The sequence below is a fragment of the Rhizobium leguminosarum genome, assembly GCF_019798305.1.
Lineage (GTDB): Bacteria > Pseudomonadota > Alphaproteobacteria > Rhizobiales > Rhizobiaceae > Rhizobium > Rhizobium leguminosarum_U.
Window position 1 is genome coordinate 57672 of sequence record NZ_JAAXDD010000014.1, and the last position, 184456, is coordinate 242127.

Sequence of the window (184456 nt, forward strand, 5' to 3'; positions counted from 1 at the left end):
GCATGTTCGGGGACTTTCCTGAAGAATACAACAAACTGATCGAGAAACTCTCCGGATACGTCGACGGCTAACCCGCTATCGGCGCAAGTGTTCAGTTTAAAACAGGAGGAATAGAACTCATGAAATATTATTGCTGGATGCAATACTACGACGATGACACAAAAAAACAGACCAAAAGTTCCGAAATAAAATTCGCAGACAAGCACAACCACTCAGCCACGCCAAGTGACAAGGATTGGGAGGATTGCCTTGACGATCTTGTCGACAAAGTGAATCGTCTGAGAGAGGCCCCGTTGGCCGCCCTTAGCAGTGCTACGATTGAGGCCTCCGCCGAAAAGAAAACCCGGTCCGCGCACTAGCGGGCACTGTGCAATTGTGCTGGGGGGCAACCCCCTGGCACTCCTTTCGTCATTCACATCCTGAAACGAGCATACAAGATCGGCAACCTCAGCAGGCGCCATGACAGAGTGACCGCCGCACCGGCGCGCGAGGAAATCGGAAACTTCCCGCGCGCCGAGTCGCGGATGGCAGGCCATTGAGCCGCCTTCCTCGCCGCGCCTTTTGTGTCTAGAAGCCGTAGAGGGAAAGTGACTCAGCTAGGAAACAACGTTTTCCGACGAGCCGAATACCCGCAGCGGGGAGCACTGCGGCGAAGGTCTTGGAAGATTTTGGCATCACACGGCCGCCGGATTGATCCAGAAACGATCGCTGAGGCGATGGGAATCGACGTCCTATATGTCGATTTTGAACCGGAAGTCTCTGGTGAGATCTCTGGGGTATACGATTTTCAAAGCCAAACCATTTACATCAACAAAGAAATCCCGTCGAACGTAAGTGCGATTTTCCATGCACATTGACGGCTGCTTTATCGCTAGATTGCCCCTGCATGGAGAGCGGCATCCGTCTCGACTAGGGTAAGCGCTGTTTTCAGGCCACGGCTTTGAGTTCGTGCTTTGCGGCATAGGCCCAAGGCAGCAGGTCGTCGATCTGGCTATTTGGATGCCCGTTGACGATCTTGGTGAGGGACGTCTGAGAGATAGGCCAGTGGCTCGACATCGTTGAGCTTGGCAGTCTCAATAAGCGAGGCGATGGTCGCCCCGTGTTCGGCCCCGGCGTCGGACCCGGCAAATAGCGCATTCTTGCGATTGAGGGCAATCGGCCTGATGGATCGTTCGACGGTGTTGGAGTCGATCTCGATCCGGCCATCGTCGATGAAGCGGGTCAAGCCGTCCCAGCGTGACATGGCATAACGGATGGCTTCGGCGAGCTTTGTCTTTTGGCTGATGTAGCCGAGTTGTTCGCGCAGCCAGGCAGCGAGGCTGTCGGTGATCGAACGACTTTTTTCCTGACGGGCGACATGACGCTCCTCGTGGGTCCCGCCACGTATCTCGTCTTCGATCTTGTAAAGTTCGGCGATGCGTTCGAGTGCCTCGCTGGCGATGGGCGCGGGACCGGCGGCAGCCAGCTCGTAGAAGCGGCGACGGACATGGGACCAGCAGAAGGCCAGCGACACGGTGTTCTTTGCCGCGAGCGGGCGATATCCACTGTAGCCGTCTACTTGCAGGATACCGGCGAAGCCATCGAGATGGACCATAGGCCGTTCACCTTTGCGGTCCGGCGCATAGACATAGGCGACGCCTGGTGGGTCATTGCCCTGCCATGGCCTGTCATCACGATGATCGTTGCGGCATCGGTGCCAGAGGCGATGCGCAGTGTGGCTCCATCAATTTGCAATTCGATAGCCGCCTCCGGAGACGTTTTTCTTGGCAACCGTACCTGCCGCGCCTTCTTCGGCTCTGGCTCCCCGGGCGACATGACGACCGCTGGCGCAAACATCGGATCTTCCCCGGGCACAGAAACAACCTCAGCTGGCTTTCGGGCGAGCCGTCGCCATGTGAACAATTGCTGCGGCGTCAACCCATGCCGCCGCGCCACAGAGCACACCGTCACGCCAGGCTCGCAACTTTCCGCAATGATCTGCGCCTTCTGATCGTCGCTCCATTCGCCGACGACGGCCATTGCCAGTGAACACCTCAAACCGGCGTACCGGTTCATCCTTGGATTTAAGCGTAAGCTCTGAAAATCGATATATGTCCAAGCCCTCTTTCGAGGTTGAACATCAACGATCAGACGGCGATCCGGAAGGTGGGATCAGGACAACGCTTACTTGGAGAATCCGTCACGGCGGGTTGCAATCGCAAGACAGCGCGCCTCAAATCGACATCATGTTACCGGTTGGGCAATCTAACGTGTCCGTCGAAATATGCCTGCTGGACTCGTCAATGGTGTCATAAGCCAGCGTCTCCCCCAAAGCGCCGAAATTCAGCTTCCTGCCGGAGTCTGGCCGGCTTTCTGACGACTTATTGCAAATGTAGTCAAATGGGGGAGGACAACGGTTGTAGATTTGTTGCTTTGGCTACACGCGATTTCGTAGTCTCACGCTCGAATTCTTCGCCTCGATCGACTGCGTCGGCAATTGTGCGCTTGCATCATTCTTCGGGCAGGCGAAACGGGTTTGACTTGAATTGTGCTGTAATCGAGGTTGATTGAAATGCATTCGCTCCCTCTAGCCGCTGCGGTGTTGCCGCTGCTTTTGTCATCTTGCGTGCTCGGGCCCGACTATGCATCGCCGGAAACGCCTTTACCGGCGAAGTTTTCCGAGGGTGGAAAACAGAGCGTCGGCGATGTTGCGGTGTCGGCATGGTGGAATTCTTTTTCAGATCGTACGCTCAACCAGTACGTTGCCACCGGCCTGGATGAGAATCTCAGTGTTCAGCAGGCGCTCGAAAGGATTAATGCCGCCGCCGCGGACGTCACCATCACTGGCGCCGGGGGCATTCCCAACCTTGATTTTGGAGCATCACACACGATCTGCAAAGCGCGAGATGTCACGAGCACCCAGAATATCTCCGGGGGACAACTATCGTTGACCTGGCTGCTGGACGTATTCGGCCAGTACCGGCGCAGCACCGAAAGCGCACTTGCTTCTCTTGATTCTGCGCATGCGGCTGTCGACGTCGCAAAGCTGGCTCTAATCAAAGATCTTGTTTCGTCCTACATCGACGCCCGGTACTACCAGCAGCGCGTCTCCATTTCTCGAGCGAACCTGAAGTCGCGCCAGGAGACCTACGATCTCACGAATTTTCAACTCGAAGCGGGAGCAGCTTCCCGGTTGGATGTCTCGCAGGCCGAAGCGCTTGTCCAGTCGACGATTGCCGAATTACCAAGTCTGGAACTGAATTTCCGCGTGTCGGCTCATCACATTGCTACCCTCATCGCCTTGCCGTCGGTAATGGTGGTCAAGCAACTGCAGAAAAACGAAGGGCAGCCGGTCTATCGCGGAAAGATCAATGCCGGCATTCCCGCCGATCTTATCCGCAATCGATCCGATATTCGCCAAGCTGAGCGGAATCTCGCCGCGGCGACTGCAAAGATCGGCGTGGCGGAAGCACGGCTTTATCCCGCGATAACGCTCTCCGGCTCGATCACACCTTCCTATATCAATCAGCGTGGCCGTCGCGGCGATATCTCGAAATGGTCCTTCGGACCGAGCCTTGACCTCCCAATTCTGGACGGCGGCCGTTTGCGGGCAAACGTGGAGACTTCTAAATCGGCCGCGGCAGCAGCCTACATAAGCTGGAAATCAACCGTGTTGACAGCTGTGCAGGAAGTCCAGGACGCTTTGACAGCCGTCCGACGCGACGTTCGCACAGTAAACTCACGTCACAGGCAAGTGGAAACGACCGAAGAAACACTGAAGCTTTCGGTGGACTCGTACAAGGATGGCGCCTCGTCTCTGCTCGATGTTCTCGACGCGCAAAGGCAGGTGTCCAGCGCTCAGGCAAGCCTCGCTACGGCGATTCAAAAACTGGCCAAGGATCACGTGCAGTTGAATGTCGCGATCGGCGGTGGATTTGCGACTCCCATAGTCGCGTCGCCCTGGGTGGAGGCTCCACGGGTGTCGCAGCAAATGCAAACGTCCGGTCGCATTCGCAATAGTCGAGCGTTGCATTGCGGGATGTTTTAACCTGATGGCTATGAGACCACCCGTGTCGCGAGGCTAAAGTATCAATGTTCCGGGAGCGAGCGCCGTGTGACTGGCTCGATAAAAATGCCATTCTTTTGCGGTGGGTCGCTCGCCCAGCAAAACTAGTCGGATCTACCACACGGGGAGCCAGGATGCCAGATTTCCGACCTGCCGAGAACGCTCTCTGCGCCGACCGAATATAATGGTGTTCCGAGTAAACTGACTTCGGCGTAGCCGGTGTTCATCCCAGGCGTTCTCTTGTCAGCGATCTGTGTTTGACTTTCGATACAAGCGCGAAGGAAGTGTCTCCGTCGGGACTTAGATTCTTCCGATAAATACAATTACTTGTGATCGGCCCGGTGTTGCCGAACTACTCAATCCCACCAACATGTCGGGCGTGTCAGATAGAGGGGAACTTTTCGTGCTGCTTTGAGGGAGTCATAGCCGTACATGACCACTCCGCGCTTTGGCCATCACCAACGGGAGATTGTCAGCTCGAACATTCGCGGACTCAACGCGCGCTCGCTATACTATATCGCCTGGGGATTTGTATTCGGTAACTAGAGTATTAAAGTCCGACCGGGCAATTGGCCGAATATATCAAAAAATATATTATTGTTGAATATTGATCTATGATGGAGCCCCGTCTAGACCTGCTCAACACGCGGCAGGGGGACTACCCTGGTCAGCGACCGGAGGCTTAGATGAACCGACGTGACAAAATGCATCCAAACAAAGTCAGGTGTGATAGCCCGGAAATGGGGCTCGCATTGCTCGATGGCGAACGTGTGGTTGCTCCACGGCGTGCTATACGCTGCCCGGCCGCGCGGAACGAGCATCTGAATGCGCTTCGCGACGTCGCAGATAGCGGAAGATACATCAAATCCGCCTATGCCTATAATCGGCTGATTGGTAGGAATAACCGATCGGCAAAATTATTCGTTGACGGTGAGGCCGACACACGTCCACCGAAGAGCATGGTTCGCTTAAAGCTGGCCGCTTGCGAAATACGACAGGCGGTAGACATTGGACCAGCGCGCTACCCGACCCAGCCGTGTGCCTATGCCATTGAAATTAGCGCTATAATGCAATAGCTGCCAATTACGGCCGCGGCTGTTACAGGTGGTTGATGCCGAATCTGGTTCGGGCGCGAAACGCGGTGCCGGCATTGGAAGGGCCGACTAATTCGATCTTAATTCGAAGCGACCGTCCAGTCTCAATGCAAGAAACTCCTGTAGGTCCTTGAAGGATATCGACAGAGGAAAACTATCAAATGCGGTGTTGCAAGAACGCGCCCCAAGGTCGTGGGGATGACCCAAATTTTTCTACTGAACCAGAACCTGCAAAGGCCGATATTGCCTACGATGCTATCCGACGAATTCTCTACAGTAACGGTCGTGTGCCGGGGCAACATCTCAGGGAATAGGATCTAGCGTCTAAGCTCGATTTTGGTCGAACGCCAGTTCGCGAAGCACTTCAGCGGCTTGCAGCTGATCCAATACATCCCTCAAAGAGGCTTTTTCACGAGGCCGATGTCGGAAAGAGCCCTGTTAGATTTTTATGTTGTCGGACGTGAGACCCTGATCTCGGCATTAAATCGAATGCGGCCGCAGGTCCCAGAGACCTGGACCGTGGCGGATAAATTGTCCTCTGACGAACTTGCCTTAAGGGCAGAAGCGATATTCACTAAAATCGCCCAAGAAGCATTGAATTGCGAGGCTTGCAAAATCGTCCACCGATTCTGTTTTTGCACTCACCCTTTACGAATGTAAGCGGCAAGCTGACCCCATCTGGCGTTGGTAGCGTTGGCGCCTGTATTGCGGACAGACGATTCACAAACTGTGAGCTTCTATGTCTGCGCCTAGCTCTGGAACTAGAAACTTCCATATGATCGAGGCCGTTGCGGAACGGCTTGAGGGCGCGCCGCGGCAATTTCGACGGCGCTGGTCCGATGAATTCAAGGAGCGGGCTGTGGCTGAGGCGATGGAGCCTGGTGCAAGCGTGTCAGCGATTGCGCATCGCATCGGCATACATCCGTCCCAACTATTTGGCTGGCGCCGCGACGCTCGCGCCGGACAACGATCGCTTTCGCAGGATCCGGCTGTTCGGACGGCTCGCTTTATGTCTTCCGGGCGAAGCGCGCAGACCGGGTCAAGATAGTCTGGTGGGATGGGTCAGGGGTCTGCCTCTATTCCAAGCGGCTAGAGAAGGCGCAGTTCTGCTGGCCGCGGATCGGCCACAACCGGGTGCAGCTCAATCATGCTCAGCTTATGGCGCTCGTTGACGGCATGGACTGGAAACGGGTCCGCTCTGTGGCGGTGAAGCCGCCGGAGATTGTTGGGTAAATGCCTGCGGCGAAGTGAATCAACCGCCTGAAAGGGCAGGAAAACCGGAGCAAAATATGCTCTGGTAGGCCTCATGACGCCGCCCGATCTACAGCTCCCAGATGATGTAGAGACCCTGAAAGCCATGGTCCTTGCCATGGCCGAGAAGGTAGCGCGCACCGATGCTCTCGAGAGCGAGGTCGCAGATTTGAAGGCCAGAAACGCCGATGCCGATGAACGCATCGAGCGACTGACCCAGATCCTGAAAGCCTTCGATCGGGCCCGCTTCGGCCGGCGATCGGAAAAGCTAGGCTCTCCAAGCATCGATGATGAGCAGCAGGCTTTTGTCTTCGAGGAGATCGAGACCGGCATCGCTGCAATCCGAGCCCAGGTGAACAAGGGTGCCGCCCATCCCGATGGCAAACGTCAGCCGCGGCCGCGTAAGGGCTTTGCACCTCATCTGGAACGGATCGAAGTGGTGATCGAGCCAGATGAACTGCCGAACACGCTGGCAAGCAGAAGGTGCTGATCGGAGAAGACGTCTCGGAGCGATTGGACGTCGTGCCGGCGAAGTTCCGCGTCATCGTTACTCGGCGGCCGAAATATGCCTTCAAAAACGAAGACGGCGTCATTCAGGCATCCGCACCCGCGCACATCATCGAGGGTGGCATTCCAACGGAAGCACTTCTGGCCCAGATCGCGGTCTCCAAGTATGCCGATGGCCTTCCGCTCTATCGGCAGGAGGCAATTTATGCCCGCGACAAGGTCGAGCTCGATCGTAAGCTGATGGCCCAATGGATGGGCAAACTCGGCTTCGAACTCGACATCCTGGCTGATTATATCCTTGCCGAGATTAAAAAGGCGGAGCGTATCTTCGCTGACGAGACGACGTTGCCAACGCTCGCGCCAGGATCCGGATCAGCAAAGACGGCTTGGTTATGGGCCTATGCCAGGGATGACAGACCCTTTGGCGGCAGTGGCCCGCCGATGGTCGCCTATCGCTTCGAAGATAGCCGTGCTGGCGATCGTGTCGCCCGCATCTGAATGGCTATCACGGCATCCTCCAGGTCGACGGATATGGTGCCTACAACAAGCTCGCTCGATCTGACGGAGGCAATGACGGCGTGATACTGGCCAGCTGCTGGTCCCACAGCAGGCGCAAGTTCTACGAGCTCCACGCCTCGGAAAGCTCGACGATTGCGACCGAGACGGTGGAGCTGATGGCAAAGCTCTGGCAGGTCGAAGAAACAGCCCGCGGGCAAAGCCCTGATGCTCGTGTCGCGGCGCGTCAGCAGACATCTGCTGCCGTCGTTACTGAGCTCTTCGACCTTTGGCAGAAGACCCTGCCGCGGATCTCCGGCAAGTCGAAGCTCGCAGAAGCGATCCGCTATGCCACCTCGCGTCGCTCCATCTTCGAACGCTTCTTGACCGACGGCCGTATCGAGCTCGACTCCAACATCGTCGAGCGCGCGATCAGGCCCCAGACAATTACGAGAAAGAACAGTCTATTTGCCGGCAGTGACGGTGGTGGCAGGACCTGGGCGACCATCGCCACGCTCCTTCAGACAGCGAAGATGAACAACGTTGATCCGCAGGCCTGGCTTACCCAGACCCTTGAGCGCATAGCCAACGGTTGGCCCAGCAGCGAAATCGATGCACTCATGCCATGGAGCTAAAAGCATCAGATTGAAGTGATCACGTCTGTCGAGCGCCGACGGCGCTGGTCTCAGGAAGATAAAGAGCGGCTCGTTGCAGCCTGTCTCGAGCCAGGTGCGGTGCTTTCCGAGATTGCGCGATCGGCCGGTATCCATGTCAGTCAGCTCTTCCGTTGGCGCAAGGAGCTTTGCCAAATCGAGGAGCCTAGGACGGAAACAGCGAGCACGTTGGTGCCGGTGGTCGCGTCCGAGGCCGCGCTTCCAGCCTCACCTATTCCCTCGGGGCCACCCGCCCCATCGCAGTCTCGGCGGAAGCGCAGCGATGTGACGATTGAACTCGGTCGGGACCGTCGTATCCGCGTAGACAGCGACATCGACACAGACGCGTTGGGCCGCATTCTCGATGTCGTGCTGGGGCGGAGATGATCCCGGTTCCGAGTGGTGTGAAGGTCTGGCTGGCGACCGGTCACACGGACATGCGCAAAGGCTTCCCCGGTCTGTCGCTGATGGTGCAGGAGACGCTGAAGCGCGATTCGATGTGCGGACATCTGTTCGTGTTCCGGGAGCGCGGTGGAGGTCTGATCAAGGTGATCTGGCATGACCGGCAAGGAGCCTGTCTGTTCACGAAGAAGCAGAAGAAGCTGGAGCGCGGCCGCTTCATCTGGCCGTCAGCCGCTGACGGAACGGTGGTGATCACACCGGCGCATCTCGGTTATCTGCTCAAAGGCATAGACTGGCGGATGCCGCAAAAGACCTGGCGGCCAACATCGGCAGATGAGCAAAAGCACTGGGGGCGGACTTGAGTATGATTCCATCCTGCCATGAGCGACGCGACTGATGAGCTTCCGGACGACCTTGCCAGTGCGCTTGCACTGCTGGCCGAGCGACTTTTCAGTGCGATCACAAAAGCATGACTTCCGAGGCGTTAATCTTGAGCCAGATGGAAGCTGGGATGATTCCACGAGCGGCTCCTCGCCTCAGATGCCGGGCAATTCCGGCGCGCTGGTCTCGTTTTGTTGTCTCCTGTTCCCGGCATCTAGCCGAAGTCAGGAAATTGCACCTATCCTGGCTGTCCAGATTTCCCGAGCCCGCTCTGAGCATGCCACTTTCCTTCATATGAAATCAAAATGCAGAATTGGGACATCGTTTTGTAACAGGCTATGGCCAATAAGCGCGAGTGGCAATTAACTCCGACTCTTTCGGCAACCGCGACCCTGAGGCGATACTAAATGTTTCCTGCAGCTTGGCCCTTGGCGATGGCCGTTTTGACCTCGACGTGCCTTTCTAGCGAGGCCGCCCCACTATCCTTCCGTGAATTTGATCGCCTTGCTCGCGATTGCGCACCATCGGTTGATCCGACGACCTTAGCGGCAATTGCCAAGGTCGAAAGCGGCTTTGATCCGCTTGCGGCACATGACAATACTACGGGTGAGAGCCTTCACTGGGATGATCAAACGCAAGCACGCTACGGTGTCAAAGACCGCCTCGACGCGCAGCATTCCATCGACATAGGGCTTATGCAGATCAACAGTAAAAACTTTCCCGTCCTCAATCTCACGATTGAAAACGCCCTGCAGCCCTGCAAGTCACTTGCCGCTGCGGCGTACTTGCTTGTAAGCCGCTATGCGGGCGGCGACACTGCCGCGGCACGGCAACTTGCGCTCCGAAAGGCCATCTCCGCCTACAACACGGGCGATCTGCAGCGCGGGTTCGCAAACGGTTATGTTCGGAAGGTTGAGGCCGCCGCTCGAGAGATCGTGCCACAGCTGATCGAACTACCGCAACAGGCTGATGAAAAGCAGATATCGGAAGACATATGGGACGTCTGGGGCTCGTACGAGCAAGAGCGTTCGGAAGACGATTCATCGCGTCTCCAAACACATCAAAAGGTCGCACGACCTTGAATTGAAACAACAACAATGACCAATGGCCAATGGCCAATGGCCAATGGCCAATCGAATGGAGATAACAATAATGGCGTTACCTAATACAAATCGTGTTCGTTTTAGCTCCTTTTCTCTGCTGAGCGCAACGTTGCGTGCTGCAGTTCCCTATGCGCCAGCTGCCGGCGGAGCGGCGGCCTGGAGTATTGTCTGCTCCGCGCCTGCGATGGCGCAAGTCACGGGCGGGACAGATCCCGCGACGATGGTAAATAATATCTGCACGTTCATCCTTGGTCCGTTCGGACAGTCACTGGCTGTCCTGGGCATCGTCGCCATCGGCATATCGTGGATGTTTGGTCGTGCTTCACTCGGTCTCGTTGCCGGTGTCATCGGTGGCATCGTCATCATGTTCGGGGCCAGCTTCCTTGGCAAAACACTCATTGGGGCCGGCTGATGAGCGACCGACTGGAAGAGAGTATTCTCTACGTGGCGGCGACACGCCCTGCATTGTTCCTAGGCGTGCCGCTCAACTTGGCCGGATTGCTCATGATGTTAGCGGGCCTGATCATCGTCATCGTTCAGAATCCTCTTTACGAAATTATCCTCGTGCCACTGTGGCTCGGATCAAAAGTTGTTGTTGAGCGCGACTATAACGCCGCGAGCGTGGCGCTACTCTATTTGCAGACCGCAGGCAGAAGCGTCGATGGGCCGATCTGGGGCGGGGCAAGCGTCAGTCCCAACCCGATCAAAGTGCCGAGGCGAGGAAGAGGAATGGCTTAATGTTCGGCACAAGTGGCAGGACCGAGAGGTCTGGTGAGATATATCTGCCATATGTTGGCCACCTCAGCGACAAGGCTGTCCTTCTCGAAGACGGCGCAATCATGGCCATGGCACATGTGAGAGGCTTGCCCTTCGAACTGGAAGACGTTGCAATCCGAAATGCACGCTGCCGAGCGTTTAATACGCTCTTACGCAACATTGCCGATGATAACGTATCGATATGCGCCCATCTCGTGCGACATAATGATGTGCCGTCACCCCCGGCGCGGCAGTTCCGAAGCACGTTTTCTGGTAGTCTGAGTGAAGCTTATGAGCAGCGTGTGCTGCTCGGAAATCTTTTTCGGAACGATCACTTCCTTACCTTGATCGTGTACCCTCGCAGTACCGTCGGCAAATTCAGAGGCCGTTTTTTCAAGCGCTACGATGGCAAGGAGGTCGATCTGGCAAGCCAGGCGCGGAACCTGGAAGATCTCTGGCACATCACTGCTGGCGCCCTCGACGCTTACGGTCTCCGCCGACTTGGGATTCGCGAGAAAGATGGCGTGATTTTCTCAGAAATCGCGGAGGCACTCCGGCTGATAATGACCTGCCGTTTGACTCCAGTTCCGATGGTTAGCGGCTCACTGGGCGCTTCGATTTATACTGATCGTGTGATCTGCGGCAAACGCGCAGTGGAGATTCGTGCCCCCGGAGATAGCTACGTCGGCTCCATGTTTTCATTTCGAGAATATCCAGCGAAAACCACTACAGGTATGCTCCATCCGCTACTGTCCACGAATTTCCCGCTTGTTTTAAGCCAGAGTTTCTCCTTCCTCACGCGTGCACAGGCTCATGCCAAACTTAGCCTTAAGTCCAGTCAAATGACGAGCTCTGGTGACAAGGCCGTCAGCCAGATCACAGAACTCGCCGAAGCAGAGGACGCACTGGCAAGCAACGAATTCGTAATGGGCTCGCACCATTTAAGCCTCTGCGTCTATGCCGATGATCTCAATAGCCTTGCCGACCGCGCTGCAAGCGCCCGCACTCGGTTGGCGGAATCGGGCGCCGTCATTGTCCAGGAAGGTATTGGTATGGAGGCGGCTTACTGGGCGCAACTTCCGGGGAATACCAAGTGGCGCACGCGACCCGGGGCAATTACCTCCCGCAATTTCGCCGGCCTGGTCTCATTTGAGAATTTCCCCAGCGGCACGAATTCTGGCCATTGGGGCAATGCAGTTGCACGCTTCCGCACCAACGGCGGCACCCCTTTCGATTACGTCCCTCATGAGAATGATGTTGGCATGACGGCGATATTCGGACCCGTCGGAAAAGGCAAAACAACGCTAATGACCTTTATCCTTGCGATGCTCGAGCAGAGCATGGTTGAACGTAATGGTGCGATAGTTTTCTTTGACAAAGACCGCGGTGGTGAACTGCTGGTACGTGCCACCGGAGGGACATATCTGGCACTACGCAGAGGCGCTCCCAGCGGTTTGGCGCCTCTGCGGGGCCTCGAAAATACGTCGGCCTCGCGCGATTTTCTGCGCGAGTGGATGGTCGCACTCATCGAGAACGACGGACGTGGAGCAATTTCGTCGGAAGAGGTTCGCCGCTTGGACCGGGGCATCACCCGACAACTTTCGTTTGAGCCAGCTATGCGCTCAATCGCAGGTCTACGCGAATTCCTGTTGCACGGCCCCTCAGAGGGCGCAGGTGCACGGTTGGAGCGGTGGTGCCGAGGAAGCGCGCTCGGTTGGGCCTTTGATGGCGAGATAGATGAAGTAAAGCTCGACGCTTCCATTACAGGCTTCGACATGACGCAGCTGTTGGAGTACGAGGAGGTCTGCGCGCCGGCAGCTGCCTATCTACTGCATCGCGTGGGCTCTGTCGTGGACGGACGTCGCTTTGTCATGAGCTGCGACGAGTTCCGGTTTTATTTATTAAACCCCCAATTCGCTGCCGTCATCGACAAGTTCTTGCTGACCGTTCGCAAGAATAACGGCTTGTTGATACTCGCAACACAGCAACCCGAGCACGTTCTGGAATCGCCCGTCGGAGCCAGTCTTGTTGCACAATGCATGACAAAAATCTTCTATCCATCACCGACGGCGGACCGATCAGCCTATATCGACGGCTTGAAGTGTACCGAAGGAGAATTTCAGGCTATCCGCGAGCACATGGCAATCGGCAGCCGCAAATTTTTGCTTAAGCGCGAGAGCGGGAGCGTTGTCTGCGAATTCGACCTGGCTGAGATGCGCGAATATGTCGCCGTACTGTCCGGGCGGGCCAATACGGTGCGCTTTGCCGATCAACTCCGCGATAAATACGGAGAGGCCCCCGGTGCGTGGATCGACAAATTCATGGCACGTTATCACGAAGTGCAGGATTGACGGAGGAACTTTGATGAAATTTGCCCAACTCACAGTTACAGCGCTGACCACCTTCCTAGTGCTGCAGGGTCCAGCTCGCGCGCAGTTTGCCGTCATTGACATGGGAGCAATAGCTCAGACCATCGTGCAAATCGAAAAAACAGCCGCGATTCTCGAGCAGACAATGAATTTGGTGACGGTGTTCTCATCGTCCTTCGGCGTCACCGGTCTGTTAGGCTCGCTCAACCAAGCGAACCGATATCCCTTGACCAATCAGCTAAGCGAGAAAATGTTTGGTAGCAGTAAGATACCAAGCGTGACGATACCAACCGGGTTCACGGCGCGCGCGATCATTCAAGATCGCGAAGTCTCGGGTACCGACGCGGAAGCGAAGCTGCTACTTCGACAAATTACCGGTGCTGCTAATGCCGCGGACATTGCAGCCGACAATCTGGAGAAGATGGGCCAGCGCCTGGCAGAAAACAGCAAGACGCTCGCTCAGCTGTCTAGTTCAAGGAACATCATGCAGGCCACCGTAACGAACGGTTTGCTTCTCAAACAGATCCACGATGCCATCATCCAGAACAGCCAGGCGACCAGTTTGCTGACGATGACCACTGCGCAGGCCAGCCTTCACGCCGCAGAAGAGGCGGCAGCGCAGCGACTAGAACGCGAGGAAACCGGGCGCATCTTTGGCCGGTGGTAATTCGGCTCAGATAATAATTCAAACTCAGCCCACCTGCGGTGGAAAGAGCCAAATCAGGTTGGAGCGATGAACCTTGCAATTTCTACGCCGTTTACGGCTATACATACGGTCTTTGATCAGGCCTTCACAATTGCACTGAACTCCGTGCTCGGAAAGATCCAGAGCGCGCTCAATGCGCCTCTGGTGGCGTGCGTCACTCTTTGGATAATAGTTCAAGGCATTTTGGTGATGCGTGGTGAAATCGATACCCGCGGTGGAATCACGAAGATCATCACGGTATCGATCGTTATCTCCCTAATCCTAGGGCAGGCGAACTATCATGACTTCGTCGTGTCATTCTTTGAGGAAACGATCCCTAGCTTCGTTGACCACATCAGCGGCAGTAAGATTCCGCTGGTTGATATTCCCCACAAGCTTGATGTAATGTTCGCTCTAAGCCAAGTCTGCTTTCAGAAGATCGCATCCGAAATCGGACCGATGAATAGCCAAGACACTCTTGCCTTTGAAGGCGCACAGTGGATTTTCTACGGTGCACTTTGGGTAACGTTCGAGATCTATGACGCCTGTGGGATCCTAACCAAGCTACTGGTAGCGATCGGACCGCTGATTCTTGTAGGCTATCTCTTTGATCACACCCGCGACATGGCTTCCAAATGGGTCGGGCAGCTCCTCTCCTACGGGCTGCTGCTTCTCCTGTTGAACATCGTGGCTACTCTGGTCATCGCAACGGAAGTAGCAGCTCTCACGGGAATGCTCTTCGTGATCAACTCTGCGGGCACGACGGCAGCCAAGATTATCGGGCTTTACGAACTCGACATGTTCTTTCTAGCTGGTGACGCCCTGATCGTCGCGCTTCCGATGATAGCCAGCAATATTGGTGGTGGCACCTGGGCGGGTACAAATAAATCTCTCAGCCTCCGTCGCCAACTAGCCCAGATCACACGCGGTTAAATGCAATGTTCTTAAAATTGAGGTTGACGACATGAAGTATTGTTCTCTGTTTCTATTCCTCGCTTTGGCCGCTTGCAAGACGAGTGATACACTGGCGACTTGCAAGGGTGCGGCTTTCCAGCTGAATGCGGGGCGATGGCAACCCACCACATCGGATCTCGACGTCGAATGTGCGGGAGAGCCTAAATGAAGGGACCTGAGTATGGTCTCCTGGTGGGGCGAGAATCACTTTCCGCGCATTATAAAGAAGTGGAAGCCTTCCAAACGTCACGCGCGAAGTCGGCGCGGCGTCTTTCCAAGGTATTGGTCGTCATTGCGGCTGCTGCTATTCTTGGAAATATTGCGCAGGCCTTCACTATCGCCGCCATGGTTCCGTTGATCAAGCTTGTGCCCGTATATCTTTGGGTGCGACCGGATGGGACGGTTGACAGCGAGGTATCCGTGTCTCGACTTCCGGCCACGCAAGAGCAGGCAATCATCAATGCTTCACTGTGGCAATATGTTCGCCTACGCGAGGGTTATACAGCGGACACAGCTCAATACGCCTATGACCTCGTATCGAGTTTCAGCGCATCGTCTGTTCGCCAAGAATATCAGCAATTCTTCAATTACCCCAGTCCGAGCTCGCCGCAGGTCACAATCGGCAAGCGAGGTAGGCTGGATGTCGAGCACATCTCCTCAAACGATATTGCGCCGGGAGTGCAGCAGATTCGTTACAGACGAACGCTCATCTTGGATGGTCAGATGCCAATGGTGAGTACTTGGACTGCAACCGTCCGCTATGAAAATGTCACAAGCCTGCCTGGCCAATCGAGGCTGACAAATCCAGCAGGATTAATCGTTACCTCCTACCGGGCTTCGGAAGATACCGTGTCGAATGCGGGAGGGACCCAGCCATGACAACAAGGGCCGTTCTCACACTAATCTGTTTGATTTCCTTTGCGATGGGCGTTCATGCGGAAGATACTCCTGCTGCCGGCAAACTGGATCCGCGCATGCGCTATCTGGCCTACAACCCCAACCAGGTGGTCCGAATGTCAACCGCTGTCGGCGCAACACTAGTTGTCACATTCGGAGCCGGCGAGACGGTAACAGCAGTCGCCGTGTCGAATAGCAAGGATCTGGCAGCCCTTCCGCGAGGCAACTATCTCTTTTTCAAGGCCAGTCAAGCCCTCTCCCCACAGCCAGTTATTGTGTTGACTGCGAGCGAGGCAGGTACGCGACGATATGTCTTCAACATTTCCACCAGGGTCATGTCTCGACTTGATAAAGAGCAACCTGACCTATACTACAGTGTACAATTCGTCTATCCGAACGACGACGCTGCTGCTCGGCGGAAGGAAATAGAAAAGCAATCGATATTCGACGGGATGCGGGCGAAAGCGCGGTCTCAACAGAGAGCTCAGGACTTGTTGGATCAGCCGGCCGCAGCCGCCAATCCTGATGCCAACAATTTCCACTACGTCGCACAGGGCGATCACTCGCTAACACCATTGGAAGTCTTCGATAACGGAGTCACCACTGTATTCCGCTTTCCAGGCAATGTACGCATTCCCTCCATCTACATGATCAATCCGGACGGTAAGGAAGCTGCTGCCAATATTTCGATTAAAGGAGACTATATCGAGGTTTCCGCAGTTGCGCGTGAATGGCGGCTGAGGGATGGCCATACAGTATTAGGAATTTTCAATAGCGCATACGATCCCATTGGAAGAAATCCGGGCACCGGTACGGTAAGAGCCGATGTATGGCGCGTTGTGAAAGGGACGAGCCGATGAATGACGCGAACTCAGAATCGGGGCACGATGTAGATGCGTCGGGCTCCCTGGTTACCGAGCCAACTCGTCGAAGTCTTTCGGGATCAAAGAAGTTGTTGATTGCAAGCCTAATTCTGGCTTCATCTCTATCTCTCATCTGGACCGTCGGATTCGCAAAGAAAAGAGGCGCCCCCCCTCCGCCGCCTCAAACACCCTTGGTCGCCAACGCGGAGCCTTTTCGCCCGGCACCGATTGAGGTTGCTCCCGATCCTCCAACACCCAAACAGGCTGTTCAGCCGTCAGCCTCCGCGCCAGAACGGAACTCTCCAGAGCTGGATGATGCGCAGGTCGCGCAATCGGCAATATTCGCTTATGATAGCGGTGATCAATCGGCTGACATTAGTCACCCCCGCGAGGAGGAACAGAACGAGACCTCGTTGCAGGCGGGCGAAGCTCCAGTCGAGAACGATCTGTCAACTCGCATGAAACCCGGTGTGCAGGAGCCAACCAGAGCCAAACTCCTGCCGCACCCTGACTTCATGATTACCCAAGGAACCATTATTCCCTGCGTTTTACAAACAGCGATCGATACGAACTTGCCGGGCTTCGTAAAGTGCGTCTTACCCCGAGACATTCGTGGGGCGACGAATAATATTGTGCTTCTAGATCGCGGAACAACCGTTATTGGTGAAATTCAGCAGGGCTTACGGCAGGGGGATGCGCGAGTCTTTGTAATCTGGAACCGCGCTGAAACACCGACTCATGCCGTGGTTTCGCTCGCGTCGCCGGGCGCTGATGAACTCGGCCGCTCCGGCATGCCCGGTACCGTGGACAATCACTTCTGGCAACGATTTGGAGGCGGAATGCTCTTGAGCGTCGTCCAGGGTACGTTACAAGCCGCCAGTCAATACGGTGAAAGTTCAGGCGGGCTCAGCGTCAACAATTTTCAAGGCAATGGTGGACAAACGGTCGATACTGCGCTTGAGGCAACGGTCAACATTCCGCCAACCCTAAAGAAAAACCAGGGTGATGCCGTGTCCATTTTTGTCGCTCGTGACCTTGATTTCTCAGAAATATACGAGCTTAAGGCGACCAACGCGCCAAAGAGAGCGAGAAGTCGATAAACAATGGCCCAAGCACCTCAACGACAATGAAGATTGGAGACTTTGATGCAAGCGGTGGCACATCCCCAATTGTATTTCCTCCTCAAACCGGTTTTGAAATGGCTTGAGGACCCAAGGACCGAAGAGGTCGCGATTAACAAGCCCGGGGAGGCATTCGTTCGCCAGGCCGGTGCGTTCAAGAAATATCCTTCACCTCTCACATACGACGATCTTGAAGATATCGCGATCTTGGCCGGAGCGTTGCGAAAGCAAGATGTGGGACCACGAAGCCCTCTCTGCGCCACCGAGTTGCCAGGCGGAGAGCGGCTGCAGATCTGTTTACCGCCCGCAGTGCCGTCAGGTACTGTTAGTCTGACAATTCGGCGCCCCTCCACTCATGTTGCCGAACTCAAGGAAGTGTCATCCCGCTATCAAGCATCACGCTGGAATAAATGGCAGTTGCGCAACGAGCGCCGTGCTCATGAAGATGAGGAGGTTCTAAAGCTCTACGCTTGCGGTGATTTGGAAAAATTCCTTCAAGCCTGCGTGACCGGGCGACTGACAATGCTGCTTTGCGGACACACAGGAAGTGGGAAAACCACGATGAGCAAGACTTTGATAAACGCTATTCCACCGCAAGAAAGGCTAATCACTATTGAAGACACACTCGAACTCGTAATCCCGCACGAGAATCATGTCAGGCTACTCTATTCGAAAGATGGAGCAGGTTTAGGTGCGGTAACTGCAGAGCAGCTCTTACAGGCTAGTTTACGCATGAGGCCGGACCGAATATTGCTGGGCGAGATGCGCGACGACGCGGCTTGGGCGTATCTGAGCGAGGTCGTTTCTGGCCATCCGGGATCGATTTCCACCATCCACGGAGCAAATCCTGTCCAAGCCTTCAAGAAGCTCTTTTCGCTCGTCAAGAGCAGCCCGCAAGGATCTTCCATGGAAGACCGTACGCTAATAGATATGCTCTCCTCAGCAATCGACGTCATAGTGCCATTCCGGACAAGCGGTGACGTGTATGAAGTGGGCGAAATATGGCTAGGGGCCGATGCCCGCAGACGCGGTGAGACAGTGGCTGATCTTCTAAACCAGCATTAACCTCGCAACCAAAGTGTCGTATCCGAGATGTGAGAGCTTTAGTTTTCCCTATAGGTCCAAACCTCATCAAGGGGCTGAAGAGGCCGACACGCTCTAGGTGTTTGATCCCGGATTTTGATGGTGCAATCTTCTCGCAAGCCTGGAGAGATTCGCTATGGGACAAATTCTACATGGGAGCGCCCGCACGACAGAGGCGGTCCGTCGAGCGATACAGCATAGTCAAGAGAGCTTGAGAGCACTTTCGAAGCGCTACGGGATCAATCGTAAGCGACAAGCCGGGGCCGTTCAGGCGGCGTAGTTCCATGGCATGAGCGCGTCGATTTCACTGCTGGGCCATCCATTCGCCAGGCGCTCAAGCGTCTGGGTCAACCAAGCTTGCGGATCGACGGCATTCATCTTTGCCGTTTGCAGGAGCGTCGCGATGGTCGCCCAAGTCCGGCCACCACCGTCGCTTCCAGCGAATAGACTATTTTTTCTCGTGATCGCTTGGGGTCTGATTGCTCGCTCGACTATGTTGGAGTCGAGTTCGATGCGGCCGTCGGTCAGGAAGCGCTCGAAGATGTCTCGACGCGAGATGGCATACCGCAGAGCTTCGGCGAGTTTGGATTTTCCAGAGACCCGCGGCAGGGTCGCCTGCCAGAGAGTGAAGAGGTCACGGACGGTCGCTGCGGAGATCTCCTGGCGTGCAGCGACACGAGCTTCAGGGCTTTGGCCGCGCACACGCTCCTCGATCTCCCATAACCTCGCCATACGCTCGACGGTGTCTGTAGCGATTTTCGAGCTCTTTGCGACATGCAACTCGTAGAACTTTCTCCGGCTGTGCGACCAACAGCCGGCCAGGATGGCGCTGTCATTGCCTCCATCTTTCCGGACGAGCTTGTTATAAGCGGCATATCCATCGACCTGCAGGATTCCACGATAGCCGCTCAGGTGTCGTGCGACACACTCGGTGGCTCGACTGTCCTCGAAGCGATAGGCTACCATCGGTGGACCGCTGCCCCCAAAAGTCCGGTCATCCCTGGCATACGCCCATAGCCATGCCGTCTTCGCTGATCCGGAACCAGGAGCAAGTGTGGGCAAGGTCGTTTCGTCGGCAAAGATCCGTTCGGCCTTCTTGATCTCATCGAGGATGTAGTCGGCGAGGATATTGAGCTCGAACCCCAGCTTGCCCATCCATTGAGCCATCAGCTTGCGGTCGAGTTCGACCTTGTCGCGTGCGTAGATGGCTTCCTGGCGATAGAGTGGCAGCCCGTCGGCATATTTGGAAACGGCGATCTGGGCCAGAAGCGCTTCCGTCGGAATGCCACCTTCGATGATATGTGCCGGAGCCGCCGCCTGGACGACACCATCCTCGTTCCCAAAGGCATACTTCGGCCGGCGGGTGACGATGACACGGAACTTCGCTGCCACGACATCCAGCCGCTCGGAGACGTCTTCTCCAATCAGGATTTTGGTCTTACCTGCATGTTCTGGAAGCTCTTCCGGTTCGATCACGACCTCGACGCGCTCAAGATGAGGCGCAAAGCCCTTGCGTGGCCGCGGAGCGCGTTTGCTGTCCGCGCTACCGCGGCCTTTCGTGACCTGAGCCTTGATCGTCGCAATGCCGGTCTCGATCTCTTCGAAGACAAAGGCATGCTGCTCGTCATCGACGGTGGATGATGCAAGCCTTTCCGAGCGTCGGCCAAATCGGGCGCGATCGAAAGCCTTCAGGATCTGCGTCAGCCGCTCGATGCGCTCATCGGCGTCCGCGTTGCGGGCCTCTAGATCGTCAACCTGCTTCTCCAAAGCCTCGACGCGGGCTGCTTTTGCGGCCATGGCAAGAACCATGGCTTTGAGAGCCTCTACATCATCCGGGAGCTCAATCTCGGGCCGCGTCATGGGTATGATCAGAGCATATTTTGCCGCGCTCCGCCCATGCTTTCAGGGACCTGATTCACTTCGCCGCAGCGGTTTTACCCAACAATCTCGGGAGGCTTCACCGGCGTGGATCGAACCCGCTTCCAGTCCATTCCGTCGACTAAAGCCAGAAGCTGGGCATGATTGAGCTGGACGCGATGATGGCCGATCCGGGGCCAGCAGAACTGGGCTTTTTCCAGCCGCTTCGCATAGAGGCAAACGCCGGAGCCATCCCACCACACGATCTTGACTCGGTCTGCTCTCTTGGCCCGAAAGACATAAAGTGCACCGTTGAACGGATCACTGCCGGCATCCCGTACCAGCGAAAGCAAGCTGTCCGGCCTCTTGCGGTTATGCGGAGCCCCGCATAACCGAAATTATGTGAAGCGTGCAGTTATGTGGAGTCCGCCGCGGCTCGAGCTGCTTCCTCGTTTTTGTCCAATAGCTTAGATCGCTCATGAGCCTTCCCCACTCGGCATAATTGTTGTCGTCTCGAGACGTTCTTTTTGTCATCGAGAGGAGACCACCCGTGCCAAAATCGACGGAAGTTCTACCAGAATGCACGCAACTGATGGACCCAGGCAAATTGCGTCCGTTCCTGGAGGCGTTCACGAGCCGATTGTTGAACTTGGGACATACCCGCCTGACGGTGTCAGGCTACGAAGCTTCGGCCCGTCATTTCGGACAGTGGCTACAGAGCACGAAGATTGCCATCACGGGGATTGACGACGATGTCGTTCGCCGCTTTGCGCAGCACCGATGCCGTTGCCCTGGCAGCCGGCAAGCCGATCGTCTGTCGGCCAAATATGTAAATCGCGCGCGCCGGTTCATTGGTTTCCTGGTGGAATACGGGGCGGTGACGCCGTCGACACATGAGCTGCCGGGTGTGGACCTTCACGAGGTCCAAATTGTTGCTTTCCAGACTTGGCTGAGACGGCATCGGGGGATATCCGAGCGCACCGTCCGTCGCCACGGCCGTATGGTCATGCGGCTGCTTGCCGGCCTCGGTCCTGATCCAAAGCTGTACGATGCCCGTCTTGTTCGGCAGGTGATTCTTGACGAGGCCCAGCGAAGTTCGCGCGCCAACCTCAAGACGATGACGATGGCGTTGCGAGGCTACCTCAAGTATCTGGCTACCCAGGGTTTGTGCCAACCGGGGCTTGATCAGGCCATACCGACGGTCCCGCAATGGCGGTTATCGGCCTTGCCGCTCTACATCTCCACCGCCGACGTTGATCGGGTGGTTGCGTCGTGCGACGTCACGACACCGATCGGCATCCGCGATCACGCGGTTCTGCTGCTGCTGGCACGTCTCGGTCTGCGCGCCGGCGACGTTTCGAGCATGTGCCTTGAAGACATCGACTGGCGAGAGGGCACTTTATGTGTGCGCGGCAAGGGCCGCCGCGAGATCCGGCTTCCGCTGCCCCAGGACGTCGGTGAAGCGATTATCGACTATCTACGCGAGGCCCGTCCGCCCGCCGCCTGCGAGCAGATCTTCCTGCGGGCTGTCGCGCCGCATCGGCCGTTGGCGAGCGCGACTGTCTCTAGCATCGTCAAGCTTGCGCTTGTAAGGGCGGGTATCGACAACGCTCCCTCCCGAGGCGCCAATCTCCTGCGACACTCCGCGGCGACCAGCATGCTTCGGGCCGGCGCCACGCTGGATATGATCGGGACCGTGCTTCGCCATCGATCGGTCGACACGACTGCCCACTATGCGAAGGTGGACATCGACATGCTGCTCCAGATCGCCCAGCCTTGGCCGGGGAGTGCGTCATGCTGAGCCAGGATCTCTCGCGATATGTGGAACTCCAGCGCACGGTGGGCTTCAAGTTCCGCGTCCAGCACACGCTTTTGAGGAGCTTCGTCACCTTCGCCGAGAAGCATGGCGATCGGCACATTGAAGTCACTCGTGTACTTGAATGGGCGATGCTTGCGCCATCCCCACAGCAGCGCCGCAACCGGCTGGTGACGGTCCGCCGCTTTGCGTTGGTGCTAGCAGCCGAGGACCTGCGCCATCAGATTCCTTCCGCCGAAGCCCTGGGGCGCAACCTGCTCAAGCGGCGGATCCCGCACATCTATACCCGGGATGAGATCACCGCGTTGTTGCAGGCGGCCGCACAATTGAAGCCGTCAGACACGATCCGGCCGCTGATGTACGAGACCCTGTTCGGATTGCTGGCCGCCACCGGAATGCGCATTTCCGAAGCCCTCGCGCTTCGATTTGAGGACGTGACCGCCGATGGGCTGTCAATCAGCATCCAAAATTCACCCCTTATCGGCATCCAATTTTGACCCCTTGACGGGGTGAATCAGCGCTTGGCCTGCCCGGCGCTGGCCGGGGTTGCAGAGGGTAGGCCAAGTGCGGGTGATGATCGTCTTCGGCTTTAGCTTTGAGAGCGGTTCTTGAAGCGCCAGGACTCGTTTCCGGTTTCGACAATCTCGCAATGATGGGTCAGACGGTCCAGAAGTGCCGTCGTCATTTTGGCGTCGCCGAACACCGTCGGCCATTCGCCGAACGCCAGGTTCGTGGTGACGATGATCGACGTGCGCTCGTAGAGCCTGCTGATCAGATGGAACAGGAGCTGACCGCCTGCCTGGGCAAATGGCAGATAGCCGAGTTCGTCGAGGATGATGAAGTCGAGACGGTTGAGATAGTCGGCCGTCCGCCCTTGCTTGCCGCTGCGCGTTTCCGTTTCCAATCGATTGACCAGATCGACGACGTTGAAGAAGCGGCCGCGCGTTCCGTTGCGGATGAGAGCACGGGCAATCGCGATGGCCAGATGGCTCTTCCCGGTTCCCGTGCCGCCGACGAGAACGACATTGCGCTGATCGGCGACGAAGGTGCCGGTGGCCATCTCCCGCACCAGGGATTCATTGACAGGCGTATCGGCGAAGTCGAAGTCGTCGATGTCCTTTGCGAGCGGCAGCTTGGCGATGCTGAGCTGGTAGCGAATGGAGCGTGCCTGCTTCTCGGCGATCTCCGATTGCAAGAGATCGCCGACGATGCGCGGCGGTTCGTGCTGCCGTTTGATGCCGTTGCCCATGATCTCGTCGTAGGCGCTGCGCATTCCATAGAGCTTCAGCGTGCTCATGAGTTCGAGAACTTGCGTGCGTTCCATCAGCTTGCCCTCCTGAGGCTGTCATAGCGTGCGCAGTCGGCGACCGCGGTTCATGGGTCAGCCGCAGCGCATCCGGGGTTTGCAGGGTTGCGGCCGGAGCCGGATCACGGCTGCGGGCCAGAATGTTGATGATCACCGAGGCTGAACAGACGCCTTGATCCAAAGCCTCCTGGCAGGCAGCATCGACAGCCGCTAACCCATCGGTGGGAACACAGCCGAGGATGGGTGACCATTTGCCGATCACCATCATGGACGCTCTTCAGCCGCCGGCGCACTTTCTCCATCGCTGCGGGTAAGACCCATTCCCGGAATGGCGCACCGTTGCGCAAAGCACCCTCAACAGGGCGGCCGACCGCAGTCGAGAGGACGGAGTATTTGTTGTTGTCGAAGCGGACTGTGCAGGTCTTCGACACAGAGGCGGGAACGCAGTGGAAGCCATCGAACGGTCCAACGTAATGCACCAGGCTGCCGCGCTCCTCCTCGAACATCTGCCAGATCATCCGCTCGGTCTGTTCGGGATGGCGGTGTGCCTTGGCGTAGGCGATGCATTTGTCGAGCAGCCAGACGTTCAGCTCCTCCAGGCTTTTGACCCGTAGGCGTGGAGTGAAGAAGCGCTCGCGCACGAGACCGACCTGGTTCTCGACCTGTCCCTTCTCCCATCCGGATGCGGGCGTGCAGGCAACGGGTTGGACCAGATAGTGGCTGCACATCTGCAGGAAGCGGCGATTGTATTGTCGCTCCTTGCCGACGAACACCGCCTCGACCGCAGTCTTCATGTTATCGTAGATGCCGCGCGTGCAGGTGCCACGGAAGAAGGCGAAGGCCTTGTCATGGGCATCGAACACCATCTCCTGGCTCTCACGCATATAGGCTCGGGCGAACATCATCCGGCTGTGGCAGAGCCGGACATGCGCGACCTTCACGGTCGTAGTCACCCCGTTGACCAGAATGATCTCGTGGCTCCAGTCGAACTGGTAGGCTTCGCCTGGCGCGTAATAGAGGGGCACATAGGCTTCCGCCGTCACGGCTCCCCGGTTCTTCGCCCAGGTCTTGGCATATCGCCGGATCGCGTCATAACTGCCATCGTAGCCGAGTGCCCGAACCTCCTCGTAAATCCGGATCAGCGTTAGCCGTTCACGCGACGGCTTGCCCTCATTGGCCGTCAGAAACCGCTCGATCTCGGCCTTCCAGGCTCCGATCCTTGGCAGCGGTTGTCGCTCGCGTTCATAGGAAAAATCGGTCTCGTCGGAGCGCAGTATCTTGCGAACCGTGTTGCGCGACACATGGAGTTCCCGGACGATCTTCTTCACCGACCAGCCCTGCACATGGAAGGCCCGTCGAACACGCGCAATCGTATCCACTCGCTTCAACTCCCGCTCCATCCGCCGTCAAAAGCCGGATGGTCAGATGAAATCTGAGGGGGGTCAAAATTGGACGCCGATTACCCCGCCAAGGGGGTCAAATTTGCACGCCGAAACACAATGGGCTGGTTATCCGACAAACCAAGTTCCAGAAGAGCCGCTTGCTGCCGCTCCACGACACGACGCGGGACGCTCTGGACAAGTATTTGTTGGCGCGTCGTCGGCTCGGAACCTTGAACAGCATGCTGTTCGTTTCCGCTACGGGCGCCCCGCCGGCCTACAGTACCGTGATTGCTGTCTTCCTCCGCCTCGCACGATCGCTCGGTGTGCGGGAAGAGCCCGGGCAAACGGGCCCCCGCATTCACGATCTGCGGCACACATTCGCCGTGCGCTCCCTCGAGCAATGCCAGCACGATCACCATGCCGTCGGCCGCCATATCGTCGCCCTCAGCACCTACCTCGGCCATGCCCACGTCACTGACACCTGTTGAGGCAGATCGCAGCGGCTGGCGAGGCCTTGCATCAAGGAGCCGTCACATGACCGCGCTGGCTCCGCATCTCACCACCTTTCTACGAGAACACCTGCCGCAAGAGCGGCGGGCAAGCCCACACACCTGCGAGGCTTACGCCTACAGCTTCCAACTGCTGCTGTGCTTCGCCGCTAGCCGGTTGAGGACCACCCCGTCCCGCATCGAGATCGAGCAACTCGATCCACCGCTCCTCCTTGCGTTTTTGGAGCACATTGAGAGGGAGCGCGGCAACTCGGCGCGCACCCGCAACGCCCGTCTTGCTGCCATCAAAGCCTTCTTCCGCTTCCTCGAGTACCGGCTCCCTTCCTGTCTGGATCAGGCGCGCCGGGTTCGGGCGATCCCGATGAAGAAGGTCGACGAGGCGCTCGTCAGCCATCTCAGCCGCGACGAGATGCAGGCTTTGCTTGATGCACCGAACCCGCGTCAGGTATCCGGCATTCGCGATCGAGCGATGCTGCATCTGGCCTTCGCTGCAGGGCTGCGCGTCTCCGAGCTCGTCAGCATCCGCCTCGACCAGATTGACCGCCAGACGGTCACCAGCATCCACGTCATGGGTAAGGGACGCCGCGAACGTGTGTTGCCCTTGTGGAAAGAGACCACGGCGGCGTTGAAGGCCTGGCTGGCAGTCCGCCCGGCGAGTGGCGACGCCGAACTCTTCCTCAATGCCGTGAGACGCGCGATGACCCGGGCCGGATTCGAATATATCCTCGCCAAGCACGCCGCTACCGCGGCGCAGAAGCTCCCATCTCTCGCCGATAAACGCATTACCCCACATGTGTTGCGCCATACCTGCGCCATGCACACCCTGAAAGCGACCCGCGATGTACGCAAGGTGTCACTCTGGCTCGGTCACGCCAGCCTGCAAAGCACGGAAATCTATCTGCGGGCCGATCCAACCGAAAAACTGGAGGCGCTTGCCGCGATGGCGCCGCCGTCGCTCAAGCCGGGTCGCTTTGCTGCTCCCGACAAGCTGCTCGCGATGCTGAAGTCCATCGGACGATCGACAAATTATGTCGAGTAATCCCACTCTCAAACACCGCAAGCGGCAAGCAATTGCCGCGGCGGACTCCACATAACTGCACGCTTCACATAATTTCGGAAGTCGATGGGATGGCTCGCAAGAAAGACCTTCACGCCGGACGGGATCATGCCGACCGCACCGCTCGGATCCCGCTGCAGGTGTGCTTCGCCGATATCTGCGTCGGCCCGGATAACGACGTCGCCGATGACAAGCTCGATCATCGCACGTGTGCTAATCGTCCTGGTCCCTGTCTGACCAGCCCGATCTTGCGAGGAGGATCGTTGTCCGTCACGAGCATCACGACGCCAGCCAAATAGCTGCGAGGGATGGATGCCGATGCGATGCGCAATGGCCGAGACGCTTGCGCCGGGCTCCATTGCCTCAGCCACAGCCCGCGCTTTAAAATCATCGGACCAACGGCGCCGAACTTGCCGTGGGGCGCCCTCAAGCCGTTCCGGAACAGCCTCGATCATATGGAAGTTTCTAGTTCCAGAGCTAGGCGCAGACATAGAAGCTCACAGTTTGTGAATCGTCTGTCCGCAATACAGCGGCCAACCCTACCGACGCCAGATGGGGTCAGCTTGTCGCTTACGATCAATCAGAAGACGGTCGCCAAGTGGAAGAAACGGACTTCGATCGCCGATCTTCCGACTGGGCCGAAAGAGCCGAAGTCCACTGTTCTGTCGACCGAAGATGAAGCGATCATCATCGCCTTCCGCCGGCATACGCTGTTGCCGCTAGACGACTGCCTCTACAGTCTGCAGGCAACGATTCCTCACCTTACACGATCGTCGCTGCATCGATGCCTTCAGCGACATGGCATCAGTCGCCTGATCGATATCGACGGTGACAAGCCGGCGAAGAAGAAATTCAAAGCCTACCCTATCGGCTACTTTCACATCGATATTGCCCAGGTTCAGACTGCCGAAGGCAAGCTCCAGCTCTTCGTTGCCATTGATCGGACATCCAAATTCGCTTCGCCCACCTCGAGGAAAGCGCCAACATCCATACCGCTGCGGCTTTCCTGAAGGCCCTGGTCGAGGCCGTCCCCTACAAAATTCATACCGTCCTGACGGACAACGTGACCTTGCCCCCAAGTTTTATCCAGTTTTGCGATCTGCCTTCTCGCCGCAATGCACCCACGGCAAGGCTGCGCATGCATATGTTCGATCGTACATGCCGAACACATGGCATCGAACACCGACTGACCAAACCCAATCACCCCTGGACCAACGGTCAGGTCGAAAGAATGAACCGGACAATCAAGGAAGCCACCGTCTAACGCTATCTTTACGACAGTCACGACCAACTCACCCGGCATCTCACCGACTTCCTCGCCGCCTACAATTTCGGCCGCCGCTTGAAGACCCTCAAAAGCCTCACGCCATACGAATTCATCTGTAGACAATGGACTTCAGAGCCGAAAAACTTCAGCCTCAAGCCAATCCATCAATTCGGGGACTAAACACCTAGACCATTTTAAGGCTCTTCACTCAAGTATCCATGTTCTCGATGAACGCCATCCAAATTATCAATTTTACAAATATATGTTATCCATTAGAAGGGCCGAAGTCGGCAAACTGATGCCGCTAGGAGTCAACGAGGTAGGATGCTTCAGAGCTGGTTGATATCGCCTGTAACCCCATTATCTCCACACGGATGCTATCATTCGCTCGTTTCAACCAGTGCTCGAGTTCTTATGAATGAACAAAGCAAGATGGTTTTGAGAAAAGCACTGGAAGACCAACTCATAGCCAAGTCGCCAAGGCGTTCATCCCGAATTAAGTAGACGGGCGCTGGGCACGTGTCTGCGATGGATCGCCAGTAAGGGTCTTTCTCTCGATTGCGAACTTTCGGGTCACCTCATCAGCGTGCCGGGAGTTACCTAACTGCACTGAGGGACTGAATACCAGACGGTGGTCCGGTACCCACCTTAAGTTTGATATAATTGAAAGGTACGCTGTTGAAGCACGTTCTTGTCTTTGATGACGACGCCGCTATGCGGCATCTTATTGTTGAATATCTGACTTCACACGCCTTCAGGTCAACCGCAGTCAGCGATAGTAGGCAGCTGAATCGCGTGCTCGCGTGTGAGCCGGTTGATCTTGTGGTTCTTGAGCTTAATCTGGGTCGTGAAGACGGATTGGAGATCATACGCAACCTGACAACAAAATGGGGAATTCCCATCATCGTGATTAGCGGTGATCGCCTTGAGGAAGCAGAAAAGGTTGTTGCACTGGAGCTCGGGGCAACTGACTTTGTTTCAAAGCCGTTTGGAATGCGTGAATTCCTAGCCCGAATTCGCGCGGCAATGCGTCGCCGGACTTTCAGTCCAGGGGCAAAAGATCGACGTTCCTTTAATTTTTTGGGATGGACATTGAACCTCAGACAGCGTCGGCTAATGTCAAAAAAAAGCGGCGAGGTCAAACTTACCCCGGGGGAATTCAATCTTTTGGTCGCTTTTCTGGAACAGCCGCGTGACGTGTTAACGAGAGAACAGATTCTGCGTGCGAGCCGAGTCCGTGGAGAAGAGGTGTATGACCGAAGCGTCGATGTCCTCATTTTGCGCCTGCGTCGAAAGCTTGAAGCAGATCCCGCGAACCCTCGTCTAATCAAAACAGCCCGGGGGGCAGGCTATGTGTTCGACGCTGATGTGGACATTCATTACGGTGACAATGGCGCTCTTAACCGTGGTCTTTACGAGGACAGGCGTCGTGTCTCGCAGAACCCATTCGTTTAAAAGTGGCGATTAGAATTAAGCCCGCGCGACTGTGTCTTCTTCTACGTCCGCCCAAGGCGCAGGCTCCGGAAGTGGACCCGTCTGGCTCTCGAAGATGCGCTTCAGTGCGCGATCGGAGTAATACCGGACTTTTCTCAGCCTCAATGGCGGGTGACCCTTTATGAGAACGATCTGGTCGTCGTCATCGAGCAGCCGCACCTGCTCAGGCCGTAATAGAGGAGCACCTTGGCTCGAATTTTGAATATTACGATCGAACATCCTCCCTTGGCTATAGGAGGTGGAGCGCGCTACAAACGTATATTCACCAATCGCTTTCGAAATATAAACAGGTGTCTCGTCATCAGCAGTTGCCATGAAGACTTGCACGCCCGTATTGCTAAGGAAGTTTTGCTTGCCGGCCTCGTCGTACGTTCCCGACAACGCTGAGAGGCTCTGGATTATGAACATAAAATGGCCCTTGTAGCCAGCTATTGTCGTGATTGCTGTCTCAATTGTGTCGAGTTTTCCGAGGTGCTTGAATTCATCGAGAAGGAATAGCACCTCGTGCTTCTCGTTCTTGTCTGGCAATGATCGTTGCAAAACAGAAACGATCTGCTGGAAGAGGAGGCGCATAAGTGGTGCGACAACCTCTAGATCGTTCGGGCTAACACAAAGATAAAGACAAGTCCTCCGACGGCGGAGATCATAAATTGAGAAGTCAGAACGGCTCGTCGCCGCTTTAACCAAGGGGTCCGCCCACAAGTTGAGGCCGCCGTCACCCATAACAGAGGTGTAGGAGGTGAGGATTTTTGTATCGTTGCCTGCCATATCATTGAAAATCCGCTGAGCTTCTTTGTTCCTAGTCTCCTCCGCGAGGCGCCCGAGGAGCTGATATTTCTCCCCCGGTTGAGCAAAGAGATCGTACACAGCGCCAATAGTTGGCGTACCACGCTCGATACAAGCAAGAATGCCAGCGACAAATAGATCCCGTGCGCCGTTGATAAATCCTTCCGCGCCCTCTCCTTTGGCTGTGATAAGATTTGCGGCCAAGCGACGCGCTTCGGTGAACTGCCGCTCTGAAGGTAACGCCGTGATATCTAATAAAGGATTGTAACAGCTCGTCCGCCGTTCTGGGTCTAGCGGGGCAAATTTGAACACATCGTCCCCACAAGTTCTGCGCGCCCTGGACGTGAGCTCAAACAACTCGCCCTTGACATCTAGGGCTATAATTGAGCCTTTGAACGTTAGCAGTGTTGGAATGACAACGCCCACGCCTTTTCCCGCTCGGGTAGGGGCAACAATAAGGCTGTGGGGCTGCGCGCCGTTGGTCAGATAATAGTCAGACCAGAATGGGCCGCCAGTCTTTCCGAACACTGGGCCACTGAGGCAGTTGTACCGCTGGAAATAACCGGCCCGTCGCATCTCACCCACCTGAGCCCAACGCGCCGTCCCGTGATGGTCGTGCTTGCGTTGGCACAAGACCTGCTGCGCTAGCAAAACGATTCCCGACGTTGAAATGATGACGGCCAAACCCTGATAAAACAATAGGGTTGTGTATCCAAGAAAGAACGGCGACTTGTACCAAAAAGCGAACACATCGAAAGTCATCAAAGCATGACCGCTAAACCCGTAACCAAATGTTGAGTACACACTTGCAGCACAAAAACCTACGGCCAGTGAACACACCGTACTCAGTGCTATATTCAAGAGCTTTGTTTTGTTTGGTATCATCGGTCCACCATAGATTTCTTCGATGCTAAAATGGCACGCAACAAGATGAATCGAACGCACATCAGGCGATTTGCCAGCGGATCGCGGCGGCACCTAAAAAGAAGGAAATCGTCGGGTGCGCCGCTTCATCGAGGATGGATTAGAGGTCCGGCCATTGAAGGACGGACTAACAAAAATTGAACTGAAGCCTTCAAACTCGACCAGTTGGTTAGAGTTTTCCGGTGGATTTTCCTGGCTGGAAAGGAACGGAAGACGATGAAGGCATCGCAGTTTCGCACGCGCAGTGGCGTTCAGTTTGAGGCAGGGTGATGAAGGCGTTCGATCACACATCATTCGAAGTGAAACAAGATTCTATCGAAACGAATGACTCTTCCAAACGACGAACCAATAGCGGAATTCCACCACAAAATCACAAGTTTCAAGCCGCTATCTGCACGCTTTTCGCTGTTTATTCCTTAGCGTTATCAAGCATACTTTCGACGTGATGCCCTCCGCTACATGCTGCGACCTATGTCGCTGCATTGTATCATCGAGCACGACGGTCCGGCGGTAGAAAGCGTCAATATTCCATTTTCAAGACCTCAACGGCCCGTGCGATCTCTGCTTCCCGCTGCATCTCGACTTCTGGAGGAAGGCCTCAGGTCGTCTCGGGCGTGATTGTAAGCGTGGCTTATGGACTGCGCGATTTTACCAGCTCGCTGCAGCTGTTCAGTTGACGTTTGCGGGCCCACCGTATCACGGACTGACTTCTCAATACTTCTTATGTGCTCATCCAAATTCGCACTCCGTTCCTCTGCTACATGCCTCGGCGGTTGAATGTGCTGCAGTGAGGCACTGATGGCGGGAAGCGAGTGGGCCTGGGCCCTTTGATTTGCGTCTAAGTCGTGATAAGCGACAAAAATAGCATTGTGTGCATTCGCTTTGCTCTCGTGATGCAGATGAGGATCAGCAGCCAATTCGCGGGCCAGCTCAAAGATACGAGATTTATTGTTGTCATCAAACTTACTGAAGTTATGCGATACCAACAAAACTCCAGTAGCTTGATCCGTTGGCTCCATGTTGCTAATGCGATTAACAAGAGCAGTTTGCTTGGCTGGGTCTATATAATGGGCTACATTGCCGGCCGCTTGGACTTTTAACAAAGCTACAGCATCCGAGTCGAACCCCAGTCCGTCCGTCAATTTGTCGGCCAGCTCGATGGCGGATTGTCCGAGCTGTTTGTTCCGCCTTTCAAATGTCGTGAGGGCAGTTTCTTTCCCCTGTTCGGCTACCCGAACAGCACTTAGCGTTTCCTTCGCGAGCGATTTGAAGTTTCGAAGATTGAGTGCTGTATCGCGCGGATTCGAGGTTACTAACTGTTCTGCAACATTGGACATTGGTCCCTGTGGAAGATCAAGGAGGTCGCGGCGTTCCTCGGCCCCCCCTAGGCGGCCGGGTGAACTTGCATTTGCGCGTGTCCGTTTGTTATCGCGATCCATTGCTCGGCTCCTAAGTCGTTTCTCTAGCCTATGAGTTAGCAGGAATGCGTGATCGGCCAAACCGATATGGTGTTACGGTTGTAGTATCGCAGAGGCTTCTCCCAGCCCTGCGGGCCGTGGAAAGACCCCATCCAAGCCAAAGAATGAGATGAAGTTGGCCTCAAAGACGATGAATGGTAAGACCGTATGTAAGCGACAAGCTGAGGCCGTTCAGGCTGTGTAGCTCCACGGCATGAGTGCATCGATTTCGCTGCTGGTGACCTTGCCCCGAAGTTTTATCCAGTTTTTAGTTCGCTCCAGCGGTTTTTGGTTGCTGTTGTTGGTTCGGTAGCGGCGGGTTGCGGTGCGGAGCCATTTCGGCTGCGCAGCACCGCATCACGTCGCGGGTTGAGTGTCTGAGCGAATTCGGCCGGTGTCAGCCAGCCAACGCCTGAATGTGGGCGTTGATCGTTGTAATCGCTACGCCAGTTTGAAAGCGCAGACCGGGCCTGAGCAAGCGACGAGAACAGAGTTTCATTCAAGAACTCGTCTCGCAGCCGCCCGTTGAAGCTTTCGATAAAAGCGTTCTGGATAGGCTTGCCAGGCGCAATGTAATGCCAGTCAACCTTGGTCCGGTCCGCCCATTGCAGGATCGCGTTGCTGGTGAACTCGCTGCCGTTGTCGCTGACGATCATCCTCGGCTTGCCGCGCTCCTCGATAATCCGGTCAAGCTCCCGTGCGACGCGAAGACCGGAAAGCGATGTATCGGCGACGAGCGCCAGGCACTCCCTCGTGCAATCATCGACGACGGTCAGAATCCGCAATCTGCGCCCATCGGTGAACTGATCCGACACGAAGTCTAGCGACCAACGATCATTGGCCACCATCGGCACCAGCATCGGCGCTCGAGTGCCTATCGCTCGCTTGCGACCGCCGCGCTTGCGCACCGTCAGTTCTCCTCCCGATAGAGCCGGAAGAGCCTCTTGTGGTTCACGAGGTGACCCTCCCGCCGGAGCAGCACATGAATGCGTCGATATCCGAAGCGGCGACGTTCATGCGCCAACGCCTTCATTCGCTCGCGAAGCTCATGATCATTATCGCGCCTGGTCTCGTAACGGACCGTCATTCGGCAAAACCAATGGCTTTACACGCCCGCCGTTCGCTCATCTCATGATGGCTCATCAGATGCGCGACAGCTTTCCGCTTGGCCGCGGGCGTCACCACTTCTTTCCCAAAAGGTCTTTCAAGGCAGCATTGTCGAGCATCGCATCCGCCAGGAGCCGTTTCAGCTTCGTGTTCTCGTCCTCAAGCGTCTTCAGCCGCTTGGCCTCGGACACCTCCATGCCGCCGAACTTGGCCTTCCATTTATAGATGCTAGCATCGCTGACGCCATGCTTGCGGCAAAGCTCCGAGACCGGCGTGCCTGCCTCGTGCTCCTTCAATATGCGATGATCTGTTCGTCTGTGAAACGATTGCGCTTCATCCTCTGGTCCTCTCAATGGGCCAGAGCTTACTTCAAAATGGATTATTTCAACGGGGCAAGGTCACATCAGGGCGGCGTTGGCATGATCCGCTTAACACGTGCGAACAGAAGGTCGCATCAACTGCTTTGCCTTTTGAAAAGATCCGCTCATTCGTCAGGCGAGCAACTCAGCTATGAGGCAATACCAGCAATCGCCTCCAGGAACGCATCGATCTCTTCCTCGGTATTGTAATAATGTGGCGACGCCCGCACCACGGGCGGGAGTTGTCGCGTACAGGCGTCGACGGGTGTGCTGGAAGGAGGGGAAACTGAGACGTTGATTCCCTTGCCAGTCAGATAAGCCATGACGGATGACGAGTCCCAGTCGTTGACAGTGAATGAGATGATGGAAGCAAGGGGTTTCCCGAGATCATGCACGGACACGGCTCGTATCCCCCGCAGGCCTTCGCGAAGCTTTGACGAAAGGTGATTGCAGCGCTCTTCGATATTTTCGAGCCCAATGTCGAGCGCGTAGTCCACTGCTGCCCGCAGGCCGAGACGAACCGAATAGTTCTTCTCCCATGTTTCAAAACGCCCGGCATCAGGTCGCAATTCGTATCGATCCGGACCAGTCCAGGGCGCGCCATAGAGGTCGATCATCACTGGCTCAATCTTATCCAGGAGTGATTTACGCATGTACATGAATCCCGTTCCCCGTGGCGCTCGGAGAAACTTCCTGCCAGTAGCAGTCAGGATGTCGCACCCGAGCGCGTTGACATCGATCGGGATTTGACCCGCAGCCTGGCATGCGTCGAGAAGATAGAGGATGCCGTTTTTTCGGGCTATTCGACCGATCGCTGCTGCTGGATTGATAAGCCCGCCGTTGGTCGGGATCCAGGTAACTGCTATCAACCGAACGCGATCATCGATCATTTTCGCCAGTGCGTCCGGATCGAGGACCCCAGAAGCGTCATTCGGAATGACTTCGATCGATACGCCGGTGCGCTTGGCAACCTGCAGAAAGGCGATGTAGTTGGCTGCAAATTCGGCACTTGCCGTCAGGATCCGGTCTCCAGGTCCGAAAGAGAGGGAGTAGAAGGCGCGTTGCCAGGCGATCGTCGCATTTTCAGCTATCGCAATCTCGTCGCGGCCACAGTTTACGAAGGTGGCCAAGCTGTCATATGTCCCCTCCAGTAGAGAGTTGGACTCAGCTGCAGCTTCGTATCCGCCGATCTCCCCCTCCCGGCTTAGGTACCCGACCACCGCTTCAATAACCGGGCTCGGCATCAGCGCGGCCCCAGCATTGTTAAGGTGGTTTCTGTTTTTTGTGCCGGGCGTTTCGGCACGCCAGCGAAGAAGGTCCAAAGTCTTGCGAGCGTCGCGGCTGATTTGCGACATGAGGGATTCCTTCCTTTGATCGAGCGTCAATCTTGTTGACGCAATCGGCGTTGTCACGGAAGCTGACAAGTTCGCAACCCGATGTGCAGAATTGAGCGACGGGGCGTAAGCGTCCGCCAATTCAGCCAGCCAGAGCGCTCCGCGCAGTCCGATTTGCGAAACTTCACGAAGACCAAGGTGAGTTTCTCAGAAGGCGTTGTTCGTCTCGACGAACCAGCTCTTTCACGAATTGCTTTACGGCTCTCACTCTTGAAAGATAAGCTAGATCCTGGTGTGCTGACATCCAGATCTCGCGCTCGCCGCTCAGTTCGTCGAGCACTGGAACGAGACCCAGGTTTAGACTGAGTGCGAATTCGGGAAGCGCTACGATTCCAGCGCCCGCAGACGCCGCGAACATCTGCGACATCATGCTATTTGAGCTGAACGCAATTTTTGGGGTGGGTACGAGTTCCTCTAGCCAAAGCACGCTTTCAAGCTGAATCAGCTCCTCGATATAGCCAACAAAGCGGTGCTCGCTAAGATCCGCCGCCTGAGAGGGAACTCCATTGCGCTCAAGATAAGCCTGCGAAGCGAATAAGCCAGTCTTGAAACGTCCGATCAACTGACTGTCGAGAGAAGTTCCATGGGGCTTGAAGAAGCTTAGGAACAAATCCGCTTCCCGGCGAGCGACCCGAACCGTTTGCGGCGATGTTACAAGCTCGAGGTCAAGATCAGGGTGCCGGCTACTGAGTTCAACGAGGCGCTCGGAGAGATAAAGCGTTGCGATGCCTTCCATGGTGGCTAATCTGACTGTGCCGCGTATTTCGTCACGATTGCTTACGTCGCTGCGAAGAGCATTCACGCCGTTCTCGATTTCCTCCGCTCGCCGCATTGTAACCAGGCCGGCCGATGTCAGCAGAAGTCCATCTTTGGTCCGTTCGACAAGTGCACTGCCAACCGTATATTCCAGGCGAGCAAGTCGACGAGATACGGTGGAGTGGCTGATTTTTAGTTCGCGAGCGGCGGCGGTCATGCTCTTGCACCGGACGACGATGAGGAAGAGTTTGAGATCGTCCCAATCAAGATGATCGATTGCAGTCGCCATGCTACCTCCGTCTATTTTTGCACAGGGTAGTGCATCCTATTCGGGTTGGCTCGCAAATTCGTTTTGATAGTCTCAAACATGCTGTGCCGCTGTATGTGTGGTGTGCAGTGAAGTAAAATATCTTGCGGAAACGCTGATCGCCAGCAGGTTGCACTACTTGAACCTACCTTGGGAGAACGCATGTCCAGACGAACTGTGAATGCTTCAAACGCGGCGGCAGTGGGACCGTATTCGCACGCGACATGGGCCGGCGATCTTCTGTTCTGCTCCGGCCAGACACCGCTAGACCCCGGCACCGGCAAACTTGTCGACGGAAATGTAGCCGACCAGACACGCCAGTGTTTCGATAACCTGTTTCAAGTCCTTGAGGCAGCGGGCCTGGGGTCGGATGATGTCGTATCCGTCAATGTCTATCTCACCGACATGGGTGACTTTGGCCAGATGAATGAGATTTACGCCACGCGTTTTTCATCGCCCTACCCGGCCCGCACCACAATCGGCTGCGCCAGCCTGCCGCTTGGAGCACGCATTGAAATCGGTCTAACGGCAAAACGGCGATCTTGAACCTGCTTTTGCCGAGCTAGTCGAGATGGCTGATGGCGAGCCTTGATCAGTAGAGGAATGTCGATGGGAAACATGAAATTCTGGGCCGCGGCTGCTCATATTGCCCCCGTATATCTCGATCCTGGGGCGAGCGCGGAAAAAGCTTGCTCGGTGATAGCAGAGGCTGCCCGAAACGGCGCATCGCTCGTGGTATTTTCGGAGAGCTTTCTTCCCGGTTTCCCTGTCTGGGCAGCACTTTACCCGCCCATTCAATCGCACGAACATTTCAAACGCTTCTTGACAGCTTCAGTGTACATTGACGGCCCGGAAATTGAGCGTGTGCGAAAGGCCGCCTCCGATAACGGTGTTTTCGTTTCAATCGGTTTTTCCGAGCGCAACCCGGCAAGTGTCGGCGGTTTATGGAATAGTAATGTTCTGATTTCCGATACCGGCCAAATCCTGATCCACCATCGAAAACTGGTCGCAACCTTCTTTGAAAAACTAGTTTGGGATCCGGGCGATGGCGCAGGATTGGTCGTCGCAAACACGAGAATCGGTCGCATTGGCGGCTTAATTTGCGGGGAAAATACAAATCCGCTCGCGCGCTACAGTCTGATGACGCAGGGCGAGCAAATTCATATAAGTAGCTATCCGCCGATCTGGCCCACTCGCGTCCCCACAGAAAGCGACAACTACGATAACCGAGCAGCCAACCGCATCCGTGCCTCAGCGCACTGCTTCGAGGCCAAGTGCTTCGGGATCATCGTGGCGGGGCACCTGGACGAAGTCGCACGCAAATCCATTGCCTTGGATGATCCTGCGATCGAAGCGATCATAGATGCGAGCCCACGGGCCACTAGCTTTTTCCTAGGGCCGACTGGAGCGGCAACTGGTGACGAAATGACCGACGAAGGTATCGGCTATGCCCAAATCGATCTCGACGACTGTGTTGAGCCAAAACGATTTCACGACGTCGTTGCTGGTTACAACCGATTCGATATTTTCGACGTCACCGTGAACCGGATGCGTCGAAACCCGATCAGATTTTTGGAAGGCCGCGCTGAGGATGCTCTAACGAGCCCTGAGGCCGTGGCCATGCCGGAGTAAAGGTGATGGCGCGGACGGGTATGCACATGACCAAGAAGGGTTTCTCCTTCCAGGCCCCTGCCGATGGCGTTCATGCCCTTAAATCGTGGATCACCCCTGAAGATGATCTTTTTCTGGTGACGCATATGGGGTTCCTGGAGATCGACCCCGATCGTTGGCATTTGGATGTCGATGGCCTCGTGGGTAACCCGACGAGATTGCATCTGCCTGACCTTCAAGCAATGCCACAGCGCGAGTACATGTCATTTCACGAATGCGCTGGAAGTCCGCTTGCTCCGACAGTGGCTAAACGCAGAATCGGAAATGTGGTTTGGAAAGGTGTGCCGCTGTCGCTTGTTCTGGAACGCGCAAAGATCAGCAGCCATGCGTCCTACATCTGGACTTCCGGCCTCGAGTGGGGCGAATACGCAGATGTTGAAGAAGCCTATCAAAAAGACCTGCCGATCGGCAAAGCACTTGCAGAAGAAGTTATCCTCGCATTTGAGATCAACGGTCGGCCACTCACTCCAGAGCGCGGAGGACCGGTTCGATTGGTCGTGCCAGGTTGGTATGGCACAAACTCCGTAAAATGGGTTGGTTCGATCACGGCTGCGGATCGGCGCGCAAGCGGCGCCTATACGACACGCTTCTATAATGACCCCACCGCGTCGGGAACGAGGCCGGTTTGGAGCGTGGCCCCGGAGTCCGTTATCGTCTCGCCGTCCCCAAGTGATCTGCTGTCAGCGGACATGCCAACGAAAATATGGGGCTGGGCTTGGGGAGATCGCCAGATCTCTAGCGTCGAGGTTAGCGTGGACGGTGGAGGCTCATGGCGGACTGCCTCAGTAGGGCCGCGCGAGGGAAGAAGTTGGCAGCGGTTCGAGTTGCCGTGGACCCCTGCATCAGGCCAGAATATCTTGCTATGTCGGTGCACGGACGAACTTGGGGAAGGACAGCCGCTGATCGACGCTAGAAACGCGGTGCACACCGTTCAAGTTGAAGTTAATCCTTGAACCCGAGTCCACTGCGACACTGAGATGAGCATCACGGACGCGCGAGAAAATCGAGCTTTCTGGATGAGCCGGCGGCAACATGCCTGCATATTTCTTCTTACAACTGAAGTAGGTCGGCTGTCAGATGCCCACCTTGCGGCTTGCGGCAGCTCTTTAGCAACCGAGACACCTTCATCACCTTGCTTGGCTCTCAGAGGGTGACAATCTATTTTCGACATTGTCGTCACCTTTGTCGGTTACGTGACAAGCGTTTTTGTTCTCAATCCCGCATTTTTGCGCCCACATAACTGGAATCGCAGTAAATTATTGTTCGTAAGCTCAATCAACCTGCTTGGCACGAATCTTGAGAGCTATTGCGAGGCAGCGGAACGGCCGCCGCATCCGCGTTGCGGGATAACCGTATTGCTTCGAACACATGAAGGAACGCCGCATGGCAGCTCTGCGTCAGATCGCATTCTATGGAAAGGGCGGAATTGGCAAGTCCACTACGTCCCAAAATACGCTAGCCGCCCTTGTGGACCATGGGCAGAAGATCCTCATCGTCGGCTGTGACCCTAAGGCCGATTCTACGCGCCTGATCTTGAACTCGAAGGCCCAGGATACGGTTCTTGATCTCGCAGCAACGAGAGGTTCGGTTGAAGATCTTGAACTCGAAGACGTGCTCAAGGTAGGTTATAAAGGCATCAAATGCGTGGAGTCTGGGGGGCCGGAGCCAGGCGTCGGCTGCGCGGGACGCGGCGTTATCACGTCGATCAACTTTCTCGAAGAGAACGGCGCCTACAACGATGTCGACTACGTGTCTTATGACGTGCTCGGTGACGTTGTGTGCGGCGGCTTCGCGATGCCGATCCGTGAAAACAAAGCTCAGGAAATCTACATCGTCATGTCCGGCGAAATGATGGCACTCTATGCCGCCAATAATATCGCCAGGGGCATCCTGAAATATGCTGCAGGCGGCAGCGTGCGCCTGGGTGGCCTCATTTGTAACGAGCGTCAGACCGACCGCGAAATCGACCTCGCCGAAGCGCTGGCTGCCAAACTCAATTCTAAGCTCATCCATTTCGTGCCACGTGACAATATTGTCCAACACGCCGAGCTTAGAAAGATGACGGTGATCCAATATGCGCCCGACTCTCAGCAAGCGGCCGAGTACCGAACACTTGCCCAAAGAATACATGACAATTCTGGTAAAGGCACCATCCCGACCCCCATCACCATGGAAGAGCTTGAGGACATGCTTCTCGATTTCGGGATCATGAAGACCGACGAGCAGATGCTTGCCGAACTTCAAGCCAGGGACGCCAAGTTGAAAGCTGCCCAGTGATCACACTGACACGAGCGAGCAGCGGCACGCAAAGCGCCCGCCATCCCGTGAGGGAGGTTTCGCCAATGTGCCTTCAGTCGGATTTTCCAAGGGGTTAGGTCAATGACCTTCAAATACACCAATGACAGTGATTTACATGCGAAGCTTATAGCGGATGTGCTGTCGCAATATCCGGACAAAGCAGCAAAGCGCCGCAGTAAGCACCTTAGCCTTGCAACGAGCGAAAAGGACGCAAACGCGACCAGCGAATGCGAGGTAAAATCGAACATCAAGTCTGTTCCAGGCGTGATGACGATCCGCGGCTGCGCTTACGCCGGTTCAAAAGGCGTCGTCTGGGGACCAATCAAGGATATGGTTCACATTTCACACGGACCTGTCGGCTGCGGTCAATATTCCTGGTCGCAACGTCGCAACTATTACGTCGGCCTGACGGGCATCGACGCGTTCGTGACCATGCAATTTACATCCGATTTTCAGGAAAAGGATATCGTTTTCGGTGGTGACAAGAAACTGGAAAAGGTCATTGATGAGATCGCTGAACTTTTCCCGCTAAGCAATGGCGTCACCCTGCAATCAGAATGTCCGATCGGCCTGATTGGCGACGATATCGAGGCCGTAGCGCGAAAAAAGGCCAAAGAACACGCGACGACCGTTGTGCCGGTACGCTGCGAAGGCTTCCGTGGCGTATCGCAATCGCTTGGCCACCACATCGCCAACGACGCAATTCGAGATTGGGTCTTCGACAAGAAAGACATAAAATTCGCGTCAGGTCTCTACGACGTAAATGTCATAGGCGACTATAATATTGGCGGCGATGCATGGGCCTCGCGCATCCTGCTCGAGGAGATCGGATTGCGCGTGGTCGGCAACTGGTCGGGAGATGCCACTCTCGCGGAGGTGGAGCGCGCGCCGAGAGCGGCACTCAATCTCATTCACTGCTATCGGTCGATGAATTACATCTCCAGGCACATGGAAGAAAAATATGGCATTCCTTGGATCGAGTATAATTTCTTTGGGCGCTCCCAAATTGATGCCTCGCTGCGCAACATTGCCAAGCACTTCGGGCCGGAGATCGAAGAAAAAGCCGAAAAGGTCATAGCCAAATACCAACCCCTCTTTTGGGCCGTAATCGACAAATACTGGGAGCGCCTTTCCGGCAAACGGGTGATGCTCTACGTCGGGGGATTGCGTCCTCGTCACGTCGTCACTGCATATGAGGACCTCGGTATGGAAATCGTAGGAACCGGCTACGAATTCGGTCATGGCGACGACTATCAGCGTACTGGCCATTATGTAAAAGAAGGCACGCTGATCTACGACGATGTGACTAGCTACGAACTAGAGAAATTCATTGAGGGAATTCGGCCCGATCTCGTCGGATCCGGCATCAAGGAGAAATATCCGGTGCAGAAAATGGGCATTCCATTCCGTCAGATGCATTCCTGGGACTATTCTGGTCCGTATCACGGTTATGACGGCTTCGCGATTTTCGCCCGGGACATGGATATGGCAATCAACAATCCAGTTTGGGGTCTCTACGACGCGCCCTGGAATAAAGACCGCGCTTTGGCTGCGGTTGCTGGGTGAGAACCTAGCGTTCGCACGGAAAAAACGCGCAAGGCTTAAGCGACGCATGTTTCTGGACCGCCCTTGAGCCGCGGCCAGATCGAAAGAGGTGACCCTATGCCGCAATCAGCTGCAAAAACTCTCGACCACGCGCCCTTATTCTGCGAGCCGGAATACAGGCAAATGTTGGCCAAAAAAAAGCAGAAATTCGAATGCCCACACCCGGACCAAGTCGTCTCTGACCAACGTGAATTCACGAAGACCTGGGAATATCGCGAAAAAAACTTGGCCCGCCAAGCCCTTGTGGTTAATCCAGCCAAAGCCTGCCAGCCACTCGGCGCGGTCTTTGCAGCGGCGGGTTTCGAACGAACGATGTCGTTCGTCCATGGCAGCCAAGGTTGCGTTGCCTACTACAGATCGCACCTATCGCGCCACTTCAAGGAGCCGTCATCGGTGGTCTCGTCATCGATGACAGAAGACGCGGCTGTATTTGGCGGCCTGAAAAATATGGTCGACGGTCTCGCCAACACGTACAAACTCTACAACCCGAAGATGATCGCGGTGTCGACCACCTGTATGGCAGAGGTCATCGGAGATGATCTGCATGGTTTTATCGAAAACGCCAAAAGTGAAGGTTCGGTCCCGCGCGATTTCGATGTCCCCTTCGCCCACACACCTGCCTTTGTCGGCAGCCATGTCGATGGCTACGACAGCATGGTAAAAGGTGTGCTGGAGAATTTCTGGAAGGGCACCGCGCGAAATGAAGCCACCGCTACTATCAACATCATTCCTGGATTTGATGGCTTCTGCGTTGGGAACAATCGCGAACTAAAACGCCTGCTCGACTTGATGCAAGTGACTTACATGTTCATCCAGGACGCATCAGATCAGTTCGATACGCCTTCCGATGGCAAATTTCGGATGTATGACGGCGGGACCAGCATCAATGACGTGAAGGCGGCGTTGAACGCGGAGTGGACATTGTCCCTGCAATATTACAACACTCGCAAGACGTTAGATTACTGCAGAGACGTTGGACAAGCGGCGACCTCCTTCCACTACCCTCTCGGCGTCGAAGCTACCGACGAACTTCTGATGGTGATATCAGAGATTTCCAGCAGAGAAATTCCCGAGGCGATCCGTCTGGAGCGCGGCCGACTCATCGATGCGATGGCGGACAGCCAAGCATGGCTATACGGAAAAAAATACGCGATCTACGGCGATCCAGATTTCGTTTATGCGATGGCGCGCTTCATCATGGAGACCGGCGGCGAGCCAACCCACTGCCTCGCCACAAATGGCACCTCAGCTTGGGAGGACGAGATGAAGGAACTCCTCGCATCCTCGCCCTTCGGGAAGAATGCACAGGTTTGGCCAGGCAAAGATCTCTGGGCACTGCGCTCGCTACTGTTCACCGAGCCGGTGGATCTCCTGATCGGAAATTCTTATGGGAAGTATCTCGAACGCGACACCGGTACCCCACTGGTTCGGCTGATGTTTCCAATTTTCGACCGGCACCATCATCATCGATTCCCCCTCATGGGCTACCAAGGCGGACTGCGTCTTCTAACGGCGATCCTCGACAAGATCTTCGACAACCTCGATCGCGAAACAATGCACGCGGGTGTGACAGATTATTCGTATGACCTCACTCGCTAAGAGCGGCGGTCGGCCAGGCGGCCTATCTCTTAACCAGATATGAAGGCAGACGAATGTCCTCGCTCAACGCCAAAATCAAAGATGCCTTCCACGAGCTAGCGAGTGAAAGGAGCGGCAGCAAGGGTCCTAAGGCGCGCCGAAGGAATTGCGCGAGGCCAATGGCCCCGGGAACGGCCGTCGGCGGTTGCGCTTTCGACGGCGCCAAGGTCGCACTGCAGCCGATCACCGATGTCGCACATCTGATTCACGGGCCGCTCGCCTGCGAGGGAAATTCCTGGGACAATCGTGGCGCTGCCTCGTCAGGTCCAACACTTTGGCGCACGAGCTTCACGACTGATCTTACGGAAATCGACATTGTAATGGGACACAGTGAACGGAAGCTCTTTAAAGCGATCCGGGAGATCAAGGATGGGTATGCGCCCGCGGCAATCTTCGTCTATTCAACCTGCGTTACAGCGATGATCGGTGACGACATCGACGTTGTTTGCAAGCGAGCGACGGACGAATTTGCCTTACCGGTGGTGCCGGTCAATGCGCCAGGTTTTGTCGGATCTAAAAACCTCGGCAACAAGCTAGCGGGCGAGGCGCTGCTCAAGCATGTCATAGGTACGGTTGAGCCTGATGAACCAGGCCTTTGCGACATCAACATACTCGGCGAATTTAACCTCTCGGGTGAGTTCTGGCAGGTGAAGCCGCTCTTGGATAAGCTCGGCATCCGCGTCCGCGCCTGTATTCCCGGAGACGCGCGATATCTGCAAGTCGCCTCCGCCCACCAATCACGCGCGGCGATGACGGTGTGTTCGACAGCGTTCGTTACGTTGGCACGTAAGATGCAGGAACGCTGGGACATTCCATTTTTCGAGGGCTCCTTCTATGGCATCTCCGGCACCTCGGAGGCGCTCCGGCGGATCGCCGATCTGCTTGTAAAGAAAGGTGCTGACCCCTCGCTTTTGCATCGCACGGAAATCCTTGTAGCGGAAGAAGAGGAAAAGGTGTGGAGGAGGCTGGAAGCGTACCGACCTCGCCTTGAGGGCAAGCGCGTGCTTCTAAATACAGGCGGCGTGAAATCCTGGTCGGTCGTCCATGCCTTGATGGAGATCGGCATGGAGATCGTCGGCACATCAGTCAAGAAATCGACGCTCGAAGATAGGGAGCGAGTGAAACAGACCCTGAAGGAGGAGAACCTCCTGTTCGAGTCGATGTCGCCGCGCGAGCTTTTCTCGCTTCTACTCGAGAGAAAGGCTGACATCATGCTGTCGGGCGGACGCACCCAGTATATAGCGCTAAAGGCAAAACTGCCCTGGCTCGACATCAACCAGGAGCGTCATCACGCTTACGCTGGCTATGAGGGAATGGTGCAACTTGCTCGACAAATTGACCTGGCAATTCACAATCCGATTTGGCCGCAGGTGCGCGAGCCGGCGCCATGGGAGCCGGCCTTGGACGTTGAAAAGCGAGCGAAAAGAGAAGCGTAAGCGCGTCGAACCAAAACCGCGAGATCACTTGCAAAAAATGTTGAGGTCGTACTATGGCACGCGTCGTATCTCAAACTAAGTCGGCGGCGGTCAACCCCCTGAAGTCGTCTCAGCCGCTTGGTGCTGCATTCGCCTTTCTGGGCGTCGACGGCGCAATACCTCTGCTCCATGGCAGCCAGGGATGTACGAGCTTCGCGCTCGCACTGCTCGTGAGGCACTTCAATGAAGCGATCCCGCTGCAAACCACTGCGATGAACGAAGCCGCGATAATCGTCGGCGGCGCGGATCGTCTCGAAGAGGCAATTCTCAGCCTCAAAGCCCGCACAAGGCCACGACTGATCGGGATATGCACGACCGCATCGGTAGAGGTCCGCGACGAGGATGTCGCCGGTGACGTCGAAAACATCAAACGCAGGCGGGCGATAGAACTTGTGGGCACCGAAGTGGTAGTCGCCAACACGCCTGACTTTGACGGCGCCATGGAGGAGGGTTGGTCTAGAGCTGTTACCGCCGTGATCGAGGCAATAGCGCGACCTGACAAGCAGTATCGCAATCCGAGGAAGATCGCGATCTTGCCTGGCTGGAACTTAACGGTTGCTGACATAGAACATCTGCGCGAAACGGCCGTAAGCTTCGGCCTCGACCCGGTTATTCTGCCAGACGTATCCGGAGCGCTCGACGGCTCCATCCCCGAAGAATGGATGCCGATAACGAATGGCGGCACGAAATTGAAGGACATCCGCGATCTCGGTGCGACGATGCAGTGTATCGCAATCGGTGAGCATATGCGGCGACCGGCTGAAGCGCTGCAGAGAGTGACCGGCGTGCCGTACGTGCTGTTTAGATCGCTGACGGGCCTAGAAAACGTCGATCGCTTCATTCGCGTGCTTGCCGCTATGTCACGCAAACAGACACCGCTCAATGTCCGCCGCAACCGAATGCAGTTGCAGGATGCCATGCTCGACGGACATTCCCATATGGCTGGCAAGAAGATCGCAATCGCTTCCGAGCCCGATCAACTTTTCCAACTCTCCAACTTTTTTACTGCCATGGGTGCGGAAATTGCGGCCGCGGTCACCACGACCGGCACTTCGAAGGCGCTCGAGATGGTACCGGCGAAAACCGTCAAAGTCGGCGATCTCAGTGATCTGGAAAGTCTCGCCGCAATGACTGATCTTATCGTCACACACTCGCACGGCCGAGAAGCTGCCAGACGTCTCGGCGTTCCGCTGATGCGGGTGGGTTTCCCCATGTTCGACCGCTTCGGCAGCCAGCACAAGCTTACAGTATTATACCGGGGAACCCGCGACGTGATCTTCGACTTCGCGAACATCATTCAGGCTAACCACCCTCCGAACCCCTGGCCCGATTGACCCAACCGACAGGCGGAATCGCAATAATGAGATCAATTCGTCGCGTCTCGCTCTTCAATGGCGGACTTCATCAACGCGGACGAAAAGGCAGGTGGTCACTTCGCGAATTGCCATCGCCACACAAGATATGAAGGGACTGACAGCTCAGTTGGCATCGGCCAGACGATTTGGCGCGACATGCGACTCGTGGAAGCCGCGGGGTTCGAAAATACAAGATCGGAAGAGACAGAAGCGAAGGTGGAAGGACTGCACTGGGGTAAAGATTGCGGCGTTAGACAGCTGCCAGCTCGCGTTTGTCTGACAATTGGCGGCCTTCCACAGGCACTTTTGTCATCGGCAGAACACGATAAATCGGAGGAATCTATGACAAGCTCATCCGTGACTCGCGACGGGTCCCGCTGGATGCCGGAATATCTGAATTCGATCAACCCTGCGATGTGCATCGGCTGCGGTCGCTGCTTCAAGGTTTGCTCACGCGGCGTCATGCATCCCCACGGCATCGATGAGGCAGGTGACATGCTCGGTATTTGCGATGGCGAAGACGACTTTAATGGTGAGCTCAGTCGCGTGATCATGGTCATTGATTATCCCGGCCGCTGTATCGGCTGCGGAGCGTGCTCCCGCGTCTGCCCTAAGAACTGCCAGACCCATATCGCCGTCGATCATCGTTCAGCGCACGAATCTTGAATTCCGTTCCGAGCGGTAAAAGCCGCCGACGCGATCCACTGCGAGACAACCGCATCAGTTGAACGCGCGGAAGGTAGCATGGCAGCTTCGCGTGAAAGCAAATCCAGAAATGCGACGCGAAGCTCCTTCTGGGGCACCCGATCTGCTTCGGAGGCAGTGGTTACTGGAAACACCACGTCGAAATCCGACGATCAGAGAGAGGAGGCATTGAAGTGTGCATCAAGCCGCGACCTACTTCTCCGAAAGTGAGCTGATTTAATCTCAGCGTCGTGGAAAGCAACTGTCGCGACTTGAGAAGATCAGGCATGGCACCGAGAATTAAGTGGAACTTTATCGTGAAACTGTCCGCCAATCTTTTCCTGCGCCAGACCCAGTCTTTGGTGATGACACCGCAACTGATGCAATCCATCCAGTTGCTGCAGATGACTCATTTCGAACTCAACCAGTTCATCGCCCTGGAAGTGGAGAAGAACCCGCTGCTCGAATTTCCGTCGAATGACGGCGAGGCGGGCGGCGAACGTGGCGATGCCGAAGATGGAGAGTATGCTTATCAGCCCGAGGATGCCGGCTCCGACGATGGCTATGATAACCGCGCCGAGGCGCTCTCCAGCGACTGGTATGACAATGGCGGCAGCGCCAGCACCAGCCGGCTGAACGACGAACTCGACGCCAATTACACCAATGTCTTTCCTGATGACGGAGCCCCGCAGCGCCTCGATGCGCCGGAACTCGTCAGCCAGTGGAAGTCGATGCCGGGCAGCGGTGAGGGCGCCGACTACGATCTCGACGATTTCGTCGCCGGTCAGGTGTCGCTGCGCGATCATCTCGCCCAGCAGATCCCCTTTGTCCTGCCTGACATGGCCGACCGGCTGATCGCGCAGAATTTCGTCGACCAGCTCGACGACTGCGGTTATCTGCAGGCCGATATCGTCGAGGCCGGCGAGAGGCTGGGCACGAGCCTCGCACAGGCCGAGCGCGTGCTTGCCACCCTGCAGAGCCTTGATCCGCCAGGTGTTTTCGCCCGTAGCCTCGCCGAATGCCTGGCGATCCAGCTCAGGCAGAAGGACCGGTACGACCCGGCCATGCAGGCTCTGGTCGAAAACCTCGAACTGCTGGCCCGGCGCGATTTTGCCACGCTGAAGCGGCTCTGCGGCGTCGACGAGGAAGATCTTCTCGACATGCTCGGCGAGATCCGTCAGCTCAATCCGAAGCCCGGCAGCGGCTTCGAAGCGGGTGTTTCCGAAGCGATCACGCCGGATGTAGTCGTCAGGTCCGCCTCGGACGGCGGCTGGCTGGTCGAGCTCAATCCGGATACGCTGCCGCGTGTGCTGGTTAACCAGTCCTATTTTTCCCGTGTGACGAAGAACGGCGAGGACCACGCCTTCCTCTCCGATTGCCTGCAGAGCGCCAACTGGCTGACGCGCAGCCTCGACCAGCGGGCAAAAACCATCATGAAGGTGGCAAGCGAAATCGTCCGCCAGCAGGACGCCTTCCTGCTGCACGGCGTCGATTACCTGCGCCCGCTGAACCTGAAAACGGTCGCCGAGGCGATCAAGATGCATGAATCCACCGTCAGCCGCGTCACATCGAACAAATATATGCTGACGCCGCGCGGCCTCTTCGAACTCAAATATTTCTTCACCGTCTCGATCAGCGCCGTTGCCGGCGGCGACAGCCATTCGGCCGAGGCCGTGCGTCACAAGATCCGTGCGCTGATCCTGCAGGAGAGCCCGGAGGCGGTGCTTTCCGATGACGATATCGTCGAGATGCTGAAGAAGGGCGGCGTCGATCTCGCCCGCCGCACCGTTGCGAAATACCGGGAGGCAATGAACATCGCCTCTTCGGTCCAGCGCCGCCGCGAGAAGCGGGCGCTCGCCAAGGTCGCCGGCTTCTGAGTCCCTTGCCAAGATCGCGGGAGCTGCTGCTGCCGCAATGCGTCGTTCTCCGTGTTCGGCTACGCAGATGTTCCATACTATAGAAAAAACCAATGTCTGACCGAGGAGGAGGCGCCGCCGAACCGTGACAAGGGCCCCTTTGGGCTTTCCCTCCAAGTGCGTTTTTGGCCAAGCTAGGGAAATGCGTTTGACACGCCGCTCATGCCCAAGGTCCGGAGCATGGGTTTAAGACAGCTTCAGCGTTCGAACCGCTCCAGCATCCTCTTCAATTGTGCATTTTGCATTTGAAGCTTGCGTGCCAACTGGTCCCGGAGAAGCCTGATTTCTTCGTCGAGATTGATTGCATCGTCAAAAGCGGTGGGAGCGCTTGGAGAAGGGGGGACAACGACTGCAATCGTTTTCGGTTTCTTGCCCCGCATGTCCCGCTTTCGCGTTTGACCTTCGCCAACCCGAAAGACTTTTGGTGCAGCATGCGCGGCTGTATCGGCCCCATTGGACAAAGCCGGGTCAGCCGCTTCCACGGGCCTGGCGCTTTCGACATCTGCCGTGTCGTCAACAATTCTTACCGCTTCTTCGGCATGATGCGGGTCCACTGACACCGCCTCGCGTTCTTCGTGAATGAAGGGCTTTTCGTTGGCCGCCCGATCCACGGCTTTCAACCGATTGTCGGCCGGCGTTTCAGTTAGCTCGGCGATGGATGATACGTCCGGCTTCACATCGTCGGTCGAGCCGTGTTCTTGCTTCTGCTGGCGTCGCCGTGACACCAGCCGAGCAAAAAGTTTCCATGGAGACGCCATTTTATTCGACCTCGAATTCTACTGCGTATGCAAACTGCGAGCAAAAACGTTGGCGGCAGAACGATCCGCCGCCAAAATCTTCACTTCAATAAGCATGAGAATGCGGCCAGCGCTTGGCCGTCTGCTACCGATCAACCGAGGTTGAGCCGCTTTCGCAGATCGGTATTTTCAGCGCGGAGCTTCTCCGCCAGCAGCTTGCGCAGTCTCTGGTTTTCCTCTTCGAGCTGCAGAAGATCCGCGATCTCATCAACTGCCGCCACCGACGGTGCCGCCGCTGTCGACACAGCCTTCGGAGCACGTTTGACAGCCGCGCGCTTGGCACTCGGCGTACCTTCGTCAGACTTCGCCTTACGTCCTCTTTTCTGCTTTCCAGCTGCGGCACCCGAAGCAACTGCCGGTTCCGCCGAAACGGCGACTGGGGCCGTTGCAGGGACCACCTTCTTGGCGCGAGGTTTGCGCACCTTCTTCGGTACGTCGGGCGCCGCGGCGGCCGGGGTGTCAGCATTGGTCATCGTATCTTTTTCGTCGGCCATTATGGTCTCCTGTAAAGCCGATGCATTTGTCTCCTGCTGGATCGGCAGTGTCAATAACGGCCCGGCCTGTTCTTCTCCGGATACAAGCATCTCGCTACTTTTCGCCTGAGGAGCTAGTGACCTAAATGGCATTGCCTCGTCCTGCAGATCTTGAGCAACGGACTTGAGATCGGTGTCTCCCCAAATCGAGTTCGGTTTGGAATTCAGTTTTCGCCGACCTGATTTGTACTCGACGGCAAAGCTGCGCTGCACTTTTTTCACTTTAAAGAAGCCTCTGGTGTCTGTGGTGATTTTTCAGCGACGTCTTCAGCATCGCAACAAGCCTTTCAGATAACGACTGCCGTCCAGTCGGTCTATCCTTTTTAAGTATTCGGCTCACACGGGCTCCAATCGCAGAGAACGACTTGAAAGCCGACTTCGATTGGATTGAGATCGGGCGAATGGCGGGCAGGCCGAGGAGCCGGGCGCCTTTTGCTTTGACCAAAGCGACCAGTTCGAATTTCACCCCCATGCTGAAGCCCGATCCGGTGAAGACGAAGCTTGCGGCTCCGCGTAAGACTTCAGGCGCTCAGGAAAAGATCTGGTCCAGCCGGCTGGACGAGCACGTCCAGCCGTATTTGGTTAATGCGCCGCAGTTGAACAGCATCCGCTTGAAGCGCGACCCGTGAGTTGCTGCACCCATCTTCCTTGGAGAGGTGCAGCCTTGGAAGTAGCTGTTCAACGATGTCAGCGCGGGGCATCGCATATCTTTTCTAGAATCCCTAGAGCGGATGCGGTCCTTCGGATCCTCGACGCGTCGAAATCCGCGTCATTCTCCAGAGCTGTCACCTCTGCCACAGTCAGACCAGTGGTTTCGGCAACGTCATCCAGCGAATAGCCGCGAGCCAGGCGAGCTTCTGCAAGCAGAGCACCAACGGACAGGGCGACTTGGGATTTCGCAATGTTCGAGACCATGTTCATGTCGTTAAAGCTCCTTTTGGCGGCCGGAAAACGTGCATCCGTTTTCTAGTTCCACCGCTGCCGACCGCGTCCGGCAACGGAGAGTTTCTTCGAAATCCGCGGGCGCTCTTTCTATCAGTTTGTGCCACGGAGTATAGGTCTGACGCGATGAGGGACGGACAACCTTGCATTGCAGCTACGAGACGTGACCCGCTCCCAACTGCGGCGTCGCGCCGGTGGAAAGCTCGTGGGGAGTGATGCACTGATCGTTCCCAAGCGGGGAGCGATGGACAAGCAATTCGAGAGTTGCCCAGGCCGGCGGCATCCTGGAACGCGGTAACGTGGAGATCGCTCGCCTGCATGTCGGTAATCGCGTCCGGCGTGGCGTCGTCGCCGCCGCCGAGCTATCCTTGAAACGGTTGATCGTGCCGTGCGTGCCTTGCGGCGAATGGATTTCGGGCGCGCAGCCAAGCATGCGTTGAGAAAGGCGCAGGTGATCGCGACTTCGGTTTGCTGACTAGGCGCGACCTGGCCCGCAGACGCGGCCACATGATTGACCTGTATCGCCCGATTGCCGTTTCGACCAAAGAGCGTTTGCCGTGGCATTCAGAGACATGCCATTCCATTCGGCCACCCAAAGCCGTGAAGTCAATATATGTAATTATATAGGCAATATTATAACCTACGGATTTTTATGCGGATATGCACCTCCGTTCCGAGCTATGAACGATATACTATGAAATATATCCGGATCATCTGTTGTGTTGCTGATGGTTTTCATGAACTGTCCTGGTTGGGAGCTACGATAGTGCACCACAGGAAGGTTATTTCCTATGAATGCTGAAATCTTGCCGGCGACATCATCGTCGGCAGGCTTGCACAAGGAGCACGATGACATGGGTAACAAAAAGCAATCAGACAAGCGCCTTGGCTACTCGCATCTGCGGTTGGCAACCATCGACGGCGTGTCGCTGCCTGGTCTGCAATTGTCACTCGACCGTCAGGAGGGCTCCGGGTCGAGGAAGAAAACCTTTTTCCAACAATGGCTCCTGGATTTTGCTTTCGCTTGCGAGCTATTTTATCCGATCCAGCTATATGAACATCTCGCAACGAGCGACGGCGACGACAAAGGCGCTAAACCGTCAAGTGAGAGTTATGAGTATGGACTTGGGAGAATTCGGACCGGCCACCACGTTCCTCATTTGGAATCCACGTCTCTCGGGTTTCCATATTCCAGAATGGAAGCACCGGCTCAGTCGCCGACGCTTGCAAACTCCAACAACAGGTCGGCGAGCGGATGGAGGATATCATGGAAGACATGGATGCGACGCAAGCAAAGGACGGCTCGGGCACACAGATTTCAACAGGTGCGAACCAGCACGGCAGGAACATCGAAAGATGGTAAGAATGTCTTCGGGAACCCGACCGTTATACGGTGCACGCAAGCCGCAGTTCAAATCCTGCTGCCGCTATCATATACGCTGACAATGCTCGCTCAACAGCAAAAATTAAGGAAATTTGACCCTCAAGGTTCGCCCAATTATACTGCAGAAAGGATTTCATTCTCCATGTCATTATGTTCTGCGAAATGCATTCGCATCGCCGCACTTGCAGCGGCCGCCATCGTGATGGGCACCCAGATCGCAATTGCGCAAGAGCCGTCTATAGGGTCTCAGTGGCTGAACACGCCGGCATCTCGAGTGGAAGCGCTTGCGGTCCTCCAGACCTTGAATGCCAATCTCCTGAGTAACGCCAGTGCTACGTTGACCCTTGATCGCTGGTGCGCCGCGCATAAGCTCGCACCGGAAGGTTCCAAGATCGTAGCTCAGCGTGTGGGCGGGCAAGGCAAACCGGCCGATGAGCACATCCGTGAACTTCTGACCGTCGGCCCCGGTGAGCTTATCGCTTATCGCCGCGTCCGCTTGGTCTGCGGAGACCGCGTCTTGTCCGAAGCCGACAACTGGTATGTACCCGCTAAATTAACTGCAGAGATGAATCAGGCGTTGAATACCAGCGATATCGCGTTTGGCAGAGCCGTTCAGGCTCTCAATTTCACTCGCACAAACCTGTCTGCCAGGTTGCTCTGGTCCCCTCTATCCGAAGGCTGGGACATGGACGGCTTAATAGCGTATGAAACAAGTTCCCTTAGCCTGCCGCCGTTCCTGCTCGAACATCGTGCCGTACTAAAACTTCAAGACGGCACGCCGTTTAGCGCCTTGGTCGAAAGTTACACGGACAAAGTACTGGACTTTCCAGTTCCGCGCCTGCCTTCTCAATAGCGCTTCGGTATCTCGGTACACTTGCTGAACTGCTCGGGATAAAACCGACAGCCACGGCATGCGACAAATGCGGCTGTCTTGCGGAAGCATGTCGGTCGCGCGATTGACTTGTCGAATCGTTTGATCGCAGCGACCACACACGATAGCTTGAGAGTAATCTGACCCCAAGCCATCGCAGATTGTCGCTTGACAGTCCCCTTGGCAAGCCTCTACCCTTTTGGCATTCACCAGGGGGGTCCCGGCAAGGGGCTGAGATACTGCTATCGCGCGCAGTGACCCGTTGAACCTGATCCAGTTCATACTGGCGTAGGGACGGTGCAAGCGCTTGAAGGCAGTGGATTCACGCGCGGAATCCGTGCCGGCGTCTTTTCATCATTCCGGCTGAGGACTGGGTCTCCAATCGAAAACTCGGAGCCTCAAACCATGAATATCGCCGCAAAGAATATCACCCCATCCGTCACCACCGGCCCCTTTCCGGCATCCAGTAAGATCTACATTCGCGGGGACGTCCATCCCGAAATTTGCGTGCCGATGCGCGAAATTAGCCTGCATCCGACATCGGGCGAGCCGCCCGTCGTCGTCTACGACTCCTCCGGCCCCTATACGATCGAGGGCGCCGAGATCCGTATCGAACAGGGGCTGCCCTCACTGCGACGCGACTGGGTTCTCGCCCGCGGCGACGTCGAGGCCTATCAGGGCCGCCATGTCCGTCCCGAAGACAACGGCTTTGCCAGCGGCGAAAGGCTGACGCCCGAATTCCCCACGCTACGCCAGCCGCTGCGCGCAAAGGACGGCAAGGCCGTCACCCAGTTCGCCTATGCGCGCACTGGTATCATCACGCCGGAAATGGAGTTCATCGCCATACGCGAAAACCTTGGCCGCAAGGCGCACGCGGATGCCATGGTCCGCGACGGCGAAAGCTTCGGCGCGCATATTCCGGACCATGTGACGGCGGAATTCGTCCGGCAGGAAGTGGCGGCGGGTCGGGCGATCATCCCCGCCAACATCAACCATCCCGAAGCCGAGCCGATGATCATAGGCCGGAAATTCCTGGTGAAGATCAACGCCAATATTGGCAACTCGGCGGTCACCTCGTCGATGGCGGAAGAAGTCGAGAAAATGGTCTGGGCGACCCGCTGGGGCGCTGACACGGTCATGGATCTCTCCACCGGCCGCAACATCCACAACATCCGCGAATGGATCATCCGCAATTCGCCGGTGCCGATCGGTACCGTGCCGCTCTATCAGGCGCTGGAGAAGGTCGAGGGCATTGCCGAGAACCTGACCTGGGAGGTCTATCGTGACACGCTGATCGAACAGGCCGAACAGGGCGTCGACTATTTCACCATCCATGCCGGCGTGCGGCTTCACTACATCCCGCTCACTGTCAACCGCGTCACCGGCATCGTCTCGCGCGGCGGTTCGATCATGGCGAAGTGGTGTCTCCATCATCATCGCGAAAGCTTCCTATACGAACATTTCGAGGAGATCTGCGACATCTGCCGCGCCTATGACGTTTCCTTCTCGCTCGGCGACGGCCTGCGCCCTGGCTCCATCGCCGATGCCAACGATGCAGCGCAATTCGCCGAACTGGAAACACTGGGAGAGCTGACCAAGATCGCCTGGGCGAAAGACTGCCAGGTTATGATCGAGGGCCCCGGCCATGTGCCGATGCACAAGATCAAGGAGAACATGGACAAGCAGCTCGAGGTCTGCGGCGAGGCACCCTTCTACACGCTCGGGCCGCTGACGACGGATATCGCACCGGGTTACGATCACATCACCTCTGGAATAGGCGCAGCCATGATCGGCTGGTTCGGCACCGCGATGCTCTGCTACGTCACGCCGAAGGAGCATCTCGGTCTTCCCGATCGCAATGACGTCAAGACCGGCGTTATCACCTATAAGATCGCGGCCCACGCGGCTGATCTCGCCAAGGGGCATCCGGCAGCACAGCTGCGCGATGACGCGCTCTCGCGTGCCCGTTTCGAATTCCGCTGGGAGGATCAGTTCAACCTCTCGCTGGACCCAGAAACCGCCCGCAGCTTCCACGACGAGACGTTGCCGAAGGAAGCCCATAAGGTGGCGCATTTCTGCTCTATGTGCGGCCCAAAATTCTGCTCCATGCGCATCTCGCACGATATCCGCGCCGAAGCACAGAAGGAAGGTCTGGATGCGATGGCAGCGCGTTATCGTGAGGGCGGCGGCCTCTATATCCCGATAGAAACCCAACAGCAATCGGGCGAATAAGATGCGTGTGCTTGTCAAAGGGGCCGGCGTTGCCGGCCTGACGGTGGCGCATGAACTGCGCGCTCGAGATGCCGAGGTCACTGTGCTCGATCCATATGACGGTTTCCTCGGTGCTGCATCGTGGCTCGCGGGCGGAATGTTGGCGCCCTGGTGCGAGCGGGAGAGTGCTGATCGCGCTGTGCTGATGCGCGGCCTCACCGCCGCCGACAAATGGGAGGCAATGGTGCCTGGAGAGGTGCGACGAAACGGAACGCTCGTGGTCGCCCCGGCCCGCGATCTTGGTGAACTGCAACGCTTTGCCTGCCGCACGACCGGTTATGAATGGCTGGAAGAGACGGCGATTGCGGCGCTGGAACCCTCTCTTGCCGGGCGGTTCCGGCATGGGCTGTTCTTCCGCCGCGAAGCCCATCTCGATCCTCGGCGAGTGTTGTGTCTGCTGCGCACCAAGCTGACGGTTCAGGGGGTCACCTTCGTGGGCGAGAGCCCGCACGAGGAGAGCTTTGACGGTGTCGTCGATTGCACGGGCGCAGCGCAGATCGGCCAGGCGAAGGAGTTGCGCGGCGTTCGCGGCGAAATGCTCTACCTTAGAAGCTTTGACGTGGATCTCTCCCGGCCGGTCCGCTTGCTCCATCCGCGTTTCCCCGTCTACATCGTCCCGCGTGGAGACGGTCTGTTCATGGTCGGCGCGACGATGGTCGAGACGGAACTCGACGGGCCTATAGTCGCCCGTTCACTGATGGAACTGCTCAACGCTGCATACACGCTATTTCCGGCCTTTGCCGATGCAACCATAATCGAAACGGGTGTCGGAATCCGCCCAGCCTTTCCGGACAATCTTCCACGTGCAAGCCATCAGGGAAAGGTGATCTCGCTCAACGGCCTCTATCGACACGGCTTTCTGCTCGCGCCAGCCATGGCCGCCGAGGTCGCTGAACTTGTTTTCAACCAACATGCCACGAGAAGGAAAGCCTCATGAAATTGATCGTTAATGGCGAGGCGCAGGACGTCGCGGCTGAGACACTGTCAGAGCTTTTAGTCCTGATGGAATACGAGGGTAAATGGCTGGCGACAGCCGTCAACGGTGAGCTTGTCCATCGCGAAGACCGTTTCGATCGTTCGCTCAAAGACAATGACAGGATCGAAATCCTGTCGCCGATGCAGGGAGGCTGACGGATGCTGACGCTTTATGGCGCCGAAATAAACTCCCGTCTGCTGCTCGGCACAGCGCGATACCCCTCTCCTGCCGTCCTCTCCGAGGCCGTCAGGCGATCGGCGACGGAAATCGTCACCGTCTCGCTTCGCCGTGAGATGTCTGGCAGCCGCAGTGGGGGAGCCTTCTTCGAGATGATCCGCGCGCTCGGCGTTCGTATCCTTCCCAACACCGCAGGTTGCCACAGCGTCGCGGAAGCGGTGCTGACCGCAAAGATGGCACGCGAGCTGTTCGCCACCGACTGGATCAAGCTCGAGGTCATCGGCAACCATGATACGCTACAGCCGGATGTCTTCGGTCTCGTTGAGGCGGCTCGCATTCTCGTCAGCGAAGGTTTTCAAGTTTTCCCATACACGACAGACGATCTGGTCGTGGCCGAACGACTGCTGGAGGCCGGCTGCAAGGTGCTCATGCCGTGGTGCGCACCGATCGGTAGTGCCGCCGGGCCGCTCAATCCGACAGCGCTCAGGGCAATGCGGGCGCATTTCCCTGACGTGTCGCTGATCGTCGATGCCGGCATCGGTCGGCCGTCGCACGCAACTGCGGTGATGGAGCTCGGTTTCGATGCGGTTCTGCTCAACACCGCCGTTGCTGGCGCCGGAGATCCCGCGGCGATGGCAGGCGCCTTTGCCGCGGCAATCGCCGCCGGCAATCAAGCCTTTAAAGCCGGCCTGATGGAGCCGCGCGACATGGCCGTACCCTCTACGCCGGTGATCGGAAAGGCGGTGTTCACATGAAGCTCGATCCGTTCTACCTGATCGTGGACAGCGCCGAGTGGATTGCCCGGCTGGTACCGCTTGGCGTCAAGCTGGTGCAGTTGCGCATCAAGGATCGTCCGAGGACTGAAGTATGCGCCGAGATTCGTCGCGCAGTAGCAGTCTGCGCTAAACATCAATGTCAGCTGATCGTCAACGACTATTGGCGGCTTGCGATCGAGGAAGGTTGCGGCTTCGTCCATCTCGGCCAGGAGGACATTGCGACAGCGGACCTCGACGCGATCCGAGCGAGTGGCCTGAAGCTTGGCGTCTCAACGCATGACGAACGCGAGCTGGAAATCGCACTGGCAGCAAGGCCTGATTATATCGCACTCGGCCCGGTCTACACGACGATCCTCAAGCCGATGAAATGGCCGCCGCAAGGGCTGACGCGGCTGAGCGAATGGAAATCGCGCATCGGCGACCTGCCTCTCGTCGCCATCGGCGGGTTGAATGTCGAACGGATCGAAGGCGTCCTTGCTCACGGGGCGGATAGCGTCGCCGTCGTGACCGACGTGATGCGGCATGAAAATCCGGAACTTAGAACAAAGCAATGGATCATCGCCACAGCGCAGGCGCGAACCCACAATCTTCAGTAAGCCGCCAGGAAACCTGGGTAATGGATTGTAGAACCTACGGGTCGTCAAGGTAGTGGCATCGCTTTAAATCCGTCGCCTTGAACGGCTTCGATCCAACGATCCGCTTTTTCAAACTGAATATCAATGAAAATTCCTGCTCTTCACCTTCAGCGTATCGATGTGAAGGTCAGGCACTTATACCGAGCCCGATACTATGCCGAGCCCATTCCCTAAGGCCCGAGATTTCCGGTAGTCCAAGATCGAAAGCTCGGCATAGTTTGAACGCGTTGGAAGACCCGGTTCGGCCCAATGCGGACGATTGACTGTTAACGCCTCATGGAAGTAGCTCTGGACCACCTTATCTGAGCAGCGTTATGATCGTCACTATTCCGCACCAGTCCCACTTTCCCGATATTGGCGACCAAGAGATTGCCAGCCTGGGCGTACCTTTTGCTTTTGTCTCAGTTTTCGACCACTGGTTGACGGAGGCGGAGTGTATGGCGACGAATTTGTTCACCTATAGAAATGCCTTTAAGGCCAATCAACTTCATGATTATTTAGCGGGGGAAAGAAAATTTCTCGCCCTCTATAATCATCTCGGAAACGCCGGCACCATCGTGAACTGTCCAGGAGTGCTTCGGTCCATAAATTCCGCTAGCTCCGAATTTCAACGAATATTGCGGCGTAGTCTGCGCGAGGCTCTGCTCATGGATATATATCTTGAGGGATATGGGGTGCGCATCCTCGGAAATTTTGACCGCACTGATGTAATTATCGCGGATACACGCGAGCAACTAGATGTGTTGGAAGCGGAAATCGCTAAATTCGGTCTTCATATGCTGCGTAAGTAACATAGGCTGGCGACCGCTTTTGGCGCTTTCCTGCCTAATGAAAACTCCTCGATGATTGGTGGGCTCGGCATGACATCGCGGCTCTCGCTGCGATGTCAATAGCTCCGGCAGGGATCAAAGTTTGTCGAGAAACGCCAATAGCTCATCGCCAGCCCTGAACCGGCCAGGCGATTGTTTATCGAACGGGTCGATCTTGGCTAGAGCGGCTTCCTTGATTGCCAGGTGGGCATGCAAGTACGGCTGTGTGGACCGCGTAGACTCATGGCCGAGCCACAATGAGATCACCGTGCTGTCGACACCAGCATCCAACAACTCCATCGCTGCGCTATGTCGAAGGACATGGGGTGATATCCGCTTTGATCGTAGCGACAAGCAGCCCTTCGATGCTGCCAAAACGTATTTGGCCAGAAGATACTGAACGGCATCAGGGCTCATCCGCCCGCCGTGAACGGTCGGGAAAAGAGCATTGCCGTTCCCGACCGGCGGCTCATCCAACCAGGCTTTGAGCGTAGCATTGAGCATTCTGGTTATCGGCGTTGTGCGTTCCTTGCGGCCCTTCCCGAAACACCGGATATGCGCTCCCGTGCCAATGGTGACGGCACTTCTATCAAGGCCCACGAGTTCGGAGAGACGCATCCCTGTCTGCACGGCGGTCAATAGCAAGACATAGTCGCGGCGGCCAACCCACGTTCTTCGATCAGGAGCCGAGAGGATCGCTTCGATTTCGTTGCGCATGAGGAATTGCACCTCCCGCTTCGACCCAATCTTCCCAGGGATCGCAAGCACCCGCTGTATCTGCCCGCTATACGCTGGTTCCTCAAACGCCAGGAAGCGGGAAAAACCGCGAATTGCGGTGAGCCGGAGATTATATGTGGCCGCGCTAGCATGACGCCCGCTGTCCAGATCGTCGAGGAAAGCGACAATCAGTTCCGCATCCAAATCCTCCAATCGAAGGGCTGACGGATATTTGCCAGTTCGACGATGCGCGAACTTCAGCAAAAGCTTGAAGGTATCTCGATAGGAGGCGATTGTGTGGGGGCTCACGTTGCGTTGGCGGGCGAGCCGCTGCCCAAAGAAGCGCTCGATGAGCCGTGGGAGTGGATTGGTCATTCGGCTGCCTCCCATCGTGCGTCGAGACGAAGTCTTACCTGCTCCAGCAGATCGGGATGCGCCGTAAGGTACCAATAGGTGGCGCTGACGTAATTATGCCCGAGGTAGGTAGAAAGCTCTGGCAATCGTCGCTCGATGTCTTCGCCATCCCGATACCAGGACAGCAGTGTTCGAACAGCGAAGGTGTGGCGGAGATCGTGAATTCTGGGACCGTCCCGCTGCTCCGGCTGCCTCAGTCCCGCCTGGCGTGTCCAAAGGATAAAGGAGAAGTGTGGATTGGCATGGATCAGAGGTCTGCCGAGGTCGCCGGTGAAGAAGAATTGGCTGACCCGTCTGACCGGATGATCGTCACGGATTGCCGCATATCGCCCAAGGGCCAGCGTCGTGCTTGGATGCAACGGTACGATGCGGGTCTTTCCGAACTTCGTCTCGCGGATCGTCAGCATGCCTGCATCAAGGTCGGCATCCTCTCGAAGAAGGCGAGCCGCCTCCGAAAACCGCAATCCGGTGGATGCAAGCAAACCGAGGAAGTAGTGATATGTCGGCCCCCGGAAGCTTCCGGGATGGAGATCGAGCATCGACTTCAGTAGATCGGCGACCTGTTCGTCTGAATAGATGAATGGGCGCGGTCTTCGTTGTGGTGGAAAGATGTGCGGAGGCGGAATCTCAGTTTGGGGATCGACCACCTGGAGGTGGCGGGCAAATGCTCTGACCGTCGAAAGGCGCGACGACCACGTTGCGGGACCACATTGGTGGCTTGCCCAATCCACCGCAGTCTTCGCGGTGACCCGCAGTGCGCCAAGCGCAGTCGCATACCTCACAAAATTGCGCAGGCGGCTCTCTTGAGTTTGGAGCTTGAACCCGAGTGAGCGCCGCAACGTCAGATATTGTTCAAGGGCATCGGACATGTCCATCATAGAACCACTCCCGCCCATGGCCGTGAAAGGGAACGCAGGCCCTCGATATCGAACTTTGCATATATCCTGGTGGTATCAGGGTCTTTGTGGCGAAGGAGTTGGGCAAGCTCGGTCATGCCCACGCCAGACCTGACCGCAATCGTGGCGAAGGTGTGCCTGAAAATATGCGCGTGATGAGACCGCGTGCCTGAAATCTTCGCCCGCTTCAGCGCTCTGCGCGCAATCAGGATGACGGGCGTGGCCGTCTCGAACGGTGTGCATGGGGTCTGCACCCTGTGAAATATGGTGCGGGACCCGGATGTTGGACGTCCATGCAGGATGTAGTCAGATATTGCCGCCCCGACGTCCTTCGGAAGGGGCATGGTCGCGACCCTACCGCCTTTGCCGTTAACACGCAGGAGTCCTGATCGCCAATCGATGTCATCAAGCGACAAAAGGGCGACTTCGCTTGCACGCAGACCAAGCCTAGAAAGAAGCAAAAGCACTGCAAGGTCTCTGCGGCCAGGGATCGTGGACAGATCACAGGCCTCCAGAACCGACTTCAGTTGCGAGACGCTCATGTAAGCTGGCAATGCCGAGAAACGCAGGTTCCTTGGACTCGGGACCGCTGCGGAGAGATCATGCTCCGTGAGTGCCGATGCGTGCAGGAAGCGGAGCAAAACCCGAAGGCGGGAGAACCAGGTCCCAAGGGAGTTGCTCTTCCGGCCTTCGAAGTTGTTCGCCAGATAGTTCCGTACCTCGATGTGTGTGAGTTGGGAAACGCCACTGTGCTCGGCCCAGACGGTCCGAAGAAAGCGCCGTGCCGACCAGACGTGCCCAGAGATCGAGTGCTTCGAATAACCTCGACGATGTAGCCCCGCGCCGAAAAGCGTGGCGATCTTCTCGGCCGGTTCGGCTTTCTCTGCCGGTGGGCATAGAACACCAGCTCTCACGAGTTCGATTTGCAGGCGGCGCAGTGCGATGCGATTACCATTCTCTATAGCACCTGTAGACAATCGGCTGGCGATAAACTGGTCGATATCAGCAGCGTCAAGTCTTTCTGGCTCTCCACCGTGGCGTCTGTTCTGGCATTCGACAAAAGCCCCGATAAATCGAACGGCTCTCAACATGGTCTCCGACGAGTAGCCTTTGTCGATCATGGAGGTGATTACGGCATCTACAGTCGCCCGATGTGGCCAATCTTCAATCAGCTTCCAGCGCTTTACTGTCTCGAAAGAAGGAATAGTCATGCGTGTCTCCGCTACGTTGCAGTTGCGGAGGCAGACTATTATGCCGAGCTTTCGATCTTGGACTACCGGAAATCTCGGGCCTTAGGGAATGGGCTCGGCATAGTATCGGGCTCGGTATAAGTGCCTTTATGCCGAATTCGGCATAACGGAATGAACATGTCGCGCGTGGCGATAACCGGCTTCGGCGTATCCCGTGGATCAGGCCCCCCGCCTCTGACGAATTCATCACCACGGCCGGCCGGAAGCTTGAACTCCTCATCCCGATTGGCAAGGCCCACAAGGTCGCCTGACAAGTCGAACAGCTGCTGGGCGACAAGATGCACGACCTCTCCTTCCCGCTGGATCCGGCCATTGATCGCCATCATCGAGGATCCGAGAACGACACGCCGGCGCTTTTCGAACAGTGTCGGCCAGACGACGAGGTTCGCCGGCCCGGTCTCGTCCTCGATGGTGATGAACATGACACCCTTGGCTGATCCGGGCTTTTGCCGCACCAGGACAAGGCCGGCGGTGTAGACCCATTGCCCGTCCCTCGAATTCATCGCCTCGGCACAGGTGATGATATTGCGCACTGATAGATCCTTGCGCAGGAAGGCGATCGGATGCTGCCGCAATGTCAGCCCGGTATGGCTATAGTCCTCGATGACGTTATGCCCGTCCGTCATCTGCCGAAGTGCCACCTCCGGCTCCTTCTGCTCGGCAATTGCAGCCATCTCCCGCTCGGCGGCCGCCGCAAACAGCGGCAGTGGTTCATCGCGCAGCGCCTTGATCGCCCAAAGCGCGTCGCGGCGTTCAAGCTTCAGCGAGGGCAGAAAGGCATCGGCCTTGGCAAGCTGGACGAGCGCTTCCGATGGCACGCCGGATCGACGCCACATGTCGTCAACCGAGGCAAAGGCATTGTCCATGCGTGCCGCGACGATGCGCGCCGCGTCAGCGACCGCCAGTCCTTTCACCTGCCGGAAACCGAGCCGAACGGCATGGCGGCCAGTATTGCCAACCCGCTCCAGCGTGCAGTCCCATCGGGACCGATTGATGCAGACCGGCCGCACCTCGACGCCGTGGGCTCTCGCGTCGCCGACGATCTGGGCCGGCGCGTAAAAACCCATCGGCTGCGAATTGATGAGCGCCGCGCAGAAGGCTTCCGGATAATGGCATTTAATGTAGCTCGACGCATAGGCGATCAGCGCAAACGAGGCAGCATGGCTCTCCGGGAAACCATAGGAGCCAAAGCCTTCGAGTTGGGAGAAGGTCTTTTCGGCGAATTCGGGCGTGTAGCCATTCCTCACCATGCCGGACACGAGCTTGTCCTTGAAGCGCGAAACACCGCCGGTGAACTTGAAGGTCGCCATCGACTTGCGCAGCTGGTCGGCCTCGCCACCGGTAAAGCCGGCGCAGACCATCGCCACCCGCATCGCGCTCTCCTGAAACAGCGGCACGCCGAGCGTCTTGCCGAGGACCGCCTCAAGCTCGGGCGTCGGATATTCGACCGCCTCCTTGCCTTCGCGCCTCCGCAGATAGGGATGCACCATATCCCCCTGGATCGGACCGGGCCGGACGATGGCGACTTGCACCACGAGATCGTAAAATGTCCGAGGCTTTAGGCGCGGCAACATCGCCATTTGCGCGCGGCTTTCGATCTGGAACGTGCCGAGCGTATCGGCTTTGCGGATCATCGCATAGGTCGCAGGATCCTCCTGCTCGATCTTCGACAGGTCGAGATCCCGGTCCTTGTGCTCGCGGATCAGATCGAAGGCCTTGGCCATACAGGTCAGCATCCCGAGCGCCAGGATGTCCACCTTCATGAATTTCAGGGCTTCGACGTCGTCCTTGTCCCATTCGATGATTTGACGGTCCTTCATCGTCGCCGGTTCGATCGGCACGAGATCGTCGAGCCGATCATGGGTGAGGACGAAGCCGCCCGGATGCTGGCCAAGATGCCGTGGCGCGCCCATCAATTGCTGCGCAAGCTTCAAAGTCAGCACAAGACGCCGGTCGTCTGGATTGAGATTGAGCTCGCGGACATTGCGATCGCAGACCTCCTCCGACCAGGCCCACATGCCCGACGACAAGGCCTTGATCACGTCCTCCGGCAGGCCGAGCGCCTTGCCGACATCGCGGATCGCGCCGCGGGCCCGGTAGCGCGTCACGGTGGCGCAGAGCGCTGCCTTTTCTCTGGTGTAGGTCTGGTAGATCCACTGGATCACCTCTTCACGCCGCTCATGCTCGAAATCGACGTCTATATCCGGCGGCTCGTCGCGCTCCTGGGATACAAAACGCTCGAACAGAAGATCGTTGGTCGAGGGGTCGATGCTGGTGATGCCGAGAATGTAGCAGACGGCGCTGTTGGCGGCGGAACCCCTGCCCTGGCAAAGAATGCCCTGGGACCTTGCATAGCGCACGATCGAGAAGACGGTCAGAAAATACGGGGCGTATTTCATGGTGCGGATGAGATCGAGCTCGTGCCGCACGACCTTCAACACATCAGGCGGTAGTCCTTCAGGGTAGCGATCGGGCACGCATTGCCAGACATAGTGCTCCAGCGAGGCCTGAGCATCCTTGCCCGGCACGATCGCTTCCTCCGGATATTGGTAGGTGAGCTCCTCAAGCGAGAAAGTGCACCGACGGACGATCTCCATGGTTCGTGCCAGGGCCTCTGGATATCTCGGAAACAACCGCTCCATTTCTTCTGGCGGCTTCAGATAGCGATCAGCGTGGCGCTCGCGCTCAAAGCCGACTTCGTCGATCGTGGTGCGGGTGCGAATACAGGTGACGATGTCCTGCAACTGCCGGCGACCTGGCTCATGGAAGAGGACATCATTGGTGACGACCGTCTTCACCTTGAACCGCGCCGCAAGATTGGAAATCTCATGCAGCCGCAGTTGGTCGTTCTGCCGACGCCGCAGACAAAGCGACACATAGGCGCGATCACCAAACAGCTCGGCCATCTTGCGCAGCTGGATCGCACAGGCGCCATCCGGCAGGTCCGGCACAAGAATGCCGATCATGCCGTCGGCGTAGGCAATGACATCGGCCCAGTGGAGGATGCAGTTGTTCTTGCCGCCGCGCGACTTGCCGAGCGTGATGAGGCGGGTCAGCCGGGAATAGGCAGCCCGGTCGGTCGGGTAGGCCAGCAACGACATGCCGTCTTGCAGATCGAGCCGGCAACCGACAACGAGGCGTAATCCCGTGGCGCGGGATGCTTCAAGCGCCCGGACGATTCCGGCAAGCGAATTGCGGTCGACAACGCCGAGGGCTTCGATGCCAAGAGCCTTGGCGGTTTCGAACAGTTCCTGCGCCGAGCTTGCACCGCGCAGGAAGGAAAAATGGGTCGTGACCTGCAGCTCGGCATAACTCATGCGAAGATCCCATGGCAGAACCAGCGATGGCTTCCGGTTTCAGGATCGATGCCATCACCGGAGCGAAACACCCAGAGACGCTCGCCGGTTTCGTCTTCGATAACGAAATAGTCCCGCACCGCCTCCATCTCGGCGTCGCGCTGCCACCACTCGCCAAAGATCCGTTCCGGACCGTCGGCTCGCTTGACCTTCCGCCGCTTGCCGCGCCAGGTAATCGAGACCGGCGGCCGGTCCGGCAGCAAGGCGATGGCCTCGATCAGTTCGGGACGGGCCAGCAGCCGGACAGGCCGGCGCCAATGGCTGACCCAGGTGACCTCGACCGGATCGGCAGCAGGACTGATGCGCTGGACGGAGCGCTCGGGCACATCGGAGGCAACGGGTGCCACTCGATACACACGCTGGCCACGGTTGCCGTAAATATCGATCAGCGGCATCACGTCCTTCACTTCCTCTTCGACCAGCGAGGAGGATTTCTGGCGCTCCTCCAGCGGCTCGACTATGACCGCAACCAGGGTCAGCTTCTCGATCCCGAAGCCGGGCTCGATCTTCTCCGTCCGATCGCGAAACAGCTTCGTCAGCCAAGCGACGTCGCGCACCGGCTTCACCGTACCGGCGCGAATTGCCTGACGGGTCCCGTCCATCTTCTCGACGATCAGGTCGGCGCGCCGAACACCAAGGCCGCGCCTTTGCAGCTCCTCGATCAGTTGCACGACCAGCCGGCCGGCATATTTGTTGATGGTTTCGGCAGCACCGATCGGTTCGGCAAAGGCGCGGCTGACCTCGATCAGCTCAGGGGTGCGGATCGGATTGATGGGTTCGGAGACGCGGCCGAACATCTGGTCGAGCCGCCGGCCAATCTCCGGGCCGAAACGAAGCGTCAGTGGCGCGCGCGGCGTATTGGCCAATTCGCCGATGGTCTGGAATCCGAGCACGCGCAGATCGCTGACGACATTCCCGGGAAGGCGCAGCAACGATATCGGCAGCTTTTCGACGGCGCGGACGGTCTCACCTGAAGGCACGATGACCGTTTCGCGGCTGATGGCGCGGGCGCAGGCATGGGCCGCACCCCAGCTGTCGGCGATCGCAACACGGGGGGTGAGTTTTTTTGCCAGGAACTGATTGGCGATCTTCGTCACCATGGCGAGCTCGCCGCCCTGCAGGTGATCGGCACCCTCGGTGTCCATGACGATTCCATCGATCCCATCGACCGCGACGATCGGCGAATAGAGCGTCAGCGCCCAAAGGGTGATGCGTTCGAGTGCTGCGGCATCCTTTGCAGGATCCGCATCGACCAGCATCAGGCCACGGAACAGCGCCTGTGCTTTGGCCGCCGGCATGCCGACATGCACACCGGCTTTTCGGGCGGCCGCGTCGGCGGCCGACACCCAGCGCTTCGAGCCGCTCCTGGCAATCACGGCGATTGCCTGTTCAGGCGGAATAGACGGATCGGCGCGACGAATGCGATCCGTCGGCAGATCCGGAAGATAGATCGAGACAACCCTTGTCATCGCACGCCCTCACGAGAAACTCAGCACATTCACCCGCTTTCACGCGCATCAATTCCAGCAACCATTGGGCCCTCCCCACACCCGGCACTGGCAATTCCTCCGATGGCATCACGCTGACCCGCCACCGCGTGGTCGACGCCGTCGGCTGCCCGAAATCATTCGCCTCCGTCTGCCGTCGCCAGAGTCGCACAGCAAGCGCCATCGTGCCTGTTCGCTCGGCCGCCAGCTGCAGCCGGCGCGAGCTAACCATCGGCAGGCGAACGAGTTCACCGACGACGGCGCCGAGCCCGCCAAAGGAAAGCCCTTCCTCCATGTTTGCCAGAACGTCCTCCTCCTTGTCGGATTCGACAAAGATCACCCGGTCTGGATGGAGACCGACCTGGGCGAGCGCCGGAAAGAACAGATCGGGGCGCGTCAGGCACCAGACGATCGGGCCTTTGGTGCGGGCCGCGATGCCCGCCGCACAGAGCGCCGCCGCCGCACCATCGACGGTGCCCGACCCGCCGCCGGCAAATTCGTGCAGGGCGCCATAGGCCAGACCACCTCCCGGCAGGACTGCATCGATTTCCGGCACGCCGAAGGACAGACAGCCAGCTTTTCTGGCGGACACACCCTCCAGCGAGGCGATGCGCTCGCGCAGATCGGAAATCACCCTTTGACGGGCAGCAGTCATCGTTCACGGCTCCCTTCAAGGTCGTGTTGGCGGCCGACATCATGTCAGACAGAATGCAGATGTTCTCCTTCTGTTCCGACGCAATTAAAGAGTCAAGCAACCGGAGGAATGGGAATATTATCCTGAACATTAGAAATCAGTAGAATACCGAAGGGAATCAGCCCAATAGCGGCCTGTGGATTTTTTTCCGACCGTTTGCGCGCGCTAATCCCTTTGTGTGAATTGCGGGGACAAGTCGGTATCGCCACAGTGTCTTTAAGATTTTTCTGCTGAACTCCCGGGATGGCGAAACCTCCGAGATCAAAACCCCTCCTTCGCGACACCGAGGCCCCGATCCGTTCCCGGCCTCGAGGCAAGCGCAATCCAGCCCAGCCACAGCTGCTGTTCGATCCGATGCCTGAGCGCGTCGAGCCGGCGCTGGCGCAATTGAAGTCCCGTCCGCCAAAGGGAAACGAGTGGAGCTGGGAACTGAAATGGGATGGCTATCGGCTTGCCGTTCATATCGAGCCGCAGGGGATTCGGATCCTCACGCGTGGCGGCCATGACTGGACGCATCGGTTTCCAGCGATAGAACAGGCAGCCCGAGGGCTCGGGCCGGCAACGATGATCATCGATGGCGAGGCGGTTGTGCTCGACGAAGAGGGCCGGCCGGATTTCGGGCTGCTGCAGCAATCGCTGGGCGCATCCGGCAAACAAGCTGGCAACCGTGCCTCCAACGCCGTCCTCTACGCTTTCGATCTTGTCTACCTTGATGGCCACGATCTGCGCGGTGTCGAATACCGTTCGCGCCGACACCTTCTCGAGGACACGTTAAACGGCCAAAAGAATGACCGGGCCGGCGCCGTCAGGCTATCGGAAACACTTGAAGCCGAACCAACCGTCCTGCTGGAGCACGTCCGCCGCCTCGGCTTGGAAGGCATCGTCGGCAAGCGTCTCGATCAGCCCTATCGCTCGGGCCGGACCGGGGATTGGGTGAAAGTCAAATGCGTCCAGAGCGAGGCCTTCTTCATCGTCGGTTATGAGAGGTCGGCAGCGTCCCCGGCCGGCTTCGGCTCTTTGGTGCTTGCTGCGTATCGTGGGGATGATCTCGTCCAAGTCGGAAGCGTCGGCACCGGATTCAAGGAAGCTGAGGCCATCAGGTTGCGGAAGATGCTGGACACGCTGCGGTGGAAGCGAAAACAGCCGCCCCTGCCCTATTCCGGAAGTGCCGATATTGTCTGGGTCGAGCCGACCCTGATCGCCGAGATCGAGTTTCGCGCCTGGTCGACTGACGGGAAACTACGTCATCCGTCGTACAAGGGCTTGCGAGAACGGCAGGACAATGCGGACGTCTTCCGGCTCGACTAGCGAAAACAGCGCCATCCGCTAGATTGTCCGCCATTCGAGCTCAAGCGGAGTAGATGGCCTGCAATGTGCAACCTGTATCGCATGGAAGACAAGGAGTGGGTTGCCAAAATAGGCCCAGGACGCCGAAAGCCTGATCAATCTGATGCCCGCCTACCAGATGAACCCCGATCAGATGGGGCCGATCGTCCGCAACACCGCCGACGGAAAGAAGCAACTGGTCCATGCGCGCTGGGAACTGCCCTCGCCGCGCTTCGCGCTCGAGAAGGCGGCCAAAGCCAAGGCCGAGAAACTTGCGGCCAAGGGCAAGGCTTTCGATCTCGAAGAGCTGATCCGCATGGAGGCCGACCGCGGCACGACCAACGTGCGCAAGCTCAGTTTTCCGCACTGGAAACGATGGTTTGGCATCGAAAACAGGTGCCTCGTTCCGGTCACCAGCTTCGCTGAGCCAGATCCGGCCAGCCAACAGCAAGGCGGCAACGTGCCGAACGCCTGGTTCGCCCGCGACGAAAGTGACCCGCTGATGTTCTTTGCCGGTCTTCATGTGCCGCAATGGCAGAGTGTCCGAAAGGTCAGGGACGGCCTGACCACCGACGACCTCTATGGCTTCTTGACCACAGATCCCAACGACCTGGTTAAGCCGATCCATGAGAAGGCGATGCCGGTCCTGTTGCTAACGAAGGAAGAGACCGACATTTGGATGCGGGCGCCCTGGGATGAAGCCAAGGATTTGGCCCGCCCGCTACCGGATGACGCGCTGATCATTTCCTCGCGCGAGCCGTACGGGTCGACGATTGTCTCGAAATCCGGAGAGCTGGTGGAACAGGGCAGTCTGCTTTGACGCCTGAATTCAGAGCTTGAATGTATCGGAGAAACGAAAAGGCCTGCCGCGGGAGGAGGTGCGGCAGGCTTTTCGAAAGAATTGAACAACGGCTGGGAGGAGGAGTGCCGCTGTTCCGTCAGGCTCCCATTGGGAGGAGAAATGGGTCGCCTGAAACACGAAGCTTTGCGGGGGAGGTGCTTCATCCGGCTGTTACTCTATATGTTACAATTCACCTTTCCCGTTAATATTCGACAATAAGATAATAACAATGGAATCCGGTCATTACCATGTTTGACGTAATTCGCATTTTTTGCTAACTGTCGGGCATGGAACAAAACAGCTTCCGTCTTCCCAAAGGTCGCGCGCAGTTGGTTCGCGTGCTATCCGCAGCCGGCGACGTGATTCACGTCGATGACTTGGTGACCAGTCTTCAACTCGACCGCACCGCTGCCGCGCAACGCCTTTCGCGCTGGACCGAGCAGGGGTGGCTGAGACGCGTGGGCCGGGGCGCCTATGTCGCAGCGTCAATTGATACGATGGGGTCCGACCTCGTCCTTGACGATCCCTGGATTCTCGTCCCCGCGCTCTTTGCGCCAGCTTACATTGGCGGACGCACGGCGGCCGAGCATTGGGATCTCACCGAGCAAATCTTCAAGGATATCGTCGTGATGACGGCACAGGCCGTGCGCCAGAAGCGCCAGGAGCGGCACGGTGCGCTGTTTTCGTTGAAGCACATCGACGAGCAAAAGCTATTTGGCACGAAGACCGTCTGGCGCCATCAGACGCGTGTGCCTGTATCCGACATGCACCGCACGATGGTCGACATGCTAGATGACCCAGCGATCGGCGGTGGCATACAGCACGTAGCCGACTGCCTTGCCAACTATCTGCGCCGCAGCGATCGCGACGACGAGAAGCTAATCAAGTACGCGTTGCAGCTCGCCAATGGCGCCGTTTTCAAGCGCCTTGGGTTTCTGGCCGAGGGCTTGCCCGAAGGTGCTGAGCTCGCTCACCGTTGCGAGCATCATCTCAGCGGTGGCCATGCGAAGCTCGACCCTGCGCAGGAGGGGCAGCGCGTCGTAAGCAAGTGGCGGCTCCGCGTGCCTCAACGCTGGGCTCGTGAGGCAACGATATGATCGAAAAGCGTGAGATTCTCTCCATCGCCCAACAGACATCCCTCACGCCGCACGTCGTTGAGAAGGACTATGTTCTCGGCTGGATGCTTGCGGGCATCTATGGCCACGAGGACCTCGCGGAGAATTGGGTGTTCAAAGGTGGCACCTGCCTGAAGAAATGTTTCTTCGAGACTTACCGCTTTTCCGAGGACCTTGATTTCACGCTCATCAAGCCGGAGCATCTCGACGTCGACTTTTTAAAGGACGTATTTTCTGAAATTGGTGAGTGGATTTATGAACAGACCGGGATCGAGATTCCAGCCGACAAGCAGGAGTTCGAGATTTATCAGAACCCGCGCGGACAAATCTCGTGCCAGGGCAAGATCAGCTATAAGGGCCCTGTCTCATCGACCCACGCTCTTCCGCGCGTCAAACTCGATCTGACAGCCGACGAAAGCGTCGTTTTACCGCCCGTTCGCGCGCAGATTTTTCACCCGTACACCGACGTGCCGGAAGATGGTATCCACGTCGTGGCCTACGACTACATCGAGGCTTTCGCTGAAAAGTTCCGAGCGCTGGCCGAGCGGACGCGCCCACGTGACCTGTATGACGTGGTGAACCTCTACCGAAACGGTGAGGCTCGCCCGGAACCCCAACGATTCATGGAGGTGCTGCGCGCTAAATGCGAGTTCAAGGGCATCGGTATTCCAAGCATAGCTGACCTTGAGCCTCATCGTGCGGACCTCGAGGCAGGCTGGATCCACATGCTAGAGCACCAGCTTCCTGCGCTCCTGCCTGTGGAGACGTTCTGGGATGCGCTCCCAGAAATCTTCGCCTGGCTCCAAGGCGCCGTCCCGCGGCCGCTCGCGGCGATGCCTATCGGCGCCGGTGACGCACTCATTCGCGAACGCATCATCGGCCTGCCCGCTGGCGGCCGAGGTCAGAACTACATTGAGGTGATCCGCTTCGCCGCTGCTAACCGGCTCCTTGTGGAAATCGACTACCGCGATAAGCAAGGCAACCGCTCCACGCGCGCAATCGAAGCCTACTCCTTCCGGCGCTCGCAGGCGGGACATGTACTCCTCATGGCTGTGCGCGCGGATAACGGACAATCGCGCAGCTACTTCGTCAATAGCATCCTTGACGTCAGATCCACCCAGACGCCATTCTCCCCGCGTTACCCCATTGAGCTCACACCCTCCGGACCTCACAGCATCCCGCAGACGACGAGTTCGGGCTCTGGAGGCGGCTTCGGCGTGCGTCATACGCCAGTCATCCGGCGTTCGCCTGTCCGAAAGTCGACACGTAGCGCGAGCTTCGCAGGTTCAAACGGTCCAACCTACGTCTTCAAGTGCTCCGTCTGCGGAAAAACTTTCAGTAAGAAGAGCTACGATGCGACACTGAACAAACACAAGAACAGCCGGACGGGCTACGAATGCTACGGCACGTTCGGAACGTACGTGAGAACAAAATACTAGTGTCCGCCATACCAAAGTCACAGTGAACGCCTTGTCGTCCAGAAGCGTGGCACAATGTTGGTGAGGTTGTTTTTTCTCGCCCCGCCCCGTGCGCCTGATCAAACGGCTTATCGGCCTCAAGCGCGGTTCTGCCAAGTCGAGTGGCGGACCCAAATCGGCGTGCGTCCGAAATGGCGATCGCCCCAATCGGACCCGCGACGTCCTCATGCCGGATTGCCGAGACCACTACTGAATGAGATTCCGAAACGGCCGCAAACATCGATAGCGTGATGCCCTTAGAACACTCAAATGCCACAAGGTCTCACTTCGTCACAGAGACGTGTATGTGGGCGCTATCCTCAAAATACACCCAGTCCAATCCCGCTTCCACGGCCAGCCTGCCTAGCCTGCCGAGCTTGGCCCCGTCGACAGGGTATGTTGTTATGTCCGCCGCTCTGCCCTCGTAGTGCAGAGATTCTCCTGAGTGTTCGTTGTCTTCATCCCATGCTTCGGTGACACGCAATTTCACGCCGGCCCATTGCGAGCTTACACTTTCCGCCAATGCATCAAGGCCAGTCTTCAGACGACCGGACATCATTCTGTCTGCGCCAGTCCCCTCTTCGTCCTTGAAGATGATCTTTGTGTTTATGTTGCTGACGAGGTCGTTGAATTCGGGATCCGTCCTCTTAATTCTGCCAGCAATAGCTCCGGATACAGTGCCTTCACTCTGGTTTGGGACTTTCTGATACAGCGCCAAATCGTCAGACGCGAGAGCTTCGAAGTCCTCAGAGGCGAGGTCGACGGTCATCGACGAGATCGTCGTCGAACTGTCATATCTCATCTGCAGCCGCGTAACGGGAAGACCGGAGCCTTTGATTGCCGCCAGCGCGTCGGCGAACGAGCGGACTTGAATATTGCCGATCCTCGGCATCGCCGCTGCAAGTGGATCGCCAAACTCTGACAGGGCTCTTGTCAATCTCGCCCTGTAGTCAGCCACCCCCCCGCCGTTATAGGCGACCGCGCCCCGGATCAGCCGCTCGCGGGAAAGGTCGCCGCAGCATAGCTGCTGTCTCGGGCTGTCGAGTTTATGCGATGGATAAGATAGAGCGCTCCCCACAGATAGCTGTGCGCGGGGCTGAAGCCAGCGTCCTTATGGCCGTCACGAACGACGGTCAGCAGGTCTCGTTTCGCAGCCGGGGGAAAATTAGCGTCCTGCTCCGCAGCGTCGCCAATTTCATTTGCCCAATAGGCTTGTGCTCCTGCTCCTCTGACGAACCGATCACCATTTCCCAATTGACCGGTGAGCTCACGCCACCACGTATCTCTCGGATTCCCGCATTGTATCGGATCGCGCGCCGGCTGATTTCTGCCCGTCGTGCCGTGACGGCTCTCCACAATGGACACTGCCCGCAATATGGCAAGCAGTCGGTTCGTCGCCTCTTCGTCTAGCGGCTCATCATTGTTCGCTCCCATTCTGCACCGAAGAAACGATATGACGAAATCGAGAGAAGCCTTGGCCATGGGCTCCTGTATGCTCCAGAGGTCAGCCTCTGTTTTCGCAGCCAACGTTGGCTTGGAACCACGTGCCATGTCCTGTGCTCCCCTCTAGAATTCCCGGCAGACCAACTTCCAGCAATCTGCGGCTCAACCCTCGGCCACGATCGGAGACGATACTGAGATAATGCGCGCTTGAGCTTCAACCATCCCACCGAGGCTTCGAACGGAAATGGCTTCGGCCGCCTCTGTTTCACTGCCGGTGAAAAACCAATCAAAGGTGAACGACGTGCCCTCGGGAGATGTTGCTCGCGGCAAGGTCAGCAGTGACATATCTGCCCAAAACTCTGTGTTTGCCGAGATGCCGGAAATGCTGTCGATCACCACATCGATTGAAGCGCAATTGAATACAGAGAACGCAACGTCCGTGATCGGATTGGCACGAATTGTGCGTGTCTCACCACCACCGTAAATCACTGTCGCTGTGACGGCTGCATTGCGCGCCACGTTAGGTTCGCCTCCAATGACCTCAAGGACGATGCCGCGCACGGGCGTCGCCATGCCGGTGGGAAGTGCGACGGAATATTGGCCGGCTGGGGGTGCGCTGGCTCCCGATTTCACGGGTTTTGGAGCCAATGAAAACGAGATCGAGGTGATCCTCTTGTTCCCTTCAGTCCCTGCGAGCGGGCGCAAGAACAGGCTCAAACCGATCGGCGCTTGAGCCAAGTTGTTTGTAAATTTCGTCCCCAGCAATGAAAAGAGATCGAAGTGGGCCGATTTGAAGTGGTCCAACCCGGTAACTCCGTTCGCGAGATTCCAGCACACTGGCACAGCCGGAGTTTCAAACTCCACGACGCGAATTGAGCCGTCTCCTGATGAGATAGGGACTTTATCGCCTAACAGCCTTTGAGCGCCTGCGTAGACCTCCACCAATCTGCCCGCGCTCTGCACGTTCAATGACTTGACGACTGCGAGATGTCGATGAACGTAAAGCGGATTGGGAGCCGTGTTGAGAGACGCCTCCAGCGCGAGCGCCTTTGCGTCGTTTTTTGTTGCGAAACGATAGGCGCCATTGATTTCCTTGATCGTGACGGCGCTGACCGGATGTCGCGACAACGTTGTATCATCGGCCTCATCAAAAGAACTCAGCAGCTCGAAGTTCCGGCCGGTTCTTGTCCAATTCATCGATGTCGTGGGACTAGCGGAGGTTCGATGGACCTTCGTCTTGCCATCGAACTCCAGTGTCTTCGCATCCGCCGGAAGGGCCCACTCAACTGTAGCAAGCATGATTGGACTGTTGCCTCCGAGATATCCATCTTGCGTTGGCAGCCCGAAGACTGAGATTGAGGCTCGGCCTGCCTCGAGCGGCAAGTATTGCAGTGCCAACCCCCCGACGGCGCTCCTGGATGCTTTGCAAACTGGAACGAGGTGGCCGACATTCTCGCCGCCGCTATACAGGAGCTCCGGATTGAAGTTCACGGCGAAACTGTCGTCCACGATCGAGATTTCGCACACCGGGATTTGAGAGCAGGTCAACGTCTGCGGCTCGTCGAGTTCTATCCACCACGGTTCTGAGCACGACGGCTTGTTTGGGACCGCATCATGTTCAACAACCCACCGATGATCGAGATATCGGCGCAAGGCGACGCTTAGGAAGTGCTCCTCAAGGTCTATCGGAGCGGCTCCTTTGCCAAGGTAAACGGGAGAAAGTACCAACGCTGTGTTCGCAAAAGACGGTGCTCTCACAGATACCGTGTCGAAGGTGAGACCGATTGGACCCTCGTTGACGAGCGACATTGCAAGCGCTGCTTCTAGATCAAGAGGGAAATAGGTTAGCCGCGGGTCTGGCCCAATTTCCTTGCGTGAGTCTTTCAGACCCACTTTTTTCTTCGCCATCTCGTATCCGAACCCGGTTTTGATCTCCGCCCCGATCCGGTCAGCCAACCCGCCGTGGAAGAAGGGCGCCTCGTCCAGCATAGCCATGATCGGTGGGGTCGTTGCACCCAATGAAGGGCTGCCTTCGGGGTCCTGCGTCAACGGCATGAGCGCGCGAAGCCGCGATCGCGTCAGTTGCAGCCGCGTTTGATCAGCAAGCATTGCAACATGCGTCCAGGTCGTAAACTTCCTGTCGTCTTCCGCCTTTTCCCACGCCGGCACTTCAGAAGTCTCTCCAAGCCGCAAGGCTCCAGCATAACGCGAACGCACGATAAGCCTGTGTCTGAAAAGCGTTGCCGAAGACTTTTCCCACGGAAAGGCCTGTAAACGCGTTTCTTTCGGAAATGCGTTCAAGCGGCTTGTCTGAACGTCGGCATCTTCATCGTCGCGATCGAAAAACGCCTCGTTGACAAAGGGACCGAGGCCCAAAAGATCATTTGCCAGCGCGACGGCGGGTGTAGTGACAGGTGCCGCCCTTCCGACTTTCGGATCGAACCACGAATAGATTGGACGACCGGTATGGCGCCAACGTTGGGTTTGAATATCAATGCTTCCCAACTGCCGCCATCGCCATCCGTTGATATGTTGCAATATGTATTCTGGCCTGACGGAAAGGTCATAGCGGCGCTCTTTGCCCGCATCGAGAACTTCCGTAGCAGCGACTACGAGGTCCGCCCACTCGTTCTTCGGAGCTGCGAAGACTGATAGCCAAGGCGCGTCATTTTTGGCGACCGGTGCCGCCAGTACGCCGAGCATGCTTTCAATGATCAATCGTGCGCCATCCATGACGAAATACTCAACACCATCAATCATGCGCTTCTCGGTTGCAAGCTCTTGGATACGCTCGTCAAACATCAATGCGTTTGCCACCGAAAGAAGTGGCCGTACACTCAACTGCGCAACGAGGCCGCGCGGAACGTTGACCTCGAGTGTCCATTCCGGCTCAACTCTAGGGTATGGCGCCGTCTGCGGGGTTCTCGCGGGGTCCGAGACCGTTAACGTGGTTCCGGTCGACGATATCGTGAGCGCGGCAGAGTGATGTTTTGCAAGGTTTGCAAGCGACGTGACAAGCATCTTGAGGTTATTGATGTCGGGAAGCGGGCGTTTGTAGATTTCATCAAGAACGATGACACGTGCTGTTCCCTGATAACCAACTACCATGTCCGGCGGTTTTTTGCTTAGCCCATCCAGTGGGACCAACTCAACGAGAACCTTTTCGATCGCAGGATCAGGGAGAGCATCTATTAATTTCGACAACCGATCATCGATCGTGCGAGCCAGCGAACCCGCCAGCAAAGCCTTTCGAGCGTTTTCGAATTTCGCTTTCGTCCCTGCGTCGGGAGTCGTTGCGAACCTAGGATTATTGTACCAGCGGTCAAAATCCTCATACGTAACTTTAGGAAAGACGATCTCAGCCCTGACAGCTTTTTCATACTGAGGCAGCCACTCGCTGCCCGTCGGCGCGACAAGAACGAGATTGCCCGTTGGTGGTCGAGCCGCAGAGTTTGCCGAACGGAAGCCACCCGATTGATCACGCATGCTAAGAGAAACGGTCGAGTTGGCATTCCCTTTCACGGCAATTCGTAACCAGCACGAGGGATTATCCACATCTTTGGGCGCCGCAACTGATTTTGGATTTCCGACGACGATCGCTCCATCCGGTCCCATTGCCGAAACCTGCCATCCTTCCTTCTCGCCGACAAAATTTATGCTCAGCGACCCGTCTTCGAACGCGGCCCCGATGTCGAACACCCACATCGAGGCGGCAGTAACGCCTGGCTTTGGATTGGGCTGAAGGAATAGTTCGACAGTCAGCTTCCCGGCTCCACCCCACCACATGAGATTAGTGAGTTCGACCGAAGCGCTTACACCCTCGGCGGGGAGGGTAAACGCACCCGTTCCCTCGGCGTTTCTCAGAACGTCAAGACAAGCGGGGGTACCGTTAACGCCTGTAAGGCCGACCTTCGGAAAGTCCCCGAACAATGGGTATACCCTGTCGATATTAACGCCAATTCGTGGCGCGGTCCCATCGGTTTTCTCGTTCAGTAGCGTGCGCCCGATGGAGGTCGTCCGCAGATACGACTGATCCTGGATGAACTCAGCGCCGATTGAGTGCGGATCGATCGTGTGAACCGGTTTCCACCGGGAATCTTTATCCTTCTGCAACGTCTTGGGCAGTGCGCCGGAGCTCGTCACCACATGTGCGGCGACCCGATACGCCATGCCGTAAGCGAGCGGCGCCAATGCGTCCATCGTGCCGAGCTGGCCTTTGGTCGGCGCGTCGACCGTGTAAAACGGATAAGAAACCGTAGATGGCTCCTCCTGGGGCATTGAGAATTCAGACATTACATTGGACGAGAATGGGGACCCGTTAAATTCCAGGAACAGTTGTCGCTGCCCATCGGCATTCACGAACTGGAGCGGATGAATGGTCGGTTCGTCCACATCAATTGCGCTGCCAACGACCTCGAGATGGGCAAGATTGGCGTAGGCCCACGGCCGATCTTCACGCTTGATCAACACTGAAACGCCATTGAAGCGCTCCGCGAAGTTATTCAGATCCGTCGTATCGGCATCAACGCTGATCTGGATAGGCAACGCCCTTGGGGCGTGATCTGGTATAAAGCGCGCGAGTTGGTTGGCCGGCAGCATCGAAGCGAGCACGTCGTTATAGAGACGCTTCATCTCCTTCTGGACGACAATGATGTCTGTGGTATTCAACGCCTTGGTCGCATAGACCGGGCAACTAGAGGAGATGGCGGAAAATGCTCCAACACCATCTTTCGTCAGACGTTGGGCGAACCAATTTGCTTCCCTGATTGCCTCAAGAAGAAGAGCGTGACCCCATTGCGAGGATGGGAGGCCGAGTGTTTCCCCCTTCAGCTTGACCTCGCGGACCAACGCCATCTCGTAGACTGTTGCCTGGGCATGGTGCGCGGCGTCGAGACCGTTCAACGATGTTGCGAGAAAGCTGTTAAATGCTTCCATGGCAGCATGCCAATCGGGCTCCGTTCCGACGCTGAATTTTGCGAACAGACTGCTCGCGTTGATTCCCGCGACCTCGAAAAGGGTGGAAAGAAGCTGTTCGATGCCCACTTCCGAGTGCATCTTCGTCGCGAGATCTCCGAGTTCGGAGCACAGTTGTCGGTCAAGTGCGGCAGGGTCATCGCTATTTTCGCCAAAACGCCGGCGAACAGGATCTAGATCCGCTTCTATTCCACCGGCAGGACCGGGTGTGACGTATTGGTCCATGAGCTTGGAAAGGAGTGTGTTGTTTGCTGCGATTTTGAAAACGTTGCGTAAGCGCGAAACGATCTCTTTTCGTTCCGCGTCACTGTTTTCTTTTGGCGTTGCCGTGAGATGGTCGTCAAGGCGTTCCCGGACAAACTTCTTTATTTCGACCGGATCTGCTTCTGGAACACGTTTTAGGATTTCGCCAACCAACGCGGAAACGAAAGGCCCTTCTGGGCTTCCGGGCGGCATTTTGAGACTGACGAGTAGCGGATCAAGCAAGGTGGCTAGTCCGTTCATGGCCCGCCAGATAAGACGCCTTACCTGACCCGTTTGGAGCCGCCCGTCGCTCAACGAGCGCCATTCCAAAGCCTGCAGCGGCGTAAATGGCCAAAACAGTGATCCCGTCTTGTTGCGCACCTGTTCGAACGTGCTGTGCAGAAGCGCTGCTTCCTTGTTGATGCGCAGAAAGCCAACCTCCTCGTCGACAAGACTTGTTGGATCGAGCTTCGGTTCGGCCGTCGGCAACGTTCTGCAAACGATCAAGGATCCAGCAGGAAGGCCCGCGTCATAGGTGATGTCGAGCTCCCTGCCCTCGGGGTTTTGCACTGACGCCTTTTGGATAGTAGACGGCGCGCTCATCCCGTTAAAAAAGGGCAAGATAACCAGACCGCTAAAATCGAACGCGGCCGCGGCTTTCAGTTCCACGTAGCGGACGAGGCCCGCATCCTGCGGGAGCGGAGCGACCCACAAGGCGGCGCTTGAGAGAACGTTGGACGCATCCAGTTGATCGGCGGTATAAACGCTTCCAACGGTCGGGTCAGTCCCGATCCACCGGCCGCCATTGATGCCCGGGCCGTCCACCTGCAAGCCAATCCAGGCTACAATTTCGTCAACGCGATCGGCCAACGGCGTCCCGAACGGCGAAAGGACCAGATCGGCTGCGTCAACCAGCGCTAGATCGCTGCTGCTATCAGTACGATAGACGCTGAACGTCGCTGTCGGGAGAGCCTTGAGGAATGACCTGAAGCGCGGCCTTGGAGCGTTACCTTCGAGCACATCGAAGTTCAAATGCACCATCAGCGCCCTCAAGGAGTCCGGTGGCACAACAGGGCGGTCGTAGGTAGCTTTCGGTTCGAAAGCTACCGTGCAATAGACGCGATCATACATGACGTGCCCCTATGATTTCCTCGGCCTTTGTTTTTGCTGCGGCAAGTTTCGGGTCGTCGATCGTCGCGTTTGTGTCAACGGACGTGACGGTTTGCGCCTTACCGCCGCGCAGCGTGTATTTGGCGTTTGCACGGGCGGACAGAGTGAAGAAACGGGAGATGCGGATGCTCACGGTCAACGTTCCTGCCGCATCGATCTGACCAGTGTCGCGGTAGGACAACCTGAGGAGCAGGCCCATGTACACAGTTACGATGCCGGCTACGCTAACGTTGCCGGCGACTAACAGGACAAGCGAAACTGTCAATCCGCCGCCCGACGTGCCGATCAGTTTGCGATAGGCGAGCGCGACACTCAATGTTATGTAGACTTGGCCGCTGACGGGACCAAAGGCGAATCCAAGTGAGGCCGATCCGCCCGCTGCCGCCTCGACAACGACCATCAGTTCATCGCGGAACGGCCGGTATTCAGTATCAACGCTGACATAGCCTGTCCCGCCAAGAATGAAGAGCGAGAACAAGAACGGCATCTCCGGCTTGCTCAGCGAAAATCTGTCCGAAATGACAAAGTCTGGAAAAGCGATCAGCGAGAAGTTATTGGAAATGGAGATGTTGCTGACGCCGCTTGTTGCGTACATCAGGCTGACAGGCGGCATGGAAAATTCGTGCTCTACGCCGACCGGAACGCCATTCTGCTTGATGATTTTCATGCCCCCGAGTTCGCTCGGAAACAGGCTGCCCAGTGTGTCCTGGATGAACTGAAAGGCGGGGTTCAATCTGATCCCCTTCGGATCGAAGTCCACCTTCAAACCGGAAGCCTTGTCATAGTGTATGGCGACCCGGCGCATCGTGACCATCGTCTGTCCACCGACAACGGCCTCGATGTCTGTGACCAGCACAGCGCTGCCGGTCTGTTCGACCTTGTCTGTGTCTTTGGAAGCGTCAAGCCTTACCTCGGCAATGAAGTCGGTATCGACAAAATCAAGCTGGAACGGACCGATCGAGAAAAGCGATTTCCGACCCTTCATCGGGGCGTTGATATCGATCTGAACCCACGCGCGAAATAGCTTCTTGTCGAAGTCGTGGGTGATCTTGATAGCGTCTTTGACGCCATCGGGCACGCGGTACCCCTTGAAGAGCATATCCAGCTTGAGGCCGCCGAAATTTCGGAAAATCCGACCAATGTCATAGTTCGTGAGGTCAAACGGGACGAGCCCATCGCCTATCTGCTTGAATGGTATGCTAAGGCCGAGCGCCTTTAGTTCATCTCCAAGCTTGCCGAACCAGGCTTCCGCCTTGGTCGTGTCAATGATCTTGTTGACATCGTTATAATAGTAGGCGAGACGCTCGCGTGCGAAATCAAGGTTCGGCATGGCAGGCGCCGACGCTGCCGCCGCGTAAAGGCGCAGGATCTTGTTAGGCGCAGACCCCATGTCGCCGTTGTCGAATTCGCCGATTGCCTCACTGACCCGGTCAACATAAGCATTGGCGCCGGACAATGAGTCTGCAAGGTCGTTACCAATTTTTCGCACATCGATATCGATCGTCCTGGCGAGATCTTTCAGTTGGTCGATGGTCTGATCGACGCCTAACTTGCCAATCAGTGCGTCTATCTGGCTTTTGACGGCATCTTCCGCATTCTCTAGAAGGTGCTCCACCGTCTCGATCGCTCCGCCGACCGCGCGGCAAGCCGCCTTTATCGCGTCAATGCCTCCAATCGCATCGTTGGAGAGCCCGTTGAAGTGATCTTCGATCAGGGCACTGAGGTTTCTTAACCGCGTCCGCAGCTCAGTCTGGAATGCCAGATCCACAGGGTCCGGTATGGTGATGTTACTCAATGCGGATCTCGCCGCCGGTTCAACGATGTTTGTGACAATCAGGTCGAAGGCCTTGTCGGCGCCTATCTCGGCAGTGATCCCTTGGAGCTTTTCATCGACCCACGCTCCCGCGCGATCAATGTCGTCGAATATCCCACTCACGTCGTTCTGAAGGTCGCTTAGCGCTTTATCCATCCGCGCCAGCGTGGCCTCGACCAAGCCATCCGCGACGCGGCGAACGTCCTCGGCGTAGGACACGACGCTTGACGGCAATTCGAACGGCGCCTGCAAAGCGATCTTGATTTCCTGACAAATAGCCTGCAGATCGGCATCCGCAATGCCATCGAGCTCATGAATGGAACTGGTCAATGCGGCGGCTGCGTCCGTGACTAGAGCGGTACCGAGTTGAACAATTTCGTTCAACGCCTGTTCCAGTGCCGCGTTCCCCTGCCCCAAAATCGTCCCAAGGGCGTCGCAGCGGCTTTCGATTGTGCTGACTGCCTGGTTGAAGCGCGTCACGCGCGCTTTTATGCCATCAAAGAGGGCCTTGTAGGTACCGAATTGAACGATGGCATCGTCGAGCTTTGCTTGAGCCTGTTCAGCCAGTTGGTGGATTTTCAGTTTTTGGATCTGATACTTAATTGACTGAAGGTAGGCCTTTGCCGCAGTCTCGACGCCTCCCAGCGTTGCTGTGATCGAGGATTGGCCTTCCGTTATTCCGGCGACTGCGAATGCGGCGTCTGAAGCGATCTGCTGGGCGACTTGATCAAGTTCCACGGCAAGTCGATGCTGGATCTCAAATACAGTTGCCTCGAGATCACCGGCAATGCCTTGCTGGACGTTTCGGATTTTCTGCTGGAATTCCAACAGCCGCTGAGAAGACCACGGTTTGCTTTGGTCATAGCTTGCGCGCACCGCGTTTAACTCGCGCGCGGCGCGTTGCAAGATGCCGGTGATCTCACTTTCAAGATCACGGGCGATCTGACGTGCTGCAGCAACACTGCTGCCCGCGCTGGTTACGTCTTTGACCGTTTCCGTCAGGATCGGTTTCAGCTCGTTACCAATGAGCGTCGTGACCTTCTGGACGAGCAGGTCGACCGTCGTTGTGCTGCCGATAGCAACGATCTCGGTATCGTCGTAAGCCTCCCATGATCGTATTTCTTCAAGTATCAGAAGCTGCTTGCGACGAAGGGAACCGACGAAATCGTCAATGAGTTTGTCGCAGCGGGATACGTGACTACGCCCTCTCGCTTGCAGTGACTTGACTGAATCCCAATAGGATTTCAGCTGAACGACACATGCATTGAGTTTTGGGTCCTGCTGCAACAGTGGCTTCGTATCGGTAAGGCCCTGCCACAGAAGCTGCGCCGAGCCCTTTATGTCGCCATCCTTTGCAACCGCATCCAAAAAGCCGAAAAGCGCCGTGTCCAACCCCTTCAGTTCCGCCGGCCCTTCGCCGGCTTTGCGCCAATGCTTGAGTTGCGCAGACGGGTGTGGCGGTTGAAGGAGGTTGGCCTGCTTCAACGCCTCTGCAATCGCGTTGGTGTCTTCCGGCGGTCGCGGCCGCATAAACGTGATCGACTGAAGCCCGGCGTAGAGCGGCTTTGCGCTGCGTCCTGCATTGACCGTCGTCCGGGCGGATGCTGGTGCAAGTCGCCAGGTGAAACGGCGATGGCCGCGCGGTATGCGACGGGCACTAGGCGCACGCGCATCGTCCTCAGGCTCTATATTGCTCTGCCGCTGCTGCTCGTCGGTTGGGACAGGCAATCTTGAATAGTCGATCCCGGCCCTTGGGATCCACTCATCGGTATTATCCCCGGCTTGCGGTGTGGCGTCGGCGAAGAAATAGAGATTGTCGGGCTCGAGGCACTCTTGCGTCGATGTCGGCGCGTCCCCTTCTCCTTCCGCATTGGTTACAAAACCGATATCCGGCCGGGGGTAGACCTGCGGCCGTTCGGCCGCGCTGTGTCTGTTCCAGAGGGGGATCTTCCAGCCAAAATCGCCGGTGTCCTCCGACCATTCGCTGTCGACATTGATCGTTTTCTGGTTGAAGCCAACAGACCTGAGAAACCCGCTGCTCTCAAGTTCTGCGGAAAAATCCGGATAGTTGCGCACGGGCTCAAGCAACTCGATATATTCACTGACCTTGCGCAGTACGGGTCGTCTTGTCCTCTTCCCAAGTCCGCCCTTCGGTGTGAATTGCGCGGTGGGATTGACGGTCCTTTCATAGACGACAACGTGTTTTGCTCTATGCCAAAATATGGCGACACGCCCGATGATCTCGACCTTGTGACGTTGGACAAAGCCGTTTCGCGTTTCCGAAATAATCGCCAGCCGATTATTCAGAAACTCGGCCTTCTGGTCGGCATCGCCGCCGACGGGCGAAAGGGCGACGCGCTCCAGCGAACCACGAGTTGACGTCGGATCGGCAACAAGCGCGTTGAAAAAATTCTTGGCTTCGATCGGCCATAGAGCCCCACCGCTCAAGCCGTACTTGTTATCAAATCGAAGCTTGCCAGCCTCCGGCTCATTGGTCACCTCACCGTCAATGATGGGAGGTCGATGCAGCGCCGTTGAGCGCAGGGCGAACCTTGCACCTCTCTGAAAATATGCCGGTGCGAAGGCCACGTCAGAACCTGGATCGGATGACCAGATTTCGAGCCTCTCCGGTCTGCGTGACAGCGCAAGTTGCAGTGCTGACCAGCGCTGCGATATCTCGTTGTCCAGGCGTGCGGTCGCGTCCCGCACCGGGAGCCGGCCAACCAAGGCCTCAATTTCGGCGATTCGTGCCCGACGAGAGGGTCCCAGTTCATCGCCGGGGTTGATGCTAACACTCAAACCATACAGAAATTCGGCGCGCAACGCCTCCAGGCCAACGCCGACGCCGAGTTCCCCACGCTGGTGAAATAACTCCCGGGTTTCCCATTCCGGCAGGATATACCCGCGCTCGACGTCGCTCGGCCTGATCCAAATTTCGGCAGACGGGGTGAGGCGGAATTCGACCGCCCGGCGACGGACGTCATTTACCGCCAGATCATTGTCCACAGGCCATTCGGCGGGAGGACGTTCCGTACCCTTCGTTGGCGGGTCGAGATCGTAGAGCTCCAAGCGTCTCGGCTTATCCATGGTTTCCCCCGCTGACTGTGGCGGAAACTCGTAATGATAAGTGGGCGCTGTTCGCTTGAGTTGCCATTGTCGGGTGTCGCTGTTATAGGAGGCGACGATCGCGTTGTCCTGCGAGCCCCGGGCTTCCAGCGCTTGCGAACGGAACCTGACAAGCCCGAACGGCTCTTGCGACAACACGACATATTCGTCGGCGTCAACTGTGTTCGCTGTTTGATCAATCAGGTCTGCCTGCAGCCAACGGTCGTCGTCGTCGCTGATCGTCTCCCGGCAATCGAGCAGAAATCGGCTATGATCGTCGCCGACCCTTGGCGAGGTGATCAGCAATGGTTGAGACCGGTTCGTGCGGTCACCCCAAGGAACTGACAAGGCCACCGGTGTCGCACGCGACAGGGGAAGCCGCAGACGCAGATACATGTCTGGAAGTTGAAAGCTGTTGAAATTCGTGCCGACGGGGATCTTGCTTTGGCTCGGCGTTCTCGCCGAAAACCATAGATGGCTCTGGTCGTCGGATGCTTCTTCATCTTTGAAAACCGTTGCACTGACAGACTGCACGGCCATTCCCGCCAAAATGGCCCTGATCGGCCGCGGGTCTCCGTAGCGTTGCCGTTCACTTGGACTTGGTGCCCGCGGAAGAAGGCGTACTTGGCATTTGCGGTCGCCGCTGTGCTTGATGTCGGCCGACATCGTAAGATAGAGGTCCGGCCGATCGACGCCTCCGCGTCTTCCCGTAAGCAACGGCAACCAGGCGACCGCGGAAAGTTTGTAGGGTTCATCCCCATCAGCCTGAAGTTCACCGTCCCACATGGTGAGCCGGTAAGCCGGCTTGAGTACGGGGTCCCGCAGTAGAAAGTCCAGGTTCCCGTTTTTGCTCCGCTTGACGTTGAAATCGGCCGTCAGTGAAAACATTGCCGTCTGCGGCGCATTGATGTCCATGTCGGCTAATGATGAATCGGGCGCAGCCGATTGGTTGCTGTCCAGGCCAAGAATTGCCAGTCGCATGCCGCGTATTGCGTTCTGCAAGAGATCCGCGACGCTCCTCCTGGTCTGTTCTGGTTCATGCCAGGGAGAGGCGAAATTGCTCGTCAGACCAAGTCGTGCTGTCAAGACATGTTGGGCGGGCATGCCGCCTTTTACGACCGACCAGATCTCGTCGTCGGAAATCGAGTAGCTGTGCTCGATCTCGATCGGAAACTCTCGATCGCCAACGTCAAGCCATTGGTCCAAAAGCGCAGATACCGCGAGATGGAGCCGTCCTGAGATCTTTGCGACATCGCCCTGTTGCCAATTTTCGCTGCCGCTTGCCGCAACACTCAGGCGGTAGAATATCTTCGTTTTGTCTGCATCCTTCTTGCCGAACCGGATGCTGAAACGGTGGGCGCCTGACGTCGTCGGCGCCGTAAGGCTGCCCGTTGTCGTAAACCCGAGCGGACGCAAGACCCTTTGTGCTATCAACGTGGCATCGCGCAGCCACAGCGAATTGGGGACAGCGATACAGCCGTTGCTTTGCCCCCTCGAGAAACCAAACCTGCCGAGGGATGATCCGCTTCCGACGGGCGTGGATGGTCGGCCGACCAGAAGGGTGCCAATCGTGACCGGACTATCAGTGGGTCTATCAATTTTGGTGGCATAAGTCGCCGCGAACGGGAATGCATCGGTAGGCGCGTTCGCGGTTCCGAATTGAGGCGTGATCGTCGGAAGTGCAAGATTGAAGCGATAAGCCGAACTATGCGTGTTTGCGTCGGGGTCGGGCTGGCCTATAATAAGCTCGCTGTAATAACGAGAGCCACCTTTAGCGAACTTGCGCGACAAAAGGAGGCGCTGGTCTACGGCCGGCAACTTATCACCAGTGGCGTCGTTCCTGCTGTTGATCCTGAACTGGTCAAAGATCAAGCCGCCACGGAAAAGAAGCCGTCGACCCCAGGTCAAGTCGTCCGAATGCTGTGGCGGGTCGAGCCTCAACAAAACAGATTTGCTCGGATCGATGAACCTCTTCTTGAGGACTTCTTTGGTCAGGGTTTGTATGCGGTCGATCTTGGACAGGTCGGCATCGATGGGCTTCCAGGAAACGTTGTCGTCAAATTCGCTTCTTGGCGTCCAGCGCAGATAGGCAGACAGAGGCATCGTTTTCCTGTCGCTATCTTCGTAGAAAAGATCGACCACGCCAAATTCTCGGGCCGTATCTTCATCTTCGTCATTTGTCGAGTCATATTTCCCGCTTGTCGGCGGCCATTGAAACCGGCCGAAGAGTCGAAATGCCAAGTACCGTCTTGCGTTGGGCGCCATGGCGTCCTCTCCCCCGCAACTGACCCAGAATACTTAACCTGCTCGTAAATCGCGTCAGAAGCCGCAGACGTGTTGGTCCGCAAAAGCAACGCTTGCGGAGGACGTTCGACCAGATGACGGGAGACGCAATTTGTATGCAACCGAGACAAGAGTTAAAGCTCGTTTGTCTTAGAATGCAAGTGATCCTGTGATACCAATTTTGGACAGGGTCGCTTAGACCGAAAGGTTAGTCGCTTAGAGCGTCGCCCAACCTGCTACCCAATTGAACCAATTTGATATTAGTGACATTCCGTGCCCTGGAGAGGGGGTCTTGAAACGTAAGCATACGGTGAGGGCCGCCATCATCGTGGTTTGTCGCACGCGCTCTGGACACTGAGCAATCTTCGTGTTCTCTCACGCCATCTGACAAGCACTTCAACGGGCAAATTGGGGGCGGGCGTGCGAACTGTGGGCATTTTGGGTGGCCTAATGGCCTTTCTTACAGCAGATACGCTTACTGCTTCTGAAGTTTCGCCCGAATGTCAAGCCACTCGTCAATATCTGGGGCTTCTTCTGGAAGAAGTTCAGGGAACTCGTTTCGAGCCGATCATTAAGAAAGACATAGAGGCGAGCGGCGGAATGGAAAAGAAACTTAATGAGATGACATCTAGAATGTCCAAAGATGACTGTGCGTTCCTCATGTCGGCTCCGGATAGCGCACTAAGGTCTCTTGCGACTTCCGGTCTTCCGGCCGACAAGGGCAGATATCCATCAGGATGGAAAAACCCTCAGGATTAGTCGATGCAGCCATCGCTGTGGCGACGGTATTCCGGCAAGCATATGTGAGGGCCGCAGGTCAGGCCGCTTGAGCGTCGATGATCGGCGGTGTCCAATTCCAAGGAAGCAGTTGCTCCAGCCTGATAATCGGCGTGTCGGCGATGCGGGCAAGAACGGCTCGCATCCGCGGTCGGCAGTACCTGCCCGAAATTTAACGGCGTCGACTATGGCCTGCCGTTCAAGGGGGGCGGCGAGATGCGCTCCGTCGTTCTCTAGTCGCGCATCATCGTTGGCACCGAGGTGCTGTTGGCAATCAACACGGATGTCGACGCGGAAGGAGGCGAGCCGCAGCTTGCCTTTTCGCTGTGATAGAACCTCGACTGCGCGACGCGCGGGCCGCAACCGCGACGCAATGGTCGCCGGGTTGCCGCAGGTCGACGAACATCCATTGGTGTATTGGCAAAATCAGCGGCACATTGTTATTCCGCCACGTGGCAGCCCCTCACGCTGTTCAGATCAGGACAGGATTACCTCGACTTCGATGGTCTGTTCGTCCGTTTCCCCTGTGACCGTCACATGGTCATACTGCCGCGGGGAAATTCCTTTGGTGAACTCGACCATCCTCCATTCGACCACGTCTCCACCAACGTCACCCTTCCCCTCGACATTCAGGTTGAGAATGAGCGTCTTCGGATTGATGCCCTGCGGCGTGGCCTCGGATTGCCTGGTTGTTTGGTTTGAACGGCGAACTTCGACGTCGCCGCTGACGGTCAGATTATACTTGGAACCCGCGAAGTCACTCGTCTCGGTCGCTTTCCAATTACGGCTTGCGTAGATCATGATCGGCCCTCCTCTTACCCGAGTGTCAAGTAGTTATATAAACCGTCAAGTTGATTTCTCATTGTGACGGTATGACCAATCGACTCGGCGCCATTCGATCCCATCGGGGTCCCAGCCACAGCAGGATTCTGGTATCACTCGCAGCATCAGAATAGTTTCCGATTGTGCGGTGAGACTATTCACAACTCTCCTTAGAAGTGTCAATATATATGTCGTGCCACAAAGGGCTGCATCTTCTATAAGCCCCCGAGGGCGGCACGACATTGAGCCATCTATACCATTGAACTAATGAGATTCCCGAGGGGTTTGTCATGACGATAAGTATTGCCCGGACGATGTCATGCCTGTTATTTATGTCCGCCTTGTTTACGCTTGTGATGGCGTTGAGCGCCCCTCAAGCGCGAGCCCAGACCTTCGAGCACTGTCCCGCCACCGTGCCAATGCTGCCGGCAGCAGTGCTGAGTGAAAAGGTGCTGGATGACGTCTGCATTCCCGACGGGTTCGCAGGCCTGCCGATCGAGTTCTTCGACGACTATTCCTGGCGCGCCTTCATTGGGCTCGTCTGGCCGGCGAAAGCCGGTGAACGCGGTGTGCCGGACGCGTCGGCGGAACTCTCCGAAAAGGGGCGACCGGTGGTGTTCGAAACCTTCAAGTCGGACTGGGAGATATTTCAGCCGCAAGGAGCTGCGCCCAGCCCCTGGGACGCGGTCGGAGGGCAGAACCCTTGTAAGGTCGCAAATCTGACAAGCGACGATCTCGTTCTCGCCGCCTTTTCCAAATTCAACAATCTCGGTCAGGCGGGCTTCGGGCCCCGGCTCGTCGGGCCGCTCGTTGCCCAAAACCGCACCTATGTGCGGTTCCAGACCGCCTTCAACAAGATCGAGTTCGAGCAGATCGACCAAGGCAAGCTCTATCTGCGCGACAACCTCAAAGGCACGATGACGTTCCAGCCAGGCGCGATCGACATCAAGGCGGCCTGGATTGACATGAAGGACATCGCTCATCCCGAGCGTTTCTATACACGCGAGGCCTACCTTCTCGATCTTGAAACGGAGACATGCTCGAAGGCCAAGGTGGGTCTCGTCGGTCTTCATATCGTCCAGAAGACGCCCAGCCGACCACAATGGATCTGGTCATCCTTCGAGCAGGTCGACAACATCCTGGAAGATGGGAGCCTGGCGCCCGCCACGTTTCATGCCGGCGATGCCACGCCGATGCCGGACGAAAACCCCTATTCATTCCCTCCTCCGGTTCAGGTTCCAGCAGCGTTCAACGTCGATCGGCTGAAACCGGTCCATGCAAGTACCGCCAAGACCAACGAAATCTATCGGAAGATGCTGGCCGACGCCGGCGTCCCCTGGCAGTTCTACAAGCTGGTCGTCACCCAATGGCCGACCCCCGTCGGCGATCCTGCCGCTGACGGCAAGCCCAACAAGACTTTTCCGGGAAGCACCTCCGCCCAGACCGCCTTCGCCAATCTGACCATGGAGACCTTCGACCAGAAGACGATCATTAAGGGGTGCATGAACTGTCACAATGTCACCCGCGAGACGACGGATTTCCTGTGGTCTCTGAATACCCGCGCATTCCCGTCTCTCCAGGCGATCACCGCTCGGGCAGCCATGTCGGACAAGTCCGTGACAAAGCTTTCTCTGCCGAATGTCCGCAGGAAAAATTGGGCACAGGTTCAGCCGGCAAGTGAAGCATTTCAGCTGCCGGAAAAGCAGCTTTCGGAGTTTGAAGCCCTCAAGGAACTTATGGAATCTACCCAACCAGAAAAGTGAGAGTGCCATGGCGATTTCAAACTATGCAGATTTCCAGGCGTTCGTGTCTGACACCATGGCAAAGCTCGGCGCCGATGCGGAATTCGCGCCGCACGAGCGGTTCTGGTCGACGCTGAGCTACGACGCATTCACGCAAGGCACCGTTCCTGGCATCAGCGAGACTGTACGGATCGTGACCCCGGGCGATGCGGCTCGCTCAGCCTTCATTCAGGCATTGAAGGGCGAAGGCATGTTTACAGGCTCAGACTTCCGCCGAATGCCAGCGGGGGGTCCCTTCTTCAGCGACGAACAAATCGCAGAGATTGCCGCATGGATCGACGCCTTCTGTCCGAACGGCGACCCTGCTGCTGGTGCATGATAAATTCAATTCTCGGCAACGGTCGGGTAGCGGCGGCGCCGTCCAGACGGCGAGGAGGGATCTTGGCGGATACTAACGAACTGATCGAGCATCCGACATTCTTGGAACATATTCGGTTCTTCTTCGAGCCGGTCGATATCGAACATATGAGAGCTCGGGGCATCGATCTTGCCACATACGAGGGCGTCAAGAAGAACGCGACCTCAATATATTCGCAGACGAAATCCGGTTCGATGCCACCTGAGAAGGAGAGTCGCTGGTCGACCAATCGGGTGAAGACGTTCAAGAACTGGATCGTTGACCAGTACCCGATGGGGGTAGCGTCCCCCAAGGCATTGAAGGCACTGGCGGGCCTGGCGACCAACGATCCGGCCGCCAGGCGCAACGTCGACAGCCTGTCGTCCGCCGAAATCGAGCGGCTGGCGCTCGTCTTCAGGACGATCATGGAGCGTGACCCGGCTCACCCTCAAAGCTACTTTGCCCTGGCCGACATCCACTGGTTTCCCGCACCGGTGAACTGCCTCCATCACGAGGAGCGATACAATCCCTGGCACCGCGTCTTCATTGATCGTTTCGAAGAGGCTCTCCAGTCCGTCCCTGGATGCGAGAACATCAAGCTGCCTTACTGGGACGTCGTCAAGGCGGCTCCTGCCTGGCTGTTTCAGCCGCCTTTCGACAGCTATACGCTCCAACGCGACGCTGCCAGCCAGTATCCCGCCGGCACGAAGACCGAGCGCTTCTCAGCCCAAGATATTCATGACAACGTGACGTCCTACGATGTTGCCAGCATCATCAAGGATGCCCTCGATGCACCGAAGTTTGCGAATTTCACGGCTTTAATCGAAAGGGCGCATGACGACGGGCACCCCTCCTGCGGCCCGGCGATGAGTACGCCCGATATTGCCGCCTTCGATCCGATCTTCTGGTTCTTCCATTGCAATTGGGAGCGAATGTGGTGGTCATGGCAGCATCGCCACAATGCCGTGACGCTGGAGGCTTTTCGCCAGACACTCGAAGGCAGCGATCTAGATTGGCTCGACACGGCGCCATTTAACGAATTGCTTCCTTTCGCCGAAGTCGCGCACGGTGCGATCGACGCCACGAAATATACCTATGAGGAGCCTCCTCTGAAGCTTTTTTCGGGTAGGGCGCGGGTTGCGTCCGGCAACATCTCCGCGGATCAGGCGTTCCGCTTGCCCAGGCGATCGCGGCTGTCCGTTCGGGTAAAGGACATCCAGCGTCTGGCCATACCCGGGACCTTCAATGTCCATCTCATGGCGGATGGGAAGTCAGTAGCGCGACAGGCGTTTTTCCAGGGTACGGAGCCTGGCCGGTGCCCAAGCTGCGTTCGGCGCGAAACGGTCAGCGTCGATATTCGGGTTGATCGGTCTGCCATCGCCGGCAAGACGCTGTCGGTGGGCATAGAAGTGCTCACTAGGGCCAAAGACAGGTGGATCGCCCTAACCGATGTCGGCTCACCGACGATCAATATCCGGGAACTGCTGGTAGCCGAATGAGGCCATGGGGGAATTTTAATGGACCGATATCGTGTCTCGTTCGACTGTCGTTCCGAGGAGTCAACGGGTGTTTGACGGCACGCTCTACTGTATGGCTCTGTTCCTGAGCCTGACGGCAGCCTGCTCGGCAAACATCTCAAGACGTTGCCAACGTATACCGGCTTGGGCGTGGTTCGCGTCCGACAGGAAAAGTCGGCGATGCCAATCGAAAGGATGCGCCCCCGCAGTATCAGGATTGGTGCGCGCGCCAGAATGGGTGGTCCTTCCATCGCATCTCAGCGCAGTAGAGTGCATGGCGCCGTTCCCGATAGTTCATCGAAACCCTTTCCAGTTCATCCTCGTAGCTTGTCGCCTCGCCTGTATTCGTTGAAATCTCATCGGCAGCCGCCATGCCGGTTCGAATGGCGTTAAAGAGACCCTGTCCGGCAAGAGGGTCGAACGACAGCGCGGCGTCACCGCAAGAAATCCACTTGGCTCCCCTGAGGGGCTCGATCCAGGCGCTGCGGGCGTCGCGCGCGATAAGCTTGCCGTCAAATTCAAAGGAACGGAACATGACTGCAAGCATCGGAGCCGCGCGGATGATATCGTCGAAGCGCTGAGGCATTCTGCGGATCACCGCTGCCTCCCGTGGCGACGTGTGGAACCCGACGGCAAAGTGGCGGCCGCCCAGCCTGCCGGCATAGATCCAGCCGCTCGGGAGTGCCTCAATGACTGTGCGATCAACATCCGCATTCGATGAAGGGACGGCGGTGGCATAAAGCCCAACTAGGGCCGAGCCTCGGTGGCGCCTGGCTCCGAGCAACCGACCGATACGGGCACTGCGTCCGGTTGCGTCGATCAGCCAGCGTGCTGCGACCCGCGCGCCGTCGGTGAGAGTGCAGCGCCAGCCCGCGTCGGCGCGTTCGATCGAAACGACATTCGCGCGACAAAATCCTGCTCCGGCTTCGATCGCTTTTCGTCGCAAGGCCTGATCGAAGCGCAAGCGGTCAAGCCTCACTCCAGGCCCAAAAGGGTCGTTGATGGCGTCCTCGCGGATCGGAACTTCCGAACCCCATGCAAAAATCCGCCCCCCGGCGCGACCGAGAACGGAATTTGCCTCTGGCTGAAGCACGTTCTCCAAACCGAGCACGGCAAGAAGGCGGCATGCTGCACCCGGGAGAATCTCGCCTATGCGCGCAGGACCGGCTTGCAACCCATCGAGCATTGCCACCCGAGCGCCGACGCTTGCCAGCCGGTATGCTGCGACCGATCCCGCCGGCCCGGCGCCGGCAATGAGGACGTCACCGGTTTCGGACACGGACCGCCCTGAATGCGTCGAGTTGTTCCTGGCTCTCCCAGCCGGCTTTTTCGAGATGGGTCAGAGGCCGGGGCGTTCGCGCAAGCACCTTTGCTGCCTCGGCCGCAAGCAGCTTGACCTGCCCAGCCGCCAGGCTTTCTACATAGATCTGTTCCGGAAAATCGGGATCGCCCTTGATGCCCGGCCGGACCTCGACAATCCCGAGTTGTCCGAACAGTTCCGTCATGCGCATCATGACGGTGGCAACACCACCTTTCATAATCGCGCGCAGCCAGTGTTGGCGCTGATGGAACGCCGCGATCCTCTCCTCACGCGCAAGGGACAGGTCCATCACCTTGGCGTAGTCGTCTTCGGTGAGAACCTGGTTGGGCACCCGGGCGGCCCAGAAAGTCGGCAGGTAGGGATCGTATTCGGGATCATATCCGGATCGGCAGAAAGCCGTATCTCCCTGCCAGGGGATTGCCATCCACCGGGTCAGGCCGCCGGGCGGTTGGGAATATAATGGACCGCCGACCACGGCGACCGACCCAGGCGTCAGTTCGCTGCCATAGTCGGGCTCCGGTTCGCTCGCCGCTCGGGCGCGCACGCGGAAAGGCGCCGAATAAAGGCTGGCGTGTCGCATCGGCCAAGTCAATTCGCAGCCGGGATGAAAGGTGTCAGAGAGGCAGTAGTGCAGTGCGGCCTTGTCCAGCATTGCCGGCTGGTCGGCCAAAGGCACTTCTTCGAATTTTGCAGGCTCCGGCTTGGCAGGAGGCCAATCGCAATGAAAATTCCCTTCGACCCATTGCCTCAGGATCGCGTCCTGCAGGCCGGTCATCGCCAACAGGTTTCCAGAACCATTGGCAGGAAAGCTGCCAAAGGCATCCCCATAGATCCAGGGCCAAACATGAGGCCCCGAAACCGGCTCGGCGACCCGCGGTTTGGCGGGACGGAAACTATGGTAGATCGCCCGCCTCAGGCTGCCATATGGATCCGGCGACTTGGCCGTATCCGGCTTATGAACAAGTCTCGACAAAAGGTCTGGACTAGTGAAATCGACCGCACCGCCCTTGCCGAAGTAGGCCGCGAACCCTGCGTTGACCCACTGAAGGCCGGAAAACCTCGACAGGATCGGCAGGATGTCAAGGGCAAACGAAGGGGTTTCAGGGGCCTTCAGCCAGCCGCTCCGGACGTAGACATCGCACATTTCATCATACATCGTCCGCCAGCTGACAATGCCGGGAGCGTAGTTCGGAGGCGCCGTCACGACCCAGGCGCCGGTGACCGGCACCGGCCGCCCGTTGATCGAGACATCGGCGGTAACCGGACCGTCCGAAGTGTCGTCGTACCAGTCGTTGGCATTGTTGAAGCTGCCGATATTCTTGTCGTCGAAAACCGGTGCATTCGTCGGCGATTCCGACTTGCCCCAGCCGCCGAGGAAGATCAGCCGGCCGATGTCGTCAGTGCGAATTTCACCGAGCGGAACTGTCACTGGACTGTTCAGCCGTGCTTGGAAGGTGCCGGTATCGAAGGCATATTCCTTACCACCCGAACGGTTGGCACCTGCGATGCTTCTCGGGCCGGGATCGATCGCAAGCGTCTTGCGGTCGGTGATCTCTGCATTGCGAAGCGGGAACTTGTTGTCGGCGGCGTTTACAGCTTCCGGGATATCGAGCGCATACTGAAATTGGTACCACTGAGCTTTCCGATTGGCGACATGCACCGTCCAAGTGATGTCGGCGTTCTCCGCGGTCAGCTCGCGCACAATCTTGCCGGCCGCGTTGTAGCCGTAGATCCTGAAACGGGCAGCCTGCCGCTTGATGGCGCCGGTATCGTCCCGATGGCTCTCGGCGGATGCCGGATCGATCGGCGCGTCGACCAGTTCGGGCCCGATGAAATACTCGGTTTTGCTGTCGCCGATGCGGGCAATGCCGATTGCAGGGTGGATGGCCGCCCGAACGATCACGCTGTCGACGGCAGGCGACGGCGTCATCACCGGCCGAGGCTCGTCAGGTTCTCCAATCGGTATCCCGTTGACGTTCCGGCGCTGTTTGGCGGAGGCGGCGTAGACGGCGCGACGGGCTTCGGCAAGTGATCCGACCGGCTCATGATCCTTGGTGACGCGCCAAATGTTCATGGCGAGATTTTCGCCATATTCGGCCTGGCCGCGCGCGCTTATATCCTGCTCGACGAGGGCGAGATTGGCGACGTGGATCGGAGGGCTCAATTCTTCCGACCAGGCGACGGTTGCCTGGTCTATCGGCATCTCATCGGGATGGCTTCGCAACTGAACCATGAAGCGGAAGCCGGCGGCAGCTTGGCTGAGGCGGCTGCGCAAGTCGGCAGCAAGGTAGGTCGGGTCATCAGGCCGCTCTTTCAGCGGGGCGACGGAAAGAACGGGTTCCAGCTTATATTTGACATAAGTGTCGGATCCAAGCCGAAACGGCAGGCCGCTCCAGTAGGGTGTCGCCAGGACACTTGCGACAGGCTTGGCCATGGCATCGAGCAGAGCTCTCGTTGCAGGATGGGCGTCGAGATACTTGTCATAGTTTCTGTCGATGATGCCTGCCTTCGTGAAGGCACACATGTCGGCGGCGGTATCGAGGAAAAACACCCCGAAATTCTGAAGAATGAGATCGAAGGTCGTGTCGTCGGGATCGTCGAACAGTTTCGCACCCTCGACACCGAAGAGCTTGATAGCGATGCCGAGAGTTGTCTGAAAATCACCGACGGTCGGCACCGTATCGGAGGAAAACCGCACCCAGGCTGGAAACCGGGTTCCCGGCTTTTCGAACAGGCCTATCCGGAGCGCTTCCGGCACGTGCTCGAGAACGATAAACTCGCCTGCTGCAACGCCATGGGGTTTGAGAAAAACCGGCCTGAGCGCCGGAGACTGACCGCGTTTGATCCGGTCCCCTTGGGTCAACTCCACGAACATCTTGATCAATGAGCCAATAGGATCCTTCGAACAGTCGATCTCGTCCCTGCCGGCCTGCTCTGTCGGCTCGCTATTGCGCATGTCTCCCCTCCCTTTAACAAGCGCTCGCCTGCATAACTTCGTCAATGCCAGACGCGAGTCTACTAGCTATAATTGCAAAAGCAATTCTGCTTTCGCGTCAGATGGCAAGGAATTTCAGACCGTCAACAGCGGCATTCTACAAAGAGATTGCCTTGAAGAAGACGCTACTCCTCGCCCGTATCGGCGCAAAGATCGTGTTCCGCGGCGATGGTCTACCGGTCCTCACAGAGGCTGCAACCCCCCGTCTTGGATCAAATCAAGTGTAAAACCTTCCACTCTCCTGCAAACTACCAACGTTGATAGCGCCGCTGGAGTTGGCGAAACGTCCAACATGGGGGCGCGCAAAGCCGTCGTCGAGCGTGGGCCGCAGTGAGCATCCAGCACGGTGCCAACCGACTTCATCGCCTTGAACGGATTCGAACCGATGACACCCTCATTTCCTTGGGTCCCGAGGCATACTCACTTGATTTTCAGTTATGTAGCGGATTGCCGTTCAATAGCAGCAACAACGGCTAGTAAGCCGGCGCGTTTCTTTTGGCGGAGTGAGCCCTTACTGCCGCTCACGCTGAACATGCCGCCGGGCCGCCTCGTTACCCGGAGCCAGTACTGGTCGTCGTTCGTTGCTTCACATATTTCTAGAACTTCGTTGACCGTGAGCGAGAGCATACCAGTCTCTCCGCAGACAAGGACGAGAAAAACGTGTCTGAGGTCCGCGCTCATTCCTAAAAGCTGAGAAAAGTGACTATCTTTAAGGGTAAATGACCAAGGAGGCAGCCGGGCTGCGGAATGCTTTACTTGTAACCCAATCTCGTCATTGACAGTGTAATACCCGAGCCGGCCACCCTCTGTCACTTCGCGAATACTCAAGGGCATCGTCGCCGCGTCTACCAATTCGCAAAGGACGGCACCTTGGTAAAACCGATATTCAGGAATCATTTCGGACGTTCTTAATGAACTGAATTGAACCTTCCAATTTATAAAATAACCTTGCCTTATTCTTGTCATTTATGAAAATTTTGAAGTGATGCAGGGCATGTGGGTATTTGCCCTTCTGGAGGTCTGAGAGACCAATAAAACCGCGCTTTCGTTCAATTAGCTCTTGATCCGCGTCACCATAGCCAGAAATTGATTTCGTGGGATGGAACGCTACGGAAGCCAACCCCTTTGGTAGCATCCGCATGATATATTTCCGCAGGTAGATGGGAAACGCGCTCTCACCAATTTGCGCCGCGAGCTTCTCCATAACCTCAATAGAGGACAAGTCGGAGTTTACGAGTTGATCAATGTCGTCCGTATAGTCAAAAAGTTGAAACGCCATTTCCCCGCGGTTGAGATCAACAGTCGACTTGTCAATGCTGGATACGGCCACCGCAGCGATTCTGGAGTCACTTAGCCAAACGAGAGATCCCATTTTCTGGCGGATCGCGTCTAGCGCCAGTCGGTGGAAGACGAAGCAACGATGCCAATCACCGTAGAGAGCGCTTGGGATCGTCAACTCGAAGAACCGTAGATATTTTCCTCTGCTGCCAAACATGCGCGCGCGCTGAATATACGTATCCTGCTGGATCTTGTGTTTTACGTCTCTCGTAAAGAACATGGAAAGCAGGTTCTCGAGCGTCACACCTCTGGAAACGATATTTCCGCCGATTATTATGGTAAAGAGGCTCGCGGGGTTCGTTGCTGACGCTCCTCGAAGGTTGAAGTCACGCTCGCTATTGATCACTAGAATTGAATTTCGGCTGATGTTTCGGAGGATGTATTTCGTTAGCTCGTCAGCATCTGCATCCTGATATTTTTCCGAGATCGTATCCCAAATTTCCTGAACGTATTTTGAGTATCTTGCCGAAGCTGGGTCCTGCAGATCGTTTAACGCTGCGTTCATGACAGACCAGTCGGACTTGTGATCTACCTTGTTACCACTCGTATGGACGAGGATAGAGTAATTCTCTTCCACGGCGTTTACGTATTTGTTTAGATACGCGACATTCGCTAGGAAGCGGAATAGTGCACTTCGGGCGAATCGCGGCTCGTCACCGGTGTTTGGAAGTAGCTTGAGGGAGTATGATGGGTTTCCCTCGAGGGGGAAAAATACGTCCTGGCCCGTGTAAGCAGTGTGTGCGGGAAAATCGACCCAGAGATGACTGTCATTCTGAAAGGTGTTGTTTAGGTCCAATCTCGCGGGGGTCGCTGTCACGCCCACATAAATACCCGTCTTTCCAAGAAGCTGTCCAATGAGGTCATTTATAACCGTTTTTAGCCCCGAGTTTATTTTCGCGTTTGGGGATGCATAGTCAGCCTCATCGTCTATAATGACTATATCGTCGACTTTCCCAATCTTGTCGATCAGCTTGCGCAGATCACTGCCGTTCTTCTTGCAGAAGATGACGTGCTTCCCAGATTTTACGGGCACGCTCGGGTCCAGAATTTCGGAGAAATTTCTAGCTGCCGGCGCCAGGCCAGATGTTTTGAAACGACCCAGGTTTTGTCCGAGAAGGTCAACGCTGTCATTTAGAAGATGGATAATAAAACGATGTCCCTCATCAAGCAGCTTCGCCGTTAGACAGATCATCATTTCTGTCTTTCCGCTCTGCGGTTCGCCGTAGATCACAAACGATCTCGAGGAATTTGCAATCAAGTTGTCAAGGGCGCCGCGAACAGCAATCTCAATGCATTCGACGCTCTTTCCAGCAGCCTTAAGTCGCTCGAGTTGGGCCTCGTATTGATTTGAAGAAGGCGTCGTATCGATGAAGTTACTTATGTTAAATTCTTGCACGTTGGCGTCAATGCTCCGACTCAGATAATCAATTCTGAGGTGTATTGTCACTCTTCGTCAATGGAGACCTGCAAAACCGCGCAATCTGGGACCTTTTGATCCCGGTTGCGCACAAGAGAGTTCACTTGTATCCGCGAGAGGCCTCATCAAGGTACGTCGGTACCAGGACGCGGGGCTGAAGTTCGTCCGCCTTCTTTTGTTCGACAAGTGCGCTGACTAGGTCAACGGTTTCCGTCGGCGCATAGCAACGACTGTCTATTCGTCGCCAAGCCGCGCATCGGCGATGCACCGGAGCTAGCTGGCGGGATCGTCAAGCAGCAGTAAGTTTAGACGAACAGGCCGGCCCACGGCCGGACACACTGCCACCATTCTAAAGGTGTCAAAATTCGGAGAGGGAGGTCCGGAAGTTTGTCGCGGTACTTGACGATCGTTCTGCGGTCTCGTGTGCAGAACGCATCGCATCCGTACCCCACCGCATTGCCGATCAACATCTGATCAGCGAGGTCCGGTAATGCTGAGACAAAACGAGTGCCCATAAGCCGGCGGCCAAAGTCCTCCGCGAAACCACAATCGTCGTCGCGTGGCTGAAGCAGATCGAGCGCATAGTCAAGGAGGTCCTGGCGGTCGGAGACGTTCGGCGTAAGGACAATCTCGTCGATAGTCTTTTGGCTGGCGACGAGGTCCCACTGAGCCCGGGCTCCAACGTGGAAAACGTGCATAAGCGCCTCAATGTCCTCGGCACGAGTATTGTCTACTTCCTCCGAAATATGAGCCTGCTCGAAGACTTGTTCCGCGCTCGTCACAAGAAGGTTGACAACATTGGTGTCCAGAAACACCCGCTTGGGGATCATCTCGTAGGGGTGAGATTGACAATCGGCGCTATGCTCGGCTTCGCTTTGGTAGAGAACCCAGCGCCTACTTTTGGGATCCCACGCTTCTATCACCACGCCAAGAGCTCCGCCAATTCTCAGTTCTAAAACGCCCTTGCCCGCGAGATCACGAGAAACAGGTGGCGAGATTCAAGAGGCGGGTGCGAATATCGGTAAATGTCTGAGAAAACCCGAATGTCGCTCACTTCGGCTTTTGGCAAACAAGAACAGTTTCCGTGCGCATACGCTTCGACAGGCTGTCACCAGATACAGGCAGATAGCGGTTCGCCGCCGGTAAATCTCTTTCCCTACTCTCCACCACAATCACCCCAGCGCGTTCCGCGGCGGTCGCGACCCCGTTGGCGTTGTCGATGAACTTACCCTTAATGCAACTGTTGCCCACCACAAAAGTAGCCCTGCCGCCGGGCCTCAGTACCCTGGCGACCTCGGAGGTCATTACAATCAGGTCAAGAGCGTAGCGCCCGATGATGCCCTCCAGCCTTTTGACCATTGGCTCCTCGCCTCGCATAGCGCGTGCGATGTGCTCGACTTCAGCATGACGATCATGCGCATCAGCAGAACGCTCTGCGCCGATCGAGCTGGACCGCACATTTCTGAGGTTTGGAATTGAGTGCCCCAACCAAACCAAGGACATACGATGACCTCGCATATAGTCGATGGCGTTCAGATACGGTGGCGATGTGATCACGGCGTCAACGCTGGCGTCATCCAGCGAGAGTGCCCGAGCATCGCCCTGACCAATCCGCGCTCGACCTTTCGGCGGGTGTTCGAGTAGACGCTTGCGCAGCTGTGAAACGGAACGCTCAAAATTGGGCATGACGCTGTAATCGGAGGCTGTCGCCACGCGATGGGGCCGGCTATGGGACGTATCTCTGGCCAGTGAGGCACCCTGCTCCTTAGTGATGATGATGCGGCTGAAGGCGACGCGCAGGACGTTGAGTGCCGCACGGCGACCGCATGTCAGTTCGTCCCGTTCGCGTTCGTTCAAAGCGGCGGCAATCCTGGCTAGGTCGGCACGCTGGGTCTCATGGAACCAATAATCCACGAATTGGGCAGTCTCGGCGTCCTGTTGCCATTCCAGCTGGGGAATATCGTTGCCTGTGTTCGCCACCACCGCGAGCACAGCATCGAGCTCACTCCCGATGTCTTCGTCAGCCACTTCCGTGGTCCAGGCCCTGCTCATTAGGACGGCGAGGGGATCAAGGTCGTAGCCAATGGCATCGTGTCCGAGCTCCAGCGCCTGTCGTACGGCCGTGCCAGAGCCGACCATTGGATCAAGGACAATGCTGCCCGCAGGCAGGTGCTCAAGTGAAGTCAGCGCCAAATCGGGGGCCATACGAGCGGGGAACGGATGGATTGAGCGCACTTTCATGCGCGGCTCCGGCAGGGCTGGTCATCGCGAAGTGAAATTTCTTCGCCGATTTCGGTTCTCAAGTTCGCTTGATAGGCACTTGCGACCGTAGGTCGTAACTGACCGATAACTATTAACAATCTATCTTTGGGCTTCAATAACTTTCTCCGACTCTCCGTGGCCCATGCTTCTAATCAACGACCAAGCGTTTAGCGAGCTCCCGCGCTGGAAATACAACCGGCTGGCTCCCGCACCATTTTCGCCCGGCTGGACCGAATCGGCGATGCCCGAATCCAAGATACATCGTATTCACGCTTATCCCGCAAGGTTTCCTGCATTTCTTGTGAACAACGCTTTCAACTACGCCGAACAACAGGGCGTCGAGGTCAAAAGAGTAGCCGATGTCTTCTGTGGCAGCGGTACCGTCGCTTACGAGGCGGCGGCACGGAGTATCGAGTTCTGGGGCTGCGATATAAATCCCGTCGCCACGCTGATTGCTCGCGTCAAAGGCAGTAGATTCGAGCCTTCTGGGTTCGAAGAAAGCGCGTACAGGATTGTTAAGCAATTCGAGGTCGCCTCTAGGTTGCCGGCACTTTCGGTAGGAGCGATTCAAAAACTGGTGCCATGGTACGAACCGAGTCAATTCGATGATCTCGCCAGGCTCAGCAACGCTATCCTTTCCGAAATAGGTGGCGAAAGCGAAGAGGCCATGGCTTTTCAGTGCGCCTTTTCGGCTATACTCAAACCGGCTTCCCAATGGCGACTGCGGTCGATCAAGCCGTCCAAAGATCACAGCAAGCGCCCCTTACCCGTGCTTGAGGCCTTCCGCCGGCAGTGCCGGTTGATGGCAACGGCTTGGTCAGAGATCGCGCATATTCCCCGCCCTGAATCCAAGATCGTCTGTGGCAATGTGATCGAGGTGGAGCGGCCCAGCTCGGCGATCGATCTCATCGTCACTAGCCCCCCATACGCTACGTCCTATGAGTACGCGGACCTGCACCAGCTCTCGGCGCTGTGGCTGGGTTTCGTTGACGATCACCGAGATCTTCGCCCGGGCGTGATCGGGACAAGCAGCAGGCGTGCGAACCTCGCAACAGCTATCCGGGATCTCAATTCTGTCGGGTTGCAGATAGTGTTCAGCCTATTCGACAAAGACCGAGGACTGGCCGAGGCAGTAGCTAGATATTTTCTCGATATGCAGAAGGTGGCCAAGCGTTGCCATGACTTCTTGCGCTCGGGCGGTATTTCTGTTTTCGTGATCGGAAATACTCAACTTAATGGTGTTCGCATCGATAATGCGAATCATTTGGTGGAGAGTTTACTCGAGGCAGGTTTTATAGACGTGCGTGTCGTCAAAAGACACCTATCGAATAAGCCGAATACGCCTTACAGACTACCGAATGGCCGGCTCTCGTCATCCAGAACGACTATGGAAATTTATGCAGAGGAATACATTGTGATGGCGAAGCGCAGATGACCGCCAAATCGTTGAAATTCAAACCTTACGCTCGGCTTCTGACGATGCTTGGCGACCAGTTGATCCGTAACGAGCAGGTCGCGCTCTCCGAATTGATCAAGAATTCGTACGACGCCGATGCGACTTGGGTGAAGGTCACCTTTGAGGATTTCGACGAGAATTTCCGTGCAGGACCAAACGCCACGATCATCGTAGAGGACGACGGTCACGGAATGTCGTCCGATGTTATCGAAAACCATTGGGTCAATCCGGCCACCCCCATGAAGCTCATGGGCAAGAAAGGCGAGAAGCGAAAGACCGAAAGCGGGCGCATCATCCAAGGTGAAAAGGGCATCGGCCGCTTCGCGCTGTTAAAGCTTGGGCGAGATATCCGGATGATTACACGCCCTGCGCGTTCGTCATCTGAGAATGTTCTCGAGCTCAAGCTGGCGGGTTTTGATGAGGACTTCATCCAAGGCAATCAGGCGATGTTCCTGGATGAACTTGAACTTCAATTCGACGTCGTCTCACCAGCCACAACCATTCGAGAGGAGGAGATTGACCTCGGTGGTCGCAAGAAAATTCGCCGCGCTCAAGGCACCCGCATCGAGGTCTCACCTCCCGTCGGAATGTGGACGCGCTTCAAGGTCGAAAAGGTGTACGAGGACCTAAGCAGACTCCAGTCATCTTTCGCGGGCCCAGGTAACGGGGATGATGCCGAAAGGACTGGCGGAAGCGTTCCCATCGATAAGGACTTTTCGGTCTTCATATATCGCGGGGAGACTTACGAACCGCTCGGCTCAGACCTGCGTGACCGCCTAGATGTACTGCTGAAGGAGCACACGGTCTTCAAGATCCAGGGTGGATACAACGAAGAGGCAACGACGTTCGAGTTCGAAATCGACGGCAGGCTGGAGCAGCTGCATCTCGCCGATTCAGACCTCACAGAGCTTGCGGTCTTTCGCGAGTATCTTGGTCGGCGAGGGCTAAAGCCTGCCGAAGCGGAGAGTTTGCGCACCGAATGTGGATCGTTCGGCTTCTCTTTCTACGTATTTGATTTCAGCAACGACGCCAAAGGCAAGTTGCAGCTGGACAAGAACGACAAAGATCTAATAAAGGGCCATCGGATCTATCTCTATCGAGATGGAATCAGGGTCTATCCATATGGCGACCCGGACGACGACTGGCTGCTCATCGACGTTCGTCGAGGTACCGTCCGTGCGAGCGAGTTCCTCAGCAACGATCAGGTTGTCGGCTTCGTTAACATCTCTCAATCCGAAAACCACAACCTGCGTGATAAGACTAGCAGAGAAGGTCTGGTTGACACTGGGCAAGCCGTCGACGACTTCAGGGCCTTGCTGCAGACATTTTTGGCGTGGGTGCGCAAAAGTCCCTACAGCCTCTACAAGCAACGCACGAAACAATCTCAGGATGTTGACGTCTTCCGAACGGGCAAGGTGCCGTCCCTGATGGAGGAGGCGGTAGCTGCCGCGGCGGCGGCTAACGTCCCGTTGTCGGTACGGGAGAAAATCTCCGAGGCGAACCAACAGTACAAAGCAGAGCGCCGCTATCTCGTGCAACGCGCTGAAAACACCGAGCATCTGGCGGGCGTTGGCCTTTCGGTCGAGGCGGCGTCTCATGATCTGATGCTAGCAATGCAGCGCGTCATGGCTGCCATAGATAAGCTGATCGCCCATAGCGAAAGCGATGCCAAGATCGACAAGGAGGCGCTGAGGGCAGAACTTCTTGCGATGCGTGGCCTGCTCAGCTTCGTGCAGTCGCAAATGACGGACATGCAGCTCCTATTCCGATCGACCAAGCAACGTCGGAAGGATATACGCGTCGTCGATCTTGTCGAGAAGGTCGCCAAGATCTTCAAGAGTTTGATGGAGCGCAACGCGATCGAAGTCAGGGTCGAAACTATCGGCTCCCCTCTCGTTGCCAAGACGACCGATGCCGTGCTGCTCCAACTGCTCCTCAACCTTTTTGACAATTCTGCGTATTGGCTTCAGGGCGCTCCGCAGCCTCGAGAGATCGAGATATTGCTCGATGGCAATGCTGGCACCATGACATTCGCCGACAGTGGACCAGGGTTCCGTGAGGAAGACATACCTTATCTGTTCGAGCCGTTTTTCTCTGGAAAGGGCGAGGACGGTAGAGGCTTGGGACTGTATATCGCTCGGCAGCTGCTTGAGCGCCACGAGTATACGATTGATATCGCGACCAAAGACCAACGTATTCTTAAGGGGGCAAACTTAGTGGTTTCTTTCGTGAAGGAGCAGGGATGAACGCCAGTGTTCCCAACCTCTTCAAAGGTATCGCCGTAGTTATCGATAACGGTATTGGCACGGAAGAGGCGATCGGCAAGATCCTCGCCAATATCCGCGCCGTCGGCGGCCATGCAATCGAGCTGTTATCTCTTCCCAAGGCTGACTATGATCTAGAACACTTTTCCAGGGTGTCATTTTTCATAATGGATTGGAATCTCAGCAACAGCACCGAAGGCATTCCACTCGAGGCGGGTGTGAGACTTCCGGAAGGCCTTGACAGGGAGATGATCGCCGAAAATATCGCCTTTCTCAAACGTTTGAGCCAGAGCAGACACGCTCCCGTTTTTATCTTCACAAACGAAGATCCAGGGCGCGTCATGGACGAGCTTTCTGCTGATCCTGATCTCCACAGGAGCGTCGAAGAGTCTCATATCCTCGTAATGCGCAAAGTCGAGGTAACCGATAAGCTGTACGACGTACTCGAGGAATGGGCCAACCGCACCCCATCCGTATTGACACTTAAAACGTGGGAAAGAGGCTTCCTACGCGCGGCTAACGAACTGTTCATCGATCTTCATAACCGCACGCCGTTCTGGCCGGTACTTCTTTGGCAGACCTTTGGAGCAGATGAGGTGCCCCCCGAAGTCGAGATGAACAAGTTGATCAATCGGCTTGTTGAATCTCGAATGGACCTTCTGAATCTCGACCTTACACCATTCGTCGAGACCGTCGAGGAACAGCGGAAAAAGGAACAGGCCGCATATCAAGAATCGATGTACCGAGTTCTCGAAGGCGAGAGATTTCTTCGGAACGAAAGACTTAAAGAAGATATCTACGCACCGGGTGACGTATTCGAATTTCCAGTTCAGGATAATCGGAAGTCCTACTGGATCAACATTCGAGCGGAATGTGACTGCCTACGAGGCGATGAGGACCTGCCGCTCTACTTATTGCAGGCGAAGGTCGTGGATGGGGTCGAAGAACGGATCAATAAAGAGTTCGGGAATTTTAATGACGAGAAAGACAACGAAACAATCGTCTTTGCGATGATAGGAGGCAAAACCTTCTCGATCAAATACAAGGACATGAAAATCAAAACAATAAAGCAAATCCGAAAAGAGAGCGGAGAGCGCGTCGGACGATTGTTGCCGCCGTTTATCACCCGTGTTCAGCAACGGTACGCTGCGTACATTCAACGTCCCGGCATGCCGAGAATCCCTGCGGCCCTCCACGAAACGGCATAGAGGCGCTGCCCGCGACATGACCTTGAGTTGCGTCCTGCCGGACGACATGCGGCGCCACGCGTTGCCGCGATCGCCGGTCCGACATCGGCCGATGCTCTACATCATGTCCATTCCGCCCATTCCGCCCATGCCGCCCGGCATGCCGCCGCCAGCCGATGCTTTCTTCGGCAGCTCGGCGATCATGGCTTCGGTGGTGATCAGCAGCGATGCGACAGAAGCAGCATTCTGCAGCGCCGTGCGAACGACCTTGAGCGGGTCGACGATACCCATGGCGATCATGTCGCCATATTCGGATGTCTGGGCATTGTAGCCGTAGTTGTCTTCGTTCCTGTCGAGGACCTTGCCGACAACGATCGAGGCTTCGTCGCCTGCGTTTTCAGCGATCTGACGAACGAGCGACTGCAGGGCGCGGCGAACGATGTTGATGCCGGCTTCCTGGTCGTCGTTTGCACCCTTGACGGTGATCTTCGTGGAGGAGCGGAGCAGAGCGATACCGCCGCCGGGCACGATGCCTTCCTCAACGGCAGCGCGCGTCGCGTTCAGAGCGTCGTCGATGCGCTCCTTGCGTTCCTTGACTTCGATTTCCGTCGAGCCGCCGACGCGGATAACGGCAACGCCGCCAGCGAGCTTGGCCAGACGTTCCTGCAGCTTCTCGCGGTCATAGTCTGAGGTGGCATCCTTAATTTCCGATTTTATTTGAGTTATTCTGCCCCTTATCGTTTTCGAGTTTTCGCGCAGATAAACTTGGTAGGCCTCCGAAAGGCAGTCTATTTTCACCTTCCAGACAAATTCGCCTAGCTCTTTCAGTTCGGTTGGCGAAAAAGACGCCCTGCGTCCTCGAAAGAAGAAGCCGGCTGGAAGGTCTGTGGACTCCTCGATCACGGAGGCAAGAATTTCGGCGATAAACGACCTTTTCTCATCCGTGCCAGCTAAGGCTTTCTCTTCTAGCCACGTTTGTATTCTCGGTGCTGAGTCCTGCAGCTGGCGTCGCTCCATGTCGGGAAGGCTAGTCTGACCGCCTACCGCGCCCGAACCGTCGACGATCGTGGTGTTTTCCTTGGAGATCGAGACCTTCTTCGCACGGCCGAGCATGTCGAGCGTGACATTTTCGAGCTTGATGCCGAGGTCTTCGGAGATGACAGTGCCGCCCGTGAGGATGGCGATGTCTTCGAGCATGGCCTTGCGGCGGTCGCCGAAGCCAGGAGCCTTGACGGCAGCGATCTTCAGACCGCCGCGCAGCTTGTTGACGACGAGCGTTGCCAGGGCTTCGCCTTCGACGTCTTCAGCGACGATGAGGAGCGGCTTGCCGGTCTGAACGACGGCTTCGAGAACCGGGAGCATCGACTGCAGGTTCGAGAGCTTCTTCTCGTGAAGGAGAATGAAGACGTCTTCGAGGTCGGCGATCATCTTTTCCGGGTTGGTCACGAAGTAGGGGCTGAGGTAGCCACGGTCGAACTGCATGCCTTCGACGACTTCGAGTTCGGTTTCGGCGGTCTTGGCTTCTTCAACCGTGATGACGCCTTCGTTGCCGACCTTCTGCATGGCTTCAGCAATGTCGAGACCGACCTGCTTGTCGCCATTTGCGGAGATCGTGCCGACCTGTGCAACTTCTTCCGAAGTCGAGATCTTCTTGGCCTTGGCCTGGAGATCCTTCACGACGTCGGCGACAGCAAGGTCGATGCCGCGCTTCAGGTCCATCGGGTTCATGCCGGCTGCAACGGCCTTGTTGCCTTCGCGAACGATCGCCTGGGCAAGAACGGTGGCAGTCGTGGTGCCGTCGCCGGCGATGTCGTTGGTCTTCGAAGCAACTTCGCGGACCATCTGGGCGCCCATGTTCTCGAACTTGTCTTCAAGTTCGATTTCCTTGGCGACCGAAACGCCGTCCTTGGTGATGCGCGGAGCGCCGAAGGACATGTCGATGATGACGTTGCGGCCCTTCGGGCCGAGCGTTACCTTGACTGCGTCGGCGAGAATGTCGACGCCGCGCAGCATCTTTTCGCGCGCGGTGCGGCCAAACTTGATTTCTTTAGATGCCATGACTTTCTCCGCCGAGAGCTATCGTTTAGAGCAATGCCCTCACAAAAGCCCATTGGGCTTTGATGTCTCCGTGAACCATCCGGCGATGTTCGTTGCCGAGAACGTGGCGTAGATCTTCCTGACTGCAGGCCATATCGAAAGAGATCTGCCTTCCTAGGTCATTGCCAATTCGATGGCACCAGTCCGCGAAATGTTGATAAATCTGGATACAAATCTCTTCCGGTTGATTTGCAACGAAGATGATAACCTTCAGCCCGTAGTAGGACGAAAGCTCGTTTTCGGCGGCGATGCGGCTAACGACACCATCGAGGAAGCCGAAAGACTCATCACCGATTTGAGTAGTTGCCGAAAGATATTGCCGATCTAACGCAAGCGCGAAAGTTCGCCGAAGCGATCTCGTTGACAAATCAATCGGACTCAGGATCTCAAGCGAAAGGGCGACTTCACGCTCGGGCGGTGGAACTTTCGCAACCAATACCTTGTTGCCAAGAAGTCCCTTCGCGTACTGAGCCGCCTGAAGGAAATCAGCGGACGCCGCATCTCCGGACTGACAAGCAACGATAAGATGGTCCCGCCTGTCACGCATGTTCACCCTCTATTTGTATCTCAAATTCAGTAGCATCGTGTGGTCTAGGATTAAGGAGAAAGGTGTTTTCTTACGATATGACGTGCCATCCCGACTACATCAGGATAGATACTGAATGGATGAAGGTTTGCATGTTCAAGGAATTCACGCGCCGCCGGCTTAATATCTGAAGTCAGGATAACTTTCCGAACAACTCCGGAAGCCTGAACATCCAGTGGGCGATCATCCATCCCCTGCACCGTAAAGCTCCCGTTCTGAGCGCGCATCCGCTCGTTATGAAGTGAGCTATCAATCGCGATTGGATAGTTTGGATGGAAAGGCCTCCCCTCCCAATAGACCGACTTATAGCCAAACTCCTTTTCGTTGGGAGCGCGCTTGACCCCCACCACTCCACTGAGCTTATTCAATGCAACAGGGTCAAGGATGTAGATTGCTGAATCGTACGTATCGTCCTGGCCATCGAATAGAGAAAAAGCAATGGCAATACCGAGTACCTCTGTCCAATCAAGCAGTCTGGTCGGGATGCCATAGTGCTGCATGTCATTGAGCATCTCCCATTCCGTCTTGCCTCTCCCCTGAAGATAAGAAGCCGAGCGCTCATATTCGTTGAAAAGGATTCGTTCTTTTGCAAGTCCTTCTTTGTGTCGCATCAGCGAAGGAAGGAGATCGTAACTCTCTTTTGCCTGCCCGCGAAACCAAACTACATCAGGATTGCCTAGGCTCACCTTCGCAGCTCTTATCCCTGCCAGGAATTCTTCCCACGTTGTCGCTCGCTGAATTGCTTCAGGCATTGTTTCCCCCAAACGCCTACAACTTACAAGTTCTTGCCACATCGACCCACACACTTCAATTGGCTTTGCGAATGGCGGACAATGACCGGGTTCAGCTTACTTAAGAAGCATCTTCCCGATCAAACACATTCCAACATAAAAAAGGAACCACCACGGACCTTCAATTTATTCCCCACGCCCGAAACCTCCCCCTCCCCGTCATCTCCCGCAGTCCGAGCTCTCCAACAATCCGCCGCGCCGCCTGCGGCGTCACCTCCAGCGTCTTCGCCACCATCCCGGCCGACACCAACGGCTTGGCCATCACCAACTCGACCAGTTCCGGCAGTTTTGACGAGGTTCGACGCCCCTCCAGCTTCCGCTCCATCATCTTTTTCGCGAGCGCCAGCCGGTCATGCTCCTTCATCCCGATCTCGGCCGCCGCAAAAAGGCCGTGGGCGATTGCGAACAGCCGGGTTTCCCGCTCGCGATGCCGGCGCCGATCGACCGGAATGGTCTTGAGGCCGAGATTGATGGCTGCGAGATGAGCGCCGGTGGTGATTCCGGCCTGCCGCAGGATCGACGCGCACAACAGCCGGCCAAGCCAGGGGGCGTGCTGAAGCACGGTCAATTCGTTCCAGGCATCGAGGGCAACAATTGCCCGAAACACCGCCGGCAGATTTTCCGTCTGCCGCAGCACGCCGCGCCATTCGTCCAGGCGCTCGTCCTCATCCCAGTCGAGATCGTAGACCATCGGATCGGCCGGAGCCCGGCCGGGCCTCTTGGCTTGCGCGATGGCCGCCTCCGAGCGGGCCAGCACAGCATCGATTGCGGCGTAGTCAACACCTGGTAGATTTTCGACATCGTCGGCGACGTCCCCCTCCCCTTCCGGATCGATCGCGACCGCCCGCCGGATGGCATCGGCGGTCGTCGCCTCGTCTGTGTCGACCGACGTGACCTCCGAGGTTTTTCTGAGTGTGCGAACGCCGTCAGCCGACGGCGCCCAACCGGGGAGTTGGCCAGAAATGCGCCGGCGGGTTCGCAGCACGTCGCGGGCAATGGTCAACTCATGGGTAGGCGTGCGAATATCGCGGGTGGCGTCGTGGAGCACGAGGTCCTCGAGATGGACCAGTTCGCCGTCGATCCACAGCGAGGCGCAGGCGTCGGTGAAGTGCATGCGTTCGATCCAGCCCTGACCGACCGGCGAGCGGGCGATCCGCTCGTCGAGACGGGCCAGCGCAATGCCTGCGTCCGAAATCGGTCGCAGTAGGGCACTTACGGGCAACCTCGACAATCGTAAGGCATTGAAATCATGGTAAACAGGACATTAACAAGAAGCAATATTGGCACTTACTTCCGTCATGTATGCTAATTTTCAGCGGCGCTCTAACCATCGATAAGTACTGGTTATCGATGGTAGATTGATTTCAGGGCGCAAATCACCGTGTCGGTCGCCCAGGATGACCGGAAATCCCTGGTTTTCCGGCCTTTTTGGCAGATTTCGGCTAGGATCGGTGGAACGGTAGCTGCTCCGCGGGCCGCTAACGGCGGTCCTGGCATTCGGCTATGACGCGGCTTCCCTCATTGTTGTTCTGCTCAGCCGACCGTTCTTGCCCCTCTCCTCCTCCGATCTCCTTACTTTCAGGCATTTCCGCCACAGATGGCCGCCAGAGCGCGTTTCACGCTGGCTACGGCCGGATGCCCGTTCGACGTCGCATTTCGAGTCTGGTGGGGCTGGATTTACGCTATAAAACACGCTTGCAACTGGTCAATTTCTCACACATTGCTTATCTGTACAAACCACCTTTAACCGGGTCGCTGAAAGACGGATGGTCAAGAAGCAAACACCGAATGTCCCCAAGCTTCCGAATCGGCTCATAGGGTATGCGCGGGTCTCGACCGACGACCAGGTCCACGACGCCCAGTTGGACGAACTTCGCGCCGCCGGCTGCGATCGCATCTTTCAGGAACATGGCTCAGGCGCATCGCGTGCTCGACCGGTCTTAACACGACTACTTGGCGAACTCACCGAAGGAGATGTCCTCGTCGTCGTCCGCCTCGATCGGCTGGCAAGATCAGTGAGCCATCTGCTGCAGGTCATCGAAGATCTGGAGGAGCGTGGTGCCCATTTTCGGTCGATTCGCGATCCGATCGATACATCGACGCCGCAGGGCATGTTTTCCCTCCAGGTTCTCGGGGCGGTCGCGCAGCTCGAGCGAGCGCTGATCGCCGAACGCACCAAAGCTGGCATCAAGGCGGCCAAGGCGCGCGGCAAGCTTCCTGGAAACCCCGGCCTGCGAGAGCGGCGACCGGAGGCGATCAAGGCGGTGTCGCAAGCACGCGAAAAGCTCTATCTCGACGAACTCATTGCGTCGGCCCAAACCTGGCTGCCAACGGTGCGGCAACTTCGCCCTCAGCATAGCTGGGACAATGTCGTGCGGGTCCTCAATCGCCGAGGCCATGACTGGACGGTGGAACGACTACGCCGCGCCGTGCATCGCATGGTCCGCGAAAAACTTGCGGAAAAAGAGCTCCTTGCCCGGTCTCCCCGTCGCGCGCCGGAGGACCACCTGATGAAGCTGGTGGCGGCTATCGCCATTGCAGACCCCGATCTATCCCTTCGCGACATCGGCGCTCAACTGGACCAGATGGGAGAACGTCCTGCGCGAGGGGGCAAGAAATGGCAGCCCTCCTCCGTCCGCGACCTCTTGGACGAAGCGCACCGGTTTGGCCTTATCCCCCGCTGACGGTACGGCTCATCAGGCGACCGATGGCACGGCTCTTTTTCCTGCCGGTGTTCGACGGCATGTGCTTCCAAGCTTGGCTTTTGAGGATGTCCAGCGCCAGTCGCCGGTAGTCGTCATCGGTCCGCAGTTTCAGCTCAGCGGTTTCATCCAGAGTGGTGGCGACTATGTTTTTCGGCGGGTGTTCTTCCTCCCCTCCCCTGAAATTCCTGAACGCTTTATGCGCGAAGGACGGGACGGTTCCGATTTCACGATCATCGACCAGGCCCGCAAGCTCGGCCACGGTTTCGACGGATGCAGCTCTCCAGGCGAGAGGCAGCGTGGATAGCGGCGCTGGTGCTGTCGATGATGGCGGCAACCTCCCATACGGAAGTGAAATCCCGAGGCACGTAATATTGGGCAATCCGTGCAGCTGTGGCGCCCAAAGAAAATGGCTGGCGGCCATCACGGTATCAAGCTGAAAGCTCTTCCTGTCGATCGCTCTGCCGATCGCTGACATCGACTCCAGCAACCTAGCCTGCCGCGGTTGCCGTCCGCGACGTTCCAAGATCACCGAGGTGCAGGAAGGGCAGACGAGCCTGACACCGTCCGGCATAGACCGGAACTGAAACAGGCCGCTGCGAAAGCAACGCTGACAGGCACTCTGCAGGGCCACGCCATGCTCCTCGCATACGCCCGCTTCCACATGCGCCCAGTTTCGCCGGCAATAATGGTCGCCGCCCTTTTCGGCATCCGCATCCAAGCAGACGGGGCAAACCCCTCGATCCAGCGGATTCGTGACATAGCAGTCTTCAGGTCTCTAAAGATTGCAGAGCGCGAGGCGCTGGAGATCGCGTTCCGTGAGCCTGGAGGCACGGGCCCACCGCCAAGTAATATCTTTGTCTGGCTGGAAATCCCGGGCCTGGAAGCGTGCGCGCATTGGGGTTGGCGGCCTACCGAGCCAAACCTCGATCTGTGCTGGCGTACTCGAATGACGGCAGGCAACGCGGCAACGCCAGGATGTGAGCAGCTCATCTTCAAAGGGACGTGGTGCGACCGGAAGCAGCCGCACGTGTCTCATCGGGTCTTGCCTATCTCGAAGCCTGGGGATTGGCAGCGACCGGACGATCCCTGCCCTGGCCGGCGCCCGAGGCGCTGCTGCTGATGTTCGTCGCCCACCATCTCTGGGACCAGCAGCACCGCGAGACCGATGCCGAACACGGTATGCCTGTAGATGTCGACGAAAACCTCCGGAGCCAGAGATTTCTCAAATCCGTCGGCCCGCACGCCCCATCGACGGTGCGCCGGCGGCTGGCGAACTGGTCGACGCTGACCAAGTGGCGCGGCCTTGATGGCACCTTCTCCTCCCCTGCCCTCAAATCGGCCATTCGCCTCTCCGTGCGCGCCGTCCCGCGGACCCGGCGCCGCAAGAGCGCCAAGGCCGTGACCGGCGACGTTCTGGCAAAGCTGTTGGCGACCTGCGCAAATTGAAATCACGGTCGTGTAACCGATGCAGATTAAAGAAATCTAGCCGACTTCCGGTTCACAGGACCGGCCGAAATCAGCTTTTCGGCGAGGAGGCCGGTTGCCCGGGAATTCAATCGAGATTGCCGGTCGAACACTCCTTTCTCCCGCAATCCATCTTGGCAGGACAGAACCAGCGGCGGCGAGCCACGACGTTGACACTGATGATGAAAATGTTTGCGGATCGCGACCGCCACATCGACGCAAAACAAAGGGCATCGATTCGCCTAGGCTCGACGCGGTGGCTTGTTCCCTCATTCCGACCGGGGCGTAACTGTCTCATGTTAGAAGTTGCGGCTGTTTTTCACCGGGTTTCGGAACGCAGGCTCTCAGCGAGAGAGTGACGCATTTCCCTGTTTTTCATGGGTTTTGCATGCGAAATCATTGATTTCAAGGGTGCGAGCCGTCACTGTATTAACCACCTGTTAACCAAAAAACTCTTGCTTGGAGCACAGAATCGGGGCCTATTGCCATCGGCGGAAATCTTTCGATTTTTCGCTTCAAACCGCCAGTGGCAGGAAACAGGTTACCAGATGGCGAAGAACGCCGCAAAAACAGCGCCGGAAATCGAGGGATTGACCGCTTTGATGGAGCGGCATGCTGAAGCCCTGTCGGGACAATTGCAAGCGCACCATGTCAAGGTCTTCCCGCCGTCGGCGGAGAAAGGCATCCGAGGCTTTGCGCCGTCGGAGGCCGCCAAGCTTCTCGGCGTCAAAGAGTCCTACCTTCGCCAGATCGCCTCCGATATGCCGGAACTGAACGTCAGTACCGGTGCAGGTGGCCGCCGCATATTTTCGATCGAGGACATCCATCAGATCCGGAAACATATGGATCAGGTTGGCCGTGGCAACCGACGCTATCTTCCGCATCGGCGCGATGGCGAGCAGTTGCAAGTCATTTCGGTGATGAACTTCAAGGGCGGGTCGGGCAAAACTACTACTTCCGCGCATCTGGCCCAATATCTGGCGATGCGCGGTTATCGTGTGCTGGCGATCGATCTCGATCCTCAGGCCAGCCTGTCTGCCTTGTTCGGCAACCAGCCGGAAATTCACGTCGGTACGAACGAAACGCTCTACGGCGCCATTCGCTACGATGAAGAGCAACGCCCAATCGAAGAAGTCGTCAGAGCGACTTATATTCCCGACCTCCATCTCGTTCCCGGCAATCTCGAACTTATGGAGTTCGAGCACGACACACCGCGCGCCCTGATGAGCCGCAAGGAAGGCGACACGCTTTTCTACGGGCGGATCAGCCAGGTCATCGAGGACGTCGCGGACAATTACGACGTCGTCGTCATCGATTGCCCTCCTCAGCTCGGCTACCTGACACTTTCGGCTCTGACCGCAGCAACGTCCATCCTGGTGACGGTGCATCCGCAGATGCTCGATGTCATGTCGATGAACCAGTTTCTCGCAATGACGTCGAACCTGCTGCGGGAAATCGAGAACGCTGGCGCCAGGTTCAATTTCAACTGGATGCGGTATCTCATCACCCGCTTCGAGCCGAGCGACGGCCCGCAAAACCAGATGGTCGGCTATCTCCGGTCGATCTTCGGCGAAAACGTGCTCAATTTTCCGATGCTGAAGACGACGGCTGTCTCCGATGCCGGGCTGACAAACCAGACACTCTTCGAAGTCGAGCGCGGCCAATTCACGCGTTCGACTTACGATCGCGCCTTAGAGGCGATGAATGCCGTCAACGATGAGATCGAGTCTTTGATCAAAAAAGCGTGGGGTAGAACCACATGAGCCGAAAGGACATTTTGGGCGTTTCCGCGACCGTACCGGCCACGCCCTCGCCGCATGACCCGCAACTGGCAAAGAGCCGAACCATGCCGCTTCTCGGCGTTGCTCGCAAGGACCGTGACCCGGCGACAAAGCTGACCGCCAATATCGGCAACGCTTTGCGCGAGCAGAATGATCGCGTGGAACGAGCCGAAGAAATCGAACGGCGTCTTGCCGAAGGCCAGGCGGTAATAGATCTCGATCCGAACGTCATCGATCCTTCGTTCATGCAGGACCGGATGCCGGGCGATATTGATGGGCTGCTTTCGTCCATCAAGGAGCAGGGACAGCAGGTGCCGATCCTCGTGCGCCCTCACCCGCAACAGTCCGGCCGCTATGAGGTTGCCTTTGGTCATCGCCGCTTGCGCGCGGTGACGGAACTCGGCCTCGCGGTCAAGGCAGTCGTCCGTGACTTGACGGACGAGCAACTGGTTGTTGCCCAAGGTCAGGAAAATAACGAGCGACAGGATCTTTCCTTTATCGAGAAGGCGCGCTTTGCCGCTCGTCTGAAGGAACGTTTCCCCCGAGACGTGATCATCTCATCGATGTCCGTCGACAAGGGCGATCTCTCCAAGATGCTCTCCATCATCGAAGTCCTTCCCGCGGACCTGATCGATGCCATCGGCCCTGCCCCCGGTATCGGCCTTAGAAGCTGGCAGGAACTGGCCGAACTGATCGAAAAGGCTTCCTCGGCCGACAACGTCCTCGAACGTGTGCGTTCCAGCGAATTGCAGGCGCTTCAGTCCGCCGACCGGTTCAAGGCGCTGATTGCGCATCTGAAGCCGCGCCGGTTGGAACGTGGTCTCCCTGAGGTCATGGCGAGCCCTGCTGGCGAGCGCCTGGCGCAGGTGAAGCAGAGCAAGGCGAAGGTGGAAATCATGATCGATCGGAAGGCGACGCCGGACTTTGCGGCCTTCGTGCTCGAGCAATTGCCGGCGCTTTATGAAGCGCACCGTGCGAAACAGAAACAGAAGAAGGAAGCGTAACGCGCAAAAGAAAAGAGCCCCCTCAACGTTGCCGTCGCGGAAGCCCTTCTGTCTCTTTAGCACGAACAGAATCGCATTTCCTCGAATCCTCGTCAAGAGTCTTTGGCACCGATTTGGTGAGCAAATTTCTATTGCCTGCTGAAAGGTAAGAGACGATGCAAACGGGAAATGTGACGACGCCCTTTGGGCGGCGGCCGATTTCGCTTGCCCTGGTCAGACGGCAGCAAGCTGTTGCCGAGATCAAGGCGGGGAAGTCGGCAGAGAAGTGGAAAGTCTTTCGCGACGTTTCTGCGGCAATGGCGCCGCTTGGCATTCAGTCGAACAGCCTGGCGGTGCTTGACGCCTTGCTGACCTTCTATCCGGAAAACGATTTGCGCCAGGACGCGGCGCTCATCGTTTTTCCCTCGAACGCGCAGCTGTCATTGCGTGCCCATGGCATGGCGGGTTCCACCCTCCGACGGCATCTTGCGGCGCTTGTCGAGGCCGGCCTGATCGTTCGAAAAGATAGCGCTAACGGTAAGCGCTACGTACGCAGAGACCACACGGGTGATATCGAGAACGCCTTCGGTTTCGATCTTTCGCCGTTGCTGTCTCGCGCGGAAGAGCTCGCCATGTTGGCGCAGCAGATCGTGGCGGAGCGCGCCGCCTTCAAAAGGATGAAGGAGAATCTGACGATCTGCCGGCGCGACGTGCGCAAGCTGATTTCGGCGGCCATGGAAGAAGGAGCGGCAGGCGATTGGCAGGCGATCGAAGGCATTTATGTGGGGCTGATTGCCCGACTGCCACGCACGCCATCGCGTACTGATGTAGGTACAATCCTCGAAGAAATGCAGATGCTGAAAGAGGAAGTGCTCAACCGGCTGGAAAATCAAGAAAAAGCAGAAAATCTCAGCGGCAATGCTGCCCATATCGAGCGTCACATACAGAATTCAAAACCCGAATCCTTTAATGAACTTGAACCTAGCTCAAGAGAAGAGCAGGGCGCAAAATCGAGCGAGGCGAATGGAATCCAGCGAGAGCGGTTGAAAGCATTTCCGCTCGGCCTGGTGTTGAAGGCCTGCCCGCAGGTTCTCGATTATGGTGCCGGCGGCACGATCGGGACCTGGCGCGAGTTGATGTCCGCAGCCGTCATCGTCCGGTCGATGTTGGGGATCAGCCCGTCGGCCTATCAGGAGGCGTGTGAGGTCATGGGGCCGGAAAATGCGGCGGTGGCGGTTGCCGGCATCCTGGAACGAGCAAACATGATCAATTCTCCGGGCGGATACTTGCGGGATCTCACGCGACGGTCTGAGCGAGGCGAATTTTCGCTGGGACCGATGATCATGGCCTTGTTGAAGGCGAATGGTCTGGCGCAAACGAGAGCGGGGTAGGGGCGGCCGTGCCATTTCGAAGAGAACCGCTGGGACGTTTGCCGCCAAAGGCTCCATAGAAAAGTTGGTCGTGACCAACTCTGCTAAACCCTTGTAGTCGTTTTACTTTTGAATTTCGACATTTTGGAGCAAAATCACCATCTGGAAGTACGGCAGTCGAGGAAGACCGAGGAGGTAATCTCCGATAGGCGCGGCGTTTGGCGGTAGGAGAAGCGAGCCAGTCGTCGGATCATCGATCCTGCAGATCGGCCAAAGGGGCATCATCGTGTGAAGAGGCGCTCGATCTCCCCGCGCTGTTCGGCGTGTTTCGGCGGATTGTCGTTCTTTAGCTTTTGCAGGTTGAGGATCTTCCAGCGGACCGCCGGCAAGGCGAGGGCGTGCGGCAAGCCGATAACCTCGAAGTCAGGGTCACCATCGTGAAGGGACAGCAGAAACGTGCGGGCCTCGTCATCAAGGCGCTCTTGGATGTCCTTCAGGAACCGCTCCCGGACATCCAGCAACTCCTCCAGCGAGACCTTCTCGATTGTCATCCCGTCGAATTCTAGATTGAAGACATGTGCGACGTCTGCCCTATTGGGCTGCAGCAACTCGTGGGGCGGGCGTCCGGAGCTCGCCACGTAGACGAGGAAGGTGCGAAACAGCGGGTCGGTCAGTCCCTCGTTTTCATAAAGCAACTTGATGTCGAAGAGATCGCGCGGATGCTGGCGATCGACCGCTGCATGCATCTTGCCGCCGAAGAGATCTTCGAAGGCGACAACCTGCATTTCTGCAAAGCCAAATTGATCTTCGACCCGCTCGCTGACCCTGCGTCGCTCGACGGGGTGCACCGTGCCGCGGGCGACCGGAGAGGTTTCGATCTTGATTGCGGTTTGGCCCCGCCTCACCTCGACGCGTGTATCGCCGCCGCCACCGCCGGCTATTCGCTTTGTCCGGACGCCCTTGATGCTTTCGACCTTCCCAGCGACCCGGTCGAGGGCCTCGTCGATTTCGGCTAGGCTCTCGACCCTCGGTTTGAGCGGAAGGTAGGTCAGGTCGATATCGACCGAGAGACGCGGGAGATCTCTGTAGAAGAGATTGATGGCGGTTCCACCCTTCAAGGCGAAAACTGGTTCCTCGGCAATCATCGGCAATGCCTGAACGAGGAGCTCGAGCTGGGAAATGTACTGGTCACGGGCCATCGTTGCCCTCCGGCTTCCCGGGAAGATACTCTTCCGGAATGGTGATACGGTATGTGGGATGCAGTTTACCGCCCTTGATGAATGAACGGTCGCCGCTTCCAAGATCGACGATCGATCGGTCGACATGCTTGAGCCAGGCATGCTTGTGGCGGTCGGCAAAGACGAAGAAAAGCCTTTTCACCTGGACCTTGGTGCAGTCGGCCAGAAGCTCGGTGATACGACGCGGGCGCAGGTTGGTCAGACCCTCGAAGATCGTATCGATGTTATGAAAGCTTTCGTTGTCCGGCAGTTCGTCCAGCGCTTCGAGGATGGCCCGCTCCGGCGTTGAAGCGCGTATTGTCCAGTTCTGTAGAAACAGGATGGCGTTGCCGTCCGGTTCAGCCGCCAGTGGTTCGATCCCAAAATTCGCCGTCTTGAAGAGTCGCGTGCTGCGCAGGACGGGGAGGCCATTGGTGGGGAGATTCGCGAGCCATCGGGGCGCATCGCCATAGATGAAGATTTTTTCGGCGGCCCCTAGCGCCAGGTAATGCACATGCCCGCGAAGTCCGAGCGCCGAGCGGCCGCCGACGTGGAACTGGTAATTCATGATCGTCTGTGCAGACATGACGGCAATGCGCCAGTCGATGCGTTCTTTTGCTGAACCATCCCGCGAGGGACGCCGATAGACGCCATGCATGACCGGCTCCAGCCAGCCGCGGCGCAAATAATCATGTGTCGAGCTCCGGCGGATTTCCATTTTCCGCATCCAAGCGGAATCCACGATGAAACCTGCCGGAACCTCATCCAGCATTGACTTTAATTTGTCGCGTTTTTGATCGCTCATAACGGACAAAAATGGCACCTTTTAAAGTGGCTGGCAAGAAGACTTTATCAAGAAGGAAAAATGTCCGTTTGTAACGGACATTCACGGCCGATCGTGTGGCGGCGAAACCTGACCGTCTCGCTCATCTTGAAGCCATTTTGTCCAAAGCTGCAGAAAGGCGCGATAGTTCTTCATGCCCACACGCAAAAAATGCAAGCCTTCAATCCTGCGATCCTTCTTTTCGTACTCGCGAATAACCGGCGCGCCAGGTGTGCTTCGACCGTGCTCATCCGGATAAAGCACGCAACCATGAGCAAGACCGTTGCGTAAGATCTTGCAAAAGAGGGCAGCCGTTAACCACGTGAAGTCCTATTCAACGAACCAGAGGAAGCCCGCGGACAATGTCCCTCGCGCGCAACGCCCGGGGGGAGGAACTGAGGGAGCGGACTGCACACCTGGACGCTCCCTTCGCTTTAGCACCTCGTGCACAACGCGTCGCGGATCGGTTCGACTGGCATCGCCTTCGGCCCGGGCTGTCGGCAAAGCTAAGCATGGCCGTGCCAGTCTTCACCCGAGGGCTTCGATCCCTGACGCAGCATTACCGGATCTAGGCCGAAAGGAAAGCTTCGCCGGTGGAAGCGGTGGGACATGGTGAGAAGGCGGTAGAGGAAGAGGAGGGACGGGAAGGCTGTGACGGATTGAGAGGGTTGGAGAGAGGCTCCGCCCGGTCCGTCATGGAGAAACCGATATGGCCCAGGCCATTCACAAAATCACCCTTAGTGCAGCCCGTGACATTCCCTTCAACAAGCTGGTGCTCAGCCAGCAGAACGTCCGCAAGATCAAGGCGGGCGTATCTATTGAGGATCTCGCGGAAGACATCGCCCATCGCGGTCTGTTGACCAGCCTCAATGTCCGTCCCGAACTTGACGGCGACGGCAACGAGACAGGCATCTATCGCATTCCGGCTGGCGGACGCCGTTATCGCGCCCTCGAGCGCCTCGTCGCGCAGAAGCGACTGGCCAAGACCGCGGGCGTCCCCTGCATCGTCAGCAGCGGCAAAACCCTCGAAGTCGAGGACTCGCTCGCCGAAAACGTCCAACGCGTCAGCCTTCATCCGCTCGATCAGTTCCGCGCCTTCCAGACCTTGCGCGAGCAGGGGCTTGGCGAAGAGGAGATAGCCGCGCGCTTCTTCGTTTCGGTCGCGACGGTCAGGCAGCGGCTTCGGCTGGCATCCGTCTCACCGCGGCTTCTCGATCTTTATGCCGAGGATGAGATGACGCTCGAACAGATCATGGCGTTCTCAATCACCAATGACCACGTTCGCCAGGAGCAGGTCTGGGACACGATCTCGCTTTCGCACAGCCGCGAGCCCTATTACGTCCGTCGGCTGCTGACCGAAACCGCAATCCGTGCCACCGACCGCCGCGCCGTCTATGTCGGCATCGAAGCCTACGAGGCCGCAGGCGGTGTGACCATGCGCGATCTGTTCGAGCAGGACCAGGGCGGCTGGCTGCAGGATCCGGCGCTGCTGGAGCAGCTTGTGATGGAAAAGCTCAAGACTGACGCCGAGGCGATCCAGGTGAGCGAAGGCTGGAAATGGGTCGAAGCCGCGTTCGATTTCCCCTATGGCCACACATCCGGCCTGCGCCGCTTCTACGGCGAGCAGGCCGAAATGACTGAAGATGAACTGGCCCGCTATGACGCCACCCGCGCCGAATACGACAAGCTCGATGCAGAGTATGCGGAGGCAAACGAATACTCGGAAGCGACCGAACAGAAGCTCGAGGAACTCGGCAGCGAACTCGACCGGCTCAACGACCGGCCATTCGTCTTCGATCCTCAGGATATTGCTCGCGGCGGTGTCTTCGTGTCGCTCGGCGCCAGTGGCGAGATCAAGATCGAACGAGGCTTCGTGCGTCCCGAGGACGAGCAGCAGGCTGAGGCCGATCCGTCGACTGATGGCGGCGACGGTCGTGCCGATCATGGCAGTGCTCTTACGGTGACCGGCGCGGCCGGCGGCGAGGACACCCAACCGGACGACGAGGACGAAACGATCAAGCCGCTCCCCGACCGCCTGGTTCTCGATCTGACGGCGGCGCGCACCGTCGCGCTGCGCAATGCATTGGCAAACAATCCTGTCATCGCCTTTATCGGCGTGATGCATGCCTTCGTCCTGAAGACCTTCTACGTCTATGGTTCCGATTCGTGCCTGGAGGTGACGCTGCAAAGCGCTCGCTTCAGCCAGACGCCCGGCCTCGGCGATACGGTCTGGGCGAAGGAGATCGATCAGCGGCACGATGGCTGGGGCCAGGATCTTCCCAAAGATCCAAACGATCTCTGGGATTTCCTGATCAAGCTCGATGAGGTCAGCCGGCAGGCGCTGTTTGCGCATTGCGCCTCGCTGTCGGTCAACGCGGTGATCGAACCCTGGAACAAGCGGGCTCGGGCGATTGCCCACGCTGAGCAGCTGGCCCACTCGATCGGCTTCGACATGGTAGAAGCCGGCTGGGTGCCGACCGCCGACAACTATCTCGGCCGCGTCACCAAGGCCCGCATCCTGCAGGCCGTTCGAGAGGCCAAAGGTGACCAGGCGGCGGAGCTGATTGGCCATCTCAAGAAGACCGACATGGCCCGCGAGGCCGAACGGCTGATCACAGGCTGCGGCTGGTTGGCGGAACCGCTTCGCATGACGGTCGAGGAAGGCACCATCGAAAGCGACGCCGTCGCCGATGAGGCCTCCGTCGGGTCCGACGAGCCCGGGAATATCTCCGAAGCTCAGGACCTACCGGTCTTCCTGCTCGATGAGCCGGAAACGTCGGACGACGACACCGGCGATACGGAGAGGGGGATCGACGGCGAGCATTTCGCTGCCGCCGAATAGTGTCACGAGCATCATCAGCCTGACCCGATCGCATTTGCGGTCGGGTCTTCTTTCCCAACAGCCCGGCCATCGCGCCGGGCTTTTCCGTTTCAGGAGGCACCTATGCCTGACTTCACCATCGAAACCACCTATCACCTGCCGGTCTTCCGGCATCGCACCTATGAAGCTGACACGCTGGACGAGGCGTGCCGTGCTGCCATAGAAGATGACGGCTGGGATATCGCCGAGAAGGACGTCGATTCCTCGGGCGCAATTCATATCACGGGCATCTGGGGCGGCGCACATGCGGCCTATGCGGGGCCGCCGCTCCAGATCCCTCCGCAGTTCGACGAACCTGTCCAGCGCCGGGCGCGTCATTTCGAGATCCTGCTCGGACTGTTGAAGATCCTTTTCGATGACGTCCGTGCTGCCCGGTCACCGTCGCTCGATTGGTTCGACCGATCTGCTTGGGCGATCGCCCGAGGAGAAGCCATTCTCGCGGGAGACGCGGATCCTGAAGAGCCGGTTAATCTGCCAAAGCCTTCCCACGTCCTGGTCACACTACAGGAAAATCGCGTGCGCGATGCAATCACCGCGGTGCTCGAAGTCGACCCGAACTTCAAGGGTTTGACACCCCAGGCCGTGACCGACGACGAGGTCCATGCCGCCTGCCTGTCACTCGTCGCCAGGATGGATTTTTCCGACGTGGTCGGGAACGCCGAATTCCAGGCGGCGCTCTTTGCAATCCGGTCGACGCACCGCCGGCTAGCTTCCGATTGATCCCTCTTCCCAGCATCCTTCTCAACTTCGCCCGGCCATCGCGCCGGGTTTCCGCTTTTAAGGAGACAGCTTATGACCACTCTCACCTCCAACAACCCGTCCGCCCGTTCCGCCTTCAAGGTCGATATCTCCCGCGGCGAGCGGATCGGCCGCGTTTCGTCGGAATGGTTTTCCCGTCCTGACGATGAACGCTTCCTGTCGCTGAGCGATCTCTACGACACCGTCCGGTCCCGCGCCGAGCACGCGCATGCCCGAACGATCGAAAGCGCTGCGATCCGGGTCGAGGCAACGCGCGACAATGCGGAGCGGCTTGAGCTTGTTGTCCCAGGTCAGCGCCAAGCGATCGCACCGACCCACTGGAGCTACGGCCAGCTTTGCAGCCTGGTTGGCGCTCCCGCCACCTATATGCGGCAACTGCCGGCGCCGCTTGCTGCCATCAACCTGCAGCATGGCCTGCTCAACTATCGTGCCGAGGTCGTCAAGACGCTTGAGATGGATGACGGCCGGCTGGAACTGCGCGCAGTGACCGGACCGGAATACGGTCGGATCTGGGATCATGAACTGGTCTCGTCGGTCATGAAGATCGCCGGCAACGGGACCGGTGACACGATGTGGAAAGTGCCGGGCCTCCTGGATTGGGCGACGATGACCCACAATCCCTTCGTCGACATCACCAAGGACACGACCACCCTTTATGCCAGCGACCGCGACGTCTTCCTGTTCCTGGTCGACGACACCCATCCGATCGAAGCCGGACGCCTGCCGAACGGTGAGCCGGATCTCTACTTCCGCGGATTCTATGCCTGGAACTCGGAGGTTGGATCGAAGACGCTCGGCATCGCCTCCTTCTATCTGCGCGCGGTCTGCGCCAACCGCAATCTCTGGGGCACGGAGAATTTTGAGGAGATCACCATCCGCCATTCGAAGTTCGCCGCCCAGCGCTTTGCGCATGAGGCGGCGCCTGCGTTGACGAGTTTCGCCAATTCGTCACCGGCGCCGTTCATCGCCGGCATCAAGGCGGCGCGTGAGCAGATCGTCGCGCGCAAGGACGACGACCGCGAGACCTTCTTGCGCCGGCGAGGCTTCTCAAAGGGCGAGACCGGCAAGGTGATCGAGATGGTCCTGTCGGAGGAGGGGCGGCCGCCGGAGTCGGTCTTCGACTTCGTGCAGGGCATCACCGCGCTGGCGCGCACCAAGACCAATCAGGACACGCGTCTCGAACTCGAAGGCAAAGCGAAGAAGCTGCTGGAGAGTGCCTCCTGACATGTTCATGCGCCCCTGGCTCAGGCCCGGCCGCGTCTGCAAATCCCATCGTCGTCATCCCAGAGCCCGGTCAAGCGCCGGGCCTCATTTTGTCTGGAGCACCCAATGGCTATCCCCGATCATGCCCGCACAAACTTCGACACGCTGCTGCGCGCCGCAGCCGATTTCAATCTCGCTCTCATGGAATGCCTCGATGCCGCTACACGCGAGCCGCGTTACGTGCTCTGCGCTGTCGGCCGCACCAATGGCGAATACGTCTTTACGCCATTCGGCCATCTCGCCGACGGCAATCCTTACGACGCCTATCTGCCACCTAATCCTGACGATTCGACGGGCTTCATCGTAAGCGCGACGACCTAATCCTGACGATCGCCAGCAGTTCAAGCTGGCGATCCCAATCCCTCCCTGGCTGCCCGATTTCGTTCCTCCGACCTTCGGCAGGACGCTGGGCTCCGCTGTTCTTTCCTCACTCTTGGAGCATCCTTCGATGAATATCATCTCGCATCCTCAGAACATTTCCACCACTCCACGATCTCACGTCGGAAGCAGCGCTGAAGGCCTCATGGACGCTGCTGCCCAAGTCATGTTTCTTTTGGAACGGGGCAAAACTGTCGCCACCACAGACTTGCGGCAAATCATGAACAAGATTTTCGGCGGCGGCGACGCCGAGGGCGCCTGGCTCTGGAAGGAGGCCTATGAGGCGACTGAAATCGCCCAGGTGCTGTTCCTCCGCAAATTCCGCGCGATCGTATCCGGAATCCAGTCGCCCCAAGCGACGCTAGCAATGCTGACGAAAGTGGCAAACCTCATGCCGACCCATACACGCCGATCCGAGGAGAGCCAGGCACGACAGCAATTCTCGACCCCGATCCCGCTTGCCTACGTCGTATCTCGTGCTGCCGGCATCATAGCCGCTGACGTGGTGCTCGAGCCGTCGGCTGGGACCGGCATGATGGCGATCTTTGCGGAGCTTGCAGGCGCTCGCTTGGCGCTCAACGAATATGCGGTGGTCCGGCACTCGCTGCTACAGCGGCTTTTCCCTGGCGTTCCGGTATCGCAGCACGATGCCGCGCATATCGACGATTACCTCGATCGTTCCATTCGACCGACCGTGGTGCTGATGAACCCGCCTTTCTCAGCCGGCGTTCACGTCGAAGGTCGCGTGGCTGATGCCGCCTGGCGGCATCTGGCCTCCGCATTCGCGCGCCTTGCTCCCGGTGGCCGACTTGTCGCGATCACCGGCGCGAGCCTCTCTCCCGACAATCCCGCATGGCGGGACGTTTTCGTGCGGCTGCAGGAGAAGGGTACGGTCCGGTTCACCGCAGCGATCGACGGGAGCATCTACGCGCGGCATGGAACGACGATGGAAACGCGCCTGATCGTGATCGACAAGATCCCGGCGGGCGATCCTTCGAAGCTGGTGACGTCGAAGCGTACCGCGCACGATCTCGGAACACTGCTCACCTGGATCGCCGGCCTTCCGCCCCGCGCGCCCGCGGCGGCGTCGAACTCCATCGGTGCGCTCTCCAACGGTAGCCTGCGCGCGGACACGATGCGTCCAGCAGCGGTTGCCACCCCGACGCATCGCCCCGCGGTCGGAGGACAGGCGCAGCCTGCAGCAACGGTCCGTCCGATACCCGTCGATGACGAGATCATCGAACTCTCCTACGAACTGCGGGACGCTCGGCCGAAGGATGAGGCAAACGCTGCTGACGGTATCTACGAGACCTACCGGCTGCAGTCGATCCACGTTCCCGACGCAAAACCTCATCCTGACACGCTGGTCGAATCGGTTGCGATGGCCTCGGTCGCACCGCCGAAGCCGAGCTATCGCCCACACCTGCCGAAGCGCATCGTCACCAACGGCGATCTCTCCGACGCCCAGCTCGAAAGCGTCATCTATGCCGGCGAAGCCCATTCACGTTACCTCGCTGGCCATTGGAGCGCCGATGCCTCCTTCGACAATCTCAAGGCTGTGGCGCCCGACGTTGAGCATGCCGTTCGTTTTCGCCGTGGGTGGTTTCTCGGCGACGGAACCGGGGCCGGCAAGGGCCGCCAGGCTGCCGGCATCATTCTCGACAACTGGCTGAAGGGCCGCCGTCGCCACGTCTGGATTTCCAAGTCAGACAAGCTGATCGAGGACGCGCAGCGCGACTGGAGCGCGTTGGGCCAAGAAAAGCTGCTGGTCACACCTCTGTCCCGTTTCCGGCAGGGCAAGCCGATCAAACTGGAGGAAGGCATCCTCTTCACCACCTTTGCGACGCTGCGCAGCGATGAGCGCGAGGGCAAGCGATCACGGGTTCAGCAGATCGTCGACTGGTTAGGTCAAGAGGCGGGGAGCGGCAAAGACGGGACTGGAAATGCAAACAGCTTCGATGGTGTTGTCGTCTTTGACGAAGGCCACGCCATGGCCAATGCCGCCGGCGGCAAGACTGAGCGCGGCGACAAGGCGGCATCGCAACAGGGCAGGGCGGGACTTCGCCTGCAACGTGCCGTTCCGGACGCCCGCGTCGTCTACGTCTCGGCAACCGGCGCAACAGACGTTGAATCCCTTGCTTATGCCGAACGACTCGGTCTCTGGGGCAGCAGCGACTTTCCCTTCCCGAGCCGCTCCGAGTTCATCGCGGCTATCGAGGATGGCGGTGTTGCGGCGATGGAAGTGCTGGCCCGAGACTTGAAGGCGATGGGTCTCTACGCATCGCGGTCGCTCTCCTTCGAGGGCGTCGAATATGAGATCCTCGAGCACGAGCTCACCGAGGAACAGATCCGCATCTACGACGCCTATGCCGAGGCGTTCCAGGTCATCCACAACCATCTCGATGCTGCCATGGAGGCGTCCGGCATAACCGGCAAAACCGGGACGTTGAACAGACAAGCCAAAGCCGCCGCACGCTCGGCCTTCGAAAGCTCGAAGCAGCGCTTCTTCAATCATCTTCTGACCTCGATGAAGACGCCAGCCCTTCTCAAGGCGACCGCTGCAGATCTGCAAGAGGGTCACGCTGCGATCGTCCAACTCGTCTCGACGGGCGCGGCTTTGACCGAGCGCCGGCTGGCACAGATCCCGACCGAGGAATGGGGCGATCTGCAGGTCGACGTAACGCCGCGGGAGTATGTCATCGACTACTTGATGCACTCCTTTCCGGTGCAGCTCTTCGAAGAATTTTCCGACGCTGAGGGCAATCTCAGCTCTCGGCCGGTCCATGACGCAGACGGCAACCCAGTCATCTGCCGGGAGGCCGAACGGCGTCGCGACGAGCTAGTCGAAACCTTGGGCAGCCTGCCGGCGATCCCGACCGCTCTCGACCAGATCGTCCAGCATTTCGGCACCAGCCAGGTCGCGGAGATCACCGGCCGCTCCCGCCGCATCATCCGCCGCGAGGACAGCACTTCCATCGCCCGTTATGCCGTGCAGAACCGGCCGGGCAGCGCCAACCTAGATGAGGCCCGCGCCTTCATGGATGACGAGAAAGGCATTCTCGTCTTCAGCGACGCCGGCGGGACCGGCAGATCCTACCACGCGGATCTCGCCGCCAAAAATCAGCGCCTGCGTCTTCACAACCTTCTGGAAGCAGGCTGGCGCGCCGACGTGGCGATCCAGGGGCTTGGCCGCAGTCACCGGACCAATCAGAAACAGCCGCCGCGCTTCCGGATGATTGCTACCAACGTCAAGGCGGAGAGGCGGTTCTTGTCGACCATCGCCCGGCGTCTCGACACGCTTGGCGCCATCACCCGTGGCCAGCGTCAGACCGGCGGGCAGGGCATGTTTCGCAGCGAAGACAATCTCGAATCCCAATATGCCCGCGACGCGCTGCGGCAATTCTACGGACTGCTGCATGCTGGCAGGATCGAAGGCTGCTCGCTGGAAACGTTCGAAAGCATCACCGGCCTGTCGCTCACCTCGGAGGAGGGCGGATTGAAGGATGAGCTGCCACCCATCCAGACCTTCCTCAATCGCATGCTGGCGCTGACCATCACCATGCAGAACGTGCTGTTCGAGGCCTTCGAGCAGCTGCTCGCCGCCCGCATCGAGGGGGCGATTGCTGCCGGCATTTACGACAAGGGCCTGGAGACGATCACCGCAGACAGCATGACGCTCACCGACCGCCGGCTGATCTACACGCATCCGGTCACCGGCGCGCGGTCGCACCTCTTGACAATCGAGCGCAGGGATCGCAATGCGCCGATGCAGCTCAAGGATGTTCAGAGCCTCGTGAGGCAGGATCCGCGCGCGAAGCTGATGATCAACGGCAAGTCGGGCCGGGCAGCCGTGATGGTCCCGACCCGCTCCATCATGCTGGAAGACGGCTCCATTCAGCCGCGCGTCTCGCTAATCCGGCCGACGGATGAGCTCCGCTTCGAAGTCCGGCAGCTCGAAGAGACCAGCTGGCAGGAAATAGACGAGCAGGCTTTCGCAAATGCCTGGGATGCCGAGGTTGCCGCCGTGCCCGAATTCTCGACGTCCACGGTGCACATCGTCAGCGGATTGCTGCTGCCGATCTGGAAACTGCTGCCACAGGATTTCTGCCGGGTGCGGCGTCTGCAGACCGATGACGGGGAGCGGATCGTCGGCCGCGTCATTGCTCCGGATCGGCTCGCTGGCCTTTGCCGCAACTTCGGGATCGATCAGACGCAAGTGCTGAGCGGCGACCAAGCGTGGGCGGCGCTGGTCGACGGATCCTCGATTGTCGGTCTTGCCGGTGACATGACGCTCCGCCGCGTGCGTGTGATGAACGAGTACCGCGTCGAACTGACCGGCTTTACCGACGGCATGCGCGACTGGCTGCGGTCGATCGGCCTGTTCTCCGAGATGATCAATTGGAAGCTGCGCTTCTTCGTGCCGCTGAGAGATGAGGGTGCGGAGATCCTGTCGAGCCTGATGCAGCGTCATCGCCTCATCGACATTGCGCGCCGGTCGTGACGGAGGTCTGCCATGCTTTCCGCTTCCGATCTGGCGGGCCGTCTCGCGCAAAACGCGGAGGCGGTCTGCCGCCACTATCTTTCCGCGGGCCGCCGGGCCGGTAATTACTGGCTCGTCGGCGATGTCGACAACAACAAGGGCCGGTCGCTCTACGTGCATCTGGTCGGTCCGCGCGCCGGCAGGTGGACGGATGCCGCGACCGGTCAGTTCGGTGACCTGCTCGATCTCCTCCGCGAGACCTGTGGCCTCGTGGACTTCCGTGACGTTGCCGAGGAGGCGCGTCATTTTCTCAGTCTGCCCCAACCCGAACCGGTGTCGGACGTCAGGGGCGACGTCGGTGATGCCTCTCCGGTCGAGCGGCCGGCGACGGAGCAGGCACGACGGCTGTTTCGAATGACGCAGCCGTTGGCGGGTACGCTCGCCGATATCTATCTGCGCGAGCGTGGCATCTTGCGGGCGTCGACCCACGCGGCGCTGCGCTTCCACCCGTCATGCTACTATCGCAATTTCATGACTGGCCGGACGACGAGCTATCCGGCCCTGATCGCAGCCGTCACCGACGACGCCGGAGTGATCACCGGCGTGCACCGCACCTATTTGTCCCCGGGGCTCGACCCGAACGGAGTCGGCAAGGCCAAGCTGGACGATCCCCGCCGCGCGCTGGGCGGACTGCTCGGTAATGGCGTCCGTTTCCGCTTTCCGGTCAACGCGTCCGCGCCTGTCCTGGTGGCAGGTGAGGGCCTCGAAACCATGCTGTCCCTCTCACACGTGATGCCCGGCATGCCGATGGTCGCGGCCCTGACTGCTAATCACCTCGCGGCTTTCAACATCCCGCCCGAATGCCGGCGCCTCTACATCGCCGCCGACGCGGATGCGGCCGGCCGGCATGGGATCGAGGGATTGAGCCGCAGGGCGCAGGAATGCGGGATCCTGCCGTTGGTGCTGTCGCCGGAACTCGGCGACTTCAACGAGGATCTGCGCTGGCTGGGTCCGGACCAGATGACCGCAAGTCTGCGGCTTCAACTCACTCCGGAAGATGCGGTGACCTTCCTGCCCCGATGAGCCTTGCCGGAAGGCGCAGGAGGGCGGGACGCAGGCGGCGTGGGCGAGAGGACGGTCCGTGGTGCCGGCTCCCCGTGTGGATACGCGCCCGCGGGCCTGCCGAGAGGCGACCCTTACCACGCGGGCCTCGGGGCCTTCAGCGGGTCGGTCGGGTTTCTTCCCCTGCCGGGCCATTTCCGCGCATCGGCTCCCCCGAAAACCGGTTCCCACTTTTCGGCCGATGCGATGGCCCGTCATTCCTCGCGGATCAAGAAACCCTTCCTCCGCCGTCCGGCGCTTCGCTGGGCCGCTGCGCTTCGCTCGCGGTTCCGGCCTCGGCCCGCGTGACCGGGTTCGCCGTCAGGCCGCGAGAGGCGCGGCCCACGAAACGGAGACCACTATGGACCTGATCCTTCCCCCCGACGACGGCTTCGAGCCCCATCACGCGTCCTCTCCGACCGACCGCTTCATCTACGAGATGCAGGTCTTCGGCTATCGCCCCTTCCAGGACGAGCCCGACCCGCGGCCATTGCCGGAGGAACCGCAGGTCCAGTCATCGATCATCGCGATCTTCGAAGCCTTCGCCGAGATGCTCGGCGATACCCGGCTGGAGCCCGATCTCGAAGACCTGTTCTGGTCGATCCCCAATCTCTTCCATCGCGCCGGCGAGCGCATTCAGCGCGAGCTCGACCGCAACGAGGAGGCACAGCTCACCGGCCAGCGCGAGCAGGACGGCTCGGAGGTGAAGAGTGTCGAGCTTGAGCGCCTCATTGCCGAGGGCATCACGCTCTTGGAGCGCCGCAACGCATTCGAGTTCATGCGCGACTACGCGGCCGACTTGTTCGAGGCGCAGACCGGTTCGTCCTGGCGACCGCGCACCGGATCCAAGGTAAATCATGCGAACATGACGGCGGCGATGATCGACAGCCGTGACTTCCTCTCGGCCAGACGCCGCGCCGAGACCGAGGTGCTAATCCCGGCCGGCACCAAGATCGCTTTCGCCGGTGGCATGGACTATAACGATCATGAGCGGATCTGGGCCAAGCTCGATCAGGCGCATGCGAAGTATCCTGACATGGTATTGCTGCACGGTGGCGCGCCGAAGGGTGCAGAACGTATCGCCGCCTGCTGGGCTGAAGCCCGCCGGGTGACGCAGATCACCTTCAAGCCCAACTGGACGAAGCACGCCAAGGCAGCACCCTTCCGCCGCAATGACGATATGCTGTCGGTCATGCCCGCCGGATTGATCGTCTTTCCCGGAAACGGCATCACAGGCAATCTCGCCGACAAGGCACGCCGGCTCGGCATTTCGGTCTGGCAGGCATCAGGAGACGGCGCGTGAGCGCCGCTTTCCTGAATATATGGAAAACATGGAGAAATGGATTATATGGAAACTGAAGTGGAGACGATAGCGATGAAGCAATTCACGACAGGTGACTTGAATAAACAAATCGGCGATATCACCGACGCGGCGAGCCGCGAGCCGGTGATGCTCACCCGGCACAAGAAGCCGCGTTTCGTGCTGATGAGCTACGAGCACTATGAGCGCATGCGCACCGGCGGCGATACGCGCAGGGCCTATCATATCTCGGAGATGCCCGCCGAGCATGCAGAACTGTTCGACGAGGCGCTCGATAAGTTGGCGCGCGGCGAAGGCTACGACGATGAGCCGTGAATTCCACCCCGGCGAGGTCATCTCCTATCCGTACCTATGGGCCTGGCAGCAGCAGCGCGGGGAAACCGAGGGCCGTAAGCAGCGCCCCGTCTGCGTCGTGATCGCCATCCGCAATGCCGCCGACGGAAACACGCACCTTGCCCTTCTCGCCATCACCACGCAGCCGCCACAGACGGGTCGCAGCGCTCTGGAGATCCCGGAGATCGAGCGCAAGCGTGCGAGCTTAAGCGATCTGAAGCAGTGCTGGATCATGGTCGACGAATACAACTACGATATCGTCGAGCGCTCCTGGTACATTGAGCCCGATCAGGACATCCTCGGCCGCTTCAGCAAACCCTTCATGGTGAAGATCGCCAGACTGTTTGCCGAGGCGCGCGGCCGAACCGGCCGGGTCAACCGCCTCGACTGAGACTTCCCGCATCCCCACCGCCCTCCGAAGCGACATCCCTTGAAATCACGTCTGTCACTCGGTTGCGCTCCGAAGAACTGCAGTTGCGTCAGGGAAGGCCTGCGGTTCGAGCGTGATGCCGACCGAAGCCGTCTTTGACGGTGAGGATGGGATCGGGACGGTGCTAATCTCTCGCGTCGCGTCCGACTAGTTGACGGCCAGCGTCCGTTGACCCGAACACCACCGACGCATGTCACGCGTGCGGTACTCGGCGGGGCCACATCCGGCAACCAAGGCGAGGTCTCCTGCTGACGTCGCAATCAAGGACCATTCCCGTTCTCTATGTCGCCTTTCTAAGGGACCGGCCGCGATCAGCGTCAACCCCGCAAGGGGGTTTCCCTTCGCTACGCTGCGGTGACGCCTGCGGCGCAGCCCCTTCTTCGGGCGCCATCGGGAATGGTCCCGATGCAACGAAGGAGACAATCCCATGGCTACCACGATCGCAACCCTCACCGAAAAGACCGACGGCACTCTCGAAGGCGTCTTCGCCACCATCCGGGTCAACGCGCCGATCGCCCTCGTCCCGAACACCAACAAGGCGAGCGAAGAAGCCCCGGACTACCGCATCATCCACCGTAAGACCGGCTTTGAGATCGGCGCAGGCTGGAACCGCGTCTCCCGCCAGACCGGCGAAGAATACATCTCCACGAAGCTCGAAGCGCCCGAGATCGGCGTGATCTTCGGCAACGTCGCCCCAGCGCCCGGCGGCGAGCCCGGGAAGAAGGTCATCCTCTGGAACAGCCCGGCCTGAACTGGACGCCGGCTCCGAAATCGGGGCCGGCCTCACCCATTCCAAAGGAGGCCGCCATGAGCCGCTACACAATTATCGTCACCAGGACCGCATCCCGCCACGCCGACCCGGATGCTATTATCGGCTACGACCGCCCGCTTCAGACGTTCTTCCTCCAGGCGTTTCCGGACGCTGGGGGCGAAGATCTCGGACTCTGGCTTGGCACTGACTTAAGGGAGTTCGAAACACTGTCGCAACTGCGTGCCGCAGCAATCGCGCGCGGTTTCGACTTCATACCCTTGGCATCCGGCATTCTTCACAAGCTGCTGGACGACCATGCCCGCGAAGCGCATCACTCGGTCAGCGACACGATCATCCAGGATATTCTCAACGGGACATCCGCCCGCTGACGCAAACCCAAAACGAAAATAGCCCGGCACGGCGCCGGGCTATTTTTTTGCTTGGCTGACAAGATTACTTGTTCAGCGCATCCTTCAATGCCTTGGCCGGCGTAAAGGCTAGCTTCTTGGCCGCGGCAACCTTGATCGTCGCGCCGGTCGACGGGTTGCGTGCCTCGCGCTCCGGTGTCGCCTTCACCTTGAACTTGCCGAAGCCGGGGAGGGAGGTCTCGTTGCCGGCCACCGCGGCTTCGGTGATGGACGCGATCACCGCTTCGACGATCGCCTTTCCCTGAGCCTTGGTGAGGCTGTGTTCGCCGGCGATCTTGTCGGCGATTTCATTGGTTGTGGTCATTTTCTTCTCCACATCAACGTTAATGCGAGAATCCCTGACAGGGGATCAAAGCGCTGTCATCGACGCACCGCGTCAAGATCAACAATTTTGCCCATTTTTCCACAACTACCAAGGACTTTGAGGCATCTCCGTGGGTCTGCATGGTGGATCTGCAAGCGGGCATCGAGCCCGCTTGCGGATCTCTGGTGCCATACCTGAGGAAATGTCTGCTCAGTCCGTCCGAGGGTGTCATGGGGGCATGACGGCCTCAAGGACGAGCGGTGCCCCCAATTTTGCCTCCGCTCCGGTTCCCTGCACTCCGACAAAATCGGCACCCCCACTCGCCGCCGCTGGCGGTCGCGTTCCGCGATCCATGACCCCGCCACGCCCCCATGACCGCGCGCGTCGTCTTTCACAAACGTCAAGGAGACGACGACGATGCTTCTGGAACAACACATTGAAGAGCTTCGCCTCGAACTGCGCGAAGCAATCGACCCCGTCGAGCGCCGCGAGATCGAAATCGAACTGGAGCTGGCTCGCGCCGAGCTGGCGGTGATCACCGCAGAGCAGGAGGGCGCAATCGGCGCCGAGCCACCCTTCTGAGGGTGGCTTTCGCCATGTCGCCTGGCCTGACGCGCCGGATCGACCGGCGCTTCAGGCCCGAAGCATCGCTTCGCCATCGGCACGTGCCGATCCTGCGGTGTTTCCTACGGAAACGGCGAAAGCGGCCGGACACCCCCACTCCTGTTTCGATCCCATGCCAATCGACATGAGGATGCATCCGCCCCCTCGGCACTCCCTTCGCTATTGATCGCCCGACGCATCTTGCCGTATATGCGGTTTCGGCCTGTATCCGCGCGACCGCCTCTTGCGCAAAAGCTGAAGGAAGAGCCTGACCGCCTCTTCCTCTCGCGCGAAACGATGCTCCCGCCTTTGACCTCTTGCGCCGATACGGCCCCATCGACGGATGAGACAGGCCTCGCCGAAGAGGTTGGGCTCGATCGACATGGCATAGTAGCGGGCCATGTTTTTCTTGGCGTCGATGCGTTCGACATAGAGCTGGTAGCGTTGCGCAATCATGACACGGAGAATCGGGCAGTGCCGACTCGGCGTCCAACGACATATTTGAATCGGTCGGTCTTGACTGATTCATGCTTATGATGGGTTGTCGGCGGATTCGGGCGAGCCGCCTCGGCGGACGGTGCTATTCGCCGTCGCTCACGGAGCCCGCAAACGGTCTCCGCCCATTCGGGTCACGCCCCTCTCGCGGCTGCCGCATCCTCAGTGCGATTATCTGCACGAGCAGTCAGACGAAAAGGTTGCAGGGCCGGCTGCGCTCGGCAAACGGTCACGTCGCCTGTCGGCGACGTGGTCTATCTCTCTCTGACTTCCTATTGTCGCATTCGCCCCGGCGGCCTCAAGGACGTCGCGGCCCCTCCAATTTTTCCGCCGCGCCGCTCACGCGACACGACGAAAAAATCGGTTCCTCCGCTCGCCGCCGCTGGCGGTCGCTATCGCGATCCTTGACCCCTTGGGTCGCCAATGCAGGCACCTTTTCGTCAGAACGAAAAGGAGGCTTCTTATGTCTGATTTCAACTTTCTCATGCTTCATGCCAAGCTCGCCGGCTTCAAGCTTCTCGTGAGCGCGAACCGTATCGGCTGCGAGGATGAATTCTCAAAGATGCTCCACGACCGGCTGATGGCCGGTCTTGATGGGGCGATCCGCTCGACGCGCCACATCATGGACCTGCAACGCGAGTTGGTCATCGGGGACGATTTGGAGGGGACGATATCGTGCCAGCTCCAAGGCGAGGAGGAAGTCCTCGCCCGCCGCACGCTTGTGCTCCTCGATGAGCTAGAGATCGATTACTTCACCTATGAGTATCGGGTCAACGGCGGTGAATGGCACAACGCCTTGTCGGCAGACTGCGACGGCATGGAGATCAGCTATCCGACGACCGTCTCGGTGAGCGACAGGGAGATCGGTCCCCTCTCTACGATCATCCACGATATTGCGCGGGAGACAGGTATCGCCATCAGCGTTGCGCGCGTCGTTTACGATTGAGCTGACGGGACGAGAGGCCGTTCCGCCTCTCGTCTTTCCCACTGGCTTGACCGCTTGCAGGCATCGAGCCAGCGCGCGTTCCTGAGGGGAGAGACTTGCCGCCTCTCCCCTCAAGAACCCTCTCCGTGGTGCGGGTCAGGACCCGCCCGGCCTTTCGGCCTGGTTGGCGGACGCTGCCGCGACTTCCTCAAACAAGACGGAGAGGAGGAACACCTTGCGCTACGCCCTCATGCTTCGGGCATCCGCTCCAGGCGTTCCTCCTCTCCTGCGGTGCGCTCGCCGTCTCATCGTTCGCTTGCCATCGATGCCCGTTCTCTCCGGTCACGGACATCCCGGCAGCTCACGACGACGGCTCGCTTCAGCATCTCCCATCAAACTGGCCTGGCGACCGTGCTGTTCCTCCGGCGCGGATCACAGGCTCAAAGCCTGTGATCGCTGTTGCTTTGTCTGACGACTCGCAACAGCATTGGCGCGTCGGGCACGGTCGCCAGGCCAGTTTGATGGGAGATGGCAGGATAGGCTAACGGTATACCGTTAGCCGTTTTCGCCCGAGGGGCGATGGCCGAGAGGCGTGGTCAGTGCCGGAATCTGTCGCCGCTTATTCGCAGGCGTTGGGTCTGCCCGAACATGGATTTGGTCTTGGTAGAGGTCGTTCGGCGGCAGAAAGAGGCACCTCCTCACGGCGCCACCTTGAATCGCTAGTCTGTGAATCGGCGAGCGGGCAATTCCCCCGTTTCGCCAATCAGTAAAAGAGAGATCGGGCGTTCTCGCGTTTCGGCGGTTGGGCTGGCCGGTGGATCAGCGAATAGGTTCGTCAGCGATTGTGCGGCTCGGAGAATAGGCGAGGGGGTGCTTCGCCAACTGTGCTCATCGGCGAACCGGCCATCGCGCTTATGACTCATAGACGATTTCGGCGAATAGGTGGTTGAGCAAAGCGGCGTTTTGCGGATTGCGCGTATGAGCCGGTAGGTGATTTCGCGAACCCGCGGTTCGGCGATTGCGCTAATCAGCAATGTTGCGAATGAACGTCTCAGCTCATTTTATCAGGGAGGCTCTCTTACCTGCTTTTGCAATGCAGGGCGCTAGTTTATTCGGCTCCGTTGGGAAAGGTTTGTTTCAAGAAAAACAGATAGAGCAAATCGACCAAGTGTAAGCGCGGGTCTCAATTTGCGGACGTAACAAATGATGAGCGATTTCAACAAGAAAGTGGTGGCCAACACGCCGGAAATGGCGATGCGTCGTGTTTTTCTACGCTGTTTCGCCGCTAGTGATGAGAGTCCGACGAGGGCGCATTTACCTTCAGCGAGTGAGGGCTATCAAACTTCGTGATCAGCAGCGTGATCAGTTCCTCGCGCGTCCTATGTCCTTGGTTATAGAGATCGACCACCGCGCTGCAAAGCAACTGTGTTGATTGTTCCGTTGGCGTCGCGTGATTATGCCGGTACCAGGTCCGAACAGCATCCGACAGCACGTTCACGTCGTCCACCTGGAGCGAGAGATTGAACTCGGTCATATCATCCTCCTTGGTGTGGCCGGGTCGAGTGAGCTGGCCGCGATAAGAAAACCGTAACGGATCAATATCTCGGCGCCAACCATCAGTGCGGTTGCGCACAGTGGCCGCAAGGGCATCGGAGCGATGACGAAAGCATGCCCGATGCTGTTGATCTGAACGCTGCGGAACGGCAAAATAAGGGACTTATCCTGCCGGGCTTTGAAGGATTTCGAATGCCACGCTTCTACTTCAACATTCTGTCTGAGGCAGGATCGCTCGACGACTGGGAAGGAACCGAGCTTCCCGATCTGGACGCCGCTCGCATGGAAGCGGTGCGTGATGCTCGCGCATTGATGAGCAGTGCCGTGCTCCTCGGACATGACATTGCCTCAAGAAGCATCGAGATCAAAAACGGAACAGGCGATATCCTGCTCGTGTTGCCCTTTTCGGAAGCGGTTAAGCGAGTGGGCTGATCTACCTGGCGCGGAGCGGAAGACCCAGCAGCTTTTCATATTCGCGCTCCGGCACTCCATAGCAGCCACCGGCAATTTCGATCAATTTTTCCCTGTCCAATATTCGCACGTTTCCGCGGGTCGATCGGATGGCGTGGACGCCCTCAAGGACGTGCAGTTCATTGGTGACGCCAGAACGCCGTACACCGAGCATCAACGCCAGAAATTCATGGGTAATTGCCAGGTCATTGCCTTCAAGGCGGTCGTGACACATCAGGATCCACCGTGCCAGCCGTTCATGCATATTGTAGCGAGCGTTGGCGAGCGCCGAATGGGCGAGCTGCAGCACGGTTGTGTGAACATAGCGAAGGAAGAAATCCTTCACCACGGGATCATCGCCGAGCGCGCGCTGAAACGTCTCCATCGGCACCATAATTCCCGACCCTGCGACTTGCATGAAGGTGCGCGTGGGGGTGGTCTCTACCGCCAGGACGACGTGCATGCCGGATGCGCCTTCGCGCCCGATATGGCCAATTTCCACCACCTCTTCGTCGATGCTGCTGACAACCATGGATGCCAGGCCTCTTTCCAAGAAGCAGATATGCGTGGTTGGGATGTCGTTAGCGACAAGAACGTGGCGTAATGGCAGGTCGACGCGCTCCATCCCTTCCGAGAGGCGTGCGAAGCGGTCCGCGCTCAACATTTTCAGCAGGGTATTTTCGACAGTCGATTGGTCAATGTGAGTCATAGCGGCTCCGCATGGGAGCTTGGATGTCAAAACCAAACGCCAGTGAGTTGGTGAAAAACTACGGGACGGCCGTTGGCTTGACCATAGGTCCCCGGGAACTGTGCGTTTATGACAAAACCGCACATAAGCCGCTGAAATTGTTGACAATCAGCGACGATAAACCGGTAGCGATCTTTTGATACCTGCCAAAGACCTTAGCACATTTTGCCTCGGCACGCGCGCTCGTTGCGAAAGGACGAGCGATTCATTTGCAAAGACTTTCCATTTTCAAACCGTTCGTCTAGCTCGAGTGCATGCACGATAAGCGTGAGGAGGTTTAACTTTCCAGTCGAATTGCTGCGTGGCGTGATTATCACCTTGACCGCTTTCTCAAGCTCTCCTCCTCCCACAGAATATAGCCGCCTTCTTCGATGTGAAATTTTGAGAAGTTTTCAAAATAGCTTGGACGCACTCAATAAAAAAAAACGGCCCTGACTTCGCGCGGCCAGCCGGACATCGCTCACCGTAGCGCCGGTATGGGCATTGATCCAGCAAGCGTCGGCCCGACGCAGTTAGCGTTAACCCCCGGCGATGACGCCCGCGGAACGTCGTTGGCGTGGCAATCGTCAAGGTTTGAGCCCCAGGCAGCACGCGCCGCTGCAGCCAGGCTCTGTCGGAGCGAAGCAAACGAAAACTCAGAACCGCCATCCACGATAAACCCGGTCGGAATTGGCGATGGCGCCGAAGGCAAAAGGTCGAGGATGCGGAAGTCGAACTGCATCTCGCCGATGTTACCAGTAGGCCGTAACACCCCCGCCGTGATGGTGAGGCGGCCGAACGCCAGTGGGGCATAGGCGCTTCCGCCTCGCAAATCTCGTCGTGGATCAATCAGCCAGATCCCGGCGTCACGTCCTCTTCATTTCGCTCCGGCAAAGATCCAGCGCCGGGTGTCTTGCTCTTGTCGGTGAGGTGATCTTGAGCATGTGGCCCGGCCTGTGGGTTCGTCTGTGTCCAATCTAACTTCTTATCAGTTCGCTCTATGGCCGCTTGGGCGTTCTTGTCCTCGTCCACGTCAGTTCCTTTCAAGATTGCAGGTCAGTGGCTTCCACTACACCAGTAACAACAGGGTCGGCTGCGGGTTCCGAAGGTGGCTCTCTTGTCGAGCCACCGCAAACGCGGAAGACTCGGCATTTGACCGAATTGAGAGCAAGTGGACACAAGTCGTACCTTGAAGCAGCCTGGCTCAGGCAACGTCTAACGCGGTTGCAGGTTCTGCCGTACGAAGGATTCCGGTGGCAGTGATGATCCGTACGGCTCTAATGACGACGCATGATGTTGAAAGGTGAGGAGACCATTCGTTTTCGAGAAGGGTATGGCAGAGAGATCACCGCTGGAACGCTGGATGATGGATCCACGTAGTTCCGGTGTTTGCAAAAGGAGACAGAGTGATACAAGCCAAAGAAAAGGAGCCGGCAGAACGTTCGCGTGTCACGATCGATAAAGAGTTGGCGCGCCAGGGGAAGGGCGGGGCTGCGCGGGAGCCGGAGCAAAAATCCCGCTCAGCCACGGTCCACAGCCAGGTGAGCTGACCTTTGCAGCGAGACGAAGAAGAAGACATTGCTTCCCTCGTCTGACGTGGGCCGCGCACTACCTTGGGACTGCGGAAACGACAGATAATGCCACGCTATCATCAAACCGGGCGCGTAATCATCAGCCAGATAACTCCCAGCACCGCAGCGAAAGCCGGAAAGCCGAAATAAAACCAAGTCCAAAATAGCCGATGGTATCGCGTCGGCAGCGGCTCGCCTTTCACCGCTGCTTCCGTCGCAATGTTTCGCATCTCCATCTGCATCCAAACAACCGGTAACCAAAAAGCGCCCGTGACCAGATAGAGAACGATCGACCAAAAGATCCACCGCTCCCAAAGGGAATAGCCGATATTCCAGGCAAGCGCGATGCCGGTGATCGGCTGAATAATCACGGCCGTTGTGGTAAAGACGAAGTCGGCGATCACCACGATCCGCGCTACTGCGGCCACGGTCGTCGCATTGCCGGAGCGATGCGCGACCAACATAAAGAAGGCGATACCCGCACCGGTGCCGAGAAGAACGGTCGCGCCGATGATGTGCAGGAATTTCAGCACGAAATAGATCATCGCTCTTCCAGAATCGCGAGAGCAGCCAAGTGCAGCACAAGGATCGGCCATATCTTTGTCAGCGGGCCGAGGGGCTCATTCCACAACTGAGGCAATATTGCCGTGCCGGCTGCCGCATAGAAGAGCGACAACAGAATGGCCGCATATAGCCCCCATCGTGCAGTGCGACGAAAGGCGATGGCGCATCCGACGAGAATGTCTGCAAGAGCTCCGGCAATCACGCTCGGTGCCGCCAAACGACCCGCGCCGCCGGCCAACATCAGTTGGACACCCTGGTCGAAACCCGATGTCAACGAAACTATTCCGGTCGATGTCCAAAACAGTGGCAGCAGCACATAAATGACGGGCTTCAGAAAGTAGAGTTTGGCAAACCAACGCTCCTGAACCGAAACGGGGCGACGCGCCAAAGCATCGTCCAATGATAACGGGTGGATTCCCGTAGCGGCGCTCCAATCCGTTGGATCACCCACGGCGCCGCGGACGATCTCCCTTGCGGCAGTGCTTCGAACCGGCGGCCGCCATCCCAGCAGTCCTGCGAAATCGCCTAGCCGATAGAGAAGGCTGGCGAGGGGGCGGGGCAGCAGATAGCGCCTGGCGGGAGGCCAGCCAAGCCATCTCCGGTATCGCCCTACGATCTCTTCGAACTCCAGCGGTTGCGGGCCGACGATTTCGAGCGAGAGCTTCGATGGAGCAGTTTTGTCGACCAGGCGAAAGACGGTTTCGGCGACGTCATCGACCTGCACCACCTGAAGTTTGCCGGTCGACGGCATCAATGGCAGAAACGGCAGCGCGGCAAGGCCGCGAAACAATGCACTGGAACCGAAGGCGGCGTTTCCGAGGATAACGGCGGGGCGCAGTATCACCCAATCGAGATCCGTCGCCTTCAGAGCCATGTCGCCGGAAAGCTTGGTGCGCGAGAACGCCGACGGCTGCTCCCGATCCACTCCAATTGCCGAAACGTGAATAATCCGGCGGACGCCAGACTGCTCGCAAGCGCGGAACAACGCTCGCGGTCCCTGCGCATGGACGCCCGTCATGTTGTGCGTCATTCCGTCCTGCAACGCGCCGGCGCAGTTGACGACGGCATCTGTCCCTTTGAGATGAGGCAGCCAGTCGGAGGGCTCAACCGCGCTCGCCACGTCGACTTCGACCCGGCTGCCGAGCCCCCATGCGGGCTGTTTTCCAGGGCGAACGGCGCGGATGACATCATGTCCGCCTGTCGCCAGCCGGGCGCAGACGGCACTGCCAACAAGTCCGGTCGCGCCGATGACAAGGATTTTCATACTGACGACCCTCGTGCTCAACGGCTTGAACTTGTGCGTGCACAATTCGTTCCAGTGCCGGTTCATGCTATTCTTCAGATACAGCATGTCCGACAAAAGCCCGAATTCCTGGCGCTGATGCCCGGCGTTCGGCAGTCAGGCGCCACGAACGAACGTCACGTTCTTGAAGGCGTGGGGGCGAATTGGAGCCGTGTCGTTCCAGACTTCCATTTACGCCCGTCGCTATGCTTGCACCAGGCCGCTCCCGAAGCATTGCCTACTGCCTGTGCTCCATCTCGGCCAGCTTCTCCGGCGGCAGACGAACAGAGGCACCGGTCAGCAGTCCATTTATCTCCTGTGCTCGCCGCAGATGATCGAGGACGACCGGAAGCAGCGATGAGGCCAACCGCTGCAGATCGCCGTCCTCGCCCATCGATATCTCCCAGGCTAGAAGTTGCGCGGTCTTTTGGTGGTCGACGATCTGTGCCTTGATATAGGCGGCGTCGAAGGCATTTGCCTCCAACGTCTGCAGCCGGTCGCGAAGCAGGGCATGTTCGGGGTCGAGTTGGTCCGGCAGTGGGATTTTAGCGGCGTCTGCAAGCTCCTTGAGCTTCCTGTTTGCGTCGGAATGGTCCCTGACCATCATGTCGGCAAACTGTTTGACAGCATCCGCTTTCGCCTTGCCGCCTGCAAGATTTCCGAGCTCGACTTCAGCAAGCCCCCCGGCGGCTGCAAGCCGCGCAAAAAGCCGGTCCTGATTGTTGGTCTGGTGTGGCGCTGGAACGCCTGGCCGAGCCATTCGCGTGTCCACGCCCATTCCGGCCGGATTGCCGATCTGGCCAAGCGCCGACGAGCCGGTCAGAACGACAGCGACGGTAAAAAGCACCCTGCGAAACATGGCGTCTCTCCCTCTAAAGCGTCACCAGATAAGCAACCAGGTCCTTCTTCTCCTGCTCATCGAGCTTGACGCCGAGCACGAGATTGAAGAATTCGACTGTGTCGGCCAAGGTCATCAAACGTCCGTCATGCAGGTAGGGCGGCGAGTCCTTGATGCCGCGCAAGGTGAAGGTTTTGATCGGACCGTCGGGAAGCGTGACGAAGTCGTTGAAGACCTGCCCAATTTTATAGAAGCGCTCCAGCTTCAGGTCGTGCATGTCGTTGTCCATGAACTGGGTTTGCGGCACGTGACAGTCGGCGCAACGACCCTTGCCCATGAATATCCGCTCGCCCGACAGTTCCTGGGGCGTCGCAAGTTCAGGATCGAGTCTTCCGAAGACGTCGAGCTTGGGAGCGGGTGGGAAATCGATGATGTTCTGCATCTGCGCCATCATGGCGACCTGGTTGGTGCGGTCGGGAAGGTTTGCGCCCTTCCTCGTCGCGCTGACATGGTCGCCGTTGAAGTATGCGGTGCGCTGCTCGAATTCGGAGAAGTCTTCGACGGAGCGAAGCGAACGTTTGGAACCGTGGATCTGTTGGTTGAAAAGACCTCGCAGACTGGTGCTGTCGAGGCGAAAGCGGTCTGCCTGCGGACGAACGTCGGGCGTGAGATGAAAGGCAGCATTTGTATGGAAGTTGGAATGACAGTCGAGGCAGGCGACACCGTTGCTTTGGTCCGCCACTTTGCGGTCCTCGGTCTGGTTGAATTCCTCCTGCGGGAACGGCGTCAGAAGGAGCCTCAGACCCTCCATTTGTACGGGGGTGACGATGCCGTTCATGATCTCGTAAAAGTTCTTGATCGTCAGAAGCTGTCCGCGTGAGACGTCGCCGAGTTCTGGGTGCGTCGTCAGGAAGATCGGCGGCGGAAACTCGGGCGTCAGGTTTTCGGGAAGGTCGAAGTCGACGTCGAACCTGCGGAGGTCGCGAATCTCCTGCGCGTGGATTTCGTCGATCTGCCGATTGGGAAAGACCTGGCCGCCAGTCGCCTGCTTGACATGGGGGAGAGGAAGAAAGCCTTCGGGCAGGAGGTTTTTCTGCTTGATCTCCGCGGGCTTCATATCGGCCAGCTCACGCCATGTCACGCCTGCCGGCAACCGGATGCGGACGTCAGCTTGGACGGGTTTCATGCCGCCTGACATCATCGCGCCGGGCATGGGCTTATCAGAGAGATCGTATCGCCTCTGAAGGAGATCCTGTTGGCGCTTCATGACGTCCGGCTTCTGCGCCTCGTCAATTCGCCGGGCGTCGGAAAACGGCATCGTCGGAAGCGGTCGGTACGTCGTGTCGGGCGGCAGCGGGTCGGAAAAAGCGCCGACGGCAAACACGCAGAGGCCTGCACCGATCGACCAGCCGGCGAGGATGAATGACTTCTTGTATCGAAACATAGCTCTCCCCTCAATTTTACACCGCAACCCTGCGGACCATGAAAAGTTCCGCGGCCCGAAAGCTTTTTGCTGAAGGGGCCGTTCCACGCGACCGCAACGGATCGAGACTGCCGGAGGCTGCTATGGTCATACGAATACCAGCACCGCGATCATCGCGACGGCCGAAGTAACGCCCGCACCCGTGAAGGCGGAGATCAAAAGCTGAGAGGTCCGGCCTATCTTAACGTCTTTGATTTCCTCGGCAGCGCCAAGGACAGCCATCAAACCCGCCGCCATCCAACATACGAGCGTCAGCGCTCCCAGGATCATCGCCAATTGCGCGCTATCTATTGGAGGAACACTCATGAGAACACCTCCGCAGCGACAGCAGCATCTATGAATGTCCTGCGAGCAAGCTCAGCGCTTCCATGGTGTATGATGGCGTCTGAGCATCTGCACTTGGCAATGGCGTATTCCGCCTGCGTTTGCGACGGCCAACGATATGTCAAGGCTTCCAGTGCAGCCCTAGGTCCGTCGATACGCTCGCGGAAGCCATTGCCGATGCGAACGAACACGGGAACTGCCCATGTGATGTCGAAGTCACCTTCGATAAGCTTCTCCAAAATGATGAGCTCCCTTGTTAGCTGCTTAGGTGCCAACCAAACGAACCTGCCTGCTGCGTCGCAGTTCCTGCTCTGTCGCCATCTGTGCGCAATCGGACACTTATTGAACCACCCAGCAACGAAGAGCGGGCTGCAATTGCCTGTGGCGGCACAGATGGCGGATCTATGTTCGAGAGTGCCCCTAGCAGATGATCGGCGGCGTTCAACGAAATCATGGCTGCACCGTTACTAAGCCCCAGCCTTCACAGCGTGCTCGTTTCGTTGCACGCACCCTCGGGAAATGATGCACGAATTTCCGACGGCGCGATCGCTCAATGCTTTTTCTCCTGCAAGCATTACCTGGTCGCTCTGGACGCAGGAGGGTGTCCGCGATCGGAGCGTCGCTTTTCAAGATCGAATGCGTCACCAGAGCTCAGCACGTGAAGTCTCGCGATCAGACCAGCCATCGAAAAAGACGACGGTTGAGCCGCCCGCCCGACGATGTTAGAATTATATCGGAGTATAAGTATTTCTATTGACCGCGGAGCCAAGCGATAACAATTTAGTCGCTTCTGACCACCCCGCGGCAGACATGCCCGCACCCTCAACAAACAACAGGTGCTCTTCTGACACGAAATCGCTCCTTACTGACGAAGGAATGGTACAAAGTTGCGATATCCATCGATTGCCCGGGCTGCGGCGCACAGACCCGGTCCGCCGGCATTGTCGTCGGACCATCGAGCCTCGTCAACGCTGCCGACGGCTCTGAGAACGATGTTCTGAAGCGGCCATGGACACCGCTTGATGCCTTCGCATTCGTCGAGTCGCTCGGTGGTCGAACGAAGAACGTCGAGCAGTTCATCGTCAACCGCTTTCACAACGCGTTCGAATTCAGGAACGATCACTTGCTGGCGATCTGCCAGCAATGCGGGGAGAGTCTTTCACCTGCCGCTACCCGCTCTGTCGCCATGAACGACTTCGTCCGCCTTGGGCAGAGACGTCTGCTGGTCAACGAACGGATGCTGCTCTTCGCATCGCACGTTGTGTTGACGGAATTCCGTGGCGGCACGTCAATCGAGGAAAGCGGCCTGCCGCATCCAGATTACGCGCTCATGCTGATCTGCGATGCGGAAAGCACAGGCGGCGAAACCGGTACCGTCGAGCTGTGGCACAGCATCGCGCGTAATGACTACGCCATCACTGTGAAAGGTCACGAAGGTCGGGAGATTTGCCGTGACACCCTCCATGATGACCTCGCCGTCGTAGTGGCCACTGTTTCCAATCTCGGACTGGTCCTGACGCAGCTCCACCTGGCACAGCCATCATCACCCTACTGCCGGCTTGCCCGTGATCTCTTCCTCGAATCCCTTGCCCATGCCGGATATCGGCAGGAAAATTAGAAAGCAACACGATGCGGATTTCCAAAACGCGATCGGGATCTTTGGCGATATTAATCCTGTTGTCCGGATGTGGCGACCTGACACACCCACCGCGACCGCTGCCCCCAGTCCCATTTGCTTACCTCAGCCTCACCGCTTGCAGAGCCTATGCCAGCAATATCGTCGAGTGCCAGCTTGAGTATGGTACCCGGTTCGGACGCCAACGCCTCGGTCCTGTCCAGCAGACGGGTCTTAATATCAGTGGCGGTGACAGCCGCTATCAGGTCGCGTCCTGCTATCCGGTCTCGAGGATCCAGAGGGGATTGCCCAATTTCGTCTGCCGAATCTATGAGCCTCGATCAGGAACGGATGTCAGTCCGGTGTTGATCAAAGGAGGCACTGCGGTGCGCTTGGCGCGTGTTCTGGGCGATCGCGAACAGATCCAATATCGCTGGATGCCAGATAAATGGTCGCGGCTAGACGACTGAATTTGCTCAGGAAACGAGCGCCCCGCCATCGCTATCGCTGCCGATAATTATACCGGAGTGAAATTTTAAGGTTGATTTCCGTAACGGAATGCAGTTCAAAGTCTTATACCGCAGTATAATTATGAACTGGTTCGGCGATGGAACGCATCCCACTTCCGCCTGTGAAAACACCGCAAAAGGCATGGTCGCGAAGCGCGCTGTGGGTTGCTGGAATGTCGGCCTTCCTGCTCACCGGTTTCGCATCCGACCCGGACGACAACGATCTGCCCTCCTATTCTGGCATGCCTCAGGCCGATGGGCGTGACGGCATCACGACCGAGAAGGCAGGGAGAGTGGCAGCCCGGTTGAACCCAGTCGCCGCGTCAAGTCTGGCCGTTGCAGCCAAGCAGCCGCCACAGCCGACAATCGATTGGGTCAACTTCAGTCAGCGCTTTGACACGGCGAAAGACGGACATTCGATTGGATCCGGCGTTCTTTCCTTGGACACGGTTGAGAAGTTTGAAAACAGTCGCGCGGAATTGTCGGGAAAAACGGCTAATAGCGCGAATGCTCGCCGCGAACGCACGGTGCATTCGCCGACCGACGTCTTTTCTTTTGAGCAGATGCCGTCCCCTCACATCGTCGATCCGCCGATCGCGTTGAAAGTCGGCGGCGAGCTGTCGTCGACACAGCCCCGACCCGATCTACTTTCCGGCATTCCTGAAGAATATGCAAAACTCGTATCGGCGATTGCCGCCGCGGAAGAGGTTGACCCCAACTGGGTGCTCTCGATCATGCGGGCCGAAAATGCCGCCTACGATCCACGTCTCGTTAGTCCTGCCGGTGCCGTCGGCCTGATGCAGGTAATGCCGCGGATCGGCGCGGCCTTTGGTGCGAAGGATCTCACCGATCCTGAACAGAATATCCGCGCAGGCACTCGATTTCTCCGTGTTCTCATCGCCAAATATCGCAATCCGGTGCTCGTCGCCTCGGCCTATAATGCCGGCGAGCCTCGCGTCGACCTTCGCCATTCCTTGCCGCTGATCCAAGAGACCGCAGACTATGTGACCCGGGTTGTAGGCTTCTACGTTGGCGCGGCGGCGACCTCTACGGGCACGCAAAGCGGTCTGCCATTCCCGTCGGAGTCCCGCTCGAAGCGCCGGGCAGGGACTGCCGATCGCGCAAAATCGCCGATGCTTGTTTTTTCTGTTGCAGATCCGATCACAGCGGTGAGCCGCAATCCCCAGGAAGGCAGACCGACCCACGTTGGCGGTCCGGTTAAAATCGTTAAGGAAGAGGTGCGTTGATGAATGTAATTGCAGTGGCAGTCCTTTATGTCAGCGTCGCCTGGCGTTCGACGGCGAAGCGCAAGTGGGTCGGCAATGCCGCCATGGTGTTTGCGGCCAGCCTGATCCTGCTTGTCAGCCAGTTCGAACCGGCTGTGGCGCAAAACCTCGATGCCTTGCAAAACGCCGCGGACCGGCTGGTGCAGTTCTTCACCGGCCCGTTCGGCCGCTCGGTCGGAGCGATCGCCTTCATTGGCATGTTTCTCGCCGCGGCGTTCGGCTACTGGTCCTGGGGCGCCCTGCTTCGGGTCGGAGGAAGCCTCGCCGGCATGTTTGCTGCCGCCGAGCTCGTCGACTTCCTCGCTGGCAGCGGATCTTGAACCATGGCTGGATCAGGCAACACCGCCGACGGTGGCGACGAGTACATCGAATCCTATCCCGTCATCTTGGCTCTGACGCGCCCGCCGACGGTCATGGGCATCCCGTACACATACTTTCTGGCAGAATGCTTCATCTCGCTGATGGTATTCATGATCTTGGGCTCGATCCTCTGGTTCCCGGTCTCCTTCGTGATCCTCCACAGTATTCTTTACATGCTGACCGTGAAGCTCGACTTGTGGTTCTTCGAGATCGTCGGACGGCTCAGCAGGTGCGGCGTCAATCCCCTGGGTCGAAGGCTCGGCGGCGGCATCAGGACCTACGGGGCGTGATCGATGGGCACCATGGCGAGATCGTTGAAAGGGAGCTTGTCGAAAGGTTGGGAGATATTCGCCGACCGCAGCATATCGACACACGTCCCGTTCTATGTGCCGATCGAAAACGGCATTATCCGACTGAAGAACGACAGCCTGGTCTCGACCGTGCAATTGACCGGCTTTTCGTTTGAGACCGCCGATATCGAGACGATCAACATGCTGCAGCGGCAGCGCAACGCCGCGTTCCGCGCGATCTCGTCGATCGGCAATTTTGCGCTCTACACCCACGTCGTCCGGCGCAAGGTCGCGCCGTCGCTGCCATCGGCTTTCGGCGATCCCTTCATGCGGCGTCTCGACGATGTCTATCAATCGAGCATCTCCAGGAACGAGATGTTCGTCAACGACACCTATGTGTCCGTGGTTGTTCGGCCGCTGTTCAGACAAGGCTCGGCGCTGTCCCGCGTCATGGGCATCGGCGGCAATGCCGTGCGCAGGGAGCAGTTTCGTGCGATGCGCGACAAGCTTGTCGAAGCAACAAGGGCTCTGGAAAAATCGCTTGCCGCCTACGGTCCGAAAGTCTTGCGCGACGTGCGGCGCGCCGAGGTCGATCTTGGCGACGGAAAGATGATCTACCGGACCATCTCCGACGACACGATGCTTGAGGAAGGCACGCGAACAATCTGGTTCTCGGAGCAATGCGAGTTCTTCTACACACTGCTGAACGGCGGCCGGGTCCGGCCAATCCGTCTCGGCAATATACCGATCGACGAGATGCTGCCGGCGCGGCGGACGTCGATCGGCAACCGGATCATCCATCTCCAAGGCGAAACATCCGGCGATGATCGCTATGCCGCGATGGTGTCGCTGAAGGAATATCCGCCGGAGACCGGCGCCGGCATGCTCGACTATATCCTCAAGCTGCCCTTCGAGATGGTGCTGACCCAGTCGATGTCGTTCATCGACGACATGGCTGCCCGCAGCCGCATCGAAAGGCTCGATCGGCAGATGTCGAAGGCCGACGAGGGCGGCTCCAGCGTTCAGGCCAATCTCGACATTGCCCGCGATGAACTCGCCCGCAAACGCGTTGCCTTCACCGAGCATCACCTCACCGTCATGCCAGTGGCAAGAACAACGGCCCAGCTTGATGATGCGGTTGCGCTGATCGGAAATGAGCTTGGGGCGCTTGGCGCCTCCTATGTTCGCGAAGATCTGAACGCTGAGCCGGCCTACTGGGCGCAACTGCCCGGCAACCAGGCCTATATTGCGCGGCGCGCGCTCATCTCGACGCTCAACTGCGCGGGCTTGAGCAGTTTTCACGCCTATCCCTACGGCAGGCCGGACGGAAACCATTGGGGACCGGCGATCACCATCTTCGAGACGACCTCCGGCACGCCGTTCTTTTTCAATTTCCATCAGGGCGACGTCGGGCACACGACGGTCTTCGGACCAACGGGTTCGGGCAAGACCGTCATCATGGCGTTCCTGATCCTGCAGGCCTACCGCGTCAGTCCTCGATTGAAAACGATCGTCTTCGACAAGGACCGTGGCCTCGACATCATGGTGCGGGCGGCGGGCGGCCGATACATGACACTGGAGCCCGGCGAACCTTCTGGGTGGAACCCGCTGCTGCTTGACGATACCGAGGAAAACCGCGTTTTCCTGTACGGGCTTTTGAGCTTCATGCTGAAGCCATCAAAGGACGGCGAGAGCCTGACGCCGCAGGAAGAAGCGATCATTCGCAACGCGATCAAGTCCGTGCTCAAGACGAAGGACAGAGCGTACCGCCGTCTCTCTTCCTTGCGCGCTCTGTTGGCCGGAAGCGAGAGGACAGAGGGAAGCCTGATTGCAAGGCTCGACAAGTGGGTCGATCGCGGCCCCTATGCCTGGCTCTTCGACAATGCCGACGACAATCTGGATATTTCCAGGTCGATGATCGGGTTCGACATGACGTCGATCCTCGACGATCCGACGGTGCGTACCTCGGCCCTCCTGTACATGTTCCATCGGCTGGACGAGATCTATGACGGCAAGGCGCCGATCATCAACCTGATGGACGAAGCCTGGAAGCTGCTCGACGACGACGAGTTCAAGCGCACCATGAAGGACTACTTCAAGACCATCCGGAAGAGGAACGGTGTGGTGATATTTGGCACGCAATCGGCTGACGACGTCGTGCAGTCCAGTGTCAGCCGCACGATCATCGAGCAGACGTCGACCAACATCTTCTTTGCTAATCCGAAGGCCGACGAGCACTCTTACATGGCGCATTTCGGTCTCTCCAGAGCCGAATTCGAATGGGTGAAGAACGGCGATCCGAGCTCCCGCTTCATGCTGATCAAACAGGCGAAGAGCAGCGTGATTGCGCGCGTCGACATGTCCCATATGCCGGAGTTCATCAAGGTCTTGTCCGGCCGGGAGGAGACCGTTCGCGAGGTCGAGATGCTGCTCGACGAATACGGAGACGATCCGAAAAACTGGCTGTCTAAATTCTGCGATTGGGAGGGGGGAGCGTCCGATGACCAACGCAAGGCTTCCTGAGTTGGCGACGGCCGGCGTGCTGGCGCTGGCGACAGTGATAGTCCCCGCGACCACGCGCGCCCAGGTTCCGGTCATCGACAATGCCCGCCAGAAGATCCAGCAGGCGACCTTGAACTGGTACGAGGGTTATCAGGCCGATACCCGGAAACTGAAAGGCGCCTCCGGCGGTACGACGGACAGCGTGGCGCCGGGTCAGGGCTCCGGCGCACCCGCCGACTGCTCGGCAGAGGGCATGGCGGGTGAGGCCGCGCCAGCTGCACCATCGCAGCGGACGCCGAGCCAGCAGGACGTCGCCCGCATGGTTGAGGACGAGGCGATCCGCCAGGGCGTCGATCCGAATTTTGCGCTCGCCATTGCCGAACAGGAATCGCGCTTCCGGCAATCGGCGCGCTCGGCCGTCGGCGCCACCGGCGTCATGCAGTTGATGCCGGGAACCGCCGGTCAGCTCGGCGTCAATCCCTACGATACGCGCGATAATATCCGTGGGGGCGTCAGATACATCAAACAGCTTCAGGGAATGTTCGGCGATCGCTACGACCTGATCGCCGCCGGCTACAATTCCGGGCCCTATCGGCAGTCGCTGCAGAACGGACAGATCCCCAATATTCCCGAGACCCAGGATTATGTCAAAAAGGTCTCCGCCTATTACAGCCGCAACAAGGCGCAAAATGGCGACCGGACCCCACCGGCTGGCAATAATGCCGAGCCCGAAACCGTCAGCGACAGCCAGGGCTGCGGCGAGCAGCTGAAGAAGGCTGTCGACCGCAACACGCAGGCGCAGGTCGAGCGCGGATCGGTGTGGAACGCGTTCGTGCAGAAATCGACCGAGGCAAACCAGCAATACCTGCAGCGCCTTCAGGCCGGGCTCCAATCATCGTCAGCCAACCTGCGCGGGTCCGGAGGCGGCAATTCCAAGGACCACGACGGCTCGCTTGTCATGGCGCAGATCCAGTGCCCATCGACCATCGTCGACACCGGCAGCACCCGCTGCTTTGCCGTGCCGTCGAGTGCCACGACCGAGCAGATCCAGCGCTGGCTCGATGACCTGCAGGAACAGGCTCGCGCCAGTGGCGACACCGCGACCTTCTCGGCGATGCAGGATCCCGTATTGGGCCTGGTGACGGTCGTCGATGCCAGACCGACAGCAAACTGAACGGACAAGAGAGGTTAGGCACATGAAGAGATTTGTCATCGCGGCAGCCCTTGGCATCGTCGCCGTCTCGCCTGCTTTCGCGCAGGTCCCTGTCAAGGATTCTGAGAACATTTCGCTTAGCGAGGACATCAAGCGACTGTCGTCCCAGATCCAGCAGGACACCTCGGTCGTCAAGGACAACACGACGAAGACCTTACAGGCGATCACAGGCGATCGCAGCCAGGATGCCAGCCAGTTTGCCAAACTTGCGACCGGCAATGGCTTCACTATGGGACAGGCACCGGATTTCGGATCGATCCTCTCGGGAAATCAGGCCGTATTCGGCGGCATCAGCGGTCAGTTTCAGAACACGGCCGCCAAACTCATCAACGGCCTCAACCTCGTGAAGATGGTGGTCGATACCGTCAAGGGTGGTGAGCTCTCCGGCGCCAACCAGGCCTATTCACAAGGTGTCAATGCGCTGACGACGATGACGGCGCTCACCGATGCGATGAACAGCGCCACCAAGGATCGGCAGAACTCGTTCATGCAGGCAACCGAGAAGATCGGTACGGCTCAGGATCTGAAGGGTGCGCTCGAACAAAACACCCAGATGGTCCTGCAGGGCAACCAGACCGCCAACGAAGCGGTCGGCTCGCTCAATAATCAGGTCATGTTGCTGAACCAGCAATTTAAGGCGGCGCTCGCCACTTCGTCGCAGAACCTCAAGACCTTCGCACCGCTTCCCGACAGCGTGATGCGGGATGGAGGCGCGAAGCAGCAGGGGGCTTCGGTTCGCGATCAGCTAAAGGCGTTCGAGGAGCAGGAGCAGTGAGGCTCACCCTCATTTTGGCCTTTTGTTGCGCGGCCCTCAGTGGCTGCGGCGGCAATTACGAACAGCTGGCGAAATGCTCGGCCGACGAAAATCCGGTGCCGGCACTCGGTTACCACAGAGCGCCGCAACCAGCGCCGCCGGAACAGGCGCTGGCGAGAGTCGTCACGGATGATTGCGGCCCAATGCGGCCCGTCAATTAGGATGCGACATGGATCCAGTCAGCTACGCGATCAATTTCTATGGCGACGCGCTCCGATATTTCGACAAGATCAACGAGGCCTCGCTTGAACGGGCCTGGGGCCTGTTTGCCGAAAACAGCAATCTTGTCTCAGCCATCCTGGCGATTTTCCTGATCCTCTATTTCCTTTGGAGCGCACTCGGACTGTCAAGTGTCTCCCTGCAGGACATGGCGGTGACGGCTTTCAAGATCGCGCTGGCTTACGCCTTGGTCATGTCCTGGGCTACCTTCTACGACAATATCGGCCAGTTCGTGCTGTCGACGCCACAGGATCTCGGTTCGGCTATTTCCTCGGCGATGGGCGGCCAGTCGGCCGGTTCCGATCTGGCCCAGCAGGTCGCCAGCATGGCACGCAAGGTCTACGACTTCGCCATGCAGCTTTTCAATTCTTACGAGTCGGGATGGCTGCCGAATGTTACTGGCGCCGTGGTCGTGTTCATTGTGCTGGTGTTCGGTCTGCTGCCGATGCTGCTCATCCTCACCGGCGTGACGCTGTTTGCCAAGATGATCACCGCGGTTATGCTGGCGATCGGGCCGATCGCGATCCTCTGCTACTTCTTCGGCATCACGCGATTTGTCTTCGACGCGTGGGTGAGGGGCGTCGCCTACGGCATGTTCATGCTGCTCTTCACCTACATCATGGCGGGCCTGTCTTTCGGCTTTCTGATCGGCATGATGGACACGATCAACGGCGACATGGCGACCAGGGAGAATGCGCTGGCGATCGTGCTCGCCATGGTGCTCTACCTGGCGCTGATCTCCTATTTCATTTTTCAGGTGCCGGATTTCGCCAGAACCTTTTCCTACGGGACGGCGATATCGGGTGTGCCGGGCGGAGGCGGTGTCGATACCGGTTACAGCGCCGCGCGCGGGACGCTTGCATCCAGCAATTCGAGCGCCGGGCAGGCGGGGGCCGTCGCGCTTGGCATGCTGACTGGACCGAGAGGCGCCGTGACGGCGGCAGCGCTTGCCGGCCGTGGCAGTGTGGCGGGCGTCGGTACGCTCGGCCGGATGCTGACCAATCGCCGCCGCAACAGCGAGTGAATGAGACACCGTTATTCGAGGGCAACACTTGGCATTGTTCAGAAGACAGACAACACCAGCGCCGACCGATCATGTCCCCGGGCCGCAGGAAATCTATGATCGGCACTTGTCCTGGGGCGAGAAGAACCGCTCCCTTCGGACCTTGATCGGTCTCATCCTGTTTGCCTTCGCGGTGGCCGGCTGGGCCATCGCCGGCATACTTTCGTTTTCGGTGGCACAACTCTTCCCGCTTGTCCGCACCGAGGTCGTACCCCTGATCGTCGACAAGAACACCGGCTACATGGAGACGGTGACGACGCTCGACAGAGATCGGTCGAGCGTCTCGGAGATCCAGGCGGTTCGCGCCTCGTTCGTCGGCAACTACGTCATCCGCCGCGAGACCTATGATCCCCGCTATCTCTCGGACAACTTCGACATGATCGCGCTCTGGTCGGAGCCGAACTCCGACGCCTTCAAGGAGTATGAGGCGTGGATGAACCCGAGCAATCCACGTGGGCCGGTGAAGACGCTGGGTGCCACCGGCGACATCCGGCCGGAAATCCTGTCGGTCAATCCTCTCAATGCCTCGACCATGGCCGTCCGTTTTGAGACACGGGAACGCCAGCGCGGTGGCGACGTCGTCAATCGCTGGTCCGCCACGGTGCGCTACCGGCAGATCAATCTTCCTGCGAGCAACCGGGTTCGTTTGTACAATCCGTTGGGCTTTGTCGTCACCGAATATGCCAGGGTTCCGGAAACCATGCCGTCGGGGCCGGCGCAATGATGAAACGGATGGCGGCGCTTTCATTCTTACTGCTGCTGGGAACCGCGGTCGGGCATGCCGAACTGGTTGCACGTCCGGGAAGGCTCGATCCTCGGGTGCGCTCGCTACCCTATTCGGCTGAACAGGTTTTCCTGGTGACCGGCACCTACGGCATGGTGACGACGATCCTCTTCGGCACAGACGAAGAGATCACCCAGGTCGTTGCCGGCGACACCGTCTCCTGGCAGATCCTCACCTCGGCCGACCGGCGTTCCCTGACCTTGAAGCCAATGGAAAAGGACGCTTCAACCAATCTCTCCGTCGTGACCACCAGGCGCACCTACTCCTTCGATCTGCGGGTCAACGACAGCAAGGCGATACAGAATCAGACCTTCAAACTGCAGTTCACCTATCCCGAAGATGCCGGGCTGAAGGGGACGGCCGAACTCTGGAAGCAGGCGCAGGATGCTGCCGGCAATCCGAACCTCAAGAACATTCGCCGCGACAAGGTCAACTACGACTACGGCTTCAAGGGAAGCGATGCGGCAAAGCCGCTCTGGGTGTTTGACGACGGGCTGAAGACGTTCATGAAATTCACCGGCGCCATTCCGGCGATCTTCATCGTCGACCGGAAACGGCGCGAGAGCCTCGTGAACTACCGCCGCGAGGCCGATTATATCGTCATCGATACCGTTTCGCGGCAGTGGTCGCTGCGCTATGGCACCGAAGACGAGACCTGCCTGTTCAATCTGCGAACTGTTCCCGCCGATATTCCAGCGCCGATCGAAGGTGCGGTAGCGCCGAAGCGGATCGGTGCCGGCGGTTCCTCGCCACAGGCTCAACATTAGGAGGGCGCCATGTCAGATCCAAACTATCATTCGCTCGACACTGACAGCGCAATCGGCGGTCCGGTCCGGCGGAGCGGCGTCGGTCTCATGCGGCCGATCGCGGTCATTGCTGCCATCGCCGGCGTGGGCGTCGTCCTTTATTTTCTTCTTGCCGGTGGCGAGCAACAGCCGGCGATCGACACGACGCCGCGTGAGGAGTTCCGTCCGGTCCAGACACCGAGGAACGAAGGGTTCATTACACCGGCCCCGCCCCCTTTGCCGACGGTGGTCGTTCCGGAAGCGCCGCCGCCACCTCCGCCGCCGCCAGCACCTGTCGTACCGGCGGCCGGTCCGGTTCTACCACCGGCCGAAGTCGACTGCGCGAGAGGTAAGAACCCGGACAATCCCCGCTGCATCGAGCTCGCGCGGCAAGCCAAGCTGCTGGAGCGTGTTCGCTCTTCCGCCATGGTCTTCGATCAATCTGATCAGAGGAACGGCGCAGCGCAGGCTTCGGCCGACGCCACCGGTCCGGGACTGTTCGGCGCGGGCGATCCGTCCGGGGTGCAAACGGTAGCAGGCTCGAATGGCGGCGGCTCGGTCGACAGTGATCGTGCTTTCCTGAAGGCGATGGGCGGGCAGGGTGTCGAAGTTTCGGTCGCAACCGAGAACCGCCGCACCGACGCCTGGATCCCGCAGGGCACGATGATCCGTGGAACGCTGGAGACGGCCATCAATTCAGACCTCGCCGGTATGGTGAAAGGGATCGTGCGCGAAGATGTCTATTCCTTCGACGGCCGTCGCATCCTCATTCCCGCTGGCTCGTCACTGGTCGGCGATTACAAATCCGGCGTCGAGCGGGGACAGGAGCGGGTCCTGATCGTCTGGACACGGATGATCCGCGGAGATGGCGTCTCGGTGCAGCTCGGCTCTTATGGCACCGACCGGCTTGGGCGCTCGGGCATGACGGGTGTCGTCGACCGCAAGTACTGGGAGCGGTTCGGTCCGCCTGCGATGATGACGCTGATCGGTGGCGCCACCCAGTACATCGCCCAGCTTGGCCAGAAGCCGGATCGCGATATTACCATCGTCAACGACAATGGCAGCGTCACCCGCATCCCACAAGACAATGGCGAGACATCGCAGGATCGTGCCCGCGAAATCGCCGCCGAAACCATCGCTTCCGGCATCCAGGAACTGGGGACAGAAGCCTTCCAGGACAGCCGCAATATCCGGCCGACGATCCATATCCCTCAGGGGTCCGACATCAATGTGTTCGTGACGCGCGACCTCGACTTCGCCGGGCTTTATGCGGACCCGGTGCGCGAAGAATTCGAGCGGTTGCGCAGAAAGAGGCTCGGCAAATGAACGCGCGCCCGTCGATTTCTGCCGAACAGCATTTTCTGTCGGAAGCGATCGAGCCGATCCGGCCGTTCCTCGACGATCCCAGTGTTGTAGAAATCTCCTGCCAGTGCAGCAATGAAATCTGGCTCGAACGGATCGGCAAGCTCAGCATGGTGAGGCAGCAAGTCGACGGCCTCGATCAGGACGTGATCCGCCATATGGCCTCGCGCGCCGCCTCGTTCACCAAACAGACGGTCAACGCGGAGCACCCGCTCCTGTCGGCGACGCTCGTCAACGGCGAACGCGTGCAGTTCGTGCTGAATCCGACCTCGGCAACCGGTCACGCCTTCTCTATCCGCAAGCAGGTCGTCCGCCGTTTCAATTTGAATGACTATGAGAAGGCCGGGGCGTTTCGCTTCACCAAAGTGACCGGCGACGACTACATCGACGATATCGATATCGCGCTGTCCCGGCTGCTGCGGGCCGGCAAGGTTCGCTCCTTCCTGGAGCTCGCGGCAATCAATCACCGCAGCATGCTGATTTCGGGTGGCACCTCCACCGGCAAGACGACATTTCTGAATACGATGCTCACGGCTATTCCGAACCACGAGCGCTTCATCCTCATGCAGGACACTGCCGAGTTGGAGCCGAGCCAAGAAAATGTCGTGTCGCTGTTGGTCTCGAAGGGTGACCAGGGCGAAGCGAGGGTGACGATGGGCGACCTGCTGGCCACGGCGCTCCGTCTCAGACCGGACCGGATATTCATGGGCGAGTTGCGCGGCGACGAGGCCTTCGACTTTTTGAACGCCATCAATACAGGACATCCAGGTTCGATGTCGACCATCCACGCAAACTCACCGCACCACGCGTTCAACCGGCTGTCGACGCTGGTGCTCAACAGCAACGTGCGCATGGAGCGCGACGATATCATCCGATACATCCGCTCGATCATCCCGATCGTGGTCCAGTTGAAGAAGAGCGATGCCGCCGGCGGTCGAGGCGTCAGCGAGATCTACTTTGCCGATGAGGTGGACGAAAATGGCAAGCGTATCCACGCACACCGAGATTGACCGCCCGAAATGGACGGGCCTGCAGCGGAAATCGTTGTTCACATTGCCGCTCGCACTGCTTGGCATCTTCCTCCTGTGGCTGGCCATCTTCACGCTGATCTACGACGCCTACATCACCTCGTTCGGGTCACCGTCCTATTTCGAGTATGTGGGACAGGCGCGCCTGATCGACGCCGTCCGCTATACCTGGTCGATCATCCATGTCCGCAACACGTTCGGACTTTCGCTTCTGGCCTTCACCCTCGCCTTGCCATTCCTGTTTTTTCTGCTCTGCCTCTGGATGCTGAAAGGGGGCAGGGCGCTATCGCGCAAGATCCTCTATCTCCTGCATGTCAGGTCGATGTTCAGCCTGTTTGCGCACACGGCTCTTATCTTCGCCGCCGCCTATGCCGGCGTCATCGTGTACGGCGTGGGCTTCTATCTCGTTGCCACCAAGGCCGGTGAGCATGCCGAGATTGCGAGCTACTATGGCAACCATCTGGCCGCCATGTATCAGGCTCCTTTCGGTGCAACCGATGCCGCTGGTGCCTATCAGAAGCCGTCTCGACAGACGGTACTCGCAGCCCTCGCGGGCCTCGCCGCCGCCGGTGCCATTGTCGGATTTCCGATCGGCGCGGCAGTCCAGAGACGCCAGCGTATGATCATGGGAAAGGCACGCCTCGCCACCTTGAAGGACGCCGCCGATTTTCGGCTGCGCGACAAGCGCGGGATCGTCCTTGGGCTGAAACAGGGTTTGCTTTTGCGCAATGACGGCGACCAGCATGTGATGGTGATCGGTTCGCCGGGGCAGGGCAAATCGCGGGGCTTTGTGATCCCGACGATGATGAGCTTTCAGGGGTCGCAGGTCGTCCTCGACATGAGCGGCGAGCTATTCGAGGAGACGTCGGGTTACCTGAAAGACAAAGGATACGAGGTTTTCCTGCTGGCGCCCGGCTCGAAGTTCACCGACGGCTACAATCCGCTCGAACTGATCAGTGAGGAGCCGAACCAGCGGATCACCGACCTGCAGAAGCTGACGCAAATGCTGTTACCGGAGCGGTTGCGATCGGATTCCTCCGACTTCTGGGAGGAAAGCGCCAGGATCCTGCTGACGGCCATGCTCGGCTTCGTACTTGAATGCCCCGACACCCGCAAGTCGCTCAGCGAACTCTATCGCATTCTCAATTCGATGTCGGACGAGCGCAAGGCGATCATCCAGCTATTGGAAAACTATGAGCCGGTTCTCTCAGACCAGACCCGGATGCAGCTCACCAAATTCGCCGGCCGGCATGAAAAGCTCGGGGAAGGGATTGCCGCGGAGATCGTCGCCAAGCTCAACTTTCTGCAGAACCCATTGGTGGAAGCGCTAACCTCGATCACCACCATTCCGATCGGCACCATCAGAAAGCGTAAGCTCGCAATCTACATCCAGGCGGACTGGAACGCCATGCAGATTTATGAGCGGCTGATCTCGATGTTTATCCAGCAGATGGCCGACAAACTTGTGCAGATGGGGCCATTGCGCAACGGTGAGCACGAAGTCCTGATGATGCTCGACGAGTTCGGCAATGGCGGCCGGATCGATACTGTCCTGACGCTCGCCCCGCTGATCCGCAAGAATGGTGTGCGTTTCGTCTTCATCCTTCAGGATGGCGCCCAGCTTGAAAGGCTGTATCAGCGCTCCGGCCAGAAGATCCTGATGGGCGCTTCGACGATCAAGCTGTTCATGAATTTTCAGAACCAGGAAGATGCGGCGGCAGTCTCGATGGCTGCCGGCAAGACGACGGAGTGGGTCGAGCAATCTTCCTATTCGCATCGTCACGGCCGAAGGCAGCGGTCGATATCGAAGGTGCCTGTCTCTGTCGATCTCCTTCCCGTCAATACGCTGATGATGATGAAGCCGGAAGAGGCGATCCTGCAGGTCACGGGCATGCCGCTGATGCGCATTATGAAGCTTGATTCCGGCGGAGAGCGGATGTTCTCGAAAGTGCGAAAGTTCAAGCCGGTGAAAAGACCTTGCATGGAGCCGGTTGAATGGACAATCGCCGACAGCAGGTCAGCTGCGGCGGCCTCGCCCGCGACGGGCGCTGATATCCATTTTGAGCGCTTCGTCGCGAAGGATGGTATCCACCACGTCTACATCTCCTCGCTTGACGAGCTGCGTCACCGCCTGGATCTCGACGAGACACGCGACGCCGGTGTGACAGAGGAGGAGGTGCGGGAGGAAAAGCAGAAGCAGCCGGGAGGCAAGCGAAAGGGTGATCCGGCGAGCGGGCAACGAAAGCGCGGCGTGCCGAACGCTACTAGTGCTGCTCGTGAGGGTGACTTCGATCTCGATATCGACGAGCAGAAGCTCAGCCGCAATGTCTATTCGGGCTCACCGGCGCATCGGAGCGTTCGACCCAAACAGGCCAATGGTCCACCGAAGCAAATCGATCCTCGGCCGGTGGCGTCTGTTCTTCAGCGGCAGGAGGTCAGAGACGTATTCGGGGCAGATCTTACCGCGTTGAACGAGGTGATCTTCCAGCAGGCCGAAGAGAATGCACTTGAGCCGGTCGAGCTCAACGCGGATGTCGAGCTCTTAATTGAGAGCCTTTCTGATCGGCTCACCGAGGACAGTTCACGAGCCTACCTGCACCAGTTCGCCAACCTGGCCCGAGATCCGCTGGGCGAGGATCAATCTGAGACCGAGGCGCACGCTGATTAGCACAAGCGTCTGTCGATCACCGACCATTCATTACGGCGAGAGAGGAAGCGAGATCGCGCACCGTCTGCCAGGAGAGTAATACATGGGTGAGATCAGACATCTCTCAAGCACAGAATTTTCAAAGGGTCGACATCTCGAACGAATTGTCGCTGCGGCCCGAGCTGACGCCGGCTTTTGGCTGATGGTGAAGGAGCGCGAGATGGAGAGGCAAGCGATTGGAGCCAAAGTTGACCGCGAGGGCGATGGTGAGGATGCGATCGACAAGTCGGCGAGGCTGACGCCGACGATCACAGAACTGGCTGACGACCTCGTGTCGCGCATGTTCGGAACTTGCCCGCCCGAGGTGCTGGTGATCATCCAACAGGCGCTCCTCGATGCCGCGAGAATCGAGCTGACCGCTGTCCGGTGAAATCCGATCAAACGCTATGGAAAATGGTGTTCATAACTTATCTTCAGGTCAGGATGTCGTCATCGGATGTTAGCGATGTATTGTTTCCGGCCCGACGAACTTGATCGATCACCCAGTCCTGTAGCCGCCTGGCGGTGTTTGCAGCCTGCGCCTCCGCGAGGTCCTTGGGAAAAGTGCCAAAGATCGGCCCGATATACTTCATGCGAGGCAGTGTCTTTTCCTTCGCTTGCCGATATTCCTCGGTCGCCATCCCAAAGGCTTCGATAATGAGGCTCACCGGCCGGGATCCTCGATATGACGCCTCCAATATGAAGTCCGGCCTGCACGGACCAATGGGAGTGTCCAATGCGAACAGCGGCTTGGTGATCTTGATGCGAAGATCCGGCGCGGCGTCGAAGAGAGCTTGCTGTAGCCAGAACAGCAGATGCGAAACGTCTCTTTCGAATCCCGATTCCACCGGGAAGAGCGTATCGCCGTTATAGACCGGCTGCGCGTAGGCCTGGACCGCTCGCACCGGTCCTTCGTCATCCTCCTGAAAATCGACGTTCAGCAAAGTCAGGAACGGACCCCTCAGCGCGGGATCGCCCCGCAATGGCTGGCGGACCTTGCCGAGCACCTCGATTGTTCGCGAGGACGATGCAGGCATGATCGCCTGCGCCGATACGCTTTTTGCAAACAGCAACATAAAGCCGGTTCGCCGAAGACTTTCCGGCCAGTCCGGGCGGGAGGCTACGAGCAAACGCTGCCACCGGCTGGCCGGGTCCCAATAATCCGCGGCCCATGTCGACATTAGTGCGTTCAGTGTCCAGGTCCGCAGCACCCTGAGCTCCCTGGCGGCGGAACGTATCCCCGAGAGCTGACCTCCCAGCGTAAGATCGGGCTCGTCCTGCAGCGGGGGTATGACGTTTGTACCCGCCTTATCCAGCATCCGCCACAGGATGCCGCCAAGTCTGGAAGGACGGTCGTTTCGCTCCCTCGATCGGGTGGGATCATCGTCCGAGATATCAGCAAGACGGTTGGGAATGGCCGGAAGGGCGTCGACGTAGCTGCGCCCCGATTTTGGCAGCGGGCGGATCTGATAGCGACGATCGAACAGAGGGGGAGCAGCGTCCTTGTCTACATGGAACGGGCACGTCTGCGCATGGTTCGGCCGCTCTTCATGCCGGTCGGGGTTCGCGTCCTTCGAGGTCAGTCGTCGCAGCGTAAATGTACGCTCCTGCTGGATCGGTGCGAGCAATGGCTGCAAGCCGGCCGCGAGGCAATCGCATTCAATCCAGCCGTCCATCACTTTAGCGCGCTTGATAACCGAAAGCGCAATTGCCTCATCCTCGTTGGATGCAGCGTTGCCATACCATGCACGCAACGCGGTTGCCTCTCGGCCGGACAGGTCGGTAAGTGGATGGGCTGAACTGTTGCGAACGACGATCCGCATGCCAGACCCCTTCAATAGCCGAGGAGCCAGAGCCGATATCCGAGATATCCCACTGCCATCGTCGCGGCGATAGCGAGGATCGTCTCTCCCCAAGCTTGGATGTTCCAACGGCGGCTTTTGTCGAGGCGCGAACCTTCGAGCACAGCCGATAAGAAGACATAGACCGGGATCATCATCGCGTAGCCCAGCGTGAGGCTGTCTCGGATTGCGATGCAGGCAAGGAGGAAAACACATCCGAGAACCAGGGTCGCCACACAGAGCCGCCGCAAGTCAAATCGGTAGCCGCGCTTTTTGAGCGACGTCATCGAGAGCCTCCTTCGAATTCAAACTCGAAACTATAACTTGAGTATAAGTGCTGAGTGAGTTGCGGCAAAGGACGAATCTATGGAGGGGCCTGTCCATGAGGATTTGTGCCGATTGAATACGGCACCAACTACCGGGCTCCGCCATCCTCTTGCAGGGCGTGATCGCCGCAGTGTAAGACGTGTAACGAAGTCGTGAACGCTTGGATGCAAGAGATAGGCAACAAAGGGTTTACGCTTCGTCATAATGGTCTCTAGCCGGCGTCAGGCATTGCATGCGCAGTAGAATTTCGAACAAGTCCCGGACCAGCAGCTGCGGCAGCGCCCTCTGTCGCCGGGATGATACGTTTGCTCGAGCCGCATCGAGCACATCTTCCGCCAAGGAAGGCGTTCCATGTCTCGTGTGAAAGACGATCAGTCCGGCAACGCAGCGGACGTTTCGATATTGAAGGCGCTGTCGTTTCAAGAAAGGCTCGCCATTGGCCTGCGGCGATTGAAGACCGAGAGGGGCTTGTCGAACAAGGATCTGGCCGAGCAACTCGGTGTATCAGAAGCCTATATGTCGCAAGTGACCCGCGCCATGCGTGACGTCAAGCTGTCGACCCTCGACAAGATGCAGCGCGAATGGGATGTCATGATCGAGGACTTGCTCAGGGTCACTGAAGACGATCTCTCTCTGATAGAAGCGTTAAAAGCGCGCCGAGGGAAGAAAAAAGTTTCCGAGACCGCGACCTGATTTTCTCCGTCACAGAGCATGATCGGCGTTGGCTAGTGATTGAGGTTAAACCAGAACCTTTCCTTCACGCCTTGGTCATTTGGGATATCGAAGAAATAGGGATCGGCTCGCCGCGGTCGCGGGGTGGCAGCTTCCTGGATGCAACCATCGCGGCCGTTGCCGAAACCGCGCCCTATCGTCATACCTGACTGCCTCATATTGGCATTGCGATCGATCAGTGTTCTGCAGACATCGACTGTTTTGATGCACTGGTCGGGCTCGCCTCGCCAGCCATCATCGCCCTGCGAGCTGTAGCCGACGGTCGTTCCGGCCGGGCAATCCTCGTAGTCCTCTCGTCCTGGCTTGCCGGCCTTGGCCTCATGGCAAATCGGCCAGGAAAAACCCGGTTGCTTCATCGCGGCGATGAGCTTTGTCATAGGTGGAACACAGTAGGGAACACCGTGCCAGGACGGATTTTGCGATGCCGCACACAACAGAACCTGACATCCCCAGGAGGCGTCGTCGGCTTTTGCACCGCTGGTCGGGAAGCCAAGGGCTGTCCCTGTCAATGCCGCGACCATAATCAGGAACGGTCTCATAGTTCGCCTCCGTTATCGACTATTGGATTTGCGCCCAGGTCCCGTCGATCCTCGCAAAGGAAAGCACGCCCGGCTGCGTCGAGCCGGCAAAGGAACCTGATATCGTTGTGATGATGCCGGTACAGGTGACACCGGGGACAGATGGGTGCGGCTTGCACTCCGAAATCCTGATCGAACGCCCAGACCTCGCGATCGCAGCGCTTGCCTCTTCGTCACTCGGAGCGTCGACGGGCAACGGTTGCTGCGCCGCCTCCTTCAGGCGAGCGATCTCTTGTTCCAGCTCGGCGATATGACCAGGTCGCGCCAGCTCATTGATCGCGTATCCTCCCGCCGTTCCAGTAAGGAGGGCGATGGCGGCAGCAACTACCGCGGTATCGGGACGCTTGGCCATCGAAAACTCAATACCCCTCGATGCCCAGTCGCTTGAGGACTGCAACCGGATCGGTCTCGCAATCTTTCTTCCAGTCCGCGTGTTTGGCGCAGGCGTAGGCGTATTGGCTAAGGTCTGCCGATGACAGATCGGCAAGCCTGTTGCCGATCGCTTTCCATTGCTGCACGTCGGCCGGATCGCAGCCGGCGCCTCCGGCACCGCAAAAGTTCGGATCGCGCTGTTCGGTCGGATTAGGCGTGGCGCCATCTTGCGCGCCGCTCGCGACCGGAGCGACGACGAGCAGGAACGCTGCAATACTAAGGGAACCAAAGATACGATTCATTCAAACTCCTTGCACCTCTTTGAGTTCAGCGCGCCGTTTGGGTAACAGGCAACGGCAGAGGCAGGCCTGTGTCGGCTTCTGGTGACTGGCCGTCCTGCTTCTCTGCGGTCGCCTTCGATGCGGTGTAAAGCCAAGGGGGAAGCAGGTCCGGTGACGACCAGACGCCATATCCTAGCCCCCTGGCTTTCCGCTCAATGTCGAAATAGGCAGGGACTTGTGGCTCGTTGCGATAATTGAAGGCATAGCCGATGCCTTCCGCAATTGCCGTCGCTGCCAGATTTGTCTCGCCGACGAAGCAATGGGCAATCAGAACCTTATTGGTGTCGCGGTCAACCGGCGCGCAGTTGACGTTCTGCCCAAGTGTCCGGAGGATCATCCACGCGCGCGAGACCTGACCGGCGGGCCACTCCACGCCATCGCTTGTCGCCGTCTGCTCAAGGCGAGGAGCTTCATATCCAGCCAGGCGGACGATCTGTCGGCTCTTGACGAATTCGAACGTGGTCGCATCAACGACCTGAACCTTGCCGTAGATCTGACGCGGCACATCGGTTGGGCGGCTTTGCGCAAACAATGCCGTCGGTGCCATTGCGAACCATACTATGGAGGCAGCCACAACTCTCATTGTTGTGCCCCCGCCTGTTGTTGGAGAAGGGAAACCGGATGCGGCAGGTCCGAATAGGCCCAAAGTCCTACGCGCGCCGAACGCGCACTTTCCTCAGCAACCCTGTAACCTGGAACGATCAGTTGCCCCGCGCTGTCGACGGCTGCAAATCCCCAACCTTGGGCAATCATATAAGTCGCCAGGTCGTACCGATGCCGGCCTGTCGTCGTTTGGCATGCGACGACCGCGTTGTTCTGGTCGAGATTTTTGATGGTCGCGCAGACGGGCCTCGTGTCTCGGATCAACGCCTGCGCCATGATCAGATCGACCTCTCCGCAATCCCTGATAACACCGGCAGAGACGGTGACATTGGTTCCACGAAGACAGGCCTGCAGACCATAGAGGCGATAGCGTCGCCCGCCGGAGATCCAGGTGTCGCCCGTCTCGAACTGCGCCTGCGTGGGGAACGGAACGAATTCGGGTTGGACGCCACCAGTGTCAACGGCCGAGGGAATGTCGGTTTGCGATGCCTGAACAGGGACGACCGGTGGCCAGAAATACGAACCGCGCATGACATTGCCGTTGGCGAGCATGGGCATGATTGTCGTGGCAGCATAGACACCGGAAGCAGTGATCGTGGAAATGAACATAAGGAACCCAATCCGCATCAATTGGTAGACGAATTGACGGGGTAGCGTTCGCCATTGGGGTGCGCGAACTGATCGCTCGCCCAGATGCCGGCTCGTTCACGGCGTGCGGCTTCCTCTGCTTGCAGATATTCCGGAAACACAGGCCGCCCGGCGCGGTCATGGGCAGCGAACGCCAAGCCCTTGCGGATGAGCGCCTCGGAGAGCGACCGAACCGCTCCATTCTCGACGAAAAAACATTCGGCAAAACGCACCGCTGGTTTGCCGGGATTTTGGGCGAAAACGTGGCATGGGAATGCATCGCCAGCGCCTTTCTTTGCCTCATCGAGCGTCGCAGTCATGCCGGCAAGCGAAATCATGGCACAGGTCGTCGGCATTCCGGCAAACTCCAGTGGCTCGGTCGACAGGCAGCCCTGAACGCCGGCCAGTTTGATCACGAAACCATCGACGTCGAGAAAAGCGCTGCCGCTCAGCGCGGCCTTTGGGCTAACAGTTTGCAGATCAAGTCGGGACGCGATCGATGAGGTGTCCAGCGGTATTTGCGGTCCTGGGATCAGGTCGCGGCCCTCTGCATAGGCGTTCTGATAATAGCCGACGAAATCCGAGACCGTGCCGGCCCGCGCGGCAAAGGGCAGGGCGATCAGGGCATTTAGAAGGGTGCAAAAGAGGAGGCGGTCGAACCGCCGAGCGCCATTGTTCATGCTCGCATCCGTCATCTATTGACTGTTTCGAGCATGCACGAAATTATACTGCAGTGCAAGTCTGGAAAATGTCCGAGGATTGCAGTATGTGTTGTCGGACACTGGAAACGTGCAGATGGAGAAGGGTAATGTCTGCGGCAAGAAAGGCGCTCAGGGTTGTTGTCTTCCCGTTTCGGGCGGCATGGTTCTTAACATTGATCGCGAACTTTTTGGTCGTATCGGCCGTCTGCCTTCTCGTCGCGTTCTTTGTTGCATACGGTATTGCGCTGGCATTTTCGTATGCCTTTCTGCCGGTTGAATCGACGCAAGCGCTATGGCAGTGGGCGGTGGATCTTTATGCGCAGTCTTCATGGTTCAAAGCTGCCACGGTTGCTTTCTTCACGTTGCTTTTCTCGGCCATCCTGCGATTTTGGCCGGCGAGGGATCCGGTTGCTGATGCAGCCCAAGAACGCGAGATCACGAGGCTGGATGATGATCTGATTGCCGCGCGGCGGCAGGATCAGTTGCGAGCCAATCTTCGGACCTAAAGGAGAGGCAGCTGGCACGTTTGCAGGGCGCGCCGGAGCCCACAATGTCCTGTCTCCAAATTCTCAGGCTGTCGGCCGCTACTGCGATCGAACACAGTTCGCCGCGACATTAACTTTCGAGCCAAGGGGTGAGGAAATCCATGGCAGTCAAACCACTTTCGCTTGCTATCTCGACGTTCAAAGGTGGTGCGGGAAAATCGACGCTGAATGTCAATCTTGCAGCGGAGTTCGCGCAACAGGGACACAGAACGCTGCTCATCGATTGCGATGAGCAGGAGTCCTCGACGCGCTGGTACAATGTCTCGATGAAGCGCGGCCTGCTTCCGACCGACGGCACGTTGCTGCATGTGCGAGTGGCTCCCGGGGATCGGTTTCGGAACCGGATGGCCGACACACCCGAAGCGGATATTCGCATCTACGATGTTGGCGGCTACGTCCATCAACGCGCAATTGAGGTCTATCACGAGTGCGATGCTGTCCTCATCCCGATTATTCCGGAACCGACCGCCGCGACGTCAGCGATCAAGGTCGCGACCATTTTGAAGGAGATATCCAAAAAACGGCCCCAAGAACCGATCCCTTACGCGGCGATCTGGAATTACGTCGACATGATCGCTCTCAAACACAATCGGTCGCTTCCGGAAGTCCATGCGATCCTGACGAGCGGCAGGATTCCCATAGTGGAGACGGTCATTCGCAAGAGCAACCATTTCAGCGATGTCGGAGCCGGCTTCGGTTCGCTCTATTCCAAGCTCGCCAGCATTGAGAACAACCCGTCGCTGACGCCATCAGCGAAGCGTCGGGCTTGCGAGAGCGTGCTCGATGCGATCGATCTCGTGAAGAAGATCAACAACGAATTCATCGGCCTCCTGCAGGCGGAGGCAGCTTGAGCGCGATGGCGGGAGAAAGAACACCGGCCGGCAACATTCTAGCCCTTGCCCGATCGAGAGAGGATCAGGCGAAGGAGGTGGAGGACACCGCCACCTCCTATATGCCGACCAATATCGACCTTGAAATGCTAATGCCCGATGAGGCTCCTGAAGAGCAGAGTGAGGGCGTCTCGCCTGGCGTCACATCACCGGAAGCCCGCACTCCGGACAAAAATCGACGACGTGAGCGATTGGCCGCCAAGGGAACCACGGCGGCAGGGGACGCCACGAAACGCAAGCGCATCTCGCTTTATCTCGATGATGATGTGCTGACGAAGATCTTCCGGGTTTCGTTGGAACGCCACGAGCAACTGTCCTCGGCGACGCACCGGTTGATTGTCGAGGCTCTGAAGGCGAGGGGGCTGTAGTTCATGCGCGAACCGGCCATTATGTTCCGGCTGCCCCCTCAGGTTTTAAGCAACCTCGACGTCCTTGCCCGGAGGCTTGATGTCTCCGTCAACATAGTCGCCAAGCTCATTGTCACAAGGGAGATCATGCATATTCCGGCGATGCTCGAGGAGCACGACCGGCAGCTGGCAAACATGTACCAGTTTTTGCGCGAGCTTGCGTTTCGGAACGAGGAATTTCTCAGCGTAGACGGACGGAAAGACGCGGCAGCAGAAGCGATGGCGGAAAAGCTACACGAGGTGATGACCGCGCTCGACGCGATCCGCAACGCTGCCTTTATCAGGCCGTCCACCTTTATCGCCGACCTGATCAGGAACCACGATGAACGACCTGTCCAGAAGTCGCTCCGCGTCTAGACCGGAAGGTCGTCGGCTGCCGAGCTACTTCGATCTGATCGAAGACGAGCTACGGCGCCGTGGGGCTGGTGGTGGCGGTGCGAAGAAGCCGCCGTCGTTCCCGAACACTGGCTTGCCCTCAACCAAGCATCCGGGGGCCGCCTCGGCGTTCAGCCGCGCGGCCGGCAACAATGCCGTCGTCGTCAAGGTCTTGTCTTATGGTGCCGGCGCAAGTTCGGCCCGCAGCGTCCTCGCCTATCAAAGCAAGGAAGAGAAAGCGCGCGACCAGGATGGTCGCGAGGTCACCGATCTTAATGCCGCCGTGCGCTCCTGGGAAAGGGAGTTTGGCAACCGGAAAGGCAGCCAGGATATTCTCCGTCTGACCTACGAGCTTGAAAAGGCCGACCGCGAGGACATAGCACGCGCCCTCGGGTCGTTGGCGGAAGATGGGTTCCGTCGGCCGGGCGACAGCGATCGAACCTATGCCTTCAGCGTCAGCGAGGGTGTGAAGGGCGGGACCCGTCTGCATTTTACGCTCGTGATTTCCCATGAGAAGAAGAACAGGCCGGATCGAAGCAACTCCAATCGTATCCCTGCGGAAATCGATGATATCCGTGCGATCGACGAGCGACTGGATAGGGCTTTGCGCGGCGGCGGGATCACCCCCGTTTCCCGCTATCCGGCCGAATTCTCCTCCGGATCGAAAGGCCTGACAGCCACCCTACATGCGATGCAACGGGCAGGGGCAGAGGTAACCCTGTCGACGAAAACTCACGTTAGGGACAGGCCCGGCAAGAGCGGCCGTTACGAGCGCGGCGGAGAACGGCGCGAAGTCACGACCAAAGACCATAAGAAACTGACGGCCGAGGGCAAAATCGTCGGTGCTCTGGTGCAGACCCGCCAGCCACGGGATTTCATGCACCTGTTGCTGTCCGGGCCAGCCAATGTCGATCGTGACCGGTTCATCCTCGCAGGCCAAGATTTTCTGAGAGAACAGTTTGCGGGCCATCGCTATGTCTACGCCGTCCATAACCGCAATGATCTTGAAAAGCATCCGCACCTGCATGTCATCGTTGCCCTGCGCAATGCCAGCGGAAAGATGCTCAACCCCAATATCCGCGACTTCACCGAATGGCGGGTCCGTTTCGCTGACAAGGCGCGGGAGCGCGGCATCCCGATCGATCGGCAGAAGCGCATCGAACGAGCGGGACCGCCGCCCGTCAAACGATGGGAGTGGGAAATGTTTCGGCGGATGGGAGCAACGGCGCCATCAAACGTCGTCGACAAGGTCAGGGCTAAGTTGCGCGACACGCCGACCGCGCCGAAGCGTGAAGAGGCCAAGAAGCGGCTCGAACAGAGCCGGCGTTCCGTCGGGCGTGTTATTCTGATGCTGGAAGGTATTGCAAAGGACCGCAGTGCACCGAGCACCGCGCGCGAGCTCGGCCACGATCTGTCCATCGGGCTTCGGCGCGAATACGGGCGACTTGAAACAGCGGTCTGCGAAGGCCGTGATCCCACACGAGAGAAAGGCGAAGACCACATGCTGCGATCCACACCCATCAGTGCCGCGCAAGCAAAAGCGGCGAAGGAAACGCTGGCGAACACCGCGCTGACGGTTGCCAGGAAGATTGCCAACCCATCTGATCGGCTGATCTTCGAACAGGCGACGAAGATCATCGGAACCGTCGTCGGGCTGCAGCTCGACTCACGCGTTGGCAAGAATCGAGACCGAACGGAGTCTGGCAGGGATAAGCGGAGTTCGGACAGCCTCGAAACCAAGTCGGCTGCCGGTCGCGACCACATTGCGGAGCAGGGCGTGGTTAATAGGAGTTCGAACAACCGTTCTGTCGACGCATCTCGCATTGCCCGGTCTAATGCCGACCATGACGCGCCGGAAACAGATCGTTCGAATCGGGAGCGCCCGAAACCCCAGCCGCGGGATCGCGACATACCAAAATCGATCAAGCTTCGCCCGCCTCGGGAGAAGGACAGGGACCGCACCCGCTAACCTTGCGAACCGTACTGTTGGCCACGGTTAAGCTCTCCAGCGATGGACCAGCCCAACGTCTCCTGGATCTTGGCGCGGAGTCGCTGGACCTCCGTGGCTTCAGGCGAAGACAAATTGGGGGTATGCTTTCGGGCCCCACTCTGAGCGGTTCCCTCGCTTCGGTTGTTGAAGTAGTCGATTACCGAGACACCCGCATCGTTTGCAGCGAGGCTACCAGCGGTCGAGCTGCCGATGAATACGGTTTCCTTCCTGCCGATCCCATACCGCTCCATAACTTGAAAGATCGCTCCGGCGCCAGGCTCCTGTTGCCGATCCGCCTGGCGCTGTAGGCCGGATCCGCTTGCACGTGAGACGTCACTCCATGCCACCCAGAAATCCGGCATGGCACCTCTGATGCTAAGTAATGCGTCAAGCAGTTTGGTCAGGGTTGCGAATTCTGATCTTCCATAGGCACCCGCGTCCATCCCACGCTCGTCCGAAATAAAGCCGAAACGAGAATTGAGGTGTCGCAGATGCCTTAACATTTCAACGAATTCTTCGTTCATATCTCCCAGCATGTAATCCCCGGAGGGACTAGTCCTTCTCAGGAGGGTGCCATCTCTCTCGAAAATGACGAGGCCGGTTGAACCGATCCTCCTGAAGATGCTGTTTGCATATTTTGCATGATTGTTCATTGGCTAAATTCCAAACCTTGAAGCCAGCTTCGCCATCACACGACGTCGAACTGACGCGCAGCTTCCTCTTGGGACCAGTCTGTCGCGATTGTCGTCGTCACCCGGTTATCGGATGGGAGATCAGCGCGAGGAATCTCCGGCGTTCGTACAAGCGAGCGGCAAAATGGCTTCCTCCTCTCACTCGCTGCTCATCTGTTCTGAATTCAAAATCCAACCTTCAAAATTTTGCTCCTGATAGTAGAATCGCTATGCAGTTGCGTGTAGTTGCGATACCCGTTAATCGGGCACAAACGCACGAAATCTACCGAAACGAAACGAAACCAGAGCCGGTAAGCCATTGCCAAAGAATGGAAAGTTATTTCTCCCTCCGCCGAAAGACGGAAGTGATTTCAAAGAACTCTTCAAACAATTGGCCGCGGCAGGAGCGGGCCGGCCGTTGGGAAGTGATGGCTTTCCCGCAGGCCCGTGGACGCCTGAACTTCTCGCTGAGGCGATTTCACAGATCGATTCCAACCGGACTGGGGTCGATCTGCGAACGGTCCAGCTTTGGTTTCAAGAAAATGAGAAGGGTATCAGCACGACCAATATTCGTTGGCTGGCAAGGGTCTTCGGGTGTGATGATCCCGTAGCAACAAGCGAATGGCAGATGGAGCTAAGTGCGGCGCAATCTCGCTTGACCGCGAAGAGGCGAGGTTTGAAGAAAGCGGGAAGCAGCCCTGCGACAGAGGTTCCAAATCTGGCACTGAATGTCGTCGATGAGGAGATGGAGTCGCCGGCAAAGCTGGAAAGGGATACTGAGGCTAATCAGCCGAGCCGACGTTTTAATTTGGCGAGGAGGTCGGAGGCGCTATTCAGCCGCGGATCTCCCTTAGATCTACCTGCGTCGGTATTTGCGGGTGCCACCGCCCTTGGGTTTCTCTCGTATATTGTGGGGATCCACAGCGCGACTTACAATCGGGCGGATGGTCTCGTCAAACAGGTAGGTTTCCTCTGGGCGCCCAATTGGACGTTCCTCTTTATGGTGTTCTTGCCATTGTTTTTTGCGTTCGTCATAGAGTTGCTGTTGTTTTGGAAAAATGAAGGGCGCTTACGGATTGTAGCGGCGGGCAATCGTGTGGAAAGCGACGACGCTTGGCCCCGCAACGTAGATGCTTCTTCGTATACATATTGGGCGGTCTTTATAGTCTGCGTGTTGTTCGCCGGTCTGTTTCAATGGATCGGCGTGTGCTTGATCCCTTTGGTAAAAGGCGGTGGCAACTATGCGATAGATTGGGGAAAGTTAGCGCTCGTCCGGCCCGAAGTCATATCGGTGCCGATGGAGATTGTGTTCACGGCGCTCGCTTATCTCTACATGTGCTTGTGCTTCTACCTCTTCTTCGTAGGTCTCATTTTGCTTCATACGATGATTCATGACCTTTGGAAAATCGGAGAAGCATCGAGGAACCGGCCGCGAGTTGATTATGAATACCATGTCCATGAAATCGGCTTACGCGTGATGCGCGGAATTTTTCGGTGCACTGTTTTAGGTCTTCTGATCGCCATATGCATGAAGGCCCAAAGCTCCTATTTGGCGTCGAATGGAAAGGACATTGTGGCTTGGCTGCTCGCCGATATGTCGTCTGCTTTGCTTGAGGCCAAAGACATGGGGAACGGATTCAGCTACAGGATGCCGACCCACTACAGCAGCCTTCTTATCGCTATTTCGACGATTATCGTTTTTCTTTACGGCTCCATCCGTTTAGGTGCCGGAAGCCGATTTCATTTGCCCATGTGGAAGATGTCAGCGGCAGTAGGGTTACTTTTTGCCAGCTACCTGCTGATCGACGCATTTACAGGCTTTTCGATCCTTCTGTGCCTTGCAGTGCTGCTCGCGATGTACGGCCTCATTGATCCAGAGCTTGGGCGATGGAGAGCGAGCGACTGGGGAAGCAATCAGAATGTATCATAGTTGGCTTGATCGTTGGGATGAGCGGCGGGCACGACGCGGTGAGGAATCCAAGGAAATCGACGATTTCGTCCTTGATGCCAACCTCGCCTTCCCAGGCGCCAAGAACATAGGAAGTATCGGCGAGTTTTGTGTCCTTGCGGACCAGGCCGTGGCTGATCCAGCCTTTTTCGATGAGCTGAGCGGGGACGATCAGCATTTTCAACGGCAAGGCGGGTGGATCAAATTTCCGTCGGGCATGTCCACTGACGTCGAAGAGAACAATGTAGTCTGGGCAAAAATCACAGAAAGCGAATCCTTCGATCAGGCGTTGGTGATTTTTCATCACTGGAATGCAAGTGCACGCAATCGTCAGATTGCCAACTTTTTCTCACGGCGTGGAATCACGGTTGTCGAGATCGCTATGCCCTATCATTTCGAGCGCAGCCGTTCCGGGTCCGTGTACGCCGATTTTATGCTTAGCCCTAATCTCGGTCGAACCATCCAGTCTGTACGGCAGGCGGTATGGGACGGGCGAACACTCATTCGTTGGTTGAAAAGCGAAGGCTATCGAGAGATTTCCGTTCTCGGTATGAGCTTAGGTTCCTGGGTCGCGGGGTTGATCGCTGCGCACGACTCGGCTGTGTCAAAAGCCTCGTTGTTTCTTACAGCAGGAAGTCTCGCGGACATGGTTTGGACAGGGCGCGCGACACTATCGATACGTGAAAGCCTTGAACCCGTTATTGAGCTGACCGAGCTCAGAAGGGCATGGGGTCCGCTTAACCTAGAGAATTACGCGCACAATTTGGCACGGACCGATCTCGAACTTCACGTTGTGTTGGCTAAGAGAGACAAGGTTGTTCTGCCAGAGATATCACAAGGGTTCATGCAGAGGCTGAAGGCCGCCGGAGCTAGGCCAAACATTTTAGAATTAAACTGTGGTCACTATTCGCTCGGCATGCCGCCTTACATTTTGTTGGCCGGTTTGAGCCTGAAACGGTTTCTGTCGTTCCGCTAGACTGAAGGCCCTTGATCTCACAAGGTGACGGTTGTTGCGATGCAGATGGCCGAGGAGAGATGTGCGCGCAAGGGTCGTAGCGGGTGGTGGCGATGCGTCGCCATGTTGATTTCCCTACGGAACGGACCGGGCTCAGTTCGTAGGGCATCAATGATGCAGGTTCGGCGCTCCTGCCGTTAATAAGGGATGATGGTGTAGGGCGCTGAAGTGTCGTCCCGACAGTCGGACCGTGGGAGAGGCATGACCATACATAGGTATGTTATAACTGTCAAAGCTGATTAGATGCGCGACGCTGTCAGCCATTTAGAAATGCGACACTCGGCATGTCCACTTGCGCTGAGGCAAGCCCCCGACCGGACCGGCTGGGCCGGGTTGCAAGGGAAGGGAGGGGGCGGATGAGACGCACCCCTTCGGCTTTAGCTTTGAGACTGTGAATGCAGGCGATCATTCCGCTGCCTCCATCCGTGCCAGCGCCTTCTGCCTTTTTGCGATGACCTCCGGATCATTCATGAAGTCCGTCCGCCGGCCAGGCTTGCGGCCACGCTTCTGATAACCATTGCCCTGGCTGCCATCGGGAATACCGAACATATGATCCGTCTGGCCGGTGCGGCGGGGGCCGCTCTTGCTGCGCTGCTGTTCCCGCCCAGCCTGCAGCTCAGCGACGACGGAAAGCATGTCGTCGAGACGCTTGTTCTCGACAACCTCTGCCCGGTGGACCGACCGCAACTTGTCGAAGGTTCTGTAGGGGAGGGTGAAGCTCTCGTGCATGATCTCGAGGCGGCCGTCCGGGTAGTCGCAGACAACGACCTTCTTTCCCGCCAGCCCTTTGGCCCGCTCCGTCGGATCGAGAATGAACAAGACCTTGTCGTAACGCAGCGTCAGCGACTGCGACAGCGTGCGGACTTCCTTCCGGCACATGGCGCCATCGAGGTTCTCATGGTCGGCCAGCGCTCGGTGCATGTCCTTCGGATTGCGTGGCGGTTTGCCGAAACGCGCGTTGAAATCCGCAATGAATTCTGATGCATAGGCGTTGGCCGCCTCGATCGTATCGATGCCGCGAAGCCGCATCTCCTTCACCAACCGATCCTGCAATGTCTGATTGGCACGTTCCACACGGCCCTTGGCCTGCGGAGTGTTGGCGCAGATGATGTCGATGTTCAGCTCATAAAGCGCCCGACCGAACTGCGTCAGGCCGCTCGTCCGGTCCTTCTCCGACGCATGGGTCGAACGAAAGACACCATGCTTGTCGCTGTAGAAAGCCAGCGGTTTGCCCCATTGCTGCAGATAGGCTTTCGTCGCATGCAGATAGTCGAACGTGTTCTCTGATCCGGCGAACCGCAGATGCAGCAGCTTGCCGGTCGCATCGTCGATATAGACGAGCAGGGCGCATTTGGGACCGCGGTTCTCAAGCCACCAGTGATGCGAGCCATCGATCTGAACCAACTCACCGAAACAGTCGCGCCGGCCACGTGGCTGGAAAACCCGCTTCTTGCGCTCACGCCGCGAGACCCAGAGACCGGCCTCGGTCATCCATTGCCGCAGCGTCTCCTTGGCGACCGAGATCTGATGCAGTTCGATCAGCTTCTCGCGCGCCAGCGTCGGACCGAAATCCAGATAGTGCTCGCGGATCAGATCCAGCGCCGCATTGCGAAACTCCTCGCTGTGGCGCCGGTTGCTCGGCTGTGATCGCTTCTTGGAAACAAGGCCGGCTGGACCATTCCGGTCATAAGCCTGCAGCAGCCGATGGACCTGACTTCGGCTGAGCCCAAGCAGTTCGGCAGCCTGGACAACGCTCAGGCGTTCGTCACGGATCTTCTGGATGACTTCGAGGCGATGCAACTCTTTCTGCGACATGGTGATCATAAAGGACATGACGACTCCAACCGCTCATGGTCTCGACCAGGCTGAAGATCGTCATCCTTGCTCCCAACGTTGGCTTTGACCAGTGCGTCGAGAGGCGAGACTGTCGCATCTCTAACTGGCCCAACTGTCGCATTACTAAATAGCCCTTACAATAACATATCGCATAAGCAGATTTATGGAACTGGCGTTTGAAAAGGCGAATGGCCACCAGCAATCGACATGGCCACTCATGGACCAACAATCAAACCCACAGTACGCTAAGACGGTATCAATGTGCCAAGGATCGAACTGCGGGTCCTTGAGGATAAAGTTGACGGCATATTTTTTGCCGCCGATATCCAGCCTTGAGCGCCTCGTTGACCAGGCCGAAATTCGTCTGCTTCGGAAAATGGGCTCAGCGGCCTGGATCGGGCGTTCGCCCAGGCGACATTCATCGTATTGACACCCGAGGCGAAGGAATTGCGGACGCTCGCCGGGGCATCGTCAACTTAACGGAATATGGAATTCGATGTGCGATGAAGGTTGATGACAGACCGTGATCCACTCAATCGTCGACATCGCTTTCCCGCCGAAGTTATTGCCCACGCCGTGTGCAGAAGAAGTTATCCTCGCGCTTGAGATCAACGGTCGGCCACTCACTCCAGCGCGCGGAGGACCGGTTCGATTGGTCGTGCCAGGTTGGTATGGGCAAACTCCGTAAAATGAGTTGGTTCGATCACGGCTGCGGATCGGCGCGCAAGCGGCGCCTATACGACGCGCTTCTACAATGACCCTACGGCGTCGGGGATGAAGCCGGTTTGGGGCGTTGCCCCGGAGTCCGTTATCGTATCGCCGTCGCCAAGAGATCTGCTGTCAGCGGAAATGCCAACGAAAATATGGGGCTGGGCTTGGGGAGATCGCCAGATCTCTAGCGTCGAGGTTAGCGTGGACGGTGGAGGCTCATGGCGGACTGCCGCAGTAGGGCCGCGCGAGGGTAGAAGTTGGCAGCGGTTCGAGTTGCCATGGACCCCTTCATCAGGCCAGAATATCTTGCTATGTCGGTGCACGGACGAACTTGGGGAGGGACAGCAGTTGACTGACGCGAGAAACGCGGTACACACGGTTCAAGTTGAAGTTAATCCTTGAACCGGAGCCTGCGACACTGAGATGGGCATCCACGGACGCACGAAAAAAATCGAGATTTCTCGATGAGCCAGCGGCAGTACGGGCTGCCACATCGACAGGACAAGCGCTTTCCTGCGAAAGTTGCGATCGGGTGGAACCGAAGCGGTAGCCCGCCTCACACCGGCGGCGCGATAGTCTAGCGTGGCGCGCCCAACGATTCTCGCGGCGGGTTCGTCGAATGTGCACGAATAGTAGCTGACCCTGCTACCTCATCCGGAAGACCGGATTGTCGGGAAAACCTTTCGCCTCCCGAGGCAGCGTGGTTGTCGTCGAACTTGTTTCGACGGCAGCCACGTGTTGTGTGTGTTTCGGCGTGCAAATTTGGCTCTGACTCACTTTTGATGAAATCGAGTGCTGGCTGATGTTGGTTTCACATAAGGAATCAGCACCATGGGTCATTCGCTCCGGTCGTCGACGCTCGTTCCTCGCGGTTTTGTGGTCTACAATACAGCCATTGATGACGCATGTTGATCGCAATTCGTCCGGCGAGCACAGCAAGCCTTTGCCCAGTCTGCGGAACAAGGTCGGAACGAATCCACAGTCGATATCAACGACGCTTGGCTGACCTGCCGTTGGTGGGAAAGCCTGTTCGACTTGTCATTGATGCGCGACGATTCCACTGCGACGCAGTGTTGTGCGGCCGGCGAATCTTCACCGAGCGCTTTGACGGGGACGTTCTCGCGCCTTCGTCGCGGCGAACTGCGAGGCTCGACCACATCGTCCAACTGATCTCGATCCATGGTTGGAGAAAGCTCGAACAGGCTTGGTCGCGTCCTTCGCTAACGGCGTCGTCAAGGACCGTGCAGCCGTCAGCGCCGCGATCACGTCGCCATGGTCGAATGGCCAGACCGAAGGGCAGATCACCAAGCTCAAATTGGTGAAACGCCAGATGTATGGCCGCGGAAAGATTGACCTCCTCCAGGCCCGCGTCATCGGCACGGAATAAAATCCATCACCACCAAAATTGCGTCAGAGCCAAAATTGGATGCCGATAAGGGGTGAATTTTGGGATGCTGATTGACAGATGAATTATGCGGGCGTCGTCGTTCTTGCCGCGCTGCTCCCATCTCCGGTTCATAAGAGACAAGTCCAATCGCCGAGTCACTTCCTAACTTGCGCAAACCGCCGCGCATTGGGTGGCCTGTTCACTTTTTTCGCGGCGGCCAGCGCCTCGATCATCACCAATAATCTTTGGGTTATTGTCACATTGATTGAGCGGTAAGGAAATTGAGGTTGCAGCGCACCCATGAGCGTGAGTGCACCGACCTACAAGAACCACCGCTATCCGATCGAAATCGTAGCCCGTGCTGTCTGGCTTTACTTTCGCTTTAATCTGAGCCTGCGTGATGTCGAGGAAATGCTGCTCGATCGCGGGATCGTCTTTCCTACGAGACCATCCGCCGATGGTGCCGAAAGCATGGCCTTGATTATGCGCGCCGCATACGCCCCAAGGCGCCGACGAAAGACGATGTCTGGCACCTCGATGAAGTCGTGGTGCGCATCAACGGTCGAAAATGCTGGTTGTGGAGAGCGGTTGATCAGGACGGATATGTGCTCGACGAGATCGTCCAGACACGCCGTAACACCAAGGCGGCCAAGCGCCTGCTGACGCGACTTCTGAAGAAGCCGGGCATGCCGCCAAAGCCTATGATCACCGACAAATTGCGCTCCGACGGGGCGGCCAAACACCAGGTCATGCCGAACGTGGAACACCGCTCGCATAAAGGCTTGAACAACCGGGCGGAGAGTTCTCACCTGCCGTTGAGAAAACGGGAGCAAACGCGACAGGGTTTCCGGTCGGTTGGCTCATTGCAACATTTCGTGTCGATCTTCTCCGCCGTCCGAAACCTCTTCGTCCCATCCAGACCAACCGCTCCGCAGCACAAATTCGAACCCATCGACGCCAGGCAATGGCCTCGTGGGAAGCCGTGAGTGCACGGCCTGCCTGAAAAGCGCAGGCTCGGCCTCACGTGGCCACATTCAAACAACGTGACAGCGCCCATCCGGGAGCCGGCGGCGCAATCATCTCCAAACAAAGGACGACCTCATCGGAAACGGCAACAAACTGAGCAATAGTACTTATTTACGACATCATAATTACAGCTAGTCTAGCGGCGTCTTGTCCCGCCAAATTTCAATCAATTGTGGAGTCAGCCGATGACAGCAGCGTTTTGGAGTCAGCCGACGACAGTTGCGGATTTGACCAGTACAGGCGTGGCTATCGGCGCTCTTGCGCCTGTGGTTACTCTGACACCTGCCTTCGCGCAGACCGACTTGGTTGCGTTGTCGCGCTATTTTTCCTGATGCGGCTTTGCGGGAATGATGGAGGATCAAAGTGCTTTTCCCACTCGAATCAGCGCTGAAGGCGGATTCCAAGTCTGTCGCAGCGTCTGGCGACTACGATATCGTCGTCGTTGGTTCCGGCATTTCCGGAGCTATAATTGCCAAGCAGGCTGCAGAAGCTGGCAAGCGTGTCCTTGTGCTTGAAGCCGGAACCGGTGCCCATAGCTCTTTGGCAGCCTATAACGTTCTGCTGACGACCTTCTATTCGGCAGCCACCAAGGATAACCAGTCGCCCTTTCCGCTGAATGCGAACGCAGCCATGCCCCGCAGCACGCAGCTTCGCAAGCTGCAGGCGGGGGAAACCGATAGCTCGACCTATATCGTTCAATCCGGACCTTATGCGGCAATATGCGGCCCATCCTGTCGTTCACGGTTCCGGAATATACCATGAAGGGTGCCGCCTATGGCCGCCAGTTTGCGCGCACCGTCTTTACGCGTCTGGGCGCGCAGGATCATACCCATTATGACCCCAGCGATTTCGGCTATGTGGCCTATGGGGGGCACGGCGATGCGATCCGCGGCGGCACCGGCACCCACATCATGGGAACGACGAAGACCAATTCCGTCGTGGACAAGAACCAGCGCAGCTGGGACCACGAAAACCTCTACCTCGTGGGCCGATTCGGTATAGCCAATGTCACCTTGACGCTGGCCGCCACGTGCTTCCGAAGCAGTCGCGACATTCTGAATATCTGCACTGAACAAAGACCAATATCCGATACGCGGAACGAACTGCGGAACTCGACGCAAGCGACACGAAGCCCGACTGTGCACCTAACTATATTCCAGGGAGCTTGAGGATGGATCCTTATGGCATTAAGACGCTCGATGAGCTGAAAGAGTTTCTCCACCGTGCGATGCAGCTCGAACATGCGACGATTCCGCCGTATCTGACGGCACTTTACTCGATCAAGCCCGGTGTAAACCGGGATGCGGCGCAAGTTCTTCGCGTGATCGTCGTGGAAGAAATGCTGGATTTGACCATTGCGGCCAATATCCTTAATGCCATCGGTGGCACGCCGGATCTTACTAGGCCAGATTTCGCGGTTAACTATCCCGCCTCGCTCCCTGACGGCGAGACCGACTTTAAGGTCAGCATACAGGCTTTCAGCCGTGAAGCGCTGGCGACATTCTTGAAAATCGAGCGCGCGGCCCGGCGCCCCGAACATCTCGCTGGCAAGGGCCTGATACAACGCAAGAACTCCCCGCATATCACAGCGCTTGGCAGTGATCCGAGGCACGAAGATCTCCATTTTTACAGTATTGGCGAGTTCTATTCGGCAATCGCAGACGGCATCAAATACTTAGAAGCCGAAGCGCGCCGGGCGGGCACAACGATTTTTATCGGCGACAAGTTTCGCCAGATTACCTCGGAATATTATTATTCCGGAGGCGGTGAGTTGTTTCCCGTGACCGATCTGAAAAGCGCCCTCGAAGCCATAGAGCTCATCATGGAACAGGGCGAAGGTGACGGTGGCGGTATCTACGACGATGACGAGCACGAACTGGCCCATTACTATCGTTTCGATGAACTGGTCAAAGGCCGCTATTACCGGAAAGGTGATCAGCCCGACCACCCCACGGGTCCGCATTTGCAGGTCGACTGGGAAGGCGCTTATCCCATCAAACCGAACCTCAAGGTGGCGGAAATATCCGAAGGCTCGGAATTGCGTGAGGCGGCGACCGACTTCAATACATGTTATGGCGAGTTTCTGGAGCTTTTGACGCGTGCCTATAATGGCCAGCCGAGCTTGCTGCTGGAAGCCGTTCCGATCATGTTCGAATTCCGCAATATAATCGTTGAACTGATCCGCAATCCCCTGCCGGGCCATCCCGGTAAGTACAGCAGCCCCACCTACGAGATTCCCCACAGTGCAAAACAGGCAGCTGTCACCGGGCAGGCGGAGGCGATCGCATGAGCAGCCGTTTCGATGCATTTCTCGACCTTTCTGTCGAATTGACGGCCTTTTCCCGCTTCGATCTTTTGGGAGCGGGCCTGGCGGAACTCTCGACACGCTCGACACGGTGGTCGGGAGCGAGGTCGCCGACACGCTGCTCACCGCCCTTCGTCACCTTGCCCCATCCGTTCAGTTCCACATCCGTGCACCAACGCCAGATAACATAAGACGGCGATGTCACGTTGTTTGATCAACGGCCGAAAAGTCGCTTGGCGGTAAACTCAGGCAATTGCAGCGGTCACGGCCTTCCACTGCGCCATGGCGCGGATCCGATGAATATGGGTGGCTAGGGCTGAG

General features: G+C 57.8%; 146 protein-coding genes, 20 pseudogenes and 1 riboswitch (1 of these 167 running past the window's edge). Of the genes and pseudogenes, 104 read left to right on the forward strand and 62 right to left on the reverse strand.

The window, feature by feature from the left end; all coding sequences use genetic code 11:
• Window positions 1-71, forward strand: partial view of a Zygote formation protein zyg1 gene (locus HFO99_RS23795; RefSeq protein ID WP_221970388.1) — the final stretch only. It extends 751 nt beyond the left edge of the window; only the last 71 of its 822 coding nucleotides appear in the window; its start codon lies off the left edge, out of view; its stop codon occupies window positions 69-71.
• Between the two features lie 856 nt (window positions 72-927).
• Here HFO99_RS23795 and tnpC (HFO99_RS23800) read toward each other — a convergent pair.
• Window positions 928-1675, reverse strand: a pseudogene (gene tnpC / locus HFO99_RS23800) (IS66 family transposase); the annotation flags it as partial.
• Window positions 1676-1689: 14 nt separating this feature from the next.
• A pseudogene (tnpA, locus tag HFO99_RS33975) lies at window positions 1690-2055 on the reverse strand (IS66-like element accessory protein TnpA); the annotation flags it as partial.
• A 496-nt stretch (window positions 2056-2551) separates the two neighbouring features.
• On the opposite strand from tnpA (HFO99_RS33975), the gene HFO99_RS23810 reads away from it, so the two are divergent.
• From HFO99_RS23810 to HFO99_RS23900, 19 genes and pseudogenes are all read left to right on the forward strand, one after another.
• A complete protein-coding gene (locus HFO99_RS23810; RefSeq protein ID WP_222363976.1) occupies window positions 2552-4027 on the forward strand; it encodes an efflux transporter outer membrane subunit in 1476 nt (491 codons plus the stop codon).
• A gap of 1273 nt (window positions 4028-5300) precedes the next feature.
• Window positions 5301-5796, forward strand: a pseudogene (locus HFO99_RS23815) (GntR family transcriptional regulator); the annotation flags it as partial.
• 118 nt (window positions 5797-5914) lie between these two features.
• Window positions 5915-6187, forward strand: coding sequence for a transposase (locus HFO99_RS33580; protein WP_260687602.1), 273 nt, complete (start codon window positions 5915-5917; stop codon window positions 6185-6187).
• Window positions 6109-6372 carry an IS66 family insertion sequence element accessory protein TnpB gene (gene tnpB / locus HFO99_RS33980; protein WP_409994944.1) on the forward strand — a complete coding sequence of 88 codons (264 nt, stop codon included), beginning with the start codon at window positions 6109-6111 and terminating at the stop codon, window positions 6370-6372. The genes HFO99_RS33580 and tnpB (HFO99_RS33980) overlap by 79 nt, the downstream gene beginning before the upstream one ends.
• 73 nt (window positions 6373-6445) lie before the next feature.
• A pseudogene (gene tnpC / locus HFO99_RS23830) lies at window positions 6446-8027 on the forward strand (IS66 family transposase).
• A gap of 15 nt (window positions 8028-8042) precedes the next feature.
• A complete protein-coding gene (gene tnpA / locus HFO99_RS23835) occupies window positions 8043-8432 on the forward strand; it encodes an IS66-like element accessory protein TnpA (RefSeq protein WP_315860496.1) in 390 nt (129 codons plus the stop codon).
• Complete coding sequence (tnpB, locus tag HFO99_RS23840; protein ID WP_222363977.1) at window positions 8429-8809, forward strand: IS66 family insertion sequence element accessory protein TnpB; 381 nt, start codon at window positions 8429-8431, stop codon at window positions 8807-8809. The genes tnpA (HFO99_RS23835) and tnpB (HFO99_RS23840) overlap by 4 nt, the downstream gene beginning before the upstream one ends.
• Window positions 8810-9235: 426 nt before the next feature.
• Window positions 9236-9910 (forward strand): type IV secretion system lytic transglycosylase VirB1, encoded by a 675-nt coding sequence (locus tag HFO99_RS23845; protein ID WP_222363984.1) that lies wholly within the window; start codon window positions 9236-9238, stop codon window positions 9908-9910.
• Between the two features lie 70 nt (window positions 9911-9980).
• On the forward strand, window positions 9981-10343 hold the full coding sequence (gene virB2 / locus HFO99_RS23850; RefSeq protein WP_138333840.1) for a pilin major subunit VirB2: 363 nt from the start codon (window positions 9981-9983) through the stop codon (window positions 10341-10343).
• Complete coding sequence (locus HFO99_RS23855; RefSeq protein ID WP_163881713.1) at window positions 10343-10669, forward strand: type IV secretion system protein VirB3; 327 nt, start codon at window positions 10343-10345, stop codon at window positions 10667-10669. Before virB2 ends, HFO99_RS23855 begins: the two co-directional genes overlap by 1 nt.
• Window positions 10669-13038, forward strand: coding sequence for a VirB4 family type IV secretion/conjugal transfer ATPase (locus tag HFO99_RS23860; RefSeq protein ID WP_222363986.1), 2370 nt, complete (start codon window positions 10669-10671; stop codon window positions 13036-13038). Before HFO99_RS23855 ends, HFO99_RS23860 begins: the two co-directional genes overlap by 1 nt.
• Before the next feature lie 13 nt (window positions 13039-13051).
• The gene (locus HFO99_RS23865; protein ID WP_222363988.1) at window positions 13052-13723 is read left to right on the forward strand and encodes a type IV secretion system protein VirB5; all 672 of its coding nucleotides are present in this window, start codon (window positions 13052-13054) and stop codon (window positions 13721-13723) included.
• A gap of 66 nt (window positions 13724-13789) precedes the next feature.
• Entirely contained in the window at window positions 13790-14674 is an 885-nt protein-coding gene (locus tag HFO99_RS23870) for a type IV secretion system protein (protein ID WP_222363990.1), read from the forward strand.
• A 31-nt stretch (window positions 14675-14705) separates the two neighbouring features.
• Window positions 14706-14864, forward strand: coding sequence for a type IV secretion system lipoprotein VirB7 (locus tag HFO99_RS23875; protein ID WP_138333830.1), 159 nt, complete (start codon window positions 14706-14708; stop codon window positions 14862-14864).
• Entirely contained in the window at window positions 14861-15574 is a 714-nt protein-coding gene (locus tag HFO99_RS23880) for a type IV secretion system protein VirB8 (RefSeq protein ID WP_138333828.1), read from the forward strand. Before HFO99_RS23875 ends, HFO99_RS23880 begins: the two co-directional genes overlap by 4 nt.
• The gene (gene virB9, locus HFO99_RS23885; RefSeq protein WP_222253960.1) at window positions 15571-16452 is read left to right on the forward strand and encodes a P-type conjugative transfer protein VirB9; all 882 of its coding nucleotides are present in this window, start codon (window positions 15571-15573) and stop codon (window positions 16450-16452) included. Before HFO99_RS23880 ends, virB9 begins: the two co-directional genes overlap by 4 nt.
• Window positions 16449-17555 (forward strand): type IV secretion system protein VirB10, encoded by a 1107-nt coding sequence (virB10, locus tag HFO99_RS23890; protein WP_138333824.1) that lies wholly within the window; start codon window positions 16449-16451, stop codon window positions 17553-17555. The genes virB9 and virB10 (HFO99_RS23890) overlap by 4 nt, the downstream gene beginning before the upstream one ends.
• Before the next feature lie 45 nt (window positions 17556-17600).
• Window positions 17601-18641 carry a P-type DNA transfer ATPase VirB11 gene (gene virB11, locus HFO99_RS23895; RefSeq protein WP_222363991.1) on the forward strand — a complete coding sequence of 347 codons (1041 nt, stop codon included), beginning with the start codon at window positions 17601-17603 and terminating at the stop codon, window positions 18639-18641.
• 154 nt (window positions 18642-18795) lie between these two features.
• Window positions 18796-18918: pseudogene (locus HFO99_RS23900) on the forward strand (IS481 family transposase); the annotation flags it as partial.
• A gap of 8 nt (window positions 18919-18926) precedes the next feature.
• Here HFO99_RS23900 and HFO99_RS23905 read toward each other — a convergent pair.
• Window positions 18927-20519 carry an IS66-like element ISRle3 family transposase gene (locus tag HFO99_RS23905; RefSeq protein ID WP_222363992.1) on the reverse strand — a complete coding sequence of 531 codons (1593 nt, stop codon included), beginning with the start codon at window positions 20517-20519 and terminating at the stop codon, window positions 18927-18929.
• Between the two features lie 74 nt (window positions 20520-20593).
• Window positions 20594-20875, reverse strand: a pseudogene (tnpB, locus tag HFO99_RS23910) (IS66 family insertion sequence element accessory protein TnpB); the annotation flags it as partial.
• Between the two features lie 191 nt (window positions 20876-21066).
• Here tnpB (HFO99_RS23910) and HFO99_RS23915 point away from each other — a divergent pair.
• Entirely contained in the window at window positions 21067-22317 is a 1251-nt protein-coding gene (locus HFO99_RS23915) for a tyrosine-type recombinase/integrase (protein WP_222363993.1), read from the forward strand.
• Window positions 22311-22829 (forward strand): tyrosine-type recombinase/integrase, encoded by a 519-nt coding sequence (locus tag HFO99_RS23920; protein WP_261323299.1) that lies wholly within the window; start codon window positions 22311-22313, stop codon window positions 22827-22829. Before HFO99_RS23915 ends, HFO99_RS23920 begins: the two co-directional genes overlap by 7 nt.
• 92 nt (window positions 22830-22921) lie before the next feature.
• Here the strand turns inward: HFO99_RS23920 and istB are convergent, their stop codons facing one another.
• Window positions 22922-23656 (reverse strand): IS21-like element helper ATPase IstB, encoded by a 735-nt coding sequence (istB, locus tag HFO99_RS23925; RefSeq protein WP_222363994.1) that lies wholly within the window; start codon window positions 23654-23656, stop codon window positions 22922-22924.
• A pseudogene (gene istA, locus HFO99_RS23930) lies at window positions 23656-25026 on the reverse strand (IS21 family transposase). Before istA ends, istB begins: the two are co-directional and overlap by 1 nt.
• A gap of 152 nt (window positions 25027-25178) precedes the next feature.
• Here istA and HFO99_RS23935 point away from each other — a divergent pair.
• Together HFO99_RS23935 and HFO99_RS23940 are read left to right on the forward strand one after the other, a co-directional pair.
• Window positions 25179-25508, forward strand: coding sequence for a hypothetical protein (locus HFO99_RS23935; protein ID WP_261323300.1), 330 nt, complete (start codon window positions 25179-25181; stop codon window positions 25506-25508).
• A gap of 46 nt (window positions 25509-25554) precedes the next feature.
• A complete protein-coding gene (locus HFO99_RS23940) occupies window positions 25555-26568 on the forward strand; it encodes a tyrosine-type recombinase/integrase (RefSeq protein ID WP_064697614.1) in 1014 nt (337 codons plus the stop codon).
• Between the two features lie 8 nt (window positions 26569-26576).
• Here HFO99_RS23940 and HFO99_RS33585 read toward each other — a convergent pair whose 3' ends face one another.
• Window positions 26577-26789: a hypothetical protein gene (locus HFO99_RS33585; protein WP_261323301.1), complete on the reverse strand. Its 213-nt coding sequence runs from the start codon at window positions 26787-26789 to the stop codon at window positions 26577-26579.
• Between the two features lie 99 nt (window positions 26790-26888).
• Window positions 26889-27077: pseudogene (locus HFO99_RS33985) on the reverse strand (transposase); the annotation flags it as partial.
• Between HFO99_RS33985 and HFO99_RS23950 the strand changes: the two are divergent.
• Both HFO99_RS23950 and HFO99_RS23955 read left to right on the forward strand, forming a co-directional pair.
• Window positions 27042-28041, forward strand: a pseudogene (locus tag HFO99_RS23950) (IS481 family transposase). The pseudogenes HFO99_RS33985 and HFO99_RS23950 sit on opposite strands and share 36 nt — an antisense overlap.
• 490 nt (window positions 28042-28531) lie before the next feature.
• Window positions 28532-29308, forward strand: coding sequence for a winged helix-turn-helix domain-containing protein (locus HFO99_RS23955; RefSeq protein WP_222275782.1), 777 nt, complete (start codon window positions 28532-28534; stop codon window positions 29306-29308).
• Window positions 29309-29323: 15 nt separating this feature from the next.
• Here HFO99_RS23955 and virD4 read toward each other — a convergent pair whose 3' ends face one another.
• The 5 genes and pseudogenes from virD4 to HFO99_RS23980 form a co-directional block, all read right to left on the reverse strand.
• Window positions 29324-31018: a type IV secretion system ATPase VirD4 gene (gene virD4, locus HFO99_RS23960; RefSeq protein ID WP_222363996.1), complete on the reverse strand. Its 1695-nt coding sequence runs from the start codon at window positions 31016-31018 to the stop codon at window positions 29324-29326.
• A gap of 581 nt (window positions 31019-31599) precedes the next feature.
• The gene (locus HFO99_RS23965; RefSeq protein WP_222035471.1) at window positions 31600-32496 is read right to left on the reverse strand and encodes a hypothetical protein; all 897 of its coding nucleotides are present in this window, start codon (window positions 32494-32496) and stop codon (window positions 31600-31602) included.
• Window positions 32497-32771: 275 nt separating this feature from the next.
• Window positions 32772-33958 (reverse strand): annotated as a pseudogene (locus HFO99_RS23970) (IS3 family transposase).
• Window positions 33959-34129: 171 nt separating this feature from the next.
• Window positions 34130-35335 carry an aminotransferase class V-fold PLP-dependent enzyme gene (locus HFO99_RS23975; protein ID WP_222277275.1) on the reverse strand — a complete coding sequence of 402 codons (1206 nt, stop codon included), beginning with the start codon at window positions 35333-35335 and terminating at the stop codon, window positions 34130-34132.
• 163 nt (window positions 35336-35498) lie between these two features.
• Complete coding sequence (locus tag HFO99_RS23980) at window positions 35499-36419, reverse strand: LysR family transcriptional regulator (RefSeq protein WP_168346169.1); 921 nt, start codon at window positions 36417-36419, stop codon at window positions 35499-35501.
• Between the two features lie 180 nt (window positions 36420-36599).
• Between HFO99_RS23980 and HFO99_RS23985 the strand changes: the two genes are divergently transcribed.
• From HFO99_RS23985 to rpoN, 10 genes are all read left to right on the forward strand, one after another.
• Window positions 36600-36983, forward strand: a complete 384-nt coding sequence (locus HFO99_RS23985; protein WP_222035192.1) for a RidA family protein — start codon at window positions 36600-36602, stop codon at window positions 36981-36983.
• A gap of 63 nt (window positions 36984-37046) precedes the next feature.
• Window positions 37047-38069 carry a carbon-nitrogen hydrolase family protein gene (locus HFO99_RS23990; RefSeq protein WP_222363997.1) on the forward strand — a complete coding sequence of 341 codons (1023 nt, stop codon included), beginning with the start codon at window positions 37047-37049 and terminating at the stop codon, window positions 38067-38069.
• A 5-nt stretch (window positions 38070-38074) separates the two neighbouring features.
• On the forward strand, window positions 38075-39061 hold the full coding sequence (locus HFO99_RS23995) for a molybdopterin-dependent oxidoreductase (protein WP_222364001.1): 987 nt from the start codon (window positions 38075-38077) through the stop codon (window positions 39059-39061).
• 430 nt (window positions 39062-39491) lie between these two features.
• On the forward strand, window positions 39492-40385 hold the full coding sequence (gene nifH / locus HFO99_RS24000; protein WP_105009837.1) for a nitrogenase iron protein: 894 nt from the start codon (window positions 39492-39494) through the stop codon (window positions 40383-40385).
• A gap of 102 nt (window positions 40386-40487) precedes the next feature.
• Complete coding sequence (gene nifD / locus HFO99_RS24005) at window positions 40488-41972, forward strand: nitrogenase molybdenum-iron protein alpha chain (protein WP_221951628.1); 1485 nt, start codon at window positions 40488-40490, stop codon at window positions 41970-41972.
• 96 nt (window positions 41973-42068) lie between these two features.
• On the forward strand, window positions 42069-43610 hold the full coding sequence (nifK, locus tag HFO99_RS24010) for a nitrogenase molybdenum-iron protein subunit beta (RefSeq protein WP_168272908.1): 1542 nt from the start codon (window positions 42069-42071) through the stop codon (window positions 43608-43610).
• Between the two features lie 53 nt (window positions 43611-43663).
• The gene (gene nifE / locus HFO99_RS24015; RefSeq protein WP_222364003.1) at window positions 43664-45085 is read left to right on the forward strand and encodes a nitrogenase iron-molybdenum cofactor biosynthesis protein NifE; all 1422 of its coding nucleotides are present in this window, start codon (window positions 43664-43666) and stop codon (window positions 45083-45085) included.
• A 53-nt stretch (window positions 45086-45138) separates the two neighbouring features.
• Entirely contained in the window at window positions 45139-46458 is a 1320-nt protein-coding gene (gene nifN / locus HFO99_RS24020) for a nitrogenase iron-molybdenum cofactor biosynthesis protein NifN (protein WP_222364005.1), read from the forward strand.
• Window positions 46459-46821: 363 nt separating this feature from the next.
• Window positions 46822-47145 carry a ferredoxin III, nif-specific gene (gene fdxB, locus HFO99_RS24030; protein ID WP_221951633.1) on the forward strand — a complete coding sequence of 108 codons (324 nt, stop codon included), beginning with the start codon at window positions 46822-46824 and terminating at the stop codon, window positions 47143-47145.
• Between the two features lie 335 nt (window positions 47146-47480).
• Window positions 47481-49040: an RNA polymerase factor sigma-54 gene (gene rpoN, locus HFO99_RS24035; RefSeq protein WP_222364155.1), complete on the forward strand. Its 1560-nt coding sequence runs from the start codon at window positions 47481-47483 to the stop codon at window positions 49038-49040.
• Window positions 49041-49276: 236 nt separating this feature from the next.
• Here the strand turns inward: rpoN and HFO99_RS24040 are convergent, their stop codons facing one another.
• Window positions 49277-49837, reverse strand: coding sequence for a hypothetical protein (locus HFO99_RS24040; RefSeq protein ID WP_221980513.1), 561 nt, complete (start codon window positions 49835-49837; stop codon window positions 49277-49279).
• 131 nt (window positions 49838-49968) lie between these two features.
• Window positions 49969-50631 carry a transcriptional regulator gene (locus HFO99_RS24045; protein WP_221965788.1) on the reverse strand — a complete coding sequence of 221 codons (663 nt, stop codon included), beginning with the start codon at window positions 50629-50631 and terminating at the stop codon, window positions 49969-49971.
• Window positions 50632-50774: 143 nt separating this feature from the next.
• Between HFO99_RS24045 and HFO99_RS24050 the strand changes: the two genes are divergently transcribed.
• Window positions 50775-51038: a hypothetical protein gene (locus HFO99_RS24050; RefSeq protein ID WP_221951638.1), complete on the forward strand. Its 264-nt coding sequence runs from the start codon at window positions 50775-50777 to the stop codon at window positions 51036-51038.
• A gap of 58 nt (window positions 51039-51096) precedes the next feature.
• Here the strand turns inward: HFO99_RS24050 and HFO99_RS24055 are convergent, their stop codons facing one another.
• A complete protein-coding gene (locus tag HFO99_RS24055; protein ID WP_221951640.1) occupies window positions 51097-51330 on the reverse strand; it encodes a helix-turn-helix domain-containing protein in 234 nt (77 codons plus the stop codon).
• Between the two features lie 420 nt (window positions 51331-51750).
• Window positions 51751-51941, reverse strand: a pseudogene (locus tag HFO99_RS24060) (IS5/IS1182 family transposase); the annotation flags it as partial.
• Between the two features lie 936 nt (window positions 51942-52877).
• Here HFO99_RS24060 and HFO99_RS24070 point away from each other — a divergent pair.
• The 7 genes from HFO99_RS24070 to HFO99_RS24100 all read left to right on the forward strand — a co-directional run bounded on the left by HFO99_RS24070 (window position 52878) and on the right by HFO99_RS24100 (window position 59232).
• Entirely contained in the window at window positions 52878-53588 is a 711-nt protein-coding gene (locus HFO99_RS24070) for a hypothetical protein (RefSeq protein ID WP_221951646.1), read from the forward strand.
• 219 nt (window positions 53589-53807) lie between these two features.
• Window positions 53808-53919: riboswitch (TPP riboswitch) on the forward strand.
• A 92-nt stretch (window positions 53920-54011) separates the two neighbouring features.
• On the forward strand, window positions 54012-55838 hold the full coding sequence (gene thiC, locus HFO99_RS24075) for a phosphomethylpyrimidine synthase ThiC (protein ID WP_222364007.1): 1827 nt from the start codon (window positions 54012-54014) through the stop codon (window positions 55836-55838).
• 1 nt (window position 55839) lies between these two features.
• On the forward strand, window positions 55840-56814 hold the full coding sequence (gene thiO, locus HFO99_RS24080; protein ID WP_222364009.1) for a glycine oxidase ThiO: 975 nt from the start codon (window positions 55840-55842) through the stop codon (window positions 56812-56814).
• Window positions 56811-57008, forward strand: a complete 198-nt coding sequence (gene thiS / locus HFO99_RS24085; protein WP_221951745.1) for a sulfur carrier protein ThiS — start codon at window positions 56811-56813, stop codon at window positions 57006-57008. Before thiO ends, thiS begins: the two co-directional genes overlap by 4 nt.
• Window positions 57009-57011: 3 nt before the next feature.
• On the forward strand, window positions 57012-57785 hold the full coding sequence (locus HFO99_RS24090) for a thiazole synthase (protein ID WP_221951743.1): 774 nt from the start codon (window positions 57012-57014) through the stop codon (window positions 57783-57785).
• The gene (locus HFO99_RS24095) at window positions 57782-58402 is read left to right on the forward strand and encodes a thiamine phosphate synthase (RefSeq protein ID WP_222364011.1); all 621 of its coding nucleotides are present in this window, start codon (window positions 57782-57784) and stop codon (window positions 58400-58402) included. Before HFO99_RS24090 ends, HFO99_RS24095 begins: the two co-directional genes overlap by 4 nt.
• Before the next feature lie 353 nt (window positions 58403-58755).
• Window positions 58756-59232, forward strand: a complete 477-nt coding sequence (locus HFO99_RS24100) for a hypothetical protein (protein WP_222364013.1) — start codon at window positions 58756-58758, stop codon at window positions 59230-59232.
• Between the two features lie 114 nt (window positions 59233-59346).
• Here the strand turns inward: HFO99_RS24100 and HFO99_RS24105 are convergent, their stop codons facing one another.
• The 6 genes from HFO99_RS24105 to HFO99_RS24130 form a co-directional block, all read right to left on the reverse strand.
• Window positions 59347-60342, reverse strand: coding sequence for a tyrosine-type recombinase/integrase (locus HFO99_RS24105; protein ID WP_222364015.1), 996 nt, complete (start codon window positions 60340-60342; stop codon window positions 59347-59349).
• Window positions 60339-61259, reverse strand: a complete 921-nt coding sequence (locus HFO99_RS24110) for a tyrosine-type recombinase/integrase (protein WP_222364017.1) — start codon at window positions 61257-61259, stop codon at window positions 60339-60341. Before HFO99_RS24110 ends, HFO99_RS24105 begins: the two co-directional genes overlap by 4 nt.
• A complete protein-coding gene (locus tag HFO99_RS24115) occupies window positions 61256-62488 on the reverse strand; it encodes a tyrosine-type recombinase/integrase (RefSeq protein WP_222364020.1) in 1233 nt (410 codons plus the stop codon). The genes HFO99_RS24110 and HFO99_RS24115 overlap by 4 nt, the downstream gene beginning before the upstream one ends.
• Window positions 62489-62550: 62 nt before the next feature.
• Window positions 62551-65844: an error-prone DNA polymerase gene (locus tag HFO99_RS24120; protein ID WP_222364022.1), complete on the reverse strand. Its 3294-nt coding sequence runs from the start codon at window positions 65842-65844 to the stop codon at window positions 62551-62553.
• The gene (locus tag HFO99_RS24125; protein ID WP_222364024.1) at window positions 65841-67352 is read right to left on the reverse strand and encodes a Y-family DNA polymerase; all 1512 of its coding nucleotides are present in this window, start codon (window positions 67350-67352) and stop codon (window positions 65841-65843) included. The genes HFO99_RS24120 and HFO99_RS24125 overlap by 4 nt, the downstream gene beginning before the upstream one ends.
• Window positions 67273-68025 (reverse strand): ImuA family protein, encoded by a 753-nt coding sequence (locus tag HFO99_RS24130; protein ID WP_222364026.1) that lies wholly within the window; start codon window positions 68023-68025, stop codon window positions 67273-67275. Before HFO99_RS24130 ends, HFO99_RS24125 begins: the two co-directional genes overlap by 80 nt.
• Before the next feature lie 282 nt (window positions 68026-68307).
• On the opposite strand from HFO99_RS24130, the gene ligD reads away from it, so the two are divergent.
• From ligD to HFO99_RS24150, 4 genes and pseudogenes are all read left to right on the forward strand, one after another.
• Window positions 68308-69372 (forward strand): non-homologous end-joining DNA ligase, encoded by a 1065-nt coding sequence (gene ligD, locus HFO99_RS24135; protein WP_222364028.1) that lies wholly within the window; start codon window positions 68308-68310, stop codon window positions 69370-69372.
• 63 nt (window positions 69373-69435) lie between these two features.
• Window positions 69436-70210: pseudogene (locus tag HFO99_RS24140) on the forward strand (SOS response-associated peptidase family protein).
• A gap of 308 nt (window positions 70211-70518) precedes the next feature.
• Window positions 70519-71328, forward strand: coding sequence for a type IV toxin-antitoxin system AbiEi family antitoxin (locus tag HFO99_RS24145; RefSeq protein ID WP_261323303.1), 810 nt, complete (start codon window positions 70519-70521; stop codon window positions 71326-71328).
• Entirely contained in the window at window positions 71325-72785 is a 1461-nt protein-coding gene (locus HFO99_RS24150) for a nucleotidyl transferase AbiEii/AbiGii toxin family protein (RefSeq protein WP_222364030.1), read from the forward strand. Before HFO99_RS24145 ends, HFO99_RS24150 begins: the two co-directional genes overlap by 4 nt.
• A gap of 301 nt (window positions 72786-73086) precedes the next feature.
• On the opposite strand, the gene HFO99_RS24155 is transcribed toward HFO99_RS24150, so the two are convergent.
• From HFO99_RS24155 to HFO99_RS24170, 4 genes are read right to left on the reverse strand one after another with little or no spacing between them, the layout of a single operon-like run.
• Window positions 73087-73761, reverse strand: coding sequence for a hypothetical protein (locus HFO99_RS24155; protein WP_222364032.1), 675 nt, complete (start codon window positions 73759-73761; stop codon window positions 73087-73089).
• 32 nt (window positions 73762-73793) lie between these two features.
• Window positions 73794-74354, reverse strand: a complete 561-nt coding sequence (locus HFO99_RS24160) for a hypothetical protein (RefSeq protein WP_222364033.1) — start codon at window positions 74352-74354, stop codon at window positions 73794-73796.
• Between the two features lie 54 nt (window positions 74355-74408).
• Window positions 74409-80594, reverse strand: coding sequence for a hypothetical protein (locus tag HFO99_RS24165; protein WP_222364035.1), 6186 nt, complete (start codon window positions 80592-80594; stop codon window positions 74409-74411).
• A complete protein-coding gene (locus tag HFO99_RS24170) occupies window positions 80587-87816 on the reverse strand; it encodes a hypothetical protein (protein WP_222364037.1) in 7230 nt (2409 codons plus the stop codon). Before HFO99_RS24170 ends, HFO99_RS24165 begins: the two co-directional genes overlap by 8 nt.
• Before the next feature lie 468 nt (window positions 87817-88284).
• On the opposite strand from HFO99_RS24170, the gene HFO99_RS24175 reads away from it, so the two are divergent.
• Window positions 88285-88593 carry a hypothetical protein gene (locus HFO99_RS24175; protein WP_222364039.1) on the forward strand — a complete coding sequence of 103 codons (309 nt, stop codon included), beginning with the start codon at window positions 88285-88287 and terminating at the stop codon, window positions 88591-88593.
• Between the two features lie 495 nt (window positions 88594-89088).
• Here the strand turns inward: HFO99_RS24175 and HFO99_RS24180 are convergent, their stop codons facing one another.
• Entirely contained in the window at window positions 89089-89412 is a 324-nt protein-coding gene (locus HFO99_RS24180; RefSeq protein WP_222364041.1) for a hypothetical protein, read from the reverse strand.
• A 383-nt stretch (window positions 89413-89795) separates the two neighbouring features.
• Between HFO99_RS24180 and HFO99_RS24185 the strand changes: the two genes are divergently transcribed.
• The 3 genes from HFO99_RS24185 (at window position 89796) to HFO99_RS24195 (ending at window position 93071) form a co-directional block, all read left to right on the forward strand.
• Window positions 89796-91196 carry a hypothetical protein gene (locus tag HFO99_RS24185; RefSeq protein WP_222364043.1) on the forward strand — a complete coding sequence of 467 codons (1401 nt, stop codon included), beginning with the start codon at window positions 89796-89798 and terminating at the stop codon, window positions 91194-91196.
• 7 nt (window positions 91197-91203) lie between these two features.
• Entirely contained in the window at window positions 91204-91554 is a 351-nt protein-coding gene (locus tag HFO99_RS24190; RefSeq protein ID WP_222364045.1) for a c-type cytochrome, read from the forward strand.
• A 62-nt stretch (window positions 91555-91616) separates the two neighbouring features.
• On the forward strand, window positions 91617-93071 hold the full coding sequence (locus tag HFO99_RS24195; RefSeq protein WP_222364047.1) for a tyrosinase family protein: 1455 nt from the start codon (window positions 91617-91619) through the stop codon (window positions 93069-93071).
• Window positions 93072-93300: 229 nt separating this feature from the next.
• Here HFO99_RS24195 and HFO99_RS24200 read toward each other — a convergent pair whose 3' ends face one another.
• The 6 genes from HFO99_RS24200 to HFO99_RS24225 form a co-directional block, all read right to left on the reverse strand.
• Complete coding sequence (locus tag HFO99_RS24200) at window positions 93301-94368, reverse strand: NAD(P)/FAD-dependent oxidoreductase (RefSeq protein ID WP_222364048.1); 1068 nt, start codon at window positions 94366-94368, stop codon at window positions 93301-93303.
• Window positions 94352-97366 (reverse strand): LodA/GoxA family CTQ-dependent oxidase, encoded by a 3015-nt coding sequence (locus HFO99_RS24205; RefSeq protein WP_222364050.1) that lies wholly within the window; start codon window positions 97364-97366, stop codon window positions 94352-94354. Before HFO99_RS24205 ends, HFO99_RS24200 begins: the two co-directional genes overlap by 17 nt.
• 474 nt (window positions 97367-97840) lie before the next feature.
• Window positions 97841-98302, reverse strand: coding sequence for a hypothetical protein (locus HFO99_RS24210; protein ID WP_222364052.1), 462 nt, complete (start codon window positions 98300-98302; stop codon window positions 97841-97843).
• Window positions 98292-100139, reverse strand: coding sequence for a Z1 domain-containing protein (locus HFO99_RS24215; RefSeq protein WP_315860497.1), 1848 nt, complete (start codon window positions 100137-100139; stop codon window positions 98292-98294). The genes HFO99_RS24210 and HFO99_RS24215 overlap by 11 nt, the downstream gene beginning before the upstream one ends.
• A gap of 326 nt (window positions 100140-100465) precedes the next feature.
• Window positions 100466-101086, reverse strand: a complete 621-nt coding sequence (locus HFO99_RS24220) for a hypothetical protein (RefSeq protein WP_222364054.1) — start codon at window positions 101084-101086, stop codon at window positions 100466-100468.
• A gap of 124 nt (window positions 101087-101210) precedes the next feature.
• A complete protein-coding gene (locus HFO99_RS24225) occupies window positions 101211-102401 on the reverse strand; it encodes a class I SAM-dependent methyltransferase (RefSeq protein ID WP_222364056.1) in 1191 nt (396 codons plus the stop codon).
• Window positions 102402-102564: 163 nt separating this feature from the next.
• Here HFO99_RS24225 and HFO99_RS24230 point away from each other — a divergent pair, with 163 nt between their 5' ends.
• The 3 genes from HFO99_RS24230 to HFO99_RS24240 are packed head-to-tail and all read left to right on the forward strand — an operon-like array spanning window position 102565 to window position 107350.
• Entirely contained in the window at window positions 102565-103857 is a 1293-nt protein-coding gene (locus HFO99_RS24230; protein WP_222364063.1) for a class I SAM-dependent methyltransferase, read from the forward strand.
• The gene (locus HFO99_RS24235) at window positions 103854-106124 is read left to right on the forward strand and encodes a sensor histidine kinase (RefSeq protein ID WP_222364065.1); all 2271 of its coding nucleotides are present in this window, start codon (window positions 103854-103856) and stop codon (window positions 106122-106124) included. Before HFO99_RS24230 ends, HFO99_RS24235 begins: the two co-directional genes overlap by 4 nt.
• Window positions 106121-107350: a hypothetical protein gene (locus HFO99_RS24240; protein WP_222364067.1), complete on the forward strand. Its 1230-nt coding sequence runs from the start codon at window positions 106121-106123 to the stop codon at window positions 107348-107350. Before HFO99_RS24235 ends, HFO99_RS24240 begins: the two co-directional genes overlap by 4 nt.
• 96 nt (window positions 107351-107446) lie before the next feature.
• Here HFO99_RS24240 and HFO99_RS24245 read toward each other — a convergent pair whose 3' ends face one another.
• The 4 genes and pseudogenes from HFO99_RS24245 to HFO99_RS24260 all read right to left on the reverse strand — a co-directional run bounded on the left by HFO99_RS24245 (window position 107447) and on the right by HFO99_RS24260 (window position 112054).
• Window positions 107447-109387 (reverse strand): chaperonin GroEL, encoded by a 1941-nt coding sequence (locus tag HFO99_RS24245; protein WP_222364068.1) that lies wholly within the window; start codon window positions 109385-109387, stop codon window positions 107447-107449.
• A 25-nt stretch (window positions 109388-109412) separates the two neighbouring features.
• The gene (locus tag HFO99_RS24250; protein ID WP_222364069.1) at window positions 109413-109973 is read right to left on the reverse strand and encodes a hypothetical protein; all 561 of its coding nucleotides are present in this window, start codon (window positions 109971-109973) and stop codon (window positions 109413-109415) included.
• Between the two features lie 50 nt (window positions 109974-110023).
• A complete protein-coding gene (locus tag HFO99_RS24255) occupies window positions 110024-110764 on the reverse strand; it encodes an FRG domain-containing protein (protein ID WP_222364070.1) in 741 nt (246 codons plus the stop codon).
• Window positions 110765-110924: 160 nt separating this feature from the next.
• Window positions 110925-112054, reverse strand: a pseudogene (locus tag HFO99_RS24260) (RHE_PE00001 family protein).
• A 515-nt stretch (window positions 112055-112569) separates the two neighbouring features.
• Here HFO99_RS24260 and HFO99_RS24265 point away from each other — a divergent pair.
• On the forward strand, window positions 112570-113487 hold the full coding sequence (locus HFO99_RS24265) for a recombinase family protein (RefSeq protein ID WP_222364072.1): 918 nt from the start codon (window positions 112570-112572) through the stop codon (window positions 113485-113487).
• Here the strand turns inward: HFO99_RS24265 and HFO99_RS24270 are convergent.
• Window positions 113474-114226, reverse strand: a complete 753-nt coding sequence (locus tag HFO99_RS24270; protein ID WP_222364073.1) for a hypothetical protein — start codon at window positions 114224-114226, stop codon at window positions 113474-113476. The genes HFO99_RS24265 and HFO99_RS24270 overlap by 14 nt on opposite strands.
• Window positions 114227-114543: 317 nt before the next feature.
• Between HFO99_RS24270 and HFO99_RS24275 the strand changes: the two are divergent.
• The 4 genes and pseudogenes from HFO99_RS24275 to repC all read left to right on the forward strand — a co-directional run.
• Window positions 114544-114945 (forward strand): annotated as a pseudogene (locus HFO99_RS24275) (integrase); the annotation flags it as partial.
• 575 nt (window positions 114946-115520) lie between these two features.
• A complete protein-coding gene (gene repA, locus HFO99_RS24280; protein ID WP_064251024.1) occupies window positions 115521-116735 on the forward strand; it encodes a plasmid partitioning protein RepA in 1215 nt (404 codons plus the stop codon).
• On the forward strand, window positions 116732-117757 hold the full coding sequence (repB, locus tag HFO99_RS24285; protein ID WP_222364076.1) for a plasmid partitioning protein RepB: 1026 nt from the start codon (window positions 116732-116734) through the stop codon (window positions 117755-117757). The genes repA and repB overlap by 4 nt, the downstream gene beginning before the upstream one ends.
• A 155-nt stretch (window positions 117758-117912) precedes the next feature.
• Window positions 117913-119127: a plasmid replication protein RepC gene (gene repC, locus HFO99_RS24290; RefSeq protein ID WP_222364088.1), complete on the forward strand. Its 1215-nt coding sequence runs from the start codon at window positions 117913-117915 to the stop codon at window positions 119125-119127.
• Between the two features lie 260 nt (window positions 119128-119387).
• On the opposite strand, the gene HFO99_RS24295 is transcribed toward repC, so the two are convergent.
• Entirely contained in the window at window positions 119388-120305 is a 918-nt protein-coding gene (locus HFO99_RS24295) for a nucleotidyl transferase AbiEii/AbiGii toxin family protein (protein WP_222364090.1), read from the reverse strand.
• Window positions 120295-121128: a type IV toxin-antitoxin system AbiEi family antitoxin domain-containing protein gene (locus HFO99_RS24300; protein WP_222364092.1), complete on the reverse strand. Its 834-nt coding sequence runs from the start codon at window positions 121126-121128 to the stop codon at window positions 120295-120297. The genes HFO99_RS24295 and HFO99_RS24300 overlap by 11 nt, the downstream gene beginning before the upstream one ends.
• Before the next feature lie 727 nt (window positions 121129-121855).
• Between HFO99_RS24300 and HFO99_RS24305 the strand changes: the two genes are divergently transcribed.
• The 11 genes from HFO99_RS24305 to HFO99_RS24355 all read left to right on the forward strand — a co-directional run bounded on the left by HFO99_RS24305 (window position 121856) and on the right by HFO99_RS24355 (window position 135232).
• Window positions 121856-123988, forward strand: a complete 2133-nt coding sequence (locus tag HFO99_RS24305; RefSeq protein WP_222364094.1) for a ParB/RepB/Spo0J family partition protein — start codon at window positions 121856-121858, stop codon at window positions 123986-123988.
• A gap of 102 nt (window positions 123989-124090) precedes the next feature.
• Window positions 124091-124747 carry a hypothetical protein gene (locus HFO99_RS24310; RefSeq protein ID WP_222364095.1) on the forward strand — a complete coding sequence of 219 codons (657 nt, stop codon included), beginning with the start codon at window positions 124091-124093 and terminating at the stop codon, window positions 124745-124747.
• A 72-nt stretch (window positions 124748-124819) separates the two neighbouring features.
• Window positions 124820-126010, forward strand: coding sequence for a DUF932 domain-containing protein (locus HFO99_RS24315; RefSeq protein ID WP_222364096.1), 1191 nt, complete (start codon window positions 124820-124822; stop codon window positions 126008-126010).
• Between the two features lie 105 nt (window positions 126011-126115).
• Window positions 126116-126370 (forward strand): DUF6117 family protein, encoded by a 255-nt coding sequence (locus tag HFO99_RS24320; protein ID WP_222364097.1) that lies wholly within the window; start codon window positions 126116-126118, stop codon window positions 126368-126370.
• A 127-nt stretch (window positions 126371-126497) separates the two neighbouring features.
• Window positions 126498-130928 (forward strand): strawberry notch-like NTP hydrolase domain-containing protein, encoded by a 4431-nt coding sequence (locus HFO99_RS24325; protein WP_222364101.1) that lies wholly within the window; start codon window positions 126498-126500, stop codon window positions 130926-130928.
• 12 nt (window positions 130929-130940) lie between these two features.
• Entirely contained in the window at window positions 130941-131990 is a 1050-nt protein-coding gene (locus HFO99_RS24330) for a toprim domain-containing protein (RefSeq protein WP_222364102.1), read from the forward strand.
• A 379-nt stretch (window positions 131991-132369) separates the two neighbouring features.
• Complete coding sequence (locus HFO99_RS24335; RefSeq protein ID WP_222364103.1) at window positions 132370-133311, forward strand: DUF2493 domain-containing protein; 942 nt, start codon at window positions 132370-132372, stop codon at window positions 133309-133311.
• A 72-nt stretch (window positions 133312-133383) separates the two neighbouring features.
• A complete protein-coding gene (locus HFO99_RS24340; RefSeq protein ID WP_011654506.1) occupies window positions 133384-133644 on the forward strand; it encodes a type II toxin-antitoxin system Phd/YefM family antitoxin in 261 nt (86 codons plus the stop codon).
• Window positions 133634-134053, forward strand: coding sequence for a hypothetical protein (locus tag HFO99_RS24345; protein ID WP_222364104.1), 420 nt, complete (start codon window positions 133634-133636; stop codon window positions 134051-134053). Before HFO99_RS24340 ends, HFO99_RS24345 begins: the two co-directional genes overlap by 11 nt.
• 466 nt (window positions 134054-134519) lie before the next feature.
• A complete protein-coding gene (locus tag HFO99_RS24350; RefSeq protein WP_027690648.1) occupies window positions 134520-134843 on the forward strand; it encodes a DUF736 domain-containing protein in 324 nt (107 codons plus the stop codon).
• A 56-nt stretch (window positions 134844-134899) separates the two neighbouring features.
• The gene (locus tag HFO99_RS24355) at window positions 134900-135232 is read left to right on the forward strand and encodes a hypothetical protein (RefSeq protein ID WP_222364105.1); all 333 of its coding nucleotides are present in this window, start codon (window positions 134900-134902) and stop codon (window positions 135230-135232) included.
• 64 nt (window positions 135233-135296) lie between these two features.
• On the opposite strand, the gene HFO99_RS24360 is transcribed toward HFO99_RS24355, so the two are convergent.
• Entirely contained in the window at window positions 135297-135575 is a 279-nt protein-coding gene (locus tag HFO99_RS24360; RefSeq protein WP_011654510.1) for an HU family DNA-binding protein, read from the reverse strand.
• Between the two features lie 417 nt (window positions 135576-135992).
• On the opposite strand from HFO99_RS24360, the gene HFO99_RS24365 reads away from it, so the two are divergent.
• A complete protein-coding gene (locus tag HFO99_RS24365; RefSeq protein WP_168320284.1) occupies window positions 135993-136157 on the forward strand; it encodes a hypothetical protein in 165 nt (54 codons plus the stop codon).
• Between the two features lie 201 nt (window positions 136158-136358).
• Here HFO99_RS24365 and HFO99_RS24370 read toward each other — a convergent pair whose 3' ends face one another.
• Window positions 136359-136634, reverse strand: coding sequence for a WGR domain-containing protein (locus HFO99_RS24370; protein WP_222364106.1), 276 nt, complete (start codon window positions 136632-136634; stop codon window positions 136359-136361).
• A gap of 502 nt (window positions 136635-137136) precedes the next feature.
• Here HFO99_RS24370 and HFO99_RS24375 point away from each other — a divergent pair.
• Complete coding sequence (locus HFO99_RS24375; RefSeq protein ID WP_222364107.1) at window positions 137137-137619, forward strand: hypothetical protein; 483 nt, start codon at window positions 137137-137139, stop codon at window positions 137617-137619.
• A 1264-nt stretch (window positions 137620-138883) separates the two neighbouring features.
• On the opposite strand, the gene HFO99_RS24380 is transcribed toward HFO99_RS24375, so the two are convergent.
• The gene (locus HFO99_RS24380; RefSeq protein ID WP_222364113.1) at window positions 138884-139132 is read right to left on the reverse strand and encodes a hypothetical protein; all 249 of its coding nucleotides are present in this window, start codon (window positions 139130-139132) and stop codon (window positions 138884-138886) included.
• A 212-nt stretch (window positions 139133-139344) separates the two neighbouring features.
• Here HFO99_RS24380 and HFO99_RS24385 point away from each other — a divergent pair, with 212 nt between their 5' ends.
• Window positions 139345-139584: a DUF6894 family protein gene (locus HFO99_RS24385; RefSeq protein WP_222364158.1), complete on the forward strand. Its 240-nt coding sequence runs from the start codon at window positions 139345-139347 to the stop codon at window positions 139582-139584.
• 1 nt (window position 139585) lies between these two features.
• Here HFO99_RS24385 and HFO99_RS24390 read toward each other — a convergent pair whose 3' ends face one another.
• The 7 genes from HFO99_RS24390 to HFO99_RS24420 form a co-directional block, all read right to left on the reverse strand.
• Window positions 139586-140311, reverse strand: coding sequence for a Crp/Fnr family transcriptional regulator (locus HFO99_RS24390; RefSeq protein ID WP_222364114.1), 726 nt, complete (start codon window positions 140309-140311; stop codon window positions 139586-139588).
• A 1669-nt stretch (window positions 140312-141980) separates the two neighbouring features.
• Window positions 141981-142445 (reverse strand): DUF2269 family protein, encoded by a 465-nt coding sequence (locus HFO99_RS24395; RefSeq protein ID WP_222364115.1) that lies wholly within the window; start codon window positions 142443-142445, stop codon window positions 141981-141983.
• Complete coding sequence (locus HFO99_RS24400; RefSeq protein ID WP_222364116.1) at window positions 142442-143728, reverse strand: SDR family oxidoreductase; 1287 nt, start codon at window positions 143726-143728, stop codon at window positions 142442-142444. Before HFO99_RS24400 ends, HFO99_RS24395 begins: the two co-directional genes overlap by 4 nt.
• Window positions 143729-143984: 256 nt before the next feature.
• Window positions 143985-144605, reverse strand: a complete 621-nt coding sequence (locus tag HFO99_RS24405; RefSeq protein ID WP_222364117.1) for a DUF4142 domain-containing protein — start codon at window positions 144603-144605, stop codon at window positions 143985-143987.
• Window positions 144606-144618: 13 nt separating this feature from the next.
• Window positions 144619-146028, reverse strand: coding sequence for a cytochrome B6 (locus HFO99_RS24410; protein WP_222364118.1), 1410 nt, complete (start codon window positions 146026-146028; stop codon window positions 144619-144621).
• 126 nt (window positions 146029-146154) lie between these two features.
• A complete protein-coding gene (locus HFO99_RS24415) occupies window positions 146155-146373 on the reverse strand; it encodes a hypothetical protein (protein ID WP_222364119.1) in 219 nt (72 codons plus the stop codon).
• The gene (locus HFO99_RS24420) at window positions 146370-146630 is read right to left on the reverse strand and encodes a DUF982 domain-containing protein (RefSeq protein ID WP_222364120.1); all 261 of its coding nucleotides are present in this window, start codon (window positions 146628-146630) and stop codon (window positions 146370-146372) included. Before HFO99_RS24420 ends, HFO99_RS24415 begins: the two co-directional genes overlap by 4 nt.
• An 884-nt stretch (window positions 146631-147514) precedes the next feature.
• Between HFO99_RS24420 and HFO99_RS33595 the strand changes: the two genes are divergently transcribed.
• The 14 genes from HFO99_RS33595 to HFO99_RS24490 all read left to right on the forward strand — a co-directional run bounded on the left by HFO99_RS33595 (window position 147515) and on the right by HFO99_RS24490 (window position 163298).
• Window positions 147515-148009: a hypothetical protein gene (locus HFO99_RS33595; protein ID WP_261323306.1), complete on the forward strand. Its 495-nt coding sequence runs from the start codon at window positions 147515-147517 to the stop codon at window positions 148007-148009.
• 679 nt (window positions 148010-148688) lie between these two features.
• The gene (locus HFO99_RS24430; protein WP_222364121.1) at window positions 148689-149762 is read left to right on the forward strand and encodes a lytic transglycosylase domain-containing protein; all 1074 of its coding nucleotides are present in this window, start codon (window positions 148689-148691) and stop codon (window positions 149760-149762) included.
• Entirely contained in the window at window positions 149762-150121 is a 360-nt protein-coding gene (locus tag HFO99_RS24435; protein ID WP_222364122.1) for a TrbC/VirB2 family protein, read from the forward strand. Before HFO99_RS24430 ends, HFO99_RS24435 begins: the two co-directional genes overlap by 1 nt.
• Window positions 150122-150124: 3 nt before the next feature.
• Window positions 150125-150451, forward strand: coding sequence for a VirB3 family type IV secretion system protein (locus tag HFO99_RS24440; RefSeq protein ID WP_222364123.1), 327 nt, complete (start codon window positions 150125-150127; stop codon window positions 150449-150451).
• Between the two features lie 3 nt (window positions 150452-150454).
• The gene (locus HFO99_RS24445; RefSeq protein ID WP_222364124.1) at window positions 150455-152974 is read left to right on the forward strand and encodes a VirB4 family type IV secretion/conjugal transfer ATPase; all 2520 of its coding nucleotides are present in this window, start codon (window positions 150455-150457) and stop codon (window positions 152972-152974) included.
• Window positions 152952-154127, forward strand: a complete 1176-nt coding sequence (locus tag HFO99_RS24450; protein ID WP_222364125.1) for a lytic transglycosylase domain-containing protein — start codon at window positions 152952-152954, stop codon at window positions 154125-154127. Before HFO99_RS24445 ends, HFO99_RS24450 begins: the two co-directional genes overlap by 23 nt.
• A gap of 22 nt (window positions 154128-154149) precedes the next feature.
• Window positions 154150-154941, forward strand: coding sequence for a conjugal transfer protein (locus HFO99_RS24455; RefSeq protein WP_222364126.1), 792 nt, complete (start codon window positions 154150-154152; stop codon window positions 154939-154941).
• A gap of 208 nt (window positions 154942-155149) precedes the next feature.
• The gene (locus HFO99_RS24460; protein WP_222364127.1) at window positions 155150-156223 is read left to right on the forward strand and encodes a type IV secretion system protein; all 1074 of its coding nucleotides are present in this window, start codon (window positions 155150-155152) and stop codon (window positions 156221-156223) included.
• A 28-nt stretch (window positions 156224-156251) separates the two neighbouring features.
• Complete coding sequence (locus HFO99_RS24465; RefSeq protein WP_222364128.1) at window positions 156252-156986, forward strand: virB8 family protein; 735 nt, start codon at window positions 156252-156254, stop codon at window positions 156984-156986.
• 8 nt (window positions 156987-156994) lie between these two features.
• Window positions 156995-157813: a TrbG/VirB9 family P-type conjugative transfer protein gene (locus HFO99_RS24470; RefSeq protein WP_261323307.1), complete on the forward strand. Its 819-nt coding sequence runs from the start codon at window positions 156995-156997 to the stop codon at window positions 157811-157813.
• A 9-nt stretch (window positions 157814-157822) separates the two neighbouring features.
• Window positions 157823-159157, forward strand: a complete 1335-nt coding sequence (gene virB10, locus HFO99_RS24475; protein ID WP_222364129.1) for a type IV secretion system protein VirB10 — start codon at window positions 157823-157825, stop codon at window positions 159155-159157.
• Entirely contained in the window at window positions 159154-160203 is a 1050-nt protein-coding gene (gene virB11 / locus HFO99_RS24480) for a P-type DNA transfer ATPase VirB11 (protein WP_222364130.1), read from the forward strand. The genes virB10 (HFO99_RS24475) and virB11 (HFO99_RS24480) overlap by 4 nt, the downstream gene beginning before the upstream one ends.
• Window positions 160172-162889 (forward strand): type IV secretory system conjugative DNA transfer family protein, encoded by a 2718-nt coding sequence (locus tag HFO99_RS24485; RefSeq protein ID WP_222364131.1) that lies wholly within the window; start codon window positions 160172-160174, stop codon window positions 162887-162889. Before virB11 (HFO99_RS24480) ends, HFO99_RS24485 begins: the two co-directional genes overlap by 32 nt.
• An 82-nt stretch (window positions 162890-162971) precedes the next feature.
• A complete protein-coding gene (locus HFO99_RS24490; protein WP_222364132.1) occupies window positions 162972-163298 on the forward strand; it encodes a hypothetical protein in 327 nt (108 codons plus the stop codon).
• Between the two features lie 43 nt (window positions 163299-163341).
• On the opposite strand, the gene HFO99_RS24495 is transcribed toward HFO99_RS24490, so the two are convergent.
• Window positions 163342-164730, reverse strand: coding sequence for a hypothetical protein (locus tag HFO99_RS24495; RefSeq protein WP_222364133.1), 1389 nt, complete (start codon window positions 164728-164730; stop codon window positions 163342-163344).
• Between the two features lie 11 nt (window positions 164731-164741).
• Complete coding sequence (locus HFO99_RS24500; protein ID WP_222364134.1) at window positions 164742-165035, reverse strand: hypothetical protein; 294 nt, start codon at window positions 165033-165035, stop codon at window positions 164742-164744.
• A 391-nt stretch (window positions 165036-165426) separates the two neighbouring features.
• On the opposite strand from HFO99_RS24500, the gene HFO99_RS24505 reads away from it, so the two are divergent.
• Window positions 165427-165768 (forward strand): helix-turn-helix domain-containing protein, encoded by a 342-nt coding sequence (locus tag HFO99_RS24505; RefSeq protein ID WP_222364135.1) that lies wholly within the window; start codon window positions 165427-165429, stop codon window positions 165766-165768.
• Between the two features lie 32 nt (window positions 165769-165800).
• Here HFO99_RS24505 and HFO99_RS24510 read toward each other — a convergent pair whose 3' ends face one another.
• The 6 genes from HFO99_RS24510 to HFO99_RS24535 form a co-directional block, all read right to left on the reverse strand.
• On the reverse strand, window positions 165801-166346 hold the full coding sequence (locus HFO99_RS24510; protein WP_222364136.1) for a hypothetical protein: 546 nt from the start codon (window positions 166344-166346) through the stop codon (window positions 165801-165803).
• A 19-nt stretch (window positions 166347-166365) separates the two neighbouring features.
• The gene (locus tag HFO99_RS24515; protein ID WP_222364137.1) at window positions 166366-166737 is read right to left on the reverse strand and encodes a hypothetical protein; all 372 of its coding nucleotides are present in this window, start codon (window positions 166735-166737) and stop codon (window positions 166366-166368) included.
• 7 nt (window positions 166738-166744) lie between these two features.
• The gene (locus HFO99_RS24520; RefSeq protein WP_222364138.1) at window positions 166745-167059 is read right to left on the reverse strand and encodes a hypothetical protein; all 315 of its coding nucleotides are present in this window, start codon (window positions 167057-167059) and stop codon (window positions 166745-166747) included.
• 25 nt (window positions 167060-167084) lie between these two features.
• On the reverse strand, window positions 167085-167645 hold the full coding sequence (locus HFO99_RS24525; protein WP_261323308.1) for a thermonuclease family protein: 561 nt from the start codon (window positions 167643-167645) through the stop codon (window positions 167085-167087).
• A gap of 32 nt (window positions 167646-167677) precedes the next feature.
• On the reverse strand, window positions 167678-168259 hold the full coding sequence (locus HFO99_RS24530) for a thermonuclease family protein (RefSeq protein ID WP_261323309.1): 582 nt from the start codon (window positions 168257-168259) through the stop codon (window positions 167678-167680).
• Window positions 168260-168327: 68 nt separating this feature from the next.
• Entirely contained in the window at window positions 168328-169008 is a 681-nt protein-coding gene (locus HFO99_RS24535) for a thermonuclease family protein (RefSeq protein ID WP_222364141.1), read from the reverse strand.
• A 128-nt stretch (window positions 169009-169136) separates the two neighbouring features.
• Here HFO99_RS24535 and HFO99_RS24540 point away from each other — a divergent pair, with 128 nt between their 5' ends.
• The 5 genes from HFO99_RS24540 to HFO99_RS24560 all read left to right on the forward strand — a co-directional run bounded on the left by HFO99_RS24540 (window position 169137) and on the right by HFO99_RS24560 (window position 173215).
• Window positions 169137-169535, forward strand: a complete 399-nt coding sequence (locus HFO99_RS24540) for a hypothetical protein (protein WP_222364142.1) — start codon at window positions 169137-169139, stop codon at window positions 169533-169535.
• Window positions 169536-169675: 140 nt separating this feature from the next.
• The gene (locus HFO99_RS24545) at window positions 169676-170425 is read left to right on the forward strand and encodes a ParA family protein (RefSeq protein ID WP_222364143.1); all 750 of its coding nucleotides are present in this window, start codon (window positions 169676-169678) and stop codon (window positions 170423-170425) included.
• Between the two features lie 5 nt (window positions 170426-170430).
• Complete coding sequence (locus HFO99_RS24550) at window positions 170431-170832, forward strand: hypothetical protein (protein WP_222364161.1); 402 nt, start codon at window positions 170431-170433, stop codon at window positions 170830-170832.
• Window positions 170833-170835: 3 nt separating this feature from the next.
• Entirely contained in the window at window positions 170836-171228 is a 393-nt protein-coding gene (locus HFO99_RS24555) for a hypothetical protein (protein WP_222364144.1), read from the forward strand.
• Window positions 171194-173215 carry a relaxase/mobilization nuclease domain-containing protein gene (locus tag HFO99_RS24560; RefSeq protein WP_222364145.1) on the forward strand — a complete coding sequence of 674 codons (2022 nt, stop codon included), beginning with the start codon at window positions 171194-171196 and terminating at the stop codon, window positions 173213-173215. The genes HFO99_RS24555 and HFO99_RS24560 overlap by 35 nt, the downstream gene beginning before the upstream one ends.
• On the opposite strand, the gene HFO99_RS24565 is transcribed toward HFO99_RS24560, so the two are convergent.
• Window positions 173212-173889, reverse strand: a complete 678-nt coding sequence (locus tag HFO99_RS24565) for a hypothetical protein (RefSeq protein WP_222364146.1) — start codon at window positions 173887-173889, stop codon at window positions 173212-173214. The two genes, HFO99_RS24560 and HFO99_RS24565, sit on opposite strands and share 4 nt — an antisense overlap.
• 337 nt (window positions 173890-174226) lie before the next feature.
• On the opposite strand from HFO99_RS24565, the gene HFO99_RS24570 reads away from it, so the two are divergent.
• Together HFO99_RS24570 and HFO99_RS24575 are read left to right on the forward strand one after the other, a co-directional pair.
• Window positions 174227-175837 (forward strand): RcgA family putative transporter, encoded by a 1611-nt coding sequence (locus HFO99_RS24570; protein WP_222364147.1) that lies wholly within the window; start codon window positions 174227-174229, stop codon window positions 175835-175837.
• Window positions 175827-176831 carry an RcgR family putative quorum lactone hydrolase gene (locus HFO99_RS24575; RefSeq protein WP_222364148.1) on the forward strand — a complete coding sequence of 335 codons (1005 nt, stop codon included), beginning with the start codon at window positions 175827-175829 and terminating at the stop codon, window positions 176829-176831. The genes HFO99_RS24570 and HFO99_RS24575 overlap by 11 nt, the downstream gene beginning before the upstream one ends.
• Window positions 176832-177275: 444 nt before the next feature.
• On the opposite strand, the gene HFO99_RS24580 is transcribed toward HFO99_RS24575, so the two are convergent.
• Complete coding sequence (locus tag HFO99_RS24580) at window positions 177276-178703, reverse strand: ISNCY family transposase (protein ID WP_222364149.1); 1428 nt, start codon at window positions 178701-178703, stop codon at window positions 177276-177278.
• 583 nt (window positions 178704-179286) lie between these two features.
• Here HFO99_RS24580 and HFO99_RS24585 point away from each other — a divergent pair.
• The 8 genes and pseudogenes from HFO99_RS24585 to HFO99_RS24605 form a co-directional block, all read left to right on the forward strand.
• Window positions 179287-179819 (forward strand): annotated as a pseudogene (locus tag HFO99_RS24585) (molybdopterin-dependent oxidoreductase); the annotation flags it as partial.
• A gap of 503 nt (window positions 179820-180322) precedes the next feature.
• Window positions 180323-180475: pseudogene (locus HFO99_RS33600) on the forward strand (transposase family protein); the annotation flags it as partial.
• 110 nt (window positions 180476-180585) lie between these two features.
• A pseudogene (locus HFO99_RS24590) lies at window positions 180586-180804 on the forward strand (transposase); the annotation flags it as partial.
• 300 nt (window positions 180805-181104) lie between these two features.
• Window positions 181105-181807 (forward strand): annotated as a pseudogene (locus HFO99_RS24595) (IS6 family transposase).
• A gap of 208 nt (window positions 181808-182015) precedes the next feature.
• Window positions 182016-182159 (forward strand): annotated as a pseudogene (locus HFO99_RS33605) (glucoamylase); the annotation flags it as partial.
• A 34-nt stretch (window positions 182160-182193) separates the two neighbouring features.
• Window positions 182194-182592, forward strand: a complete 399-nt coding sequence (locus tag HFO99_RS33610; protein ID WP_313903439.1) for an FAD-dependent oxidoreductase — start codon at window positions 182194-182196, stop codon at window positions 182590-182592.
• Complete coding sequence (locus HFO99_RS33615) at window positions 182589-182999, forward strand: GMC oxidoreductase (RefSeq protein ID WP_260689953.1); 411 nt, start codon at window positions 182589-182591, stop codon at window positions 182997-182999. Before HFO99_RS33610 ends, HFO99_RS33615 begins: the two co-directional genes overlap by 4 nt.
• A gap of 2 nt (window positions 183000-183001) precedes the next feature.
• Entirely contained in the window at window positions 183002-184120 is a 1119-nt protein-coding gene (locus tag HFO99_RS24605) for a ferritin-like domain-containing protein (protein ID WP_222364150.1), read from the forward strand.
• A 260-nt stretch (window positions 184121-184380) separates the two neighbouring features.
• On the opposite strand, the pseudogene HFO99_RS24610 reads toward HFO99_RS24605, so the two are convergent.
• A pseudogene (locus tag HFO99_RS24610) lies at window positions 184381-184456 on the reverse strand (IS6 family transposase); the annotation flags it as partial.

Coding starts and splice junctions, on each gene's coding strand:
- virB9 (WP_222253960.1), top strand. CDS start 15,571: ATGACAACAAGGGCCGTTCTCACACTAATCTGTTTGATTTCCTTTGCG.
- HFO99_RS24380 (WP_222364113.1), bottom strand. CDS start 139,132: ATGACCGAGTTCAATCTCTCGCTCCAGGTGGACGACGTGAACGTGCTG.
- virB11 (WP_222364130.1), top strand. CDS start 159,154: ATGAACGCGCGCCCGTCGATTTCTGCCGAACAGCATTTTCTGTCGGAA.
- HFO99_RS24110 (WP_222364017.1), bottom strand. CDS start 61,259: ATGATGGACATGTCCGATGCCCTTGAACAATATCTGACGTTGCGGCGC.
- HFO99_RS24605 (WP_222364150.1), top strand. CDS start 183,002: ATGGATCCTTATGGCATTAAGACGCTCGATGAGCTGAAAGAGTTTCTC.
- virB10 (WP_138333824.1), top strand. CDS start 16,449: ATGAATGACGCGAACTCAGAATCGGGGCACGATGTAGATGCGTCGGGC.
- HFO99_RS24130 (WP_222364026.1), bottom strand. CDS start 68,025: ATGACTGCTGCCCGTCAAAGGGTGATTTCCGATCTGCGCGAGCGCATC.
- HFO99_RS24550 (WP_222364161.1), top strand. CDS start 170,431: ATGGCGGGAGAAAGAACACCGGCCGGCAACATTCTAGCCCTTGCCCGA.
- HFO99_RS24460 (WP_222364127.1), top strand. CDS start 155,150: ATGGATCCAGTCAGCTACGCGATCAATTTCTATGGCGACGCGCTCCGA.
- HFO99_RS24445 (WP_222364124.1), top strand. CDS start 150,455: ATGGGCACCATGGCGAGATCGTTGAAAGGGAGCTTGTCGAAAGGTTGG.
- HFO99_RS24405 (WP_222364117.1), bottom strand. CDS start 144,605: ATGTTTCGCAGGGTGCTTTTTACCGTCGCTGTCGTTCTGACCGGCTCG.
- HFO99_RS23990 (WP_222363997.1), top strand. CDS start 37,047: ATGGGAAACATGAAATTCTGGGCCGCGGCTGCTCATATTGCCCCCGTA.
- HFO99_RS24225 (WP_222364056.1), bottom strand. CDS start 102,401: ATGAAAGTGCGCTCAATCCATCCGTTCCCCGCTCGTATGGCCCCCGAT.
- HFO99_RS24095 (WP_222364011.1), top strand. CDS start 57,782: ATGAAGCTCGATCCGTTCTACCTGATCGTGGACAGCGCCGAGTGGATT.
- HFO99_RS24160 (WP_222364033.1), bottom strand. CDS start 74,354: ATGGCACGTGGTTCCAAGCCAACGTTGGCTGCGAAAACAGAGGCTGAC.
- HFO99_RS24175 (WP_222364039.1), top strand. CDS start 88,285: ATGGCCTTTCTTACAGCAGATACGCTTACTGCTTCTGAAGTTTCGCCC.
- HFO99_RS24190 (WP_222364045.1), top strand. CDS start 91,204: ATGGCGATTTCAAACTATGCAGATTTCCAGGCGTTCGTGTCTGACACC.
- HFO99_RS24040 (WP_221980513.1), bottom strand. CDS start 49,837: ATGGCGTCTCCATGGAAACTTTTTGCTCGGCTGGTGTCACGGCGACGC.
- HFO99_RS24530 (WP_261323309.1), bottom strand. CDS start 168,259: ATGCCCATGCTCGCCAACGGCAATGTCATGCGCGGTTCGTATTTCTGG.
- HFO99_RS23940 (WP_064697614.1), top strand. CDS start 25,555: ATGACCGCGCTGGCTCCGCATCTCACCACCTTTCTACGAGAACACCTG.
- HFO99_RS24165 (WP_222364035.1), bottom strand. CDS start 80,594: ATGTATGATCGCGTCTATTGCACGGTAGCTTTCGAACCGAAAGCTACC.
- HFO99_RS24555 (WP_222364144.1), top strand. CDS start 170,836: ATGCGCGAACCGGCCATTATGTTCCGGCTGCCCCCTCAGGTTTTAAGC.
- HFO99_RS24170 (WP_222364037.1), bottom strand. CDS start 87,816: ATGGCGCCCAACGCAAGACGGTACTTGGCATTTCGACTCTTCGGCCGG.
- HFO99_RS24375 (WP_222364107.1), top strand. CDS start 137,137: ATGTCTGATTTCAACTTTCTCATGCTTCATGCCAAGCTCGCCGGCTTC.
- HFO99_RS24250 (WP_222364069.1), bottom strand. CDS start 109,973: ATGCGTGACAGGCGGGACCATCTTATCGTTGCTTGTCAGTCCGGAGAT.
- HFO99_RS24115 (WP_222364020.1), bottom strand. CDS start 62,488: ATGACTATTCCTTCTTTCGAGACAGTAAAGCGCTGGAAGCTGATTGAA.
- HFO99_RS23865 (WP_222363988.1), top strand. CDS start 13,052: ATGAAATTTGCCCAACTCACAGTTACAGCGCTGACCACCTTCCTAGTG.
- HFO99_RS24335 (WP_222364103.1), top strand. CDS start 132,370: ATGGACCTGATCCTTCCCCCCGACGACGGCTTCGAGCCCCATCACGCG.
- HFO99_RS23980 (WP_168346169.1), bottom strand. CDS start 36,419: ATGGCGACTGCAATCGATCATCTTGATTGGGACGATCTCAAACTCTTC.
- HFO99_RS24300 (WP_222364092.1), bottom strand. CDS start 121,128: ATGAGCGATCAAAAACGCGACAAATTAAAGTCAATGCTGGATGAGGTT.
- HFO99_RS24450 (WP_222364125.1), top strand. CDS start 152,952: ATGACCAACGCAAGGCTTCCTGAGTTGGCGACGGCCGGCGTGCTGGCG.
- nifK (WP_168272908.1), top strand. CDS start 42,069: ATGCCGCAATCAGCTGCAAAAACTCTCGACCACGCGCCCTTATTCTGC.
- HFO99_RS23985 (WP_222035192.1), top strand. CDS start 36,600: ATGTCCAGACGAACTGTGAATGCTTCAAACGCGGCGGCAGTGGGACCG.
- HFO99_RS24180 (WP_222364041.1), bottom strand. CDS start 89,412: ATGATCTACGCAAGCCGTAATTGGAAAGCGACCGAGACGAGTGACTTC.
- HFO99_RS24255 (WP_222364070.1), bottom strand. CDS start 110,764: ATGCCTGAAGCAATTCAGCGAGCGACAACGTGGGAAGAATTCCTGGCA.
- HFO99_RS24360 (WP_011654510.1), bottom strand. CDS start 135,575: ATGACCACAACCAATGAAATCGCCGACAAGATCGCCGGCGAACACAGC.
- HFO99_RS24340 (WP_011654506.1), top strand. CDS start 133,384: ATGAAGCAATTCACGACAGGTGACTTGAATAAACAAATCGGCGATATC.
- HFO99_RS24330 (WP_222364102.1), top strand. CDS start 130,941: ATGCTTTCCGCTTCCGATCTGGCGGGCCGTCTCGCGCAAAACGCGGAG.
- HFO99_RS24145 (WP_261323303.1), top strand. CDS start 70,519: ATGGAACAAAACAGCTTCCGTCTTCCCAAAGGTCGCGCGCAGTTGGTT.
- HFO99_RS24440 (WP_222364123.1), top strand. CDS start 150,125: ATGGCTGGATCAGGCAACACCGCCGACGGTGGCGACGAGTACATCGAA.
- virD4 (WP_222363996.1), bottom strand. CDS start 31,018: ATGATACCAAACAAAACAAAGCTCTTGAATATAGCACTGAGTACGGTG.
- HFO99_RS33615 (WP_260689953.1), top strand. CDS start 182,589: ATGAAGGGTGCCGCCTATGGCCGCCAGTTTGCGCGCACCGTCTTTACG.
- HFO99_RS24535 (WP_222364141.1), bottom strand. CDS start 169,008: ATGAACAATGGCGCTCGGCGGTTCGACCGCCTCCTCTTTTGCACCCTT.
- thiC (WP_222364007.1), top strand. CDS start 54,012: ATGAATATCGCCGCAAAGAATATCACCCCATCCGTCACCACCGGCCCC.
- HFO99_RS23920 (WP_261323299.1), top strand. CDS start 22,311: ATGCTGAGCCAGGATCTCTCGCGATATGTGGAACTCCAGCGCACGGTG.
- HFO99_RS24070 (WP_221951646.1), top strand. CDS start 52,878: ATGTCATTATGTTCTGCGAAATGCATTCGCATCGCCGCACTTGCAGCG.
- fdxB (WP_221951633.1), top strand. CDS start 46,822: ATGACAAGCTCATCCGTGACTCGCGACGGGTCCCGCTGGATGCCGGAA.
- thiS (WP_221951745.1), top strand. CDS start 56,811: ATGAAATTGATCGTTAATGGCGAGGCGCAGGACGTCGCGGCTGAGACA.
- HFO99_RS24515 (WP_222364137.1), bottom strand. CDS start 166,737: ATGGCCAAGCGTCCCGATACCGCGGTAGTTGCTGCCGCCATCGCCCTC.
- HFO99_RS24505 (WP_222364135.1), top strand. CDS start 165,427: ATGTCTCGTGTGAAAGACGATCAGTCCGGCAACGCAGCGGACGTTTCG.
- HFO99_RS33585 (WP_261323301.1), bottom strand. CDS start 26,789: ATGATCGAGCTTGTCATCGGCGACGTCGTTATCCGGGCCGACGCAGAT.
- HFO99_RS24310 (WP_222364095.1), top strand. CDS start 124,091: ATGCCTGACTTCACCATCGAAACCACCTATCACCTGCCGGTCTTCCGG.
- HFO99_RS24400 (WP_222364116.1), bottom strand. CDS start 143,728: ATGAAAATCCTTGTCATCGGCGCGACCGGACTTGTTGGCAGTGCCGTC.
- HFO99_RS24350 (WP_027690648.1), top strand. CDS start 134,520: ATGGCTACCACGATCGCAACCCTCACCGAAAAGACCGACGGCACTCTC.
- HFO99_RS24105 (WP_222364015.1), bottom strand. CDS start 60,342: ATGACCAATCCACTCCCACGGCTCATCGAGCGCTTCTTTGGGCAGCGG.
- HFO99_RS24370 (WP_222364106.1), bottom strand. CDS start 136,634: ATGATTGCGCAACGCTACCAGCTCTATGTCGAACGCATCGACGCCAAG.
- HFO99_RS24320 (WP_222364097.1), top strand. CDS start 126,116: ATGGCTATCCCCGATCATGCCCGCACAAACTTCGACACGCTGCTGCGC.
- HFO99_RS24295 (WP_222364090.1), bottom strand. CDS start 120,305: ATGGCCCGTGACCAGTACATTTCCCAGCTCGAGCTCCTCGTTCAGGCA.
- HFO99_RS23880 (WP_138333828.1), top strand. CDS start 14,861: ATGAAGGGACCTGAGTATGGTCTCCTGGTGGGGCGAGAATCACTTTCC.
- nifN (WP_222364005.1), top strand. CDS start 45,139: ATGGCACGCGTCGTATCTCAAACTAAGTCGGCGGCGGTCAACCCCCTG.
- HFO99_RS24090 (WP_221951743.1), top strand. CDS start 57,012: ATGCTGACGCTTTATGGCGCCGAAATAAACTCCCGTCTGCTGCTCGGC.
- HFO99_RS23875 (WP_138333830.1), top strand. CDS start 14,706: ATGAAGTATTGTTCTCTGTTTCTATTCCTCGCTTTGGCCGCTTGCAAG.
- HFO99_RS23810 (WP_222363976.1), top strand. CDS start 2,552: ATGCATTCGCTCCCTCTAGCCGCTGCGGTGTTGCCGCTGCTTTTGTCA.
- HFO99_RS24580 (WP_222364149.1), bottom strand. CDS start 178,703: ATGTCCTTTATGATCACCATGTCGCAGAAAGAGTTGCATCGCCTCGAA.
- HFO99_RS24575 (WP_222364148.1), top strand. CDS start 175,827: ATGTATCATAGTTGGCTTGATCGTTGGGATGAGCGGCGGGCACGACGC.
- HFO99_RS24520 (WP_222364138.1), bottom strand. CDS start 167,059: ATGAATCGTATCTTTGGTTCCCTTAGTATTGCAGCGTTCCTGCTCGTC.
- istB (WP_222363994.1), bottom strand. CDS start 23,656: ATGGAACGCACGCAAGTTCTCGAACTCATGAGCACGCTGAAGCTCTAT.
- nifD (WP_221951628.1), top strand. CDS start 40,488: ATGACCTTCAAATACACCAATGACAGTGATTTACATGCGAAGCTTATA.
- HFO99_RS24395 (WP_222364115.1), bottom strand. CDS start 142,445: ATGATCTATTTCGTGCTGAAATTCCTGCACATCATCGGCGCGACCGTT.
- HFO99_RS24415 (WP_222364119.1), bottom strand. CDS start 146,373: ATGAGTGTTCCTCCAATAGATAGCGCGCAATTGGCGATGATCCTGGGA.
- virB10 (WP_222364129.1), top strand. CDS start 157,823: ATGTCAGATCCAAACTATCATTCGCTCGACACTGACAGCGCAATCGGC.
- HFO99_RS23855 (WP_163881713.1), top strand. CDS start 10,343: ATGAGCGACCGACTGGAAGAGAGTATTCTCTACGTGGCGGCGACACGC.
- HFO99_RS24315 (WP_222364096.1), top strand. CDS start 124,820: ATGACCACTCTCACCTCCAACAACCCGTCCGCCCGTTCCGCCTTCAAG.
- HFO99_RS24410 (WP_222364118.1), bottom strand. CDS start 146,028: ATGTTTCGATACAAGAAGTCATTCATCCTCGCCGGCTGGTCGATCGGT.
- HFO99_RS23870 (WP_222363990.1), top strand. CDS start 13,790: ATGAACCTTGCAATTTCTACGCCGTTTACGGCTATACATACGGTCTTT.
- HFO99_RS24230 (WP_222364063.1), top strand. CDS start 102,565: ATGCTTCTAATCAACGACCAAGCGTTTAGCGAGCTCCCGCGCTGGAAA.
- HFO99_RS23975 (WP_222277275.1), bottom strand. CDS start 35,335: ATGTCGCAAATCAGCCGCGACGCTCGCAAGACTTTGGACCTTCTTCGC.
- ligD (WP_222364028.1), top strand. CDS start 68,308: ATGGCGAAACCTCCGAGATCAAAACCCCTCCTTCGCGACACCGAGGCC.
- HFO99_RS24120 (WP_222364022.1), bottom strand. CDS start 65,844: ATGAGTTATGCCGAGCTGCAGGTCACGACCCATTTTTCCTTCCTGCGC.
- HFO99_RS24125 (WP_222364024.1), bottom strand. CDS start 67,352: ATGACAAGGGTTGTCTCGATCTATCTTCCGGATCTGCCGACGGATCGC.
- repA (WP_064251024.1), top strand. CDS start 115,521: ATGGCGAAGAACGCCGCAAAAACAGCGCCGGAAATCGAGGGATTGACC.
- HFO99_RS24525 (WP_261323308.1), bottom strand. CDS start 167,645: ATGGCACCGACGGCATTGTTTGCGCAAAGCCGCCCAACCGATGTGCCG.
- HFO99_RS24205 (WP_222364050.1), bottom strand. CDS start 97,366: ATGCGCAATAGCGAGCCGACAGAGCAGGCCGGCAGGGACGAGATCGAC.
- HFO99_RS24510 (WP_222364136.1), bottom strand. CDS start 166,346: ATGAGACCGTTCCTGATTATGGTCGCGGCATTGACAGGGACAGCCCTT.
- HFO99_RS23965 (WP_222035471.1), bottom strand. CDS start 32,496: ATGGATCGCGATAACAAACGGACACGCGCAAATGCAAGTTCACCCGGC.
- HFO99_RS24485 (WP_222364131.1), top strand. CDS start 160,172: ATGGCAAGCGTATCCACGCACACCGAGATTGACCGCCCGAAATGGACG.
- HFO99_RS24245 (WP_222364068.1), bottom strand. CDS start 109,387: ATGGCATCTAAAGAAATCAAGTTTGGCCGCACCGCGCGCGAAAAGATG.
- repC (WP_222364088.1), top strand. CDS start 117,913: ATGCAAACGGGAAATGTGACGACGCCCTTTGGGCGGCGGCCGATTTCG.
- HFO99_RS24210 (WP_222364052.1), bottom strand. CDS start 98,302: ATGATTCCTGAATATCGGTTTTACCAAGGTGCCGTCCTTTGCGAATTG.
- nifE (WP_222364003.1), top strand. CDS start 43,664: ATGTCCTCGCTCAACGCCAAAATCAAAGATGCCTTCCACGAGCTAGCG.
- HFO99_RS24560 (WP_222364145.1), top strand. CDS start 171,194: ATGAACGACCTGTCCAGAAGTCGCTCCGCGTCTAGACCGGAAGGTCGT.
- HFO99_RS24435 (WP_222364122.1), top strand. CDS start 149,762: ATGAATGTAATTGCAGTGGCAGTCCTTTATGTCAGCGTCGCCTGGCGT.
- HFO99_RS23995 (WP_222364001.1), top strand. CDS start 38,075: ATGGCGCGGACGGGTATGCACATGACCAAGAAGGGTTTCTCCTTCCAG.
- HFO99_RS24305 (WP_222364094.1), top strand. CDS start 121,856: ATGGCCCAGGCCATTCACAAAATCACCCTTAGTGCAGCCCGTGACATT.
- HFO99_RS24240 (WP_222364067.1), top strand. CDS start 106,121: ATGAACGCCAGTGTTCCCAACCTCTTCAAAGGTATCGCCGTAGTTATC.
- HFO99_RS24100 (WP_222364013.1), top strand. CDS start 58,756: ATGATCGTCACTATTCCGCACCAGTCCCACTTTCCCGATATTGGCGAC.
- HFO99_RS24470 (WP_261323307.1), top strand. CDS start 156,995: ATGGCGGCGCTTTCATTCTTACTGCTGCTGGGAACCGCGGTCGGGCAT.
- HFO99_RS24390 (WP_222364114.1), bottom strand. CDS start 140,311: ATGACTCACATTGACCAATCGACTGTCGAAAATACCCTGCTGAAAATG.
- virB11 (WP_222363991.1), top strand. CDS start 17,601: ATGCAAGCGGTGGCACATCCCCAATTGTATTTCCTCCTCAAACCGGTT.
- HFO99_RS24385 (WP_222364158.1), top strand. CDS start 139,345: ATGCCACGCTTCTACTTCAACATTCTGTCTGAGGCAGGATCGCTCGAC.
- thiO (WP_222364009.1), top strand. CDS start 55,840: ATGCGTGTGCTTGTCAAAGGGGCCGGCGTTGCCGGCCTGACGGTGGCG.
- repB (WP_222364076.1), top strand. CDS start 116,732: ATGAGCCGAAAGGACATTTTGGGCGTTTCCGCGACCGTACCGGCCACG.
- HFO99_RS24545 (WP_222364143.1), top strand. CDS start 169,676: ATGGCAGTCAAACCACTTTCGCTTGCTATCTCGACGTTCAAAGGTGGT.
- HFO99_RS24365 (WP_168320284.1), top strand. CDS start 135,993: ATGCTTCTGGAACAACACATTGAAGAGCTTCGCCTCGAACTGCGCGAA.
- HFO99_RS23845 (WP_222363984.1), top strand. CDS start 9,236: ATGTTTCCTGCAGCTTGGCCCTTGGCGATGGCCGTTTTGACCTCGACG.
- HFO99_RS33580 (WP_260687602.1), top strand. CDS start 5,915: ATGATCGAGGCCGTTGCGGAACGGCTTGAGGGCGCGCCGCGGCAATTT.
- tnpB (WP_222363977.1), top strand. CDS start 8,429: ATGATCCCGGTTCCGAGTGGTGTGAAGGTCTGGCTGGCGACCGGTCAC.
- HFO99_RS24345 (WP_222364104.1), top strand. CDS start 133,634: ATGAGCCGTGAATTCCACCCCGGCGAGGTCATCTCCTATCCGTACCTA.
- HFO99_RS24355 (WP_222364105.1), top strand. CDS start 134,900: ATGAGCCGCTACACAATTATCGTCACCAGGACCGCATCCCGCCACGCC.
- HFO99_RS24455 (WP_222364126.1), top strand. CDS start 154,150: ATGAAGAGATTTGTCATCGCGGCAGCCCTTGGCATCGTCGCCGTCTCG.
- HFO99_RS24540 (WP_222364142.1), top strand. CDS start 169,137: ATGTCTGCGGCAAGAAAGGCGCTCAGGGTTGTTGTCTTCCCGTTTCGG.
- HFO99_RS24495 (WP_222364133.1), bottom strand. CDS start 164,730: ATGCGGATCGTCGTTCGCAACAGTTCAGCCCATCCACTTACCGACCTG.
- HFO99_RS23860 (WP_222363986.1), top strand. CDS start 10,669: ATGTTCGGCACAAGTGGCAGGACCGAGAGGTCTGGTGAGATATATCTG.
- HFO99_RS24235 (WP_222364065.1), top strand. CDS start 103,854: ATGACCGCCAAATCGTTGAAATTCAAACCTTACGCTCGGCTTCTGACG.
- HFO99_RS24055 (WP_221951640.1), bottom strand. CDS start 51,330: ATGAACATGGTCTCGAACATTGCGAAATCCCAAGTCGCCCTGTCCGTT.
- HFO99_RS24325 (WP_222364101.1), top strand. CDS start 126,498: ATGAATATCATCTCGCATCCTCAGAACATTTCCACCACTCCACGATCT.
- nifH (WP_105009837.1), top strand. CDS start 39,492: ATGGCAGCTCTGCGTCAGATCGCATTCTATGGAAAGGGCGGAATTGGC.
- HFO99_RS24265 (WP_222364072.1), top strand. CDS start 112,570: ATGGTCAAGAAGCAAACACCGAATGTCCCCAAGCTTCCGAATCGGCTC.
- HFO99_RS24430 (WP_222364121.1), top strand. CDS start 148,689: ATGTCGGCCTTCCTGCTCACCGGTTTCGCATCCGACCCGGACGACAAC.
- HFO99_RS24565 (WP_222364146.1), bottom strand. CDS start 173,889: ATGAACAATCATGCAAAATATGCAAACAGCATCTTCAGGAGGATCGGT.
- virB2 (WP_138333840.1), top strand. CDS start 9,981: ATGGCGTTACCTAATACAAATCGTGTTCGTTTTAGCTCCTTTTCTCTG.
- HFO99_RS24150 (WP_222364030.1), top strand. CDS start 71,325: ATGATCGAAAAGCGTGAGATTCTCTCCATCGCCCAACAGACATCCCTC.
- HFO99_RS24490 (WP_222364132.1), top strand. CDS start 162,972: ATGGGTGAGATCAGACATCTCTCAAGCACAGAATTTTCAAAGGGTCGA.
- HFO99_RS24500 (WP_222364134.1), bottom strand. CDS start 165,035: ATGACGTCGCTCAAAAAGCGCGGCTACCGATTTGACTTGCGGCGGCTC.
- HFO99_RS23905 (WP_222363992.1), bottom strand. CDS start 20,519: ATGACGCGGCCCGAGATTGAGCTCCCGGATGATGTAGAGGCTCTCAAA.